Consider the following 230,686-nt stretch of genomic DNA (forward strand, 5'->3'; position numbering starts at 1 on the left):
CCAAACAACAAAAAACAGCTATTAGACCAGTTGCCACAAGAATTTCAACGAAAGGAAGCAGTTGCCATTGGTAAAAAGTTGGGCTTATCCGAAAGGTCAGTTGATGATTTTCTAAACAACTCTGTACCAATGCTTTTAGAAAAGCCCAAGACAGGATTTTATCGAAAAGTGAATTAATGTTGAAAAGTCCTCAATAGTTTTTTGTACGTTTTTCTTTTGTTTGTTGTACATTTGTCAATAATAAACAAATTGATTTCAAACAAACAAAGTAATGAACAAGTTCGGAGATTTAATTAGAAATACAAGGGAGGAAAAAGAAATGCTTCTTCGGCACATTGCAGCTGAATTAGATGTTGATACCGCCCTTGTAAGTAAAATTGAAAGAGGAGAAAAAACCGCAAAACGTGAACACGTTTTGGCACTTGCTCACTTATTCAACATCAATTCAGATGAACTAATAGCCTTATGGTTAGCAGACCAAGTTGCTCATTTGGTAGATAGTGAACCACAAGCAGAACAAGCAATAAGAATAGCATTAAACAACATTATAGGTGAATAGTCTTACTCCATACCACGCTAAATATTTTGCCTATGATTTAACAAGGCAGTTACCAGCCAATGATATTGGCAAACTTACTGCATCATTACAAGATGCACAAGTTGATTTAAATCCACATCAAGTTGAAGCAGCACTTTTTGCTTTTAAATCACCTTTATCTAAAGGAGCTGTATTGGCAGATGAAGTAGGTTTGGGTAAAACAATAGAGGCAGGCATTATTTTGTCCCAGCAATGGGCTGAAAGAAAAAGAAAATTATTAATCATTGCTCCTTCTAACTTGCGAAAGCAATGGAACAGGGAATTAGCAGATAAATTCTATTTGCCTTCTGTCATTATGGAAGCAAAGTCATTTAACAACACGATTAAAGAAGGCAACCTAAATCCTTTCAATCAGGAAGATACAATTATAATTTGTTCGTATCATTTTGCTAAAAACAAAGCACCTTATCTTAAACACATCAAGTGGGATTTAGTAATTATTGACGAAGCACATCGCTTACGCAATGTTTATAAACCCTCAAATAAAATCGGCAACGGCATCAAAGATGCCTTAGACCATAGCCCAAAAAGTGTTGCTTACTGCAACACCTTTGCAAAATTCTATTTTAGAGTTATACGGTTTAGTTAGTCTAATTGACCCCTACATTTTTGGCGATTTAAAAAGTTTTAAAAAGTCAGTTTAGTAGAAATATAGATGAAGAAAACTATACAGATTTAAGAAACCGTTTACAGCCTATTTGCAAACGTACTTTAAGAAGGCAAGTTTTAGAATACATCAAATACACCGAGCGTAAACCTTTGGTACAGGAGTATTTCCCCAATGAGGATGAAACAACGCTTTATAATTGGGTAACGGACTATTTACAAAGACCGAAGTTGTATGCTTTGCCTTTCAGCCAAAGGCAATTAATGACCTTAATCCTTCGTAAACTTTTAGCATCATCTACTTATGCCATTTATGGCACTTTAGATGCCTTAGTCAAGCGTTTGGAAAACATCATTACAAACCACAATGCTATTGAAGTAGAAGATGAAATTACCATTGATTTTGAAACCTATGATGAAATTCAAGACGAATGGGAAAACGAAGAGGAAGATGAAAGTGAAGCCGAAGATAATTTTGAGGAAGTAGTTTATACAGAAGAAGAAATTGAAGAAGTTAAAAGTGAATTAGCCGATTTAGAAAAGTTTCGGGCATTAGCTCAACGCATTAGAAAAAACTCAAAAGCAGAACAACTTTTTACAGCCTTAGAGAGAGGTTTTAAAGCGTTGGAATCCTTGGGTGCTAATCAAAAAGCCCTAATTTTCACAGAGTCAAGAAGAACACAGGATTTTATTTGCAACCTACTTGAAGCTAGAGGTTATGCAGACAAGGTGGTAAAATTCAATGGTAGCAATACAGATGCAAAATCTAAGGAAATTTATTCAGCCTATATAAAAAAGCATCAAGGTACTGATATTTTAACCGGCTCATTAACTGCGGATAAAAGAGCTGCTATTGTTGATTATTTCAAAGACGAAGCTACAATAATGGTAGCAACAGAAGCAGCGGCAGAAGGAATCAATTTACAATTTTGTTCTTTGGTCATTAATTTTGACTTACCTTGGAATCCTCAACGTATTGAGCAACGAATTGGTAGATGCCATCGTTACGGTCAAAAATTTGATGTTGTAGTAGTTAATTTTCTAAACAAAGCAAATGCAGCAGACCAACGTGTTTATGAATTATTAGACCAAAAATTCCGTTTGTTTGATGGTGTTTTTGGGGCTTCTGATGAAGTTTTAGGCAGTATTGGCAACGGTGTTGATTTTGAAAAAAGAATTGCATCTATATATCAGCAATGCCGTACTACAGAAGAAATACAAACCGCTTTTGACGAGCTACAAAAAGAACTCAAACCCGATATTTCCGAAAAAGTACAAGAAACGAGAAAAGTACTTATTGAAAATTTTGACGAAGAAGTTAGAGAAAAATTAAAAAGCAATCTTTTTGAAAGTACCGAAAACCTAAATCGGTTTGAAGAACGATTATGGGCTACCACAAAATTCTATCTAAACAGCTCAGCCCAGTTTGATGATTCAACCTATACTTTACATTAAAGAAAAATCCATTCCCTGATGAATCTATCCATCAAGGACCATATATGATTTTAAAACCCAAGCAAGGGCAACGTAAATCGGATATAGATGTTCCCGATGACACTAATATTTATCGTGTAGGTCACAAATTAGCCAAAGCCATTTTGGGTGCTTGCAAACAACTTAATACAACATCAAAGGAATTAACCTTTGATTATACCAACACCCCAACCAAAGTAACTGCACTCGAAAAATACATAGGGCAAACGGGTTGGTTACAAGTAAGTCATTTAGAGATCAATTCTTTTGAGTTTGAAGATTTTTTAATTACTGCTTGCATCACTGATAATGGAGAAACTATTGATAATGATATTGCACAGCGTTTCTTTTCTATTCAAGCTGCCGAAAGGCAAACCATTTATGCACCAGATGACATAAATAAGGCTTTAGAGCAAGTTGTTTTTAGCGAAACTCAAAATGTAATTTCAGAAAATGCTAATCGCAATAAAGACTTTTTTGATACCGAAATGGATAAACTCGACCAATGGGCAGACGATATGAAATTGAGTTTAGACAAGGAAATCAAAGACTTAGATGCTGAAATCAAACTCAGAAAAGCAGAAGCTAAAAAAATGCTTAATCTGGAAGCCAAAGTAAAAGCACAAAGAGCTATTAAGGATTTAGAAAAGAAGCGAAGTGAAAAACGCCAACACCTTTTTGAAGCCCAAGACACCATAGACGACCGAAAGGAAAGCCTATTGGACGAAATTGAAAGACGGTTAAAGCAAGAAATTAATACTACAGAATTATTCACTATTAAATGGAAGATGATTTAATATGGAGACAGAAAACACAATAACAGAGTACAAGAGTTTAAGAAAAATTAATACTGGTGATGCTGGTTTCAAAGACCTTGCTGTTACTTGTGTTTGCCTCGCTAATACGCAAGGTGGTAAATTAATTATAGGTGTAGAAGATAAAGAAAAAGAGCCACCTAATAGCCAAACAATATCCATTGAACAAATGAATAATACCATAACAAGGTTACGTTCCTTGTGCTTTAATGTAGGTTTTGTTTTAAATGATGTAGAAAAGCATTCTAATGGCGGTGAGTACTTTTCAATTACTGTATTACCAACTTCAAAATCTTTAGCAACAACTTCAGATGGTAAAATTTACATCCGTATAGGAGACCAATGTCAAGCTGCAAGAGGGGAAGATATTTTAAGAATAGCAAGTGAAAAAGATGCTTTTCAATGGGAGCTGCAAAACCGTAATTATTATATACATCAAATTCCATCAAATAATATTGATTGGTTTGTTTCTCAGATTAGAGATTCCGATAGGGTAAAACCATTTGTAAAAGAATTAAGCGAGATTGAAATTTTAGAGCATTATAATTTAATTCAAAACAATACGCTTACCAATATTGGTGTCCTTTGGTTAGGTACTCCTCAAATGAGAAGTAGATTGGTTTATCCAATTACGGTGCAATACATTGTTTATGATGAAGTAGAAAAGAAAGTCCGTAAAGAGGATTGGCTCGACTATTCAAAAAATCCTAAAGAATTAATTCTTGACATCGAAAAAACAGCAGTTGAACTAACTTACTTTGATGAGTTTCCACAAGGTTTTTTTAGAAATAAAATCCCTCACTACGATAAGCGTTTAATAAGAGAATTACTGATTAATGCCATAGTACATAAGAGTTTTACAATTGCAGGCGATATTTTTATTAAGGTTTATCCTGATAGGTTAGAAATAACCAATCCAGGGGGCTTGCCTTTAGGCATCACCAAAGACAATATCCTGCATACAACAAGCAGAAGAAATCCGCACCTTATAAGAGTTTTTCACGACTTAAAACTGATGGAAGGTGAAGGCAGTGGCTACGATTTGATTTACGAAATTGCAAGTAGAGATTCAAAGTCCTTTCCAATAATCAATTCAGATTTCAATACCACTAACGTCATTCAATATTCAAAAATAATGGATGATGAAGCCTTACTAATTGTTGATTTTATTGCAAAGAATTACCCATTATCACAAAAAGAGCTAATTGTTTTAGGTATTGTAGCTCGGCATAAAAAGATTTTAACAACCAATCTAACAAAAGAACTCCAATTGTCAGACGAAGAAAGGTTAAGATCATTTGTAGGCAAACTTTTAGACAAGAGTATTTTAATAACGAGAGGAATAAAAAAGGGAACGGAATACTTAATCAACCCAAAATTGATTTCAAGTTCCAAAATCAATATCAAGCCAACCCTAAAGGTTATTGAACCTCATAGACTGGAAGCACTTATTGAAGATGATTTAAATCGTTACCCCAATAGTCAAGTAGCAGATATTCAGAAACGTTTAGAAGATGTTCCCCTTCAAGACATTAGAAAAAAGGTTTATACAATGGTCAAAAAGGGCATTTTAGAGCATACGCCTGATAAAACCTACCGAAAATATTGGCTGGCTAAAAAAAATAGAAACGAAATAGAAAACGAAAATAGAAAATCATAAACCCCTGTAAAACAGCCTAAAAACCTGTTTTGTATAGCGTTTAGAAATTTTAAGACATAAATAGAAATTGATACCAATGAGCAATAAAAAACAACTTCAAAAACTCGAACTCACTTGGATAGGCAAAGGCGAAGAACCTAAGCTTGAACCTCGTATCTTGATAGAAAACCCAGAGTACAGCTATGGAGACCCCAATAGCCCCAATATGCTCATACACGGTGACAACCTACTTGCCCTAAAAGCCCTCGAACAAGACTATGCAGGCAAAGTAAAGTGCATTTACATTGACCCGCCTTATAATACGGGACAAGCATTTGAGCATTATGATGATGGGGTGGAACATTCGCTATGGCTGAGTTTGATGAACTCAAGATTAAAAATATTACAAAAACTTTTAGCTAATGATGGGGTAATTTTTGTCCAGTTGGATGATAATGAAATATCCTATTGTAGAGTTATGATGGATGAAATATTTGGTAGACAAAATTTCATAAATCAAGTAGCTGTTAAAATGAAAAACACAGCTGGAGCAAGTGGTGGCGGAGAGGATAAAAAATTAAAAAAGAATATTGAATTTATTCTGATTTATGCAAAATCTTATGAATCGTCAAATGGTTTTAAAAAATTCAATGATGTATATGAAGAAGAAAATCTATTTGATTTGATAGATGATATGGAAGCAGCTGGTAAAAGTTGGAAGTATACAAGCGTTATTATCAGTCCTGGTTCTTTTGTAGAGCAAAGAATCGTATATGATGGCTCAGGTGATGAAATAATTGTCAAAAAATATAAAGGTTTACAACGTACCACAATCAATCAACTACAAAAATCTACTGGTTTGTCTCGTGAAGAGCTTTATGCAGAACATTTTGAAAACATCTTCTCTGATACAAATGCTCAAACAAGTATCAGGACACGCATAATGGATGAGTTCATTGCACTTGAAAATGATGAAGTCCTTATTTCTTCCTACATACCTAAATCAGGTAAGGATAAAGGTCAAAGAGTTGAGCATATGTATATCAGCCCTACTATTAGACGTGTCATTTGGTTGAAGGATTCTTGTGAAAAAAGAGGTAAATTTTTATTTAAACGTGAGAAGTTAGGCACTTATTGGAGTGGTTTCCCTTTAAATAATCTTACAAAAGAGGGTAATGTCCAGTTTCCTAATGGGAAAAAGCCTGAAAGTTTAATTGAAAGGATATTAGAACTTTCAACAAGCAAAGACGACTTGGTTTTAGATTCATTTCTTGGTTCTGGAACTACTGCCGCCACTGCAATTAAATTAGGCAGAAATTTCATTGGAGTTGAATTAGGTAATCACTCAATCACCCATTGTGTTCCTCGCCTAAACAGAGTTATAGAGGGAACAGACCAAGGCGGTATCAGCAAAGCCGTAAACTGGCAAGGCGGAGGTGGTTTCAAATTCTATACCCTTGCACCCAGTTTATTAAAGCAAGATAAGTTTGGCAATTGGGTCATTAGCCAAGAGTACAATGCCGATATGTTGGCAGCAGCAATGGCAAAGCAAGAGGGTTTTAAATACCAACCTCACGAAAGTACCTATTGGAAACAAGGGCAAAGCAGTGAGCAAGATTTTATTTTTACTACTACCCAATTCCTTACCGTAGAAGCCTTAGACAGCATTAAAGATGAAATGCAACCAGGCGAAACATTGCTAATTTGTTGTAAGTCTTTCCAAAAAGAATGCAAAGGCAAGTTTGGCAACATCACCATCAAAAAAATTCCTTTAATGCTTTTAGGCAGATGCGAATATGGTAAAGAGGATTATAGTTTGAATATTATAAATATGCCTGTGGATGATAGCAATGAAGATGCAGAAGATACTATTGAAGAAATCAGTGTACAAGCCATTAGAGATAAAAATAAGTCAGCCGACCAAACCTCATTATTTTAAAATTAGGATATGAATACAATTGCCAATAATATAAAACAACGCTTATCACTTCGTGAACCGCTTCAAGATTCACTTGATATTGTGGCTCAACTTTGCCAAGAATTAGAGCTAAAAAAAGAAGTCGATTTAGCAGCAGAATTAGAAAAGGTAAAAGCTCATTTCCCTACTTGCACCGATTTTGAAAGAGATTTTGTTTCTATTGCTTTTTCAATTGCCACAGGGGTAGGTAAAACCCGTTTAATGGGTGCTATTGTAGCCTATTTATACTTGCAAAAAGGTGTCAAAAACTTTTTCATTTTAGCACCTAACTTAACTATTTATGATAAACTCATAGAAGATTTTGGCAATCCTGCTTATCATAAATATGTGTTCAATGGTATATCAGAATTTGTACACAACAGACCCGTAGTAATTACAGGCGACAACTATGCACAACAAGGTGCATTATTTTCAGATTCCGAAATTCGCATCAATATTTTCAATATTGCCAAGTTCAATTCCGACAACAGAGGCACAAAGCAAGGTGGGGTTTCTTTAGCTCCAAAAATCAAAAGACTATCCGAGTATTTAGGGCAATCCTATTGGGAATACTTATCAGGTTTAGAAGATTTAGTTATTCTAATGGACGAAGCACACCGCTACCACGCAGATGCTTCTAAAAATGCCATCAATGAGCTAAAGCCCATTTTAGGCATAGAAATGACCGCAACTCCATTTGATGAAAAAGGCAAACAATTCAAAAACATAGTTTTTGAATATTCCTTAGCCCAAGCATTATCAGATGGTAAGTATGTAAAGAACCCGGCTATTGCCACTCGTAAGAATTTCCAAAAAGGCTCTTTAAGTGATCGTGAAGTTGAAATCATCAAATTAGAAGATGCCATAAGCATACACCAAGACACAAAGAACGAACTGGAAATTTATTCCATAAACAACGAAGTGAAATTGGTAAAACCTTTCATTTTGGTGGTTTGTAAAGACATAGCCCACGCTAAAGAAATCTACGAACTCATCAATACAGATGGATTTTATGACGGTCAGTACAAAGGCAAAGTCTTACAAATAGATTCATCCACTAAAAAGGAGGAAGATATTGAGCAACAGTTTATTTCTTTAGAAAGTCCAGATAACGAAATAGAAATTGTTATCCACGTAAATATGCTCAAAGAGGGTTGGGATGTGACCAACCTCTATACCATTGTGCCACTTCGTGCCGCCAATGCAGGTATTTTAGTAGAACAAACCATTGGTAGAGGGTTAAGATTACCTTATGAGGGCAAACGAACGGGAGTAGATAAAATTGATAAATTAACGGTAGTAGCTCACGAAAACTTCAATGCTGTTATTGAAGCAGCACAAGACCCTAACTCGGTATTAAACAAAATGAGTTTTGTAGAAATAGCCGAAGAAGATTTATCTACCAAAACCGTAGTGGTTACCTCTCAGCCAGTAATGGAGCAAACTTTTGTAAAGGAGCAGGAGAAAATCAATGTCATTGTCAACCCACAAGACAAGCAAAAGGCACAAAACAACTTAGATGCTAAAAAAGCAATAATCAATGTACTTCCTGATTTTGGAAGTTTACCCGAAGTTAGACGAGTAGAAGATTTAAGCAAAGAGGAGGTAAAACGAAAAGTAATACGGCAAGTAGAGAAAAACCTATCAGAAGGGCAAGGTAATTTATTTGCAGCTCAAATTGTAGCAGAAGCCAAAGAGGTGTATGATACAATGGTAACTGAATACAAAAAGAATATCATTGAAATACCACGTATGGACTTGGTGCAAGGCGAAACCAGAGCAGAGTTCAAACAATTTGATTTAGACATTACAGGATTCAATTTTCAAGCCTTAGAGCAAGAAATTATCCGAATGGGTTTAAAAGACAAGCAAGTAGAAACCCTAAAAGCAAAATCAAGCGGTTCGTATGGCAATCCTATCAAACTCATCATTGCAGAATTGATTGATTACCCAGAAATTGATTATGATGAAAATGCAGAGTTGCTTTATCATTTAGCAACCCAAGCCTACGAAGCTATCAAAGCCAATATAAGCAACGAAGAAGAATTGCCTTCGGCAATCTTCCAATTCAAAGCAGCCATAGCGGAAAAGGTTTACAATCAAATGAAGCAGCACTTTCAGTTGCATTCAGCAGATTATGTTGCCCCAAGAGTGTTTCCTTTTATTCGCATAGAGCAATGGAGTTTTTCATCATTGGTAAACGCAGGCTACAAAGACTATCGAGATATAGTAAGTCCTACTAATATGATTCCTAAATACGTGTTTAGAGGTTTTGAAAAAGCCTGTCATTTTGAATACAAGTTTGATAGTAAAGCCGAACAAGATTTAGCCTTTGTATTAGAAAATGATGCATCAGTAATCAAGTGGTTAAGACCAGCTCCCAACCAATTTAGAGTTTATTGGGATAACAATTCAAAAAGATATGAACCTGACTTTATTGTAGAAACAGAAAACACCATTTATATGCTTGAAGTCAAGCGTTCCGACCAAACCGAAGAAGAAACCGTATTGGCCAAAAAAGTAGCCGCAGAACGCTTCTGTAAATACGCTTCTGAATACACAGCAGAAAATCAAGGTAAAAAGTGGGTGTATTTAATATTACCGCATAACGAAGTAAGCAGAACAGTATCTATGAATTATTTAGCAACAAAGTTTAAAGGGTAGAATATGATAGATTTTAAAGGCTCAAAATGGTACAAATGTGACCTGCATTTACACACAACAGCAAGTGAATGTTTTGCTGATAGAGAAGTTACACCCGAACAATGGGTTGATAGAGCTATTGAACAAGGTTTGCATTGTGTAGCAGTTACAGACCATAATACACCTTTAGGTATAAAAGAAATTCAAGCAGCTGCAAAAGATAAACCGCTTACCATATTCCCTGGAGTAGAAATTACTTGCGATTCAACAAAAATTCATTTATTAATTTTATTTGACCCATCTAAAGGAGAAGAAGAAGTCAAAAGTTTTTTAAGCAAATGTGATATAGAACACTCTGTATATGGCGATCAATTGGCTTCAACAAATAAATCAGTTGTGGAGGTTGCTAATATTGTAAGAGATAAATGTAATGCTTTAGTTATTCCTGCCCATATAGATGAGTTTTCTGGAATATTTAATTTAAGTCATCAAAATTTAATTGATTTTTATGAGCGTCCTGATATTACAGCAGTTCAAGTCGTTCATAAGGCTTTTTATGAAAATGATATACCTGTCGATTTTCATAGTCAATTAGTACAATATTATGGCAATACAAAAAGTACCATTGATGAAGTAGCTTGGAAAAAACCAGTTGATTTAGCTAAAGCAAAAAATATCTCTATCCTAACATTTTCAGACAACCCACATAAGGTAGGCGATTCTAAACACGGTCTTTGGGGCATTGGCTCTCGTTTCACTTGGATAAAAATGGATGAAACACCTTCATTAGAAGGTTTAAGACAAGCATTTCTACTTCCCGAGCATAGAGTAATAAATGATTTTGATATTAAAGAAAATGACCCCAATAAACAACCTGATATTTGGTTTAAAAGCCTCAAAGTAACTGGTACTAATTTAACTACAAAACAAGATTTAGAAATTGACTTTAACCCCCAACTGAATGCAATTATTGGTGGTAGAGGTAGCGGAAAGTCAAGTATTTTAAGGTTCATTAGAGGTGTTTTCAATAGAGCAGTTAATCTTGCAGATTTTGAAGACCTTTTAAGAGAACAAAACTTATTTTATAAAAAAGCAGATACATCTCACAAAAAGGAAACAATAGGTATTTTCAACCCAGACACATCAATTGTTGAAATAGAAATAGTCCGTAAAGAGGTACTATATAAAATCGTAGCAAGTAAAATAAATTCCGCTTCAAGTCAATTAATAGCAGTCTTTAAATGGCTTGAAGGTTCTTGGGTTTTAGTAAAAGATGATGATAAGGACCTTTTAGAAATATTTGAATTTGAGCAGTACTCACAAAAACAAATTTATGAGATAGCAAAAAACCCAAATGCTTTACGTGAAAGGATTGATAACGCTATTCCTGTGTTACAAGATGTATTGGAGCGAAAGAGTAAAATTGCTAATGAATTTTTAGAAGCAAGAACGAGCCTACGAACAAAACAAGGAGCAATTGGCGGTAAAACTAAAATTAAAACTGACTTAGAGGATATTAACAATACTCTCAAAGCCATAGATAAATCAGGCATAACCACCACCATTAAAAGCACCGATTTATTTGTTGAAGACCGCAAACCAATTAAATCATTCACTGAAACAATTGACGACCTAAAATTAGCCTTGGAGCAGGTTAAGGAAAGTTTTACAATTCCACCTTTTGATACTGAAAATATTCAAGATTCACACAGAGAAGAAATAGAAAGTTTAATAAAAATTGCTACTCAATCAATAGTTCAGCAGGAAAAGGAATTAGATAAAATAATTTTAGAGGTTGCCAAAGTAAAATCAACATTCGATTTAGCCATTCAAAATTCTGACTGGCAGAAAGCACTTAGCTTACTTCTTACCGAAATAGAAGACAAGAAAAAAGAACTATCTGCATCTGAAATAGAGGCACTATCTAAATATCAACAGTTAAAAGGTGTTGTACTTGATAAACAACAAGAATTAAAGGCGATAGAGGCTATTGAAAAAGAAATTACTGAAATCAATATCCAATGTAGTAAGCTTCTAAAGGACTATGTTTATGTTAGTAAAGAAGTTACAGACATTCGTTCTACCTTCATTTCAGACCATATTACGGACGCTAATATAAAAATTGAAATAAAAGGTTTTAGAAATCAAGATGATTTTGAAAGTCAGATAAGATCCATAATGAGTAATGATTCTTCATTTGGTGACGATATTGAAAAATTAAAAACCTTATGTTTTACTGGCATAGTTGAGAATAAAATAAAAGATTGTAAAAAGGCTATTTTAGATGCTCACTACAGCGATATATCATCAGAACATTTTGGCGGTCACTTCAAAAATGCACTACGGAAATTAAGCCCAAGTCAGATAGATAGTATTGAGCTATTTATGCCCGAAGATGAGATTATCGTAAAATACAAACCTGAAGGTTCGTCAGGTTTCAAGCCATTATCAACTGCATCAGCAGGTCAAAAAACAGCAGCTATTTTAACCTTTCTTCTTTCGTTTGGCGACATTCCGTTATTGCTCGACCAACCCGAAGATGACCTTGATAACAGGTTAGTTTATGACTTAGTTGTAAAGGGCTTAAAGAAAGCAAAAGAGAAACGGCAAATTATAGTAGTTACTCATAATGCTAATATTCCAGTAAATGGTGATGCTGAATACATTCTATCAATGGATTCAACAACTACTGACATTAAAGTCCTTCATTCGGGAACAGTAGAAAACAGTGCCATTAAAAAAGAAATTTGTGATGTAATGGAAGGAAGCGAAAAAGCATTTCAACTAAGGTCAGAACGCTACAAAACAATATTTACATAACAACTATCAAAATGATTATATATAACAACACAGGAAATAAATTAGTACAGGTTAAAGAAAAGCCCTTTAAACTTGAACGTGAAATACAATCAATTTTTGAAAGTAACCTTCAGAACATTATGGGTTTGTTGTTTGTCAAATCTGAATTTACAATTAAAAATAAGCGTATTGATACCCTTGCTTATGATAAGGAAACAAATGCTTTTATTATTATTGAATACAAGAGAGATAAAAATTACAGTGTAGTTGACCAAGGTTTAACCTACTTAAATTTAATGCTCCAGAATAAGGCAGAGTTTATCTTGACATACAACGAAACATTAAGAGATGTTTTACATAGTAAAGATGTTGATTGGTCTCAGTCAAGAGTTGCTTTTGTTTCTCCAAGTTTTACCGATAACCAAATATCTGCAAGCGATTTCAAAGACTTTGGTATTGAATTATGGGAGATTAAGCAATTTGAAAATAATACTATTAGTATCAATACAATTAAGAAAAGTAGTGGTGCTCCAAGTATCAAACCATTGTTGGAAAATAGCGATAGTCTAAAAGAAGTAAAAGAGAACATCAAAGTTTACACAGAAGAAGACCATTTCAGCAATGGTTCAGATTACATTATAGAGTTATACGAGAAGTTTAAATCTTCAATACTCAACCTTACAGATGGCATAGAAATATTACCACAGAAGTATTATATAGCTTTTAAGAAAGGTTCAAACATTTCAGATATTGAAATTCAAAAGAAGTCATTGAAAATATTCATTAATGCCAAAATAGGAAGTCTTGATGACCCAAAAGGATTAGTAAAAGATGTTTCAAATATTGGGCATAGAGGAAATGGTGATTATCAAATCCAAATAGAAAACGACAATGATTTAGAATACATAATGAGTTTAATAAAACAAGTTTTGTAATAATATGGCAAGCAAAAGCAGACATACACCATTACAAAGAATAGAACGAAACCTTCGGTTTTCGTTCAGCTGTATGCTGTCTTTAATGTTTTCACCCAATCACACAGAACCATTCAGTTGGTTGGTTATAATTGGCAGTATGGCTTTTTTAGCTTTTTCAATGTTTATGTTATCACTATCAAGTTAATTTTGCAATAAAAAAAATCAATTATGGGAATATACTCGGAATACTTAAATAAGAATTTATCATTTGACGAGCTTAGTCGTGAAAGAAAAAAACAATTGAAAATTATATCCTCATTAAGAGGCGATAGAGATATTTTAGTTTATGCAAGTGATTTGCAAAATCGTCAAAATGCACCTATTTCGATTGATTTCTCAGATATTCAACCATTCAAAGACCAGATTGCTAACTTAAAGGGTACTGCAATTGATATAATTATAGAAACTCCAGGTGGTGTTGGTGAAGTTGTGGAGGATTTGGTTAAGTTGATGAGAGCAAAATATAATGATGTTGGCATTATAATTCCCGGAACGGCTAAGAGTGCAGGTACTATTTTTGCAATGGCAGGTGATGAAATTCTAATGTCACCAAGCTCATCTTTGGGACCAATTGATGCACAAATTATGAATAACAATAAGCGTTTTTCAGCTGATGCCTTTCTTGAAGGCTTAGAGAAAATTAAAAAAGAGGTAATTACATCTGGCAGACTAAATCCTGCATATATTCCAATTTTGCAGAACATATCACCAGGCGAAATCCAAAATTGTGAAAATGCCCAGAATTTTTCAAAAACATTAGTTAGAGAATGGTTGTTTAAATACAAATTCGCTAAATGGGTTAAACACAGTTCAACAGGCTTGCCAGTTACCCCTGATGAAAAAAAGGCACAAGCATCAGCTATTGCTAATCAGCTTTGCAAACATTCTGATTGGTTAACTCACGGTAGGTCAGTTAAAATTCTTGATTTAGAGCAGATGGGCTTAAAAATCAATAATTATGAACTTCATAAAGAACTAAATGATGCGATTACAAGGTATTATACTCTTTTACAAATAAGTTTAGAAAGTACTAATATTTATAAAATCTTTGAAACTGTTGATACTCAAATAATGAGGTTTGCATCACCACCTGTAGATGCAGTAAAAGATAATAAGCCAACAAATATAATTGTGAATTATCAATGTCCAAGATGCCATACGCCTTATGAAATACAAGCGAGACTTAAATCTGATATTCCAGTAGATAAAACCAAGATACTTTACCCACAAAATGATATATTTGTATGTCCTAAATGCAAAGTTTCAAATAATATTAGTCAAGCACGCTTGCAAATAGAAGCTCAAACAGGTCTAAAAATCATTACGATATGACAAAAGATAGTAACATAGTAGAATCAGATAAAAGTGTATACGACTTTAAGGTTGTTTTTGATAAACTAAATGAAGTTATTGCTACGCAATCATCAGAATTAAAAGAAGATCTTAGGATTTCAAATGAAACAGTTTCCACTATTGCATACTTTAGAGATTTTCAAAATAGTCAGTTAGAAAATCCTATTAGTTTTTACACAAAATCCTAAGTTATTAGGCGTATTTAAGTCCCACCCAGCCAACGCACAAAACACGGCTTATGCACTGCCAACGCACAATGCCAACGCTTCAGTGCATACTATGGTACTGCCGCCATTTTTAAACTGTCATACTTTTTGTGTGGGCTGTTCCCAACGCTATACAGCACATTGCTTTTTTGTTTAAAGCATATATTTTTTAGCGGTATAAACTAAAAAAGCAAAGAGCTGTTGCCAACCCTCCACAGCCCAAACAAAAAGCCGCTACACTCCAACCTCCACCACCGTTCCGCTTATGCCAGTATTAAAAATGTCGGAAGCTACATTAACATAATGTGGCATTATAGTACAGCCTTTTCCCCTGCTTGTGCAAGCACCCAAACGCACAGTCTGTCCTATAATAACATTATGTTAAGTATCCAGCACCATAGACGCTACCAAAAAAATATTCCCCAACGCAAAACCCAACGCAAATATTTTTTGGTATCGTAGCCGTGTTTTAACCAACCGCACCCAACCTAAGTACCACAATTCCCCACCACCCTTTCAGCGGTCAGAAAAAAAATAAACTATGATATTTAGTGTCGGCTTTTAGTAGGTACTATTCCGTTTCTCTACATAGCACCCACTACAGCCTAATATGCCAGCAAGAGTAGTGCCTTCTCTCCATTCCACGATACCCAACGCACTATTCCATTACGCAATCCGTATGCTTTCCCCAACCCAATAAACTTTGCAGAAATGTAAAGATTGCAAAGTTTGCAACCCTGCAAAAGCATACAGTATTGCTACATTCCATACCCAAGCAATCGTTCCATTCCGTTCAGTTACTACACTTGCCACGCCAAGCCAACGCACAAATAAGGTATAGTTTATTTTTTTCTGGAAGTGTTTACCCCATTGGAATTGAAAATAAGGTGCATCAATTAAGATTAGAATTATAAGAGATGTTTTAACAAAAAAGAATAAAAAAGGCAGCAAAAGTAGGTGGTTACAATTGGCCCATCAAGGTCAAGCCCTACGGGTTTTGAAAAAAAAATCTCCACCCTATCGGGTAGTATTTTTTTCTCAAAAACCTTGCTTGTCCAATCTCCACCACCTGATGAGATGGCTTTCTTTTTTTTTCGTTTTTTTCTTTGTCAAAAAATTTTTTGTCAGAGGGGATTTCGGGAGCAAACAAAATCATCTCAAAATGGCAAAATTCTCACTTAAAACGTACAGCCCAAAAGCTCAAATAAATGAGCCACATTTTTACATCCTATGCAAAGGAAACAACAGCGGAAAACCACTTTCCGAGCCTTGCCCGAATTGCTTTGTTTTAACCGCCAAAACCGAAGAAGATAAGCAGTTTTTTTACTCGCTTTGTTTCGGATTATGGAAGGCAAAATCATTTGAATATTTTTTAAAAGGTTCTGTTATTCCATTCATTACCATTGGCGATTGTAAACAAGCTATAAATACTGGATTAGAGCAAGCCAGCACAGATTTAAAAGGTTTCAAAAAGTCAGTAAAGGCATTAGAAATTTTAGAGCAGCAGGAGAAAAAATACAAAGAAACCTTGCTACTTATCAATGATGCAAAAAGAGCTATTTTTTACCGATACATCAAAAAAAGGTAAAATCCCTTTCCTATGGTTGACTTATGGTTTAGGCACACTTATTTAAACCATATTTAACCATTATAGGAAAAAAAGTGCAAACTAAAAAAGCCCACTCGATTTGAGCAGGCTTTCCCGATTTTCCGAAATCGTCTAATTCACTGATGAAGAATTAGAATATCTTAGCTACTTTCATTGCATTTCCTTGCGAAAATAAATAGTAGTTTGAGTTTACTTCCTGATAAAATTCTACCGCCAACACATTCACAACTGATACATCCGCAGTAATAGTAGGAGAACCCGGCAAAGTACTTACAACACTAATTAAACCAGTTGAAGCATTTACAGGAAGATAACCTGAATCTTGTACATCTGTTAATCCGTTTGTAACACCGTCTTTTGGCTCATAAACTCCTGTAGTACTGTTATATTCAAAGTCAGACAAAACAGAAATAGCATTGATGATTTTGAAATGAGTAGCTCCAGCAGGAACATACATTCTATCCAAAGGATTAAAAGAAGGTATATCCAAAGTTGAACTATCTCTTGCAGCTGTTGGAGTAATAGTATAAGGAGCATTAAAAGCACCATTTAGAGAATTGAATTTGTTAAACTCAAACCCTTCTAAGTACTGAGGTGCAACAGTTACCAAAATTGCTCTTTGCCCTCTTGCCTCCGAACCATCTTCCAAATTGATTCTTTTCATTATTGCGGTTATCCTTCCTGTAACTTGGCTATCGCCATTATTACGAATTAAACCTGCAATACTTGTTCTTAGGGATTTACCTGCAATTGCACTTCCTCCAAATTCGTTCATATTCTCACGAGTACGAACAAAGGCTGGATCAGATGCAATCTGTTCTGAAGATGGACCGCCTTTTAGACCTGCAAAGTAACCATCATTCCCTTTAATTTTGAAGTGACGAACTTCACCTAACGTCCCAACATATTTAATATGTCCTTTCTGTCTTGCCATAATGATACGCTTTTTTTATGTTAAAAATTTAGTGTAAATTTACGCCATAAATAGCTGTTAATCAATTACTTAAATAGTGCAATATGAAGCAATTAGATGTAAAGTGTCAGACCACAATCAAAACCAACTACGAAATAGTAAAAGTTGTAGATGGTGACGGTATAATCGCAAAGAATATAATCTCAAATAAAGAGGAAGAAATTCGTTTTTATGGAATTGATGCACCAGAGTTGACACCTTGCAAAAAACTAAAGCAGGACGAAAGAGAAACCCATTTATCAGGGCGTTTTTTGATAGAGCTTGCACACCAGTCTTATGAATTTTTAAGAACTAAGGCAAAAATTGGAAATCGGATTACATTAATTCAAGAAGTAGGCAACGAGCAAGACCCATACGGCAGAACTTTGGCTTATGTGGTATTGCCTAAAGGCAACACCTTAAACGAAATAATGGTCAAGAACGGCTTTGCAAAGGCTTATGATAAACTTTATTGTTCCGAACTACCAAAGTATCAAGAACTCAATTTGAAGGCTAAAACAAAGAAAAAAGGCTTATATTTGCTGGTAGATAGGTTCTAATAAAACAAAGGCATTTTCTCTTATTTGCCACCAATTTTACAGTTTTTGTTGCCTATTTGTTGCCCAATCTGCATAACTAATTGATAATCAATACAGGTTACTTTTTGCATCGGAAAGTAACCACGCAAAAACAACCTTTTAACAACTACACAATAAACAACTATAATGTATTGTAAATAAGCATTTTAGATTGTATTAAATTTCATATTTATTACTGGTTATTATACCTTTGTTTTGGTTTAATTTGTACCTTTGTTGTACCTTGAACCATATTGAGGTACAAATTTTACATTTTTGTACCTTAAAAAGCGAAATAAATTGACAAAACAATACAAAAAAGTACACTTTAGTACAAAATGGACAAATAACAAAGTGAAATGAGTAGTTCAACATTTAGAATTAAGAAAGTTTGCCAGCATTGTGGAACTGTTTTTGAAGCGCAAAAAGTATCAACTAAATTTTGTAAACATCAATGCAGTCAACGCAACTATAAACTAAGAGCAAAACTTGCTAAAAAAGGTGAAGCAGAATTACAACTTACAAACAGTTTGGCTTTTCAACCTAAAGTAAACGCAACCAGTTTAGAACTAATAAAGCATAAAGAATTTCTAAGTGTTACTGAATTATCTAAACTATTAAATTGTTCACGTCAAACTATCTACAATATCATCAATACTGGAAATATAAAAGCAGTTAATTTACTTAGCAAAAAGACATTGATTAGACGTGTAGATATTGACCAATTATTTGAAAACCCTAAAACCAAAATGAATGAATCAAACACAACTATTGAAATGGTTAATATTATAGAAATTGAAAAGGAGTTTAATATTTCTTACAATGGTTTATCGGCAATTATAAAACGAAACAACATTGAAACTGAAAAGCGTGGTGTTTATGTATTTGTAAATAGAACTGAAATGAAAAGAGTATTGAGTTAAAAACTAATTTCACAAGAAATGACTATAAAAGTAAAACTAAGACAAAAACCAATATCAGGAAATAGACAAAGTCTATATTTAGATTTCTATCCAGCGATTCCAAATTCTAAAACTGGTGAACTAACAAGACGTGAATTTTTAGGATTGTATTTATTTGACAAAGCTAAAACACCATTTGACAAAGAACACAACAAAACAAACCAGCAAATAGCTGAACAAATTAGACAACAAAGAGATAACTCATTAAACAAACCTGAAATATATACTGGTTTTGAAAAAGAGCAACTAAGAATTAAAGAATTTGGTGAAACCTCTTTTGTTGCATACTTTGAAAGTTTAGCCAACAAAAGAAAAGCATCGAATTTTGATAATTGGATTTCTGCATTAAAATACTTCAAAGAATTTTCAAAAGGTGATGTGAAATTTGAAAACATAAACGAAAAGTTTTGTTCAGATTTCAAAGATTTTCTATTAACAACCAAAAAAGAAAAAAGTACAATAACTAAACTTTCACAAAATTCAGCAGTTTCATATTTTAATAAATTAAAGGCAACTCTAAAACAAGCGTACAAAGACGGATATCTGAAAACTGATTTAAACTCACGAATTGCATCTACAAAACAAGCTGAAACACAACGAAATTTTCTAACTGTGGAGGAACTAAATAAACTTGTAAAAACAGATTGCACAATACCATTATTTAAAACAGCTTCATTGTTTTCTGCACTAACTGGTTTGCGGTTTTCAGATATTGAAAAACTACTTTGGAGTGAAATTGAGTTTATAAAAGGTCAAGGTTACTTTATTCATTTCAAACAAAAGAAAACACAAGGTTTTGAAGTAATGCCAATTTCTGAACAAGCATATAGTTTATTAGGTGAACCAAAAGAACCAAACAATAAAGTATTTGAGGGTTTAACATATTCAGCATTAAACAACAAATATTTATACCAATGGATTGCAAAAGCTGGAATAACAAAAGATATAACGTTTCATTGTTTTAGACATACATTTGCTACATTACAACTTAGTAACGGAACGGATATTTATACTGTTTCAAAAATGTTAGGACACCGAGAACTAAAGACAACTCAAATTTATGCTAAGGTTATGGACAAATCTAAACGTGAAGCGTCTGAAAAAATTATACTGGATTTATAATTATGAAAATTTTATTGTAAAATGATAACTACTATACATGAAACACTTTTTATTGAGAATATAGAAACTATAAACTTTTGTGATAAACCAGTAATTTATCAATTATCAGTAAGGAATTTAAGAGAACCTTTTGAAACACAACCAACAAAAGGAATTAAACACGATTATAATAATTGTAAAAAATGCAAGAAACAACACGCAAATATTTTAAGACAAGCAACAGAACAATTTAATATTTTTCCTAATTGCTGTGAACATCATAAAAACCTACTAAATAAGGATTAGTTTAATAAATCCAAAATGGAAAATTTGGCTTTGATAACAACTAATAAATTTATTTTCACCACACAACATATTTACAACAATATAGAAAGTGAAAATTGGTATAAAGAAATCACAGATTACATTGAATATACAATTTGTAGTTTTGGTACGTTTCCTGATGCTAATTGTGGAAATCCATTTTATTTAAGCAGTTATTTTGACTACATAAAAAGGTATACAAACAATCTAAAATGTACTGGTGAAGAGTTAAAAAGGAAACGTATAATTTTAAGTTATTTAGATTCATATTTTACAAAAGATGAGGACAAAGATTTTGATTTTAAACTGATTGTATTCTACTATGAACAATGGTATAAAACATTTCCTTTTGACTTAATATACTTTCAGCATTTAAAGGAAAGTTATAAATCTATTCCATTATTTACAAACAAAACTGAAACCAATAAATACCTAAACCGAACTAAAGTTAATATACACACAAAAGATAGTCTTTTAGAATTATTGATTAACAGAACCAAAAAATTACTTACTGAAATAAATGGTGCAACACTTTATAAAAAAGGTTTACTGAATGATACAAATAAAGTACAAATTGATTTGCTAATTGAAAGTAGAATTTTAGAATGCGATACCATTTTGAATGATGATACTGCAAATGAAAAACATAGATATTTAAACATTTTGAAAAAATGGCTTGCTGGTGAAATTGAGTTTATAAATGAATTGGTAAAAGTATTGCCACCTCCACAAAAAACAATTGCCAACAAAGCCGAAACCGAAAGTAATAACTACTCAAATAAACAAATTGCAATTGCATATAGTATAATTGGTGAGCAAATAACCACAGAAAATGCAAGTGCTATTTTATTAAAACATTCAAAAAATAGAAGTATTGATAAATTACTTCAAAAAAGAATTACCAAACCAAGTACTCTTACTGTTTTATCAGGCAATAAAACTACTGACACAATGAGTTTAAACGATTTAAAAAGTGCAAAACGATTACTAAGTGGTATGAAAAATACAAAAGCAGTAAAGGACACTGAACACATAATAACTTCATTCCAAACAAATTACAATAACAAGTATTAAAATACATACCACTTGCATACCACTTGCACTCGGTTTATTATTCTACACTAAATAATCTTTGCTACATAAATACAGTAGCAAAATGAACAATCCATTTGAAACAATAGATGCAAGGTTAAGCAACATAGAATCTATTTCACTTGACCTGAAACACTCAAACCAAGTAAGTCAAACAACAACAGAAATAGACCAATGGTTTGACCTAAACCAATTATGTGAATACTTACCTGATAAACCAGCAAAGGCAACCGCATACGGCTGGGTACATACTGGTATGATTCCACACCACAAAGGACAAAAAAAGCTAAGATTTCTAAAATCTGAAATTGACCAATGGCTAAAAACTGGTAAGCGTAAAACTTATGCAGAAACTTCAATTATTGCAGAAACCTATTTGCAATCAAAAAAACGAAAGTAAGTATTCACACCTAAACAGCAATTCTTATGAGCAAAGTGGTACATACATTAGCACAAATCGGTACAACTAAACCAGCCAAAAACGCCAAAACACCTATTGCCATTGTAAAAGGCAACGGTACGGACGTTTCAAATAACGATGTAAATTTTGCACGTTACCAGCGCAAAATTAAAACACAAAAAGTAGTTCTAAGTCTTATTGATGTTGCAACAAAAAAAGGACAACTGGAAAGTGTAAAAGAATATTGGAATACTTACTATTGCCTTAACAAAATTTACATCGACGGAAATAGAATTTATGGTTACTACTGCAAAAACAGAATTTGTACTGTGTGTAGTGGAAACCGCAAAGCCGAAATGATAAACAAATATTTGCCTATTCTTAACCAATGGAAAGAACCCTACTTTGTAACACTAACTATAACCAGCGCACCACTAAAACGATTAAGTGCATTAATGAAAGCAATGAATAGAGGATTGAATTTGATAGTAAACAAATACAAACAACGAAATAAACGAAATACTGGCAAAAAACTAATAGGTATTAAAGCCTTAGAATGTAATTTCAACCCAAAATATAAAACATACAATCCACATTTTCACTTAGTAGTACCTGACAAAGAAACAGCCGACATTTTGATAAATGAATGGCTTTACTATTGCAACCGAAAAGGAAAATACAGAGCAAGTCTAAAAGTACAACTTGCAATAAAAGTAAAAGATAATGAAGATGTTTTAGTGGAGGTTATAAAATACGGTAGTAAGATTTTTACTGAAAAAAAAGGCGACGACAAAATTAAGATTCCAGCAAAGATTTACGTTTCTGCTTTACATAATATTCTAACTGCAATGAAAGGAATACGATTGTTTGAGCGTTTCGGTTTTAACACACCCAAAAAAGAAAAAACAACTACTACCAAAATACTAACTGATTTTGATACATTGGTTTATGATTCTAAAGTAATGGACTGGATAGATATTGAAAGTGAATTAAGATTAAGTGATTATGCTTTGCCGACTGAATTACAACAACTCTTAAATAATATTGATACGGTAAGCGAATAAAAAAAAGGAACGATATTACTCATTCCTTTCCAGCACAAACTACCGTCGTAGTTTATTCTTTGAATAGTAGCTACTCCAATTAGTATTACCCTATTCCGTACTTGCGTTTAAGTAGTGCCGATTAATCGGTCTATGTCGCACACAATACAAAAGTACAAAATTTCTAAAAATAAAATGAGGATGCAGTCGTGGTGCATCCTCTGTGTCCCGTTTAATACACCGTGTTGCAAAGCAGTATCAGGTATTTCTACTTTCGTATCGGCTCCGTAGTGCAAAGATACAAAATTTTAAAAATAAAAATACCAGTCATGCGAACAAAGGTCATAGCTTATAAAGCTATCCAAAGTCTCTAACTGGCAAGTACAAAGTTATAGAAAATTCTTATTACTTATTACTTTCTACTTATTACTTTCTTTCGTATTTTAGCCAAATGTCATTATTTCAGAAATCCGTTCTCAATCAATATTTAAAGCAACTCGATAAAACGAAAGTGGAAAATGCTTACCAAAAGTTTAAAGCACATTTTCACAATGCTACTATTCAGCAACATATTAGAGATAGCAAAGAAGAACAATATCAAGGCGAATTTTTGATAGATTTATTTGTAAATGTTTTAGGTTATACAAAAAATCCACAACCAAATTTTAATTTACAAACCGAACAAAAAAACGAAACTAACAGCAAAAAAGCAGACGGTGCAATTTTGAAAGATAGCAATGCAATTGCAGTTATCGAACTAAAAGGCACAAACACTACTGATTTAGCAACCGTTGCACCACAAGCATTTGGTTATAAAAACAATCAAAAAGAATGTAAATACGTTATCATTTCCAACTTTGAAAAGTTGCGTTTCTACATTGATAATGCAATAGATTTTGAAGAGTTTAATTTGTTTACACTTACTGAAAATGAATTTACGTTATTGTATTTGTGTTTGCATATTGATAATATTTTTTCGGATTTACCAGCCATTATAAAACAAAAATCAACGGTAAAAGAACAAGATATTACAAAACAATTATACAAAGATTATTCAGATTTTAAACGCAAATTGTTTACCGATATTGTACAACTTAATCCACAATACGACAAACTTATTTTATTCAAAAAATCTCAAAAATTATTAGATAGAATTTTGTTTATTTTGTTTGCAGAAGATAGAGGTTTGTTACAAGCAAACACCATTCAAACAATTTTAGATGAATTTGAAAACCTTAAAAAACTCGATGCTTACCAGCCATTATACGAACGTTTTAAAAAACATTTTACTTACTTAAACAACGGTTTAAAAAATGAGAAATACGAAGTGTTTGGTTACAATGGTGGTTTGTTTGCCAACGATGAAATTTTAGATACCATAAAAATTTCCGATAATCTTTTACAAAACTATGTTCCTATACTTTCTAAATATGATTATGAAACAGATGTTGATGTAAATATACTCGGTCACATCTTTGAACATTCGTTAAATGATATTGAAGAAATACAAGCTGAATTAGACGGAACAGCAATTGACAAAACTAAAACCAAACGCAAAAAAGACGGTGTTTTTTACACACCAAAATACATTACAAAATATATTGTAGAAAATACTGTTGGTGCGTTGTGTACCGAAAAGCGAAATGAATACGGAATTATTGCCGACAACTATACACCTGACAAACGCAAAGCAAAAAAGAAAGAACTATTACAAACTTTAGATACCTACCAAAACTGGTTACTGCAAATTACAATAGTTGACCCAGCGTGTGGTAGTGGTGCATTTTTAAACCAAGCATTAGATTTTTTGATACAGGAACACAAAGGTATTGACGAACTAAGAGCGCAACTGTTAGGACATAGTTTTGTATTACCTGACCACGAAATAGAAATATTAGAAAACAATATTTTTGGTGTGGATTTGAATGATGAAAGTGTAGAGATTGCACGGTTGAGTTTGTGGTTGCGTACTGCACGGAAAGGACGAAAACTAAACAGCTTAAACAACAATATAAAATGCGGTAACAGTTTAATAGATGATGCAACAATAGCAGGAGAAAAAGCATTTGACTGGCAAAAGGAATTTCCAAAAATATTTGAGCGTGGAGGCTTTGATGTAGTGATTGGAAATCCACCATATGTACAATTACAATCAATAAAAGAAATATCTGAAAGTTTACAAGGCTTAGGATATAATACTTTTGAAAAAACTGGTGATTTATATTGTATGTTTTATGAAAAAGGAAATATCATTTTAAAAGAAAATGGAATTTTAGGTTTTATTACTTCTAATAAATGGATGCGTTCAAATTATGGAAAATCACTAAGAAAATACATAACAGAATACACACAACCTATTTTAATAATTGATTTAGGTGCTGGGATTTTTGATAGTGCAACAGTTGATTCTAATATTCTAATTTTTAGTAAAAATGATTACAAGAGTTCATTTAATGCAATTGATATTACAAATGAAAATTATTTTTTGGATTTTTCAATTTATGAAAATCAAAAAATAGAAATTAATCCTAAAAAAGATGAAATATGGACAATCTATAATTTATCAGAAAGAAATATTAAACAACAAATAGAAAAATTAGGTACACCTTTAAAAGATTGGAATTTAAAGATATATTTAGGTATAAAAACTGGATACAATGAAGCATTTGTTATTGACAAACAAACTAAAGAACAATTAATAAAAGAAGATGCAAATAGCATCAAAATTATAAAACCAATACTTAGAGGCAAAGATATTAAAGCATACATTACTGATTATTCTGATTTATGGTTAATTAATTTTCACAATGGTTATAAGGTTGGTAATGAATATAAAGAAAGAATAAAAATTGAAGATTATCCAGCTATTAAAAAACACTTAGATAAATATTGGAATAATCTTGAAAACAGATATGACAAAGGTGAAACACCATATAATTTGAGAAATTGTGCATATGTTAATGAGTTTGCTAAAAAGAAAATAGTATATCCTGATATTTCACAGAAACTTAGTTTTGTTATTTTAGAGGAAGATTACATTGTTGCAAATACAGCTTATTTTCTAACAACTGATAGTTGTTATTTGCTTTCAGTTTTAAATTCAAAATTGATAAATTATTATTATAAATCAATTTCTGCTCAATTAGGTAGTACTGGTATTAGAAGTTTTACCATTTATATTGAACAATTACCAATTCCAAATATCTCACTTTCCGACCAACAACCATTTATAGAAAAAGCAGAAACGATGTTGCAAAAAAACAAAGAACTGCAAACCATAAAAAGCAATGTTGTAAAGTTGTTGCAAAGTCAATATTCAACAATCAACATCAACACCAAACTCAATAATTGGAACGAATTGAGTTTTAAAGATTTTTGTAAAGAACTGGAAAAGCAAAAAATAAAACTAACTCTTTCAGAAAAAGCAGAACTGCTACAATACTTTGAAACCGAACAAACCAAAGCCAACAACATACAACAAACCATCAACCAAACCGACAAAGAAATAGATACAATGGTGTATAAATTGTATGAGTTAACAGATGAAGAAATCAAAATTGTAGAAAATAATTAGCAAGATTATGGAAATAGAAACAATTTTTGATTTTAATCCAACTGATGCTGAACTAAAAAGGTTTGGATTAACTCATTCTGATAAAGAAATATTATTGGAATTTCCTGATACTTGTAATTATCAATTAGGTGTTTTATTTTCGATTAGAAAAACGAAAAGAAAGCCAATGAATATTTTTTGAGAATAAAAAATAAATCAATGTTAAATACACTAATGCAAGATTTTTAATACAATACAAAACTATGGAAAAAGAAATATTAACATGCGTATGTTCAAGTGTACAACATCAAATTGTGATACGCTACGAAACAGACGAAAACCAAGTGTATGCAAATATTTATTTAGCAGATTTACCAATAGGTAAAAGAATCCTAAACGCAGTAAAATACATTTTTGGCTACAAAAGCAAGTATGGTGATTTTGAAGAGTTTATTTTCGACAAACGAGATATTCCAGCTTTAGAGAATGTAGTAACACATTTGAAAAAAGTAGACTAATCATTAGATTATGCAACTAAAAAGGCAAAAATCTTGTTAATATATTAATTAGCAGAAACACAGTTATCCAAAAAAATAGTAAATTTGAATATGTCAACTACTAAAAAAATACGAGGCACTACCATACTTAAACAAATGTTGAACGACAAAAAAGCGTTCAAAGAAGCCGTACAAGGCTCAAAAAACATTAGTGAAGTAGTAATTAAGTTGGACAAGTTAAATCAAAAACGTGCCAAACGTACAGCCGTATAAGGTATTTCCTTTAGATGAAAATACAAGCATCTTTGTAACTGATAGCGAACTCACTTATTACATAGAGTTTTTTAGCTATTCGTATATGTTTCCAGCAAATGCCAAATTAGGCAATATTTATACATTCAATTTTTATCCGTCAAAAGAACAAGCGAAAGAACGAATAAAAACAGATAGCAGAATAAAAGCTACTATTCTCGATATGTTAGCTAAATTCTTTAAGGAAAATAATACAGCATTAGTAACCATTTGTGATAGTACAGATACCAAAGAAATGTACAGACATAAGTTATTTGATAAATGGTTTGTAGAACTGGAAACTGTATTTGTAGAAAAATACGATTGTAAGACCATTATAGAAGATACAACTTTGTACAATTCACTTTTGATTCATGCAAAGCACCCAAACAAACAAAAGGCAATTGATTATTTCTACAAAATAAATGATAATGAGTTTTTGCCTTTAGATGAGTAGTTTTAAACAAAACTGTACAAATAGTACAATTTTATAGATAAAATACGGATACAATATAGATATTTAAGAGCCTCCACTAATTAGCCATTTCTTACAAATTTTGTTGTTTTTGTACCTTAAATACGTAAGTACTTAATTATCAATACAGATTACTTTTTGTATCGGAAAGTAAATTATACCTTATAAGGTATATTTAAATAAAATTTCAATAATTTATACCCTAAAAGGTATAAATTCAATTATTATAATTATATTTGTACCCTTATGGGTATAAAAATGAATGATTCATTAGCTGAATTTGTAAAAGAGAAGCGTAAGCAACTAAAACTCACACAACCTGAATTAGCCGAAAAAGCTGGTGTGGGTTTGCGTTTTTTGCGTGAGTTAGAGAATGGTAAAGAATCAGTAAGATTGGATAAAGTAAATCAAGTTTTAGCATTGTTTGGTGCTTCTGTTGGTGTGATAAAAAACAGTGAAATATGAGAAAAGGAAATGTTTATTACAAAAATAGATTAGCAGGACTTATTGCTGAAAATGAAGATGGCTATACATTTCAGTATAACGAAGAATTTTTAAATTCAACTTCTGTAAAATCTATTAGTTTAACATTGCCAATTCAAAAACAACCTTATCAAAGTAAAATATTATTTCCATTTTTTGATGGTTTAATTCCTGAAGGATGGTTATTGAATATTGCAGTTGCTAACTGGAAAATAAATGCAAGAGATAGGTTTGGTTTATTGCTAACCTTGTGTAATGATTGTATTGGTTGTATTTCAATTAAAACCATTGAAGAATGAAAATAAACAAGTGCCTTTATTGCTATCAACAATTAAATGAAACTGAACAAGACTTTCATTCAGCTTGTGCTAAAAAAATGTTTGGTACAAAACAGGCACCTATAATTGATTTTAATTTAAAACAATTAGAAGAATTAGCCAAGCAAATTGTTATTAAAAGTGTTGCTGTAACTGGTGTTCAACCAAAATTGTCATTAGAGTTAGAAAAGCATAAAAACGAATTATCAAGGCTTACCATTGTAGGTTTGCACGGAAATTTTATTTTAAAGCCACCATCAACCGAATATAAAGAACTGCCACAGAATGAAGATGTAACCATGCACTTGGCCAATTTAGTAAAAATAAAAACGGCTCAACATTGTTTAATTCGATTGAATTCAGGCGAACTGGCATATATTACCAAACGCTTTGATAGATACAAAAAGATAAAATTGCATTAGAAGATTTTTGTCAATTAACTGAAAATTTAACCGAACATAAATACAGAAGTTCAATAGAAAAGGTAGCAAAAGCATCTCAGAAATTCACAACAAATAAGGGTTTAGAAGCATTGCGTTTATTTGAGTTAGTTTTATTTTGTTACTTAACAGGCAACGCAGATATGCACTTGAAAAATTTTGCATTATTAGAAAATGATTTAGGCGAATTTGAATTATCTCCTGCTTATGATTTATTAAGTACAGCTTTAGTAATTGCAGATGATAAAGAAGAAACCGCACTAACCATTAATGGAAAGAAAAGCAGATTAAAGAAAAAAGACTTTGATGCTTTAGCAATAAGTATGAACATCAACACAAAAGTTTTAGATAGCATTTATACCAAATTTGAAAAAGCATTACCTAAATGGATAGACTTCATCAAACAAAGTTTTTTATCTAAAACAATGCAAAAAAACTATATCGAATTGCTACAAACTAAACATCAAAATTTATTTCGATAATGCCTTTCCTTGCTCTTAAAAGTGTATGTTTTCACACATTTCAGGCATAAATCTGTCATTTTACCTGCTCAATATATTGATTTTACTACTTTTGTTACTTTCTGTATCGGAAAGTGAAGTATGAAAACAAAAGAAAACAAAAACATATCAAATGAAAGAAAAGCAATCAGTTATGATTTTTTAAAATGATTTATTTTTCTTTTAGTTTCTTTTATTTTTACATTTTTATTGCTTTTTTACATTTTATATTTACATTTGTGTAAATAATGTAAAAAAAATGAAAATAACATTACGCAAACGAAAATCCACAAAAACAGATAGAATAACACTATACTTAGAAATCTATAAAGGCTATATCAAAGATGAAAATGGTAAAATAAAACATCTTAGAGATTATGAGTATTTAGATTATTATTTGTACGCTAATCCAAAATCTCCAGCCCAAAAACAACACAACAAGGAAAATGAAAAATCGGCGGAGGCTGTTAAAGCACAAATGATTTTAGAAATTCAAAATGGAACTTATGGCTTTAATAACCTCCACAAACTAAATACAAATTTTATAGAATACTTTAAGAAGCTAACCCAAGATAGATATAGTAGTTTGGGAAATTATGGCAACTGGGACAGTACGCTAAAGCATCTCCTTAACTATTCAAGTGCTACAATTACCTTTAAAGACATTACACCAGAGTTTTGTGAGGGCTTTAAAGACTACCTACTAACTAAAGTTAAAATTAGAGAAGATAAATTATTGTCTAAAAATGCGGCTTCATCATATTTTAATAAATTTAAAGCATCTTTAAACCAAGCACTTGACGACAAAATAATCAATGACAACCCAGCAAAAAGAATTAAAAGCATTAAGCCAGAGGAAACAACGAGAGAATATCTAACAAAAGAAGAGTTACAAGCTCTAATGAATACAGATTGCAGATACGATGTACTAAAGAGAGCGTTTTTATTTAGTTGCTTTAGTGGGCTTCGTTGGTCTGATATTAACACATTAACTTGGAATAAATTACAAGATTATGAAGATGGAACGAGAATACATTTTACACAACAAAAGACCAAAGGCGTAGAATACTTAGATATTCCGAAAGAGGCATTAAAATATTTAGGAGAACGACAATACAATGAAAATAGAGTGTTTGTTGGGCTTAAATATAGCGACTATATGAATACTGCAATTTCAAGATGGATGTTAAAGGCTGGAATTACCAAACAAATTACATTTCATTGTGCAAGGCATACATACGCAACACTTTTGCTTACCAATAACGTAGATATTTATACGGTCTCAAAAATGCTGGGTCATAGAGAATTAAAGACTACACAGATTTATGCTAAAGTAATTGACCAGAAAAAAAGAGATGCAGTAAACGTATTTGATGGAATGTTTAAATAAATAAGGTTATGAGTAATATAAAAGAACTTGCAAGTATAACTTATGATAACATATTTCATAACAACTCACATTATTTTAATACCAACATAGAAAATATAAAAGAATACATTTTGAGTAATCAAAAAATGCTAACAAATCAATTAGATAAATTTTTGTTTATTTCGGAACTAAAGGAGAAGTTAGGAGCTGATAAGGTAGAACTCATAATTGAACAAGAAAAAAAATATGGGCAGATATTAGTTGCTAATTATAAAGAAATTTGTGAATTATACTTTTGGCTTGTTGATATAGTAGAAAAGCATTATGAACAAGATAAGACAGAGGATATAAATACTTTTATCTGGAGTATTGATAACAATAAAATAAATAATTTATACAATGCAATGGTAGATAGTTTTATTGATGCTAAAACAAATATTAGATGCTTTATTGAGTTATTTTCTGGTAAGCAATTAACAGAGCCTAACTCAAAAATCATTTGGCTAAAATATTCAAAAAACAAACATCTAAGTAAAAAATCCATTTCAGACTTTATTGATGTATTGATAGACAAAAAAATAATTGCACTTCCTAAAGGCTTTAAACAAGCACATCTATTAAAAATATTAGATGCTTACTTTTGTTCAAATACCAATAAAGAAATTAAGTTTGAAACATCAAATCTTGTTAGTAGAAATAATCATTCTGAATTTAGGTTTGATTTAGAAGACATCGTAACAACATTATTAAGATAACTTACCAAACTGAATATGTAAGGTATTGTAAGTTATAAGTTATTTTAATCCTTTCCTTTACTTCCCATATTTGCACTTAGATAATAAATATTTGCAGATTATGGAAAACAAAACATTAGAACAAAGATTAGAGAAGATTGAAATATTATTACAATCTCAAAAAACATTATTACTATCTCAAAAGGTAGTTTTCAATTTAGACGAGTTAGTACAATATACTAATTTGTCTCATAGTTTCATTTATAAGCTAACAAGCAAAGGAGGTATTCCATTTTACAGACCAAATGGGAAACAACTCTATTTTAATAAAATAGAAATAGATATTTGGTTACAACGCAATCCAGCCAAAACAAATGAACAAATAAGGAACGAAGTAATAACACAAATTACTTTAGGAAATAATAAGCGAAAATAAGTAACCAAATGTTAGATTGTATTAGTATGGTTGCAAACACAGAACCAATGTATCCTTACAATTCAACAAAATCTTTTATCTGGAGAGGATTGTGGTTTAATCCAGCGTTTATTAGAGGTGCGGAAAATATAAAAGGTTTTGAAAGTGAATTTAAAGGATTAAGAATATTTCTTGAATACACTAAAATTAAAATATCAAACTCCTTACACAAATTCTATAAAGGCGATAATTATTCTGATTTTACATTTTCTGAAATGGCAAAAGCTATTGATGAAGTGTGTAATAAGTTTGAAATTCCAGCGAATGAATGGGTTATTAAAAAATTAGAATTTGGATTTAATATTATTACACAGAAACCAGCAAAGGAATACTTGTTGTGCTTTCATTCATTTAAAGAAAAAGAGTTTGACAAGATGAAGAAAGGAGGTAAGAAATATGGTATGAAGTGTTCACTAACTGAATATTTTATAAAATTTTATGATAAATCATTAGAATATAAATTACACGAAAGAATAATCATTGATGAAAATATTTTAAGGGTTGAGATTGGTTACAATAACAAAAGAAAATTACCAGAAAAAATACAAACATTAGCAGACTTGAAAGTTACAAGTAATATAGATACACTATACAATGAACTGATAAATATTGTAAGGATTATTTATTACCAAGAAGAGAAAAACTTTACAAATACAGCATTTGATGAAAGAGTATTATTTTTTGCATCTGAACATAAAAACTTCTTAGAAGTAGAAAAAAAAGAAAATAAAAACCAACTAAAAACAACAAAGAAAAAGATAAAACAAATAAGAGAAAAGGTTTTGAAAAAAGATTTTGTTGAGTTTCTACAAAAGTCATTGAAAGACAAGTATATACAATTGTTTTGCTCATAAACGAAAGTGTTTTATCAAACTTGTAATATACCTTGAAAGAAGAAAAATTAATTATGCCAAAAAGTAGCAAACATATAGTGGAGGCGAGAGTGAAAGAAGTAGCAAAGTTGCTTATTGCTGGTAAGAGTAGTGATGAGATAGTACATTATAGTTCGGATAGCTGGAATATAGGAGAACGACAAGCAGAGAAATACCTCCACAAAGCCAGAGCCTTAATAACTCAATCAATAAAAAAAGAAATTAACTACGATTATGCCAAAGCTATAATAAGATATGAGGAGCTATACAAGCTCTCTTTTGAACGAAAAGATTATAAAACAGCTATGAGTGTCATTAAAGAAATAACAGCATTACAGGGCTTAAATAAGCTACAAATAGAACACGCTGGAGAAATTAATTTTATTTGCTCAATACCAGACTAATGATAATAGATTTTTCAAAATACTATACACCAAAGCCTAAACAGTTAGAAGCTCACAAATGTAGAGCTAAGTATATTTTATTTGGTGGCTCGATGGGTGGAGGTAAAAGCTGGTGGCTTTGTGCAGAGGCTATAAAACAAGCAATGAAGTACAAAGGCAATAGATTAGTGATTGTAAGAAAGGAATTATCGGTTTTGAAAAGAACTATATTAGTTACATTTTTTTCTATTTGTCCTAAAGAAATTATTGCATCGTTTAATCAAACTTCATTAGAGGTTACTTTTATCAATGGCTCAAAATTAGTATTCTTAGATGCAAATATTAGCAAAGACCCATTACTACAAAAACTCAAAGGATTAGAGATAGGCTGGTTTGGTATTGATGAAGCTAACGAGGTAGCAAAAGATGCTTATAATATCCTTAAAACTCGTTTGAGATGGATATTACCCAACAAGCAAAAGCCAAGCTATGAGGGTCGTCTTACATCAAATCCAGAGACTTGTTGGTTAATTGATGTATTCATTAATTCTAAAAATCCAAATGAAGTTTATATCAAAAGTATTACAACCGACAATTACGATGAAAATAGCGAATATGTAAAAAATTTAAAAGATGCCTTTAAAGATACACCTAACCTTTTGCGAAAATATTTATTTGCAGACTGGAGTATTTTAGATGCCATTAACCAACTAATGCCAAGTGAGAAGCTACACAATTCAAAAAATAAATTAAGTGGAGGCTATGGAACTTCTTTAGGTGTAGATGTAGCTCGATTTGGAGACGATAATTCTGTTTTTATAGTATTGATAGATGGAAACATTGAATTGATAGAAACCTATCCATATACGCCTTTAAATGAAGTCGTAGATAAAACAATAGAACTCATTAATCGGTATAACATTTCTCCAGATTATGTAGGTGTAGATAGTGTTGGGTTAGGTGCTGGTGTAGTAGATAGCCTCCACGCTTTAGGTTACGATGTAATAGAACTTAATGGAGGCTCTAAGCCTATTGATGAAGATAATACAGATACATTCTTACCTTTCAATTTACGCTCACAAATGTACTATAATTTGAGAAATGAAATTATAGCTGGAAATATTGGAGGCATAGAAAATGATAGCTTAATTCAAGAATTAACAGCCATTAAATACGAAATTAGTTCGGATAGAAAATTGAGAATAAACTCAAAAGAAGCTATTAAGAAAATATTAGGCAAAAGCCCAGACCTTGCAGATGCTTTATGTTATGCCAACTGGGTAAAAACATTCAGAGGTGTTTATAATCCTATGTTACCGATTTTTGGAGGCTATTAAAATTTACACCTATACTGGGTAAAATTTTGTTTTTACACGTATATCATGTAAAAATAAAATACGCACATTTTTTACATCTATATCGTGTAAAAAAGGCGTATTAAAAAAATTACATCTATACAATGTAAAAAATAATTTTTACAGCTATGTAATTTAAAAAACAGAAAAGACAAAACATATATTTGCTATCTTTACATCAAACAAAAATTAAATATGGAATAAAAATAGTGTGAATAACATATAGATATTGCGTAAGCAGTTCATTTCTCAACTCAAATACTGGTAATATTTTTCTCTGGAATGATGACTGCAAGATGCTCCCGTCGGGGTGTGTTTTGCTTCATTTTTCAGAGTGGTTATACCAGTAACCAGAGTTGGGAGTGTTGTATTACACACCCTTTTTTTATGCCTAAAAGTATCTATTCACTAACATCAAAATTAAAAATCATGAACAAAACAAGTCTATTTAAAACAATCTATCGTTACTCATTAGCAATCGTTATTTTAATAGCGATTATAGCTTTAGCAAAAAAAAGTATTCTAACCTCTTTATTTTTCATTCCAGTTTTGATTTTAACTTTACCTTTTTTAGACAAGATGGTAGATGAAAAAATACCATTTCTATCTAAATCAGTTGCACGAATTGGAGTTGCATTATTATTTTCAGTAATTGCTTTTTCATTTATTAAGGATATAGATACGACAAAATCAAATAATAATACGCAAGGCAATAACACACAGCAATATGCAACTTATGAAAAGCTATTAAGTTATTATCAATCTCAAACATCTCCAGCATTACTAAGAGAAAGAGACTCTTTTTTAATCTTAATGAAATCTAACCCAGCATACATAAAACTTGCAACTGAAAAGAGTACCGATATACAATTTATTCCTATACTAATGTCAATAGGAGAAATATGTACATCAATTAATAGCGGAACTGGAAATGTAGAAATACCAGAACGCATAGTAACATTATGCCAAAAGATAGTAGGAGGCGAAGAGCTAATGAGATATTTTATAGGTTTAGAATTTAGAGGAGGTGTGCCAGTTGAATTTGCAGAAATAACAGAAAGGTTTATTAATGCACATCATATCTCTGGAGTAAAGGATAATTTAATAGGAGATGCAAATGGAAATTCATATAGAGTACCTTTTGACTATAATTTGGCTCTCACAAATGCAATCTTCAATCCAGATAGCAAAACAGCATTAGATGAGTTAGGCAAGTCTTATAAGAGTGGTGTTTTTGAATGGAAAAAATCAAAAGAAAACAATGGAAAATTTCGTTATCCTCAATTTGTTTTTAAAGATAACTGGGTAGCTTATTTAAAACAAAACTATCCAGAAAGTAAGTTTATACCTAACTATGATTTTGCTATGTCTGCAAGTGAATTATACAGTATCTATAATGCAAATGAAGTTTCAGCAGATGAAAAACTAAAAAGCAAAAGAATTGCAGTTAGTGGCATTGTGGAGGAGATAGGAAAAGATATTTTAGATGAGCCTTATGTAGTTTTATCTGGTCAAGGCTTCTTATCTGATATTCAATGTTATGTAAGTAAAGAAGTTGCTTCAAATCTCAACAAAGGCAATGAAATAACATTAATCGGTATTTGCGATGGTAGAGCTTTAGGCACAAATGTAATTCTAAAGGATTGTGAGTTGGAATAAAATAAATTATGAAGTTTAAGCTATATTTATAAGAATACAATTTGTATTTTTGTTCTATGCAGGTAGATAATTATAGTATGGGTTTGGATTTAATCGGTAGATTAAATAATACTATACTGCATACCAGTAAATCTCTCTATCCTTTATTTGAATGTATTATTAATTCAATACATTCAATAGAAGATTTAAAGAAAGGAAAAGAGAAAGGTTATGTTGAAATAATTATTGAGAGAGATGAAACTCAACATATAGTAAGTAAAGATTTTTATGAAGATTCAAGACCTATTAAATCATTTACAATTATTGATAATGGAATAGGATTTAATGAAAGTAACTTTCAATCATTTAGAACTGGAGATAGTAGATTAAAGCTACAAAAAGGCTCTAAAGGTATTGGTAGATTTGTTTGGTTAAAAGCATTTAAGTCTGTAAAGATAAATAGTGTATTTTCGGAGGGAGGTAAAATATATGAACGAGATTTTGATTTTAAGTTTAGTGATGCTGGTATAGAAAATCATACTATTGCTCCAATAAATGATAAGTCCACAAAGACAATCATTAATTTAATAAATTTCATTCCAAAGTATCAAAAACATTGTCCAAAACATATAAACGATATTGCATTAAAGGTTATTGACCATTGTTTAGTCTATTTTTTATATGATAATTGCCCTACAATTATCATTAAAGACCCTATTAACAATACACAGATTGTAGTAAATGATTTATTTACTGAAAACAAAAGAGACCATATAAAAGAAATTGAATTTGAATTTAAAGAAGAAACCTTTAAGTTGAATATTTTAGAATTATATGGCAATACTGGAAAATCTAATAAACTTCATTTTTGCTCAAATATGAGAGAAGTAAAGAATTACAATTTATCTTCTCTTATTCCAGATTTAAGTAAATCACTAAAAGATGAAAATGGTATTGACTTCTTTATTAGAGCTTATGTTACTGGCACATATTTAGATAAAATTGTTAATCCAGAAAGAACTACACTAAGTTTTCCAGAGGTGGAGGAAAGAGACCCTTATAGGCTTCAAACCATTACAGAGGAGGATTTAAAAGAAAAAGTTGTAGAAGAGATACAAATAGCTCTAAGTGAATATTTATTAGAAATCTGGGAGGATAAGATGGAGTTTGTAACAGATTTTATTCAAAATGAAGCACCACAATTTAGAAGCCTATTAAAATATAAATCTAATAGAATTGAAAATCTAAAACCGACTACAAATAAAAGAACGCTGGATTTAGAATTATATAAAATAATGCAGGATTTAGAGTATGAGGTTAAGGAACAATATTTTGAATTAGATGAAGAGTTGGATAGTGAAGATGATAGAGATGAATACCAAAAAAGATATGATGAATACATTGAAAAAGTAATTGATGTTGGTAGTGCAAAATTGTCTCAATACATTATTCACAGAAAAACAATATTGGATATTCTTACTAAGCAATTAGAGTTAAATGAAGATGGAAAATATAGTTTAGAGAATAGCATACATCAAATAATATTTCCTTTAAAATCTACCTCTGACGATATAAGCTATGATAAACAAAACCTATGGATAATTGATGAAAAGCTATCATATCATAAATATTTAGCATCTGATTTGCCATTTAATCAGATGAATAAAGATATTATATACAATGATAGTACAGACCGACCAGATGTAGTTATCTTTAACAGTCCAATAGCACTCGTTAATAACGACCCACCATATCAATCAATAGTTATTCTGGAATTTAAAAGACCTATGCGAAAAGCATTTAGTGAAGAGAAAAATCCTATTGAGCAAATTTATGGCTATATTAGAAAGATACACGAAAGAAAAGGAACTGATAATAAAGGTCGTATTATACAAGGCGTTACGTCCTCCACGCCCTCCTATTGTTATTTAGTTTGCGATATAACACCCAAAATAGCAGAGATAGCGGAAAATTCAGACTTTACAGCTACTCCAGATAATTTAGGCTATTTTGGCTTTAATAAGAAGCTAAACGCATATATAGAGATAATTAGCTATCACAAAATGGTTAATGATGCTAAACAGAGAAATAGAATATTATTTGAAAAATTAAATTTACCTAATACTTAAAGACTTTATCTATATGGGAGCGATGGAATTTGAATACTTACTAAGAAGAGTTTACCAAGTAGGTAGATATGGTACTAAAGGTGCAGATGCTGATATTTATAGAAGTATGGAGCGTTCTAAACATCTTTGTCGTGTAGAAATTGATAATATTAAAAATAAGCAACCCAGACTTAGAAATCAATCCATAGAGGATTTAGAATATGAATATAGAGTTGAATGTAGAAAGATATGGAGCTATGTAGTGGAGGCAATTAGAAAAGGCATTGACAAATATTCCAACATTTTATCAGACGAAGAAATAAAGAAGTTAGAGGATTGCATTAAAGAGAAAAGTGAAATTACCAGCGAGTTAATTGACGAGAAGATTAAGATAGCACAGGATATTTTTGTAGCACATGAAATATATCCTAAATAGCTCATTTTTTCCTTTGATATTCCTTTAGTTTCTCAATATTTACTGCGTTTTTACATTAATTTATATAGCGTATAGTAACAAGTAATTGATATAGTATTACTTAGCTCATGTACTGTACTTTTTGTATCGGAAAGTAATTTTTTTAAGCAACTAAATATTTCAAAAAAAATAAAAAAATATTTGGCAGATTGATTTTTTAATTTAACTTTGTATTTCAAAGTACTTTTTATGGAAGAAAAAACAAAATACCTTCAACAAATTAATGACATCAAAAACATGATGGACAATAATACCAAATTTCTAAGCTTAAGTGGTTTGGCTGGTGTTTGGGCAGGTAGTACTGCAATAATTGGTGCGATGGTTGCATCAAAAATATTGCATGATAATTTTATGCTCATCAGAAGTTGGGAACAATTCGAAAATGGTAGAACACTTATTTCTCAATTGGCATTAACATTAATTGGAATAGGTATCATTATCTTTATTGTTGCATTAGCTGGTGGTTTCTATTTTTCTTACAGAAAGGCAAAAAGAAAACAATTAAAAATTTGGAATAACATCAGCAGAAAAATGTGTACAGATTTTATACTTATTGGTGCAGTTGGTGGCTTCTTTTGTTTATTTCTAATTAAGCATCATGTAATATTTATGATAGCACCAACATGTTTAATTTTTTATGGTATTGGATTATATATTATTTCAAGATATACTGTCAGAGATATTAAAATATTATCTATTTGCATGATAATTCTTGGATTGTTGAATGCATATTATATTTATTCTGGAATACTTTTTTGGTTTATTGGATTTGGTATATTGCATATAGTTTATGGCATTACCATGTACCTAAAATATGATAGAAAATAAAAGACAATGAAGAACCCAATAGAACATCTCAATAAAACATTCGATAATCAGATAAGATTAGGCATCATGTCTTTCTTGATGGTTAATGATGAATTGAGTTTTGTTGAATTGAAAGAACAACTTGATGTTTCTGATGGTAACCTTGCAACGCATTTAAAAAAATTAGACGAAAGTAATTATATCAAAACAAAAAAAGATTTGAGAAAAATAAACCACTTACAACTTATGCCGTATCAACAGAAGGTAGAAAAGCATTTACAGAACACATCAAGGCATTAGAATATATGATAAAACAATTGAAATAAAAAAATTTGCACAATTACTTTGTATTTCAAAGTACTTTTAAAATAAATACAATTAAAAGATTTTTGGAAATAAAAAAATAAAAAAATGAACACAAGTGACCAACAAAACATCAGCAAAGATTGGAAAATGTACAGCATAGGTGTTGTACTTACCATCGTATCAGCCATTATTTTTGCATTATGGCAACACAACTTAGAGTTTGATTTAGGCATACAAACATTTATCCATTTCGGAATTTTTTTACTCTTAGTATTTAGTAATTCATTTATAAAAATATTTAGAATAAAAACATGGACAAGTTCTTTAGCTACTTATCCAATTATTGTAAGTGGCATTATTAGTTGCTTTGCACTAAACAGAAGCATGCAACTGTTTTATATTTCTACAACTTGGTGGTCAGTATTTATTGTTGTTAATATGGCAATATTATTATTTAAGCCATTGTTAGAATTTGGAGGAACATTTGTAAAAACAATACTCTACAGTTCTTTATTCTGTTCGGCAATTATATTTTTGTATTATAGTATTATACTAATACCAAATTACATCGTTGGATTAATTGGAATTATTGTACTTGGCATCGGATTTCATGCATTTATACCATTAATATCATTTATATATATTGCAAGAAATTTATACAAAGCTGCAGTTGAAAACAAAATCTACAGTAGAATATATATAATTACATCCATCACAATATTTAGTATTGTAATAATTTATGCTATTCGATGGAATACTCAAATCAATAAGATAAATAATCAAACTCAGTTTTTAGAATTACAAAAAGAGAAAGCAATTCCAAAATGGATGTACATTGCGCAGCGACTGCCAGACAACAATATGTCTAAAAAAATATTATTAACTAATATTTTATATCCAAGTCTTGACGAGATGTTCAATTTTGATATTGATGGATTTATTGATAACAACAACTACAACATAGATAAAGTACATGATCCATTGGTATTAATTAGTGCTGCATTTTCTAATGAAATAAATTTAGATGAAAAAGATATCATTAAAATATTAGAATCAAACTATGATGCATCACATCTAACAGAACAAAGATTGTGGCGTGGCGATGATTTGTCTACCTATAGCATGACAACAAATGTTAGAATTTATCCAAAACAAAGATTATCATATACAGAAAAGATATTGAATATAGAAAACAAAAATCCATATCCATCAAATCAACAAGAAGCTATTTATACATTTTATTTACCAGAAGGTGCTGCTGTAAGTTCGCTCTCACTTTGGATAAATGGCATTGAAGAAAAGGCATATTTAAGTAGTAGACAAAAAGCAAGCAATGCATACAATACAATTGTTGGTATAGAAAAAAGAGATCCATCTGTGGTGCATTGGCAAGAAGGCAACAAAGTAAGTGTGCGAGTATTTCCATGTACGCCAACTGAGAAAAGAAAGTTTAAAATTGGCATCACTGCACCATTAACACATAACAATAAAAAGCTATCTTATAAAAATATAATTTGTGAAGGACCAAATTTTGAGGATACAAAAGAAATTGTACAAATCAATTTTACAGACACCATAGAGAAATTAGACAAGCCATATTTTTTAGATAAAAGAGGCAGCAACCATCTAATTGGTCAACATCAATTAGATGGTTGGGCAATAACTTTTGATGCTCTAAAAGTAAACGAAGGAACTTTTCATTTCAAAGACAAAAGCTATATCATTAGTGAAGACAAAATCAACAACAAAGAATTTATTGCAAAAAATATTTATGTAGATGTAAATAAATCATGGTCAAAAAATGAATGGAAAAGTATTCTAGATGCATTTCAAGACAAGAACATCATGGTATATAATAATCAATGGATAAAAGTAGATGTACACAACCAAGCAGAAATATTCAAATCCTTACATCAATTTAATTTCACCTTACTACCATTCTATACTATCAAAGATAATGCGCATAGTATTGTTATAACAAAAGCATACAACAATGGACCAAGTTTAGATGAATTAAAAAACAGTGGCTATTTCAATAATACAAATGAATATTTCTGTGCAAATAAAATAAAAGTAATAAACATTGGAGATGAGTGTGCTACAATTTATAAAACACTAAAAGAATACAGTGCAATAGAATTGTATCAAACAAATTTAGATGCTGCAATTACTCTACTACAAAAAAATGAATTTCCAGATAGACTAAATTCTGATACACAAATACATCTAGACAATGAAACAAAAATAACAAGTGTACCAAAATTAGCTATTACAAAAAATGCACCAGACCATGTATTTAGATTATTTGCATACAACCAAGCTATGCATCAAATGAGTATAGAAACATTACAAAACGATAGCATTGCACCACTAGCTTATGAATTAGTAAGTGATGCAAATGTTGTGAGTCCAATAAGTAGTTTAATTGTTTTAGAAACACAAAATGATTACGATAGATTTGATATTAAAAAAGATAAAGACGCACTAGACAACGCAGACATTCACAATGATGGTGCAGTGCCAGAACCACACGAATGGATGCTTATCATTTTGCTATTAGTTAGTGTATTATATATCAATCTAAAATCATCAAAATATGCTTACCTATTCAGTAAATAGAACAATAAGTTACAGCATCAATCAATATGCAATAATATGTGCTTGTATATGTATCTATTGCATATTATCATTTGTTTTTATCAATGATTATTTAAGATTGTCTATACTGCAAATTGGTGCAATGATAGCATATGTTGTACTTGCACCAATACAAACAACAAAGAAAGCAAATAATTATGTACTAGTATTTAGCTTAGTTGCTATCTTATTGTATTGGCATACACAAATTACAACATTACTCTATCTATCATCATTAATATTAAGCATAGAGTTTCTAAGTATATTCTTTGGAAGACTAAGCATCAATGCATACATAATGGCATTGTTGTGTTCGCCTATTTTTACTATGGTTTCGAGCATAATTGGTTTCCCACTAAGATTAAAATTGACTTATTGGGCATCAGAAATATTAAACCTATGTATACAAAATTGTAGCGCAGAAGGCAACCAATTAGTCATCAATCAAGAACCATTCATTATAGATGAAGCATGCGCAGGTTTGCACATGCTTTTAGCAGGATTTGTGTTTGCTGTTTTGTTGGTAGAACATTTTAAGAAGAAACAGCAGCAGGCACTTTCTATGCTAACCTTATTTTCATTTTATGTATTTGTATTAATAAGCATTATAACAAGCAATATCATAAGAATTTGTATGTTGGTACTGTTTAAAATATTTCCTGAAAATAGTATGCATTATGGTATTGGCATTATTGGATTTGTTGTCTATACTATGATTCCAACCTATTTTGTTTTGAAATATTTATTTAAAAAATTTGGAAAAGACATTAATACAAAAGAAACAACAACATCAAACATACAACAAAAAATAAGCTATGCTTTGTTTATCTCAATTATTATTATTGGCACTTATACTATGATTTTTGAACAAAATAAAATGCAACCAGTTGCAGATTTACCAATACAATATTTAAGTCATTACGAAAAAGAAAAATTAGACTACGACATTGTAAAATATAAAAACAACGATAAGTTGGTATATGTAAAACCTATGCCCTATTTTTTTAGTAGCGAACACAATCCATTGTATTGTTGGAAAGGAAGTGGATATAAAATTAAACAGTTTAAAAAATATGTAGTTGGCAACAATACGATTTTCATTGGCAATATTGTAAAAAACAATAGTACAATTCACACAGCATGGTTTTATTCTAATGGCAAAACTTGTACCACAGAACAACTAGAATGGCGTTGGAAAAGTTTTATACACCAAGAGCCATTTTATTTAATAAGTGTATCAAGTAGTAGCAAAGCAACCATAATAAATTTAGCTAATAAACTTATAAAAGAAAATACAAAATGAAAAAAATAATTCAAACACTCAAGCAAAACAACAGACTAAAAATTGTTACAATGCTAATATTTGCAAGTACATTAAGTGTTGCCTTAGTATGCTATAGAATACAACAAACAAAAAATTTAGTATTTATATTTTTAATTTGGAATTTAATTTTGGCAACTATACCATATGTAATTGGGTTATATTTGTATGCAAAGAGAAATCAACAAGGTTCAATATTGCAATGGAGTATTCTATTTTTTATCTGGTTGATATTTTTGCCCAATGCACCATACATACTTACAGATTTGATACATTTGAAAGTAAGAGGCAACTTTCCATTAATACTAGATTTAATCATGTTATTATTTTATGCATGGGTTGGCTTAATGATGTGTCTATATTCCATCAAAGACATACAACAAATTATACTAATAAAATATGGCAAAAAATGGAGTACAGTATTTACATACATTATACCATTTGTATGTGCATTTGGTGTATATGTTGGCAGATTTTTAAGATATGATTCTTGGCAACTTATTTCAAATTTCGATACAGTTATGGTAGATATTTTAAAACACATCGTATTTCCACAAGAACATATAAATGCCATAGCATTCACATTATTACTTGGCACATTTATTCTATTTGCCTTTAAAAGCATAGACCTAAAACGATTAGATTAATATAATGATGTAATAATAGAATAGTCAATAATAAATTTCAGAAAAACGAAGCATATGGTGGCTTTATTAGGTAATAAGAATTAAGAGAATATTAAATTATATAATTAATTATTCATATTGCGTATTTTAAGTATAAAGATGTAATATAGGCAAAAAAAATTATTGTAGGATATTTAAAATGCGCAAGTATGTATTTGTTATACAATATTGATAATAAGAAGATTATAAAGAAAAAATATTTTTGACAAAAAAATATACGCAATTCAATTTATTGCGTATATTTGTGTGATGTGCAAAAGTCTTCGCTACGCTTCGCCTTTTGCACATCGTGCGGCGGATTACATCCGTTGATGCGTTTAGGCTCGCTACGCTCGACCTTCAACACATCAACGGATTTGCAAAATTACTTCACTTGCAAACTTCGTTTGCAGTTCGTAACTTCGCAAATCCGCCGCACGTTAGCGGTTATGCTATGACAACACAGCAGACCGACAACGGGGAAGCCGAAAACCGATTAGAGTAGGCGTAAAAAAACAAAAAAAGCAAATTTATGGCAGCTAAAACAGCACTTTACATTTTAGGAGGATTATTGCTAATCCCAGGACTTTATCAATTTTATAACATATCGCAACTTGAATCTTTGAATACAGGATTTATGGGAGCTATTGTTGATTCAGTTATAGAACAAAAAAAACAGTTTGGATATATGCTAACTATTGGAGGAAGTATTTTAATAGCCATAGGTTATTTTATTAAACCCAAAAACACAGAAGAAAAATGAAAAAGAATTTAGTTTTAGGATTGTCTATTTTTTTAGTATTAGTTTCTGCCTGTAACAACATTTCAAATCATAAGCACGATGGTTCATACGCTATGAACATAAATGTTTTTGGTGTAAGTGTAAATTCAAAACCCGACTTAATTATAAATGGAAATAAAGCAAAATTTAATGGAGAAATCCACGACTGCTCACAATTTTCAGACAGAATAGAAATTGGTGACAATAAAATAACATTTTCTGTTGTTGACGGAGACTTGATAGTAAATGTTCCTACAATGGGAAAAGTCAGATACATTAAACTTTCAGGACAAACCAATTTTAATGAAGAATGATTAACAATCTAATCAGCACTTATACACAGGACAGACTTCTTAAAGATGCTAAGAGCATTGTTATTCCAAAAAAAGAACAATATTTGACTGCATACAAAGAATTTATTAATTACTTTGAGAATCTTGACAAACTTTCTGAACATCACATAATAATTGGAATTTCCTTTACTTACAGTTGGATGCCAACAATTTTAGATTTTCGTTCCAATAAAATTATTGAAGCCACGCAGATTCTCAATTATGCAAAACAAGGCAACAGACCAAGTTTGACAGAACTAGACATTCTTAAAAGTTGTTTTAATAATTCACTTGTTGGAAGTTCTAAACTCTTACACTTCATAAACCCAAATAAATTTGCAATTTGGGACAGTAGAGTTTACAGATACCTTTTTAATCAAACACCACATTCATACCGTGTTGAAAACAACAACACTTATTTAAACTACCTTTATTTCTGCGACCATCTAATTAACAGTTCAGAGATAAACACATTAAAAAAAATAGTTGAAGAAAAAGTGGGCTATACAATGACTAAAATGAGAGCAATTGAACTAATCTTTTTTTACAATGGGACAAAAAGCACAAACCGCTAACACGGGTTTGGCAAAAGTGGCGGTTCAGTGCTCCGCAGACACATTTGTGGTTAATCAAAGTTTGGTTCTTCGCATCAGCATTTGTGGTAAAAATCGCCACCTTCGCCAAGCCCGAAACCGTTATGCCTCACCCTATGACAACCGTGCTATAAATGAACAAACAGATAAAAATGAAAATAGACAACCAACGCTTCGCAAAATTAAAAGAGGTGCAAGCCAACGCACAAAGCCAACGCTTTTGCACCACATTTAATTTTGCCCCAACGCACCCAAGCCCACCCACCACCCTAAAAACATAGATTATGAATTATTTTTTTAACATTATAACACATTTAATTATCATCACAAGCATTTGCTTAATGGTGTATCATACTTTTTTGTATGTTAGTAAAAAATTAAAAGAAGCTGACGACATAACTGAAGGCTTTTTGTTAGTAGGAACAATTATTTTATCTTCATTTACTTACATAGCTTCCAAAATGTTAGGACTTTCAATTCCGAGTTTACTTTTTGAAGGTTTAGAACAAGCAGATGCTTTATCATTCAAAATTTTATTTGGTAGCATAATATCATCATCTGTTGGTTTTCTTCTATCTTGGTACATTACAAATAAATTATCTGAAGACAAAGACATTGCTATAAGAATTTTGTTGTTCATAATCACTTTAATGATTTTGCTTTTTGGAGATGTTTATATAGGTAGCTGGGGGTTAGGAAGCCAAGATTGTTTTAATAAAGCATTATTACCAAATGTTTTATTTGTAATTGGAGTTTTAAGTTATGCCGTTTTTAACCATAAAAAGAAATAATAAAAATGAATAATTTATTTTGGAAAGGATATTACCTATTTAAAAACCCAAATAAAATTTACCAAAAAGGTAGAGATGACGCATTGAATAATTTACCACGTTATCAATATAAAATAGCTATAATATTCTCTGAATTAAAAAAAACACAAGAAATTTATAATGCAGGATATGATGACGGTTTGAAAGAAAAACTAATTAAAAAAATATAGGAAATCAATATACAACTAATTTTTAACAATTTAAATTTAAACAGAATGAGTAATCAAGGATTAAAGTACAATGTAGATATTGTTTTCTGCATTGATTGTACAGGAAGTATGGGTGGCATACTTGATACAGTAAAAGCAAATGCTTTAAAATTTTATCCAGACCTTCAAAAAGCACTTGAAGAGAAAGATAAGAATGTAGAAAATTTAAGAATTAAAGTAATTGCATACAGAGATTTTTACTGCGATGGAGATAATGCGGTAAAGCAATTAGATTTTGTTGATATGAAATCAAATGGGGAAACATTTAACTCTTTTATTAGTCATTTAGAACCTGATGGCGGTGGAGATGAACCTGAAAATGGACTCGAAGCCCTTGCATTAGCCATAAATTCAGATTGGACAAAAGACGGAGATAGACAAAGACATATTATTGTAGTTTATTCTGATGCTTCTACACATCCATTAGAAAAAAATGCTGGTTCAAAACCTTCAAATTATCCAAATGATATGCCTAGGGATTTTAATGAATTAACTGATTGGTGGGAGGGTCAATCGCATATGCCTAATAACTCTGCAAAAAGATTGATTTTGTTTGCTCCTGATAGTAATTCTTGGACAGACATAGCTACACATTGGAATACTACAATTCACCATCCATCTAAAGCAGGTAATGGTTTGTCAGATTTAGATTATGGAACAATTTTAAGTGCAATAGTTAATAGCATATAATCAAATACTAAAAGCGAATGGTAGATAATTCAATCTACCATTCTTAAACAATAAAAGATGGATTTAATTATTGATATACCTAAAAAAGAAAATTTTGGAGAAGATGCTCCTCCAATTAATTTGGAAGTATCTTTAAAAAATAGAGTAATTTCTGTATTTGATGGTCTTGGTGGTTCGGGCAGTACAATTTATGAAGAAAATGGCGAAAAAAAGACAGGTGCTTATATTAGTTCTAGAGTTGTAGCTACAGTAGTTCTTGATTATTTTGATAATTTAAAAAATCAAAACACGACTTATGAAGTCAATGCCGAATTTATTGAAAATTTAAAAACTCAAATAATAACTGCACTTGAAGAAAAACTGAAACTACAAAAATAGGAAGTTTCAAAACTGAAAAGCAGTTTAATTAGAACATTCCCAACAACATTAGCTTTAATACATTGTGATTTTGAGGACAATAAAACAAAATTAGATGTGATATGGGCTGGTGATTCAAGAGCTTATGTTTTAAAACCCGATAAAGGACTTATTCAACTCTCAAAAGATGATTTAAAATTAGATAATGATCCATTTGAAAATCTAAAAAACGACTCACCTCTATCAAATATGATTTGTCTCGAAAATGATTTTAAACTAAACCATAAAACTTATTTTTTTGAAAATCTATTATTAGCAATTGTTGCAACCGATGGTTGTTTTGGGTATTATTCTACTCCAATGCATTTTGAATATTATTTATTGAAGACTATAATGGATTCTAACAATGAATTAGAATTTAAAGATAAATTAGAACAAGAATTTTCAAAAGTTTCAGGTGATGATTTTAGTTTGTCACTAACTAGTATTTTTGATAAAAATTTTAATGAAATTAAAGAAGTTTTCAGAAATAGATTTGAAGAAGTCTATCAATACTTTATGAAAGATATTTTAGATTTAGAAAGTAAAATTAAAAATTTAAATAGAACGATACTAGAAAATGAGAATAAAAAAAATCTTTTAGAACAACAAAAAAATGTAAAAAATCTGGAGTTATGGACAGAATATAAATTAACGAACTTTAACCTATAATTATGCACAAAGGAGATTTAATAGGAGGATATGAAATATTAAAAGATTTTCTTGTAGCAGGAGGAATGAGTAAAATATCATTTGCCAAAAAAGGTGGAACTGAATATTTTATAAAAGAATTTTTGTCACCAAGATTTCCCGTGCCTGGAAGTCCAGGAAGTCCTGCTACAATAGAAAAAAGAAGAAAAAATTGTACTGATTTTGAAAACCATCATAATAAATTAAATAAGGAAATTGCTAAAAAAGTTGCTTTTGGTGGTAACCTTGTTTATGCTGTAGATTTTTTTAGAGCTCATACTTCCTATTATAAAATAACAGAAAAAATAGATATAACTTCTTTTTCAACCGCTGATATTTCAAAACTTTCAATTGATAAAATCTTAATAATTATGAAAACCGTAACTCATAGTTTAAAGATTTTACACGATTTAAAAATTGTTCACGGTGATTTAAAACCTGATAATATTTTGATAAAAAAAACAACTGCAGGTGGTTATACAACAAAACTTATAGATTTTGACAATAGTTACTTTTCAAGTGAACCACCAAAGAATACTGAAGAAGTTGTTGGAACACCTGAATACTATTCACCAGAATTGGCATTTTATATAGAAGACGGTGAAACAGAAGAAGATAGAAAAAAATTAACTGTACAATCCGATATTTTTGCATTGGGTGTAATTTTTTGTGAATATTTAACTGGTAACAAACCAATTTTTAATAAAAAGTACAATTACACTTGGGAAGCTGTAAATAATAAAGAAATATTAAATTTTAAAGGTGGTCTTAAAACAAAAAAATTAGATTCACTTATTAATGATATGCTTTCAATTGATTTTGACAAACGCCCTAATATTTCTCAAGTATTTGATATACTTAAATCATCTGACTTATTGTTAGAAGAAGTTATCTCAAAACCAATAATTGAAGAAGAAGAAAAACCCGTGTCAGGTTTACGAATAAGTAAAAATCTAAAAGCAACAGATATTGATAAAAAAAGCGATGACATAAAACCATCTAAAGGATTGATAATTAAAGGGCTAAATACAGATAAGTAAAATATGAGTGAATCAAAATGGCAATGTAATTATGATGATCACATTAATAAGTTTTCAGAGCAAACTTGTGAAATATGTGGTAATCATCGCCCTGTTATTGTAGAATTTACTTATCATATTTTAGAAGAATTTGGCACCATAAAAGTACGTTGGTCAATTGAAAATTTCAAAAAAGGGAATTTAAAATTTGGAAGAAAAAATATTGATATTACAGATAGTAAAAGTGAAATTATTCTAAAAGACATAAGACATCGTAAAAAGATAGTTCTATATATTGAAAATGATACTTGTGAAATAACTGAGGATAAAATTATACTTTTAAAAGAGCCTGAAATTGTAAATTTTAATTCAAACATTTTAAAGGTTCTGGAAAACTCTTTTATTGATTTGACTTGGGATACAAAAAATGCTACTAATGTAACAATTAGTACCTTGGGTTCAGTTTCTTTATCTGGTTTTATAAAATCAACAAAACCTAAATCATCTTTTAAAATAATTGCAGAAAACGAAGTTGGTAAGACCGAACAAGATCTGAAAATTGAAGTCCTTCCACTTCCAAAAATAAAAGAATTTAGAGCAAAACACCAAAAAATTGAATTTGGAAAAGAAACTGAAATTGTTTGGGATTTTGAAAATGTAGAAAAAGTAGAGTTGCACTATGCAGGAAATTTAGAGGTTTTATCAAATAAAGGGAACAAAGTAATTTCTCCATCAGAAGATACAAATTATAAAATTATTTTTACTGCATTAGATCGTGTAACAAAAGAAGAGAAAACGCTGAAAGTTCAAGTATTTAAGCGAATTGAAATTGAAACTTTTACTACAGATTATGAATATATTGTTGAATCTCTGCCAATCGAGTTAAATTGGAAAATTAACAATGCTTCTAGTATAAAACTTTGCTCAAATATTGACAAGGAAATTGATGTAACAACTAAAAATAAAATATCTCTAAAGCCGAAGAGAAATCAATATTTTTATTTAAAAGCAAGTAATGACTTATTTACCATAGAAAGTGAAAAAATAAATATAGAGGTACAAAATCTTCCTACGCTTCCAAGATTTGAAAATATTATTCCAACAGGTAAAGAATTAATACCTGTTTTTACTTTGGATTTTTCGGAAAATGTAAACAATATTCTTACAGAAAGTCAAATTAGTTTTCAAAAAGCAATTAAAAATAATAAAAGATTTAATTTATTTGAAACCTTAAAAACTATATTGAGTAAATGATGAATATTCTACAAAAAAATATGTGTAAAGTTGCAGGCTTTGATAATTTTATCGTTAACCATTGTTCTACGCAATATAATTCCCTTTCTTCAATTGGCATTTTCTTTATATTTCAATACTTAGTAATTTTTATTTCGTCTTTTGTGTTTTTTAATGACTTTGTATATTCTAACGTTTTTACATCTATATTATCAAGTATTGTAATTTTATTTTTCTTCATAAGAATCGTGAGAATTTTCACAAAACAACTTCAAAAGGTATTCAAATTTAGTGTTTTGATTGTCATTTTATTTATTAATGTTTTGATTTTATTAATAATAACAACAATTTTAAATTTAAAAATTTTGAAACAGAAATTTTTTATGACTTGATAATAAAAGGAGACGATTATGGTAATTATAAAATAATAAAACACCTATTTTCATTATACTATCAAGTTAAAACATCTGAAAACGCAATGGTTATAATTCTATTTTGGATAGCAAAATTTTTGTTATTACAATTTATCTTTATTAAACCTTATTTTCAAATTTATTCAACAAGAAAAACAATATATAATACAATAAGAAAAATTATGAGCAAAACTTCTAAATCAAAATCAAAAAGTTTTGAGAAAAAGTATTCAAAAATTCAATACTTTTTTTGGTTATTATCTGGAGCTGAAATTAGTATATTAAAAGATTGTCCAACAGATTACAATAGACAAGCTGGTATAGGTTTTACTATATTTATGACCACTTTATTAGCTTTTTTTTCAGGAAGTTATGCAGGTTATTACTTTGGCGAAAGTTATGTTACATCAGTAGTTTTTGGGATTATTTGGGCTTCATTGATATTTAGTATTGATAGAAGTATGGTTGTAACTTTAAAAAAAGACCCAACTAAAAAAGAACAAAATTTTTGGATTCCTTTTTTATCAAGAGCAGTTTTAGCTATACTTATTGCATTTATCATTTCAATACCTTTAGAATTACTCATATTTAGAGATAGTATTGATATTCACAAAAATAAATTTAAGCAAGACAAAACTTTGAATATTATTTATGGACAAAGTACTATTGAAGATATTGACGGTAAAAAAGAAATATCGAGTAATTTAGAAGGAAATATTAATGAATTAAACAATTTATTATCCAAAGGTGAGCCTCAAAATGATGTAGAATATGATAACCTTAAAAGAGAATTTAAGAATTCAGAAAGTCAATATATTTCATACAAAAACAAATACAATAATCTAAACTCTCAAGCCATAAACGAATATAATAATGGAAATATGGAGAGATATTACCAAATTTCTAATCAGAGAAGTATTGCTAAAAATAATATGGCAAATTATGGTAATAAAAATTATTTCCCTAAAAAAAGAGAGTTAGAAGTTTATATAAAAAACTGGGTAGAAGAAAGAAAAAAAGAACTTGTTGATTTAGGAGAAGAAAAGAAAAAGATAAATGACAAAATTAAAAAAGGAACTGACAAAGTAGAAAGTGCAGGTTCTAAAATAGATTCAATTCTTTCAAAACACGATAATAGTTTTGTGTTTAATTTTATGGTATTAGAAGATTTAGCAAAAACACATCGTAAAGTATTAAAACCTGTTGTAAAGAAAAATATTGATTCATTATCAAATAAAAATACAACAGATAGTTTATCAGTAACTGTAGCATCAAATAATCAACCATCAGAAATTCAACCATCAAAATTAGAATGGGTTAGCGAATATGATTCTGAAGGTGCAACTATTTTATTTTTACTTTGGCTCATTAGAATTTTATTTTTTACCATTGAAATTCTTCCAACTATTGCAAAAATTGCTACTCCAATTGGTGCTTACGACAGAGCAATATACAGAAAAGAGAAGGATTTAGAAATGGAACTTGACGAAAAAACATCAGAGTATTTATTACATCAACAAAAATTAAGGGAAATTGAATTTGAAGCAGAGCAAAAACAACTTAAAGACAGAGTGAAAATAGAAAATGAACTTCATAAAGAACTTATTACAGAGATTGCTTCTGTTCAAAATGAAGTAGCAAGAAAAAAAATAGATGACTTTAAAAATAAACATTTGTAATATGGCATTTAGATGGCGTAAATCTTTTAATTTAGGACCAATTAGAACCACATTATCTAAAAAAGGAGTTGGGTCAAGTTTTGGTTTTTTAGGTTTTCGTTTTGGTGTTAGTCCAGACGGTAGAAAGTATTGGAGTTTTGGCATTCCGAATACAGGTTTATATTACATTAAATATTATTGAGTATGAATAAAGCAATAAAAATAGTTCTAGCAGTTTTATTTTTTCTGTGTTTAGCCAATATGCATTATGGTTTTTACCAGTTTGTAAGGTTTGCAGGTCTAGTTGGTTTTGCAATTTTAGCATATCAAGCACACGAACAAGGCAGACAGACAGAAATAATAATTTACGGTGGACTTGCCTTGCTATTTCAACCATTTTTTAAAATTGCACTTGGCAGAGAGATTTGGAACATCGTTGACGTAGTAGTAGGAATAGGACTTACAATATCAATATTTATGAAATCAAAGGAAAGCCCACGCTAAAAGCAAGCACATTTGCAATTCGCACAAGCCAACGCACAGACCAAAAATTGCAAAAGAGCTTGCTTTACCAACGCAGACAAAACCTACAAGAAATGACAACAAATCAGACGACAGAAAAAGAAGGGCGAAGGCATAACATCGGTTTTGCAAAATGGCGGGTTTCGTGCTTCTATGACAGTTTAGTGCAAGGTTCAAATTCAGTTTTTCAAATGAACATTTGTGCTGAAAATCCGCCACTTCGCAAAGCCGCGGGACGTTATCGGTCAGTGTAAAAAAGCCGACCCGCAAATGGCACATTTGGTTTTTGTCGACACACGAGCCAACGCTCAAAAAACCAAAAGAGCCATTTTTTGCCAACGCACGGACAGACGACAAGACAGAAAAAGTAACTTAGACGACTGAAAATATTAAAAATAAAAAGTGACTGAATTAACAGAAAATATAAAACCAGACAACCAAGTAAAATCCAAAAAAGCGGGTTACTGACCACGGGGAAGTGTTTACTAACCAACGTGAAGTAAACGCTATGCTCGATTTGGTGAAACACGAAACAGAACGCATTGACTCCCGATTTTTAGAACCTGCTTGCGGAAACGGCAACTTTTTAGCAGAAGTTTTGAGACGAAAATTAGCAGTTGTTGACAGCCGATACAGCAAAAGTCAAGTGGAGTGGGAACGCTATTCTGTGATTGCTGTATCGAGCATTTACGGAGTGGACATTTTGGAAGACAACGCCCAAGAATGCCGAGACCGTTTGCTTGGAATTTATACCGATTGGTATTCTAAAGTATTCAAGCAAGTAAAAAATGAGTGTATTCGTTCTGTTCGATTTTTATTGAGCAGAAACATACTTTGGGGCGATGCATTGGACTTTACCAATCCCGAAACCAAACAACCCATTGTGTTTTCTGAATGGAGTGCCGTAAACGGCTCTATGCTGAAACGCAGAGATTATATGTTCAAATTTCTAGTTGAGAAAACTCACCAGTTTTCAATGTTCAATGACGAAGGCAACGCAGCAGCCATTGACGAACCTGTAAAGGATTTTCCGCTTATTCATTTTTTAAAACTTGGCGAAGATGATTCAAACGAATTATAACCCAGATGTACTCTCTTGCCTTGCTAATTTGAGCAATGATGAAGTATTCACACCACCCGGTTTGGTAAACGACATTTTGGACTTGCTCCCAGCCGAATTGTGGAGCAACCCCAACGCCAAGTTTTTAGACCCTGTTTCTAAAAGTGGTGTGTTTTTGCGTGAAATGACTAAGCGACTAATGCACGGTTTGGAAAACCAAATACCCGACAAACAGGAACGCATTAACCACATTTTTAGCCAACAGTTGTATGGCATTGCCATTACCGATTTAACTGCTTTGCTTTCTCGCAGAAGCGTGTATTGCTCCAAAACAGCCAATGGCAAATACTCCATTTGCGAAACCTTTGATGATGAACAAGGAAACATTCGCTACAAAAGAATGAAACATACTTGGCAAAACGGAAAATGTACCTATTGCGGTGCAAGCCAAGAAGTGTACGACCGAGAAGATGCTTTGGAAACATACGCTTACAATTTTATTCACACAGACAAACCTGAAAAAATATTCAATATGAAGTTTGACGTTATCGTTGGAAATCCACCTTATCAATTGAGTGATGGTGGTGATAGTAATGAAGAAGCAAGAACAAGGGGGGGGGCAATTCCTCTTTACCATAGATTTGTACAACAAGCAAAAAAGTTAAATCCCAAGTATTTAACAATGATTATTCCCTCCCGTTGGTTCGCAGGGGGCAGGGGGCTTGATGAATTTAGAGATGAAATGTTAAAAGACAGTAGAATATCCAAAATTGTTGATTATCCTGTTTCTTCGGAATGTTTTCCAGGGGTAGAAATTAAAGGTGGGGTATGTTACTTTCTATGGGAAAAAGATTACAAGGGTCAGTGTGAAGTTAAAACAAAACGTGGTGAAAATGTTTCAATATTAACCAGACCATTATTAGAAAAAAACAGTGACATTTTCGTAAGATACAACGAAGCAATTTCAGTCCTTAGAAAAGTTAAGTCTCTAAATGAAAAAACATTTAGTGAGTTAGTAAGCACACAAAAACCATTTGGATTTAGAACATTTTTTAAGGGCAAAAACAATTCTTTCAAAGGGTCAGTTAAAATATATGGCAATAAGAATGTAGGTTATATTTCATCAGATGAAGTAGTCCAAAATAAAGATTGGGTAAAAGAACATAAAATTTATATTACAATGGCTTACGGTGCTGGCGAAGATTTTCCCCACCAAATAATAAACAAGCCATTTTATGGTGAGCCGAATAGTTGTTGCACAGAAACATATCTTGTTATTGGTCCCTTCTCGACTGAAAAAAGGACATTGAATGTTCTTTCTTACATTCAAACTAAGTTTTTTAGGTTCTTAGTTTTATTGAGAAAAACACTCAACACACGCCAAAGGTGTATACCAGTTTGTTCCTACTCAAAATTTTGATGAACCTTGGACAGACGAAAAACTCTACAAAAAATATGGCTTAACAGAAGATGAAATTGCTTTCATAGAAAGTATGATTCGCCCAATGGATTTATCACAAAATGGTGGAGAAGATGAGTAAAAAAGAATTTTTTCCACCCCGACCATCCACCAATCCAACCATTTATGCTTATGAGTTGGTCGGTGTGGCTACGCACAAGGATTTACTCAAAATCGGCTATACCGACCGTGATGCACAAACACGTATCAAAGAACAGTTAGGCACGGCAGCCATTCCATACAAAATTGTATTTGAAGAATCGGCAATGAAGCGTGACGGTAGTTCTTTTACCGACCACGAAGTACACCGATTGTTGAGAGAATGGAAAGTAGTAAACGAAAGCGGAGAATGGTTTAAATGCAGCTTAAACGACTTGCGTAGAGCCATTCACCAAATCAAAACAGGCGAAAAAACAGAAGAGAATCGTGTCCTTACTTTCGGTATGAGACCCGAACAGGAAGAAGCCGTAAATAAGTCAATCGCCTATTTCAAGAGTTTCAAGAAAGAAAACAAAGACAGAACACCCCATTTCCTTTGGAATGCCAAAATGCGTTTCGGAAAAACGTTTGCCAGTTACCAATTGGCAAAAAAAATGGGCTGGAAAAAAGTGTTGGTACTTACTTTTAAACCAGCCGTTGAAGATGCTTGGAAAGAAGATTTACTTTCTCACGTTGACTTTAAAGGTTGGCAATTTATTTCCAAACACGCTGATGAACTATCAAGCCAAGATATTGACACCAAAAAACCGTTGGTCTGCTTTGGTTCGTTTCAGGATTTTTTAGGCAAGAACACCAACACAGGCGGTATCAAAACAAAAAACGAATGGGTACACGCCACCGTGTGGGATTGTATCATTTTTGACGAATATCATTTTGGGGCTTGGCGAGAAAACGCCAAAGATTTATTCGGTAAAGATTTAGAAGCCGAAAAAGAAATTGAAGAATACAAAAAGATTGAAAAAGAAGGGATTGCCGAAGAAGACAAAGCGGAACACTTAGAGAAGATAATTCCAATCAGCACCAATCATTATTTGTATTTGTCAGGCACTCCGTTTCGTGCTATTAGTTCGGGCGAATTTATCGAAGAACAAATTTTTAATTGGACGTATTCTGACGAGCAAAGGGAAAAAGAAAATTGGGACAATTCAAAAGGGGCAAATCCTTATGCAGCCTTACCAAGAATGGTAATGCTCACGTATCAATTGCCTGATTCCATTCGCCAAATTGCTATGCAAGGTGAGTTTGACGGCTTTGATTTAAACATATTCTTTAAAGCCGAGGGCGAAGGACGAAAAGCACATTTCAAATACGAAGATGAAGTACAAAAATGGTTGGATTTAATTCGGGGTTCGTTTAGCGAAACCACCGTTGACCATTTGAAGATGGGAGCAAAAAAACCGCCTTTGCCGTTTTCACACGCTCCATTACTCAAAGTGCTGAATCACACGTTTTGGTTTTTGCCAACCGTTGCAGCGTGCAACGCAATGGCATTGTTACTTGAAAGACGACAAAATATATTTTACCACGATTACGAAGTGGTAGTTGCAGCAGGAACACAAGCAGGAATTGGAATAGAAGCATTGCCACCAGTATTAGATGCAATGACCGACAATCCATTGGAATCAAAAACTATTACGCTTTCGTGCGGTAAACTCACCACAGGTGTATCGGTAAAACCGTGGACAGGCATTTTTATGTTACGTAATTCTTCCAGTCCTGAAACCTATTTTCAAGCGGCATTTCGTGTACAAACGCCTTGGGTTATTAAAAACCCCGACTGCAAATCACCCAACAAAGAAGAAATATTAAAAGAAGAATGTTACGTTTTTGACTTTGCACCCGACCGTGCATTAAGACAAATTGCCGATTATAGTTGCCGACTTAATGTGAACGAATCAAACCCCGAAACAAAAGTTGCAGAGTTTATCAACTTCCTGCCTGTATTGGCTTATGACGGCAGTTCAATGAAGCAAGTAGATGCAGCGGGAATTTTAGATATGGCAATGAGCGGTACAACCGCAACGCTTTTGGCAAGACGTTGGGAAAGTGCCTTGCTTGTAAACGTGGACAACAACACACTTGCCCGGCTTATGGCAAATGAAGAAGCAATGAAAGCTTTAATGAGCATTGAAGGCTTCAGGAATTTGAATCAGGACATTTAAACCATTATCAATAAATCGGAAGCAGTAAAAAAAGCAAAGAAAGAAGCCAACGACCGAGAACTAACCAAGAAAGAGAAAAAGAACTTTCAGACGAAGAAAAGGAATACAAGAGCCTAAGAAAGCAAATCCAAGAAAAGCTAATCAAGTTCGCTACTCGTGTACCTGTGTTTATGTATCTGACTGATTACCGAGAAAGAAGTCTAAAAGACGTAATCACGCAGTTAGAGCCAGGGCTTTTCAAAAAAGTAACAGGACTTTCGGTAAAAGACTTTGAATTATTGGTAAGTCTTGGCGTGTTCAACTCTGCCTTGATGAATGATGCCGTTTACAAATTCAAACGCTACGAAGATGCAAGTTTGGAATATATCGGAATCAACAGACACGAAGGCGAAGATGTTGGTCTATTTGACACAGTATTAAGCCGACAAGATTATGAAGAGAGTTTTGTAAATGAAGATTAAATTATGAGAAGTCTATTTGAAAAAGAAGAAAAAGAAATTGCCTTAAATCAACTCAAACTTGATTTGATTTCTCGTTTCTATCCTTTTCAAAAGATGACATTTTACAGTACAAGTCAATTCTAAACTTTGACCGATACCACTTAATGAACAACGATTCGGTTAAATGGGACATTGAACTGCTCGACAAAGTAGATGCAAAAATTGATTGGTCAGCACTTTGGAAAATAAAGACCATAAAATTTGACATTGCCTTTTCAAAAGATACGAATCCAAAATCGAATTTAGTTCCATCCATCTGTCCAAAAACATTGAATGGTCTAATGATTTACTTTCAGAATACGGTGATAAGTTTGATTGGAGCAAATGGCTTATAACAAAAGAACCACTTTCAACCATTGAAAATTTAAGAAGATATAAGGATATACTTGATTGGAGTTCGGTATCACAAAGAATAAATATTGACTTCACGGAAGAAACACTTCAAGAGTTTTCAGAAAAATGGGATTGGAAAAAGTTGTCAGCTAATAAAAATCTCCCGCTTTCAGTTGAATTTATTCAAAAGTATATGGAGAAGCTAGATTTTGACGCATTATCACAAAATCCAAAGAGTATAGAACTTATTTATAAATATCCTGCATCAAAGAAATGGAATTGGGATAAAGTAATTTTGAATCCTGCCATCAGCTATAACAAAGATTCTTTTGATTTTGTATTTAGCCATTACAAAAAACAGTATGAAACTAAAGAGTTTACAAATCCAATTTTGAAGAAAATGGCTTTGCCATCATTTCTATTTCGAGTATTTACTCGACAACAAAACGACATCAGTTATTTTTTGCAAGATGATTTCATAAAATATTTGCCTTGGGAAAATCTATGCAAATTTTGTAATACTAAATTGACGCTAGATTTTATCGAAAAATATAAAGAAAAATTGAATTTTAAAGAATCAGAGTTTATCAGGAATCATCGAGATATTATTTCAAAAGAGTTCATAGAAAGCAATATTGATTTATTTAATCCTACACACTACTCATTTTATTATCTCCCTCTGACAACTGATTTGTTGAATAATCTGAATGACAAAATAAATTGGAATAACCTTTCAAGTTGTGAAAAGCTAAATTGGACTTGGGATTATATTGACGCACATTATGACAAGTTCAACTTTTTTAGACTTTCAGAAAACAAAGGGATATATGACAAGCTAGTAATGGATAAAACAAGTAAGAACGGAGTATTTGAATTTCTTAACGATGAAATGACCAAGCAAAGAAAATGAATAACAAGCCACCCTATTTGCAAGCACATTGCCAAAGCCCCACAAGCCAACCCGCAAGGCAAAGCTTTGTCAAAGAGCTTGCAAAGCCAACGCTCAACCGACTGACAGACAAGACGAAAGAAGAACACCGAACCGATAACAGGCGTTTGGCACAATGGCGGGTTACGTGGTTAATTGAACATTCTACCTCGCATCAACTTTTGTGGTGTATTGACAATTCTGTGCTCCGAAATCCGCCACTGCGCCAAGCGCCAAAACGTTATGTGCAACCATAAAAAACGACAACAGTAAATGAATAGCAATCCAAAATATAAAATTGGCGAGACGATTTATCTAAGATTAGGTGCGAACTTGGAAGACGCTCGTTCTAAATACTTGGGACTTTTTCCAAAGTTTCTAAAACATAGACTTTATGCTGGATATACAGACCAAATAGTACTTAGAATGAAGCCAATGAAAATAGTTGGCTGTTCATACTTCCTTGACTTAGAAGAATATTATTATGAGTTACAAGTAGAAGTTGATGGAGAGACCTTTACAATAAGAAAACTTGAATCTTTTTTATGTCCTTTAATTGAATCAAGTGTCGTACCTATAACTGAACCAGATTACCCAATTAGTTATTGTGAAGAAAAAATATTAAAAGGAGACCATTTAGAAAGAATAAAATTTGCGAAGTTATTATACAACCCTCTTTATGAACCAAGTACCACTGAAATAGCAGTAAATTATTACATTGCCTTATCTAAGTTTGAAAAATTACTGAAGTATGGTCCTGCGAGCATAATGCCTCTTTGGGAGTATTTGGTTATCTGTTCAGACACAGAAAAAATACCTTACATATTCTATAGATTCAAACATCTTAGTGGACAGACTGAAATCCCTCTACTGCATTTACTCACGATTCCTGAATATGAGCATAGACAATATGTTTATGATATTTTAAGTGATATTGGTACAGAAAATTGTATTGAATATTTTGAAGCAATGAAACAACAAGACAATAAATATCAAGACAGAATTAGCGAAGGACTTGAAAAACTGAAAAGACGACACAATGTATAGAATGGCAGCACATAACAGGCGTTTGGCTCAATGGCGGGTTACGTGGTTAATTGAACTTTCTACCTCGCATCAACTTTTGTGCTGTATTGACAGTTTTGTACTCCGAAATCCGCCACTGCGCCAAGCGCCAAAACGTTATGGGCAAGTTTATGACACACCACTACGGGACAGGGCGACCACCACCGACAATACAAATTGACAGTTCTTAACTGTTATAAAAAATTATGCAATTAATTGTGGAGACTAGCGACCACAATAAAAACGGGGCGACACCGAAAAGCCAAACGAGTAGGAATTTTAAAATGAAAAAAATGAAAAAAGTATTCTTTATCGTAGCAATTTTAAGTGGTTTTACAGCTTTAACCGCTTTCACAACAAGTAATTTGAAAAGCTCAACAAAAACTGAAATTTCTAGCAATAGTGACTTTTGTGATGGCTGGGAAGACGGATATTGTGAAGGTTGGAAAGATGTAAAAGGTTCAATGGCACTTTGTCCACTTACTCCTTTATGTCCTTTGCCAGAACTAGGACAAGACACATACAGAGGTGGTTATAATCGTGGTTTTAAAGCAGGTTCAAGGGCTGCACAAAAATAATTTAACAAATGAGTTAAGTGTGGTGGCATCGCCACTGCACTTAACTTTAACAAATTATGACAGTCAAAAAATACAGAATGGGAACATTAAGAAATATTAAAATTGAATTGATAACTTTACAAAAATAAAACTATAAAATCATGGGAATTAAACCTGGACCAAAAAAAATTGCTGAATCTACTGGTAAACCAGACAAGAGACAGAGAGATAATAAAGAAACTCCTAAAAACATACCTACCTTAAAGCCTCATAAGCATAAAAAAGGTGATTAAAGAATAGGTTTCACAATGTGAAGACAGCACAAAGGAAAGGACAAATCTAAATAAATAGACAAGAAAAAAACGAAAGACGAATAAAACCAGCCCATAACAGCACATTTGCAATAGGCGGGTTTTCGTGCATCTATAACAATGAAGTGCTAAATTCAAGCTATGTGCATCTAATGAAATTTAGTGCTGAAAATCCCCGCCTTCGCAAAGCGGCAAAACGATGTGCAAAAGTCTTCGCTACGCTTCGCCTTTTGCACATCGTGCGGCGGATTACAGAGACACCCTACAATTCAAAATGAACCAAGAACTTTGGAATAAAATATTAGCCTTTGATTTTGACAATCCACCAAGCGAGTATGGATTTTCAACAAGACTTGCCAACGAAAACTTTTGGACAAAGGAGTTTACAGACCAAGCGATTTTGGAATACAAAAAGTTTATGTATTTGGCTGCAACTTCTGACTTTATGGTTTCGCCATCTGAAATTATTGACAATGTTTGGCATCAACACCTAATTTTCACCCAATCTTACCAAGACTTTTGCAACATTATTGGTAAACAAATACAACATATTCCTTCAACTCATAACAGAGAAGAATTTGAAAAATTTAAGCAAGCAAAAGAACGAACTATAAAATTCTATGAAAGAGATTTTGGCAAACAACCTAAAAATATTTGGACTTGCAACGATATGTTTGAAAGCCTAAATCTTGAAAAAGCAAAATTTAAATTAAGAACATTCATAATCATTGGAATACTCGCCTTTATTAGCCTAACTGTTCCTGCGTATTTTCTTTTGAAACCAATTTATGTTCAAATTGACAATCCATATTTTATTTTTGCTTTTATTGCATTGACGGTTGCAACTTTATTGACACTTGAATTTTACAACAAAACAAAACTAAAAAATATCGTTTTACGTTTTGACGAAACATCTTTTACTTACAATCTTCAACCTTTTGAACTCGTTTATTTAAAGACACAAAAACTTGGCAATGTTATTAATGGAACAGTAAATGAATTGGTGGACAATGGAACAATTAAAGTTAACGAAGACAATACTATCGAACTTGCGAAAAGTAATGCGACAATTAATAATTTTCAACTTCAAGTAACTTCTGTATTGACAGAATTAGGAACAACTTACTATCCTAATCTTTTGAGAAAGTTAGCGACAAAGCCAATATTTTGGAACATTCCAAACAGTATGGACGCATTTAGAAAATATTTCAACAAGTCCAAGAAATTTGGTATCCTATTCTATACAAACTTTGCAATATTGACTTTACTTGTTTTGCTTTCATTTACAAGAATTGTGACAGGAATTTTAAGAGATAAGCCAGTTTCTCAAATTGTAATTGCGACAATTGTTTTAGTAATTATTACAGTAGTTTTTTTACAACGACTGACAAAGCAAATTTCAACAACAATAATTCCTGACTTATACAAAAACGACATTTTACCTACAAGACAAATTGAAAATAATTGGCAGTGGACTTATTTTTTATTAGGTACAGCAGTTTTGACAACTTAATTTGTACCATTAGTAAACTATATTGACAAAAATAATAACAACGGAAGCTGTGGAACTTCTTGTGGCAGTAGCTGTGGAAGCAGTTGTGGCAGTTCTTGTAGTAGTTGCGGTGGTTGTGGTGGTGATTAAAACTGAAAACAAAATGACGACAAAAAAATACTACGCACAACAGTGGTGGCAGTTGCACAACGTGGTATTTTTTGTGGTCGTTTTACATAACTTAAAGGCGACATTTGGACAGACACGCAAACTTTGGACGAAATCAAAAATTGGTGCCTTGAAAAGTTGCTTAAATTCAAACAAGTTTTTGACGACAAACTAAAACGAGAAACAGGAAACAAAGAGTATTGAAAAAAATATCTTCCGCCAAAATTTGTTTTTTCAAGAAAAAAGTAATTACTTTGTAATTACAAAATAGATTTTTATGGAAGTTCAAGTAATCAATATCGGAAACTCAAAAGGCATCAGGTTGTCAAAATCAATTTTAGAGCAGTATAACATTAGCGATACACTTGAATTGATTTTGGAAAAAGGTAGAATTATCCTGAAACCAAAATCAGTACCACGAAAAGGTTGGGAAAAGTCGTTCAAGCTTATGCACGCAAACGGAGACGACAAATTGCTAATTGACGACATTTTTGAAGACGAAACTTTCGAAGAATGGAAATAAAGCAATACGAATTGGTTTTGGTAAATCTTGACCCAACCATAGGAAGCGAAATGAAAAAAACTCGTCCTTGTGTTGTTATTTCGCCAAACGAGATGAACAAATATCTTCAAACGATAGTCGTTGCACCGCTTACAAGCAGTTCAAAGCCATATCCGACAAGAGTTGAAATTAAACAAACCAAAACAAAAGGTTGGGTAGTTTTAGACCAAATCAGAACGGTGGACAGAACAAGAGTTATCAAAAAGTTAGGCAACCTTACGACAACAGAAATTGAAGCTGTAAAAACCGTGATAACGGAAACTTATGTTGAATAAAAAAACGCCACATAACAACGGTGGCAGTTGCACAACGTGGTATTTTTGGTGGGCGTTTTACATAACTTATATATAATATATTATTAGTATTAATATATTGTTGCTTTCTTTCTTTTTGTTATCTGGTATCTGGTGGCGCTTATTATAAAAACATAGGCTTCAAACGGTGTAAAAGTCTTCGCTACATTCGACCTTCAAGTTAAATTTTAACTATAAAATTAAATAATTTATTTCCCAATCGGGAAATTATTATCTTTGTCAAAAATTATGAATGAAGCCTAAATTTGATATTGAATTATTACCCGATGCAATTGAGTTTTTAGAAAACCTTGACGATAAAACAAGAGAAAAAATATATTACAATATTAGAAAAGCTCAATTCTTAAATGACAATGAACTCTTTAAAAAATTAAATGATTTCATTTGGGAATTTCGTACTTTATACAATAGCAAAGCGTATAGACTTTTTTCATTTTGGGATAAAGTTGAGGGTAAAGAAACTCTGGTTATTGCAACACATGGAATTCTAAAAAAGACGCAGAAAACTCCGCCAAAAAGAAATCAAAAAGGCTGAAGATGTGAGAAAACAATATTTAGAAAATAAATTGAAAAATAAATAATTATGGTAAAAGATAAATTTAAAACCGTTTCGCTTGATACAATGATTGACAAACATATTGGAAAGCGAGGAACAGAAAAGCGTGAAGCCTTTGAAAATGAATTAAGAATTGATTTATTAGGACAGGCAATAAAAGAAGCAAGAAAAGAACGTAACCTAACACAAGAAGAATTGGGCGAACTTGTAGGTGTTCAAAAAGCTCAAATTTCAAAAATTGAAAACAGTGTTAAAAATGCACGATTCGAAACTATTATGAAAGTTTTTGAAGCTTTGGGAGCGAAAGTGAATTTTAACGTGGAACTGAATAACAGAAAACTTGCGTACTAAAAAAGTATGCCGAACGCACAACATCGGTGGCAGTTGCACAACGTTGTATTTTTTGTGGTAGTCTTACATAATTTATATATCATATATTATTGGTATTAATATATAGCTATTTTCTTTACTTTTGTTCTCTGGTATCTGGTGGCATTTCTAATAAAAAATACACTTGCAAACTTCGTTTGCAGTTCGTAACTTAGCAAATCCGCCGCACGTTAGCAGTGACTTTAAAAAGCACAGCAGAAAATAATAGCAGACAATGACAGATAATTATCTTCAACCCTTAAACGTAAACTTAACAGGTGAGATTAGACATCATTATGAAGAAAAAAGTGTTTTGCGTGCACACGAGTTAGTAATTAGACCTTTGTTGGACAAATCAGACGAAGTATTTGTCTATAACGGACGAAAAGACGAATTCTTCTTATATGGCAAAATGAATTATTCAATAAAACTCGCAGAAATCAACATACTCATAAAAGATAAGGGAAAATATAAATTTGACAAGACGAAGGAATGTATTTTAGGAAATGAATACTTATGGAATGCGACAACTTGGAAACGTGGCTCAATAGTATTTATATTAGAAAATGAAAAAATTGACTTTTCAAAACTGTTTAAGAATACGTATAGACCTAGAATATCAACAACACCAAATTCAGGAAACAACTCTTCTGCAACTAAAAAATGTAGAGAAGAAGCAGAGAACGGAAAAATTGCAATTTGCCTTCCTGCATCCAACGGACTTGAATGGATGTCAATTTACGCAAAGGGAAAGCTATTTCAGGACATTGTAGAACAAGCAGAAATAAATTGTAATGAACAAGATTATTATAAACTAAAATAATAATACCAGCCGCTAACATCAGTGGCAGTTGCACAACGTGGGTTTGCCATTATTTTCTTTTGATGATTTGTGTCTAATAAAACAAAAAAAGCAACATTAGTTATTATTTATTTCATTATTAATTTTACATATAGTTCCATAAAAAAGCTACATATATTTTTTATATTTGACAATCAAATTCTTAAATTATTTTATATGCAAACAAATTCTCAAGATGTATTGAGTACGCCCAATAACAATACAATTTTTATGGTATGGAATTTTAAAAATGGTGTAGATTGTATTGATACTTTTAAATCTATTTGTGCTTTAGTAATTAATTTGAATAATACAGCGAATACTCGTTTTCCTGACAAAGCAACTAGTGTTGTTTTGGGTATTGGTTTTGATGCATGGAAAAAATTAGATTTGTCCAAACCATTGCCAAAAGAGTTTGTAAAATTTGAGGCAATTGAAGGCACGAAACATACTGCGGTTTCTACACCTGGTGATTTGCATTTCCATATTAGGTCTGAGATAAAAAGTTATTGTATAGATATTGCTCAAAATATTGCTGATGCATTAAATAATGTTGCAGATTGTATAGAAGAAATACATGGTTTTAAATATTGGGATGGCAGAAGTATCTTAGGTTTTGTTGATGGCACCGAAAATCCGAGAGGCGAAGACAGAACATTCTTTGGCATAATTGGCGATGAAGATAAGACATACAAAGGTGGTAGCTATTTGTTTGTTCAGAAATACAAACATGATATGAATGCTTGGAAAGCTCTTCCAGTACAAGCGCAAGAGAATGTAATAGGTAGAACAAAGGCAGATGATATTGAAATGGATGATGATACTAAGCCAAGCAACTCGCATGCTGCATTAGCGAATGTGGGCGATGATTTAAAAATTGTACGTAATAACTTGCCTTTCGGAAGTATTGCAAACAACAACATGGGTACTTATTTTATTGCCTATGCAAGTAAATTTAGTACAATAAAACTAATGTTGGAAAATATGTATCTTGGAAATCCAAAAGGAAACTACGATAGAATCTTAGATTTTAGTACAGCCGAAACTGGCACGTTATTTTTTGTACCAACAATAAATATGCTAAAACAATTTTCTGAATAGTAAAATATTATTTATCTAATTTGTCCACTGCCTTTTACTATCCATTTTTCTGTAATTAATTTTTCCAAAGCAAATGGACCACGTGCAATGATAGTTTTTGTGTAGAAATACCTATCTCCGCTCCTAGTCCAAATACGCCACCATCTGTAAATCTTGTTGATGCATTTGAATACACTGCTGCGGCATCTACATCATTTAAAAACAATGTTATTTTTTCTGCATCTTCACTTACAATGGCTTCTGAGTGTTTGGAAGAATATTTTCTAATATGTGAAATTGCTTCATCAATATTTTCTACACATTTTATAGAACATTTCTGACTTAAATATTCCATTCCAAAGTTTTCTGCTGTTGCTGTTTGTAGATATGGATAATTATTTTCTTTCAAAATATTATAAGCCATTTCATCTGCAAATACTTCAACATTAAATTCTAAAAATCCTTGAATGATTTTTGGCAAAAATGCATTGGCAATTTTTTTATCAACCAACACAGTATCTAATGCATTACAAACTGATGGTCTGTGCGTTTTAGCATTCACTACAATTTTTGCTGCATTGTCTAAATTTGCTGTGCTTTCTACATATGTGTGGCAAACACCAGCACCCGTTTCTATAGTAGGAACTTTTGCATTGGCACGCACAAAATCTATTAATTGTTGTGAGCCACGTGGAATTATAATATCTACATATTGTACTGCTTCCAATAGTTCTTTTACAAATTTTCTATCTACAGGCAAAAGTTGAACTATGTCTTTGTCTAAATTATTTTTTTCTAATGCTTGATGTATAATCTGTACTAATACTTCATTTGTGTATTCTGCATCGCTTCCGCCTCTTAAAATTACTGCATTTCCAGAACGTACGCACAATGCAGCTACATCTATAGTTACATTTGGTCTAGCTTCATATATAACACCTACTACACCTAATGGCACTGTTATTTTCTGAATAGTAAGTCCATTTGCAATTGTAGTATTGTATAAAATTTTTCCTGACGGATCATCTAATTTTGCAACATCAGCAAGACTTGAAGCTAAATCATTAATTCGAGCATCATTTAACAACAATCTATCTTTTTTAGGATCATTGTCATCCATTTTATCAAGATCTTTTTTGTTTTCTGCAATGATATTTTTTGTATTATCAGTTAATAGCTGAGCTAATGTAGCTAAGAAACTCACTTTCTCTTCATTAGTTATTTTTTTTGCACTTATGCTAGCTGATTGACTTTGTTGTAATATTGGCAATATAGTTTCCATTTACTTACTTATTATTTTATGTGTTTATAAATTTAAGTATTATTTGACAATAAAAATTTAAAATACTTATTTAACTTTACTTTACTAATCTATTATGAAACGAATATTTTACTATATATTTATAATAATATTTATTATAATAAGTCTAGCATTATTAAAGTATCTAACAATTGGGAAATCAATAAAAAAATATAATATTGATGAATATTTTGCAAGTAATAACAACAAGCATGATAGTGTACAAATTACATTTTTAGGTACATCTTGTTTTATATTTGAATATCAAAATAAAAAACTAATCACTGATCCGTTTTTTAGTAATCCTGAGTTTTTAAAAGGCTGTTTTGCAAATACTACTTATCCATCATTAGCTATGTATTTAGACAAATCAGTTTATAATAATCCTGATATGATTGTAATATCGCATGGACATTATGACCATTGTTTAGATATAGAAAATTTTCTATCATCAGATAAACAGACAACAATAGTTGCTGAAAAGCATATTACAAATGAGATAGCATCGGTACAAAAAAAGTTTAATGTAAGTTTTGATACTGACATGAGCGAAATTTTTAGATATAGTGCTGATAGTACATTTAGAGTATTGCCAATAGAAAGTACACATAGTCCACATTTTGCAAAAGTTACTCTGTTTAAAGGAGAATATAATAAACCTTTAGAACAATTTCCAGATAGATTGTATAAATGGAAACTACATACTTGTCACTCTTATTTAATTGATATTTTAGATAATAATAAAATAGTTTGTAGAGCATTATTTGTATGTGGTAGTTTAAATAACAATAGTATTGCTACAATAAAAAATTTATGTGCCAATCATCCAGCTGATTTACTTTTAGGTATTTATTGGAAAGATAAAATTTGTAGTAAAACTTTAGCCAATGCATATCATGCTTCAAAGCCTGAGCATGTAATTTTACATCATTGGAATAATTTTTTTAAAGCAACAAATAAAGGCGTAGAAGTGTTGCGCACAGCATCTATAGAAAAATCAATTAAAAATCAACATGAATTGGGAATACCATCTACGATAATGCTGCCTATGAGTAGTATTATTTTTTAGGCTTTTCGATATTGCTTTCTTTAACAATATACTGTGGTCTATTTTTTACATTATCTAAAATACGTGCAATGTATTCACCAATAATTCCAATACAAATTAGCTGAATGCCACCTAAAAACAAAACACTCAACATGATGGACGACCAACCTTGTATCGTATTTTGATTTGCATATTTTTGGTACAATGTATATATTATTATTACAAAAGCAAACAAAGAAACTGCAAATCCTAAGTAAGTCGCCAAACGTAATGGTGTGTTGGAAAATGAAACAATGCCATCGTATGCAAATTGAAACATCTTTGCATATGAATAATTGGTAGAACCACTATGCCTTCCCATTCTTTCGTATGGAACACCTGTTTGTTTGAATCCTGCCCAAGCAATTTGTCCTCTCAAAAATTTATTATGTTCAGGCATACTACATATTACATCTCTTATTTGTTGTGTAATAATTCTATAATCGCCTGTATCAACTGGAATGTACACATCAGACATCTGATTGATGAATCTATAGAATGATTTTGCTGTAAATAATTTCAACCAAGTTTCATCTTTTCTATATGTTCGTTGTGCGTACACTACGTCGTAGCCTTCCTTTATTTTATGATATAAATTTTTGATTAATGCTGGTGGATCTTGTAAATCTGCATCTATAATGACAATATAATTTCCTGTAGCATATTCTAAACCAGCGAAAACAGAAAGTTGGTGTCCAAAATTCTTACTAAAATCTAGATATTTTATATATGAATGTTGTGTTGCTAATTCTTTTATAATATTAATTGATTGGTCTGTGCTGCCATCATTAACAAATACTATTTCAAATTCTACCTCAATATTTCTTAATACATCACATAATTCTTGATGCAAAGGAATAATATTGCCTTCTTCGTTGTGTACTGGAACTACAACAGAAATCTCCATTTTGCAAAATTACAAAAAAATACACAATCTACATTAATAGTAATTTAATATACAGCATGAAACATTATTAGTTAATCTATGTTAAAGTAGGAATGAAAAAAATTCAATACACATTATTATTATTTTTTATTTTCAATATAGCACAAGCACAGAATGGAATTATACAAGGAAGAGTTTATGATGAAATCAATAATGAACCAATAATTGGGGCAAATATTGTAATACAAAATTCTGAATATGGTGCAGTTTCTGATATTAATGGAGATTATGTAATTGAAAATATAAACCATGGTTTTTACAATATTGCAGTAAGCTATATTGGATATAAAACAGAAATAAAAGTAGAAATTGAAGTCAGCAATGCCAAACCTGTAACTGTAAATTTTGCATTGGTAGAAGATAAAACATTAATAGATTCTGTTGTAATCATTGCAAATCCTTTTGAGCGAAAATCAGAAACACCACTTTCTCTCTCAAGCATTGGAATCAATGAAATACAACGCAACCCAGGTGGGAATAGAGATATTTCTAGAACAATTAAAAATTTGCCTGGAGTTGCTTCTGGATTTGGGTTTAGAAATGATTTATTGGTACGTGGTGGTGCGCCCAATGAAAATAGATTTTATTTAGATGATATTGAAATACCAACCATTAACCATTTTCAAACTCAAGGTGCAAGTGGTGGAAGCAATGGATTGCTTAATGTAGATTTTATTAACAATGCAGACTTTTATACTGGAGCATTTCCAGCAAACAGAGGCAATGCAATGAGTTCTGTATTACAACTTACACAAAAAGAAGGTAGAAAAGATAGAGTTGGATTTACATTTACTTTAGGTGCTAGCGAAGCCGGCATTACACTTGAAGGTCCATTGAGCAATAAGAAAAAAACAACCTTTTTATTAAACAGTAGATATTCTTACTTACAAGGTTTATTTAAAGTATTTGGTTTGCCATTTTTACCCACATATTCTGATGTACAATTTAAGGTGAATCATAAATTTAATAATAAAAATGATTTGACAATTTTGGGTGTAGGTGCATTTGATAAATTGAGATTAAATTTAAAAGAAAACGAAACACAAGAACAAAGATATTTACTAAGAGTAATTCCTTTACAAAATCAATGGAACTACACTATTGGTTTACGTTATAGATATTTTTTAGAAAACAGCTATATGGTTTTTGTTGCAAGCAGAAGTATGTTTAGCAACAACATTTATAAATTTAAAAATAACAATGATATTGATGGTAAAATATATGACCTAAACTCAACTGAAGCAGAAAATAAATTTAGATTTGAGCATACTATCAGAAAAAAAGGATACAAAATAAATTACGGAATCAATTATGAGTTAGCAAAGTATACAACTACAACAGAAAATACTTTTGCCATACAAGATTCTATTTTTAATAGTAAATATAGCTCAAAACTATTTTTGAATAAATATGGATTTTTTGTACAAGTAAGTAAAAGTTTTGTAGATGAAAAACTTTCATTATCTCTTGGCGTCCGTGCTGATGGTAATGCTTACAATAAAAATATGGCTAATTTATTCAATCAATTTTCTCCAAGATTTTCTGCATCATATGCATTCAATAGTATATTTAGCATAGCCTACAATGTAGGTTTATACTACCAACTACCAAGCTACACAACATTAGGTTACAGAGACAATAATAATGTATTAGTCAATCAACCAAATTTAAAATACATCAGAAATTTACAAAATGTATTAGGAGTTGCAGCCACCTTAAAATCAAATACAAAAATATCATTGGAAGGATTTTATAAATTATATTCTAATTATCCGATGCTAACAAACAAAGGAATTTCTTTGGCAAACTTAGGTGGTGATTTTGGTTGGGTAGGCGACGAACCAGCTACATCAACATCAAAAGGAAAAACGTATGGTCTTGAGTTTGCTGTGCAACAAAAATTATGGAAAGGTGTATTCGGAATTTTATCTTATACATGGTATAGAAGCTTTTTCACAAACAATGCCAATCAATATATTTCAAGTAGCTGGGACAGCAGACATGTGCTTAGTTTAACAGCAGGTTACAAATTTAAACGAAACTGGGAAATTGGAATTCGATGGTCAATACAAGGTGGCTTGCCATACACACCATACGACACAACTAATATTGCACTAAAAACAGTTTGGGATGCAACAAATGGCAATCCATTATTAGATTATAATAGATTAAATACCGAACGTACCAAAGCTATACATGGAATGAATTTGAGAGTTGATAAAAAATGGTTCTTTAAGAAATGGAATCTAAATTTATATTTAGATATACAAAATTTATATGCAAGCAAGCAACCTAGTCCACCAAATTTAGATGTAGTTAGAGATGCGAATGACAATCCTATTTCTGATCCAAATGATGCTAACAAATATCAAATAATATACTTAAATAATAACAGTGGCAACATCATTCCATCAATTGGAATAGTTGTTGAATTTTAGTAATTGTATAATTGAGTCAGTTCTTTGTTCACGTGCAGGAACTAATGTGTGATAATATGTATCTAAAAATGCATTATCTGGATAACAGAACATTTTTGGTGTGCCTAAAATTTTTATATTCCTAAGTTGTATTTCTTGATATAATTGTTCTCTAATTTCTTTATTATTAAAATAAGAACTAACTTGATATGATGGCGGCAATACCATAAATCTAATGTTTTTGTCAATACACTTTTTATTAAAATAATCTAAATATTCTAAGGATGACATATCAATTGTATATGGAATTTTGGGTACAGGAATTACTTTATTACCTTCAATACCTTCGTGTGACACCAAATCTCCGTATTGATTAAATCCACTTCTAGTATATATACTATTTGTTTTTCTTTTTTTATTAGAAAAGAAGCCTAAGTATTTATCATGCAAATAGCGTGGCAAATATTTTATTATTGCCCATCTTTGTTTGTTATTAATTATCTTCCAACCATTCGGATAGATTTCCAATAATGTATATAACAACTCTAGCTGACCATTGGCAGATGATAAATTAAATTCCCAAAAATTTTCATACTCAGGCGATAAAATAATAATATCATTTTCTTTTGCAAATGAGAATGTATTTTCTAAATCGAATTTCATACCAAATCCTGCATGAATTGCTAAATTATAAGCTGCAATTTTCAAACTATCAGAAATTCTTTTTGTGTTGATACTAAATATTGCATTTGAGCCACCTACAAACCAAATAACAGAAGTATCTTCATTATGCTTTGAAATGCTGTCAGCTATTATTTTTTTATCTTCTAATGCAAACAAAATATTCTGTCTGTCATTTATAGGCAATTTTATTCCAATTATAATGATTGCAAAAAACAACAACAAATACAATAATATTTTAAATATAAATTTTTTCATTAGAATTGAAAATATATAAATTGTCGATTATCAAATATTCCGAATGCAATAATTAAAAATGTCATGATAAAATAAATACTCCACCTTACTACAGTATTTTTTTGTTTTATCCAATTACTCCAAGAAATCTTATTTATATTTTTATCTACATAGAATAATATACAAAGCGACAATCCTAAAACAAAGAAATCAATAGGTGAAAATTTATTTAATTTCAAATAGATGATTCCTTTAAAAATATATTGAATTGGTTGTTGTATTCCATCAAACAAATGCATAATAATATATTTTGCATCTTGAATAGATGATGCTCTAAAGAAAATCCATGTAAATGTTACCAACAAGAATGTAGTAAAAACTGCAAATGCAGATTTTATTTTTGTTGACTTTTTTTGTTTATTCTTAAAAAAGACATTAGACAATATCAAATAAATGCCATGGATGCAACCCCAAGCTATAAAAGTCCAATTTGCACCATGCCAAAATCCACTAATCAAAAATACAAGCATAAGGTTTCTATACCATTTGAATGTTGTTGTTCTATTGCCACCTAGTGGAATGTATAGGTAATCTCTAAACCACGTTGATAATGAAATATGCCATCTGCTCCAAAACTCTGCAATAGATTTACTGAAATATGGTGCATTAAAATTCTTCATCAAATTGATGCCCATAGTACGTGCTGTACCAATAGCAATATCTGTATAACCAGAAAAATCGCAATAAATTTGAATTGAGAATGCCAGTGTTGCAATAATTAAAGGCAATCCTGTAAAGTATTCTGGTTTTAAAAATGCTGGGTCAGCTATCAATGCCATTCTATCTGCAATAATAGTTTTCTTAAACATGCCCCAAAGAATTAATCTTAATCCACTTACTATTCTATCATAATTAAATTGGTGCTTTTGATGCAATTGGTATAAAATATTTTGTGGTCTCTCTATTGGTCCAGCTACTAATTGTGGATAGAACATTACATATAATGCATAATATCCAAAATGTCTTTCTGCCTTTTGCTTTTTTCTATACACTTCTATTGTGTAGCTCATTGCCTGAAAAGTATGAAATGACAAGCCTATTGGCAATAGAATTGTGAGTATTGAGAAATGCTTTCCTGTAGGTAATAATTGATTGATGTTTTCTATAAAAAAATTATAATACTTAAAATATGCAAGCACACCAATATTTGCACATAAACTCAATATCAGATAATATTTCCGCTTTTTACCTTCACTTTGTTCTATCAAAATTCCAGCAAAATAATCTATCACAATCGTGAACAATAAGATTAGAACATAGATTGGAATGAATGCCATATAAAATACACAACTTGCCAACAACACTAGTAACCATCTAAATTTGTGTGGTGTAATGTAGTATGCAATAGATACTATTGGAAAAAAAAGCAAAAACTCGATGGAGTTAAACAGCATTCATATATATTTCTGACAAATGTAACGAACTTCGATTAATTTTTTAAACTATATTCGTGTTATGTTTCTACAAATTGAAAATGTAACAAAGTCATTTGAAAATAAGCTAGCACTTAACAATATATCATTCCAAATTGAACAAGGAAAGATTTATGGATTGCTTGGGCCAAATGGTGCCGGAAAAACAACTTTAATTAGAATAATTACACAGATTTTTTTTCCTGACAGTGGCCGAATAACTATACATAACGAAACACTTGCTCCATCACATTTGAACAGTATTGGGTACATGCCTGAAGAACGTGGGCTATATAAAAAAATGAAAGTTGGCGAACATCTTGAGTATTTTGCAAAACTTAGAAAACTAAACAAACAAACATATAAGCAGCAAATAGATTATTATATTCAAAAGTTTGATATCAGCACATGGCTTAATAAAGAAATATCTGATTTATCAAAAGGTATGCAACAGAAAGTGCAATTTATTGCTACGCTAATTCATCAACCAAAATTATTAATTCTTGATGAGCCATTTTCAGGATTAGATCCAATTAATTCAGAAATTATAAAACAAGAAATTTTAGAACTTAATCAACAAGGAACAACGATTATTTTTTCTACACATAGAATGGAAAATGTAGAAGAAATCTGCAATGATATTATTCTCATCAATCAAGGCAATATTATTTTGGAAGGCAATGTAAGTGACATTAAACAAAAATTTAAAAAAAATGTCTATAAAATTAGAATAAACAAAACAATTGAGTTATTGCATAAATTGGAAAACATACATATTGAAAACACAAAAGACAAAGACATATATATAAAGTTGACAGATAATCAAAACATTACTCATGTTATCAAACAACTTTTGCAACATGAAATTGAAATAGAAGAAATTCATGAAATATTACCAAGTATTCATGAAATATTTATCAATCAAGTCAATAAAAATAAAATAAATGCTGAATAAGACATTACTACATATCATTTATAGAGAATTTATAACAAGAGCAAGAAAAAAATCTTTCATATTACTTACTATTTTATTGCCATTGTTGGTTGGAGTTTTGCTTGTTGCATCAATTATTATTGCATTGCATGCAACAGAAGAAATTACAATTGCTGTAAAAGATGAAACAAGATTTTTTGAAGATAAATTTCGTGGACTTGATAATGGAAATCTTACTTTTCATTATATCAGAGATAATAATAATATAGACTATTGGAAAGAAAATTATGCAAAAAAATATGATGCCATACTATATATTCCAATTATTGATTTAGATGCACCAAAAGGCATTACTTACTTTTCTAATAAACAACTTGGGTTACAAACAGAGCAAATTATTTCTAATGCAATTACTGAAGAAATTAGAAATCGTGTATTGATAAGAGAGCAATACGATATTGATTTAATTGACAAACTTAATCATGAAATTAGCATAGAAAAAGTCATCAAAGATAAAGCACAATATGGACGCACATCATTAGCAGGCAGTATTGGATATGTGTTAGGTTTTATGATTTATATGTTTTTATTTATTTATGGTGCAATGGTGATGAAAGGTGTAAGCGAAGAAAAACAAAATAGAATTGTAGAAGTAATGATTACAATTGTAAAACCATTTGACTTGATGCTCGGAAAAATTTTAGGAATAGGAATTTTAGGATTATTTCAATTTTTAATTTGGGGCATTTTGATATTTGGAATACAAACTATTATCGGAATATTTTTTGCCAAAGATATGCAAGCATTACAGCAATTGCAAGCTACACAAACAATGAATACAGATAATATTGGTGCACAAATTTTATCAGACATTAGTTTATCACTAAAAGATTTAGATATTGCACGCATATTATTTAGTTTTTTATTTTATTTTATTTTTGGTTATATATTTTATGCAGCACAATTTGCGAATTGGTTCTGCTGTAACTGACGATACAGACACACAATCTTTTACATTTCCAATTACAATACCAATTATTATATCATTAATAATAATGTCTATTGCCATTGAACAACCATTCTCTACTGTAGCAAAATGGGGCTCAATGATACCATTCTCTGCACCAATAATTATGACTGCAAGAATACCATTCAACGTAAGTTGGCTTGAACAAATAGCATCAATGCTGATAATGATTATTTCTTCAATACTTATGATTGCACTAAGTGCACGTGTTTATAGAATTGGAATTTTAATTCAAGGAAAAAAAGTTCAGTTAAAAGAAATCGGAAAGTGGATATTTGCTAAATACTAAAATCTAAAAAAATCTGATTCTGGCAGCAATTTAGGAATTACACTTTCTAATATTTCTAATTTATTTTTTATAATATTAATTTCATTACTACTCAATTTTTTTTGTTGTAGTTGATAGTTCATGTTATTTTTTAAGTAGGAAATTACTCTTGATGCACCATTTATGTTATAATCAGACTCTTCGTATTGGTTAATATCTAATAAAAAAGCACATGCATCTTTAAACAACAAAGTATCTTTGGTTTTTACTAAATAAAGAAACAAATTATCAAAATTTTCTGCTGCAAAATAATGATTATTCAAAGAAATAGCTTTTTTGAAAAACTCTAAATGATTAATAGTTGTATCTTTTAAAACTGTTCCAACTGTTTTTAACATCAATGCATTTCTAGTATCCGTCCATTTTGTAGCTTTCTTGTATGCCAATGGATAATTGTGTAATCTTAAAATCTCTAAAGCTTCAGCAATGCATTGGTAAGATGAATCTATTGCTAGTGTTTTTTCTGCTAACGCTGCTGCTTGATTCAAATCTAATACTGACAAGTAACGTAAAGCATCAGCTCTTATTGTAGATTTTGGCTCTGTTGCCACCAAATTTTTATAGGCAATTATTAATTTATCTTGATTAAAATATTTTGAATTTCTATGTACTATGTCCAATACGCTATTTCTAATATTCCAATCTGTATTTTGTAAATTCTTTATAAAAAATTGTTGTACAGTCTCATATTGCTCAATTTGTTTACCTAGTGCAACTAATGCTCTGTATTTATTTTTAAAATCCTTAGAAAAATTAAATTGTGCAATTTGCTCACTTGTAGACAAATTGGTTCCAATATCAGCCAACAAAATTCCATCTCCATCAATATTTACAAATGATGGTTTTTCTGTAAGTGGAAAATAAAATACAACATCTTTATCTACAATAGTTACTTGTTTTCTAATTACTGAGTCTTTTAGAAAAATATCAATATTAGTTGGAATTTTAAACACAGATGGTGCATCTTGTGCATTTTGTATTTGTTTTACTTTTATTTCTAATGTTTTGTTCGTCTGATTAAAATTATATTGTACATCTAATTTTGGATGACCTTTGCTAAAATACCATTGATTGAAGAACCAATTATAATCTTCGCCAGTTACAGTTTCTACTGCTTTTCTAAAATCACTTACTTCTGCACTACTGTATTGGTTGTTTTTTAAGTACAAATTCAATGATTTGAAGAATGCATCATCACCAATATAATTTCTTAGCATATGTAATATACGTCCACCTTTTTCATATCTAATTCCATCAAAATTATCTTGGTGTTCTTTGTAATAATAATTTACCAAAGGTTCATTCTTAGTATTAAGTTGATGAATATATTTTTCAGTACTTTTTTGTGCGTATGCATCAGCATCATTCTTTCCATATTTATATTCATACCATAGATATTCACTATAGTCTGCAAAACTTTCATTTAATGTAAGATTTGCCCAAGACTCACTTGCTACCAAATCACCAAACCAATGATGAAATAATTCGTGTGATACAATCCAATCAAAATTATCATCGATAGATTGATTTTTGTCTGCTAACAATCTATCATAAAAAATTACTGCAGATGTATTTTCCATGGCACCAGCTGTGTAGTCGTGTGCTACTATTTGTGCATATTTATCCCAAGGAAATTCTATTTTTAATAAATCAGAAAAGAATGTTAGCATTTCTGGTGTATTGCCAAAAACTTGTTGCACATTATCAAAATATTCAGGAAATGTATAATAGTCAACTGATTTTCCATGCCATGATGTACTGTATTTTTTATAATCTCCAACCGCTAAGAAAAATAAATAAGGTGAATGAATTTTTTCTTGTTTCCAATAGTCTGTTCTTTTACTTCCATTGGTTTTGCTATCAATTAGCAAGCCATTAGATAATGTAATATATGCTGTATCTACAGTAACATATAATTCTTGAGAAGAATTTTCATTGGGTGCATCTATTGTAGGAAACCAAAAAGAATTAGCTTCTACTTCGCCTTGTGTCCAAATATGAAATGGTTTGTATTTATTTTTTTGTAATGAATTAATGAAATACATTCCTCTACCATATTGTTGTACTTGTTGTTTCCCGATAGAATATGGTTGTGCAATATATTCTACAAAAACTTCCAATGTATCATCTTTTGTGTATTCTTTATCAAAGTTTATTTTCAAATACATTGAATCGTAAGAATAGGTAGATTTTATTGGTTGATGATTAGCTACAACTTTTACATTATTAATTTTCATGTACTTTGCATCAAGCAACAGTTTATTCTGTTTGTAGAAATATGGTTTTATAGTAAGTGCAACTTTTCCTACAGCAACTCTTTGTTGTAAGATTGGCTCTACCTCAATTTTTGTATGTAGTAAATCAAACAATCTTGTTCTGCTACCTTTATAGTCGTTAAATTGGTTTTCTGGTTTAATAACCAATTCATCCAATTGTATTCTATTTTTTTTATTTTTCTTTTTTGGTGGCTTTGCTATTGAAAAAAGAGGCAATAAAAGTAAAAAGTATATAAGAATTCTTTTCATTTAAAAAATTAATTTGCAAAGATAGGAAATATGTTTAATATATAAATTTAAGCTATGTTAATAAAATTAGGAAAATAAATCATTGTATATCAGCAACTACTATGTACTGATTGTATTTTGACACATATCATCAAAATCTAAATTGAGTTTATGATTTTATACAAACAATCAGAATTTATATTTCTTGTTTGTTATATTGGTTGATGTAGTGGAGAAATAAAATTATTTTCAACTGCTGTTTGGTATAGTTTTCTAACTGCGTTTATTCCATGTTCGCCCAATGATATACTATATTGATTTACGTACAAATCTATATGTTGTTGTATCACATCATCCGACATTTCTTGTGCATGCTCTTTAATAAAATTTTGAGATGAATGTCTATTTGCAAATGCAAATTCTATACTTTTTTTAATACAGGAATTAATATCTTCTTGCAATTTTTGGTCTATGTTTCTTTTTACTACAATGCCACCTAATGGAATTGGTGCTTGATATGTTTGTTCCCAATATTCACCTAAGTCAATTATCTTTTTAAATCCTTTTGCTGCGTACGTAAATCTGCTTTCATGAATGATAACACCAGCATCAATTTTGTCATCTTGTAATTGTTGTTCTATATCAGAAAACAACATAAATTTTTTATTGCATGCATTTGGAAATCTTAGAGAAAAAAGAAAATTTGCTGTGGTTAATTTTCCAGGAATACCAATATTTAGTTGCTCAACATCTTTAATGTTAAAGTCATTTTTACTAATAAGTATTGGCCCACAATTATTGCCCAATGCACTTCCAGAATCTAATAATTTATAAGCTTCTGAAACTTTAGAATAGGCAAAATAACTTAGTTTTGTAATATCGTATTTGGCTTGTAATGCAGCTTGATTTAGTTCTTCTACATCTGCAAAATGCACTTCAAAATCAATACCAAGTGTATCTATTTTTTGATGCAACATAGCATCAAAGATAAAAGTATCGTTTGGGCAAGGTGAAATTGCAAGTGTTACTTTTGGCATGATATAATTAATAAACTATTTTGCTTAAGCTTGTAATTACTGAAGCAAGTCTTATTGCATCCCAAATTCTTTGTTCTGTTCCACCACTGTGCAACACTGATTGTTCGTGGCTTTTTACGCACATTTCGCATCCATTAATTGCAGAAACTGCCAAACTAATTAATTCGAATAATTCTTTACCCAACACAGGATTCATCATAATATTCATTCTCAATCTTGCTGGTGCATTTGTATAAAATTCTTTGCCTACAAAATGTCTATATCTATAAAAAACATTATTAGCAGACAATAATGAAGCACATGCTTGGGCTTCTGCAATTTCTGCATCATTTGCATCATTCGCTTTTGCTTTTTGTATAAATGCATCAATCAATATTGTGTTGTTGTTGTTAGTAGCACATGCTAATGCTATCAACAAGGCATCTTTTGCTGAAATAGATTCTACTGCTAAAACAGACTTTACATTCATTTTCAAATCTCTCAGATATTTGCTATCTGCTGTTGAAAGTTGTTCAAGCGTATTGTTTTGATATGATGTATCTATGCCTAATTCTTGTAAAATTTCTATTGCTGTATCGTTCATAAATAGTTAGTATTAAAAAAAATAGTGATAAGCAACTATTCATTGCCTACCACTATACATTTAAAAAATTATGATAATGTTTCTTGACCTTTTTCCCAGTTACATGGACAAAGTTCATCTGTTTGTAATGCATCTAAAATTCTTACAACTTCTTTTACATTTCTACCAACTGATAAATCATTAACAGATACCCAACGAATAATACCTTGTGGATCTACAATATATGTTGCTCTATAACATACTTCTTCGCCTTCAGTTAAAATGCCTAATTCTCTTGAAAGTGATTTTGATGTATCTGCCAACATTGGATGATTAATTTTGTTTAATCCTTCGTGTGCATTTCTCCATCCTAAGTGTACGAATTCGCCGTCTGTTGAAGCACCAATTAATACTGCATCTCTGTCTTTGAAATCTCCGTTTGCATTGTCAAACTCAATAATTTCTGTTGGACAAACAAATGTAAAATCTTTTGGCCAAAAATAAATTACTAACCATTTGCCATCTTTTGTGTGTACACTGTTGTCTAATGTTGCAAACTCTTTGCCTTTTTCTAAACTTACTACTGAAGTTTTGCTGAATTGTGGGAACTTTTGTCCTACATTTAATAATGCCATAATTACGTTTTTTTTGTTTTTAATTAATGAATAAATATATTTTTATTATCCTAACCAAGCCTTAAACATCCATAAAGTTTTTTCTTGGTATACAATAAATTGCGTTAATAAATCTTCTGTTGATTGATCACCATCTGCATGTTTCATCGTTGCTTTTTCAAATTTAATAAGAATAGTTAGATTTTCAGTTATCATACGCACAGCATCTACATCTTTAGTTATATTTTTAGCTTCTTTAACTAAAGATTGCTTCAAATAGTCTGAGTATGTATGCAATGGCTGATGACCTAATGTAAGAATACGTTCTGCAACTTCGTCAATTTTTAATTGTGCGTCTGTATATAATTCTTCAAATTTTACATGTAAGTCAAAGAAGTTTTGACCTTTTATATTCCAATGTATGCCTCTTAAATTTTGGTAAAACACTTGATATGTTGCTAACAGTTGATTAAGTTCTTGGATTAATTTACTATCATCAGCTGATTTTTTTTTATCTTTCTTAGCCATAAAATATTTTTTTATACTGCAAATTTACAACTATTCTTATAATAATAAAAATTGATTATATTTATAATTCAATAGATATTATTTATGATAAGCTTAACTCAATTAGAATATATTGTTGCAATAGACAACTATAAACATTTTGGAAAAGCTGCTGATGCTTGCCATGTAACACAGCCAACATTAAGCATGCAAATTAAAAAATTAGAAGAAGATATAGGCACTCAAATCTTTGATAGACAAAGGCAACCCATTATTACAACACCAGCTGGCGAAGCACTCATTACACAAGCAAGAGCCATATTGAGAGCAACAAAACAGTTCGAAGAACTTGCTGCACATTATGCACAACATATAGTAGGCAACTTTAGAATTGGAATTATTCCAACAGTGGCGCCTTATCTTCTACCCTATTTTATTGGAAGTTTTCAAAAAAAATATGATAATGTAAAATTGAAAATTATCGAGATGAAAACTGAAGACATTATTAAAAATCTTCAGCTTGATGAAATAGATGCTGGTATATTAGCAACACCATTACATGAACCAGAAATTATTGAAGAGCCATTATTTTTCGAAGAAATCATGGTGTATGCTAAGAAAAATCATCCATTGATACAAAAGCAAATATTACAATACAACGATATTATGAGAGAAGATATTTGGATGCTAACACAAGGAAATTGCTTTAGAGACCAAGTTGTAAATATATGTTCTATCTATGATAATTTTGAAGAAAAGACAACATACGAAAGCACAAGCATAGAAACCCTAAAAAAAATGGTAGATATAGAAGGTGGCTTCACGCTTATTCCAGAATTAGCAGTTTTAGAACTTTCTACAAAGAAATTAGAAAATATTGCAACGTTTAAACAACCAAAACCTTTGAGAGAAATTAGTTTGGTGTATATTAGAAATATTGGGAAAAGAAAGATACTAGACGCTATAAAATCAGAGATTATTAATAATATTCCTGATACATTACTGCAAAAAAATAAAGGCAAAATCGTAGAATGGAAATAAGTAATTTTAACGAATTTTAAAACAAAAAAATTGTAATATTACAACAGATTTTAAAATTGTATGGCAGCTACAGTAACTCAACAATCTACAAACAGAGGTTTTATAATATCTGGAATAGTTCATTTATTGCTATTTTTAATATTATTTTTTATAGCACTCGAAAATCCACCTAAACAAGATGCCATAGATGCTATAGTACTAGATTTTGGAGACAGTCCAGAAGGTAGTGGTGGAAATAGTGATAGCTATGGTGGTGGTTCTCCTGAACAAAGCACTTCTGAGCCTGACATGAGCAATTATACGCCACCTAAAACAACTGCAACAACTACTGCATCAAGTACGCCAAAATCAACAGCTAGCAATACGGTAACTAGCTATGATCCAGAAGCAGTTGCATTGGAAAAACAGAAAAAGCTAGAAGCGTACCAACAAGCACAAGTTCTAAAAGCACAGAAGAAACTTGAAGAACAAAAGCAAAAAGAAGCAGCTGAATTGCTAAAAAAACAGCAAGAAGAACAAGCATACAAAGATGCAGTTGCAAGTACATTTAAAAAAGGTAAAAATAGTGGTACTGGTGGTAGTGGTAGTGGAAGTGGCTCTGGAACTGGCAATGGCACAGGAAGTGGCTCTGGAAGTGGTGGGCAAGGCAATAATGGTGGTTCTGGTAGTGGCGATGGCTTTGGTGGTGGTGGAAGTGGTGGCTCTGGTGGTGGAGCAGGCACAGATTATTCTTTAAGTGGAAGAAGTCTATTAAGTAAGAAAGTACCTTTCAATAACTCACAAAAAGCTGGAAAAATTGTGATACAAATAAAAGTAGGACAAGATGGAAATGTAATATTTGCACAAGGACCATACAAAGGTTCTACTAGTACTGATGCCTACTTGGTAAAAATATCAGAAGAAGCTGCATATAAATTTAAGTTTTCATCTAACAGTGATGCTGCTGAAGAGCAATTTGGAACAATTACTTTTAACTATACTTTTAATTAGATATATTTTTATTGTATTTAATTACACACATCTACAACAATGGAATATCAATGTATAGTTTTACATTGCCATCTATGCCCCTAGATTTATCTTTAATGGCTTCAAGAATTTGTTTATCATTGCAGATAATTAAAAATAAATAATCATCTTTTAGCAAGCTATCTTTTGTTTTGTAATATGGATCGCCATCATATGAATTTAGAACGGTGACTTTACACTTATGATTTTTGGCATAATAATGTGCAATGCCACGTAGCAATGTATCCGCAGCATTTGCTTCTCCTACTATCATTATTGGATATAAAATATTTTTAGTCAAATTCATCTTGGCTAGCATTTTGAATAATCCTTGTGGATTTTCTAATTCTAATGAAAAATAATCGCCCCAATTGATAGCCAAACATGCTGCAGCTATATTGCCATTTTTATCTGGCATCATAAATACTTTTGAAGATTTAGAATAACTAAAAATCTTATTTAATGTAATAAAGAAATCTTCTTCAGTGTGCATGTGATAGAAAGCATAATTACTTTTTTGTTGTTTTAGCATTTGATAAAATGATTTTAGTTTCTCTTTATCATTTGTAATATCAACGATTTTAGTAAATGCATCTTTGCTTCCAAATACTTTATTGATTAATGTATTGTTGTAGAATGGCCATTTTTCATAATGTTTATCGTACAATTTTGTATTCAGTTCTAATGCTTCATTTATAGCTTGATTTTCTTTTCCCATTGCACCATATGTAAATGCAATATTTTCTTCTACGCCTACAATACTATGCATAATGCTAAACATGAGCGTAAATATTTTTTTACGTCTATATATTTTTTGATTATTTTCTACACGCTCACTTATGCGTAGCATATTGTAATAATATCCATCGTAGCGTATGTTGTTGTGCTCTACATCAATTTGATTGACATGTATATAGCCTACAATATTGTATTCTAATTCGCCTTTTTCATTTTTTGTATTTTTGGGATGAAATACAATTACAACCAAAGCATCTTTATTGATAGATAATGCAGAATCTGGAAAATTATGAAAGTTGGCTTGAAATGTGAAGTTGCCTTTCCCTTTCTCGTTAATGTGTTTTTCAGAAACAGAAATAACATCGCGACATTGATGAAAAAAGTATGTTGAGTCTGATGCTAAATTTAATTGTTTTAGGATATCTCCAATTCTGACAAGGTTGCTAATTTCTGTAACTATTATCTCTAGATTTTCTTCAAAAGTATCATAAGATTCTATTGCTATGGTTTTTATTTTATAAGAATCATTATCTACTAATTCTACTCTTTTGTAATTTCTTTTTTGCATTTGATTAACTAATATATTACAAAATTAACAAAAGTATGAGTTGCAAATAGTTAGCAAAACACAAACTTAATTAGCATTGAATAAAATACCTATATTCAATTAGTTTTTTGCAGTTAGATAATTAATTTTAAGCATTGAAATTAACAACAAACTAATCTCAAATTATCATTATATTGATGTCATACTTGACTATATACTCAATTTTTTTGATGGATAGTAGACATCGATGCCGTAGCCTAATCTAATTTGTGCTTTATCTATCCAATATGCCCAATCTCCATTTTTTCTAAGTTTATTATATGTATTAAATCCATTTCTGGCAATATCTACTCTTTGACTTGCAATAACTAAATCATCAACAATGTATGGTATTTTAATAGTATGTCCTTGTTTTGGTTCAATGTATTTGTTTGCTCCAATAAATATTTCTCCAAAAAATGCACCATCATGTTTTGTCATATCCAATATTAATTCATTTATGACAGAAAAACTTTTTAATAATGGTTTGTCCCAAATTGGTTGTAAAATATAAATTTGCTCATGTGCGCCAAACTCTATTGCTGCTTGAGTTTGTAAATCTTGGTATTTTTCTTTTTGTCCGCAAGCCAATGCTTGTTCTGCTTGCTTTTGATATTTGAATGCTTGAATTGCTTCTTGCGTCAGCCAATTTTCTCCATCTAAATCTGTGTGTACATATTTATTGAGTAGCACCAAAGCACCAATATCTACTACAACATTTACTTGTCCTTCAATCAGTAATTCAGTTGATTGAATTAAAATGTCTTTCATGTTTTGTCTTGGATTTCCAATATAAATATTGATATTACTTTCATGAAGTGTATTAGCCACATCAAATGCTAGTACAACACCTGCTCTAACTTCATTTGCAGCGAAAATTCCTAAATTAGTCCATAACATTTCTGCATTGTTGCGTTGCAATGCATCATAAGTCATTAATACAAAACTATTTTTTGATAATGTTCGATAAGCATTTGAATTATTGTATTGTATATCTGATAATTGACTTACATGATTAATTCTATTTCTTAAGTTATATTTTAATTTTTCATATTTTTCTTCTAAAGTCATGCTATCACTTACGTCTTTGTAATAAGCTTCAACATCATTAGCTAATGTTCTTAATTGTGCGTAGAATACTCTATCTGCTTGTGGTATATTGTTATTATTTGATTGATAGTTGGCAAACTCTGCAATGAGTTTTTGTTGTTGTTCGGCAGTAAGATTTGCTTGTAAATTCGAATTTGGGTTGCATTTATCCTCATCTTTTGTACATGATACAATCATTACAAAAAAACACACAATATATATAATATTTTTTATCATATAAATTTTGCCACTAATGTTTTATCTACTTGCTCTGGAAGTTCTTCTGGCGTGTATGCATCATTTTCAAAAACAAATTTTGTTATCAAATGATTTGATACTTCTTCCAAATGTAAATAATTAGTATTGATATTATCTGGTGCATCTTTCCAAACTTCTACAATTGGTTTTTTATTTTTTCCAACGAATGTATCCACCACAGAATTTGGGAAATATTTTTTGTTTAATATTTTTCTAGTGTCTGATAGTATGTACACTGGAACTTTGAAATGATTGGCAATAATGCATAAATTGTACGCGCCAGATTTTGCAATAAATGTTTCGTGCATCACAATTTCTGCGCTCATTATTACTACATCTGTTTGTTGTATATATTTTGATATTTCGGAATCATCAATTACTGAAACTGGAATGCCTAGCTCAGCAATTTCTGTTGCTTGTTGTTTTCCTATTTTATCGTGTACTGTAACTATTTGAGTAACGTTGCAAGTTTTTAAATTCACTACAAGATTTTCTATCAATGCAGTAATAGTAACATCAGAGCCATGAATTAAAATATTCTTTCCATTAAAATCATATTGTTGGATGGCAGTTTCAGCTGTTTTTCTATCTACATTTTTCCATCTTTCATGAAAAACTTCCAACAATTCTTTGATGATGATAGGTTGATTTTCTGGTGAAATTTGTAATAAAAAGTGATTGATAAAATGATTTACTGAAGTAATATTTGGTTTCTCTGTAATAATTGTTTTTAAACCTTGAAGCATTTCTCGCACTGATGCAGAAACTTTATTATCAGATATTAATGAGATTAGTTTCCCAGTTGTTTTTATGGCTTGTTGTGCGTTATTGACGCTTTCAACTAGTTTATTTTCTTTAAATATATTTAAAATATCCATAATTTAATATCTAATTAAATAATACAAATTTTGTAGCTACTTTTTCTTTCTTTTCTTTTCCTTTGCACAATACTAAATATACGCCACTAGCTGCTCTTTGTCCATTGTGTAAATTGCCATCCCATGTAGCTTGTCCACCTATTGCTTGTGTTTGATATACTAAATTGCCTGCAACATCAGTAATTTTAACTTCGCAATTGTTTGGTATATTTTTTATGGCAATAGTTCCTACATAATCTGAATACACTGGATTTGGATATACAAATGCATCTTCAGATGATGAATTGGCAACTGTTGCTTCACTTCTATATACGTTAATGCCTTTATCTGTTCCAATATACACATCACCATTGTTTGGATGAATTGCAATAGAGCGAACTACATTGCCTAAGATTGGACTGTTGTCTGTATTGAAATAATGTATTTGAGTTTCGCCATCTGCGCTTACTAAATATATGCCATTTTGTGTGCCTATCCATTTTCTATTTGCGGCATCAATTTGAATGCAATTGATTACTTGATTTTCTAATAAATTATCACAAAAATTGGTATTATCATTTCTACTTATGCAAATTTGTTCTGCTGGACAATTTAAATCAATGGCTGAACCTGCGCAACGTATTACAGAAATTCCATTGGATGTACCTAACCAAATTTCGCCTTCTTTGTCTGTTATTAAACATATAACATTATTAGAAGAAAGATTACCATTATTTTCTCCAGTAGCATAATTTACATAGGTATCATCTGATGCATCATCTAATGTATTATTATGATTTAATACAACCAAACCACCATTGTTTGATTCTTTTGCAATCCATACTTGTCCATAATCATCTATGGCAACATCTTTGAGTAATGCACCATTTAGATAAGCATTTTGAAAGTAAGCATATGTTCCATCGCTTTTTCTATATATTAATGGAAATGTACTGAATGCGTCTGTAATCCAAACATTGTTTTGTGCATCTATAGTGCTACCTGTAATACGCAATTTTGTGTTTGAAAATGGTCTTGTATGTAATGGTACTGTTGCTTGATTATTATCTGCATTCCATTCTATAATTCCTCCACCTGGAGCATTGCCACCAAAAATTACTTTATTTTCTGAGTTAATGGCTTGTGCAATTGTAATATCATAAACAGTATCAAACAATTGCATATTGTATTGATTATAGTTTGTCCAGAATTCATCTTTTAAAATATAAATTCCATTTTTGTTGTATGTTGGATTGGCAGAATTGCCAGCATTTGATGATGCTACGAATAAGGTGTTGCCAGCAAATGCCATATCTTTATTGGTAATAGAACCTGGACCGTTTGGTAAAATTCTATATGGATTTGGTGTTTGTTTTACTAAGCCTGAGTACAAATCTGCAAACCATGTTTGTTGATTTTTATCTTCTAAAACACTCAATGGATATCCAATGTTATTTTGTGTATCATAAAAAATGAATGTATTTGTTTGCCACTTTCCTACTCGTTTGTCTACAAAATTTCCACTTATAATTTTATGTTGTACAATTTGCAAATGGTTATTATCAACAGATAAATCTAATGTTGTCCAATCGTTTTCTGAGAATGCTAATTGCCAGCTACTACCATCATAATTATAAATATTACTTGATATACTTGCCCAAATTTTATTTTCAAACTTTGTTATTGCTGTAATATTTCCATTTGTATTAATATCTGAAATTCTTTGCCATGTATTAAAATTCAATATTTGTGCTTGGTTGAGTTGATTTTTGTATACACCATTTTGAGTTGCTGCGTATATGTCATTATTATCTATAAAAATATCATTGCATCGATATGTGTTAATACCATCTGTGAAATTAAAAGTTTCTTTAACTACATAATTGATTAAATCTATAACTACGACACCAAATCCTGTAGCTAAATATGCGAAATTGTCTTTGGTAACAATGCTGTATACTTTTTGTCTGCAACAATATTTGCATTTTTTAGGTATGGTATATTAATAATCTTACCATTTTTAATTAAATCAATATTTGAGTTTTTGTAGGTAATAATTAAAACCGAATTTTCTTTATTATATGCAATTTTAGCTGGTTCTACTTCTGATAGTCCATCTGTTTTTGTGTATTTTTCTATTAGTTGATTATCTATATTTACGCTAAAAATGCCATATTCAGTTGCACAATAGATATAATCATTACTTTGAGTTATGTCTACAGCATTTGCCATTGGCAAATGTGCCGTCCATGTGCCAATAGGAACATTTTGTGCAGATAAACCAAACAGAAAAAAAACAATAATTTGTAATAAAAAAAATCTTATCATCAAAGTTTGTGTTGTCTAAAAGTACAAAATATTTTTATATGTTTGATGATAGAAAAGTTAATTAATGAGAGCTATAATCCAAAGAGTAAATTTTGCATCTGTTTCAATCAACAATGAATTAAAATCTTCGATAAATTGTGGATTATTAATATTATTAGGAATAGAAAATAATGATACTGAAAGTGATGTGGCTTGGCTTTGTAAAAAAATTGTACAAATGCGAATTTTTAGTGATAGTGAAGGAAAGATGAATTTATCAGTTCAAGATATTGGTGGAGAAATGTTGTTGGTATCGCAATTTACTTTGTATGCATCTACAAAAAAAGGAAATAGACCAAGCTTTATTCAAGCTGCAAAACCAGAAATTGCAATTCCATTGTACAAACAATGTATTGATATGTTAGAAAACTTATTGCCTAACAAAATTCTAACTGGAGAATTTGGTGCTGATATGAAAATTAAATTAGAAAATGATGGTCCAGTAACTATCATTATTGATTCAAAAAATTTAGAATAAGCAACTTGAAATTACATCAAAATATAGTACAATTAATTCATCAAACATTAGACAAAATATTTAATGAACATGAATTATCTGATAAGATTGTGCCAAAAATTTTACAACAAAAAATATTAGGTTCAAGAGATAGAAAACTGATTGCATCTACTATTTATGATATTGTAAGATGGAAAAGAAAATATGAATTTATATACCATCAACTCAATATAAATGTAGATAAAAACGACGCACTTATTGCCATAAGTTTAATTGCAAGAAATATAGTAATTGACAATTTGAGTATACTTTCAATAGATAATGCTATTGTAGAAAATATAGAAAAAAACATCAGCACTAAAATACTAGACGAATCAATAAATAATTCATACGATGAAAATTTATATAATTATATTTTAGAATCATTAGGAAGTGAATGGCATGAAGTTGCTCAAACGTTGAATACAGTTGCACCTGTGTATTTATATATTAATCCTAAAAAAATTACTGTTCCAAATTTTACTAAAGAATTGGATAAATTGAATATTGAATATGAAATTCCAAATTATCCTTCATTTATTCAAAAAGAAAATTGGAATTGTATAAAAATAAATAGTCAGCAAAATTTAAAAAACACAAATTTCTTCAAAGAATATTTTTTCAGCTTTCAAGATTTTGGTTCGCAATGTATTGGAATATTATTTTATCAATACATTGATAAAAAAGAAAAAACAAAAATATTAGATTATTGTGCTGGACATGGTGGCAAAACTTTTCAGATTACAAATATGTTGAAGAGTTCAAATACTCAATTATTTGCTACAGATTTTAATCCAAAAAGGCTACACAAACTAAAGCAAAACATAAAAAATAAATCTATAACTATTTTAGATTTTAATGATGTATCTGCTCAACAATATAATATGATATTGATAGATGCGCCTTGTAGTGGTACTGGAACTTTTAGAAGGCAACCAGATTTGAAATATAATTTAAGTATTGCATCAATAGAAGATAAAATAAAAATACAGCACCAAGTTTTAGTTGATGCTGCATCATATTTATTACCTAATGGCATTATTGTTTATGCTACTTGTAGTATTTTGCCTCAAGAAAATCAGCTACAAATAAAAGTTTTTTTAGACGCACATAAAACATTCAATCTTGTAGAAGAGCATATTTTATTACCATCAACATACAATACTGATGGATTTTATATGTGTGTACTAAAAAAAATAGTGTGACCAAAAATTAGTCACACTATCAATTATTAAAAAATAATATTATTCTTCTTTTGCTGTTTTTTTCTTTTTCTTCTTGATATCGAATATTAATTTTTCACTCTGATTTTCATCAATATTTACAATGATCGTATCACCAGCTTGTACATTTTGGTTCAAGATTTCTTCTGCCAAAGGATCTTCAATATATTTTTGAATTGCTCTGTGTAATGGTCTTGCACCAAATTGTGGATCGTAGCCTTTTTCTGAAATAAAATCTTTTGCTTTTTCAGATAATTCGATATTAAATCCAAGTTTCTCTAATCTGTCGTACACATTTTTTAGTACGATATCTATGATTACATGTAAGTTTTCTTTAGATAAAGAATTAAACACAACAACATCATCTATTCTATTTAAAAACTCTGGAGAGAAAGTTTTTTGCAATGCTTTTTGAATTACACCACGAGAAATATTATCAATATTATCTTGTATTGTTTGAGTAGCAAAACCTACACCCACGCCAAAATCTTTTAGCTGACGCACACCAATATTTGATGTCATAATGATGATAGAATTTTTGAAATCTACTTTTCTACCTAAGCCATCTGTTAATTGACCATCATCTAAAACTTGTAATAAAATATTGTATACATCAGGATGTGCTTTTTCTATTTCGTCTAATAGAATTACTGAATATGGTTTGCGTCTTACTTTTTCTGTAAGTTGCCCACCTTCTTCGTATCCTACGTATCCTGGAGGCGCTCCAATTAATCTTGATACAGAGAATTTTTCCATGTATTCACTCATATCAATTCTGATTAATGAATCTTCCGTATCAAACATATATCTTGCTAAAGCACGTGCTAATTCTGTTTTTCCTACGCCAGTTGGTCCTAAGAAAATGAATGAACCAATAGGTTTTTTTGGATCTTTTAAACCTACTCTATTTCTTTGAATTGCTTTGGTAATTTTTGCAACAGCATCATCTTGTCCTACAACTTGTTTTTTCAAATCTTCGGCCATTAATGTTAGGCGTTTGCTTTCACTTTCTGCTACACGACTAACTGGAATGCCTGTCATCATTGCAACTACTTCAGCAATATCTTCTTCAGCAATTGGATATCTTTTTGTTTTTGCATCTTCTTCCCATTCAACTTTTGCTTGCAACAGTTGCTCTTGTAGTTTCTTTTCAGTATCTCTAAGTTTTGCTGCTTCTTCGTATCGTTGGTTTTTTACTACTTGATTTTTTTCTTCCTTTACTTTTTCAATTTCAGCTTCTAAATCAGTAATATTTTGTGGTACGTGAATATTTTTTAGATGCACACGTGCACCAACTTCATCCAAAATATCAATTGCTTTGTCTGGTAAAAATCTATCTGTAATATATCTTGTACTTAATTGAACGCATGCTCTAATTGCTGCATCATTATACATTACATTGTGATATTCTTCGTATTTAGATTTTAAATTTGTAAGTATTGTTACAGTTTCTTCTGGGCTTGGTGGATCTACAATTACTTTTTGGAATCTTCTATCTAATGCACCATCTTTTTCTATATGTTGTCTATATTCATCTAATGTTGATGCACCAATACATTGTAATTCACCTCTTGCTAATGCTGGTTTGAAAATATTTGATGCATCTAATGAGCCTGTAGCACCACCAGCACCTACCATTGTATGTATTTCATCAATGAATAAGATAACATCTCTATTTTTTTCTAATTCAGTCATGATGGCTTTCATCCTTTCTTCAAATTGTCCTCTGTATTTTGTGCCAGCAACCAATGCCGCCAAATCTAGCGAAACAACTCTTTTGCCAAATAATACTCTTGATACTTTTCTTTGTATTATTCTTAATGCTAAGCCTTCAACAATTGCTGTTTTTCCAACGCCAGGTTCACCAATTAATATTGGATTATTTTTCTTTCTTCTTGATAATATTTGTGATACTCTTTCTATTTCACTTTCTCTTCCAACAATTGGGTCTAGCTTTCCATCTTCGGCTAATCTTGTAATATCTCTACCAAAATTGTCTAAAACTGGTGTATTCGATTTTGTTCCAGCCTTTTTGGCAGTTGTGCCACCTTGTCCTGTGCTACCTCCAAAGTTTTTTCCTCTATCATCATCATCAGCATCATCAAAAGGTTCATTAGGCAATTCAAAATTTACCTCATCTATTCCTTTTTCGTTTTGTAAAAACTCTAATTCCGCTCTGTAAACTTCATATGTTACATCCCATTTATTTAGCAACTGGGTAACTAAATTATCTTTGTTTTTTAGTATTGCTAATAATAAATGTTCCGTAGCTACAGTATCTTGCTGCATAGATTTTGCTTCTAATAATGTAATTTTCAGAACTTTCTCTGCTTGCTTAGTCAGTGCCAAGCTTGATGTGTTTGTTGGTATTGCTGTTACTTTATCTTTTATAGCATCTTCAATTTTTCTTTTTAGTAATGAAATATCGCTCTGTAAAGATTGTAATACTTTTAATGCCATACCATCTCCTTCTCTGATTAGACCAAGTAATAAGTGCTCTATACCTATTTGGTCATGTCTAAGTCTAAGTGCTTCTTCTCTACTGAAAGAAATCACTTCTCTTAATTTGGGTGAAAATTTAGCTTCCATAATATTTACTTGTTCAAATTTATTGCCAATTTTATTAACTGACATTATGTAATTATAATCAATAATATTATCTATACAAAAGATTTTTAAAAAAATATTTGTTAACTCTTAGTCTTCAAATATTGGATTGGATTTACTCATTTTTGCTTGGAATGCTGCCATCAAATCATTAGAGAAAAAATGTGCTGCATTCCAGTTTGCCATAAACTCTAAACTATCTGTAACTGTATGGTCTCTTGAATAAACTAAATTTCGTTTTGAGCCACGAACAGAAATTGGAGATTTGCTTGCAATTAGTTGTGCAATTTCAGTCACACCTTCCAACATCTCTGTTTTGTTGGCATATACTTTATTCACTAATCCTGCTTGTAATGCTTCAGTAGCTGTAAGGTTTCTGCCTGTGTATGCTAATTCTCTTGCAAGTCCATCAGGAATAATTTTTGGTAATCTTTGTAGTGTGCCAATATCTGCAACCATACCTAAATCTATTTCTTTTATACAAAAATAGGCATTACTTGTGCAATATCGCATATCAGTTGCTGCAATCATATCCAAACCAGCACCAATACATCCTCCATGTACTGCAGACAATACTGGCTTAGATATTTTCTCGAATGTGCTTACAATTTCTTGAAAGTCAAATAATATTTTTTTGAATTGTTCTCTTTTTCTTCCTTCGCACTTTGCATTTGCTCTCTGATTGATAGAAAAAAGCATATTTACATCAATTCCTCCACAAAATATCTTATCGCCATTTCCACTAAAAATTATCACTCTTACTTCTGGTGTGTCATCACAATAATTCAATGCTGATTGTAGTTCTTGCCATGCTTCTTCGTTTAAAGAATTAGCTTTATCTGCTCTATTAATTCTAAGATGAGCAATCTTATTTTCAATGTTTAATTCAAAATATTTGTATTCATTCATATTAAATTATATATTTTATGTGAATGTAAGTAAATTATTGGAAAATGTACTAACTTGCACCTATGAATATTGGAATTGTTTGTTATCCTACATATGGTGGAAGTGGCGTAGTTGCAACAGAATTAGGCAAAGCATTAGCAAACAATGGTCATCAAGTACATTTTATTGCATACAGAGAACCAGCAAGACTTTTGGATACTTTTAATGCAAATATATTTTATCACGAAGTTAGTTTAGCTGATTATCCATTATTTGATTATGCACCATATGAAACTGCATTAGCTAGTAAATTAGTAGATGTTGCTATCAATGCAAAATTAGACTTATTTCATGTGCATTATGCAATTCCACATGCATCTGCTGCGTATATGGCAAAGCAAATTCTATTGACAAAAAAAATATTAGTTCCAGTAATTACAACATTACATGGTACAGATATTACTTTAGTTGGAAAAGACCCAACATATGAGCCAGTAGTTACTTATTCAATTAATAATTCTTGTGGCGTAACTGCTGTTTCTGAAAGCCTGAAACAAGATACTTTAGCACATTTTAAAATTGAAAAAGATATTGTAGTAATTCCAAACTTTATTGATTTCTCAAGATTTAAAAAAACAAATAAAGAGCATTTTAAAAAAGCAATTGCACCAAATGGTGAAAAAATTATAGTACATACCTCAAACTTTAGAAAAGTAAAAAGAATTGAAGATGTAGTGTATGTATTTCAAAAAATTCAAGAAAAAGTACCTTCAAAATTATTAATGATTGGTGATGGTCCTGAAAGACAACATGCGGAAGTTCTTACTAAAATGCTACAAATCAATGACAATGTTCGTTTTCTTGGGAAACAGGATGCAATTGAAGAGCTGCTTGCTATTGCTGATATATTTTTGATGCCATCAGAAAGTGAAAGTTTTGGATTAGCTGCACTTGAAGCGATGGCATGTGAAGTGCCTGTAATTTCTTCAAACGCAGGTGGTATTCCTGAAGTAAATATTAACAATCAAACTGGATTTACACTTGACATTGGTGATATTAATGGGATGGCAGAAAGAAGTTTAGAACTATTAGAAGATAATGAAAAGCTACAAATCTTTAGGAAAAATGCTTATGAACAAGCAAAGCAATTTGACATCCAATTAATTGTTCCATTGTACGAATCATATTATCAAAAAATATTAGAAAAGGTAAAAGTAGATTACTCTTGCCATTTATAATTAATAATCATTTCAAACATAAATCTAACTATCTAATTTATTTAACTTTATTTTTATAAAAAAAACAACATGAAAGAAGTATTTATAGTATCTATGGCAAGAACACCAATTGGAAGTTTAGGTGGTGTTTTGTCATCTATCAATGTAATTGAATTAGGAAAAATTGCTGTACAAGCTGCCATTCAAAGAGCAAATATTGATGGCAATATGGTAGATGAAGTAATCTTGGGTAATGTATTGCAAGCAAATGTAGGACAAGCTCCAGCTCAACAAGCATCTATTGCTGCTGGCATAAATACAAAAACACCATGTACAACCATTAATAAAGTATGTGCATCTGGAATGAAAGCAATTATGCTTGGTGCACAATCTATACAACTTGAAGACAATGATGTTGTGGTTGTTGGTGGTATGGAAAGTATGAGTAATGCTCCACATTATTTGCCAAGTGGAAGAAATGGAATAAGATATGGTAATGGTGAAATTTTAGATGCCATTGTACGTGATGGTTTGCAAGATCCATACAAAAAATATATGATGGGTAATGCTGGTGAAGTTTGTGCCAAACATTATCATTTCACTAGAGAAGACCAAGATAATTATGCAATAGCATCTTATGAAAGAGCAATTGAAGCCTATAAAAATAATGCATTTAAAGATGAGATAGTTCCTGTAGAAATAGCATCAAAAAAAGGAAATATTGTAATTGCTGAAGACGAAGAATATAAAAAATTTGACAAAGAAAAAGTGGGTGCACTTAGACCAGCATTTGAAAAAGAAGGCACAATTACAGCAATCAATGCATCTAAAATAAATGATGGCGCAAGTGCAATGGTATTAATGAGTGGAGAGAAAGTTAAAGAATTAGGATTAAAACCATTGGCAAAAATAATATCATTTGCTGATGCATCTCAAGAACCAGAATGGTTTACAACAACACCGTCAAAAGCAATTCCCAAAGCGCTACACAAAGCAAATATTTCTATTGATGATGTAGATTTCTTTGAAATCAATGAGGCGTTTTCTGTAGTGGCACTAGCTAATATGAAAGAATTAAACATTAGTCATGACAAAATAAATGTGTATGGTGGTGCTGTTGCGTTAGGACATCCAATTGGCAACTCTGGTTGTAGAATTGTATGTACACTAATATCTATTTTACAACAAAAAGATGGAAAACTTGGTGTGGCTGCAATATGTAATGGTGGTGGTGGTGCAAGTGCCATTCTGATTGAAAAATGTTAGTGTTGTTATTTATAATCAATCTAATTTTTATTACTTAAGAAAAATACCTAATATTCGTTATCTAACTTTTATAAAAATTGATTATTTTTAGGCACAAATTAATTCAAATTAGTATATGAAAAATCAATTAAAAACAATGTTGGTAGTGTTATCAGTGATAATGCTAACCTTGCCTTCTAAGGCAGAAATGGGCATCAGCTATGCAAACCTGATGAAGGACACTAAAAAATCTAAAAGTAAATCTAGTGGTGATGCTGCATCTGAAAAAGGTGATTTCGTAATCCAAGCAGACTTTAACTTAGGTACAATCTATTCTGGTTATGGTTATGGCTGGGGTGGATATAGTAGATTTACACCTGGTTTTACAATGAATTTTGACTACAATGTACATCAATATGCTGGTGTTGGTGCTTATGTAGGTATGAATTTCAATAAGAACTTCTTTATGATTGGTGTTGGTGCTAGAGGTGTTTTCCACTGGTGGCAATTGTTAGATGATAAAGTAAGTGCTGACTTAAAAGCAGACAAAATTGATTTCTATTTACCATTGCATTTAGGTGTTAAAATGATAAGCTGGAGACATGATTTAATTGATGATAAAATGAGAGTTAGATTTAATGGTGGTTCTGGCTTAGGTTTCAGATACTATTTTACACCAAAAATTGGTATGAATTTAGAATGGGGATGGCAAGAATTAAGCTGGGCAAAAATTGGTGTGCAGTTTAAATTATAATAATCAATACACTAACTTAAACTATAACGCAACTCAAAAGAGTTGCGTTTTTTGTTTCTCTATATTTTGTATTGATACATTATTCTAGACAACTAGGACAAAATCCAAATGAAATTTATGTTCTAATTTTATAATGTAGCAGTTTGTTAATGAATTGTGACAAGACATATGATTAATTTCCAACCTACAGTATTTATGCTATAAAGTATTTGGCTATTTCCAGCTAGCCTAAGTATATAAAAAGATAATTATAATCTTTTATATCTATTTTATTCTTAAATAAGTGCCTAGTTTTATGATATTATCTTGAATATTATTCCACTCAATTAAGTTTGCAATTGTAATGCCATATCTATTGCTAATATTGTACAATGTATCGCCTTTTACTACTAAATGCTTGCCTTCTTTCGGCACGTCAAGTGCATCAGGAATTTTACTATAATCTATGTCTTTATCTTGATTACTTATCTTTTCAATACTTATTATTTTTTCATTTCCTAAAGAATCTATTTCTGATTTTACAACAGTTGTTTCTTGAATAATATATGATGAACCTGCTGTCTCAGTTTTTGGAAAAGGTTTTACTGGATTTGGTTCAACTAATTTTTTGGCATCTTCCCATTCTAAAATAGTATTGCTATCTACAGAAGTTTTATGCTTTTCTGATAACTTAGGATAAATAGTATCTTTTATTGTAGTTGTGTTTTTCTTTTCTTTTAAGTTATCATCATAAGTTTTTATTTTCTGTTCCACTTTTTGTTCTACATTTTTTTCGTTGTCAAATCTTAATTCTGGTTTGTTTTTAATTTTACCTTTCAACACAATTTCAGAGCCAACTTTTGGTTCTTCGCCATTTTCCAATTGGTTCATCTTTAATAAGCTACTCAATTGCACACCATATTTTTGAGATATAGACCACATATTGTCATTTGCTTTTACTTTGTGTGTTGATGTTTTAGATTTAGTTTTTTTATTTTCTACATATAAGTATTGATTGTCCAAAACAATATTTTCGTCTTTGATATCATTGTATTTCATCAAATCTTGTACACCTATTTTCAATGACTGTGCAACTTGCTGTAAGCTTTCATTGTTGTACATTTTTACTGCTTTTAGCTTATTGTGTTCATATACTTTTTTTGTTTTTGGTTTAGTAGATGTTGTTTTTTCTACTTCTTTCTTCTCATCTACTGATTTTTTGTTGTCCTGTTTTTTATTCTTTCCCTCATTACCAACATTTGGCTGATTTGGCAAATTCAATTCTACATATTCTGTAACTTTTTCCTTAGGTGGTTCTACTTTTATTGGCGTTGATAGAAATTGATCTGTCTTTTGTTTTTTTACATCAACTGGTTGATATGAAACATGCGTACCATCATCAAATTTATATAGCTCATACAACTCAATATATTTTATTAAATTTTCTGGATACTTCGGATTTGTGGCATAACCAGCAGCTTTCAATTCGTATGCCCAAGCTTTATAATCTTTAATATCTAATGTAAATAAATTGGCATATCGTTTTCTATTCATCAAAAATTCTGAATGGTCAATATATGATTGCTCTGCATTGTCGTACACTCTAAAACATTCATTGGGTGCATCGTCAGTGTATTTAAAAGTTTTGCCTGTCCATGTTTCATGGCATTTTATGCCAAAATGATTGTTGGTGTTTGTTGCTAAATAACTTTTTCCAAAGCCAGATTCGTACAAGCCTTGTGCTAATGTAATACTTGCAGGAATTTTTGCTCTTTTCATTTCGGCAACTGCTATATCTTTATACTTTTCTATATATGCAATAGCATCTGGATGTTGCTTATCTTGTGCATTTGTATTCATCAAGAAAATAAAAAAAGAAAGTATTATGAATATATTTTTCATAAATTATATTTTAAAGTTATTATATTAAATATTATTAGTTTTTCTTATAAAATTTATTCCATCTCTAATAGATAAAATTACATTTTCTACACGTTTGTCATTTGCCACTTTCTCATTAAATTGATGCAATGCCAATGTATCTTTGTCTTTATTATCTTGCGTAATTTTTCCACTCCACAAAACATTATCAGCTAAAATGATGCCATTTGTATTTAGCTTATCGATGACTAAGTCGTAATATTTGGAATAATTTTGTTTATCCGCATCAATAAATACAATATCAAACTTATAATCTAGTTTTTGTATTTCATCAATGGCATTACCAACTATCATGGTAATCTTATCTTGCAAGTTTGCTTTTTCAAAATATTGATTGCAATTATCTGCCAATTCTTCATTGCAATCTATCGTAAATAACTGTCCATCCTGTTGCAATCCTGATGCTAAACAAATGGTAGCATAGCCTGTGTATGTGCCAATTTCTAATACATATTTAGGTTTTACTAATGATGATATCATTTGCAAAAAAATGCCTTGCACTTGCCCAGAAAGCATCTGTGGCAGTAATACATTTGCATTTGTAAATCTATTTAATTCTGATAATACATCCTGTTCTTTTGAAGAATACATTTGGATATATTGTTCTATATCTTTAGGTACTATATTCATTATTCCTTTTCTATAAGTAGCTGATTTTTATCTACTGCTTGTTTCTGATTTACAACAATATTTTTCACTTTTCCAGTGCCTGTTGCTTTAATAATATTTTCCATTTTCATTGCTTCGAGTACCAATAGGTTATCACCTTTTTGTACTTCTTGACCAACTTCTACAAATACATTCAATACCAAACCTGGCATTGGCGCAAGCACGTTGTCCATCTTATCACTACCATGCGTGCTCATGCCCATTTGCTCCAACAATATATCCAATTCATCTTCCAAGTTTATCGTGTACTCGTTTCCATTTACATTAATATTAAATACTTTGTTTGCAAAATCTGCGTTTATCACTTCAATATTATATGATTTGGAGTCATCTATAGCATGATATTTTTGTTGATATATATGTACAATATCTATTTCGGTAGGTTTTCCATCAATTGATATTGTATTATTTTCAATTGCTACTTGATGTACTTTCTCATCATTATACAACACATTATACTTCATTATATTTTATTTATAAATATTAAATATTATTTTACTTATATTATTTGCTACAAAATAATAAAACTGCCTTATATTTAAAAATATATTCTTTGAATACATGTTAATAAACTTTTTTAATGTAACAATATAGCAATTCGTATTGTCATCAGTCGACTAATATAATGTAGCAATTTACTAATTCAATAATGTATTATCGTTGATGATCAGTCGACAAAAATAATGTAGCAATGTTCCAATTCAATAATGTATTGTCATCAGTTGACATTATAACCGAACGTTTTATAGCATAAAAGCTGTAGAGGTTGCTGTGCTATGTGCAGACATGTGTTAACATCTGTCTAATGCAAGGGAATACATTACACTTAAACTCAACCTAAGCAAAAAAATAGGCACTACACCACATCCATAATAATTTAACATGACTTGACATTTTCATAAAAAAATATTATCTTGTGTATAACAAAAACAAAAATTATGAAAAATTTAACCTTATTAATGTGCGGAGTTTTAGTATTCTTTTTATTCTCTTGTAATAAAGACAATAATGAAGAAGATAAAGCCAAAGCTGCAACAGAATTGTATTATTGTGCATGGAAAGACTCTTTAGTTGGAAAAATTGAGCTTAACAATGGCAATTTAAATAGTATTGTAGCAAAAGGCATTGCTGACAATATTTCAGGTAGAGGTCCAAATGGGATTACTACTGATGGAACTAATCTTTATGTTGCACTAGAAGTTAATGATGGTGCAATTCTTAAAATTTCTACTACAGGAACTGTTACAGTATTATATTCAGGAGTTGATGCAACAATAAAACCAACTGCAATAGTGTATAATAAAAAAAATAATATGTTATATTGGATTTCTGAAGATGCTTCTAAAATATATTATGCTAATACCAATGGAACAGGTACTCCGACTTCATTATTTGGCAATGAGTCTATTGAAGCTGATGGATATGGTTTAGATATAGATTTAAAAACAAATAAAATATATTTTACAGATTGGGATAATATTTGGGTAGGTAATTTAGATGGTACTGGTACGCCTACAAAATTATATAATACTATATATGATACCATAGAAAGTCCATCAAGTATTCTTGTTGATAATACAAATAATAGACTATATTATACAGATGAAAATACAAATGTAGTAGCTTATGCAAACTTAGATGGAACTGGAAACTTTCATATTTTATTTGATTATGATAACGATGATGTTGATAGAGCAGATGGCTTAGCAATTGATTTTGTTACCAATAAGATTTATTGGTCAGAGACTTTTTCAGGTAGAATAAGAGTTGGCAATTTAGATGGAACTGGTACACCTACAACTTTATTAATTCAAGATGAGGTTTATAAAATAATACTTAAATAAAAAAACAAATCACAATCAGTTAGGTATATGCTACATGTATCTAACTGATTTCTACTTTGTAGATTCAAATTTAACTCAGTAAAAAAAATAGGTACTATAACACATCTATCTTTATTAATAAATAAAACCCTTTGTGCTGTTTAAATATCTAATATATTCGCCTTTGATTGGCTTGTAGCCAACAAACAACTAACTAAATTGTATTGCACGTCATTCATCGCCATCTTTTAAAAATAAAATCTTTCTTTTTTTAAATATACATTTATATTATCTTAAAAGCAAATATTGTTGCTCCTAAGTTGGGCGTGGATTATTATTATTTTTGTACTTAAGCAAACACACTTATCAAAAAATCACCACCACATTATTGAATTAGCACATTGCTAAATTATTCAATTATCCATCAATCAAATTCAAACCTTTTAGTTTCAAGATGATATTTGCTACAGTTAGTACATCTTTTTCGCAGTAGGTTTTTATACGCTCCAATCCGTTTTCGTACCAATATGTTTTCCCAACATCTTTGCCAGAAATATCGTCTTTTGGCGATGGAATACCTAAACAGTGTGCTAATAATTTTAATGAAATATAATTTTTATAATCTCCAAATTTCCACAAATCCATAGAATCTAAAGAGCCATTTTCCCATGGTTTTTTGTTTTGTAGACTAAGTAGTAAATCAGGAATTTTTTGATTGTTCATAAGGCATCTTCGACAAATGTATGGTATGTCAAATTCTTTTATATTGTGCCCACACAAATTTATTCCAGGGTTTTGTTTTGACGCTTTGTTTAGAAATGCAGTAAAATTTGCTAATATTTCTTGTTCATCATCACCATAAAAAGATTTGGCAGTAAATTGATTGAACAATCCATCGTTGGATACTGTGCCAATAGAAATGCAAACTATCTTTCCAAATTCTGCTAAAATGCCAGCATTATTAAAATAAAATTCTGCAGGTGTTTCTTGTTCAGTTCTGTTTTTTCCTCTTTTTTCTTCCCATAGCAATTGCTCGTAACTACTAAGTAATTCTAGGTTCTTTTCTCTAGGTACGGTTTCTATATCTATGAAAATCAAATTGTTGATATTAGGAATTTGAAGCATATGTTAAATTTATTAAGTTTTTATAACATTGAAAATATGATAGATATACAATATTAATCATAATTTTGCTAACTTTAAAAAAGTTTGTTATGGAAGAACAGAAAAAAGAGAATAAAAGTTACCATTTACTTTATATTGGTTTAATTGCATTGTTGTTAGGTGGTTTGGTATTTACAAGCTTAAAACTTAAAAAACAAAAGGAAACAATAATCGTTACTGAAAATCAAAGAGACGAAGTTTCTGCTTTGAAGGCTGAGTTGGAGTTAAACTATAAATCTGCTTTAAGTGATATAGAAACTTATAAAGTTGAAAATTCAGGATTGGATAGCATTTTAAATCTAAAAGAGATTGAATTGAATGCGAAAAGAGCAAAAATAGATGCACTTTTATCACAAGCAGGAACAAACAAAAATGCATTGGCTCAGGCTCAACAGTTAATTAAAGAATTGGAGAATGAGAAAATTGCATTTAAAAATTCAATCGACTCATTAATAAGTGTGAATGGCGAATTGTATACTAAAAATGAAAATCTTAATTCTGAACTAAACCTAACGAAAGAAGAGAAAGATAAAATTGCAAGACAAAAGCAATTATTAGAAGAAGAAAAATCTAAGATGCTAGAGAAGATTGACAAAGCATCTATACTAAGTGTAGCTAATATTAATTGTACACCAATAAGAGTAAATAAAAAAGGTAAAGAAGAAGAAGTAACTAAAGCAAAAGATGCTCAAAAATTAAGAGTTTGCTTTGACATATTACAAAATAAAATTGCGCCAAAAGGCCCAACTGAATTAGTTGTTAGAATAATTGGAACTGATGGTTCTACCATTCAAATTCAGGCATTAGGTAGTGGCACATTTACTGAGGCTACAACAGGAAATGATATTCCTTTTACTTATTCTATTTCGCCAACTTATGATAATGAAACGAAACAAGTTTGTTCTTATTGGAAACAAAACTATTCGTTCACAGCAGGAAAATATTCTGTAGAAGTTTATCAAAAAGGTTTGTTGATTGGACAAAGTAGCTTTAGTTTAAAATAGTTGCTATTGCAATCTATTTAGGCCAGCTTTTGCTTCAGCATTTATACTGTTTTCGTATTCGTCTTTTGGTTTCTGTATAGCTTTATTGTAATACTGAATAGCAAGACTATTTTTCTTGTTATTTTCAGAGTATCTACCTAATTGTAAACATGCATTCGCACCAAAATAATAATCAGTATTTAAGCATTGGTTGATGGTGAGAATATATAAATCATTTGCTTCTTTTACCATTTTTAGTTTGTCGCAAATTCTTGCTTTTCTATAATAGTATTCTGCTAAATTTCTGCCTTTTAAATTTTTTACAGTTACTAAGTTTATCTTATCTAATGCTTGCTGAAGGTAATTACCATCAAACAAAATTCTTGCTTGCAATAGTGTTTTGTCTGGCAATATATTTCTTTCTGCTTCTTTCTGTGCAGATTTGTCTTCATCAGTTATTGCTTCTTTCTGATTTTTGCAAAGTTGTATATACTTAAAATATAAATCTGGTTTATTTTGAATAACATAATACCATGCTATTTTTCTGTAGCATTCTTTGATGTATGAATTTCCTTTAAAATTATTAATATATTTCTGAAAATATTGAATAGAATTATTATCTAGCTTTTGCAAATATGCATTGCCTAACATATAATCTAAAAAATAAATTGGATACACATCATTTTGGTATTGGTATGATTGTATAATTTTTATGACATCATCATTTTTGCCTAAATGTTGCGCTACATTTGCTTTTACAAAAACATATAAAATATTATCACTAGTTTCTAAATAATAATTAGATATAGTACTCCAAGCTTTTTGTTGGTCTTTATTCAAATGCAATTGTAGAAAAGTATACAATATCACAGCTTCATCTCTAAACTCAAAATTTTTATCTTGAATTACAGTTTGCAATTCTTCTAAACCTTGATTGATTGAACCTTTGAGTCCTAATATTTTTGCACCTACTTTGTAATTGTCTGGCACTGCACCAAAAACAGTATGCAAGAAGCCCAAGCTTTTCATATTTGCTTTGAAGTTTGGATATTTTTTTTGATTTTCATTCAGCAAATTATATGCTTTTTTAATTTCGAAAATGGCACCTAAGTATTCTTTGAATTTTAGTTTGCACAATGCCCATTGCAAATGTATTTCTGCCTGTGTGTACAAATAGTAAGGTGTATTCTTATTTGCAGTTTTTAGTTTTTCAATTCTCTTAGTTACATTTTTTTCAACTATGGCATATTGAGTTTTATCTTCAGAAATATATAATTTAAAAAAATCTATATAATTTTCTACAAAATATGGAAAGAAATTTTTAGCATCATCTTTCTTTATTTTTTCGAGTGTGATGCTCGCTGCATTAAACTTAAATTTAAAAATATCTTGATATGCACTTTGGCATGTTGCATTAAAACTCAAATCTTGCGAAAAGGCAATATTGTAGACTAATAAGTATAGTACAAAAATATATTTCAATACCTTTTTATTCAAAATCAGAATAGTCAAATTCTTGTTCTTCTAAAAATTTAGTTGTAAAATTTCCATTCACAAAATCAACATTCTCCATCAATTTTAGATGAAATGGAATAGTTGTTTTTATGCCTTCAATTTTCATTTCATTCAAAGCTCTTTTCATTTTTTGAATGGCTTCTTGTCTTGTTTTTGCTTTTACAATTAGTTTTGCAATCATCGAATCATAAAAAGGAGGAATAGAATAATTTGGATAAATATGTGTGTCAATACGTACGCCAATGCCACCACTTGGTATATAGTTTGTTATTTTTCCCGCTGATGGTTTAAAATTATCTAGCGGATCTTCTGCATTTATTCTACATTCAATAGCATGATGTGTTGGTAAATATGCTTTCTGTTCTAGTTTCTTACCATTTGCAATTTCTATTTGCAATTGAATTAAATCTACATCTACTACTTCTTCTGTAACTGGATGTTCTACTTGTATACGTGTATTCATTTCCATAAAATAGAAATTCTTGTATTTATCTACCAAAAATTCTATAGTACCAACACCTTCGTATTGTATAGCTTTTACTGCATTCGTTGCAGCTTTTCCTAGTTTTTCTCTCAGAGCATCATCTACAAATGGTGATGGACTTTCTTCTACCAGCTTTTGATGTCTTCTTTGTATAGAACAATCTCTTTCGCTAAAATGTGCCGCATTGCCGTATTGGTCGCCAGCCACTTGTACTTCAATATGCCTTGGTTCTTCAATATATTTTTCTAGGTACATGCCAGCATTTCCAAAAGATGCTCCAGCTTCTGTTTGCGCACGAGACAAATTTTCTTCAAACTCTGATGCTTCCCAAACAATGCGCATGCCTTTGCCACCACCACCAGCAGTTGCTTTTAATATGATTGGATAGCCTATTTCTTCTGCCAATTTCTTGCCTGCATCAATGTCTGTTATCAATCCATCCGAGCCAGGAATAACAGGTACTTTTGCTTTTATCATGGTAGATTTTGCAGTAATTTTGTCGCCCATGGCTGCAATTTGCGATGGTTTTGGCCCAATAAATTTTATATTATGTTCTTCGCATCTTCTTGCAAAATTTTCATTTTCTGCCAAAAATCCATAACCTGGATGTATGGCATCAGCTTTTGATAGAATTGCAGTTTGCAGAACGGAATCTATATTTAAGTAAGATAATTTACTTTGAGGTGCACCGATACAATAAGCTTCATCAGCTGACTTTATACGCAAACTATCTTTATCTGCTGTAGAATATACTGCTACAGTTTTTATATTTAGCTCTTTACATGCTCTAATTACTCTAAGTGCAATTTCTCCTCTATTTGCAATTAATATCTTTTGTATGCTCATCTTGCTAATCAATTATTTTTTATTACTACTACTAACAAATATAATGCATTTTTAAATAACGCCTACAATCATACCATTTGCAGAATTTTTGAAATATATTATTTTTAAAAAATCATTGTTTTTTATTATAAAAAAGAAAAATAGAATTTATATTTTGCATTAAGAATGGATAGTTTAGATAGTCTGATTTTAGATAACGACGAATTGCCACATCGAAGACGAAATGAATTTTTAATCGTTTTGTTACTTTCATTTATTACATATATATGTACTGTCGATTCTATGCTCATGATGCCATTGATGAATATTGTGATGGATACTTATCAGATTGGTGCAAAAACATCTACAATCATTATTTCTATATATTCTTTTACAGCATTTATAGCTGGTATTTTGTCTTCTGGCTTTATGGATTTGTATGATAGAAAAAAATTATTACTCATAACTTTTATTGGTTTTACAATTGGCACTGGACTTTGTTCTTATGGAACAACATTCTATTTAATGATAATTTACAGAGGTTTTACAGGAATTTTTGGAGGCATTATTGGTGGTGTTGCTATGTCTATTATTAGTGATTTAATTCCATTTCAACGAAGAGCAACAGCAATCAGTATTATTTCACTTTCATTTGCAATGGCAGCAATCACAGGCATTCCATTTGGAATATATTTGAGCCAGAATTTCAATCTATTTCTTCCTTTTAAAATTTTGACGATAATTTCTATACTTACTATTTTTGCTATCATCGTTTGGATTCCACCAGTCAAAAAACATCTTCAAGAAAAAAGGAAGAAAAAGTTTAGTCTAAAACATATTACTCAAGTATTCCTAGACAACAATCAACTATTATCATTAATACTTGCTTTCTTATTGGTGTTTAGTCATCAGGTGGTGATAGTTTTTGTGGTGCCATATTTTGAAAACAATATTGGATTTAGCCAAAAATGGATACCAGTTATGTACTTAATTGGTGGAATTGTTACTGTAATTACATCACCAATAATTGGAAAAATGTCTGATAAGATAGGCAATAAGACAACATTTATTATTTTACTATTCTTATCTTTTATACCAATCATTCTTACCACACATATACAAAAAGCAACAATTCCAATAGTTATTATGATTTGTGCCACTTTTTTTATTTTTGCTGCAGGCAGAATGATTCCAGCATATACCATTATGTCTGGTGCAATGACTAAAGAAATGAGAGGCGCATTTATGAGTACAAGGTCAGCATTTTTGGAATTAGGTACCTTTGTGGCAACAACAATAAGTGGTTTTATTGTTACAATAGATAAAACAACAGGCATAGTATCAAACTATAAGACAGTAGGTTATATTTCAGTAATGGCAGGATTAATATGTTTATTGATTGTATTGAGAATAAGAATAGTATGCAAAGATTAATTTTTTGTTGATTTTTATGACTAAAGGCTATATTGTATTATAATTTTTTATAAATTTGTCAAAAATTACCTTATGGCAAAGTTGACAAAAGTATTTGGAGCGATTATGTGTTTTTTAGGCACTGTTTGTTTATTGGTTACTTTATTTATTTATCTAAATTCTTCTGCATATCTAAATTACAATGTAGATAAGCAACCATCAATTGCAAAATTAGGTATATTTCCATTTTTCTTTTTAGGTGCGGCTCTACTTACTTTTGGTATTTTATTTGCAAAAGACAAAGTATTAGACCAACATCATTAATAAATTCTTTTTCTAGAATTAATTATAAAATCAAATACCTTTTTTCTTTATTAGAAATACTAATGCTATCTTTATTTCATGGCAGGAAATTCTTTTGGCGAAATATTTAGAATTACAACTTTCGGAGAAAGTCATGGTGTGGCATTAGGTGTTGTTATCGATGGCTGCCCAGCAGGAATTGAGATAGATACATCTTTTTTACAACAAGAATTAGACAGAAGAAAGCCAGGACAATCTAGTATTGTAACACAAAGAAAAGAAGCTGATGAATTTGAGATACTATCTGGTGTTTTTGAAGGTAAAACAGAAGGTACACCTATTGGTATCATCATTAGCAATCAAGATCAAAAATCACACGATTATTCTCATATAAAAGATGCATTTCGTCCTTCACATGCAGATTTTACTTACCAAGAAAAATACGGATTTAGAGATTACAGAGGTGGCGGACGCTCATCAGCGCGCGAGACAGCAGCAAGAGTAGTTGCAGCTGCAGTGGCAAAATTAATCCTTAAAAAATTTGGAATAGAGATACAAGCTTATGTATCTAAAGTTGGACATTTGCAACTCAATAAAAATTATACTCAACTAGATTTATCACTTACAGAAACGAATGATGTGCGTTGTCCTGATGTAGATATGGCTAATCAAATGATTGATTATATCAAACAAATTAGAAAAGAGGGCGACACAATTGGTGGCATTGTAAGTTGTGTGGCAAAAGGTGTTCCTGTTGGTTTAGGCGAGCCAGTTTTGATAAATTACACGCAGATTTAGGGAAAGCTATGCTTTCTATCAATGCACGCAAAGGTTTTGAGTATGGCAGTGGCTTTTCTGGATTAGATTTAAAAGGCAGTGAGCATAATGATATTTTCTATAATGATAATGGCACGATAAAAACAAAAACCAATTATTCTGGTGGTATTCAAGGTGGCATTAGCAATGGCATGGATATATATTTTAATGTTGCGTTTAAACCAGTTGCTACAATAATGCAAGCACAAGATTCTATAGATATTGATGGCAATGCAACTACAGTTGTAGGCAAAGGAAGACATGATCCATGTGTGTTGCCAAGAGCTGTTCCAATTGTAGAAGCCATGGCTGCATTAGTTCTAGTAGATCATTTACTAAGAAACAATATTTACAAATAAATTTTGGATACATTAACAACAAATGGCGTTACAGTTTCTGTAGAAACTAATTATTTGGAGCAACAATCAAATCCAAGTAGAAAAAGCTTTTTGTTTGCCTATACAATAAAAATAAATAATGGCAATAATTTCCCAATTCAAGTTTTGTTTAGACATTGGATAATTAAAGATGCACTCATGCAATTGCGCAAAGTTGATGGCGAAGGTGTTGTTGGTGTGCAACCAATCATATTACCAAATGAGTTTTTTGAATACACATCATATTGTGATTTCGAAACAGAAATTGGGCAAATGAAAGGACATTATTTGGTTAGAAACTTACTCAATCAATCAGAGTTTTTTATTGATATTCCAATGTTTGCTATGTACGCAAATGGTGTACTCAATTAGTTGCTAAGCAATTGCATTACCTTATCAATTTTTGGTGTTAGTATTATTTCAGTTCTTCTATTTTGAGCTTTTCCTTCAGGTGTTACATTTGTTGCTTTAGGCGAAAATTCGCCTTTTCCACTTGCCATCAATTGTAATCTACTAACAAAATATTTTTCTGTAAGAATATGTAAAACACTGCTTGCACGCATTAAACTCAAATCCCAATTATCTTTCAAAAAACCATTATTGCTTTTGTATGGTACATTGTCTGTGTGTCCTTCTACATTCACCATAATATCTGGGTTCTTTTTGATAACTTCAGCCAACTTTCCGAGCGCTTCAATACCTTTTGCTTCTACAATTGTACTTCCAGATTTAAACAAAAGTTTATCAGACATAGATACATATACTTTTCCTTCTTTAGAATATACTTCAAGTTCGCCAGCATCAAATTGTGTTAATGCATTTTTAATTGTATTTTTTAAATTTTCTGATTGGAGTTTCTGCTCATTTAAACTTTTCTCTAATTCATTTATTCTATCACTTTTTAGTTGAATTTCATTTTGTAAACTAGCCAAAGATTTTTCTTTTTGATCTAATACTTGTTTTTGTTTTTCTAAATCTATTTGCATTTGTAGCAATTCTGCATTTGTTTTTTGGTTTTCATTCTGCGCATTTTTTAATTTTTGTTGATGTTCTGCATCTAGCTTTTCCTTTTCTGCTTGTGCCTTCCAAATCATTTTTCATATTTTCAATCAATTCTGATAAATTAATTGAATCAGTTTTTAACTTATCTATTGCTTGCGAAAGCATCAATTTATTTGCTTCTGCATCAGATTGTACTTGTGTTAGGTTTTTATCTATATTATTTTTATCAACTTGAGTTTGCATATATTTATCCAGCAAACTATCATATTCTTTTTTTGAGACGCATGAGCTAATAAATAATATACATAAAAATAGTATAAAATTGGTTTTCATATAAAATATATTTTAACCAAAAGTAATTGAAACTATTTGAAATACTTTATGAATAATATAAACAAATGTTAGAATAGTTTTTTGTTAATACTAAGTAAGTACAAAGGAATTGTTGATTTTATTATATTTGCATCATGAAAAATTTATCATTAATACTCAATGCCATTTTATTCTTATTAGTTGGCGTTTTATTTTATCTACACTTTAATTCAAAAAGTAAAAATAGTTCTCCAGTTGTTGTAAAAACACAAGATGGAAAAACGCAAACTGTAAGTGGTACTGTGATTGCATATTTTGATATAGATTCTTTTCAAAATAATTATTCTTTATACAAACAAAAGAAAATTGAAATTGAAAATAAACAACGTGCTATTGAAAACGAAGTTGCAAAAGATGAGCAACGTATACAAAATATGATTGCTGGATACCAAAAGCAAGCAGAAACAATGACTGAAGAAGAATATTATACTGCACAGCAAAAATTGGCTGTAGAGCAACAGAAAGCACAGCAAAAAGCAGAAAATTCAACACAATTATTATTAAAAATGACAGATAAATTCAATAAAGATTTAATGGAGTCAATAATTGAATATCTAAAAGAGTATAACAAAGACAACAAATACACTTATATTTTACCATATACCAAAGAGTCTCCAAACTTATTGTATGTTGATGAAAGATTTGACATTACAAAAGAAATAATTGATGGTATGAACGAAAAGGCAAAATCAAAAAAATAAAATAGATATATTGTTTATTGTTTGAATTTGTAGTAAAATATAATTATTTTAGGTTATAGCTATGCTACAAATTTTATGATAAGTCAAGAACCAGAAATATTAGCAAAAGAAAAACAAGCAATCCTAAAAGATTACAGACAACTGTTGCGTGCAGCGCAAGCTAAAATGAATAAAGGCGATGATAAAAGAATACGCCATGCATTTGAAGTAGCTGTAGATGCACATAAAAATCAACGCAGAAAAAGTGGTGAGCCATACATACATCATCCAATTGCTGTAGCAAAAATTGTTGCAGAAGAAATTGGCTTAGGCACAACCTCTGTTATCTGTGCATTGTTGCATGATACAGTAGAAGACACAGAACTTACTTTAGAACAAATAAAAAAAGATTTTGGACCAACAGTTTCCAAAATAATCGATGGTCTTACTAAAATTAGTAAAATATCAGACCAAACAGAATCTATACAAGCAGAAAACTATAGAAAAATCTTATTGACATTATCAGATGATATTCGTGTAATCTTAATCAAAATTGCAGATAGACTACACAATATGCGTACGCTGAATGATATGTCTAAAAAAAATCAGCTTAAAATTTCTTCAGAAACATTATACCTATATGCACCATTAGCACACAGATTTGGTTTATATTCTATCAAAGGTGAATTGGAAGATTTAGCCATGAAGTATATAGAACCAGAAAGATATAAAGAGATTGCAAAACTATTGGATGAAACCAAACGCGAGCGCACAAAATATATAAATGACTTTGTAAAACCATTGCAAGAAGAATTAGATAAATCTGGCTTGAAAGCAAACGTTTTTGGTAGACCAAAATCTATATCATCTATTGCACACAAAATGAAAAAGAAAGGTGTGAATTTTGATGATGTGTACGATAAATTTGCGATTCGTGTAATATTAGATTCTGAACCAGAGAAAGAAAAAGCAGATTGCTGGCAAGCATATTCTATTGTTACAGACAAATACAAGCCACAACCTAATAGGTTAAGAGATTGGTTGTCGCATCCAAAAGCAAATGGCTATGAATCTTTGCATACAACAGTAATGGGTCCATCAGGAAGATTTGTTGAAGTACAAATTAGAAGCAAACGAATGGATGAAATTGCAGAGAAAGGCTTGGCTGCTCATTACAAATACAAAGAAAATAGATTAAAACCTAGCAACACAGCAGAAGAAGCTATAGAAAGTTGGTTGGCACAAGTAAGAGAGTATCTAAAAAATCCAGATACCAATCCTGTAGAATTTATTAACGATTTTAAACTAGAATTATATAATAAAGAAATATATATATTTACTCCAAAAGGAGAAATGAAAATTCTTCCTGTTGATGCAACTGCATTAGACTTTGCCTATGCAATACATACAAATATTGGCGACCAAACTATTGGTGCAAAAGTAAATAACAAATTGGTACCTATTGGGCATGTGCTAAAAAACGGCGATCAAATTGAAATCATTACATCAAAAAAACAAAAACCAAATGAAGATTGGCTAAATATTGTTACAACTTCGAGAGCAAAATCTAAAATTAAAAATTCTTTAAAAGAAGAGAAAAGAAAAGTAGCAGACCATGGAAAAGAAATTTTAGAGAGAAAATTATCTCAACTTAAGGCAAACAACAATAATGAAAATATCAATACAATAATGATATTTTATAAAGAACCGAGTACTTTAGATTTAATGTATCGCATAGGAAATAATGAGATACAATTAAATGAATTAAAACAACTAAAGAATGTTGGTGGCACACTAGAATTACCAAAAATAGAGAAAGACAAAAAAGTCGAAGAAAAAGAATTTGTACAAGAGCCGAGTTTTTCTAAAAACTCAGAGTTAGTAATCTTTGGCGAATCATCTAGTCAATTTCCATATGAAATGGCAAAATGTTGCAATCCAATTCCAGGTGATGATATTATGGGTTTTATCTCTATTAATGGTGTTATTAAAATTCACAGAACAGGTTGCAACAACATCGTCAATTTGGCATCAAGGTATGGCTATAGAATCATCAAAACAAGTTGGACAGCAAAATCATCACCAGAATTTTTAACAACAATAAAACTAAATGGTTTAGATGATATTGGTGTAATGAACAAAATTACATATATTATTTCTCAAGAAATGAAACTAAATATGCAATCTATTGCATTAGAATCAAAAGGTGGAATGTTTGAAGGAATAATAAAAATATTTGTAAAAAATAATGAACAGCTAAATACATTACTAGACAAATTGAACCACACAAAAGGAATTCATCAAGTAATTAGAGAAGAGTTCTAAATATATTAATCTATATCTTTTTTCTTAAAAGAAATTATAGGCAACTCTAAGTCATTTGCTAATTCTTCTGTTTTACTATTTAAAAAGAATTTTTCAAACCAATCTCTTTCTTGTGTAAACATAGCTAGCAAAGCATGTTGTTGTGTAGAAACATACTGTTTCAAATGTTCTGTTAATGGTTCATCAATTGTAACATTTTTCTGTGTGAGTGTAACAGATACTTGTTCTATATTTTTTGCTTGTTCATCAAACTCTTGTTGTATTATACTTGCATCATCATTATAATATAATAAATGCAACACATCAATCGATGCACCTATTGATTGTGCCACAGGAACAATCTGATTGATTTCTGCTTTAAAATCTTTAAAATCTGATGCATATATTATTTTATCAATTGTAGAATATGAAAAATTAATAGGTATTGCCAATACTGGCACTTCAGATTGTGCAACAACATTACTAGTATTGTCGCCCAAAAACTTCCTTTAATCCACTTGCACCATGCGTTCCCATTATGATGATAGATACAGCATTATCTTTTGCATAATTTACAGTTGTTGCTACAACATCACCTTCTATAATTTCTATATTTGTTGGTACTGTACAATATTGTTGAACAATAGATTCTAGTACTTTCTTTCTATCAGGCTTTATGGCATCAATATCTTCTTCAATTGGCCATCCAGATTCATAATTGCTAATGTCACCAGTATAAATATTTAGCAATACAATTTCAGCATTTTGTTTAGTAGCAAAGCTATTCGCATATTTTAATGCATTGATTGAATTTTCGGATAAATCTGTTGGAACAAGAATTTTACTCATCTTTTTTGTTTTTATGTAAGTTAATAATTTTCTGGGTATTTATCAAAGAATAAAAATCAATATAAAATATGATATTAGTAATTAATATTTTCTCTAAATTTTCTTTCCAAATTGCTCAATGCATTCTGAACTAGTTTTGTATTAATTTGTTGAATAAAAAATCCAGAATATGGTATCAATGCCTCAAACTCTATCACATAATCCAATCTTGATGATGTGTCATCTAAAGCAATAAAATTCATTTTCCCAATATGATTTTTTAGCGGACTTGGAGTCGTTATTTTATATTCTATATATTTATTTTCAATGTATTTTGTAATTGTTTCTTGAAAAACAAGTGGAAAACTAACAATGATTCTTGCTGAGCCAACATCATTGCAATTGGTTGGATTTGGCGAATCTACTATTCGTTTTATTAATGCAGGATAAATTTCACTCAACCTATTATGATCACTAAAGAATGAAAAGACAGATTGTACAGGAACATTAAAATCTTGTAGGAAATGAATGCGATGCACTTTATTATTCAAAGCAATATTTTTCATACCTTGGATGTTATTCAAATGTACTAAATTTTTACGCATTTTTATAATTACATTTTTTACATTTGTAAAAAAACAACAATGAGTAAAGATTTTGCAACAGCCGATTTGTATGATGCTAATGAAGGTAAAGTTCAAGTAGCATTGCCATTATTTAAATCTTATGGCAATAAAAATAAATTTTACGGACAAATAGTTACGCTTAAATGCCATGAAGACAATACCTTAGTTGGCGATACCTTGCGAAAAGAAAATGGCAAAGGAAAAGTTTTAGTTATTGATGGTGGTGGTTCTTTGCGTTGTGCATTAGTTGGCGATTTGATAGCTGCTGCTGCAGTAAAAAACGAGTGGGAAGGCATTGTAGTATTTGGTTGCATAAGAGATGCTGCACCAATCAATGAGATGGAAATTGGCATTAGAGCATTAGCTACAAATCCTACAAAAACAGTAAAACGCAACACAGGAATTTTGCATGAAACTATAAATTTTGCAAACACTACTTTTGTAGAAAACGAATATATCTATGTAGATGAAGATGGAATTTTAGTAAGCAATACTAACTTATTGGATTAGGAAATCCAAAATAGATTCCAAAGAAATGACACATGCTTCCAGCATAAACAAATACGTGCCATACTGCATGGTGGTAATTAAATTTTTTCCAAGCATAGAAAATAACACCAAATAAATAACAAGCACCACCAAGGAATATCAACCAAATAACATGTGTAGGCATAAAATCAAAAATATATTTTGATAAAAACAAGCCCATGCATCCTAAAAATATATACAATGCGGTAGATAGTCCATCATACTTACCTGTTAAAAATATTTTTTTTACAGTACCAACTGCTACTAAACTCCATAAAATATATAGAAACGGATAGCTTACATCTTTTGGAATAAACATTAACATGAATGCAGAATAACTTCCAGCTATTAAAAAGTAGATACTAATATGGTCTGCAACTCTAAGTACTTTTTTAGTTTTTTCGTGCATAATCGCGTGATATACAGTAGATGAAGTGTACACTGCTACTAACCCAACTGCAAATAAAATTAAACCAAGAAGTTTCATATCTAAGTTATACTTAGATGCTTTGATGAATAAGAAAGGAATTAACGATAAAAATGTAAGCAAACCAATCCCATGTGTAATTGTATTTGCTATTTCTTTCTTAATTTCTAATCTCATACAATAAATATAGCATAAAAATATGAATAATATAGATTTACACGTATTATTAACAGAACTTTCATGCACAATTCATATTCTAATTTAACAATGTAGCAATTTGGCAATTAGTTAATGAATTAAGAAAAGAAATATAAATAGTTGTCTAAGTACAACAATATTTGCGTTTAATATAATATAAATGTATATTTGAAAAAAAGAAAATTTTATTTTTAAAAGATGGCGATGAATGAATTGCAATACAAGAATCAATATTTTAAGCAAACAGGTCATAAGACCTGTCGAAGGCGAAAGGATAGTAGTTTGTTGGTAAAAAACAACAAAGGCAGAGATTGGTATGAGTTAAATAAAAGTAGATGGAATTTTATTACAAATGAATAAGTATAAAATATGGATAAAAGGCAAGGAAATATGGCGACAGGTGATAACACCTGTCCTTTAGATTTGCGAAAGAGATAAATACTATTACTCTATTTTATTTGCCTGATATATAAATATTTACACCTATATAACCATTTTTGGGTAATGCTTTTTAAGTAAAAAACACATAACAAATGAAATTTTTATTAAAATATCATAATTTTTTGATAATTTCTTTTGATTATAAACAATTTAGTAATACATTTGTTATCCTTTAGAGGTCTAACCTTTTAAATGTAAAATATTTGATGGTTGATATAACTACAAAATTAAAAAAATCGCGGTGCAAAAAATGTACAGTGCAAAACAAGCAATCACTTACAAATAATAAAAAAACAAATAATAAATAACAATATTTAAATAAAAGATTATGACAACAACAATAGAATATATAGAACCTAAACAAGGAAAAGCATATGTTACAGCTAATGAAATAGCATATGAAAGAATTATAAAAACACTTCCCAACTATATTGCTGAAAAATATAGTGTAACATACAACGAAAAAACAGATGAGATAATTATAAAAGGAAAAGCTGACAATGCAGATAATGAGGCTGCTAAAATAAAAACTGATAATGAAAGCAACAAGGTCGAAGATTAAATAATTGTAAACATAGAAGAAAAAGTAAAAATAAATCTAAAACATAAGTGTTTACCAAAAATATATTATTATTTTTGAGTAAACATAAATCATGAATCATATATATAATTCTAACTCTTCTATTGAAAACAATATTCTATATTCAGAAAAGGATTTTACAAGAGAACTCAGTGAGAAGAACAACGTATTTTATGGTGATGAGTTTCCAGATGAATTGTACAGAACACCTTTTTACAGAGATTATGCTAGGCTAATTCATTCTCCATGTTTTAGACGATTAAATTCAAAAACTCAATTATTTCCAGATACCGAATCTGATTTCTTTAGAAATAGATTAACACACTCTATTGAAGTAGCTCAAATAGGAAAATCTATTACTAATAAAGTTAATTATGAAATTGAAAAAATCCTAAAAGAAAGAAAAATTAATAAGACAGCAAAGATTGATACTGATTTAGTAGAATTTGCATGTATGGCACACGACTTAGGTCATCCTCCGTTTGGCCATCAAGGTGAGAAAGCACTAAATGATAAAATGCATGATAGTGGAGGATTTGAGGGTAATGCCCAAACTTTAAGAATTTTATCTAAACTTGAGAAAAAAGTAATTCTTAAAGAAGAAAACAATGACCTACATGATGAAAACTATTTGTATACAATGCGTAATAGGACAAATGAAGACTTACGAAGAGGACTAAATCTAACATATAGAAGTCTTGCATCAATATTAAAATATGATTTCGCAATACCTATAGAAAATGAAGAACCAAAATCACCTATATTATATAAAGGCTATTATGATTCTGAAAAAGATCTAGTAAATCGAATTAAAGCCAATGTTTTAGAGGGAAAATATATAGATGAACACCAATTTAAGACAATAGAATGCCAGATAATGGATGTTGCAGATGATATTGCATATTCAGTATTTGACCTAGAGGATTCTTTGAAAGGTGGTTTAATATCAATTTTAGATTTGGCATACTCTGATGTAGATTCTCCAGTAGTTAAAAATTTATCTGCAAAAATTAGCGAATCCAATAACAACAAAGGTGATGAAATAATTATAAATGCTCTAAAAAATAATACAAACCTTAGGGAAGTGTTTATCAAACATTTTTATCTAGAAATATATAATAAATATATAAATATATATACGAATAATTATACAAATCAACCTGATGATGCACTAAAACGAGAAAATACAGATAAATATAGAAGATTTGTTATTGATACTGCAATACAACAATTGTTTGACTTTATAAAAATTATTCCAACAATGACGTTGTTCCCTGAATTACTCAAAGAAGAGGAAGATCCATCAACAATAAACTCAATTGAAAACCGTTTGTATGCACGAGAAGGATGGAGAAGACATAAAGATATATACAACAACAGCAACATTCGAACATACAATACCTCAAAGTTGGTTGGAACTTTTGTCCGTTCAGTAAGCATTAACATTCCTGCAAACTGTGAAAATGTACCAAGTAAATGGAAAATTATTTTTAAAGAACCTGAAAATATTACAATCAATGTAGAACTTACTATAGAAATATTAAAGCATTTTACATATGTGTATCAAATTACAAGTCCTCGTTTACAAATTATTGAAACAAGAGGTAAGGATATTGTAAAAGATATATTTGAAGCTATTGTGAAGAGTGATGGCAACTTTCTACCTGAAGATTTTAGAATTCAATATAGAACTGTAGAAAAAAACTATAAAAGAATGATAGATGACAATGATGATAAAATTCATACTTTGACAGGTGAGATAAAAACACACAAAACTAACAATAACACAAAGAGTGAAAAAGAGTGTGTTGCAAAAAAAAATGAATTAACCCAAACCAATAAATTAATTCTAGGCTTAATAGATAGAGAGAAGAAGAGAATTATATGTGATTTTATAGCACGTATGACAGATAAATTTGCATTAGATTTCTATGCTCGATTAAAATCAGATTCTCCAAAATCAATATATAAGAACATGTAACTGTTGCCTATATTAGAGTGTTACTCTATAAAAAACTTATTCTATTCCTTTTGCAGTTATTTGTATGGGACATAGACAAAAAGTGTATGCCTACTAACAACACAGTCGCACTTAGCAGGTGTTATAGCGTAGCGTCACCTGCCAAAAAAACAAACAAATGCAAGCCAACTTCTACAAGATTTATGTTATAAAATGTATGTATTTTGTGCTTAAGCAAACACACTTATCAAAAATCATTATTACATTATTGAATTAGTAAATTGCTGCATTATATCAGTCTACTGTCAACCGATGATATTACATTATTGAATTAGTACATTATTACATTAAGAAACTATCTACTGTAGTTTGGTGCTTCGTTTGTTATTGCCACATCGTGTGGATGTGATTCTGTTACACCAGCAGCAGTAATTTTTACAAATTGTGCAGTTTCTTGTAATGTTCTAATATCTCTTGCGCCACAGTAGCCCATACCAGCTTTTAGTCCACCAATATATTGATATACAACTTCGCTTAGTGTGCCTTTGTAAGGTATTCTACCTACAATACCTTCTGGTACTAATTTTTTAATATCTTCTTCTACATCTTGGAAATATCTATCTTTTGAGCCTTCGTTCATTGCTTCTAAGCTACCCATTCCTCTGTATACTTTAAATTTTCTACCTTCTAAAATTACAGTGTTACCAGGACTTTCTTCCGTGCCTGCAAAAAGAGAACCAGCCATTATTGTGCTTGCACCAGCAGCTATTGCTTTTACCATATCGCCTGTGTATCTGATGCCACCATCAGCAATAATAGGAATATTTGTATTCTTTAGTGCAATACTTGCTTCATAGATAGCACTTAGTTGTGGTACACCTACGCCAGCTACAATTCTTGTAGTACAAATAGAACCTGGACCAATACCAACTTTTACTGCGTCTGCGCCAGCATCGGCAAGTGCTTTTGCTGCATTTGCAGTTGCTATGTTGCCTGCTACTACATCTAAATTTTTATATGTTTGTTTTACATTTTTCACAGCATCTATCACGCCTTGCGAGTGTCCATGTGCTGTATCTATAGAAATAAAATCTACACCTACATTTACTAAAGCATCAATTCTATTCATCATATCTGATGTAACGCCAACTGCTGCTGCTACTCTCAATCTTCCGCCATCATCTTTGCACGAGTTCGGATAATTTCTAACTTTAATAATATCTTTATAAGTTATTAATCCAACCAATTTATTATTTGATGCAACGATAGGTAATTTTTCAATTCTATATTCGTGCAATATATCTTCAGCTTGTTTTAGTGTTGTTTTTTCTGGTGCAGTAATGAGTTTCTCTTTAGTCATCAAATCTTTGATGAGCATATTTTTATCTTTGCAAAACCTTAAATCTCTATTGGTAATAATGCCTACCAAAATTCCATTATCATCAGTAATTGGAATGCCACCAATTTTATTTTCGGACATTATAGAAAATGCTTCTGCTACTTTATTTTCTGGTTTTAGTGTAATTGGATCTGAAATCAATCCACTTTCTGAGCGTTTTACTTTTCTTACTTGGTTGGCTTGTTGCTCAATACTCATGTTTTTGTGTAAGACGCCAATGCCACCTTCTCTTGCTAATGCAATAGCTAAATTTGCTTCTGTAACCGTATCCATGGCTGCGGAAAGAATAGGTATATTGATACTTATATTCTTTGTTACAAATGATGTAAGATTGGTTTCTCTTGGTAGTACTTGTGAGTATGCAGGAATTAATAATACATCATCGAATGTAAGACCATCGCCAGCAAATTTTTGAGAATTGGATAAGTGAGATATGTTTTCCATGTGCAAAGTTAAGAACAAAATATATTTTTAGCATCATTACTTTGTTATTTTTTATAAAATAAAAAAGCTATCCAGTTTTGGATAGCTTATATAAGTTTTTAGAGTGTTGTTAATGTTTATTTAGTAAAAGTCAATTTGCCTAATACATAATTTCCTTTTTTTTGGAATGGTAGAAATATGTTGTTGTCGTCAATCTGTTGCACAGCTCTTGTCATCAATATATTATCATCAACTTCTTCCTTTTCAAACAATCTTTCTCTTACCCAAGATGTGCCATTATGATATACCATCAAAGCTGCAAGATTTTTTAGAGTAGTTGTTGCTTTTAGTTTTTCATCTTCTTCTTTATCAGTATTATTTTTAACCCGTTGTGCGGTTTAAATACTTAATATAAAAGTGATGTTGTGCATCATGTTTTAGCATGATTTTTGTATATAATTATTTGAATACCAATTATTTACAATGCACAACATCAAATCAAATTTCGACAAAATTTTTTAATCTTTCCAAACTTTATCTGAAAGATTTTATTGTAGATTCCTCTTTTAACTTCCAATTATATAGAAATAAGCCTAAAATGAATGATTGTGAAATCATCGCATTATCACTTTGTGCTGAAGCATTGAGTATTGATTCTGAAAACTTATTTTGGAAGAAATTAAAGGTAGAATATTCATTAGATTTTCCACATTTAATTGACCGTTCTAATTATAATAAACGAAGGCGAAGATTACAGAATTATATTCATCTCTTGAATGAAAAAATGGCACAACCTTTTAATGAATTTGAAGATGTTTTTATTGTAGATTCTATACCTATTCCAATTGTACAATTAGCAAGAGAAAAGCATTCTAAAATATGCAAACATGATTTTGAAACAGCTCCAGATAAAGGTTATTCTGCTGTAAGTAAATCGTATTATTATGGATATAAACTTCACTTGTCTACAACCCTTAATGGAACATTTATGTCAATGGATATTACCAAAGCCAGCGTACATGATGTACATTTTTTAAATAATCTAAAGCATAGTGGAATGAATAATGCTATACTACTTGGTGACAAAGGCTATCTATCTACTCAATACCAATTAGACTTGTTTGAGTCCTGTAATATTCAACTTAAAACTCCTTTGCGTAACAATCAAAAAGACTATCAGAAATATCCATTCATACTTAGAAAATGTAGAAAGAGAATTGAAACATTATTCTCACAACTTTGTGACCAGTTTATGATTAAAAGAAACTATGCTAAATCATTCATTGGATTGATTACAAGAATCAAATCTAAAACCTGTGCATTAACTGCCTTACAACTTTTAAATAAAATGAATAATAAACCAATCAATCATCTTAAATTCGCACTATGTTAAACCGCACAACAGGTTATTTTTATTATCATTAAATATAAAATAAGGTTGATTGTTATGTATAATCAATTTATATCCTAAAAAAAATGGCGAAGTTGCCTTTTGATATTTTGGTATAGCATATATTTGTTTCAATTGTAAGTCTTTATTTAATTCAAAATACAATATATCAAAATATAGGTATGTTGTAGTCGTAGTACCATTTGTAGATGTTCTTGTAATCACATTAAAATATTCAGCAGAAATATGTACGGCATTATCTGTTTCAACTATATAATCAATGACAAAGTTTTCTGATATTTCATCTCCTTTGTATTTGAATTTGGAATTATATTTCAAAATATCTTCATTTGTAATTTTATTGATTTTATATTCTGCTTCATTTAAATCAGCACCTAATTTTTTGTGTAAAGAAACCAACTAAATTTCCAGATACTTTCTCAGATAAAAATCCAGCACAATAAACATTTCCTGTATTGGCAACAACCAATCCTGGTCTTTTGCAGAAATACTCTTTAGTATTAATAGCATATTTTTTTGAAGAAGTACCATTGTTTGTGATAGCATATATGTATAATTTATAATTTACTTCGCCACCTACTTTTTCTTTTTTCCCTTTAATAAATTGTTTTACCATTAAAAATATATCTCCATTGTCATTAATTTTATAATCTTCAATAGAAATTCTATCACATTCTTCAGGTGCATTGATAGAAATATTTTTCTTAAATAATAAACTTCCATTTTCATCAATCACACCAACTTTCATGCTATTTTGCTTATAGACAGCATAAAATCTATTGTCAAAACCTAAAAGATATTCAGTTTCCTTTTCTTTATCTTTGTAGATTACAATATTTAATATTTTTTTACTGTTTGGAGATTGCACTGTTTTAAAAATAGTTTCTGGTGCATTTAAAAATACTTGAGCTGCAACAACATTATTCATCAAAGTAGATTTGGTAACAGTACCGTTGTCACTTACTTCACGGTAATATGTTTCAACTTCTTTTTTTGTATTATTGTATAATGCATCTATGTATGCTAATTTTCCATTATTGTTGTAACTTTCCATAAATACAGCACTTTTATCTTGTGGAATAAGGTCTACTGTTTTTTTGAAAGTTGAGCCATTGAAAAAATTGAATTTTGTATCTTCAACTTTTGGTGCTTTATAACCCATAAACCCAGAATTTTTGCTTGATACCATACATACGCTATTGGTTCCATAGGCAATAATATTATCAGCATATGATTTGTTTTGTAATTCTATTTCATTACTTGTTTCAACCTTGTATGGTTTTTGAGCAAATGCAACAAAAATAAAACAGATGTTAAATATTAGTATTAATTTCTTCATTATAGTATTTTTAGCAAATATAGTAATTCTATTTAAAAAAACAATAGACATATTATATATATAATGTGTAATCTTATAATTAAAATTAAGCTATCCAAAATTGGATAGCTTATATGTTATTTTAAATGGTGCTAATGTTTATTTAGTAAAAGTCAATTTGCCTAATATATAATTTCCTTTTCTTTGGAATGGTAGAAATATGTTGTTAGCATCAATCTGTTGCACAGCTCTTGTCATCAATATATTATCATCAACTTCTTCTTTTTCAAATAATCTTTCTCTTACCCAAGTTGTACCATTATGGTATACCATCATTGGTGCAAAGTCATATGAATGTGCTACTTTTTTTAATTTTTCATCAATGTCTTTGTCTGCATTCATTTTATTGTCATTGAAAATAAAATATGGTTTATCATTATGCATAAACATCTTATAACCTAAAAATTGAGTTGATGATGCTCTTTGATATTTTGGAATGGCATATATTTGTTTTAATTGTAAATCTTTATTTAATTCAAAATATAAAATATCTTTATAAAAATATGTTGTTGTTGTTGCTCCATACATGTTATGGTTAATATTCATAATATAATATTCGGCTGAAATATGTACCGCATTTGTTGTTTCATAAATATAATTGATAATAAAATTACCAGATATTTCATCGTCTTTATATTTAAATTTGGAATTGTATTTCAAAATATCTTCATTTGTAATTTTATTAAATTTGTAATCTACTTCATTTAAGTCAGCACCTAATTTTTGAGTAAAAAATCCAACAAAACCTTCTGTGAATACATTCTTAGCTAATACTCCAGTCAAATTCTCTTGTATTTTTTTTCCAGACAAAAAACCTACGCAATAAACATTGCCTGTGTTTGAAACAACTAAATTTGGCTTTTTACAAAAATATTCTTTTGTATCTATTGCATATACTTTTGTTGATTTTCCTTTATTTGTTATCGCACAAATACTTAACTTATAGTTTGCATCACCAGCTACTTTTTCTTTTTTTCCTTTAATGTATTGTTTCAATATCAAAAAAACATCACCACGGTCATTGATTTCATAATCTTCTATTGAGATTTTGTTGCAACCTTCTGGTGCTTTAAATACAATATCATTCTCAAAAAGTATTTCTCCATTTTCATCAATTACACCAACACTCATTTTATTTTTAACTTCTGTTGCAAAAATTGGAAGAAGTTGTTTGTCATTATTAACATCACCCCAAATATATTCTGGACCAATATCACCTTTTTTATATATTGCTATACTTAATATTTTCTTATAGTTTGGTGATTGAATTGTTTTGAAAAAATAATTAGGACCACTTAAGTATATAAATTCACCAGGAATATGATTCATTAATGTAGATTTAATAACTTTTCCATTGTTACTTAATTCATTATAGTAAGTTGCTATTGCTTCGTATTCGCCATTGTAGATAGCATCTATATACACTAATTTACCATTATTGTTATAAGATTCCATTAATACATCACTTTTGTCATTAGATGTTAGGTCTAATGTTTTTATGTATGTGGCATCTTCACCAAAGAAACTTAGTTTTGTATCTACAACACTTGGAGTTTTGAAATTACCAGAGCCTGTATTTTTTGATGTTACCAAACAAACACCTTTGTTATTAGGTATGATATTATCTGCAAATGACTTGTTTTGTAATTCTATTTCCTTGCTTGTTGTAACTTGATATGGTTTCTGTGCAAATGCAACAAAAATAAAACAGATGTTAAATATTAGTATTAATTTATTCATTATAGTATTTTTAGCAAATATACATTGTTATTTTTTAAAATAAAAAAAGCTACCCAATTTTGGATAGCTTATATGAATTTTTAGAGCGTGGTTAATTATTTTACACGTTCCATGTAATCGCCTGTTTCTGTTTTTACTTTTATTTTATCTCCTACATTCACAAATAATGGAATCATTACTTTTGCTCCTGTGCTTACTGTACTTGGTCTTAATGTATTTGTAGCTGTATCACCTTTGATGCCTGGTTCAGCATAAGTAACTTCTACTGTAACAGTATCTGGAAGTGTGCAAGTTAATGGCATTTCGTCTTCAGCTCTAACAGCAATTTTTACAGTCATTCCTTCAGTAAGAAATTGAGCTGCGTTGATGATTTTTTTATCAACTGTGATTTGCTCATAAGTCTCATTATTCATGAATGTTGCAAAATCACCTTCATCATATAAATATTGATATTCTCTATGTTCTACACGTACTTCATCTAATTTTGAGCCAGATGGAAATGTATTTTCTAATACTCTACCATTGGTTACACTTCTTAGTTTTGTACGTACAAAAGCTGCTCCTTTTCCTGGTTTTACATGCAAAAATTCTATTATCTGATAAATGTCAGAGTTAAAATTAATACACATTCCATTTCTAATATCTGAAGTACTTGCCATGCTTTGAATATTTAGCTTATGCTTTTATATAACCTTCGATTAACTTTTTACCATTGTAGTACAAGTCATTTTCGTGTACATAAGCAGTATGGCTTAAGTGACTTTCTCCAGTTGCTTTACAAGTAGCCACATTTAAAGCAGTTGCTTTGTAATGCGTTCTTCTTTTATCTCTTCTTGTTTTCGAAATTTTGCGTTTAGGATGTGCCATTTTTTATTTTTTTATAATATTATTAATTTAGTTCGTCTTTTATATCTTTTAGTTTTGCCCATCTTGGGTCTTCTATTTTTTCTTCTTCAATATTTTGATTGGTATATTCATTCAATGCTTTCAATACATCTTGGTCACAATATTCAGTTTTTCCTGGATTATTACATACTTTATAGATTGGCAAATCAAGATGTATGATATCGTACACTATTTTGCTTAGATCAATTTCTGGCTCGTCTCTACTGATAAATACAATTTCTGTATCTTGTTCATCATCAACTGTTTCGCCAGAAAACTTCACATAAATAGTATTATCAGATTGTATTCTTAATGGGAATACAGCATTGCATTTATCACAATCTGTAATCACATTGCCATCTATTTCAAGATAAATCAGATAAGGCTCTATTCTTTTATCAAATACTAGTTTTACGTGAATATCAGCATGTTGAATGATAGAATTTTCAAAATTTTTAAAGAACTTATCATCAAGTCTAAAATTATATTGATGAATATCTTTTTTTAGTCCAACGTGCTGTATTCTAATTTCTAAGTCTGTATTTTCACTATTATACTGCATCATAAGAACTCAAAAAGGAACGCAAAGATAGGAATTTTTTTTATTAAATCCTATTAAATTACAATAAAATAGCTTACAATTTAATAATTTGGAAATATTGTATTTGACTGTAAATATTTGCTAATCAAAAATTTCTATACAAAGTAATGCTTTTTTTATTAATCCTAAATTTTAGACTAATTTGTTTCTTATATTTTTGTGATTTGTGTATATTCGCATCGAAATTTTTAGTTCAAACTTTTTAAAAATACAATAAAAATGAAAGTAACAGTAGTAGGAGCAGGCGCAGTAGGTGCAACATGTGCTGATAATATTGCTCGTAAAGAATTGTGCCACGAATTAGTTTTGTTAGACATCAAAGAAGGTTTAGCAGAAGGAAAGGCTATGGATATGATGCAAACAGCTTCTTTATTGGGATTTGATACAACCATAACAGGATCTACAAATGACTATGCAAAAACTGCAGGAAGTGATGTTGTTGTTATTACATCTGGTATTCCAAGAAAACCAGGTATGACTCGTGAAGAATTAATTGGAACAAATGCTGGTATCGTAAAAGGTGTAGCAGAAAATATATTAAAACATTCTCCAAATGCAATTTTTGTTATTATATCTAATCCAATGGATACTATGACATACCTTACATTGAAAGCAACTGGCGTAGATAAACATAGAATAATTGGAATGGGTGGTGCATTAGATAGTAGCCGTTTTAAATATTATTTATCAAAAACAATAGGTTGCTCTCAAAATGATCTGAATGCAAGCGTTATTGGTGGACATGGTGATACTACAATGATACCTCTAACTAGATTAGCAAACTTGAATGGTGTGCCAGTTTCTACATTATTAGACAGTGCAACGCTAGAAAAGGTAGCTGCAGATACAATGGTTGGTGGTGCTACACTTACAGGATTAATTGGTACTTCAGCATGGTATGCACCAGGTGCAGCAGGTTGCGCAGTAGTAGAAGCAATAGTACGTGATGAGAAAAAAGTAATTACAAGTTGCGTTGCTTTAGAAGGCGAATATGGACAAAGTGATATTTGTTTAGGTGTGCCTGTTGTAATTGGAAAAAATGGTTGGGAAAAAATCTTAGACTATCAATTAACAGAAACAGAACAAGCTGCATTCAACAAAAGTGCAGATGCTGTAAGAAACATGAACGATGTTTTAAAAACAGTAATCTAATATATCTAAATAAAGAAATTTGCTAGGCTGCTCATTGTGCAGCCTTTTTTTATTCATATTATTTGAAAATTCATATATTTCAATCCAGTTTACAAAACAAAAACATATTCTATTATAATAATGCAGTATATAACAATAAACGAAAGAATTGCTGAGAACATCATCATCAAAACACATTATTGAGTTAGTCCTCTGCCTTTGTTGGCTTGTAGCCAACAAACCACTTTCTAAATAGTATTGCAATTCATTCATCGCCATCTTTCTTTTTTCAAATATACATTTATATTATCTTAAACGCAAATATTTTTGTTCTTAAGCAACAGCTCATAAGTCTTGTCACAATTCATTATCAAATTAACGTACATTTGCTTTTTGCATTTGTAGAAATATTGCATGGACTTTTTTCTAAAGTAAAGACTAATAAAAGAATCAATCAAAGGCGAAATTTTTTAGTTTCATCATTTGCTTTACGACATACTTATTAGATGCTGGCATTACTCTTGCTAATATGTCGTGCAATTCTCCATCACTAATAAAAATTCTATCTTTCTTTTGTTTGATGCCTTTTAAGATAATTTTTGCGGCAGCAGCAGCAGAGGTTCCTGCTTGCAAATCGTCATGGAATCGTTGGGAGCGTTTGCTTTTATAGTCAGCATTCATTGTAATATTTGTAGCTACTCTTCCTGGATGCACCGTATGTATACTAATGTTTTTAATACCTCTAACTTCGTTTTCAATTCGCAATGAATCTGTAAATCCTCTTACTGCAAATTTTGTAGTGCAATATGGTACCAAATATGGTAACGCTAATATGCCTTGTGAGCTTGAAAGATTGACTAAAGCAGCTTCTGGTCTTTCTAATAATGTTGGATAAAATAATTGAGTTGTATATATAACGCCCCAATAATTGATATTTGTAATTTTCTCAAAATCTTCCAATGATACTTTATCAAATGAGACATCACCAAGTGCTATGCCTGCGTTGTTGATTAGTATATCTATGTGTCCGAATTTTTTTAATACGTTGTCAGCAAATTTTTTAATTGCTTTCTTATCTGCCATATCTACTTTTTCATAGTATTGCTCTATGTTATAGTTGCTTATAGCATTTTTTGTGTTATCTAAGCTTGCTATATCGCAAGTGGCAATAGATGCGCCTTCTTTTGCAAATACTTTAACTAACTCATGTCCTATTCCTGTGCTACCACCAGTAATTACAACTACTTTTCCTTTTATTGTTTTCATAAATTAAATTTATTTGTATTTAAAAATATTATATCAATATATGATCATTAGGTTTAAAATCTTTTGTCATTTTTAGGAATGTAAAACTAAAGCCAGGAAACATTGCTATTACCTTTCCACTTTTGCTTTGGTACCAACTTTTGCAACCACCAGAATGCCAAACAGTTTTTTTCATTTCTTCATGAATCATATTTGTGTATTTTTCTTCTGCCTCTTCTTTCACTTCAATAACTTGTTTGTTTGATTTCATAACAGTCTGGATACTTTTCATGATATAATGCATTTGTGCCTCAATAATAAATATTGCTGAAGTATGTCCAATGCCTGTATTTGGTCCAGTAACGACAAATAAATTTGGGAAATTTGGTAATGCTGTACCTAAATACGCTCTTGGAAAATCGTGCCAAAAATCTGCGATTGTTGTTCCATCTTTACCATACACTGGATATGAAATTGCATTGTCTGTCGCATCGTAACCAGTTGCATAAACAATTAAATCTAGCTCTATTTTTGTACCATCTTGTGTAATGATTCCATCTTCTACAATTTCTTTTATGCCATTTTCTTTGCCAAATAAATCTACATTACTTCTAGTAAATGCTGGATACAACGTGCTTGATAGAATTATTCTTTTGCAACCTATTGTATAATCTGGTGTTACTTTTTTTTGTAGTTCTTTATCTTTTATGGAAGATTTTATATATCGTCTGGCTGCATCTTCAGCTACGCGTTTCAACATAAAATCTGAGTATTTGAAACCAATAACTCTAGTTTCTAGTTGCCAATAAATTAAATTTCTAACAATGTTGTATATATTATTGTTGCCTAAAAAGAATCTTTCTGTAGGATTAAAATTTTTATCTGGTCTTGGCAAAACCCAATGTGGTGTTCTTTGAAAAACGGCTAAGTGTTCTACCTTTGGTGCAATAGCAGGAATAATTTGTGCTGCACTTGCACCACTCCCAATTATTGCTACTCTTTTTCCAGTATAATCATAATCGTTATCCCAATTATTACTGTGGAATGATTTGCCTTTAAATTTATCTTTGCCCTTAAAATTTGGTATAACAGGTGTACTTAATGGTCCAGATGCATTGATGATAAATTGTGCTGAATAATTGCCATTATTTGTAAATATTTTCCAGTTTTTTGTTTTATCATTCCATTCAAGTTTCGTTACATTAGTGTCTGTTTTTGTTATTTCTTTTAAGTTATATTTATCTATAATATGCTTTGTGTATGCTTCTAACTCATCTCTTTCTGCAAACATTTGCGACCAGTTGTAAGGCTCAAAAGAGAAAGAATATAAAGGCGATTGAACATCTACAGCAGCGCCAGGATAATTATTTTGAACCCAAGTGCCACCCATAAAAGGTCTTCTTTCTAAAATACAAAAATCTTCTACTCCAATTTTTTTTAAATTTATTGCTGCGCATTGTCCGCCAAATCCGCTACCGATAATTATAATTTTATATGCATTTTTCATCTGAAATTTTTTATAAAGCTACCTTGTATTTAGAAGAATTTCCTTATCTCAAGCATAGTTTTTTAATAATTATCCTATGTTAAATTGAGAAATATATTGTTGTCAGTTGACTAATAATGTAACAGTGTACTAATTCAATAATGTAACAATGATTTTTTGATAAGTGTGTTTGCTTGAGTCACGATAACCGAACTCTTTATAACATAAATGTTGTAGTAGTTGATGGATAAGAATTGACTAGCATCAATGTTAAATTACTTTAATATCTTCAGAATATGATTGTTTTTCCCAGATAAAATATTTAAAAAATAGATACCATTACTTAGTTGTATAGTGCTTATTTCTACTTTTGATGTATTTGAGTTCGTCTCTATTATTTTCTGTCCAAAATTATTCAACAATATTATTTTATCTAAGTCCTGATTGTCTTTGTTTTCGATGATTAGTTTTTCTTGAAATGGATTTGGATAAACAACTATCTTATTATGCTCACCACTATACACATTATTCTGTGTAGATGTTATTTGCTGTATGACTGGGAAATATTCTAAACTGCATATGTTGTCTGAAAATGTCTTATTATTTATCGCACCAATTTTATCATTACATGGTAATTGAAGACTGTCATTCCAATTCTTTGTTTGTAGGTGTAAATCTGGAATATTAAGGCATCTATTTCTTACAATTCCACATAATGTTGTATCATTTCCTTCAAAAGTGTTTAGCCAATAATAACTCAGAGCAGTTGTATCATCACTTGAAAGATATGCATTATTACAATAACCTATACTGTCATTAATTGCAGAAGTCTTTTTATATATTTTATTATTATGTGAGAAATAGACTGAATTAAATAAAAATCTATAGAAATCATTTGCCCAATAAATTCTTGGAAATGGACTACTCATGGAACTACTATTGGGAAACGGATTATGACCAACACCATTTGCTTGTACAAAATAGTACGAAAACCTATCATTATTATCTATTAAATTTATTTTCTCTGCAATAGCTGCACTGCCGTAAAATGTGGGCGCATTGCCTAAATAACTACATAATTGTGTGCCTATATAAAATGGAGAAGCTGCATCATGTGTACCATGAAACATAAATATTGGTGTATTTTCTGTAATATCAATATAGCTTGTGTCTAAGATTGTGCCACCAAAGCCAAAAACCATTTTAATATTATTTTTATACCTTTTCAAATCATAATAATTATTGTTTGTAAAAAAATCAGTTGGAAAATGCTGTTCTATTTCTTCTTTGTCATAATAGTTTAAGCAAAATGTATTTGCTGCACCAAGACTGTGACCACCAATTACAATCTTAGTCGTGTCAATATTATACATTGTAGCATTATTGGTAAAGTATGTAATTGCATTTATTATGTCTAATGCATTTGAATATAATACTCTATGCATATACGACGTATGATAAGCTGCATTACAATTTTTTATAGAATCAAATATTATTCTTTCATTGATATAATTTGATTGTAGAATATTATTCAAATTATGAAAAACTGCTTGTCCATCCAATCTGTAATCTATTATTGCTGCAACAAAGCCACGTTTTGCAAATTCAGTAGCAATAGATTTTACTGTTGCGCTCATTATTGTTCGTGTAGTGCCAGCACCATGACAAATTATTGCTAATGGAAATTTATTATTTTCCAATACTACAGAATCTACAATTGGCATGTAGATATCAGCTTGGGTTTTACAAACTATAGGCTGAAAATCATTTTGTTCTTGTATAAAACTGCCATCTTGAATATTAATTATTGGAGAAGTACTGTTATATACTTTTGTACTAATGGAAATTGAATCTATATCACATATAAAATCAAAATCAGACGATTTTGAATAAATACCAGTCAGTAGAAAAGTTATTAATAATATTTTATTTTTTATGTGTAACATAAATTGTTGTTTGTGTGGTTATTTGTTTAACTATTCACTTTTAACCAATTTCAAGTACTACATGTTGTGGTAAATTAATCAATTTCTACGATATTTTATATAACTAATTTAATATTTGTTTTTTACCATATCAGATTTGGTATGCCAAAACTTATAGCAGCAATATACATGCAAAATATTCAAACAAACATGTTGAATAATAAGCAAAAAAACGCCTATATTTGTGTACATCCTTTTTGGATTTACAATAAAAAAAATAGCGTATGAGCGATATACTTTTAGACGTAAAAAACTTAGTTACGGAATTTAATACAGAGAATGGCACAGTAAAAGCTGTAAACGACGTCTCTTTTCAGATTAAGAAAAAGCAAGTAGTAGGTATTGTTGGTGAGTCTGGCTCTGGAAAGTCAGTAACATCACTCTCTGTTATGCGCTTGATTCCAAATCCTCCTGGAAAAATTACAAGTGGCGAAATTCTTTATCAAGATAGAAATGAGCAAATCGTAGATTTAACAAAAATATCTGAAGAACAAATGAGGCAATACAGAGGTAATGATATTGCTATGATTTTCCAAGAACCTATGACTTCTCTCAATCCTGTTTTTACTTGTGGTAACCAAGTAATGGAAGCTATTATATTGCACCAAAAATGTGATAAAAAAACGGCAGAACAAAAAACACTTGCATTATTTGAGCAAGTAAAACTACCTAATCCAAAACGTATTTTAGATGCTTATCCGCACGAACTTTCTGGTGGACAAAAACAACGTGTGATGATTGCAATGGCAATGAGTTGTCAGCCAAAAATACTAATTGCAGATGAGCCAACAACAGCATTAGATGTAACAGTTCAAAAAACTATCTTAGAATTAATTAAAGATTTGAGTGAAGAAACAGGCATGTCTACCATTTTCATTACACATGATTTGGGTGTTATTGCTGAAATTGCAGACCATGTAATTGTAATGTATAAAGGAAAAATTGTAGAGCAAGGTTCTGTATTAGATATATTTTCAAATCCACAACATCCATACACAAAAGGTTTGCTGGCTTGTCGTCCGCCATTGGGTAAAAGGTTAAGCAAACTTCCAGTAATTGCAGACTTTATGGATGATAACAATGGCATCATCACAGAAAAGCATGCAGACATGAATGCTTTGATAAATGCTTTTGTGGTAAGTGAGCAACAAACTAAAGCTAGATTTGAAGAATTACAAACGCGTAAAAAAATATTAGAATTACACAACATACAGACATGGTTTCCAAGCAAGACAAGTTTTTTTGGCAAACCCTTAGAATATGTAAAAGCTGTAGATAATGTAAGTTTTGATGTGTATGAAGGCGAAACTCGAGGTTTGGTTGGCGAAAGTGGATGTGGCAAAACAACATTAGGCAGAACAATCTTGCGTTTGGTAGAGCCAACTGGTGGCAAAGCAATTTTTGATGGTAAAGATACTTTTAGTTTAGAAGCACAAGAATTGAAAACTCTTAGGCAACATATGCAAATCATTTTTCAAGATCCTTATTCGTCACTTAATCCGAGAATGACAATTGGTAATGCCATAATGGAACCTATGCAAGTGCATAATAAATACAGTAACGACAAAGAGCGAAAAGATAAAGTGATAGAATTACTGGAAAAGGTAAACATGAAAGCAGAACATTTTTTACGTTATCCGCATGAGTTTTCTGGTGGGCAACGTCAAAGAATTTGTATAGCAAGAGCATTGGCATTGCAACCAAAATTTATTATTTGTGATGAATCTGTTTCTGCATTAGATGTTTCGGTACAAGCTCAAGTATTAAACTTATTGATACAACTTAGAGAAGAGTTTAAGTTTACCTATATATTTATTTCACATGATTTGAGTGTGGTAAAATTTATGAGTGATAGAATGGTTGTGATGAATAAAGGTAGAATTGAAGAAATGGGTTTAGCTGATGAGATTTATAACAATCCACAACAAGAATATACTAAGAAATTAATATCTGCAATACCTAAAGGTAATTTAGAAGATATTAAATCAAGATTTGTAAAATAAGTAGCTATTGTAAGCTATATTATTTGCTTTCAAATATTGCGATTGGCACAATAACTTCTTCCAATGAAATGCCACCATGCTGAAATGTATTTTTGAAGAAATTTACAAAGTGATTGTAATTATTTGGATAGCAAAAATAGTAATCTTCTTTTGCAAAAATATAACTAGAACTAAGATTTGATTTAGGCAAAAATGCTTCATCAGGATTTCTGACTTCAAATACTTCTTTTGGATTGTAATTTAGATTTCGTCCTGTTTTATACCTAAGATTTGTTGTAGTATTTTTGTCGCCTACTACTTTTGCTGGAGATTTTACACGTGTTGTTCCGTGGTCTGATGTGATAATGATACGTGCTTTTTTCCCTTTTAATTTATCTAATGCATTTAGCAATGGTGAATGTTCAAACCACGATAGAATTAATGAACGATATGCTGCTTCATCATTAGCAATTTCTTTTAGCACTTCCATTTCTGTACGTACATGTGATAGCATATCTACGAAATTATACACGATTACATTAAATGTATTGTGCATCAGATTCAAGATATTATCTTCTAATTCTTTCCCATCTTTATGGTTTGTAATTTTAGTATATGTGCATTTTATATTTATTCCATTGCGTTTAAATTGTTCTTGCATAAAAAACTCTTCATGTAAGTTTTTACCTTCATTTTCATCATCAAAAAACCATTTGTCTGCATATTTTTTATTTATTTCTGATGGCATTAAGCCAGCAAATATTGCATTTCTGCTGTATTGTGTTGTTGTAGGTAGTATGCTATAGAAACTATCTTCCTCAACTTTTTTAAATTTATCTTTTAATAATGTTTCTATAATTCTATAATGGTCGTATCTCAAATTATCTATTAGAATAAAAAAAGTAGGTGCATCGTTGTCTATATTTGGAATAACTTTTTTCTTGAATAATGTATGTGATTGTGTTGGTGCAAAACCATCTGGCTTTGCCAACCATTTTGTATAATTTTTTTGTATATATTTAAAAAATTCTTTATTTGCTTCGGTTTTTTGCATTTCAAAAATTTCTCGCATTTCTGGATTAGATGCTTTATCTAATTCAATATCCCAATATATAAGTTTTTTATATAATTCTGTCCAAGCGTCAAAATCTAAATCATCGTTAATTTCCAACATTATCTGCTGAAACTGTTGTCTATAATTAACAGTCTTCTTTTCAGAAATAAGTCTTTTGTTATCAATAATTTTTTTAATAGAAAGTAGAATTTGGTTTGGGTGAACTGGTTTTATCAAATAATCTGCAATTTGCGAGCCAATAGCATCATCCATTATATTTTCTTCTTCATTCTTAGTTATCATTACTATTGGTGTATCAGGATAGCTAGATTTTATTTTACTGAGTGTTTCCAATCCAGTAATGCCTGGCATATGTTCATCTAAGAAAATAATATCAAAAAGTTCTTCATTACATTTATCAATAGCATCGTAGCCATTACTTACTGGAACTACTTTGTAGCCTTTTTGTTCTAAAAACATTATCTGAGGTTTCAATAAATCTATCTCGTCATCTGCCCAAAGTATTTTTGTTTCATTCATAGCGTAAAATCTTTTAATATGTGTACTATATAAAAGTAATTAAGTTTATGTCGGCAATATATTAAATAATGTGAATTTGATTAATTATTTTTGTTGACATAATTGAATGAATAAGCGAAAAATTTTCAATGATCCTGTATATGGTTTTATTCCAATTCCATTCGATATTGTTTATGATATCATAGAACATCCTATTTTCCAAAGATTACGAAGAATACAGCAATTAGGTTTGAGTAGTTTGGTGTATCCTGGTGCTACGCACAGCAGATTTCATCATTCTATTGGTGCCATGCATTTGATGACACGTGCTTTGGATGTACTGAAGAAAAAGAATATTGATATTAGTATAGATGAAGAACAAGCAACTGTACTGGCAATATTATTGCATGATATTGGTCATGGGCCATATTCACATGCATTAGAATTTACTTTGGTAGATGGTGTGCATCATGAGGAAATTTCATTATTGTTGATGCATGAATTAGAGAAAGAATTTGGAAACATAATAACACTGGCAATCCAAATTTTTGAAGGCAAATACAAGAAAAAATTCTTACATCAGCTTGTGAGTGGACAATTGGATATGGATAGAATGGATTATTTGAATAGAGATTCTTTTTATACTGGCGTGAGTGAAGGTGTGATTGGCTACGATAGAATTATCAATATGTTGGATGTGGTAGATGATAATATTGTTGTTGAAGAAAAAGGAATCTATTCTATTGAAAAATTCTTAGTGGCACGTAGATTGATGTATTGGCAAGTTTATTTACATAAGACTGTGTTGTGTGGAGAAATTATACTTAAAAATATATTAAAATACATTAAAAAAAATAACATATCATTGCCATTTGATTCATCTATAAACCATTTTTTAAGTACTGATTTTAATTCAAAAAAATCATTCAACTTGGTTGCCTTTGTTTTGTAATATAGATGATGCTGATATTATATTTATGCTTAAATACTTTGTGCAACATTCTGCTGATAATGTTTTAAAAATGATGTGCGAAGCTTTGATATATAGAAAATTGTTTCATGTAGAATTTAATACTCAAGAGTATATACAACAGAAAATTGAGCAACTGAAAGAAATTTATTCTGATGATGAATTTCAGTATTTGGTTAGCACAGGAAGTACCTCAAATAATATGTATAGTACTGCAAAAGACAATATCTATATTAAGTTTAAAGACAATAAACTTGTAGATATTGCTAGCATAACAGAACAATGGAATATTGATGCTTTGGCAAACCCTATGGTTAAACACTATATTATTTATCCTAAATAAATATATTATTTACCTTTCCCTTTTATGATTGTGCTTATTGTGAATAATAGTATTTTAAAATCCAATAGTAAACTCCAATTTTCTATATAGATTATATCATACCTTAGTCTTTGAATCATTTGTTGTACAGTATTGGCATAACCAAATTTTACCATACCTAATGACGTAATTCCTGGTTGTACGGTTTGTATTAATTTATACTTAAACGATTGTTCTTGTATTTGTTTGATGAAAAATTCGCGTTCTGGTCTTGGGCCAACCAAACTCATATTTCCTATGATGACATTGAATAATTGTGGCAATTCATCTAATCTATATTTTCTTAAGAAACGACCAAATTTTGTAATTCTTTCATCATTATTTTGTGTAAGCAATGGTGTTCCATTTTCAGCATTTTCATGCATAGTTCTAAATTTATATATTGTAAATGCTTTTCCATTTAACCCAATTCTTTCTTGCTGGTACAATACATTTCCTTTAGATGTTTTTTTTATCCAAATACCAATGAATACTAATAATGGAGCAGTAATTACAAATGCAAAAAGACTTACTATAATATCAAAACTTCTCTTGCATACTTTTTGCGAAAGATTGCGTTGTAATGGAGCAATGTAAATAAAGTTTTCATCAAAAATATCTTGAGTTCTAAATTTTTGTGAAAGTATATCAAAGTCGTTTGCTAATATTTTTACACCAATATTTCTACTCAAACTTTCAATAATTATGCTTTCTGTTTTTTCTGTTTCTGTGTTGTTGGCAATTATAATATCTTCAAATTGATTGCTTCTAATTTTATCAATTGCACCATCTAAACTTGTAGTATCAATAATATTATGTTGTAAAATATTTCTGTCTTTATTGATTAATGATAACGTATCTTTTTGTTCTATTTCTGTGCCTATCAATAACGTTGATATATTTACATTATTTGAAATAATATTACGCTTGGCTATATTTAGTACTATTTGTCTAAATACAATTAGAATAAAAACATGTATTAAAAAATACACAAAAAACAATATATAATAATCTTTATAATCTGATATTTTATCATTTAACATTAAAATGAAGAAAATAAAAAACGTACCAACAAAGCTTTGTACAACACTTTTAACCCATTCTATTAGTCTTGATTTTTTATAAATATCATTATAGCTATTAGAAAAAAAATATACTATGAACCAAAATAATGGAACAAATATAAAACCCAAATAAAAATTTAAATCTTCTGTAAGTTGACTGTGACTAAAGTCTAATTTTTCTATATAGACTTTTCTAAAACTGAAGAATAATATCCATGTAATTATTGCTGCAAGTAAGTCTGCAATAAAATATAGGTGAATATCTTTTCTTCTAAGCATGTGCTATTTATCATCTCTTTTTCAAGCCTAGATTTTCCATATTAATGATTCTTCTTCAAATATTCGACTGCTTCTTCCGAATATTTACAAAATTCTACATCTAATAAATCTTTTATCTGCATTCTTTTATCAAAAAGTATAATAGCTAATCTTTTAAAATAGAAATCATCAAATTCTGCAATAATATTATTAGAACTTGGAATTGATTGTATTTTTGTATTTACAAATAGCCAATCTCTAATAATCTTAATTAGTTTTTTAGGGTCATTATTGTGTGCTTTTTCATCTGCACCACCTGTATCTGAAAGATATTTTTTTAGAGAATATCTTTCTTTCTCTAATACGATTGCAATTTTTTGTTTATGATTACCTGAGCCAAATTTTTTTGCTCCCCAAAATAATCCATATTCAAATGGCATGTTAAATCTTGGCAAATTATGTTTGTCTATCTCTGTTCTTGACAAGTCGTGTACTCCAAATTTACAATCTCTAATAATTTTCAGTATTTTATCAATTCTATTTTCTGATGCGTCATCTGCCTCAGAAGCTAATCTTGGTACAAACCCACATCTATAAATTGTGAAAATTATTGCATGTTTTAATACATCATATTCATCATCAAAAGGAATATTTATGAAAACATTTTCAGTATAATTTGCCATTATACATTTTATTTAGATGTTTTATGTTCTTTTCCTTCAAAATTCCTTTTCTTTATTCCAGTAGCAAGAACAGCTCTATTAATATCAGATTCATTTAATGCAATCGAATAAGATTTCCTTATATCCTTTCTAATTTCAGCTTTTGTAAATCTTGATTTTTGGTTAGAATCTTTTTTTACACTTCTTTTAGTTCCAATTACAGTACTCATAACAAACAAATATAATAAAATTTGGTTATAAAATTAATTTTATCATCTCTTTTTCAAGCCTAGATTTTCCATTTTTTCTTCTAGTTCTTTTTTGTTAATACCAATAAATTCTGCTGTTTTACTTGTATTCCATTGGTTTTTATCTAGATGATATTCTATAAAACTACGCTCATTGTAATCTTGCAATTGTTGCAAATTTGCAAAATTATCAAAATCAATTCCTTTATTATTTGCTTTTGAGTTTGGACCAGAAAAATCAATAATATCTTGTTTTGTAATTGTTTTATTACTCATAATAATTAAACGTTCCACAACATTTCTCAACTCACGAATATTGCCAGTCCAGTTTCTTGCTTGCAATGCTTCAACAGCATCTTTATCTATTTTTTTGTAGGCACACCATATTCACTACAAATCTCTTGCAAAAATGATTGCACAATACTGGAATATCATCTTTTCGCTCATTGAGTGATGGTACATGTATAAGTATAACACTCAATCTATGATATAAGTCTAATCTGAATCTATTTTCTTCTGCTTCTTTTAATAAATCTTTGTTGGTTGCTGCAATTATTCTTACATCAACATTAAAATCTTTGTCGCCACCAACTCTTGTAATTTTATTTTCTTGCAAGGCTCGCAATACTTTTGCTTGTGCAGACAAACTCATGTCTCCAATTTCATCTAAAAAAAGTGTGCCACCATTAGCTTGCTCAAATTTTCCAATTCTTTGTTTAATCGCAGAAGTGAACGCACCTTTTTCATGACCAAACAATTCACTTTCTATTAATTCTGATGGTATTGCTGCACAATTCACTTCTATCAAAGGTGCATTTGCTCTATTGCTTTGTTCATGTATCCAACGAGCTACTAATTCTTTTCCTGAGCCATTGTCGCCAGTTATTAAAACACGAGCATCAGTTGGTGCTACTTTTGCAATGGTATCTTTTATTTTTTGAATCGGATTGCTGTCGCCAACAATTTCCTTTGTTTTAGTAATTTTTTTCTTTAATATTTTTGTTTCGGTTACTAATGTAGATTTGTCCATTGCATTTCGTACAGTTATTAGTAAACGATTTAAGTCTGGTGGTTTTGGAATAAAATCAAAAGCACCTTTTTTTACGGCTTCTACAGCAGTTTCAATATTACCATGTCCAGAGAGCACAACTACAGGAATATCAATACCTTTTTCTTGCATGGCAGAAAGTACTTCAATACCATCTTTTTTTGGCATTTTTACATCTAATACAATTACATCCTAACTATTTTTTTCTATTTTCTGCAATCCAATTTCTCCATCTTCAGCTTCATCAATCTCATATTTTTCATATTCTAATATATCACGCAATGTTCTTCTGATAGCTTTTTCGTCATCTACAATTAGTATTTTTGGCATATTAAATTCGTTTTTTATCTTTTGTAAAGCTAATAAAAATTTATATAAAAGATGAAATCGTAACTTTAGTAAAATTCTATATTTAAAAATTCAAATTATGAAATCAATTCAACTAGGTGTTGTTCAAGAAACATTGTTGCTTCCATTAGCAGCCAGAGCTTATGATGCAAATACCAAACATCCTATTCTTAATGATAAAAAAGCATTAGAACTTTTCCATCAAATATCAGACAATAAAACGTATTTTAAAAAATATTTGAGTAAAGTTGGTATTGTAGCAATGTGTGAAAGAGCTTTGATGATGGATAGTATAATTAGAAATTTTATTCAAAAAAATCCTAAAGGAAAAATATTGAACATTGGTGTTGGTTTAGAAACTGCATATTATCGTTTGCATCAGCCAAATATTGCATGGTATGATTTGGATTTGCCAGATAGCATACTATTGCGTGAGCAACTTTTGCCTAATGAAAGTAAAAATGTACATTATATTTCTAAATCTATGTTTGATGAAAGTTGGTTAAATGATATTGGCGACATCAGCAATGGCTTATTGATTACAGTGCCTGGCGTTTTTCCATATTTTGATGAAACGCAGGTAAAGCATTTCTTTAATACATTTGCGCCAAAACTAAAAAATGCAGAAATTATATTTGATGTAACATCAAACATGGGCAGATTTTTTGTTGGACAAAGAATAAAACAGGCTGGAATGAAATCTGCAACTTTGGATTGGGGAATCACTAATCCAAAAGAAATAGAAAAATGGAATAGGCATATAGAACTTGTTGCTTCACATTATTTTTTACAACATCCATCTTTTAAACAATCAAAAAATATAATAGAAAGATGGATAAGTTGGAATAATAAGTTTTTTAAAATTGGTCAGTTATTCCATTTTAAGTTTATATAAGATTACTTACTCAACAATAATTAAGAAATAATCTTTTTTACCTTTTTTCACAATCATATATTTATTATTCAACAATGTTGTGTTGTCTAATACAAATTGTTCATTCGATTGTTTTTCTAAATTTATAGCAATAGCATTTCCATTTACCATTTTTCTTGCCTCAGATTTTGAAGGCAGAATACTTGTTTCAACAGCTAAACAATCAAGAATATTAATTCCTCCATTAATTTTATCTTTAGAAATTGTAAAAGTTGTTACGCCATCAAAAATATCTTCAATTTGTGCATCACTTAGTTGTGCCAAATCTTCTTTGGTAGATTTCCCAAATAATATTTCAGAAGATTTTAATGCTTGTTCATATTCTTGAGTACCATGTACTCTAACTGTTATATCTTCTGCTAATGTTTTTTGTAAAATTCTAAGATGAGGCGCTTCATCATGTTGTACAATTAAACTATCAATTTCTTCTTTAGTTTTGAGTGTAAATACTTTAATCCAATTTTTTACATCTTCATCCGTTGCATTCAACCAAAATTGATAAAATTTATATGGTGATGTTTTTTTAGCATCTAAGAATATATTTCCTTTTTCAGATTTCCCGAACTTAGTTCCATCAGCTTTTTTTATAAGTTGTGTTGTAATTGCATAGGCACTTCCAGCATCTTTCTTTCTGATTAGTTCAGTTCCAGTTACAATATTTCCCCATTGGTCACTTCCACCCATTTGCAATTTTATTCCATGGTTTTTCCATAGATAATAAAAATCATAACCTTGAATTAATTGATAAGAGAATTCTGTAAAAGACATGCCATTTTCCAATCTATTTTTAACAGAATCTTTAGACATCATATAATTTACAGTAATATGTTTTCCTATATCACGAATAAATTCTAAGAAATTAAAGTTCTTAAACCAATCATAATTATTAACTATTTCAGCAGAATTTTCACCACAGTCAAAATTTAAGAAACGCTCTAATTGTGCCTTTTGGCAAGCTAAATTATGTTGTAGAATATCTTCATTCAACAAATTCCTTTCTTCACTTTTTCCTGATGGATCGCCTACAAGCCCAGTAGCGCCACCAACCAAAGCAATAGGTTTGTGTCCACATCTTTGAAAATGCAATAGTGTCATTATTTGCACCATATTTCCAATTCCTAAAGAATCTGCCGTTGGATCAAATCCAATATATCCTTTAACCATTTCCGTTTTGAGTAAATTATCAGTTTCTGGCATTATGTCGTGCAGCATGCCTCTCCAACGTAATTCTTCAATAAAATCCATAAAACAATTTTTGCTGAAATTGCAACTATTTCTCTGATTTTTATATCTTACTCTCAAAGTATTTTGGTAAATTTACAATTATTTAAACAAAGTAGTCTAATGATAGTACGCGGTATCTATGTCATATTTCTATTAATGTTGCATACATTAATATTTGCTCAAGCACCAAAATATAGTAATGATTTTATGTATATAGGCGTTGGTGCACATAATTTTGGAATGGGAAATGCTGTGGTAGCATCAACCAATGATGTGACTGCTGGATATTGGAATCCTGCTGGTTTAACTAAAATTCCGAACAAAGTACAAATGAGTTTTATGCACAATGAATATTTTGCAAGTATAGCAAAATATGATTATTTCGGGTTTGCAGTTCCATTAGATAGTAATAAACATGCATTTGGTGCAAGTTTTATACGCTTCGGTGTAGATGATATTCCAAATACTTTAGATTTAATAGAAGCTGATGGAACAATCAACTATGATAATATAAAATCTTTTTCTGTGGGCGATTATGGCATTTCGCTACATTATGCAAATTCTATGATAAAAAATTTATCACTTGGAGCCACAACAAAGATTATTTATAGAAAAGCAGGTGGCTTTGCAAAATCTTGGGGATTTGGAATTGATATTGGCGCAATCTATACGCTCAAAGATTGGCGTTTTGGTTTTACAGTAAAAGATATTACAACAACATTTAATGCTTGGTCTTTTTTCATTTACAGACAAAGAAAAACAAATATTACAGCAGGAAGATAATGTTATACCCAAAAACTCATTAGAAATTACACTACCACGTATTCAGCTTGGCGTTGCATATGTAAAGTCATTTAAAAAAGTTGACTTAACAGCAGAAATAGATTGGGAAATAACAACAGATGGTAGAAGAAATACATTGATTGCAAGCAATAAATTAAGTTTTGACCCAAGAGTTGGTATAGATGCAGGATTTTTCAAAATTTTTCATCTTAGGGCAGGAATTGGAAACTTCCAAAAGATAAAACAAGATGGACAGTCAAAAGCAAAAATGACAGTTCAGCCAAATTTAGGAATTGGACTTAGATTTAAGACTATAGCCATCGATTATGCCTACACTGATGTAGGAAAAGCATCAAACAACCAGTACTCACATGTGGTTTCTGCAAGAGTTGGTTTTAATCAAAGAAAAAATAAGTCTTCCAACGAAATCATAACTACTCCAGAAATAATAAACGAAGAAATAAAATAACCATGAAAAAAATATACGTTCTATTTTTATTTTTTTCCTTAATATTAACTACTAAGGCACAGCCATATGGAAATGAATGGATAGATTATAGCAAGACTTATTATAAATTCAAAATATTAAATAAAGGAATCTATAGAATTTCGCAAACAGATTTATCAAATGCAGGTATTCCATCAAATAGTTTGATTGGTAGCTATTTTAAGCTGTTTAGAAATGGACAAGAAGTACCATTGTTTGTTACAACAAACGGACAATTTGCAATGGGCGATTATATTGAATTTTTAGGTGTTGGAAATGATGGACAAATGGATGTAGCATTGTACAAAAATGCTGTACATCAACCACATGATAGGAAAAATATAATAGCAGATTCTTTTACTTATTTTCTTACAATAGAACCATTTCAAGTAAACCTTAGGTATACAAATCAAAATAATGTAATACCATCAACAAATACAAAAGAAGATTTTGCCTATAGAACATTAACAAAATTCTCAACAGGAGCTTCTGGTGGTGTCCCTGCTTTTCCTGTTGCTACACAATTTAATGATATTATAAATTCTGATTTTGGTGATGGTGAAGGATTTGCAAATGGTGGACTTACTGGTGGATATACTCAAGCTACTGTAGATTTATATAGTGTTGATCCAAACCTAACAGCGAATGTTACTTTGCATTATTTTACAAATACATATGCTAGCCATAATTCAAGAATTAACATAGGTACAAGCTATACACAAAATGAAATATTTAATGGCTTAGGTATGCGTAAGATTAATGCTACTGTTCCAATATCTACCTTATCAAATAATTCTACTGCAATTTCAATTACAGCAACACTTAGTGCAGAAGGTACATACTATCCAATTTTATCAGAAATAGAATATCCAGTAGTTTTTAATGCAAGAAATGCATCTGTATACGAATTTGGAATGAAGAAAAATAATGATGCTTATGTTGAAATTCCAAACTTTAATACTCAAAGTACCAATCCAATTGTTTATGATTTGACAAATTTACATAGATATGTTGTCAATAACGAAACGACGCTAAAAATTCAATTTGTTGCTACAAGTTTAAACAAAGACAAAATATATGTAACTGCTCAAAATACTGCAAGTATATTACAAGTAGGTAGCATAAGTACTGTGAATTTTACAAACTATGCTAACACCAATAACCAAGGTAATTATGTAATCATTGCAAATCAAAGATCAATTAATAGTACCGATGGAATTGATTATGTAGAACAATATAGAGCATATAGAAACTCCATAGCAGGTGGAAATTATAAAGCTATTGTTTATATGAAAGATCAATTAGATGATCAATTTGCATTTGGTGCAAAACACCATCCATTGGCAATTAGAAATTTTATTAACTATGCATTAGATAATTTTACTACAAAACCAGAACAACTATTTATTATTGGTAGAGGCTTGCCATACGCAAATTTAAGAAATAACAATGCAGATTACATACAAACATATGGTTCGCCACCATCAGATAACTTACTAGTTGCTCGTTCAGCTAATCAAAATACACCACAAATTGGTGTAGGTAGATTAGATGTGACAAATGGAAACCAAATACGAAACTATCTAAATAAAGTAATTGATTATGAATCAAGTCTATACGATACATTGCCTGCTTCTCAAACGCCAGAAAATAAATTATGGAGAAAGAATGTGTTGCATCTAGGTGGAGGATATAGTGATTTTGAACAGCAAACATTTAAAAATTATCTTGAAAGTTATAAATACACAATTGAAAATCCAAAGTTTGGTGCTACAGTAAAAAGTTTGTATAAAAATAGTTCACATCCTATACAAATTGCAGAATCAGTTTTCATAGACTCATTAGTAAATAAAGGAACCTCATTGATTACATTCTTTGGACACTCTGCAACATCTACATTAGATTTTAATCTAGAACCTGAACGTTTTACAAATAAAGGTCGTTATCATTTATTACTAACTAATGGCTGTTTCGTTGGTAATCTATTCTCAAACACATACGGATATTCAGATAGATTTGTACTTACTCCAGACAAGGCTGCAATTGGATTTCTAGGACCAATTACATTAGCAGTTGCACCAATATTAAATAACTATTCTACAAATTTCTACAATCAACTATCATATGACCATTACAATGAACCTATTGGAAATGTATTAAAAGCAACTGCCACAAAAGTAATTGGTGCACCTAACACACCATTAGATCCAAGTATTGGACAACAAATGATTTTTCATGGTGACCCAGCAATTAAATTAAACACATATTCTAAACCAGACTATTACATAGATGCATCTAGCATTTTATTTTTTCCAAATAATCCAAGTTCATCAGATGATTCTTTCGCAGTAAATATTATTATTCAGAATTTAGGGTCATCATTTGAAAATTGCACATACAATGTTCGTATTGATAGAAATTTACCCAATGGTACAATTGAATCATATACTAGAACTTTTAACTGTGCTACATTAATTGATACAGTTACGATGTATGTAAAAAATAATAGACAAACAAGTGCTGGTATTAATACATTTACAATTAAAGTTGATGCCAACGACCAGATTGCTGAATACTCAGAACTAAACAATACCGTAACTGTTACAAAATTAATTTCTGCGGATGATATTATTCCAATTTTTCCATATGAATTTTGTATCGTAAATGATCCAAACTTTAAAATGAAATTTTCTACTGCTGATAATTTTGCGCCAAGCAGACAATACATCTTTCAAATAGATACTACAGCATATTTTAATAGTCCACTTTTAGTTACAGAGAAAGTAAATGCAGCTGGTGCAGTTATTGAATGGGATCCAAATGTAACTTTGTTACAAGATAAAGTTTATTATTGGAGAGGTACTTTAGATACTATTTACAACAATCCTTCAAATTGGAGACAAAGTTCATTTTTGTATAATACATCATTATCTACTGGATGGAATCAATCGCATTACTTTCAATATTTGAGAGATAAGATGAATACATTAGAACTTCCAGAAATTAATAGAATATTCAAATATCCAAATACACTTAGAAACATTAAAATAAAAAATGGTGCGTCTGGTTCTATCTCAGACCAAGCTATTGAATCATTTTTTGATGGTTTCTTAGTCGGTAGAAACTCTTGCGATAGAAGAAGTATGATATTTTTTGTATTCGATGTGAATACTGGAAAAAATCTACAAACATACCAAATTGGAAGTACAGGAAGAGGACCATATGGCGATAGAGTGTGCGTTGGCAATGGCTATTCTGTTTCAGTAATTGAGTTTCCTACCAATGCATCAACAGCTTCTGCTGCATTTACATATAGACAAAAATGTATTGAATTCTTAAATGATATACCAAACAATGCATTTGTAATGGGTTATAGTTTCTTCAATGCTGGTTATTCTCAATGGGATAACGACCTAAGCAATGGTGGAGCTTCTTTGCTTGATGCGTTCGTAAATTTAGGAGTTTCAGAAATTAGAAATCAACAAGATGGTGTGCCTTTTGTATTTTTCTTGCAAAAAGGAAATCCATTCTTCACTCCAGTACAAATTAAACGTACAGCACAACAAGGCATCATCGATACCATGTTCACATTTTCTGGTAGCTGGATAAATGGAAACATGCAATCTACAATAATTGGTCCAGCAAAAAGTTGGACGGATTTGCAATACAATTGGTCTGCACTAGAAGACCCAACTTTTGATGAAAGTACAGTAAATGTAATAGGCATAGATACCTCTGGAAATAGAACTATGCTATTTGCTGATATCAATAATCCTGTTACAAGTTTGGCTTCAATAGATGCAAAACAATATCCTTTCTTACAATTAGAGTGGAGTACTTCAGACAATGGAAATGCTACTGCACCACAATTAAACTATTGGAGAATTGCACATGCAAAAGCACCAGAAGGTGTGATAAATCCAAGCATTAATTTTACACAATCTATAGACACAGTTTTGTCAGGAGAAACAGTAAATGCAACTGTGGCTTTCCAAAATGTAACGCCAATGAATATGGACAGTGTATTGGTAAAATTCACAATAGTAAATGCAAATAATAATTCTATTAGTTTTTATAAACGCTTTGCAGCACTTCCAGCATTACAACATATCATCATTACTTTTGAGCATAATTTTGAAGGCTCATTCTTCTCAGGATTAAATAAAGTAATCATAGAAGCCAATCCAGATAACGACCAATTAGAGCAATTCCATTTTAATAATTATGCGGAGTTCTTTGTTTATGTAAATAGAGATAATATCAACCCAATATTAGATGTAACATTTGATGGAAGACATATTACTGATGGTGAATATATTTCGGCGCAACCAGAAATACTATTCAAATTAAAAGATGAAAATAAGAATCTTGCATTAGATGATACAAGTGCATTTTTGATATATATATACTATCCAAATGCACCAAATACACCAGTATTGGTATCTAATTCAAATCCAGATGTAATATTTATTCCTGCTGATGCAAACAATCTAAACAAAACAAACGAAGCGAGAATTGTATTTAAACCAACCTTGGCTGATGGTACTTATGAAATAAGAGTACAAGGTATAGACAGAAGCAACAACGATGCAGGAAAATACGATTATAGAATAAAATTCAAGGTAGATTCTAAACCAAGTATTACAAATTTGCTGAATTACCCAAATCCGTTTTCTACCTCAACACAATTTATATTTACACTTACAGGCAACCAAGTGCCAGATAATTTTATGATACAAATATTTAGTGCAAGTGGAAAAGTGGTAAAAGAAATAACACAAGATGAATTGGGAAGCCTACATATAGGCACAAACATGACGACTTACAAATGGAATGGAACAGATAACTATGGCGATAGACTAGCAAATGGTGTATATTTCTTTAGAGTAGTGGTAAAAGATGCAACAGGTAAAAACTTAGACATAAAACCATCTGGAGCAGATAAATATTTTAAGAATGGCTATGGTAAAATGTATATCGTTCGTTAATGAGTTTTCAATATATATACAAGGGATTTGAATTAAATCCATATCGTTTCGGGTTTAATGGACAGGAGCATGAAACATCAATAAAACAAGGTACTTTTTCAGCAGAATATTGGATGTATTATTCTCAAACAGGAAGACGATGGAACCCTGACCCAATAACTTATCCATGGCAAAGTACATATTCTACAAATAATAACAATCCAATCTTATACACAGACCCAACAGGAGAAAGTGGAGAGTTAAGTGTAGATAATAAGTCTAAAACAATGACTGTAAAAGCCAATGTATATATTTACGGAAACAAAGCAAGTAAAGGATTAGCCAATCAATTACAAGATAATGTAAATAAGCAATACAATGAGATGAACCATAAAGTAAATCTTAATGTAAATGGCAAAAAAGTTGAAGAGTATAATTTAAAATTTGAAATTTCTGTAATCCACAAACCAAATATTACAGAACAAGAGATTACATCAAATACAGATATAAAAAATAATTATTTTGCAGTAGTAGATAATGTAGGTTCATTTGCAAGTGATGGAACTAATACCTCATTTACAGATGGAAAGTTTGGTGGGTCAAATACTGGCGTTTTATTATATAGTCAAATAAGTGACCCAAATTCTACCACATTTGCTCACGAATTAGGACATAGCTTTAGTTTATGGAATGGAGAAGTAGGTAAAGACAGAGATGATAAAGGGCATCCATGGAATATGGATTTAAGTGGGAAACAACCAAATATTATGGCAGTATCAACCAATGGAAGTTCATTCGAAATAAAACTGTAGTAGATAAGCAATACCAAGATAATAGAGGATATTTGGATAATAATAAACGAAAAGTAACAGATGTAGATATTAAAAATATGTTTATGTATCCAATTCCTATAAAAAATGGGAAGGCTAATATCGGTAGAATATTTAACAACCCACACATAAAACCACTTAAAAAATAAATTAGTTATGAAGAATGTACTATTTTTCATCCAACTAATATTTGTTTTAATTATTGGAGGATGTAATACTAACAAAAATAAAGCCGAAAGACAAATTGTTGTAGATGATCTATTAGGGTTTTGGAAAATGGAAGATTTAAACAAAGACCTATGTGTTTTGTGGTTTTCTCCAGATACCTTATTATATTTTGAAGACAAGAACAATAGAGGTCCTCGCTTTTATAAAATTGATAGCTTAAATAATATAAACATATTAGATTATAATAAGAAAGATAGCATTTGTTATATCAATAGCATAAAATATTTAGATGATAGTATCTTAGTCTTAGAAAATGTATTTAGTATAAAAGAACTAAGAACTTATAAAAAATTTGATAGAGTTGGAAAAGAATTATGGCATAATAAAGCTAATAATAGAAAATAATAACCCCGCCCTTGTCAGTTATTATAGCTTTAGCATCACCTGCCAAAAATAACCTAGCAACCTCTATAGCTTTTATGCTCTTCTCGCCGTTGTTGGTGTTCTTCACCACAGCAACCTCTACAGCTTTTATGTTATAAAGCGTTCGGTTATCGCAGCTCAAGCAAACACACTTATCAAAAAATCATTATTACATTATTTAATTAGTACTTTGCTACATTATATCAGTCCACTGCCAACCGATGACAATACATTATTGAATTAGTAGATTGTTACATTATTTTAGTCCAAGGCTCAGTGATGGCAAAAACTAATTTGGTGAATAGACTTTCTCTGCTTGTTTCATAATTGCATCGTAGTCCATAGACATTTTTTTGTTTGATGATTTACAAATAGTTCCATTTGGTCGTCATAATGTTTATTGCCTTTTACATTACTTTGTCCGTAAGGTTGCACGGTTTCTATATAAGTTCCATTGGGTGTGTATTGTATCAGCATAATATACGATTCGCCAGAAATGCCTTTGAAAAAACCTTTTTTGTGTGGTGCAATATCCATGGCAGCATTCACATCTGGCATTCCAGAAAGTGGTAGTTCCTTCTCTCCTCTTACTAATTTTTGTAACTCACCAAGTGGAATTTCTATTTTGCCAAAATGTTTTAGCAAATGCTGCTGTGCTTTTTCTATACATGCTACTATTGTTTCCTCTTTTACTTTTGCATTTACAGCCGGAAACATTCCATTTTCTATCAACTTTTCTACTACATAGTGTACTGATAATACTGCTATTGTAGCTTGTTTGTTATTTTTATCAGCTTCTCTATTCCATTTTTTTAATACTGCAATAGATTCTTTTATGTTTGGATATTTGTTTGCATCTACATGCATAATAAATTCTATATTACTCATGGCATAGTTGTATGCTGGATTCATAAATGATTTATCATATTTTATTTTTTTAAATTCTTCGTAAGATAATTTTCCAGAATTTGAAAACAAATAATTCGTTCTGATGCCTCTGTTGTTTTTAAAAGCAAAATAATAATCTTTTAATTGGTGCTTGTTTCTATCAATTCCTTCGCTTTTGTCTGTACATAAAAATGGTGTATTGTTGTTATTGTGCAACCAACCACAAGCTGGATTATGAATTTGAAACAGTGAGTCGAAACTATAATAATCATTAGCCTTCCAAAGCGTAGAAGATGTATCGCCTGGCAATACATGCCACCAATCGTAGTTCTTATTTCTACGTGGAAACTGTGCATTATCTACATAATAAATATTATCATCTTTATCAGCATAAATAATATTTAATCCTGCTAATGAATGCGTTTGAATTGCCTTTTTAAATTCTTCAAAATTTTGTGCTTTATTCATTTTATACCATTGCTCAGCAGAACGAATATCAAATGCAGAAGGAAATCTGAGTGCATAATAATTGCCATCTTTTTCCATAGTTGGGCCAAAAACACTTTGATAATATTTTTTCTTTACAGGAATTTTTATAAACCAAAATATTTTCACTTTCATCTTGCAATATTTTTCTTCCAATGTCAGCCACTTGCCATCAAAGTAATATTTATTTTTTTCTGTTGGATGCATACGCAATTTATATACATCATCTAAATCTGCCATGCTTACAGTATGTGCCCAACCTAAATTTGGTGTAGTACCATGAAAGATTGTTAAACCACCAGGAAATGTGCCGCCCAAAATATTCCAACCTTCGTTTGAGTGTAAATGCGCTTCGTACCATGAATATGGTCCTTACAATGGTTGGTGCGAGTTGATACCCAGATACACATTACCATCACTTGTTTTTTTGCTGTTTAATGCAAATGCATTTGAGCCTTTTTGTTGATGAAAAATTTCAAACTTATGCATATTGCCATCTGCAATTTTCATAATTGCTGCTGGTACGTTAGTCATTAGTGCCATGCCTAATGTGTAACCTACCAACATATCTTTTTCTGTAACAGGAAAGACATCTTTTATCCAAACTTTATCAGGATTTTCTTCTGCAAATTTGTTGCATGCTTTTACATACGCACTTAAAACATTTTTAAATTTTGGCGAAAAACTTGAATCGTATAGTTTATCTACTGAATTTCTTGCACCTACAAAATTGCATAGAAAATCCATGATAGCACCATCTTTGCCTTTTACTTCAGCCAATCTTCCTCTTGCTGTCAATATATTTTCTTGTACAGAAATAAAATCATCTTCGCAGGTAGCCCAAGCTAAGCCATAAGCAACTTCTTCGTCTGTGTTGGCATAAATATGTGGCACACCATAAGCGTCTCTAATTATTTTGATGTTTTTATTATTGATATTGATAGAAAAGCATTGTAAGCAAATAGCAATACAAAATATTGATAATAAGCACTTATACATTTATAGTAGTTTTGCTACAAATATAAATACTCCTACCTATTTTTTGGTATTTTTATATCATTATTTTTTGGTATGTAATAAAAAATATCTTCTTAATGTATTAAATTTTCAAATTCAGATGCTTTTTAGCATTTTTGCATTAAGATTAAATATTTTATCCAATGAAATTATATTCTACTAAACATATTTCGCCTGATGTAGATTTGAAATAAGCAGTATTAAAAGGCTTACCAAAAGACAATGGTTTGTATATGCCATATGAAATTCCTGCATTGCCACAATCATTCTGGAATAACTTGAATGATTATACTTATAATGAAATGGCATTTGAAATTGCTAAAAACTTAATTGGCGATAGCATTCCACAAGAAGATATCAAAAATATCATTGCGCAAGCATATAATTTTGATGCACCATTGCATCAGTGTGGAAATAGTTATTTTTTAGAATTATTTCAAGGACCAACATTGGCATTTAAAGATTTTGGTGCAAGATTTATGGGCAGATTGATGGGTTATTTCTTAAAAGATAATAATCAAGAAGTAAATATTTTGGTGGCAACATCTGGTGATACTGGCTCTGCTGTGGCACATGGTTTTTTGAATGTTGATGGCATTAAAGTAACTATCTTATATCCAAAAGGAAAAGTTAGTGACATACAAGAAAAGCAATTTACAACATTGGGTGCCAATATTACTGCCATTGAAGTTGATGGTACATTTGATGATTGTCAGGCATTTGTAAAACAAGCATTTTTGGATAAAGAATTGAATGAAAAACTTACGCTTTCTTCTGCAAATTCTATCAATATTGCACGTTTAATTCCTCAAAGTTTTTATTATATCTATGCTTACAAATTATTAGAAAATAAAAATAAAGATTTATACTTTACAATACCTTCTGGAAATTTTGGAAACCTAACAGCTGGATTGTTTGCAAAAAAAATGGGCTTGCCTATTACTAAATTAATTGCAGCAACCAACAACAATGATATTTTTACAAAGTATATTCAAACTGGAAATTTTGAACCACGCACGTCTGTACAAACAATTTCTAATGCAATGGATGTTGGTAATCCGAGTAATTTTTTCAGAGTTTTAGATTATTTTAATCAAGATTATAATGCCATAAAATCAATGATTTCGGCTTATAGCTATAATGATGCTGAAACAGAAAGGGCAATGGCAGAAGTATATCAAAAATACAATTATATTATTTGTCCGCATACTGCAGTTGGTTATTTGGCTATGCAGCAATTTATTAGTGAAAACAATACTGGCGATAGCAACAACATTATTTTGTCTACAGCACATCCTGTAAAATTTGGAGAAATTGTTGAGCCAATAATTGGTGTAACACCAGAAATTCCTGATAGATTGAAGAAAGCACTAGGTACTGAAAAGTTATCAATTTCGATGGAAAATAAGTTTGAAGATTTTAAGTCGTGGTTGATGAATAAGTAATTGCATAACTTTTTGTCTTGATACAAAAAGTTACAAAAAAATCAAGGCTTACGAAAAATGACGCTAAAAATAAAACTCTTCACTAAAAGTTTTAAAACTTGTTTGCTTTGCAAACTTCGAACAAGCAAACTTTTTTACGCTTGATTTTTATTTTCTTAACGCTATTTTTCTAATGCCAAAATTATTATTCTAATAAAATAATTTTATATTAAAATTTGTTTAAAGCATTTTTTCATTACTTTTTCTGCTTTTTCTATATTCTTTTGTTTTAATGTGTATATTGTTTTTGTAGCTTGTATTTCAGATTTTATTAAGCCAGCATTTTTCAATACACTCAAATGTGCCGAAACTGTAGACTGTGCTATGTTTAGTTCTTTTACAAAATCTTGTACTATTAGTTGTTTGTTTCTTGCTAACAGCATTAGTATTTCTATTCTTGTTGCATTGCTTAATGCTTTAAAAATAGTTGTAGATTTTAAAATTTCCTCGTCCATAAAAATGATTTACATTATAAATGTACGATTAAGATAGAAAAATATTTTATAATAACTTGAAACAGATATACTTTATAGTTTTATTATTTTGAAGATGCATTTTTTCGTAATAAGTTTGAATACCATACAACTCCTCATTTTTATTCATTGCATACACATCTGGGTAGTCTTTAAAAATAATTGATGGAAAATCTGCCAATACTTCTTTGGTATACTCATACAAAATATCGCTATCAGTTTTTAAATTTATTATTCCATCTTTTTTTAATATTTTTTTGTATAATGGAAGAAATTTTGTTGAAGTAAGTCGTCTTTTTTGGTCTGCTTTTTTTGGAAATGGGTCTGCAAATGTAATCCAAATTTCATCTACTTCATTTGGTTCAAAATACTCATCAATTTTATCAATTTGCTCTCGTATAAATGCAATATTGTTGAGTCCTAGTTTTTCAGTAATTGTTACTGCACTCCAAATTCTATTTCCCTTTATATCTACACCAATAAAGTTTTTTTCTGGAAATTGCTGAGCCATGCCAATACTATAATCGCCTTTGCCACACGCCAATTCTACAACAATTGGATTATTATTTTTAAAAAAATCTGTGTGCCATTTTCCTTTGTAAATAGGATTTCGTTCTACTACATTTTGCTTATTGGCCAAATCTGCGAACTTAAAAAGTTTATTCTTTCCCATTTATTTTTTTGACAAAAGTATTAATTAAAATAAACATTACATGTGATATTTATTTTAATGACTTTTACAAATTTGTAATACACTAATAATGCTAAAAAGTAAGTTTCAATATAATTAATTTACATACCTTTGCACCGTGAAATCTGAACAAACAGAAATGGGTTTCTTTGACCACATCGAAGAGTTGCGATCGCATATTATGCGTAGTGTGATTGCCATTTTTATTATGATGATTGTTGCATTTCTAAATAAGAAATTTATTTTTGATTACTTGATATTTGGTCCAACACGTGCAGATTTTCCTACCAATATTTTTTTCTGTGAATTGGGCGAAAGAATTTCGTTTTTGAAAGGTTTATGCATGAGTAGTTTAGAATACAAATTCATCAATACAGATTTGGCTGGTCAGTTTATGTTGCACATAAAAACTTCTGCGATAGTTGGATTTATTGCTGCCTTTCCATATGTGTTTTGGGAATTTTGGCGTTTTATAAAACCTGCATTGTACGAACAAGAGATAAACAATACAAGAGGAATTGTTTTTGCAACATCTATATTATTTGTTATTGGCTGTTTGTTTGGTTATTATATTATCGCACCATTCTCAATCAACTTTTTATTTAGTTATGATGCTATATCTCAAGCTGAAAATTTAATTTCTATTGATAATTACATTTCTAATGTTACTGCAATGGTTTTGCCAACTGGCATCATGTTTGAGTTGCCTATGTTGGTTTATTTTCTTACAAGAATTGGTATCATTACACCAGATACCATGCAAAACTCAAGAAAGATTGCATATATAGTTATTTTGTTTGTTTTGGCAGTAATTACACCACAAGGTGATATGTTTAGTTTGATACTTGTATCATTACCTATCATTTTATTATACGAATTGAGTATTCTTGTATCTAAAAGAATACACAAAAATGTTGTGAAAGAATTGGCTTAGTTGTTTTGATTTATATTTTCTAAGTAGCCTTTTGTTATTAGATATTGTGCAATGATGTAAGTAAACATGATACATACTCTATCTAAATAAAAATGTTGTTTGAATGCTGATACTGCAATACAAGAATCTGAAAACATAAACAACAAAGCACCAATAAATACATATGTAAATGATTTGCTTGATACTAATTGATATCTATTTAATGCAGTGATTGACATTGTAACAATGACGATACTATATGCATAGATTGGTAATTTCATTGCTTGAATACTATTGCCTAAATACATCCAAAGTGATAATACAAATACAACAAATGGTATAATTAGATTTGGTTTTTGCACTACATTTCCTGCTTTATTTTGCTTGATAGTATCTTTTATAAATGCTATAATATATTGTACATGTGCAAGCAAGAAAAAAACTAATCCAAGAATAAAAAAGAGCTTTGACTTTTCTGCTGGCTGTTGATGTCTTATCATTAAAAAAATATCGCCAAACCAAGAAAAAAATAATCCTAATAATAGAAATATAATTTTACTTTTTTGCTTCTGTTGCGTGAATGCATAAATCATCAGCAATGGCATTAGAAGTATTTTACTATAAAAGATTACTTGATAATTTTCTGTAAATTCTCCTATAATTTCTATAGTTGCGGCAATGAAGTATAGTATTAAGACAATCATCTTTTTTATAAATTACTTTTTATTGTTTGATTACACAACTTAAATAATACTCTTGCGCCAACATTTGCATTCCATTCAAAATCGTTTTCGTTTGGTGCAACTTCGTTCAAATCAAATCCTATAATTTTTCTTCCACTATCTACAACTTTTCTAATTAAATAAATTGCTTCATCAAATGTAAATCCACCAACTACTGGCGTTCCTGTGTTGATGCAATAGTTTCTATCCAAACCATCTATATCAAAACTTATATATACATTTTTAGGCAATTCATTTATTATTCCATCAACAATTTTGCTCCAAGTATGTCCTTCAAACTTTTTATCTTTTATGTCCCAATCAAAAAATGTTTTAATTTTTTCATGAGTTTCTGTTGTGCTAAATTCTTCAGGTGACAAATCTCTGATGCCAACTTGTACTAGCTTGCTAATTTGTGGAATTTGAATGGCATTGTACATTATTGATGCATGAGAATATGTGAAGCCTTCATATGCATTGCGCAAATCTGCATGTGCATCAATTTGTAGTATACCAAAATCTTCGTAATGATTGGCTAATGCTTGCATGTAACCAAGTGGTGTGCTATGGTCGCCGCCAAGCAATGCTAATAATTTTCCATCTTTGAGAATTTTATCTGTTTCTTCAAATACCCATTGTCTCAGTTCATTGCATGCTGCATTAATTTCATTTAAGCTATTGAGCATAGTTGTGTTATCTTTGATATCAATGCCATTTTCTAATAGTTTGATATACTCATTTGCTTTTGGTCTTAGTTGCTTGCTTTTTTGCATCCAGTGTTCTGAAATTTTTAGCATATAAGCACCATATTGGTACGCGTTTTCTAAAAATGGATCAAAGAAATCTAACTGAGAACTTGCGTCTAAGATTGCTTGTGGTGCTGCTGCTGTGCCTGCACTGTATGAAACTGTAACTTCCCATGGAATTGGCAGAATGATAATACTTGCATCATTGTATTGGTGTGGATAGGAAAAAATATTTCCGTTTTTTACGCCTACATCATTTGGATTAAAGTCTAACATTTATATTCTTTGATACAAATGTAGCAATTATAGGACAAACATGATATTTAAAAATATTAATTCTGATGGCTGAATACTTTGTAGAATTTATTCAACATAATAGTCTTTCATATTTTTATCTAAAAAATCAAAATCTAAACTTATAAATGCATACATACATTTTACAGCAAATTCTAAGTTTTGATTTTGCATAGTAATATTTTCGTTTACAATTACTTCCTTTTCACCTAGCAAACCAAATAGTACTTTTTTCATTTTCTTAGATTCTCTATCTAAAGATATTTCAAATTTTAATCCATTTTCTTTTAAATCATTTCCAAATGTAAATTCTGGACCAATGTCAAATATATATTCAATTTGGGCTTCTGGATAATAGTAGATTGTGAAATAATAATAATCATGAATTATATCATCGTGTTTTGCATACACATCATGATTAAGTTGTGCCCAATCTATATTTTTAAATATTTCTATTACTTCATTATTAGAAATACTATCATATGTTCTTTCATCTTCTTCAAAAGGATGTTGAAATTCTACATCAAACAACATAACAAATACTATTTATCATTATTTTCTACAACTGTTGTTGTTTCGGTAGTTGTTGTTGTGTCTACATCAGGAACAATTACATTATCTTCATCAAATGGTCTTTTGCCAAAAATTAATTCTAAGTCATCTTTAAATATCACTTCTTTTTCTAAAAGTATTTTTGCTAATGCATCTAATTTTTCTCTATTGGCACTAAGAATTTCTTTTGCTCTTGTATATTGACTTTCTATGATTTCAGAAATTTCTTTATCAATCAGCTCTGCTGTTTTTTCAGAATAAGGTTTTTGAAAAGAATATTCTGATTGTCCTGATGAATCGTAGTAAGATATATTTCCGATTTTATCACTTAAGCCAAATATTTTCACAACTGCTTGTGCTTGTTTTGTTACTTTTTCTAAATCGCTTAATGCGCCAGTAGATATATTACTAAACACAACTTCTTCTGCTGCTCTTCCGCCCATAGTTGCGCACATCTCATCTAATATTTGTTCTTTTGTTGTAATACTTCTTTCTTCAGGCAAATACCAAGCTGCGCCCAAAGATTGCCCACGTGGTACTATAGTTACTTTAATTAATGGTGCTGCATGCTCAGTAAGCCAACTCACAGTTGCGTGCCCTGCTTCATGATAAGCAATTCGTGATTTCTCTGCAGGTTTTATTACTTTATTTTTCTTTTCCAATCCACCAACTACTCTATCAATTGCATCTAAGAAATCTTGTTTTTCTACTGCTTTTTTATCTTTTCTTGCAGCTACCAATGCAGCTTCATTACAAATATTTGCAATGTCTGCGCCTGAGAAACCTGGTGTTTGTTTTGCTAAAAATTCAACTTGTACATCATTACTTAGTACTAATGGTTTTAAATGTACTTTGAAAATTTGTTCTCTTTCTTTTACTTCTGGCAAATCAACATAGATTTGTCTATCAAATCTTCCTGGACGTAATAATGCAGTATCTAATACATCTGGTCTGTTTGTTGCCGCCATTAGGATAATACTTTTATCGCCAGAAAATCCATCCATTTCAACTAATAATTGATTTAATGTACTTTCTCTTTCATCATTGCTTTGAAATGTATTTTTGCCTCTTGCACGTCCAACTGCATCAATTTCATCTATAAAAATTATACATGGTGCTTTCTCTCTTGCTTGTCTAAATAAGTCTCTTACCCTTGATGCACCTACACCCACAAACATCTCTACGAAATCTGAACCTGAAAGTGAGAAGAATGGTACTTTTGCTTCGCCAGCTACAGCTTTTGCTAGTAATGTTTTTCCAGTTCCCGGAGGACCAACTAATAAAACTCCTTTAGGTATTTTTGCACCTAATGTTGTATATTTTTGTGGATTCTTTAAAAAGTCTACAACTTCATGTACTTCTTCTTTTGCGCCATCTAATCCAGCTACATCATCAAATGTTATAGTTACTTTTGTGTCTTTATCTACAAGGTTTGCTTTAGACTTGCCTATATTAAACATTTGTCCGCCCATTCCGCCTCCCATTCCACCTGTTGCTTTGCGCATCAAAAACATCCAAACTGCAATTAATAATATAATAGGAAAAAACCAGCCGATGATATCTAATAATCCTTTTCTCATTTCTGATTTTAAAGGCACTAATTTCTTTGTTTCTACATTAGCTTGGGCTACATCGAATTTATCTTTGAAAGATTCTACGGTTACGATAGGCACGATAAAGTGTGGTCCTCTGTTTTCTGAGCCAATTTTTGTATTTCTAAATTCTTTATAGATTTCTTTATTTTTTAATGAATCTTTATTGATGTAGACTTCTGCAATTTTGTCATTAACAATAATTACTTCTGCCACATCATGTGTAGGTAAAAGGTTTCTAAAGAACTGTTCTTCAGAAATTTCATTTTGCTTTACATTCAATCCATAAAGTTGAAATGCTAATAAACCTGCTAGTATAACACCAAATATCCAATAACCACTAATTCCGTTATTTTTCTTCTTTTTCTTATCGTCTTCTGGTAATAAGTCCATAATTCTATTATTTATATTTTTTTATAGTAGCATCATGCCACAATTCTTCTAATTGATAAAACTCTCTTCGTTCTCTTTGAAATACATGTACAACAATCTCTCCAAAATCTAGTAAACACCATTCACCAAGTGAACGGCCTTCTACGTGTAATGCTTTTACGCCATATCTTTTCTTCATTTCTTCTTCCACATGGTCTGTTACTGCTCTTGTTTGTGTGGTACTTTCGCAATGGCAGATGATAAAAAAATCAGTAATGGCATCTGTAATATTTCGCAAATCTAAACTTACGATATCATTTCCTTTTCTATCTTGAATTAAGTCAACTACAAGTTCTACTAAGTCTTGCTCTGTTGCTTTTTGTTGTTTTTTTGCTTTAATTGTTGTTTTCAAAAATTATATTTGTTATTTTACATAAAACTACGAAGTTTTGAACATAATAGTTAACGAAACGCATTATATTGGCAAGAATTTAATAATTTTTAAATCTCTCACGTCTACTAACGATTACGCTAAAGAACTTATATCAAAAAGTACGCCTAAAAATGGTTCGGTAATTTTGACAGAAGAGCAGACAGCTGGACGTGGTCAGGCAGGAAATGAATGGCACGCAGAACCAAATCAAAACATTACTTGTAGTATTATTTTAGACACATCAACTTTGGAAGTTAATCAGCAATTTATATTAAATATGCTGGTAGCTATTGCTGTAAGGCAAACTATACATGAGTTTATTGCTGACAAAGACAGTTCTTTCTGCATTAAATGGCCAAATGATATTATGGTAAATAGTAAGAAAATAGCTGGCATTTTGATTGAAAACTCTATACAAGGTAATTATCTACAATACAGTATTCTTGGAATTGGAATTAATGTCAATCAACAAGCATTTTCAAAAGAAATACAAGCTACAAGTATTAGTCTAGAAAATAATTTAGAAATGGATATGATTGAGATTTTCAAAAAATTGCTACTCAATATTGAAAATGTGTACGCAAATATCTACAACAAAGACTATATACAACAAGAATACCTAAAGCATCTATTTTGGAAAGATGAGCTAAAAACATTTCATTATAACAACGAGATAATTTCTGCAAAAATAGTTGGTATTAATGATTTTGGACAATTATTACTACAATACAACAATGATATAATTCCTATAAATAATAAAGAAATTAAGTATATTATATAAATAAATTATTACGCATAATTAAGTTAAATATTAGATAGTTTTAAATTACCTTTGCAAAAAAAAACAAACATGGCAAAAGAATCTGAAATAAAATTTAAGATAGAACTAGACCAACAGCATTTACCTGAAAGTATTACATGGTTTGCAACAGATAATCCGAATAGTGGTGGCGAAGCATGCAAAACTATGTTAATTTCTATGTGGGATGGAAATGAGAAAAATACATTAAATATAAACCTTTGGACAAAAGACATGCAAGTAGATGAAATGCACACGCATTTTTTTCAAACTATGCTAAATTTAGGCGAAACTTATTTCAAAGCAACTGCAAATCCTTACATTCAAAATGAGATTAAACAATTTTGTATGGACTTAGCAGACAAAACAAGAGCTTGGGAAGAATCTGGAAGAAAAAATGTATGATTTATTAATCATTGGACAAGGCTTGGCTGGTACAATGCTAGCACATTTTGCGCTAGAACGTGGGCTTTCTATTTGCATAATTGATTCTTTTAATCCGAATTCTGCCTCAAATGTGGCAAGTGGTGTTGCTAATCCAATTACTGGAAGAAAGATGGTTAAAACATGGATGGCAGATACTTTATTTCCATATGCAAAATCAACCTATCGTGCTATTGAGCAAAAATTTGACATTCAATTTTTAGAAGAAACTCCAATTAAAAAAATATTTTCTTCTGATGATGATGTGCATGCATGGCACAAACATAGCAACAACATAGAATACAAAAATTATATTGGCACTATAGCAAATTTTGACAATAACTGTATAAACGCAAAATTTGGTGCAGGAGAAATTCAACAAACATTTTGGTTGAACACAAAAGTACTTATTGAACATTACAGAAAACTATTTTTAGACAAAGGCATTTTATTTAGTGATGCCTTTGATTATAGCTTATTAAACATTGGAGAAAAAATTCAATACAAAGATATTGTTGCTTCAAAAATTGTATTTTGTGAAGGTTATAAAGTTATTGAAAATCCATTTTTTAATTTTATTCCAATTAAAACTGCAAAAGGTGAACAGCTAAAAATTCATATAGAAAAATTGCACACCAAATACATTGTAAATAAAAATATATTTATAATTCCAACAAACAATAATAACTACCATGTTGGTTCTACTTATATTTGGAATGATCTTGATGAGCAAGTAACTGAGCTTGGAAGAAAAGAAATAATAGATAAGTTGGAAAGATTGATTTCATGCAACTATGAAATATTAGAAGAAAAAGCTGGAATTAGACCAACAATAAAAGATAGAAGACCTGCACTTGGAAAACATAAAATACATAAAAATCTATTTGTTTTTAATGGATTAGGCACTAAAGGCATAACACTATCTCCGTATTTTTCAAACCACCTACTATCGCACATATTTGATGGCGAAGAATTATTAGCTGAAGTAGATGTAAAAAGATTTTATAAATAAAAATAGGTTATCTTTTCGATAACCTATTTTTACACTATTTAAAAATTCTAACTATTAGAATGGGCATTTAGCACATGGGTCAATTTTCATATCAAATCTTTCCAATGATCTGATATCATATTCTCCACCTACTATTTTAAACTCAGTTCTTCTATTTCTTTGATGCTCATATTCTGTACAAATTACATTGTCTGTACATTGGTTTCTTGGACTAGATTCGCCATATCCTTTTGCTTTCAATCTATCCTTACTAATTCCTCTTTTCAATAACCAATCAACAACAGATTGTGCTCTTTTTTGAGATAATACATTATTGTACTCTGTTGTTGCTCTAGCATCTGTATGTGAGCCAATTTCTACTATTGTTTTAGGGTTTTCTTTTAAGAAATCTAAAAGTTTATTTAAATCACTTTCTGATTCTTGTCTAATATACCATTTATCAAAATCATAGTAGATATCTTTTAATTCTATAACAACTTCATTATTGTTATCACCATAGATATCATTCCAATCAGAACCTCTATCTAATTCAACAATAATTTTCTTAGAATTAGGATCTGTACATTTTACTTTTTGGTCACAATCTTCTTTAGTAGATGCTGTAGAACTTCCTGTTTGATAACCTTTTGCAATACCAATGGCAACATAATCACAACCACATTTCACTGTAAAACAAGCTTGTCCATTACCATTTGCAGTAGCTTCCATTTTAGTTTCATCGCATTTATCTGTTAATGTAATTGCTGCTTCTTTGATTGGTTTCTGAGAAACTTTATCAATAATTTGTACTTGGATATCAGCAGGAGAATTTTTCTTTAATGGAATTTTTACATATACTGTTTCACCATCTTTAATATTTTTGGTAGATGCACATACACTATTATTATCTTGGTAACCATCTGCTGATGCTTGGAAACAATAGTCATTTTCTTTCTCTACATCAAATGTAAAGTTACCATCACATTTAGTAGTTCTTGTGCCTCTCATGCTTGTTTTTAATAGCATATTAACCTTAGATGTACATATTGGTTGGTTTGTAATTGCATCAACAACAATACCTTCTAAGAAAATTCCATTTGATTGAAATCCATAGATATCATCTAGTCCTTTTCCGCCTGGTCTATCACTTGTAAAATAACCAAATTCTTTAGTATCAGCATATACAAAACCAAAATCATCATATGTACTGTTGATTGGAGCACCTATATTTTCTGGTGTTGTAAATGAATTATTTGATAAACTTTTTACTTTAAAAATATCTAATCCACCTAATCCTGGTAGACCATTTGAAGAGAAAGTCAAGTTTCCATCATCATCAACATTTGGAAACATTTCATTTCCTGTTGTATTTAATTGTGTTAGATTTATTGGATTAGACCAAGAATCTCCTGATTTAGTAGTTACATATAAATCTGTTCCACCTTTTCCGCCTGGCATATCACTTACAAAATACATTGTATTGCCATCTGCAGTTAATGCTGGATGTCCAACGCTATATGCGTCATTATTGAATGGAAAATTTTTATCGTTTATCCATTTACCATCTACTACTTCTGCTTCATATATTTTTAGATTTACTACTCTATCATCATCTTTTCCAACTTTTCCATCCAAGAAATTATTTCTTGTAAAATATACTGTTTTACCATCTTGAGTAAATGTTGGAGCAGCCTCATGGAATTTTGTACTTGCATCTTTTTTTATCTGAGATGGTACTTTTTTGAAATCTAATTTCTCTCCTTTTGAACTATACATATCAAAATATGTTGTTCCAGTCCAAGAGTGCACTTTACCTATTGCTTTTTCTTTATCTCTTGAAGAAGCATAGATTATTTGTTTGTCTTTGTATACTGGTGCAAAATCATATCCTTTAGAATTAAATGCTAGATTAGAAATATTATATTTACTTGCATTTCTATTTAGATAATTGATATCACCAAGCGCTTGTAATTGATTTTTTGCGATATCACTACTTGGATTTTTAGTTAAATAATCTTTGTAAGCTTGTTTTGCTTCATCAGTTTTTCCTAATGTTTGCAACATCTGTGCTTCTAATAATTTATAGTCATCAGGAATACCACCAATTGTATTTGCTTTTGTGTACCATTCTGCTGCTTTCTCATAATTTCCCGTCCATCTATATGCATCAGCAAGATGTGCCATAAGATTTGGGTCGTCTTTTGTTTTTTTCTTTTTTAATAACTTGTTATATAATGGAATGGCATCATGATAAGCTAACTTACCATATAATTTCTCTGCATTTTTTGCACCACCCATCCAAGTTTCACCAATGATGCCACCTTCTTCATGCTGTGCAAAAGCTATATTAGAATAAACAGCAAGTACGAAAAGGAATAGGATATATTTATTGATTCTCATAATATATTTGAATATTGTTTATTAATTAGAAATATCTAGGTGTTTTAATTTTGTCTCCTTTTTTGTAGAATTCATAACCTAGAATAACTTCGTGAGTTCCTTTGTTATAGTTATTAAGTTTTGTCAAAGAATAGTCGTATGCATAACCAATCATTAGTGATTTTGTTGGCCATACTTCTAAATTTGCATCAACGCTATCGTAGTTATCTAAGCCTGTTTTTTTCTTGTGGAAAGCAGTTCTATAAGTACCACCTATATTTATTCTATCAATGATTAAGAAACTTAAATTAAAATCTGTTGTGAATGGAACTTTTACATCTTTGTCAATAACTGTTTTTCCAAGTACTTGTGGTCTAATTTTGAATCCTTTTGTTACTGGAATTACACCACCAGCCATTACCATAAGATGTGGTGAATGGTGTGCTGCATTAGTATTGTAAGCTAATAAACTAGATTGATCTTTAGATAGCATCGAAGATTTAATTACATTAGGAGAACTGATACCTACATAGAATTTTGGATGGACCATATAGATACCTGCTCCAATTTCTGGCACTATTCTTTTTACATTTTGATAGTATGCTTCATCTGTTCCGTCAATTCTTTGTAGTTCTGTAAGATCACTTTTGTAGAACATCATTCCGGCATTAAGACCAATGTTTAATCTTATCTTATCTGTAATAGGAATTCTGTATGCATAAGTGATGTTTATTGATGTTTGATTTGTAACACCTAATCTATCGTTTGTTACATACAATCCCATTGCATTGTTCTCCTTTTTGAATGGGCTATGAATAGAAAATGCAATAGTTTGAGGTGCTCCATCAATTTTTCTTACCCATTGATTTCTGTATAACAAACGAGTACTTAATACGCCTCTTGAACCTGTGTATCCTGCATTGAAAGGCAACTTATTGTACATAAACTGTGTGTACTGTGGCTCTTGTTGTGCTTTAGATATTAATACAGAACTAATTAGTGTAAGTATTAATAATAAAGATTTCAGTTTATTGATGATCATAATATTAATATGTTATTTATTATATAATTTATTATTTACTTCTATGAATTACTACAAATCCTGCTCTATCAATTGCATTTCCTGCGTTATTCGTATATTTAAGAACATAGTAGTAAGTTCCATCTGGTAATAATTCGTTTTGATATGTTCCATCCCAGCTATTATCATACTTAGCATTTTTGTACACTTCTATTCCCCATCTATTGTAAATACAAAGTTGTACTTCTCTTCCTTGTGCACATGGTATGTAGTATGTATCATTCTTGCCATTTCCATCTGGTGAGAATGTATTTGGTATTGTGCAATCTTCAACTTCAATAAATACCCAAGCAGTATCTGCTCCATCTACATCACAGATTGCATATTGTAAGCTATCTACTCCTGAGAAGCCAGCATTTGGTGTATATATTATATTGCCTTGACTGATTGATGTTGTACCATTTACAGGATTTGTGATGATGCCATTATTGCCTCCACATAATGAAATTGGATCGCCATCAGTTGTTAAATCGTTTGTCTGAATTGGAATTTCAATTGGATTGCCAAATGAGATTGTATCATCATTAATTGCAACTGGTGGATTTCCTAATACATTAATTATTACAATTGTTGTTGAACATGTTCTTCCACTACATGCTCTTACACATATTGTATCACTTCCTTTTGTTTCTTTTGCAACGTATTTTAAGCAACCATCATCGAATAATGCAGTTCCTAAGTTTGTATTATTTTCATCACAGAATGAGTATGTTAGGTTTTCACCTGTTGGCACAGATATTTCATCACACTCAGTTATAGAATCTCTTATAATAACTTCTTTATATATTGTGTCTATATCTTCTTCTATCACATTTACAATGATAGTAGTTGTGATGCATTTATTGTTATCATTACAAGCATTTACACAAATAGTATCTGCTTCTCCTACTGTTGTAGCATTATAAGTTAAACAACTATCAGTCAATGACCAATTTCCATATGTTCCTGTAGTGTTTGCATCACACAATTGTATTGAACTAACACTTGGTGGTGTTTGCACACATATTATAGAATCATAATTATTTACAATTGTAGCATAAATTGTATCTAATTCGTCGCAATATAGACATACTTGTACGCTATCTCTGCATAATGTTTCTTTGTCTTCAACAACTATCCAAGAACAACCATCTTTTAGGATAAATTCTATACCACCTGGTATTTCTACTGAATTTTGGAATGCAATATGTTTAAAGTTATCTTCTGTTCTTGTAATAAATATATCTCCATAAATATTGCTTTCAACGCCACCGATTAATGAAGAATCATTTGGTGAAGACCAAGTTCCATTAGGATCAATTGAGTTAAAAATATCCAGTAAAGTTGAGAGAGTTGTGTAAGTGTATGGTCCGTAAAGGACATCATTTATTCTTACACTATCTAGAATGTGCTCTTGATTATTTAAATATCCTGCTGTGTATGCAGTAATGAAACTATATGATGTAACAGTGTCATATCCACATCTCTCAGGCATAACTAGTTCGTTATTTACATAGTAATTATATGCATCATAACTTGCACTAAATGGTAAGCAATAAGCAATAGAATCATTATTGCCACATTCTACTTTTACAGTAGTATCTATATCAATAATGCCATCACAGATATAACATGTTTTGATTGTAACATCCATTGAGTCAGAAGTTTGACATCCTTTACTGTCTGTAACTGTAACATATACTTTAGATTTTCCATTTTCTTTGTATATATAAGTAGGATTTGGTGATGTTGAATCTGTTAATGTTGCATTTGTATCAGCAATTCCCCATACATAAGATAATGGTGTGTTTGCACTTTGAACTTCTATTGATAATTGATTTACTGAATCTTTGCATAAGGTAAGTACTAAATCTTTTTTATTAATTACTGGTGCATCGCAAGCTGAAATACAACTTGCTGCATCACCTCTTGTGTTTGTATTAGCATTTACATCAAATTGTGCTATGTCTGTAACACTTGATACTCCACATACTGTTGCTGGATTGCCATCTAAACATCCTCTCGTGTCTATTCTCCATACTTTTCCTGTACCTACCTCTAATGCTATCATCTGTCCTACACTGTCTAATGCTAATCCTCCTAAGTTTCCTAATACTGGTACATTAGCATCTGCCTCATAACATCTACTAACATTATCTGTTCCTATTACTCCTAAAATCCTATCTGCGCCTGCATATAATAATAACTCTCCTGTTCTTGGACTCCATACCATATCTTGTGGTCCTGCATCTGCTCCACTCATTATTGCGTTTACAAATGCATCTTTGAATACGGTACAACTTGCATCTAATGTTACCTCTGACCATGATACTGTTGTATCTGGTGCTTGTACTCTTCCTATGTATAATTTAAATGAATCTGCAACTTGTGTTAATGCATTATATTGTATCTCTCCTGCTGCTATTATATAATTACCACTATTGTCTGCTGTGCCTAGCAACCCAATTACTCCATGTAAATTATATCCTAAACTTACTGGACTTATTAGTGTACCTAAGTTTACTGCTTTTGCATTTGAACCTACTTGCACTAATGTTGAAGTTGATATATAATCACCACTCAATAATAAAGCCGCCAATACTTCTTCTCTACTTGGTACTCTTTGATATTGTGCATAGCCCATTCCTGTATTACTCAAGATTCCAAAGCCATTTAAAGACAACATTGGTAAGCCACTCAGTGTATCTTCTATTTCTACTAATCCGCCGAACTCTCCTGTTTGTGAATTTATTAAACTTAAATAGCTAGGCTTGTCTGGAACACTCGGTCCTTCGTTCACTATTCCTGCCATTACTGGACATCCAAATGGTTGTAATGGACAATTATAAGTCAATGTTAGTTCTGTGGTACTATCACATCCTATTATGTTTTTAGATGTATTGTAGTATACTCCATCTCTAGTTAATACTTCTCTACCAAATAGAATTTCATCTCCAATACACATACTTGTACTAATTTTTACTGTATCAGTATTAGGCTTGATAACTTGTATAAGAACTGAATCTGAGTTTTGGCAACCTCTGTTATCTGCAACTGTAACATATAACATATAATTTCCTTCAGTAGTATTATTATATATAGGTGTTCTTGAAGTGCTATCTTGAAGTGTGCCGCTTGTAGTATGTCCCCATACATAAGTATATGGTGGGTTACTTTGATTTACACTTAATTCTACTAATAAATCTGCACCTGCACATATTGAAAGTGTATCTGCTAATGTTAATATTGGAGTTGCACAATCAAAAATACAACTTGCTGCATCACCTCTTGTGTTTGTATTAGCATTTACATCAAATTGTGCTATGTCTGTAACACTTGATACTCCACATACTGTTGCTGGATTGCCATCTAAACATCCTCTCGTGTCTATTCTCCATACTTTTCCTGTACCTACCTCTAATGCTATCATCTGTCCTACACTGTCTAATGCTAATCCTCCTAAGTTTCCTAATACTGGTACATTAGCATCTGCCTCATAACATCTACTAACATTATCTGTTCCTATTACTCCTAAGATTCTATCTGCGCCTGCATATAATAATAACTCTCCTGTTCTTGGACTCCATACCATATCTTGTGGTCCTGCATCTGCTCCACTCATTATTGCATTTACAAATGCATCTTTGAATACGGTACAACTTGCATCTAATGTTACCTCTGACCATGATACTGTTGTATCTGGTGCTTGTACTCTTCCTATGTATAATTTAAATGAATCTGCAACTTGTGTTAATGCATTATATTGTATCTCTCCTGCTGCTATTATATAATTACCACTATTGTCTGCTGTTCCTAACAATCCAATTACTCCATGTAGATTATATCCTAAACTTACTGGACTTATTAGTGTACCCAAGTTTACTGCTTTTGCATTTGAACCTACTTGCACTAATGTCGAAGTTGATATATAATCACCACTCAATAATAAAGTGCCAATACTTCTTCTCTACTTGGTACTCTTTGATATTGTGCATAGCCCATTCCTGTATTACTCAAGATTCCAAAGCCATTTAAAGACAACATTGGTAAGCCACTCAGTGTATCTTCTATTTCTACTAATCCGCCGAACTCTCCTGTTTGTGAATTTATTAAACTTAAATAGCTAGGCTTGTCTGGAACACTCGGTCCTTCGTTCACTATTCCTGCCATTACTGGACATTCAAATGGTTGTAATGTCTGCTGTGCATTTGCTCTAAAAAATGAGCTGAATACGAACAAAGCTGAAAAAATGATTAAATAAATTTTTGACATAATTGTAATTTGTGGTATTTATTTATATATTATTTTATAATAATTTTATTATGATTTTTTACAAAGTTAAGAATAAATATTAATTTTTAATAATTTTAACTTAATTTTTAATAATTTTATAATTATTACTATTTATTTTAATATTATATACTCCATTGTTTAGCAATGAGATATCTATTGTTAGATTTTTATCATCTGAATTTATTATCTCAAGATTATTGTATTCTCGTCCCAATGCATCAAATATTTTTATGTCACTATTCTTTATTATTTGGTTGGATTGAATATTTATATAATCGTTAGTTGGGTTGGGGAAAATATTTATATATTCTGTGTTGTTATTTTGAATTTTAACAATATCTGAGTAGTAGTAAGATTCGTCCGTGTCTATTATTTTCAATCTGTAATAATTTATCCCATGAGTAGATTCATTATCTATGTATGCGTAATTATTTTCTTGTGTAGTGGAATTATTTCCTTTAATTGATGATAATTTTATCCAATTGGAAATATCTTTACTTTTTTCTAATTCAAATCTATCAAAATTAATTTCAGCTGCTGTTCGCCAGCTTAAATAATTCATATTATTGTTATTATATCCTGAAAAATCAATCAACTCTATTGGTAATACTGCATAGTAACCACGTGTTGGATGAACATATATAGTAGAAAACTTATTTGTGTTAAATTTTAGCTGATGTATCCCAGTACCAAATGCACTAAATGTAGGGTTTATCAACTCTTCTACTGTAGATTTGGGTGGTGTAAAAGTTCCATTCTGACCTCCAAAGTATTTTGTAATCATTAAATCATCATAGTTAATAAACTCATATGGTGTGCCTAAACAAGCATTTCTCAAATCTACTAGCTCATTATCTGAAAAATATAATGTAACCTCGACATTGGTATTATTGTTCTTAGGTGTAATTGTCCATTGTCTTCTAAGATATGGTTGTATATCTCCAAGATCGTCTAGAACATTCAATTGAGAAGGATTGATTCTAATGCATATTTCTGTCTCGTCTAAATATGTTGTTGGAACGTTTAAGTCTTTTATTTCTGCAATTAAGTCTCCAACATTATCGAAAAATAATCTTGTACTTCCATCTTGAACAACGCAAAACTGACAATTATCTATTGTAGAAATATTGACTGTTGGTGTAATTGAAGTAATATCTACTGCTATATTTCCAATATCTATATTTAAACATGCACCTGAAGAAATCTTTAAATTATAATTTGACAATCCAACTCCTGAAGAAATAAATGAAGTATCTATAGAATTTAATGGTAAACGAGTACCATCTAATCTATTCCATTGAGCTGTTGCACTACTTGGTATTAAATTATCAATTCTAACTTTTGCTGAAACATCACAGGAATATATCTTATCAATTATTGGAGTACCTGATGGCAATTGTTGTATATGCCAGATATGTAGTGTATCCCATTCTAATGCATTACAACCAAATGAAGCACCTACTTCTCTTTTTCCTCTAATCATTATGCTGTCTAAAGCACCTACTAGGCTTATATTTATATTTGAATTATAACCGTTCCAAGTTGTACCATTATCAATGGATACTTCAAATGAATCTCTAGCAGAAGTACCACCTCCTAAGCCTGAATTAAAATCTGATGAAACAATTGGCTCGTTTGAGCAGATAGAATCTCTGTTGGGTATTTTGGACAATAGTGTTGGATTTATTGGTGTAGTTGATATTGGTGTCCATTCTGCCAATGTAGTAAAGGATGGATTATTACATGGTGTTGGTCCTCCAATTCTTCTACCTTGTACTATTATTTTTATTGATGCGCTAGTAGTATTTATTATATCACCTGAAGTGTAAGTATACCAATTTGCACCATTATTTATTGAATACCTAAATTCATCAGATGTACCACCACTTCCAGCATTGAAAGTTGCAGAAACATTGTATGGTGTACATACAGTTGAATTATTTATTGGTGTAGCTGTATTTAATGTAGGTGGAGAAACTGAAGAAATATTCCAACTTGCAATTTCGCTCCAACTTGATGCTGTACATCCTGATAGAGATCCACCTGTTCTTCTTGTCCTTACTTTTATTGTTGATGTTGCAGCAGAAGTATTAATACCATAAGGTGGTGTATAGGTATACCAATTTGTACCATTTATAGTGTATTCATATTCATCAGTTGCATCTGTATATCCACCAGTGCCTGAATTTACTTGTGCATATACAAAAGTACCTTTGCAAATTGTAGAACCATTTGTTGGTGTTGCACTATACAGTGTACCTGCAATTGGTTGTGGGTATACTATTATTTGTTGTATATTAGAATATACTGGAAACCTTCTATAGCTTGCTGTAGCTTTAAAATCTACACAAAAAAGACCAACTCTTCTTATGTAATAAGTAATTGGTGCTGTACTTGTATTTATAAGTACAGTTGTAGATAAGTCTTTTGAAGTTGCACTAGTAATATTAATCCAATTAGTTCCATCGGTAGAATATTGCCATTGATAATCAGAAAATGCTCTTGCAGCCTCAAATGCTTCTATAGAATCATTTATAATAGCAGAAGAACCCGAACAAATATTTAAAGTATTTGGAATCTTAATTAATCCTGCATGGCTGTCATTTAATGTGGTAGAATCCCAACACCAACGATACTGCCATTGCATATAGTAGTATGATTGAAATCCTGTTAAGTCTAATGCGCATGCAGTGCCTTCATATGCTGCATCATAGTTATCTGACCAATTTGTGCCTTTATGTGGCATTGTATTGTTGCCTAAACTTCCAATATCAATTGTTGTATATCTACCAGATGTTGGTACTTGATAATTACCATAACAAGAGCCATTCGAACAAGTTGTTTGACATGATCCATCATTATAATTCCAATTTACTTTATCAGAATTTAGAAACGAAACAAAATTGTCAGATTCAAATCCCTTCATTTGAATTTCTAAAATATCATTATTTGGATATGAACTCGTATCTACATATCCTGGGTCGCCTGGATAAGATGCATTGTTTGAATAATTAGTTATCCATGCACCACAAGTACTTGAAGCAGGAGCAGTGGTACCTACAACTTCACATCTTTGTTCGCAACTCCATTTTCCACTTCCTGTTGTACATGTATTGCAAGTTCCAGATGGGCACGTATTTGTTATATTGTATGATGCATTATTACCATTTGCTAATCCTGTTGATGATTTAAATTGAGCATGAACTCTAATCTCTAATCCATTTTCGGCACAAGCACCACCTGTATTTTGTATGGTACTTGTTGCTATATCAAATGCACGCATCATACCACGTTGCATTTTATAGTTTATTTTTATTTTTGGATTTTGTGCTTGCAATTGTATTGAATGCAAACTGCTATAAAACAGCAAAATAGATATAACAAGATATTTGTAAAATATATTCATAAGCAACTATGGTATTGTTAGTTAAGTAAAATTAACTAACTTATTAAAAGGTAAGTTGAATTTACCTAACTAGAAGTTGCATTTATAATTTCCTTATATTTTATTTAATATTAGATTAACAAAAATGTTAATTTATCACTTCAATATAGCTCTACTAATTACTAATTTTTGAATTTCTGATGTGCCTTCGCCTATTGTGCAAAGTTTTGAATCTCTATAGTGTTTCTCAACTGGGAAGTCTTTGATATATCCATAGCCACCAAATATTTGCACTGCTTCTGTAGCAACTCTAACTGCTACTTCTGATGCATAATATTTTGCATATGCTGATTCTTTATTGATATTTTCACCACGCATATACATATCTGCAGCTTGGTAAGTTAATAATGTAGCTGCTTCAATTTGTGTGTGCATTTCTGCTAACTTGAATGCTATTGCTTGAAATGTAGATATTGATTTACCAAATTGTTCTCTTTCTTTTGAATATTGTAATGCTGCTTCGTAAGCTCCAGTAGCAATTCCTAAGCTTAATGCTGCAATAGATATTCTTCCACCATCCAGTATTTTTAATGATTGTACGAAGCCATCGCCTACTTTTCCTAATACATTTTCTTTTGGCACTCTACAATCTTCAAATATCATTTCAGCAGTTTCTGAGCATCGCATGCCTAATTTATTTTCTTTTTTTCCTCCACTAAATCCTGGTGTTCCTCTTTCTACAACAAAGGCTGTCATTCCATGACTATCTAATAATTCTCCTGTACGAGCAATTACTACAGTAATATTGCTTGAAATACCGTGCGTAATAAAATTTTTAGTACCATTGATTACCCAATCGTCACCATCCTGATGTGCAACACATTTCATTCTTCCAGCATCTGATCCAGTATTAGGTTCTGTTAATCCCCAAGAACCAATCCATTCTCCTGAAGCTAATTTGGGTATATATTTATTTCTTTGTTCTTCGTTTCCAAATTTATATATATGATTTGTACATAATGAATTGTGTGCAGCAACCGACAACGTTAGAGAACCATCTACTTTTCCTAATTCAGTTAATGCTGTAATGTATTCAAAATATCCGAATCCTGAACCTCCGTATTGTTCTGGAATCACAATACCCATCAAACCTAATTCTCCTAATTTTCTTAATGTCTCAACAGGAAAATGTTGCGTTTCATCCCATTCTAATACATAAGGTTTTATATTCTTTTCTGCAAAATCTCTAATCGTTTGAGTAATTAATACCTGATTTTCGGTCTGATTAAAATCCATTGAAATAAATTTTTGACGAATGTAAGTATTTTTCTAGATATAAGCAATTATCATTTTAGAATATCAAACAATAAATATAGATTTGTAATTATAAAATAGTACATATGCAACATGATGAGCAAGTAAATTATTTATTTTTTAATTATTTTGGAGAGAAAGCAGTATATATAGAACAATTAGCTGCTGCTGGCTCTGATAGAATTTATTTTAGAGTAAAATCATTGCATTATTCTGCTATTGCTTGTTATGGAAGTGACAGTAAAGAGAATCTTACATTTATTCATCATGCACAACATTTTAAACAACAACAATTATCAGTACCACAAGTATATTGCCACACAGATGATTTTCTTTATTACCTACAAGAAGATTTAGGAAATACAAGTCTATATGATATTATCAGAAAAGTAGGTGTTACTGAAAATGTAGAACAACTTTATAAAAAAGCAATAGATGGCTTAATTGATTTGCAAATTAAAGGTGCAATCGATTTTAATTTTGATTCATGTTACCCAATTAAATCTTTTGATAAAAGTTCTATGTTTTGGGATATGAATGCCTTTAAATATTACTTTGTAAGAATGGCAAAAATTCAGTTTAATGAAGTAGAACTCAATAAAGATTTTCATGCACTTTGTGATGAATTATTAAAGGAAAAGAATCTATATTTTATGTATCGTGATTGTCAAGCACGTAACATTATGATACATGAAGATAAACCATATTTTATAGATTTCCAAGGTGGAAGAAAAGGCGCACCACAATACGATTTAGCATCATTATTATGGCAAGCTGGTGCAAAAATTCCTATGGAAAAAAGAATTGAATGGTTGGATTACTATATACAAAAACTATCTAATTACATTAACATAAATAAACAAGAATTTAAAGAAAGGTATTATGGCTTTGTATTGATAAGAATGTTGCAAGTATTAGGTGCCTACGGATTTAGAGGATTGATTGAAAAGAAGCCACATTTCATTGAGAGTATTATTCCAGCGCTTGAAAATATAAAATGGTTTTTAGATAATAGATTGTTTCCAATTGAATTAAAGGAACTAGAAAAAACATTATATATATTAATAGAGTCAGACTTATTTACTAATGAATTAAAGAAATATCCTAAGAATTCTCCATTAAGTATTGAGATAAATAGTTTTTCGTTTAAAAGAGCCATTCCTGAAGACAAATCTGGAAATGGTGGTGGATTTGTATTTGATTGCAGAGGAATATTAAATCCAGGCAGGTATGAACCATATAAAAACCAACATGGAAAAGACAAGGAAGTGATAGATTTCTTAGAACAAAAGACTAAAGTAAAAGACTTTTTAGAAAATGTCTGGAGAATTATAGATATAAATATTGAAGACTATATTGCTAGAAATTTTGAACATTTACAAATTAATTTTGGATGTACAGGTGGACAACATCGAAGTGTATATTGTGCTGAACAAACAAAAAAATATATAGAAAGTAGATATCCAGTTAAAGTAACGATAAGACATATTGAACGTGAAATGAATGGTCAATACATTTAATAGCTATTCGCAATAAAAAATTAATATTCATTTCTAAAAAATAACCTATCTTTGTAATGGGCAAGTCTTATACGACCAGCTCCTGGCAAACCCTCCAGGGTCGGAAGGCAGCAAAGGTAGTCGGTTGTAGCGGTGCGATGTAAGTAACTTGCCTTTTTTATTTTTCAAAAAAACAATTATCATGTCAAATATTCTTTTTATACTTCAAGCAGCTCAAGGAGGTTCACAAACATTTACACTTATTATGTTTGGATTGATGTTTGTCGTATTTTATTTTTTCCTAATCAGACCACAATCTAAAAAAGCAAAAGAACAAGACAACTTTATTGCAAACTTAAAAGTAGGCGATAAAATTGTAACTATTGCAGGTATACATGGCAAAATTGTTGCCATAAACGAAGCAGACAATACTTTCTCAGTACAAGTTGATAGCACTACTAAAATGAAAATAGAAAGAAGTGCAGTATCTCTTGAAATGAGTAAAAAAGCACAAGAAAACAGTGCAGCTTAATTCAAAATAATATGCTAAAAGTTGGCATCACTGGTGGAATAGCTAGTGGCAAAACAACAGTTTGTTACTTATTTGAAAAATTATTTCAAACACCAATCTATTTTGCAGACACAAGAGCAAAAGAAATTATTGAAAAAAATGATGTAGTCAAAAATAATATTATTGAACTCTTTGGAGAGCAAGCCTATATCAACAACCAATACAATAGAAAATTTATTGCATCAAAAGTATTTGAAGATAAGTCTTTACTACAACAACTCAATCAGATTGTACATCCAGCTGTATTTGAAGATGCGCAACAATTTTTCTTTAACCATCAAAAAGATGAATATATATTGTATGAATCTGCCATAATGTTTGAGAGTAAAAGTAATTTACTAATGGACAAGATAATACTTGTTAATGCATCCAAAGAACTTAGAATTGAAAGAGCAATAAAAAGAGACACATTAAATAGGAAAGAAATTGAACAACGCATCAATAGTCAGATTACTTTTGAAGCTATTCAAGAAAAATGTGACTATATTATACAAAATGATGGTAACATAAATTTAGAATCTCAGATTATTACAATTCATCAAGAAATATTAAATTCAACAAAGAAAAAATAAAAGTTTATGTCAGAAGAAATTATAGATGTATTAATTATAGGTGCTAGACCAGCAGGATACACAGCCGCCATTTATGCAGCAAGAGCAAACTTAAAACCTGTTTTATATACTGGACTTGAGCCAGGTGGACAATTAATGATTACAACAGATGTAGAAAATTATCCTGGATATCCAAATGCAATAACAGGACCAATGATGATGGCAGATTTTCAGAAGCAAGCTGAGAGAATGGGAACAGACATTAGATTTGGTGTTGCAACAAAGGTTGATTTTTCTGGCGATATTCATCAAGTATGGATTGATGATGAGAAAATAATTAAAGCTAAAACTGTAATTATTGCAACTGGTGCAAAAGCAAAATGGCTAGGCATTCCATCTGAAACAAGACTAAATGGTGCTGGTGTTTCTGCTTGCGCAGTTTGCGATGGTTTCTTTTATAAAGATAAAGAAGTAGCTATTGTTGGCGCTGGTGATACAGCTTGCGAAGAAGCCTTGTATCTATCTAAACTTTGTCCAACTGTACACATGATAGTAAGACGTGATGAAATGCGTGCATCGAAAATTATGCAAGACAGAGTAAAAAATGCACCAAATATCAAAATATATTGGAATAGTGAAACGGATGAAATACTTGGAGAAAAAAAGGTAGAAGCTGTACGATTAAAAAATATCAAAACACAAGAACTAACTGAAATAAAAGTTGAAGGATTTTTTGTAGCAATTGGACACCAACCTAATTCAGCTATTTTTAAAGAATATCTAGAAACTGATGAAGCTGGCTATCTTATTACTATTGAAGGTAGTACAAAAACTAAAGTTGCTGGCGTATTTGCCGCAGGCGATGTTCAAGACAAAATATATAGACAAGCTGTAACATCTGCTGGCTCTGGTTGTATGGCAGCATTGGATGCAGAAAGATATTTAGCAGAACATGGTTGTTAAATGACTATTGACAAATACAAATTAGAATTGTAACTTAAAAGAAAAAAATATGGGAATTTTATTATGGATTATCTTCGGATTGATAGCAGGTGTTTTAGCTAAAGTAATAATGCCAGGCAAAGACCCAGGTGGTTGGTTTATTTCAATTCTTTTAGGTATTGCTGGTGCATTTGTTGGTGGTTTTGTAGGCACAAGACTTGGCATAGGCTCTGTTGATGGATTTAATCTACAAAGTTTCGCTATTGCAGTTGTAGGTGCATTAGGTATCTTAGGTGTATATAGATTAGTCAAAAAATCATAGTACAAAATTTTCAAGTAATTTTATAATTCTACTTGCTGTACAGTTGTAGCTGAGTATTTTATTTTTCTTATAATGATATTTTATAATCATGATCATTAAATCTATTTGCATATATATAACTACTATCTAAGTAATCAATAGCAGAGCATAATAATAAATTTATTTTTTTATCTTTATAATAATTATGACTAAATATTTTACTTACATGCTTTTGCTTTCATTTTTCATATTATCATGTAAAAAGAAAAATGAAATAGATTTTAATAACACACATTGGAATACAAAATTTAGATTTGATGGTTTTACTTTTTTTGCAGAAAAAGAATTACAACTTAATGCTGATAAAACTTGCTTAGATATTGGTATGGTAGATACGACATATGGCACATGGTCATCAGATACTAAGAAAATTTACATTACACTACAAGACAACACCACTATCGAAGCTAGAATAATTACACAAGATAGCTTGAGTGGTTTTAGAACCAACAATAGTGTAACTGGACAATGGTTAGCAACTAAACAATAACTATTGGCAAAATTAAAAACAATATATGTTTGTCAAGAATGTGGCACCACATCACCAAAATGGATGGGAAAGTGCAACAATTGCAATGCGTGGAATACTTATGTAGAAGAAATTGTAGAGTCTACACCAAAAAATGTTGTACATAAAAAAAACAACACAGCACCACAATTGATTGAAACCATACAAGCAGAAGCAAGACCACGTATACAATTAGCAGACCAAGAATTAAATAGAGTTTTAGGTGGAGGAATTGTTCAAGGTTCTTTGGTATTAATTGGTGGCGAACCTGGAATTGGCAAATCAACGCTTTTGTTGCAAGATGTATTGCAAACTAAAAACTTAAAAACACTTTATGTTTCTGGTGAAGAAAGCGAAAGTCAAATAAAAATGCGTGCTGAGCGTATAGCAAGCATCAACAAAGATATTTATATCTATACTGAAACTGATGCTGAATCTATAATACAACAAATGCAACAAATACAACCAGACATTGTAGTTATAGATTCTATACAAACGATACAAACTGCGTTGTTAGATTCTGCACCAGGAAGTGTTGCACAAATTAGAGAATCTACATACTTATTACAACAATATGCAAAAAAACACCATGTTCCAATTTTTATTGTTGGACATATTACTAAAGATGGTGTAATTGCTGGTCCTAAATTATTGGAGCATATTGTAGATTGTGTTTTACAATTTGAAGGCGATAGAAATTATAATTATAGAATAATTAGAACTATAAAAAATAGATTTGGTTCTACAGCAGAATTGGGCATTTATGAAATGCAAAGTTCAGGTTTGCGTGCCGTTAGCAATCCATCTGAGTTGTTGATTACGGAAAGAGAAGATGAAGTAAGTGGCGTGGCTATTGCAATAACTATGGAAGGCAATCGTGCAATGCTTATAGAAGTACAAGCATTAGTATCTTCTGCTGTGTATGGCACACCACAGCGTAGTAGCACTGGCTATGACCTGCGTAGGTTGAATATGATATTGGCTGTTTTAGATAAAAGATGTGGTTTTAGATTTGGCAGTAAAGATGTTTTTTTGAACATTGCAGGTGGTTTGAAAATAGATGATCCAAGTGCTGATTTGGCAGTAGTTGCTGCCTTACTTTCATCGTATGATGATATTGCTTTGAGTAATGAAATTTGTTTCAGTGGAGAAGTTGGTCTGAGTGGAGAAATTCGTGCTGTAAATAAAATTGATATTAGAATTGCTGAAGCTGCAAAATTAGGATATAAAAATATTTATATATCAAAATACAATCATAAAATTGAACCAAACACATCAAAAATTAGACTATCAAAAACGGTGTTAGATTTTTATAAAAGTCTATTTTAATAAATAAGTAGATTACTACTAAAAAAATTATTACTTTAGTTATATGTTCTTAACCACAATAGAATACCTAACTGACGTATATCGTTTATTCTACCCAAAATTGTGTGGTGCGTGCAACACAGCATTGTACAAAGGCGAACAACATATTTGTTTTGTATGTAGCAATAATTTGCCATTCACTGATTTTGAAAAACTAAAATCAAATCCTGTTGAGAAAGTATTTCAAGGTAGAATAGATGTAGCATTTGCAACATCATTATTATATTTTTCTCGTAGTACAAAAACTCAAAATATTCTACACCAGATAAAATATAACAATAGAAAACAACTTGCTATCTATCTTGGAAATTTACTTGGAGAAAGAATAAAATCAACACACGAACAATTAAACTTTGATGTTATTATTCCTGTTCCATTGCATCCAAAAAACTACAAATAAGAGGCTACAATCAAAGTAGTTACATTGCCAAAGGCATAGCCGAAGCCTTAAATATTCCTGTTGCCGAACACATTATTAAAAGAAAAATAAATACAGCAACACAAACTAAAAAAACAAGAGTAGAACGTTGGCAAAACATTAATAATGCATTTGAATTGAATAAAAAAATAAAACTAAATTACAATCATATATTATTAGTTGATGATGTACTAACAACTGGAGCAACCATCGAAGCCTGTGCTAATAGTTTAAATTCTAAACAAAACTTAAAAATCAGTGTTGCAACCTTAGCTATGGCAATTTAATCTTATATTTGTTACATGTTGAAGTCAATTAAATTTTATATCGTTTTTATATTTATTGCAGGCGTATTTTTTGTCTCATGCAAGAAAGATAAATTCAACACAGTTGATTTGGTTCAGTTTTCAAATGATACACTAAAATTTGACACTATATTTACAACATTAGGTTCTACCACAAAGCTACTTACAATTGTAAATCCACACAAAGAGAAAATAATAATAGATGAACTAAGTATTGCATCTTCATCATTATTTAGAATAAATGTAGATGGCGATACAGGAAGAATTTTTAATACTATTGAGATTCCTGCAAAAGATAGTATTTATGTTTTTGTCGAATTAACTATAAATCCGAATAGTGAAACATTACCTTATATTGTTTTAGATTCCATACTATTAAAATTAAATAATAAACAACAAAAAGTAATGCTACAAGCATATGGACAAAATGCACATTTCTACGATAATGAAATCATTGGTACCAACACAATTTGGAATAATGATTTACCATATGTAATTTTAAATACACTGTTGATTGATGCTGGTGCATCACTTACTATAAATGCTGGAACTACAGTTTATTTTGGTGGCAATGCATCTATGATTGTAAAAGGAAACTTAACTATAAATGGCAACAACGATACTTCTGAAGCTGTACTTTTTAGAGGCTACAGATTAGATAAAGATATTAATGGTACGTTATATGATAAATATCCTGGACAATGGTTAGGTCTCTTTTTTTTAAGAGGAAGTACAGGAAATATTAATAATTTTAATTTAAGAAATTCATACTACGGATTGAATGTTGGCAACATAGAAACTACTGATGATGATGCACAAAATTTAGCCTCATTACAAAATGCAACGTTGAGCAATGGTGCAAATATTATACTTAAGAACAGTAAAATTTACAATAATTCATTTTATGGAATATTTGGATTTCTGAGTACCATTATTGGAGAAAATATTTTGTGTTATGGCGCTGGTACAAATGCAGTTGGCTTATATTATGGTGGACACTATCAATTTACAAATTCGACATTCTTTGCTGGCAATAATCCATATATTTCGCATTCTAAAACACCAGTATTTTATTTCAATAATTTCTTTTCTTACAGCAGCACAGCACCATCATTATTCGCAGATTCATCATTAGCTATCATTAATAATAGTATTATATATGGCACATTGGACGAAGAAGTATTCACAGATGAAGACACAGACAATCCAAATAAGCTTTATTATCAATTTCTAAATTCTTGTATCAAAACTAAGGCGACAAATATTAATGCCAATACTAATTATACCAATTGTATTAGCAATGATCCAAAGTTTGAAAATATTGGTAAATTTAATTTCCAATTACAAAATGGTTCGCCTTGCATAGATGCAGGGAACAATAGTATTGTATATCCATTAGTAGATATAAAAGGCAATACAAGAGTAGGTAATGTAGATATTGGTGTGTACGAAAAACAATAATGGCTTTGCAAAAAATTAAAAACGCAATACAACAATTAATATATTCATTTCCTGTGCAATTACTAATACTGCACATAAAGAAATATGCAATATTTAATTTGGTATGGATAGTATTGTTTCTTACTGTTACACAACAATTCGGAAAAAAATTTGGTGTCCATTTATTATTGCTTGACCCAACCTACTTAAATGATGTAAATGTATATAGTTTCTATTTTATTGGCTTAGCAATGGGTGGATTCATTATGGCTTGGAATATTAGTGTCTATATTCTAAATTCATATAGATTTGAATTTTTAGCTTGCATTTCAAAACCATTTGTAAGATTTTCATTTAATAATTTTATTATTCCTGCATCTTTTACTATTCTATACATTATTTGTATTTATAAATACCAACGCATACAAAACCTTGAAGATACTTCTAGAGTAATATCATTCATTATTGCATTGTTATTAGGCAACATAAGTATTGTATTAGTGTACACTATATATTTCATATATTTTACTGAAGATGTAAAATCATTTTTGAGTAGAATTACTGAAAAAACAAAAGAACAATTACTTAAAAAAAATATTAATATAGATTTTATCTATGATGCCAAAGACTTTGCCGAAGATAGAAAATGGTTAGTACTAAACTATTGGCACTATCCTTGGAAATTTAATAAAGTAAGAAGCATACCAATTTATGACAAAGGTTTAATTAATGAGGTATATTATTTGCACCATAGGAATGCATTTGTTATCATTTTTGTAAGTATAAATATATTAATTTCTTTAGGCTACTTATTAGAAAATCCATTCTTTAGAATTCCAGCAGGAAGCACACTATTTTTAATATTTACAATATTTATTGTATTCTTTACAATATTTACATTTTGGTTTAGAGGATGGCGAACAATTGCACTAATAACATTTATTGCAGTTTTAAATATATTTACAAAATATAATATCATAGATGGTAGTCATCAATTCTATGGTTTAGATTATAGTAAGAAAATAGAGTACAATGACCAAAAAGTACAAACACAAACTACAAGAGCAGGAATACTAAACGATATAAAACAAACTGAAGCTATTCTAAACAATTGGAAGAATAAAAATAAAACCATACAGAAACCAAAATTAATTATTGTTAATGTTGGTGGCGGTGGTTCAAAGGCTGCCTATTGGACTTTTAAGGTTGCGCAAGAATTGGACAAGATAACTAATAATACATTTTTCAACAGAACTGCATTGATATCTGGAGCTTCTGGTGGAATGCTAGGCATAGCATATTATCGTGAATTATTTCTACAAAGTCAAAGTAATAAAGAAATACATTTGGCTGATAAAAAATACTTAGACAATATTGGAAAAGATTTATTGAATGGCGTAACTACCTCGATAGCAATGAACGACATTTTTCTTCCTTTTAGAAAAATAGAATATGAAAATCACAAATACAAAAAAGATAGAGCTTACATGTTTGATAAAGAATTTAATGAGAATACAGAAAACGTTCTAAATAAAAAACTATCAGCATATAAACAACCAGAAAGAAATGCACAGATACCTATGATGATAATTGGCTCTACCATTATCAACGACCAAAAGATGATGTACCTATCGCCACAACCTATCAAATATCTACTAAAACCATACATCGCTTCCAACCAAACTATCAATGAATATATTGGAATTGATGCTATTGAGTTTAATACATTATTTAAAAATTCTGGAGCAGCAAACATAAATGTTGTAAGTGCCTTGCGTATGAATGCAACATTTCCATATATCTTTCCTGCTGTAAGTTTGCCAACAAAACCAGAAATTAAAGCTATGGACGCTGGTTTTCGTGACAACTTTGGCTATTTAGTAACTACCAGATTTATGTCATCATTACAAAAGTGGATAGAAGAAAATACATCAGGTGTAATTGTTGTTACCATAAAAGTAGATGACAAATCTAAAGATTATTCTGCTTTTGAAACTAAAACATATATTGGCGAATTGTTGGCACCTATAGGTGGAATTTATTCGAATATGCTATTCCTACAGTATTACAATGCTGACCAAAATTTTGCAACACTATATAATGACTACAAAACAAATATCAACTTTATAGATTTTACATACAAACCATCTAAAAAAGATGCAGCTGCTTCACTTAGTTTACACTTAACGAATAAAGAAAAAATGGATATTCAACAATCTTTTTATAGTGAATACAATCAAAAAATGAAACAACGATTTTTAAACCTATTATATTAAAATTTATTTAATTGTAAGGTTATATTTATATACTTATATTTGTGAAAATTTTTAATCATGAAGAAGATATTTTTATCAATACTTATTATTTCAAGCCTTAGTACATTTGCTGTAGAAAAAGGCGATTTCCATGTTAATGTAACAACGAACTTAGGACATCATCAATACATTGGTGGCGTAGGAACAAAATCTGGCGGACTTGGGTTTGTGCCAGGTGTTACTGTAAACATGGATTTTGCAGTAAGTCCATATTTTAGTTTAGGTGGTTGGTTTACTTTCGCTGGCAAAAATATGGTGGTGATTTGTATAAATACAAATATTTTGGAATTGGCACAAGAGGTGTTTTTCACTTATATCAATTAATTTCAGAAAAAGGTAATGCAAAATTAGATGCTGATAAATTTGATGTATACATTCCTTTAGCAATTGGTGGTGGTTTCAAATTAAAAGACAAAAACTATGCTGGAGATAAATTTAGAGGTGGTGCTATTGTTGGTGCTGGTGTAGGCATTACGTACTATTTTGTAGAACATATTGGTGCAAACTTAGAAGCTGGTTAAAACGAAGCATCTTACGGAAAAATTGGTTTAGCATTCAAATTCTAATCTAGAATCTAATCTTTATATAATAAAAACCATCTCAAATTGAGATGGTTTTTTCGTTTTTAATATGCACAATGATATTAATTATCACCATCAATTATTGATTTTACCATCATAAAAAACTTCTTTCCTTCTTCTGCTTGTGCTTTAGGAATTTTCACTTCTATTGGTGCATTGTATGGCACATTATTCAGGTATTTTGTATTTCCGTCAATACCAATTTTAATATCTGCATCCATATCAAAAGTTCCAGCACTTTCAAAAGAGATGTATTTCAAACTTTTAAGTGGAAAATACTTATACTCTTTTTTACTTCCAGTAAAGCCTTGTACATCAATATAGAAAATACCTTTGCTTGTAATAATTAATTCATCTCTGAAAAACTTAAACGCAGCCACGATAGATTCATTTTCTGATAAGAAAGGTTTTACCAAATCTGATTGGCTGTTAATGTCTGCATGTCCTGCTAATTTGCTAAATAGTCCCATTTTAATATATTTTTTTCAAATATAGCAAACAAAACTTGCTTCATATATTATTTTAATATAAATAATATATACTATACAACTTCTAATTCAGCAATGGGTTCATCTTTTTCAACTTTCAAGTTATTAATGATGAATTCTTGCCTGCTTGGCGTATTTTTTCCCATGTAATATTCTAGCAATTGCTCAATACTTTGATTTTGTTTGAGTACCACAGGCTCTAATTTTATATTATCATTGATAAATTCTTCAAACTCTGATGGTGAAATTTCGCCTAAGCCTTTGAATCTTGTGATTTCTGGCTTGCCTTTTAGTTTTTGTATCGCTTGTTGTTTTTCTTGTTCAGAATAACAGTAAATTGTTTCCTGTTTGTTACGTACTCTAAACAATGGTGTTTCAAGAATGTACAAATGTCCTTTTTTTACCAAATCTGGAAAAAACTGCAAGAAGAATGTCATTAATAACAACCTAATGTGCATGCCATCTACGTCTGCATCAGTTGCAATAATAACATGGTTGTATCTCAAATTATCTATATCTTCTTCTATGTTTAATGCATGTTGCAACAAGTTAAATTCTTCGTTTTGATACACTATTTTTTTTGTTAAACCATAACAATTCAAAGGCTTTCCACGCAAGCTAAACACAGCTTGTAATTCTGGATTTCTTGCTTTTGTAATAGAACCAGATGCAGAATCACCTTCAGTAATAAACAACATAGAATCTCTATATTTTTCATTTTTTTCATCCGTGTAATGTACTCTACAATCTCTTAGTTTTTTGTTGTGCAAGTTGGCAGATTTTGCTCTTTCATTAGCCAATTTTCTAATGCCACTCAAATCTTTTCTTTCTCTTTCAGATTGCTGAATTCTTTTCAACAAAGCATCTGCAACAGCTTGATTTTGATGTAAGAAATTATCTAATTTTGATTTTACAAAATCATTGACAAAAGATTTTAACGTTGGGCCATCAGGTAGCCACATATTTTGCGAACCTAATTTCGTTTTAGTTTGAGATTCAAATACTGGCTCTTGAACTTTTACTGCAATGGCACCTACAATTGCTTGTCTAATATCTGATGCTTCAAATTGTTTTTTATAAAACTCACGTAATGTTTTTACAATGGCTTCTTTAAATGCTTGTAAATGCGTACCACCTTGTGTAGTGTATTGTCCATTCACAAACGAATAATATTCTTCGCCATATTGGTTACCATGTGTTAATGCAATTTCTATGTCTTCATCTTTCAAATGAATAATTGGGTATCTTAGCTCTGACTCATTCGTTTTCTTTGCCAACAAATCTTTTAAACCTTCTTTCGATACAAATTTTTTATTATTAAAAGTAATGGTTAGTCCAGCATTTAGGTACGCATAATTCCATAATTGTTCATCAACAAACTCTTCTACATAATTAAAATTCTTAAAAATAGTATCATCTGCTACAAATGTAAATGTTGTACCATTTCTATCATTTGTTTTTTCTATTTTAGAATCTTTAGTCAGATTACCTACATTAAATTCTGCTGCTTTTTTTTCACCATCACGCACAGATTCTACTTTAAAATATGTAGATAAAGCATTTACTGCTTTAGTACCGACACCATTCAAACCAACAGATTTTTGAAATGCACGCGAATCATATTTTCCACCTGTATTTATCTTCGAAACACAATCAATTACAGCACCTAATGGAATACCACGACCAAAGTCTCGTACAGTTACAGTTCTATCTTTTATGATAACTTCTATTTGTTTGCCAAAGCCCATTACGTGTTCATCAATAGCATTATCTATAATTTCTTTCAATAAAACATACACACCATCATCTGGTGAAGCACCATCGCCTAATTTTCCAATATACATTCCTGGTCTTAAGCGTATATGTTCTTTCCAATCTAAGGTTCTAATATTGTCTTCGGTGTATTGTACTTCTGCCATGTTCGTTTTCTTTTATGCAAATGTATTTTTTAGAATTAGAAAACAAAGATACAATTATCCACAAACATCATAATAATGTATAGACATTGGAAAATAATTAAAAAATGATATCTTTGGTATATGGATATTCAATTAATTAAGAAATTGATTCAACTCGTAAATGATAATAATGTTGGCGAATTGAAAATCAAGGAAGGTGATTTTAAAATTGAAATTACCCACAAAGATTTTGTGAAACAACAAAACATAACAGCAACAACATCTGTTCCAAGTAGTACAGTTGTGGCAACACCAACTATGGTTGAAAGTAACAATACTACACCAAAGGCAAACGAAAGTGTTGTAGCTGATAATGTAAAAACAATTAAATCACCCATGATAGGCACATTTTATCGTTCCTCAGATCCAGATAAAGAGCCATTTGTAAAAGTTGGCGATAAAATAAAAGTTGGCGATGTACTTTGCATCATCGAATCGATGAAACTATTTAACGAAATAAAAAGTGATGTAAGTGGAAAAATAGTGAAAGTAATGGCAGACAATGCACAAGCTGTTGAGTACGACCAAGCTATATTCTTAATTGAATAAGAAGCCTATACATGAACAAAAAAACTTTAGTTTTAGGCGCAAGTCCAAAATCTGATAGATATAGTTTTAAAGCAGTAATGTTATTGCAAAAAAATGGACATGATGTTGTTCCGTTAGGCTTTGAGCATGGCACTATTGGCAATGCAGAAATTATTACCAATTGGGAAAATTATAATGATATTGATACAATAACACTCTACTTAAACCCTAATAGACAAAAGCAATATTACAATTATATTGTAGAGCAAAAACCCAAAAGAGTAATCTTTAATCCAGGTACTGAAAACGATGAATTAGAACAACTTCTAATAAAAAATAACATTACATACTTAGAAGCATGCACATTGGTGCTACTCACAACTGGACAATATTAATCTTCCAATTCTTGTCTTTCAGTAAGCATTAATAACATTTGCCATCTTTGGTTTGTAACCATTGATGGATAATGTACTATCTTTATATACAAAATAAAAAAATGAATATTATTATTGATAAATTAAATATAATACAATTTGCAAACTGTTTGTTGGCTACAAGCCAACAACGGCAAATACTCTCGCCCGTGTTGGTGTTATCGCTTATGCGTAGCAAATAGCATATGCAAGCGTCGCCTATCACAATAGTTTTTATGTTCTACTTTTCAACTAGTATTAGTACAATGTCATTAAGTAATGGAAATAAACCATTAAAAATATAAAAATGAATATAACAACAGACACATACTTTATATTATTCCATCAATTCTAAAAGTATTACATTTTCGATATGATAGGTATGTGGAAACATATCTACAGCTTGTGCTTGTACATTTTTGTATGCCGTATTTAATAATTGAATGTCTCTTGCTTGTGTAGCTGGATTGCAACTAACATACACAATTTTCTTTGGCAAGGCTACCAACAATGTTTCTATAACTTTTTCGTGCAAGCCAGCTCTTGGTGGATCTAATATTACAACATCTGCCTTTGGATGTTGTTCTAAAAAATGCTCGTCTAATATTTTTTCTACTGTGCCAACATAAAAAGTTGCATTGTCAATTTTGTTTAAACTTGCGTTTTCTGTAGCATCTACTATAGCATCTTCAATTTGCTCAATACCAATTACCTGTTTGCACTGATTGGCTAAATACAATGCAATGCTTCCTGTGCCACAATACAAATCATACACAATATCTGTGTGCTTCAATTGTGCAAATTGTACCACAACATCATACAAATTTTCTGCTTGATAACTATTGGTTTGAAAAAATGATTTTGTACTTATCTTATATTGTATGTTCTTCAGTTGCTCAATAATAAATGGTCTTCCATTAAAGTTAATCACTTCTTGATCAAATATGGTATCGTTATTTTTTGTATTGATAATATAATTTAATGAAGTAATGAACGGAAAATTATTTAAGATATGCTGCATCATTTGCTGTATATTTTCTTGCTGATGTGCTGCAAAACATACAGTAACCATCCATTCATTTGTTTTTGTATTTCTAATGATTAAGTTTCTCAAAAAACCTTCATTCGTTTTCAGATTACAAAATGAAAAATCATTTTGTAAGGCAAATTGAAAAATACTGTTTCTGATTTCATCAGCAGTTTTGTGTTGCAAAAAGCAAGCATCAATATGCAATACTGAGGCAAAACTTCCAGCAACATGAAATCCAAGTGCTCTCCTATCAAAACTTTCTTCACTTTGAATTTGCTCATCTGTTAGCCAAGCTCTATCCGAAAAAGTATATTCCATTTTATTTCTGTAATAGAATGTTGGATTTGCACCTAAAATGGGTAATGTATTTTCTATTTCTGCTCTACCTATTTTCTTTAATACTTCAACTACAATTTGTTGTTTAAAAGCTAATTGTTTTTCGTAGGCAACGTTTTGCCAATAACAACCACCACATGTACCAAAATGTGTACACACTGATTCTATTCTGTCATCAGACTTTTTTACATATTTATTAATTTGTGCAATGGCATAATCTTTCTTTTTCTTCTTAATTTTTGTATCAACAACATCTCCAGGAATGGCTTTTTCTACAAAATAAATCAAACCATCATGCTTGGCAATGCCTCTTCCTTCGGCAGCTATTTTTTCGATAGTTAATTCTACATTTGGATATTTCTTCTTCATTAGTTGTTAAAAATAATTAATAGTAGGCATTTGATTTGAAAAACTTTGCCTAATCAGCAAAAAAAAACTATATTTCGTATAATTTAGAACAAAGATTATGCATAAAATTTTACTACTAAACACTTTATTACTTCTAAGCACTGTAATTTACGCACAAGATGAAGTTCTTTTTACGATTGACGACACAGAAGTGAAACGCAGTGAGTTTGAAAATATATATAAGAAAAATAACTATAATGGTAAAGAAGATTTTAGCAGAACTTCCATTGAAAATTATTTAGACTTATACATCAATTTTAGACTAAAAGTAAAAGAAGCAAACAGTTTAGGCTATGCACAAAATGATAAATTTAGAGATGAATTTGCTGTGTATGAGCAACAATTGTTGAACAGTTATGTAGACAAAGAAGTGTTGGATAAAATCATTGAACAAGAATATAATCGTTCTAAAAAAGATGTAGAACTGAGTCATATTTTCTTTGCTGTTACTAATGATTCAACAAAATTGACAGCAGAAAAAAAAGCAAAAGACATCTATCAAAAAATAAAAAGCAATCAACTTAGTTTTGATGAAGCAGCAAAAATATCTGATGATGCGAACACCAAATTTGTAAAAGGAAATTTAGGCTGGTACAATGCATATCAAATTGCATTACCTGAAATTGAAGATATTGCCTATCAACTTGAGCCAGGACAAATTGCAGAGCCAATACTTACAAAATATGGTTGGCATATAATAAAACTAAATAATACTAGAACAGCAAGACCAACATTGAAAGTTGCTATCATCAAAAAGTTCTTACCACTTAATGGCACAAAAGACGACCACCAAGCACTACAAGATACCATGAAAATGATTGCTAAAATGTATCAAGATGGTGTGCCTTTTGAGCAATTAGTAACAAAATATAGCGAAGATGAAAATACAAAAACTTTTGGAGGAAAACTAGATTGGTTTGGCATCAATACATTTGCACCTGAATTTGAAGAGGCAGCTTATAGTATAAAAAATATTGGCGATATTTCTGAGCCTGTGCTAACAAAATCTGCATGGTACATCATAAAAAAAGTAGATGAAACAAAACCACAAACTTTTGAAGAAAGCAAATCAGTATTAAAAACAAAATTGCAAAATTCTGCCTTGTATGAAATGGCATTAACAGATTTCGTAAATGATAAAAAAGCAACTTATGGTTATGTTGCAAACAATAAAAATATTGCATTGTTCAAAAAATACATGGCAAGATTTATTGGAGATTATTCTTTTAAATACAAAGACACATTTCCAAACTTAGTATTATATAAAATTGGTAATGTAGATTACGATCAAAATAAAATTGGCAGTGGAATAGAGAAAATATACTACACATTAAATACAAAACAAGGCACAAATAGACTAGATGCACTTTTTGATGAAGTATTAAAAAATAATATTGTAAGTAGATATAAAGAAGATATACAGCAGAACAATATTGAATATAAGAATTTAATTCAAGAATATAGAGATGGCATTATGATATTTGATATATCTGAACAAAAAATTTGGAATAAAGCATTGGAAGATAGCATTGGTGTAAGAAATCATTATGAGCAAAATAAAGAAAAATATATAAAGCCATCAACCATAAAAGAAAGAACTGTGCAGTTAAACAATTCTAAAAATGCCAAAAAAATATATAAAACATTGTTGGAAGATCCAAATATAAATTCAAATGTTTTGCAAGACAAACTTTCTGTGATGAAAGAAACAAGTCCAGTTATTACTAAAGAAATATCTAATTCTAAAAACGCAGTTTCTGTACAAAAACCTAAAAAAACAGACAATACATACACAATTAAACAATATTATCAATACTCGCCAGAAAAAACCAAAGATTTTGAAGAATGTAGAGGTTATGTTATTGCAGACTATCAAGAAAAATTAGAAAAGGAATGGATTGATAATCTAAAAGTTAAATATCCAGTCAAAATCAATCAAGATATCTTAAATAAGCTAATTAAAAAATAAAAAATTACATTAAAATACACTAAAATGCTATTTTTGCACCATGATAAATAAAATAATCTGTTGGACTCTGTGTGGCTTTCTTTCATTACAATTGGCTGTTGCTCAAAATGGAATCGTTTTAGATAAAATTGATGCCATTGTTGCAGACAAAATTATTCTAAAATCTGATATAGAAAATCAGATGGAGATTATGAACTTACGTGGCGAAGAAGAGGCAGAAAATAAATGTGATTTAATGTATCAAATGATATTTAATAAAATACTGACGATACAAGCAGAAAGAGATAGCTTGCCTGTTGGCGATGCGGAAGTAGAAGATGAATTGGATAGAAAGATAAACTATTTCGTATCAATGGCTGGTTCTGTGCAAGCATTTGAAGAACATTACAAAAAAAATATTGAGCAAATAAAAGATGATTTCAGAGATGATATCAGAGAACAATTGTATGCCAACCAAATGCGTCAGAAAATTGTTGGCGAAATAAAAGTAACACCATCTGAAGTAAAATCATTCTTTGAAAATTTAGATACAGAAGATGTACCATACTTTAATGCAGAAGTAGAATTATTACAAATAGTAGTAAAACCAAAAGTAAGTGAAGAACAAAGACAAATTGCATTAAATAAAATAAAAGCTATAAAAAGTGAATTAGATGCAGGCGAAAGCTTTGAACTAAAAGCAAGTTTATACTCAGAAGATTTAGGTTCTGCACAAGAAGGTGGAGATTTAGGTTGGGCTACACGTGGCTCTTTTGTAAAAGAATTTGAAGCAGTAGCATTCAAACTTAAACCAAATGAAATTTCTGATGTAGTAGAAACAACATTTGGATTTCATATAATACAATTAGTTGAAAGAAGAGGCGATCAAATTAATTTAAAACACATACTAATTAGACCAAAATCAACATCAGTTGGCGCCGAATTGGCATATGCTAAGATTGATAGTATTAGAAAATCAATAATGGATAATAAAATATCATTTGAAGAATGTGTAAAATTATATTCTGAAGATGAACAATCTAAAAATGTAGGTGGCGCAATTTTAGACTACGAAACTGGAAATACAATTGTAGAAGTAAAAAATCTAGACCCAGAAATTTATAAAGCAGTAGAAAATCTAGAAGTTGGAAAAATTACAGAACCAAATATGTTCCAAACACAAGATGGAACACCAGCTTACAGAATTTTAAAATTGATATCTAAAAGCGAGCCGCATGTTGCAAACTTACAACTAGATTACGACAGAATACAAACAGCTGCCATCAACAACAAAGAAGAATCTGTCATGCAAAAATGGTTAGACAAAAATATGTCTAAAACATATATGATGATAGATGGCAACTACAAATCATGTGAATTGCTCAAAGATTGGGCTAAATAATATTGACATTTCATTAACTTGTACACTATGCAAAAATTTAACTCTGATGTCGAAGGCATTGAACAATTATCAAAAGATTTCGTAGCCTTAAAAAACGAAATACACAGTGTAATTATAGGACAAGAAGATGTAATTAGATTTGTACTCTTATCCATTTTTTGTGATAGTCATAGTTTATTAGTTGGTGTACCTGGATTAGCAAAAACACTCTTAGTAAAAACAGTTTCTGATGTATTAGACTTAGATTTTAAGCGAATACAATTTACACCAGATTTAATGCCATCAGATATTATTGGTGCAGAAGTAATGAATGAGAACAGACAGTTTCATTTCAACAAAGGACCATTGTTTGCAAATATTGTTTTGGCAGACGAAATCAACAGAACACCACCAAAAACACAATCTGCATTGCTCGAAGCCATGCAAGAAAGACAAGTTACTGCTGCTGGACAAATACATCAATTAGAGTTGCCTTTCTTTGTATTGGCAACACAAAATCCAATAGAACAAGAAGGCACATATCCACTTCCAGAAGCTCAATTAGATAGATTTATGTTTAATATTGTATTGAACTATCCTAGCTACCAAGATGAGGTAAATGTGGTAAAAGCGACAACAAACGACCAAAAAATTCAACCTAAAAAAATACTTAGTAAGCAAGATATAATTGCCTACCAACATCTGATACGCAGAATGCCAATTGCAGATAATGTTTTAGAATATGCTGTAAAGTTGGCTACATCAACAAGGCCAAACACACCACAAGCACCAGCAATTGTAAATGATTTTGTAGCTTGGGGCGCAGGACCAAGAGCATCACAAGCATTAGTTTTAGCAGCCAAAGCACATGCAGCCATACAAGGAAAATTTTCACCAGATATAGATGATGTTCAAGCTGTGTCGTTGCCAATTTTAAGACATAGAGTTATTCGAAACTTTAAAGCAGAAGCTGAAAATGTTTCAATAGAACATATAATCAATAAATTACTATAACACTTTGCTACAACATAAAACACTAATTTTTGATTTAGGTGATGTTATCATAGACCTAAAACCAGAACTAAATTGGTGGCAAGAAGACTTATTGACTAATTTTAATAACCAAGCATTAGTACAAAAATTTGAACAGAAATTTTTTCATGATTTTGAGAAAGGCATCATAAGTGTAGATACTTTTCTTGAAGAAATGAATCAAATAAAGACAAATCCAAATATTACAGTTGAAAGTGCATGGTGCGGCATCTTAAAAGAAATTCCAAAACATAGGATTGATTTGCTTTTTTCACTTGCAAAAGATAATAAAATCTATCTACTAAGCAATACAAATGATATTCATCTTGATTATATTATTGATATGATTCAAAAAACATATGATGAAAATATCTTTGATAATATTTTTAATCACCAATTCTATTCTCAAAAAATTGGTATGCGAAAACCAAATCAAGACATCTATGAATATGTGCAACAGCAAGTAAATACTACATCAGAGCAAATTTATTTCTTTGATGATAAAAATGAGAACTTAAATATTCCAAAACAATTGGGTTGGAACACATTTTTAGTCAATCAAGATATAGCAACAATAATAACAGAAGCAAACTAGTCTGATATTAATATTATACATTAATTTTGTACTTTTGCAATAGATAACTACACGTGATTCAACTCCTAAAATCTAATAACTTCAGCACTATTATCTTATTTATAGTTGTGTTTTTCTGTGTAAAACTGCCTTTCCTATTTTTCTACGAACCTAACACACTTCCTTACACTTTTATATTTGATGGACTACCATCATTCCAGTTCAACTCAAATATTCTAAATTTTGTAGCTGCACAACTTTCTATACTTGCACAATGTTTTTTAATTAATTATTACTTCCAAAAAAGCGATTTATATTCTGTGCAATATATTGTTCCAGCATATATTTTTATGCTGATTTCATCTATTATTCCAAACTATAATTTTTTTAACTATTTTCACATAATTACGTTTATAATATTATTTATTTTCAATCTATATATTTCAATTTATCAGGAAACAAGTGCAAAAGCTGAGGCATTCAATATTGGTGTTTTATTTGGAATTGCAACCTTTATTTTCCCAAATATAATTGTTGCATTACCATTTATTCTTATTATGTTCTACATTCCAAAGGCATTTAATCTCAAAGAAATGTTGCTTATTCTTGTTGGTGTTGCAATGGTTTGGTTCTATATTTTTTCTATAGCCTATTTTCTAAACATAAACATACACAATCCGTTTGACTTTTATTTCTATCAGAAAGAATATATACATCGCAATAATATTATTGAGCTTATTCCAACAATTTTAAGTATACTATATCTCTTATTCAGTTTTGTAAGCCTAAGAGGAATTGCTCAAGCAACAAGCGTAAAAAGAAAAAAGAGCGTTAATTTAATTGTATTTTTATTGATTGGAATGTCAGTTGCTGTACTGCTAAGTTCCAAATATCTAATTGATGTACTATCCATCCTATTTATTCCACTTTCAATATATATTAGCCTATTAATGCTTAGGATTAAAAAGACAAGATTAAGTGAAGCATTAAATTTAATCTTTCTTTTAACTATTTTTATAGTTCATGTAAAAAGAATGATAGATTAATTCATTAAGTTAGCAGATATATTTATGAAATTCGGTATAGTAATTTTCCCAGGCTCAAATTGCGACCAAGATATGGTGCATGTATGTAGTAAAATTCTACATTCTGAAGTAGTAACCTTATGGCACAAAGACAAAGATTTACAAGGACTTACAAGTAATGATTGTATCATTATACCAGGTGGATTTTCTTATGGCGATTATCTGCGTTGTGGTGCAATAGCAAGACTATCTCCTATTATGGAAAAAGTAATAGAGCATGCAAATAATGGTGGTTACGTTTGGGGAATTTGCAATGGTTTTCAAATTTTGTGTGAAGCTCATTTGTTGCCTGGTGCATTGTTAATGAACAACAACCAAAGATTTATTTGTCAAAACCAATACATAAAGCCAACAACATTAGATAGTGCTATCACTAGAAATTTACAGTTGGATGAAGCATACAATATTCCAATAGCACATGGCGAAGGTAGATATTATGCATCTCAAAAAACTATTGATGAGTTGTATGCAAACAATCAGGTGCTTTTCAAATATTGTGATGCACAAGGCAATATCAATGAAGTAAGCAATCCAAATGGCTCAATACAAAATATTGCAGGCATTTGCAATAAAAATAGGAATGTTTTTGGCATGATGCCTCATCCTGAAAGAGCTGCTGAGAACATACTAGGAAATGCTGATGGACTAAAATTATTTGAATCATTATTACAAGTACAAGCTGTGTAATATCAAAACAAAAATATCATGAAAAGATTATTGATAAATATTCTTTTACTACTTACTATCGCAACTAGTGTTCTAGCACAACCAAGTTTTGAATCTCATCTTAAGTTTAAAACAGAAAAAGAAGATCTTGGCAACAATGAATATAATTTAAAAATTATTTGTACACTTGATAAGGATTGGCATGTCTATTCTCAATTTACTTCAGAAGGTGGTCCATTGCCTACTCGATTTGTATTTGAGCCAAATAAAGACGTGAAACTGATTGGCAAAGTTGAAGAAGTTGGCAAATTAGAGAAAAAAATGGATGAGCTTTTTGGTGTAGAAGTATCTTCATTTGCAAAGACTGTAACATTTGTACAAAAAGTTAAAGTAGGAAATAAAAATGCTGTTTTAAAAGGCGAATTTGATGGTCAAGTTTGTAAAGATGAAGAAGGTTGTATGCCATTTGGACCAGAAGCTTTTACATTCTCATTTAGTGATAATAATGCGCCAGCTAGTGTAGATACAGCACAACAAGTACCAACAATAGAAAACAGCACACCAAGTATTACATCAAAATCAGATAAATTTGATTGGCAGTTTTCCGAAAATGGTTGTAGCAATAAAACAGAGCAAAAAGATAAAAGTATATTTTTAATATTCCTATTTGGATTTTTGGGTGGCTTAGTTGCATTACTTACACCATGTGTCTTTCCTATGATACCACTTACTGTAAGCTTTTTTACCAAAGGTGGAAAAGACACCAAACATGGTATCCAAAAAGCACTTATCTATGGTGTATCAATCATTATAATTTATCTATTATTAGGTTTAATTATTACTTCTGTTTTTGGTTCTGATGCACTTAATGCAATGAGCACAAATATATGGTTTAATTTATTATTTTTTATAGTATTCATTATTTTTGCATTCTCATTTTTTGGATTTTATGAAATTACATTACCATCATCATGGGCAAACAAATCTGATAGTTTAGCAAGTAAAGGCGGAAATCTTGGAATTTTCTTTATGGCATTTACATTGGCACTAGTTTCATTTTCTTGCACTGGACCAATCATTGGAACTTTGTTGGTAGAAGCAGCAACAGGTGGTGGCCCAACTATATTAGGTAGAATTCCACTAAAACCAACTATTGGAATGTTTGGTTTTTCTTTGGCATTAGCATTGCCATTTACATTATTTGCATTATTTCCACAATGGTTACATTCATTGCCAAAATCTGGTGGCTGGATGAAAACAGTAAAAGTCACCTTAGGATTTATAGAATTAGCATTAGCCTTCAAGTTCTTATCCATTGTAGATATGACACAAAATTGGGGAATTTTACGCATAGAACCATTTTTAATTATCTGGATAATTCTATTTACACTATTAGCATTATACTTATTAGGAATTATTCGTGCTAAAGAAGATAAGCATGAAACAATTAGTATACCTAGAAAAGCATTTGGCGTTATTTCAGTTGCTTTTGTTGTTTATCTTATCTATGGTTTATTTACTTACCAACCATTAAAATTACTAAGTGGCTTGGCACCACCAGTTGGCTATAATTTTAAATCTGAAAATAAAGAAACCCTTACCCATTTTAAAGATTATGAAGAAGGTTTAGCTTATGCAAAAGAACATAATTTACCAATTTTATTAGACTTCACAGGATATGGATGTGTAAATTGTAGAAAAATAGAAGAACATGTTTGGACTAATATTGATATAAAAAATTTATTATCTAAGTATGTAATTATTTCTTTGTATGTTGATGATAGAAAAGAATTGCCAGAAAATGAATGGTACACCTCGACTGCAACAGGAACTGAGAAAAAAATAAAAACTGTTGGCCAAAAATGGAGTGATTTTCAAGCAAAACATTTCCAAACAAATTCTCAACCTTACTATGTTTTAATTAATCCGCAAGAAAAAGTATTAAACCAACCAGTAGATTATTCATTTTCGTCCGATGTAGATAACTATCGTAAGTTCTTAGAATGTGGCATTAATATACACCAACAAATTCAGTAATATCTATTTAATATCTTTATTTTTTTAGTGTAATATTAAATTTCAAACTATACACGTTTTGTTAAGTAAATAATTTCATGTATTATTGGTTACAAAATGCGTTATCTAAAATTTGCACTCACATTTTTCTTATCAACATCTATATTATTTTCATTTTCAGATAATATAGATAATAACGACACTTTAAAATGTAGAAAGTTAAATACATTAATTGAAGAAGAGCAGGATCACACTATTTGGATACAATACAATCATCAACTAAAAGATATTGTATTAAAAAATATTAAACGCAAAAATTTAGACGAAAAGTCTAAATATGAGTTTTATAAATATTATAGTACAGTATACAATAATTATGGCGCATATAATGTTTATATAGATAATTATGATAGTGCTATCATAAATTATAGGATAGCTTCAAATATTGCATCTGAAAAAAAATTATATACAGAGAATGCACTTGCTTTACAAAACTTAGGTACAGCATTCGATTTTCTTGGCAGTCTTGATAGTGCATTATTTTATTTTAAATTGGCACTTAAAGAAGCAAAAAAGTCTAAAAATATTTCTTCAATAGCATATGTAAAAACAGATTTGGGTTATGCTTATAATAACTTAGGTGATAATGAAAATGCTATAAAAAATAATTTAGAGGCGCTCAATATATTTGAAAAATTAAAAGATGATATTGGAATTGAAAGAACTTGTTTTGCCATAGGTAGAATTTATGATTTGCAAAAAGACTATAATTCTGCAAATAATTACTATCAAAAATGTCTATCTATAAACAAAAAGATAGATGACAAAATACGTGTTGTACTTGTATTAAATAGCATTGCACATAATAAAATAAATCTAAAAAAATACACTGAGGTAAGTCCACTTTTGAATGAAGCCATTTCCATTGCAAAACCAAATCAATACATAAGTCAGATTGCTACATCATATAAATTTTATGCAGATTATTTTTATGTCACTGAGAATTTAGATTCAGCATACTATTATTACAATTTAGCTTTAGACGTTTTTCAACAAATCAAAGCCAATAACTTTTATGCTATGGTACTTCTGCAATTGGCGCAAATTGATTTGAAGAAAATGAAACTAGACGCTGCCTTAGCAAAAGCTAAGGAAGCATATCAAATAAGTGTGGATAGTAAAAATCCATCTATTACAAAAAATACTTATAAAGTACTAAGTAATATATATGCTCAGCAAAAAGATTATAAAAATGCTTATTTATTCAACAATAAGTATTCAACATTAGCAGATAGTATATTCTATGATGAAAATAGAAGCAATATGTTGAAAGCTGATTTTAAATACAAGAATCAGAAAAACATGAATACCATAACACTATTAGGGCAACAGCAAAAAATTGCACTACTAAAAAATAAACAACAACGTTTTTATCTTATTGGCTTAGCACTATTATTACTAATTGCCATGATTGTTTCATACTTTATTATATATAGAATAAATACTAAAAAGAAAAATGAATTATTAAAAATAGAATTAGATGCATCTGAGAAAAAAACAAAGATAGAGCAACAAAAAAATGAAGCTGTGCTTACTGCATTAAAATCTCAGATGAATCCACATTTTATTTTTAATGCTTTAAATTCAATCCAAGAATTATATACATCAGGTAGTTTGAAATATGCAAACGAACAAATGGGTAATTTTGCTTATCTAACAAGGAAGATTTTAGAAACATCAGAAAAACAAAAAATATATTTGTCTGAAGAAGTTGAGATACTAAAAATGTACCTTGAATTAGAAAGTATGAGATTCGGAAATGATTTTAGCTCCAACATAAGTTTTGATGAGGACATAGATGAAGATTATATTCAGATACCACCTATGCTTGTTCAACCTTATGTTGAAAACAGTATTAAGCATGGATTATTTCATAAAATAGGTAATAAGAATATCAATATCCATTTCTTTATGGAAGAAAATGATGAAATATTAGCTTGTACAATTGATGATAATGGAATTGGTAGAAATGCATCAGCTGAAATTAATAAGAATAGACACAAAACACATCAATCTTTTGCAACAAATGCAACTGAAAAGAGATTACAGCTACTTAACTTTGGCAAATCAGAAAATGTTGTTGTCATATTTGAAGATAAGTATGACGAAAACAATCAATCATTAGGCACGAAGGTTACTATAAAAATTCCTATATAAAAAAAAGCAGTACCAAAAATGGTACTGCTCAAAAATAGTTTGTAATGGATTTATTATTTTTTAATTGGAACTTCTGTTGCTCCACCAGGTGAAACTGGCGTAACTGGATCAACTGGTGATACTTCCCCACAATAGTTAAGTACAATGTTTTTAGATACTGTTGATGATTTATCACCTTTAGATGCTACTAATGTTACTGTAAATGTTAAATAACATTCACTACCTGATAATCTTGTTTCTTTTGTATTAAAAGATTCTTTCGTTGGATTTTTTTCTGTACTTGTAGTACCATCTCCAAAATCCCAAAGATATGTATCTGCATTGGTAGAAAGATTATTGAAAGTTACAGATTCATTATATCTGATAGTATCTGCTGTAGAGAAAGTAAAATTTGCTACTGGGCTAAGCTCTTCATCTTTAGAACAAGATGCCAATAAAAATGCAGTTAATACTGCGATGATGCTGAATAATTTGATTGTTGATTTCATTTTAATTTGTTTTTAAAGTGATTAATAATTTGATAGTACAAAGATATCTCCATCTTCTTCGCATAGTTTGACACAATTCATAAATGGTAGGTTTGAGTTCATAAACTGTAATGTTTATTTTGTAAAGTGAATAGAGAATTACTACTTATAAAGAATTATCAAATAATATTTTTTTAGTTTTCTACAAAAATAAAGCTTGGTACGCCTGAAATTGAATTAGATTGTCTATATCTGTCTTCGTTGAATATATTAGTTGCATCTGTTGTAAGAGGCAAGAATACTGGTACTAAATATGTGAAATTACCATCTGTAATAGGAAATTCTAAATCATCTATTAATGCATATAAAAAGAATTTTTTGGTGGCATTATTGCTTGTTGTTGCATTATTTACAGTAACATAGTATACTTTATTTGCAACTATTGTAACATCATCAATATCAGTATAAGCAAAATTAGATGTATCAGAAACCGTAACAGTTGCAGTTTTTAATACAGACTGCGAACTAGAATCTAGCAAAGCAACATTGTAAGTACCAGGTTCTAATTTCGCTCCTAAATGTGTTATTTTACCAGCTTTAGAAGATTTAAAAACAATTGCCATTGTTCTATTACCATCATAAAGACCATAAGAGGAAAATTCCATTTTTGTATTGATAAGAGTTTCTATTGGTTTTACTCCAGATTTTAAGTTTTCTTCTTTTTTACATGAAGTAAATAATGTAGCTGTAAATAATGCTACCATTGCGAAAATTTTGATTGATTTTTTCATACTGTTTTTTTTTAATTGTTTAAATAATTTATTTTGATAATGCAAAGTTGCAGCAAGATGAGAACTATTTTTTTTTACAATTCATGAATGGTAGATTTGAGTTCATGAATGGCATTTCTTATACTCTTGTTTCTTATTTGAGTATATCTTTTTATTCAAAAATTTAGTTGATTAATTAATGATGTGACTTTATGAATAAAAATAAGCTATATATATTTAATATATAATAATACACAAGAAGAATTTATTATAATAAAAAAAAGCGATGCATTTCAGCATCGCTTTTCTACAATTGTAACCGTATTTTAAAAATATTTATTGTATTATGTTAATCCCACCATCCTACAATAGTTTTAGTTTTTGTAGATGATTTTCCATTTTTGGTGGCTGTTAGTGTTATTGTGAAATCTGTAAATTCACTACTACCAGTATAAATAAAATTCTTTTTAGGATTTCTTTCTGTACTGGTAGTATTATCACTAAAAGTCCAAAGATAAGTATCAGCATTTGTCGATAAATTATTAAAAAATACTGTATCATTACCCATATAAAAAGTATCTTGTAATGTAGAATAATAGAATGTTTGGTCAAAATCTGCCACTGGTTTTGGAGAATTGTCATCTTTATTGCAAGATGCCATTAAAAATGCAGTTAATACTGCGATGATGCTGAATAATTTGATTGTTGATTTCATTTTGATTTGTTTTTTAAAGTGATTAATAATTTGATAGTACAAAGATATCTCTGTGTTCTTCGCATAGTTTGACACAATTCATAAATGGTAGATTTGAGTTCATAAACTGTAATGTTTATTTTGTAAAGTGAATAGAGAATTACTACTTATAAAGAATTATCAAATAATATTTTTTTAGTTTTCTACAAAAATAAAGCTTGGCACACCTGAAATTGAATTAGATTGTCTATATATGTCTTCGTTGAATATATTAGTTGCATCTGTTGTAAGAGGCAAGAATACTGGTTCTAAATATGTAAAATTGCCGTCTGTAATAGGAAATACTGGGGCACTTATTAATGCATATGTAAAGAATTTTTTATTCGCATTATTGCTTGTTGTTGCATTATTTATTGTAACATAATACACTTTATTCGCAACTATCGTAACATCATCAATATCAGTATAAGCAAAATTAGATGTATCAGAAACCGTAGCAGTTGCAGTTTTTAATACAGACTGCGAACTAGAATCTAGCAAAGCAACATTGTATGTCCCAGGTTCTAATTTCGCTCCTAAATGTGTTATTTTACCAGCTATGGAAGATTTAAAAACAATTGCCATTGTTCTATTAACATCATCAATGCCATAAGAGGAAAATTCCATTTTTGTATTGATAAGAGTTTCTATTGGTTTTACTCCAGATTTTAAGTTTTCTTCTTTTTTGCATGAAGTAAATAATGTAGCTGTAAATAATGCTACCATTGCGAAAATTTTGATTGATTTTTTCATACTGTTTTTTTTAATTGTTTAAATAATTTATTTTGATAATGCAAAGTTGCAGCAATATGAAAACTATTTTTTTTTACAATTCATAAATGGTAGATTTGAGTTCATGAATGGCATTTCTTATACTCTTGTTTCTTATTTGAGTATATCTTTTTATTCAAAAGTTTAGTTGATTGAGTAATGATATGATTTTATAAATTAAATATATTATAATAAAAAGCGATGCATTAATGCATCGCCACAAAAAACAATTGTTCTGAAAAAAAACAAATCACTTGTAATAGTTTTATAATTTTTTCTTGTATTACAGCAATTAATTATAATTGTTTTATTTTTTTGGTATTAAAGCTTACTTAGCAATTGTACTTTCCCATCCATCTCTGGTGATGCTTCTAATAGTAGTGCGCCTTTTTTACCTTTTTCGTACACAAATAATTTGTCGCCTTCTTCCATTTTTATAGTAACTACAGTATTTTTTGATAATTTATAAGTGCCACCACTTCCAGCATTTATTACAGTTATCTCGTTGTCACTATCATTTTTAATTTTAATGTTTATTTTGCTATCACTATAAATAATAGTTTTAGTAGTTGTGCTTGCAAGGCTTACATTGTTAGCCATTAACCCAAAGCAGCATAGTGCTATAAAGAATACTTTTTTCATGTGTTTTAATTTTTTTAAAGTGATTAATAATTTGATAGTATAAAGATATCTTGATGTACTTCACATATTATGACACAATTCATGAATGGTAGATTTGAGTTCATGAATGGTATTTATATTAAATAAAAACAATATATTAGTGCGAAAATTTGGGTATTAAATGTATAGTGCAATAATTATAGATGATGAAGAAAAAGCAAGAAGCTTACTAAAAAGATTGTTAGAGGAAAATTGTCCGCAAATAGAAATAGTAGCACAAGCAGAAGATGTGCCAAGTGCAGTAAAACTTATTAACCAACACCAACCACATATTGTTTTTTCAGATATTGATATGCCAAAATACAATGGGTTTCAGTTGTTGGAATTTGTAGATAAAACAAATTTTGAGTTAATATATTGCACAGGACATGATGAATATGCGCTAAAAGCATTTGAAGTATCTGCAATTGGATATTTATTAAAACCAATTCAAATTTCTAGTTTGATAGAAGTTGTAGATAAAGCAATAAGAATGATAGATTCAAACTCAATTCATTCGCAAGAAAGATTTGAATTACTAAAAGAAAATCTACACAAAAGTACATTTAGTAAAATTGCACTTCCAGTATTAGATGGTTTTACATTCATCAATGTTAATGATATTGTTGCTTTAGAAGCAGAAGGCTCGTATACTAATTTATATTTGAGTGATAAAAGTAAAATAGTAATCAGTAAAAAGATAAAATATTTTGAACAAATTTTAGAAAATCATAAAACATTTTTTAGAGTTCATCGTTCTCATATCATTAATACATCATACATTTTGCAATATATAAAAACCGATGGCGGCTCAATTGTACTTCAACACAACAGAACAGTACCTATTGCCAGAGAACGAAAAGATGAATTTCTGAATTTAATAAATAACTTATAAATATAAATTAGTTGCGGAGACGGCGAGATTCGAACTCGCGGTACCCTTTTGGAGTACACACACTTTCCAGGCGTGCTCCTTCAACCACTCGGACACGTCTCCTATTTATTTTATGTATTTCTAATTAAAATTATCTGCCTGATAATATTGCACGAGAAATAACAATTTTTTGTACTTCTGTGGTACCTTCATAGATCTGAGTAATCTTAGCATCACGCATTAATCTTTCAACATGGTATTCTTTTACATAGCCATAGCCACCATGTATTTGCACTGCTTCTACTGCTGTTTTCATTGCCACTTCAGATGCAAAATATTTTGCCATTGCAGATGCAGTTGCATAATCTTGTCCTGTATCTTTAAGCCATGCAGCTTTGTATACCAACAATCTTGCAGCCTCGATTTCTGTAGCCATATCTGCCAACTTAAAAGCTACTGCTTGATGGTTTATGATTTCTGTACCAAATGCTTTTCTTACCTTTGCATATTCTAATGCTAATTCGTAGGCACCTGCTGCAATACCTAATGCTTGTGCTGCAATACCAATTCTTCCGCCTTCTAATGTTTTCATGGCGAATTTGAATCCAAATCCATCTTCACCTATTCTATTTTCTTTTGGAACTTTTACATCATTAAACAATAATGTATGTGTATCTGATGCTCTAATGCCTAATTTATCTTCTTTTGCTCCAATTACAAATCCTGGCATTCCTTTTTCTACAATTAGAACGTTTATACCTTTATGTCCTTTGGCAACATCCGTTTGTGCTATTACTAAATAAGTAGATGCTTTTCCACCATTAGTTATCCAGTTTTTTGTACCATTTAGTAAATAATAGTCGCCTTTATCTTCAGCTATTGTTCTTTGTGATGTAGCATCACTTCCTGCTTCTGGCTCAGATAATGCAAATGCACCTAATACTTCTCCTTTTGCTAAAGGCACTAAGTATTTTTGTTTTTGTGCTTCTGTACCATATTTTTCTAATCCCCAACAAACTAATGAATTATTTACAGACATGGCTACTGATGCAGAAGCATCTAATTTAGAAATTTCTTCCATTGCCAATACATATGATATGGTATCCATTCCGCCGCCACCATATTGTTCGCTTACCATCATGCCTAAGAAGCCCATTTCGCCCATTTGCTTTAGTTCTTCTGTAGGATGTCTCATTTCTCTATCACGCTCAATTACTTCTTTTTTTAACACATCTTGTGTAAATTTTCTTGCTGCTTCTTTGATAGCTATTTGCTCTTCTGTTAATTGAAAATTCATTGAATTTGTTATTTATGCGAAAATAAGCTTTTTTTATGTATTTTTTAAATCCGATGAGGATAATTTTTCAATGATTTTAGTGGTTGAATAGTCATCTAAAAGTGGAATAATAACTACTTGTTCTGCAATATCTGCGCCCACCACATCTGATGCATTGTAGTCGCTACCTTTTACTATAATATTAGGCTTTATTTTTTGTATTAATTGTAATGGTGTGTCTTCATCAAAGGCAATGATGTAATCTACTACACTAAGTCGCTATTTTTTTTATTCTAGTGTCTAAGGTTTCGATTGGTCTACTTTCTCCTTTTAGTTTTTTTATAGATGCGTCTGTATTGATTGCAACAATTAGAATATCGCCTAAGTGTTTTGCTTGATTGAGCAAGTGTATATGACCTTGATGTAACAAATCGAAACAGCCATTTGCAAATACTATTTTATTTGATTTTGTATCTAATATCTTTAAGAAATCATCTAAATGATAGATATATTTTGGTAATTTATGCACCAATATCAACTTTTTTCTTTTTGTTTGCTAAGTTAATCAATGCTAATGATAACATGCCACCTACTAGTACGCCTAATGTTTGTACTGACCATGACAACATGCCTAATGCTAACGCAATACTTGGATTTACTTTGAATGTAACTAAAACTAATTGAATAACTATTGGGTATACGCCAATACCACCTGGTGTAAGTATAACTGCGAAAGAGCCAAATAACAAGCATACTAATGCTGAGAAAAATGGTAGACTTTTTGTTTCTGGCAATGCCATGTAATTGACATAAAACATTAACAAATAGGCTATCCACATAGCAACAGTAAGCAATACAAATTGTGGCTTTTCTTTTATATCTTTTATAGAAAAAACAGAACTTAATAGTGATTTTATTTTACTTCTGATGAGTATTTGTAGTTTATCCATTCCATTCTTTCTGATATAATACCATGAAAATAGAATCGCTGCTACGATCAATAAAATTGGTATTGCATATTTCACGATAGTGAAAATAATATTATCGCCGAAACCTGCTGTTGCCTCATTGAAACTTGCTCTTAGAATATCGTAATTTTCTTTACCCAAAAATAAGATAACTAATAAGAACACCACACCTAAACATAATACATCTACGATTCTTTCTGTTACCATTGTACCTAATGATTTTTCTACTGGCACATCTTCGTATTTTGCTAAGATGGTACATCGCATAATTTCACCTAATCTTGGTACAAATAGATTGAAGAAATACATTAACATGACTGAATAAAATGTATTAGCATATGATGGATTGTAATTTAATGGCCGCAGCAATAGTATCCAACGTTGTGTTCTAAGAAAATTTGCTAAGAAGCCAATAAATGGTGCTAATAATACCCAAAAATAGTTTGCTCTTTTGAATGCATCTATTGTTTGTGCTTTATCATTTTCTGACATTGAACTCCAAAACCAAATAATAATTCCTACACCTAATCCAAGTGATAGTAATACTTTTATAATAGATTTTAGGTTTTTCAATATTCTATTATTTTATAATCTGATTGTTTTCATTCACAAAAACGGCACTTGGTGTATGTGTTTTGGCTTCTTCTGGTGTCATCAATGCATATGCAATAATGATGAGTTTGTCGCCAACTTGTACTCTACGTGCTGCTGGACCATTTAAACAAACCACACCAGAACCTCTTTCGCCTTTTATAATAAAAGTTTCAAAACGCTCTCCATTGTCTACATTCACAATCTGTACGCGTTCGTTTTCTATCATACCTGATGCGTCTAGCAATGCTTCATCAATAGTGATACTACCTTTGTAGTTTAAGTCTGCTTGTGTAACGATAGCACGATGTATTTTGGCTCTAAAAATATTTAATAACATAGTGTAAAAATTAGTCTAAAGATATAAGTTTCTGTTTAGTATAAAGTTAAAAAATTATTAGCGTTATTATTCAAAAGAAAATACGCTAATTTCTGGTGGAATGCCTAAACGCCCAGGATAGCCAATATAACCCATTCCTCTATTAACATACAAATATTGGTTTTTGTTTTGATATAATCCGCCCCAATGTGGATACACATATTGTGATGGTGACCATTGGAAATTTAATTTAGGTATTTCTACACCAAATTGAAAGCCATGTGTATGTCCTGCAAATGTTGCATCTATATTTTTATATTTTTCATCTTTACTTACTTCATAGTCAAAATGAGATGGATCGTGGCTAAGTAGCAATTGTAAGTCTGCATGCTCTGCGCCTTGGTATGCTTTGTTTAAGTTGCCTATTTTTCCAAATCTTAACGAATGTCCCCAATATTGTATGCCTATGATTGCTAAATTGTGCGCACCATAATTTATAATTTCATGTTCATCCATTAAAATTTTCCAACCAAGCTGTTTTTGAAAATTAATGAGTGATACTAAATTTTCTCTTTCTTCTTGTTTAGAATTCCATTCATGATATGTTCCATAATCATGATTGCCAAGAATTGAATATACTTGTTTCTTTACTTTTATTTTTGATAATACTTCTAAATAAGGTTCTACTTCATCGGCTTTCATATTCACTAAATCACCTGTAAAGAAAACAAAGTCTGCTTCTTCTTGATTGATTTTATTCACCATATTTTCTAAATGCTTAGCATTGGGAAAACTGCCAACATGCAAATCTGATATTTGGACAATTTTTAGTTGTTTGAATATTTGAGGTAGGTTATTTTTTTTAATCTTAATGTAGTTTGTTTTTATATTGTACGCACCTTTGTACACTCCATACAAAAATCCTGCAAAGGTAGTACCGCCTACCAAAAGTGCTGCTTTATAGAAAAATGTAAGTCTGCTCATACCATTTTGGATAGATGGAGTTTCTGCATTATTTTTATATAATAGCCAGCTGAATAGATGTATAATATCTGCCAAGAAAAGGAATGGTACCATAAAAAGTTTGGCAATAAATATTGCTTGTGCTGTACCTAATAGTATATTTTTGCTCCAACCTATCCAGTTTTTATTTCCAAGAAAAAACATTGAAGCTATAGCTATGTATGTAATACTGCTTATTACTATATATCCAAAAATTACTTTCCTTTTATACTCAGATTGGTCTACAATATGTTGCTTAAGATGGTATAATATATATGCATCAACAAAAAATACAATGATGGTAATAATTAAAAATGGACTAAATCTCATAATGAATTTTTATAATAACGCACAAAAATAAATTAAGTTTATCGAAATGGTATTAAATTAGCAATATAATTAAATGCTATGCTAAGAAAAGGCGTATTTATAATATTGGTTTCGTTCATGTTTATTATGTCGTTTTCTTTTTTTGATAGCAAGGAGGAATTTCTACAAACAGAATCTAAACAATATATTATTCGTCAATCAAAAACATTGCAAAATGAATTAAATAATTTATTATTTATTATTAACAAACAAGATTCTATTATTGTAGAAAAACAGCAAATTGTAAATCAATTTAAGTTAACTCGTACACAGTATAAAAAGATTGAATTTATTGCTGATTATATTGCTGAAGAAGTTTTTAAAATTCCAATTATTTTAGATGAAAAACGACAATTTTCGATGGAAGAATTTTCAATTTCTACACTCATAGAAATCGAAGCGCTTTTAGCTGAAGATACAATCAATAAAGATGAATTGAAATTGTTAATTAAAAAATTTCAAAATCAGAACCTGCAATTCTATCAATACTTAATAGATGAGACAATAACAAACACTACTCTTTTTGAAGCCATAAAATATAATTTTATTAGAATTGAAACATTGAATATTACTGACTTTGATTGTGAAACGACTTTAAACTCAACACAAGATATTATTGCAAATCTTCAGTCTATTGATACAATATTTAGTTTAATAAAAGCAAAACAAGATATTGCTATACAACAAAAAATTACGACCATACAAACTAAGATAAATAATGCAATCGCTTATTTATCTATAGTAGATTTTAATACCATAAATAGATTACAATTTACTAAACAACACTTGCATACTATATACAAAGACATCACTAACCTATATAAAATTTTGGATGTAAAATATTTGGAAGACATCTATAAAATAAAAAGAGTAGTACAACTTAAAGCTGATAATATTTACCAGCAAGACTTTATTAATACTACATTCTATAGTGATGATAAGTATAGAAATATAACTACAACAGAGATAGAATTGGGTAAAAAACTATTCTTCGATAAGAATCTTTCCAACAATAGAGAAATGAGCTGTGCAAGCTGTCATCAACCTAATAAATTTTTTACTGATGGTTTAACAACAGCAATAACAAACCAAGCTGGTGATTTTCAAAAAAGAAATACACCAACATTACTTAACAGTGCGTTGCAAAATAATTTTTTCCATGATATGCGTGCCAAAAGTTTTGAGCAACAAGTGGCGCATGTTGTAAACAATGTAGAAGAATTCAACATTAGTTATGACACCATCATCTCAAGACTAAATAGCAATAAAAATTATGTGACTGATTTTAAATCTATTTATAACTATGAGCAAGCAATTAATGCAGCAACTATCAATGCAGCAATTGCAGCATTTCAACACAGCTTAATTTCTTTAAATTCTGAGTTTGACAAATTCATGCGTGGTGAAAAAAAGAAGCTACCAAAAAATATAGAAAATGGATATAACTTATTTATGGGAAAAGCAAAATGTGGTACATGTCATTTTGCACCTACTTTTTATGGTAATGTACCACCATTTTTTGGAGAAATGGAATCTGAAGTACTAAGCATTCCAATAGTTTGGGACACACTCAACTATATTGTAGATACAGATTTGGGTAGGTACAAATTTTTAAAATTTGATTTATTTAGAAACTCATTTAAAACACCAACACTTAGAAATATTGCACATACAGCACCTTATATGCATAATGGAAGTTTTTCTTCATTAGAAGATGTATTAGATTTTTATAATCGTGGTGGTGCTTCAGCATTTGGAAAAATGTTGCCTAACCAAACAATGGCAGATAAAAAATTAAACTTATCGAACAAAGAAATAAATGACATCATCTCGTTTATGCATACTTTAACAGATAGTACGCACATTCACATCAAACAATAGTAATTAATTGATACCATTTAAAATTTCTATCATTTCTGTATTTAAGTTTTCAATAGCATCTTTGAGTTTCCAATTTCCTTTATTTCTTTTCTCTACATAATTGGAAATAGACCTAATTTCTATGCTTGGTTTTTGCATTAAGTGCATTACATAATAGAAAGCCAAACCTTCCATATTTTCAATATCAGCATTATATTTTTGTACTATTTGTGTTATAGTTTTTTCGTTGCCATGTACCTTATTCACTGTTATAGAACTTGCATGTTTTAAATTAATATTCTTGCTAATGATATGCTCAATAGGTTTAACCAAACCATACTCAAATACAGAAGTAGATTTTTCTAAAAAACCCATTTCAAAAAAATCCTCAAACATATCATCATTTTCTACACCAAAATCGCCATAAGTTTCTGATGTTATTTTCAACACTTCACAAAGTTGTATTGTTCTATTAAATGCTCCAGCCACACCAATATCAAAATAAAAATCTCTTTCATATCGATTTGCATACCACATCAAATGTGCAGCAGTTTGCATCATACCCATTCCTGTAACCAAAAAATGAAGACTTTCATCATTATTTGTGTACAAACCAATAAAATTTGCTTCTTTTGCCTGATAAACATCCAAAAGTGGTTGAAGTTCCATTTTAGTAGCTGCTACAATTGTAATTTTCATGTTTTCATTCGTATTAAACAATAAATTTAATAAAAAAAATACAGTGAATTTGAGCTTTAGTATTATTGAATATGTAATTTTGCGCTGTGGTATACCTTACAAGAAGAGAAACGTTTAATGCTGCGCATAAATTATACAATCCAAATTGGAGTGAAGAGAAGAATATTGAAGTGTTTGGAAAATGTTCAAACAAAAATTGGCATGGTCATAATTATGAATTATTAGTTACTGTAAAAGGAACTCCAAATCCAGACACAGGCTTTATCATGAATGTAAAAGAACTCAGTCAGATTATCAGAGAACATGTTTGCGAAAGATTTGACCACAAAAACTTAAATTTAGATATTCAAGATATTATTCCACCACATCTAATGCCATCAACAGAAAATTTGGCAATCATCATATGGAATATTTTACAACCATTAATTAAAGACGCTACACTGCATTGCATTAAACTTACTGAAACAGAAAATATATTTGTAGAATACTACGGCGAACAAAACTAAAACCCATTATGCATTTTATCCTAAAATCTTTCAACGAACTCAATGTTCATCAATTATATGCCATTTTACAATTGCGTGAAGAAGTATTTAATATAGAACAAAATTGTATTTATAAAGACATAGACAACAAAGACAAAAAATCGTGGCATTTGATGGGCTTTGTAGACGAACAATTAATTGCATATGCAAGACTATTGCCAGAAGAAATTTCTTTCCCAAATTGTTGTTCAATAGGTAGAGTAGTTACCTCACCAGCTTATAGAAAAAGTAATTATGGATTTTTGTTGATGCAAGAAGCCATGCTCAAATTAGACATATTATTCCCAAAAACTGATGTAAAAATTAGTGCTCAAAGCTATTTAATTAATTTTTACCAAAAATTTGGCTTTGTTGTAAATAGCGAAGAATATATGGAAGACAATCTGCCACATACAGAGATGATAAAAATTGTGGCAAAACAATAATTTAATTTTCATTTTTAAACTTTTTACTATCTTTGCACTCGGAGAGATGGCAGAGCGGTCGAATGCGGCGGTCTTGAAAACCGTTGACTGTAACAGGTCCGGGGGTTCGAATCCCTCTCTCTCCGCTGCCAAAAAAAAGTCATGAACAGTTTCATGACTTTTTTATTTTATACTAATCTCACAAAAAATTGCAGTTAAGCTTTAAAAAATACATATCTTAGTTACGTATAAATGAAAGTATACGACATAAAATAGACGTTTGTACAACTATTAGCAATAATTTTAACTTTACTCTATGGCAGTCATCAATCCACATATCAACTTTAATGGTAATGCAGAAGAAGCATTTACATTTTATAAGTCAGCTTTTGGTGGTGAGTTTACAAAAATTATTCGCTTCAAAGATTTTGTAAACCCAGAATTTCCAATACCTGAATCAGAAGAAAATAAAATCATGCATATTGCTTTACCAATTGGAGAAAAAAATATGTTAATAGGAAATGATGTTCCAGATTTTCTTGGAAAAGTAAACGAACGTGAGCATAGAAGTAAAATTTCAGTTAGCGCAGAAAGTAAGGAAGAAGCAGATAATTTATTCAGTATGCTTTCGGCAGGTGGAGAAATAGAAGTACCTATGGCTGATAGTCTTGAGGATTCATATTTTGGTATGTTTAGAGACAAATATGGCATTGAATGGATAATAGACTATAATCCAAAAGAGTTGTAACCTAAAATCAAATTTAATCAACAACAAACAACAACTCATAACACAGCAACAATGAAACTCTATATCAAAAATATGGTTTGTAGCCGTTGCAAAATGGTCGTAAAATCTGAATTGGAAAAATTGGGACTTCATCCAATTTCTGTGGACTTGGGCGAAGTAGACATACAAGAAAATAATATTAACCATATCAAAGATGACTTATCGCATCAACTTCGAACTTTAGGTTTTAGCTTAATTGATGACAAAAAAAGCAAAACAATTGAAAAGATAAAGAATCTAATCATTGATTTGGTACAAAACAAAAACAATCAGATTAACATCAATTTGTCTGACTATTTAGCACAGCAATTAACTCAAGATTATAGTACATTAAGCAATTTGTTCTCTGAAGTAGAAGGCATTACCATAGAAAAATATTTCATCAACCAAAAAATCGAAAAAGTAAAAGAACTTTTAATGTATGATGAAATGACCTTAAACGAAATTGCCTTTTTGTTGAATTATAGTAGTGTAGCACATCTAAGTAATCAATTCAAAAAAGTTACAGGTTTTTCGCCAAGTTACTTTAAACAACTCAAAGACAAAAAACGAAAACAAATTGAGGATTTGTAAATTTTGCAACTCTTTCCCAAAACTGTGTAACAGCTGAACATACAACAATCTATAACTTTGTACTATAAAATTAAATAATATGGTACACAAATATCAAATAACAGGAATGACTTGTACAAGTTGCGAAGCAAAAGTAAAGACAGCTTTGCTAATGGTTAAAAACGTAACAGCAGTTGAGGTTTCAAAAGCAGATAATTCAGCAACCATCACAATGGATAAACATATTCACTTATCAGAATTACAAAATGCTTTAGATAGTAAATATCAAATTTCTGCCATTCACCACAATGAAACACTAGAACAAACTAGATCTTGGTTTGAGACCTACAAACCAGTTTTGCTAATTTTTCTATACATTAGTATAGTAACACTACTTATTCAAGCAAGCAATCATCATTTTGATGTTATGCAATGGATGAGACATTTTATGGCGACTTTCTTTTTTAGTGTTTTCATTTTTCAAGATGCTAAACTTAAAAGCATTCGCAGAAAGCTATGTAATGTATGATGTAGTTGCAAGAAAAATTCCAGTGTGGGCATATATTTATACTTTTGTAGAATTAGCATTAGGCATTGCATATCTAATAAACTTCAATCCATTCATTACAAATTTAATTACAGTAGTTGTAATGTCAGCAAGTATTGTAGGTGTATTGCAAACAGTACTAAACAAAAAACAAATTCAGTGTGCATGTTTAGGTGCAGTTTTCAATTTGCCCATGAGTACTGTAACCATTATAGAAGATGGTCTAATGATAGCAATGAGTATCACAATGCTTTTGTTGATGTAAGCTTAGCAACATATTCCTACAAATAATTAATATATTTGAAAAATATTCCTAAAAATAGTTATTAGATATACAGAAAAGGATATATCTTAGCTATATGGTATCCAATAATAGTTTATCTTTGGTTGTACTAAAGAAACAAAAAAGAAGACATATATAAAAAAATAGACAAGCATATGCTTTTTAACTCATTAGACTTTGCATTTTTTTTGCCTATTGTATTTTTACTTTATTGGTTCGCAACAAAAGGAAATTTACGGCTACAAAACATATTACTATTAGTCTCAAGTTATTTTTTTTATGCTTGTTGGGATTGGAGATTTTTATTCCTTTTGATTTTTTCAACTCTGCTTGATTACTCTTCAGGAATAAAAATGTCAGATTCTAAGAATAAAAATTCCAAGAGATTTTGGTTTTGGCTAAGCATATCAATTAATCTTGGGTTTCTTGGTATTTTTAAGTATTATAATTTCTTTGTTGAATCATTTGCTAGTGCATTAGAAAATATTGGATTAAATGTTAATCCATGGACATTAAAAGTTATCTTACCTGTAGGTATTTCTTTTTATACATTTCATGGTTTGTCGTATGTAATTGATATTTATAAGGATAGAATAAAAGCAGAAAGAAATCTTATAGATTATTCTGTCTTTGTGAGTTTTTTCCCTTTATTAGTCGCAGGGCCAATAGAAAGAGCAACCCATCTTTTGCCACAAATTCAAAAGAAAAGAACATTTGACTACAATAAAGCTGTAGATGGAATGAAACAAATTTTATGGGGATTATTCAAAAAAATTGTAATTGCAGATCAATGTGCAGAGTATGCAAACCAAATTTTTAATAATTCTTCAGACTATTCAGGAAGTACTCTTGTTTTAGGTGCTATTTTTTTACTTTCCAAATCTATGGTGATTTTTCTGGATATTCAGATATTGCATTAGGTACTGCACGACTTTTTGGAATAGAATTATTAAGAAATTTTGCATTCCCTTATTTCTCAAGAGATATTGCTGAATTTTGGAGACGATGGCACATATCACTTTCAACGTGGTTTAGAGATTACTTGTATATACCACTCGGAGGAAGTAAAGGAGGTACATGGTTTAAAGTTAGAAATACTTTTATTATTTTTTTAGTAAGTGGATTTTGGCATGGAGCTAATTGGACATTCATTTTTTGGGGCCTATTAAATGCACTTTATATTATGCCCTCTATAATATTTAATACAAATAGAAACAATCTTGAAATAGTAGCTAAAGGGAAATGTTTGCCAAAATTAAAGGATATAACTTCAATTACAATTACTTTCGGATTAACAGTTTTTGCTTGGATATTTTTTAGAGCCGAAAATTTAAATCATGCAATACAATACATTTCACATATGTTTTCAAATACATTACTAACTGTACCATCTGTAATTCCAAAAATATTATTCATATTACTATTGTTTTTTATCATTGTAGAATGGACTGGAAGAGAAGAAGAATATGCATTTGCAAATTTAGGTTCAAATTGGTATAAACCAATAAGATGGTCTATGTATTATGCTATCATGTTATCTATTTATATTTTTCAAAGTACAGGTCAGCAGTTTATATATTTTCAGTTTTAATATTTATGAAAAATTTTATTATAAAAATATTGCTTTTCACATTAATTCCACTAATTATATTATTAGCTTCTAATATATTAATACCTATTAAAACATGGGTTTACAGACCTTGGGAAGCATTAATATTTTCAGAGGTGCCATCCGATTCTCCATTTTATCCAAACTCAACCCTTAATATGAATTCTGTTGGCGACTTATGCCATCACAGTAAAAATTCTATTGTAAAAAAGGAATATTGGAAAACTGATGAATTAGGATATAGAAATAATAAACATATAAATGACCCAGATATATTAATAATTGGAGACTCTTTTGTTGCAGGTTCAGGTTTAAATCAATCAAATACTGTTTGTAATCTAGTTTCTAAATTTGATAAGAATTTAAAAGTATATAACATTGCACCTAGTACAGTTGTTCATTTTGATTATTTGCTTAATACTGGGAAAATCAATAGGCCAAAACTTGTAATATTTTCAATGGTTGAAAGAGATATTCCAGAGAAAATTCAATTTTACACTAGAGCAAATTTTATAAAATCCTCTATTAAGAAAATATTCTATAGTATTAATTCTTATATTGATTCTTTCCTGAAATTTTTACCTTTAAGATGGCTTAAAGCAAGAGTCAATTGTAGTAAAGGAAAAGGAATTGAAGGTGTAAGTAATTCAAATATGTATTTTCTTCAAGGTAGTAATCAGAAACATCAAAAAGATGATTTAACAAATACCGTTAATAACTTAATAGCATATAAAAAATATTTTGATAAACTTGGAATTAAATTCATATTTATGCCAATGCCTGATAAAGAAACAGTATATTATGAATTTGTACCATTTAAGAAGCAACCAGATTATTTATTCAGATTAGATTCAATGCTAATTAATTCTAACATATCAACAATAAATACACTTAATATATATAATAATTACAGAAAGAATAATAATAAATTATTATACCATCTTGACGATACTCATTGGAATTCGAATGCCTCAGAGATCATTGCTTTAGAAATTATAAATAAAGCACGAATACTTGGTTTGATTGAAAATTAAGCCATTAGTTTTCAGTGATATTAAATATATTTATCATTCATATACAAATTACAAGTACTTCTTAATAAGTAATTATTATAAATTACTTATGTTAATATGTTCAAAATATTAATCCATATTTCTAAAATAAACTCAGTTCACATTTCACAAAACCACTTACTTCTAAACCTACTTTCTTTTTTGCCACTTTATTTGTATTTTTGAAATATGATATTTCCTTCTAAATTGATAGAAGATGGTGTAGCTGAATTTTCTAAACTACCTGGCATCGGAAAAAAAACAGCCTTGCGTTTGGTTATGCATCTACTTCAATCGGAACAGCAAACAACCACCAAATTTACTGAAACGCTACAACGTATGCGCCAAGAAATAAAGCACTGCACCATATGCCACAATGTTGCTGATGATGCCGTTTGCAGTATTTGCAACAGTCCGTACAGAGACAAAAGCACAGTATGTATTGTAGAAAATTTTAGAGACATCTTAGCCATTGAGCAAACGCAACAATTTAATGGTGTATACCATGTATTGGAAGGACTTATTTCGCCTTTAGATGGCATTGGTCCAGACCAATTAAATATAGATTCTTTGGAAAATAGAATTAAGTCTGGCAATATTTCAGAATTAATCATGGCATTAAATCCTACTATTGATGGCGATACAACTATCTTTTATCTATCCAAAAAATTTAAAGATTATCCAATTAAAATAACTACTATATCTCGTGGTATTGCTTTTGGTGGCGAATTGGAATATGTTGATGAAATTACCTTGGCTAGAAGTATACAAGCTAGATTGCCTTATGAAAATTATCTAAAAAATTAATCTTTATTGACAAAACTCAGCATCATCATTGTAAACTATAATGTGCAGTATTTTTTAGAATATTGTATCAATAGTATTTATCGTTCAAAAGTAAATTTCGATTATGAAATTATTGTTGTTGATAATGCATCTAAAGATGAGTCTATAGCTATGATGCAAACGAATTTTCCTGAGGTAAACATTATACAAAACAAAGAAAATGTTGGGTTTTCAAAAGCCAATAATCAAGGAATAAATATTGCAAAAGGAACATATTGTTTGTTACTCAATCCTGATACTATATTGCAAGAAGATACATTGCAAAAATGTATAGACACACTTGAGCATGATCCTAAAATTGGTGCTTTAGGTGTAAAAATGCTTGATGGTGCCGGAAATTTCTTGCCAGAATCAAAAAGAGGATTTCCGACATTGGGCGTCGCATTTGCAAAAATATCTGGGTTTGCAAAGTTATTTCCAAAATCTTCATTTTTTGGAAAATACCATCTTGGATATTTAGACAAAGATAAGAACCATGAAGTAGATGTACTAAGTGGCGCATTTATGATGATGCGAAAAGATGTTTTGGTTAATGTAGGAAAATTAGATGAAACTTATTTTATGTATGGCGAAGACATTGATTTGTCTTATCAGATAAAACAAGCTGGATATAAAAATATGTATTTGGCCGACACAAGTATTATTCATTTCAAAGGCGAAAGCACCAAAAAAGGCTCACTAAACTATATTAAATTATTTTATGGCGCCATGCTAATTTTTGCAAAAAAGAATTTACCCAAACAGCAAAGTAAACTATTAGCACCTATCATACATTTAGGCATTTTTGCACAAGCTTTTTGGATGTATCTCAAACAAATTTTTAATAGTATTTTATTGCCATCTATAGATATTGCATCCATATTTTCTATACTGTTTTCATTAAAATATGTGTTTGAACATTTCATCAAACAAGACGAAAGACTAATCTATCCAGCTTCTTTTATTTATTTTAATATACCATTGTACACATTTTTCTTCATTATAAATTTGTATATTTTTAAGGCATATCATAAAAGTTGTACTTGGAAAAATGTCATCATTGGATTGACTGCTGGCTTTGCTATGATATCTATTGTATATTCATTTTTTCCGCTATCATTGCGTTCTTCGAGAGCAATAATTTTATGTTCTTTCTTATTAAACATTCCTATTCTGATATTATACAGAATGCTCATTAACTTTATTACACCACTTGTACCCAATCTATTTTATGCAAGTAGCAAATATCTATTGGTATGCAACGAAGCTGAAATAGACACCATAAAACTAGCTATGACAAACAATAATAAGAAAGCAAAATTTGTAGGTTATATCAATAAAAACAAACAACATACAAGCAATTTTTTAGGCACAACAAAGCAAATCACAGATATAATACAAGCTTACAATATATCAGACATTATTTTTTCTACACACACCAATGAAATGAAAGATATTATAGCTATAATGGCATCTACACAACAGCAAGACATACATTATAGAATGTACAATGATGCGCAAAACATTATTAGTAGTAAGAATAAAAATACCAGAGGCGAAATTCTACACTTGAATATAGACTATAATAAACCCAAAAATATAGTAGATAGAGTCTTAAATTGGCTAGATTAACCAAAGTAGTATATTAATAAATTCTAAAATTATTCACACTAAATAGTAATATTGTATAATTCAATGCATTATTTAATACTAATGCTTATTTTTGTAATTCAATACTATTCTTAAAAAAATGATTAATCTAATTTTATTTGGTCCTCCAGGAAGCGGAAAAGGTACCCAAGCTGTAAAAATTGCAGAACATTTCAATTTACTACACATCTCAACTGGTGATTTATTTCGTAATGAAATAAAAAACGAAACGCCACTTGGACTAGAAGCTAAAAGTATATTGAAAAAGGTGAGCTAGTACCAGATGAGGTAACAATAGGTATGCTCTCCAATAAACTTGATGAGTTTGAAGGCAAAGTGAATGGATTTATCTTTGATGGTTTTCCACGCACACAACCACAAGCAGAAGCACTTGATAAATTATTAGATTTAAAAAATACAAGCATTACTAAGGTATTAGCATTGGATGTGCCAGAAGCAGAAATTGTAGGTAGAATATTGGAAAGAGGCAAAACATCTGGCAGAGCTGATGACTTAAACGAAGAAATCATTAAAAATAGATTTAAAGTGTACTTGAATGAGACAGCTCAAGTTGCAGACCATTATAAAAAAGTAGATAAATTTGCTAGTTTAAATGGTGTAGGTGAAATTGAGGATATCTTTACTGCACTAAAAGATGCAATAGACAGCACACAACAAAACTAATATATGCAACCATCAATAGCAATAGTAATGGGCTCTGATAGCGACTCTCCTACCATGCGAGAAGCAGCTTTGATATTAGATGAACTAGGTATTGCTTATTCTTATACCATTGTTTCGGCACATCGTACACCAGAAAAAATGTACGATTTTGCAAAACAAGCACATCATAATGGTGTGAAAGTTATTATTGCTGGTGCTGGTGGTGCTGCGCATCTTCCTGGTATGATAGCAGCCATTTCGCCACTACCTGTAATTGGTGTACCTATTCAATCAAAAACATTAAATGGAATTGATAGTTTACTGTCGATTGCACAAATGCCAGGTGGTGTGCCTGTAGCAACTGTGGCAATTGGTGGTGCAAAAAATGCTGGTATTTTGGCAGCACAAATATTGGCTACACATGATGCAAACTTATTGGAAAAAATAATAGCGTATAAGCAAAAACTGAATAACGAAGTTGAAGAAAAGTGCAAACAATTTAAACCTTAAACTTTTTCTCAATTATCTTGTTATAATACTACGAAAATGATTACAGTAAGCGAAACAGCAAAGAATAGAATTTTAGATATTTGGCAAACTGACCATCTAACAAACGAACATTTTGTTAGAGTTTCTGTAAGTAGTGGTGGTTGCTCTGGTCTTACCTATAATATGAACTTTGACAATCAAGCACAAAAAGGAGATGAACAATTTGAAGACAAAGGCATTAAATTAGTAGTAGATGCTAAAAGTTTATTGTACTTACTTGGTACAGAATTGGATTTTTCTGAAGGTTTAAATGGCAAAGGATTTTACTTTAATAATCCAAATGCATCACGCACTTGTTCGTGTGGCGAAAGCTTTTCTTTATAAAAGAAAGAAAGCTACCTTTCTCAAGATAGCTTTTATTAATAATATTGTTTACTCTATTCCAATAACTTTTCCTCTAGCGTAATATATACTGGAGTCACTTGTTCTGATAATAAAATGCATATAAAAATCTCTTTTCATTAATGCCGCAGGCAACTCTGTGGTGCTATTTCCATATAAATTAAAAAATGCTCGTTCACCAATTTTCTTTCCAAATTTATCAGACATTAAATATGCAACAGAATGATAGCTTGTATTACATGTTGGGCAAGTATGCCCAATTACAGTATTACTCATAGGGTTTGGGTATATAATTATTTTTTTACCTACTAATTTTGTGTCATTAGTTTTAAATCCAGTAAGTAAATGCTTATAATCTATGCTATCAAATCTTTGGTCTAACACATTTTTGCCAAAATCATCCATATTATCATAGCTTACAATCGTCCAATCGCCTTTATCTTCTCCAATAAGATTACCTAAATAATCTCTTTGTGTAATTTCATCTATATCAAAATGATACTTTTTCAACTTATGTTTTGTACAAGAACATACAAGGAAAATTATTAATAGAATAAATATTAATTGTTTCATGGTTAAAATTTTTATTGAAAATAAATAAATCCTTTTATTGATGATATTTGGTCATTCCATGTTTTATAAAAGACATTCCTTTTCCATTCTGTTAAATTATCAGCATCCTCATTTACATTATATGGAGAGGAAGAAAATAAATTACCTTTAAAAGCTAATGCCAATCCGCCATAATTTGCATTTTCAAAACATATGACTTGGTATCTTGTATATCTATGGGCAATCAATGGTGTAGATATAGATAAATCAGAAATACGTATCGAAGAGAATTGATCATTTTGACTTGTACCAATATTAGGAATTGAAAATCCTGGTGCATTATAATATTGACCTGTTGGACAATAAGTATCAGGTGAACCCGCAGCACAATTAACATAAGTCTGATATGAAGAAATTGGAGATACTGTTCCACCATTATCACTTAAATCACCAAAAAATTCTGTCCTCAACACTTCATTAAAATATGCGTGTTTAAAAAATTGAGCAGCTACTGCATAACTATTTCCTGTACTATTTGTTCTGCTTGAATTACCACTATTAGGATGTTTTATTGGATAAGCGATATGAATATATTTTTGATATTCATCATAATTATCAAATAGATAAATTGAATCTTTAGATAAAATTAATGCGACTGCATTTGGAAGTTCATCGATAATATTTTTTACAATTGTTGCATCTTTTTCAACTAAGTCTACAGTAACATTGCTTTTATCAACAACAGAAGTATACTCATAAATATTATTTTTATATTTTAGTGAAATATGATTTGAATCTGTTGTTATACCATACTTTTTCAAAAATATTTCATTTTCTAATATTTTATTTGATTTTAGGGTTTCTTTTTTACATGCATTTACAAATATCATCGATACGATTAACATTAATATTTTGATTGAATTTTTCATTTTTTGTATTTTATTTTTATTAAATTTTAAAATATACTTAGTAGTTTAATATATTTATTTACAAAAAATTATGGAGGAATTAATAATATTTGCAATACATATAATATGTATGTATGTATGTATGTATGTATTCATACAGTATAAATTATACATGAATATACAAAATTTTTATAAAACTATTGTATAATTCTAATAAAAAATATTTCTTCTAAAACAAACTGCCTGTTTGTGCTGGTGGTACTTTTCCTATGTGTGTGTATGCTTTTGCAGTAGCTTCTCTTCCTCTTGGTGTACGTTTTAGGTAGCCTTCTTGTATTAAAAATGGCTCATATACTTCTTCTATTGTGCCAGCTTCTTCGCCTACTGCTGTAGCAATTGTAGTGATACCAACTGGTCCTCCACCAAATTTTTCAATAATTGCAGCTAAGATATTATTGTCCATTTCGTCTAAGCCATGTTCATCTACATTCAATGCTTTTAATGCATATTGAGCAATTTCTAAATCTATTTTTCCGTTTCCTTTGATTTGTGCAAAATCTCTTACTCTACGCAGCAATGCATTGGCTATACGTGGCGTGCCTCTGCTTCGTTTAGCTATTTCCATTGAGCCTTTTTCATCAATTTCTGTATTCAGAATATTTGATGAGCGTTTTATAATACTTTGTAAAACTTCTTTGGTATAATATTCTAACCTGAATGTGATGCCAAAACGTGAACGCAATGGTGCTGTAAGTAAACCAGAACGTGTTGTAGCACCAATTAAGGTAAAAGGATTTAAGGTAATTTGTATACTTCTTGCACTTGGTCCACTATCAATCATAATATCGATTTTATAATCTTCCATGGCTGAGTATAGATATTCTTCTACAGTAGTATTCAATCTATGTATTTCGTCTATAAACAGTACATCGTTGGTTTGTAGATTGGTAAGCAAACCTGCTAAATCACCTGGTTTTTCTAATACTGGCCCAGATGTTAGTTTCATTTCTACACCTAATTCGTTGGCAATTATATTGGATAAAGTTGTTTTTCCTAAACCTGGTGGTCCGTGCAATAAAACGTGGTCTAATGCTTCGTCTCTTTGTTTAGCTGCTTGAATGAATATTTGTAAATTTTCAATAATTTGTGGCTGACCAGCAAATTGCTCAATAGCTTGTGGACGCAAAACTCTTTCTAAATCTTTTTCGGTTTTAGATAGGAAATCGCCTGATGCATCTAAATTTGGATTCTGCATGTGTTGCAAAGATACTAAAATGTTTTTATAGATATTATGCTCTGGTATGTCTATACTTATCTGTATTTGTTCGTACTACTTAAGCTATATTATCTATTGTAAAATTATTCTTTAGAAATAAAATTGCCCTTGCATGATAAAAACACAAGGGCAAAATCATTATTCCAATTTTAGTTATTTACCTTTATTTCCTTTGTTTGAATTTCCGTTGTTTCCCATTTGTTGTTTGTTGCTATTATTTTGTTTTGTACCAGAATTTTGTTGATTCCCGTTATTGCTTTTATTATTTCCTTTGTATCCTTGATTAGAATTCTGATTACTGTTTTGT

At 30.4% G+C, this 230,686-nt stretch carries 208 protein-coding genes, 2 tRNA genes, 1 other RNA gene and 16 pseudogenes (2 of these 227 only partly in view); 147 read left to right on the top strand and 80 right to left on the bottom strand.

The window, feature by feature from the left end; translation table 11 throughout:
- The 11 genes and pseudogenes from IPK18_03335 to IPK18_03385 form a co-directional block, all read left to right on the top strand.
- Positions 1–177 carry the final stretch of a DUF3987 domain-containing protein gene (locus IPK18_03335; protein QQR98574.1) on the top strand. The gene continues 2,046 nt to the left of window position 1, outside the view, so 177 of the gene's 2,223 nt are visible here — the last part of the coding sequence; its start codon lies beyond the left edge, outside the window; its stop codon occupies positions 175–177.
- Positions 178–271: 94 nt separating this feature from the next.
- On the top strand, positions 272–559 hold the full coding sequence (locus tag IPK18_03340; protein ID QQR98575.1) for a helix-turn-helix transcriptional regulator: 288 nt from the start codon (positions 272–274) through the stop codon (positions 557–559).
- Positions 552–3,474, top strand: a pseudogene (locus tag IPK18_03345) (DEAD/DEAH box helicase family protein). Before IPK18_03340 ends, IPK18_03345 begins: the two are co-directional and overlap by 8 nt.
- A gap of 1 nt (position 3,475) precedes the next feature.
- Entirely contained in the window at positions 3,476–5,152 is a 1,677-nt protein-coding gene (locus IPK18_03350) for a putative DNA binding domain-containing protein (protein ID QQR98576.1), read from the top strand.
- A gap of 76 nt (positions 5,153–5,228) precedes the next feature.
- Positions 5,229–7,070 (top strand): site-specific DNA-methyltransferase, encoded by a 1,842-nt coding sequence (locus IPK18_03355; protein QQR98577.1) that lies wholly within the window; start codon positions 5,229–5,231, stop codon positions 7,068–7,070.
- A gap of 9 nt (positions 7,071–7,079) precedes the next feature.
- Positions 7,080–9,752 (top strand): DEAD/DEAH box helicase family protein, encoded by a 2,673-nt coding sequence (locus IPK18_03360; protein QQR98578.1) that lies wholly within the window; start codon positions 7,080–7,082, stop codon positions 9,750–9,752.
- A 3-nt stretch (positions 9,753–9,755) separates the two neighbouring features.
- Positions 9,756–12,551, top strand: coding sequence for a PHP domain-containing protein (locus IPK18_03365; protein ID QQR98579.1), 2,796 nt, complete (start codon positions 9,756–9,758; stop codon positions 12,549–12,551).
- Positions 12,552–12,562: 11 nt separating this feature from the next.
- Complete coding sequence (locus IPK18_03370) at positions 12,563–13,465, top strand: hypothetical protein (GenBank protein QQR98580.1); 903 nt, start codon at positions 12,563–12,565, stop codon at positions 13,463–13,465.
- Positions 13,466–13,675: 210 nt separating this feature from the next.
- Entirely contained in the window at positions 13,676–14,839 is a 1,164-nt protein-coding gene (locus tag IPK18_03375) for a Clp protease ClpP (GenBank protein ID QQR98581.1), read from the top strand.
- A complete protein-coding gene (locus IPK18_03380; protein QQR98582.1) occupies positions 14,836–15,048 on the top strand; it encodes a hypothetical protein in 213 nt (70 codons plus the stop codon). The genes IPK18_03375 and IPK18_03380 overlap by 4 nt, the downstream gene beginning before the upstream one ends.
- A 1,180-nt stretch (positions 15,049–16,228) precedes the next feature.
- Positions 16,229–16,654 (top strand): hypothetical protein, encoded by a 426-nt coding sequence (locus IPK18_03385; GenBank protein QQR98583.1) that lies wholly within the window; start codon positions 16,229–16,231, stop codon positions 16,652–16,654.
- A gap of 151 nt (positions 16,655–16,805) precedes the next feature.
- Here the strand turns inward: IPK18_03385 and IPK18_03390 are convergent, their stop codons facing one another.
- Positions 16,806–17,609 (bottom strand): hypothetical protein, encoded by an 804-nt coding sequence (locus IPK18_03390; protein ID QQR98584.1) that lies wholly within the window; start codon positions 17,607–17,609, stop codon positions 16,806–16,808.
- 83 nt (positions 17,610–17,692) lie between these two features.
- Between IPK18_03390 and IPK18_03395 the strand changes: the two genes are divergently transcribed.
- From IPK18_03395 to IPK18_03680, 58 genes and pseudogenes are all read left to right on the top strand, one after another.
- Positions 17,693–18,187, top strand: a complete 495-nt coding sequence (locus IPK18_03395) for a thermonuclease family protein (protein QQR98585.1) — start codon at positions 17,693–17,695, stop codon at positions 18,185–18,187.
- A gap of 377 nt (positions 18,188–18,564) precedes the next feature.
- A complete protein-coding gene (locus tag IPK18_03400; protein QQR98586.1) occupies positions 18,565–19,128 on the top strand; it encodes a helix-turn-helix domain-containing protein in 564 nt (187 codons plus the stop codon).
- 18 nt (positions 19,129–19,146) lie between these two features.
- Positions 19,147–20,289, top strand: coding sequence for a site-specific integrase (locus IPK18_03405; protein QQR98587.1), 1,143 nt, complete (start codon positions 19,147–19,149; stop codon positions 20,287–20,289).
- Between the two features lie 21 nt (positions 20,290–20,310).
- On the top strand, positions 20,311–20,574 hold the full coding sequence (locus IPK18_03410; GenBank protein ID QQR98588.1) for a hypothetical protein: 264 nt from the start codon (positions 20,311–20,313) through the stop codon (positions 20,572–20,574).
- A 15-nt stretch (positions 20,575–20,589) separates the two neighbouring features.
- Positions 20,590–21,666: a hypothetical protein gene (locus tag IPK18_03415; protein ID QQR98589.1), complete on the top strand. Its 1,077-nt coding sequence runs from the start codon at positions 20,590–20,592 to the stop codon at positions 21,664–21,666.
- An 82-nt stretch (positions 21,667–21,748) separates the two neighbouring features.
- Complete coding sequence (locus tag IPK18_03420) at positions 21,749–22,084, top strand: helix-turn-helix domain-containing protein (GenBank protein QQR98590.1); 336 nt, start codon at positions 21,749–21,751, stop codon at positions 22,082–22,084.
- A gap of 26 nt (positions 22,085–22,110) precedes the next feature.
- Positions 22,111–23,148, top strand: coding sequence for a protein rep (locus IPK18_03425; GenBank protein QQR98591.1), 1,038 nt, complete (start codon positions 22,111–22,113; stop codon positions 23,146–23,148).
- A 430-nt stretch (positions 23,149–23,578) separates the two neighbouring features.
- The gene (locus IPK18_03430) at positions 23,579–26,701 is read left to right on the top strand and encodes an N-6 DNA methylase (GenBank protein QQR98592.1); all 3,123 of its coding nucleotides are present in this window, start codon (positions 23,579–23,581) and stop codon (positions 26,699–26,701) included.
- Between the two features lie 7 nt (positions 26,702–26,708).
- Positions 26,709–26,882, top strand: coding sequence for a hypothetical protein (locus IPK18_03435; GenBank protein ID QQR98593.1), 174 nt, complete (start codon positions 26,709–26,711; stop codon positions 26,880–26,882).
- A 61-nt stretch (positions 26,883–26,943) separates the two neighbouring features.
- Positions 26,944–27,198 (top strand): hypothetical protein, encoded by a 255-nt coding sequence (locus IPK18_03440; protein ID QQR98594.1) that lies wholly within the window; start codon positions 26,944–26,946, stop codon positions 27,196–27,198.
- A 90-nt stretch (positions 27,199–27,288) separates the two neighbouring features.
- Positions 27,289–27,450 carry a hypothetical protein gene (locus IPK18_03445; protein ID QQR98595.1) on the top strand — a complete coding sequence of 54 codons (162 nt, stop codon included), beginning with the start codon at positions 27,289–27,291 and terminating at the stop codon, positions 27,448–27,450.
- Positions 27,428–27,925, top strand: a complete 498-nt coding sequence (locus IPK18_03450) for a hypothetical protein (protein QQR98596.1) — start codon at positions 27,428–27,430, stop codon at positions 27,923–27,925. The genes IPK18_03445 and IPK18_03450 overlap by 23 nt, the downstream gene beginning before the upstream one ends.
- 276 nt (positions 27,926–28,201) lie before the next feature.
- Positions 28,202–28,408 (top strand): helix-turn-helix transcriptional regulator, encoded by a 207-nt coding sequence (locus IPK18_03455; GenBank protein QQR98597.1) that lies wholly within the window; start codon positions 28,202–28,204, stop codon positions 28,406–28,408.
- A complete protein-coding gene (locus IPK18_03460) occupies positions 28,405–28,725 on the top strand; it encodes a HipA N-terminal domain-containing protein (GenBank protein ID QQR98598.1) in 321 nt (106 codons plus the stop codon). Before IPK18_03455 ends, IPK18_03460 begins: the two co-directional genes overlap by 4 nt.
- Positions 28,722–29,665 (top strand): annotated as a pseudogene (locus IPK18_03465) (HipA domain-containing protein). The gene IPK18_03460 and the pseudogene IPK18_03465 overlap by 4 nt, the downstream one beginning before the upstream one ends.
- Positions 29,666–29,942: 277 nt before the next feature.
- On the top strand, positions 29,943–31,073 hold the full coding sequence (locus IPK18_03470) for a site-specific integrase (GenBank protein ID QQR98599.1): 1,131 nt from the start codon (positions 29,943–29,945) through the stop codon (positions 31,071–31,073).
- An 8-nt stretch (positions 31,074–31,081) separates the two neighbouring features.
- Positions 31,082–31,807, top strand: coding sequence for a hypothetical protein (locus IPK18_03475; GenBank protein QQR98600.1), 726 nt, complete (start codon positions 31,082–31,084; stop codon positions 31,805–31,807).
- A gap of 100 nt (positions 31,808–31,907) precedes the next feature.
- On the top strand, positions 31,908–32,222 hold the full coding sequence (locus tag IPK18_03480) for a helix-turn-helix domain-containing protein (protein ID QQR98601.1): 315 nt from the start codon (positions 31,908–31,910) through the stop codon (positions 32,220–32,222).
- Between the two features lie 8 nt (positions 32,223–32,230).
- Positions 32,231–33,115 carry a hypothetical protein gene (locus IPK18_03485; protein QQR98602.1) on the top strand — a complete coding sequence of 295 codons (885 nt, stop codon included), beginning with the start codon at positions 32,231–32,233 and terminating at the stop codon, positions 33,113–33,115.
- 107 nt (positions 33,116–33,222) lie between these two features.
- The gene (locus IPK18_03490) at positions 33,223–33,537 is read left to right on the top strand and encodes a hypothetical protein (GenBank protein QQR99292.1); all 315 of its coding nucleotides are present in this window, start codon (positions 33,223–33,225) and stop codon (positions 33,535–33,537) included.
- Positions 33,537–34,853: a terminase gene (locus IPK18_03495; protein ID QQR98603.1), complete on the top strand. Its 1,317-nt coding sequence runs from the start codon at positions 33,537–33,539 to the stop codon at positions 34,851–34,853. Before IPK18_03490 ends, IPK18_03495 begins: the two co-directional genes overlap by 1 nt.
- Before the next feature lie 405 nt (positions 34,854–35,258).
- Positions 35,259–36,530: a hypothetical protein gene (locus IPK18_03500; GenBank protein ID QQR98604.1), complete on the top strand. Its 1,272-nt coding sequence runs from the start codon at positions 35,259–35,261 to the stop codon at positions 36,528–36,530.
- Positions 36,531–36,586: 56 nt separating this feature from the next.
- A complete protein-coding gene (locus IPK18_03505; GenBank protein QQR98605.1) occupies positions 36,587–38,638 on the top strand; it encodes an ATP-binding protein in 2,052 nt (683 codons plus the stop codon).
- 13 nt (positions 38,639–38,651) lie between these two features.
- A complete protein-coding gene (locus tag IPK18_03510) occupies positions 38,652–39,053 on the top strand; it encodes a hypothetical protein (GenBank protein QQR98606.1) in 402 nt (133 codons plus the stop codon).
- A 228-nt stretch (positions 39,054–39,281) separates the two neighbouring features.
- Positions 39,282–39,920 (top strand): hypothetical protein, encoded by a 639-nt coding sequence (locus IPK18_03515; protein QQR98607.1) that lies wholly within the window; start codon positions 39,282–39,284, stop codon positions 39,918–39,920.
- A gap of 6 nt (positions 39,921–39,926) precedes the next feature.
- Positions 39,927–40,225 (top strand): annotated as a pseudogene (locus IPK18_03520) (transcriptional regulator).
- 85 nt (positions 40,226–40,310) lie between these two features.
- Positions 40,311–42,824, top strand: a complete 2,514-nt coding sequence (locus tag IPK18_03525) for an XrtN system VIT domain-containing protein (GenBank protein QQR98608.1) — start codon at positions 40,311–40,313, stop codon at positions 42,822–42,824.
- Complete coding sequence (xrtN, locus tag IPK18_03530) at positions 42,802–44,145, top strand: exosortase N (GenBank protein QQR98609.1); 1,344 nt, start codon at positions 42,802–42,804, stop codon at positions 44,143–44,145. Before IPK18_03525 ends, xrtN begins: the two co-directional genes overlap by 23 nt.
- Complete coding sequence (locus IPK18_03535; protein ID QQR98610.1) at positions 44,142–44,810, top strand: DUF1361 domain-containing protein; 669 nt, start codon at positions 44,142–44,144, stop codon at positions 44,808–44,810. Before xrtN ends, IPK18_03535 begins: the two co-directional genes overlap by 4 nt.
- A 550-nt stretch (positions 44,811–45,360) precedes the next feature.
- A complete protein-coding gene (locus IPK18_03540; GenBank protein ID QQR98611.1) occupies positions 45,361–45,591 on the top strand; it encodes a hypothetical protein in 231 nt (76 codons plus the stop codon).
- Positions 45,588–45,923 (top strand): hypothetical protein, encoded by a 336-nt coding sequence (locus tag IPK18_03545; GenBank protein ID QQR98612.1) that lies wholly within the window; start codon positions 45,588–45,590, stop codon positions 45,921–45,923. The genes IPK18_03540 and IPK18_03545 overlap by 4 nt, the downstream gene beginning before the upstream one ends.
- On the top strand, positions 45,920–46,516 hold the full coding sequence (locus IPK18_03550) for a hypothetical protein (GenBank protein ID QQR98613.1): 597 nt from the start codon (positions 45,920–45,922) through the stop codon (positions 46,514–46,516). Before IPK18_03545 ends, IPK18_03550 begins: the two co-directional genes overlap by 4 nt.
- Positions 46,491–46,769 (top strand): hypothetical protein, encoded by a 279-nt coding sequence (locus IPK18_03555; protein ID QQR98614.1) that lies wholly within the window; start codon positions 46,491–46,493, stop codon positions 46,767–46,769. The genes IPK18_03550 and IPK18_03555 overlap by 26 nt, the downstream gene beginning before the upstream one ends.
- A 106-nt stretch (positions 46,770–46,875) precedes the next feature.
- Positions 46,876–47,325, top strand: a complete 450-nt coding sequence (locus IPK18_03560) for a hypothetical protein (GenBank protein ID QQR98615.1) — start codon at positions 46,876–46,878, stop codon at positions 47,323–47,325.
- Between the two features lie 5 nt (positions 47,326–47,330).
- Entirely contained in the window at positions 47,331–47,534 is a 204-nt protein-coding gene (locus IPK18_03565; GenBank protein QQR98616.1) for a hypothetical protein, read from the top strand.
- Positions 47,535–47,579: 45 nt separating this feature from the next.
- Positions 47,580–48,263 (top strand): VWA domain-containing protein, encoded by a 684-nt coding sequence (locus IPK18_03570; GenBank protein ID QQR98617.1) that lies wholly within the window; start codon positions 47,580–47,582, stop codon positions 48,261–48,263.
- 57 nt (positions 48,264–48,320) lie between these two features.
- Positions 48,321–48,641 (top strand): hypothetical protein, encoded by a 321-nt coding sequence (locus IPK18_03575; GenBank protein ID QQR98618.1) that lies wholly within the window; start codon positions 48,321–48,323, stop codon positions 48,639–48,641.
- 96 nt (positions 48,642–48,737) lie between these two features.
- Positions 48,738–49,331: a hypothetical protein gene (locus IPK18_03580; GenBank protein ID QQR98619.1), complete on the top strand. Its 594-nt coding sequence runs from the start codon at positions 48,738–48,740 to the stop codon at positions 49,329–49,331.
- Positions 49,332–49,333: 2 nt separating this feature from the next.
- The gene (locus IPK18_03585) at positions 49,334–50,389 is read left to right on the top strand and encodes a protein kinase (protein QQR98620.1); all 1,056 of its coding nucleotides are present in this window, start codon (positions 49,334–49,336) and stop codon (positions 50,387–50,389) included.
- Positions 50,390–50,392: 3 nt separating this feature from the next.
- Positions 50,393–51,622: a hypothetical protein gene (locus IPK18_03590; GenBank protein ID QQR98621.1), complete on the top strand. Its 1,230-nt coding sequence runs from the start codon at positions 50,393–50,395 to the stop codon at positions 51,620–51,622.
- A 574-nt stretch (positions 51,623–52,196) separates the two neighbouring features.
- A complete protein-coding gene (locus tag IPK18_03595; protein ID QQR98622.1) occupies positions 52,197–53,693 on the top strand; it encodes a DUF4407 domain-containing protein in 1,497 nt (498 codons plus the stop codon).
- Between the two features lies 1 nt (position 53,694).
- Complete coding sequence (locus IPK18_03600) at positions 53,695–53,874, top strand: DUF4236 domain-containing protein (protein ID QQR98623.1); 180 nt, start codon at positions 53,695–53,697, stop codon at positions 53,872–53,874.
- Between the two features lie 2 nt (positions 53,875–53,876).
- Positions 53,877–54,176, top strand: coding sequence for a hypothetical protein (locus tag IPK18_03605; GenBank protein ID QQR98624.1), 300 nt, complete (start codon positions 53,877–53,879; stop codon positions 54,174–54,176).
- A 496-nt stretch (positions 54,177–54,672) separates the two neighbouring features.
- Complete coding sequence (locus IPK18_03610) at positions 54,673–55,275, top strand: SAM-dependent DNA methyltransferase (GenBank protein QQR98625.1); 603 nt, start codon at positions 54,673–54,675, stop codon at positions 55,273–55,275.
- Positions 55,256–56,795, top strand: a pseudogene (locus tag IPK18_03615) (Eco57I restriction-modification methylase domain-containing protein). The gene IPK18_03610 and the pseudogene IPK18_03615 overlap by 20 nt, the downstream one beginning before the upstream one ends.
- Positions 56,776–59,336, top strand: a pseudogene (locus tag IPK18_03620) (GIY-YIG nuclease family protein). Before IPK18_03615 ends, IPK18_03620 begins: the two co-directional pseudogenes overlap by 20 nt.
- Positions 59,337–59,479: 143 nt before the next feature.
- Complete coding sequence (locus tag IPK18_03625; GenBank protein QQR98626.1) at positions 59,480–59,710, top strand: hypothetical protein; 231 nt, start codon at positions 59,480–59,482, stop codon at positions 59,708–59,710.
- Positions 59,711–59,901: 191 nt separating this feature from the next.
- Positions 59,902–60,618 (top strand): hypothetical protein, encoded by a 717-nt coding sequence (locus IPK18_03630; GenBank protein QQR98627.1) that lies wholly within the window; start codon positions 59,902–59,904, stop codon positions 60,616–60,618.
- A gap of 291 nt (positions 60,619–60,909) precedes the next feature.
- Positions 60,910–61,683 carry a hypothetical protein gene (locus tag IPK18_03635; protein QQR98628.1) on the top strand — a complete coding sequence of 258 codons (774 nt, stop codon included), beginning with the start codon at positions 60,910–60,912 and terminating at the stop codon, positions 61,681–61,683.
- A gap of 311 nt (positions 61,684–61,994) precedes the next feature.
- A complete protein-coding gene (locus IPK18_03640) occupies positions 61,995–62,279 on the top strand; it encodes a hypothetical protein (protein QQR98629.1) in 285 nt (94 codons plus the stop codon).
- Between the two features lie 564 nt (positions 62,280–62,843).
- Positions 62,844–64,082, top strand: a complete 1,239-nt coding sequence (locus IPK18_03645; GenBank protein QQR98630.1) for a DUF1399 domain-containing protein — start codon at positions 62,844–62,846, stop codon at positions 64,080–64,082.
- Positions 64,083–64,104: 22 nt separating this feature from the next.
- A complete protein-coding gene (locus tag IPK18_03650) occupies positions 64,105–64,404 on the top strand; it encodes a hypothetical protein (GenBank protein QQR98631.1) in 300 nt (99 codons plus the stop codon).
- A gap of 102 nt (positions 64,405–64,506) precedes the next feature.
- Positions 64,507–64,752, top strand: a complete 246-nt coding sequence (locus IPK18_03655; GenBank protein ID QQR98632.1) for an AbrB/MazE/SpoVT family DNA-binding domain-containing protein — start codon at positions 64,507–64,509, stop codon at positions 64,750–64,752.
- Positions 64,743–65,066, top strand: coding sequence for a type II toxin-antitoxin system PemK/MazF family toxin (locus tag IPK18_03660; protein QQR98633.1), 324 nt, complete (start codon positions 64,743–64,745; stop codon positions 65,064–65,066). Before IPK18_03655 ends, IPK18_03660 begins: the two co-directional genes overlap by 10 nt.
- A gap of 271 nt (positions 65,067–65,337) precedes the next feature.
- Positions 65,338–65,686, top strand: a pseudogene (locus IPK18_03665) (type II toxin-antitoxin system RelE/ParE family toxin).
- Between the two features lie 2 nt (positions 65,687–65,688).
- The gene (locus tag IPK18_03670) at positions 65,689–66,012 is read left to right on the top strand and encodes a helix-turn-helix transcriptional regulator (GenBank protein ID QQR98634.1); all 324 of its coding nucleotides are present in this window, start codon (positions 65,689–65,691) and stop codon (positions 66,010–66,012) included.
- A gap of 253 nt (positions 66,013–66,265) precedes the next feature.
- A complete protein-coding gene (locus IPK18_03675; GenBank protein ID QQR98635.1) occupies positions 66,266–66,853 on the top strand; it encodes a hypothetical protein in 588 nt (195 codons plus the stop codon).
- A 195-nt stretch (positions 66,854–67,048) separates the two neighbouring features.
- Positions 67,049–67,972, top strand: coding sequence for a Dyp-type peroxidase (locus IPK18_03680; GenBank protein QQR98636.1), 924 nt, complete (start codon positions 67,049–67,051; stop codon positions 67,970–67,972).
- Between the two features lie 11 nt (positions 67,973–67,983).
- Here the strand turns inward: IPK18_03680 and IPK18_03685 are convergent.
- A pseudogene (locus tag IPK18_03685) lies at positions 67,984–69,233 on the bottom strand (glutamate-5-semialdehyde dehydrogenase).
- Between the two features lie 94 nt (positions 69,234–69,327).
- Between IPK18_03685 and IPK18_03690 the strand changes: the two are divergent.
- A complete protein-coding gene (locus IPK18_03690; GenBank protein ID QQR98637.1) occupies positions 69,328–70,320 on the top strand; it encodes an MBL fold metallo-hydrolase in 993 nt (330 codons plus the stop codon).
- Here IPK18_03690 and IPK18_03695 read toward each other — a convergent pair.
- Positions 70,310–71,245, bottom strand: coding sequence for a glycosyltransferase family 2 protein (locus IPK18_03695; protein QQR98638.1), 936 nt, complete (start codon positions 71,243–71,245; stop codon positions 70,310–70,312). The genes IPK18_03690 and IPK18_03695 overlap by 11 nt on opposite strands.
- A 92-nt stretch (positions 71,246–71,337) precedes the next feature.
- Between IPK18_03695 and IPK18_03700 the strand changes: the two genes are divergently transcribed.
- Positions 71,338–73,722, top strand: coding sequence for a TonB-dependent receptor (locus IPK18_03700; GenBank protein QQR98639.1), 2,385 nt, complete (start codon positions 71,338–71,340; stop codon positions 73,720–73,722).
- Here IPK18_03700 and IPK18_03705 read toward each other — a convergent pair.
- Positions 73,696–74,640: a hypothetical protein gene (locus IPK18_03705; GenBank protein ID QQR98640.1), complete on the bottom strand. Its 945-nt coding sequence runs from the start codon at positions 74,638–74,640 to the stop codon at positions 73,696–73,698. The two genes, IPK18_03700 and IPK18_03705, sit on opposite strands and share 27 nt — an antisense overlap.
- Positions 74,640–76,073 (bottom strand): MBOAT family protein, encoded by a 1,434-nt coding sequence (locus tag IPK18_03710; protein ID QQR98641.1) that lies wholly within the window; start codon positions 76,071–76,073, stop codon positions 74,640–74,642. The genes IPK18_03705 and IPK18_03710 overlap by 1 nt, the downstream gene beginning before the upstream one ends.
- A gap of 61 nt (positions 76,074–76,134) precedes the next feature.
- Between IPK18_03710 and IPK18_03715 the strand changes: the two genes are divergently transcribed.
- From IPK18_03715 to IPK18_03725, 3 genes are read left to right on the top strand one after another with little or no spacing between them, the layout of a single operon-like run.
- Entirely contained in the window at positions 76,135–77,046 is a 912-nt protein-coding gene (locus IPK18_03715; GenBank protein QQR98642.1) for an ATP-binding cassette domain-containing protein, read from the top strand.
- Positions 77,036–78,016, top strand: coding sequence for an ABC transporter permease (locus IPK18_03720; GenBank protein QQR98643.1), 981 nt, complete (start codon positions 77,036–77,038; stop codon positions 78,014–78,016). Before IPK18_03715 ends, IPK18_03720 begins: the two co-directional genes overlap by 11 nt.
- The gene (locus tag IPK18_03725; protein QQR98644.1) at positions 77,964–78,341 is read left to right on the top strand and encodes an ABC transporter permease; all 378 of its coding nucleotides are present in this window, start codon (positions 77,964–77,966) and stop codon (positions 78,339–78,341) included. Before IPK18_03720 ends, IPK18_03725 begins: the two co-directional genes overlap by 53 nt.
- Here IPK18_03725 and IPK18_03730 read toward each other — a convergent pair.
- The 5 genes from IPK18_03730 to IPK18_03750 all read right to left on the bottom strand — a co-directional run bounded on the left by IPK18_03730 (position 78,338) and on the right by IPK18_03750 (position 83,625).
- On the bottom strand, positions 78,338–80,905 hold the full coding sequence (locus IPK18_03730; protein ID QQR98645.1) for a M1 family metallopeptidase: 2,568 nt from the start codon (positions 80,903–80,905) through the stop codon (positions 78,338–78,340). The genes IPK18_03725 and IPK18_03730 overlap by 4 nt on opposite strands.
- 191 nt (positions 80,906–81,096) lie before the next feature.
- Positions 81,097–81,921, bottom strand: coding sequence for a 1,4-dihydroxy-6-naphthoate synthase (locus IPK18_03735; protein ID QQR98646.1), 825 nt, complete (start codon positions 81,919–81,921; stop codon positions 81,097–81,099).
- A 7-nt stretch (positions 81,922–81,928) separates the two neighbouring features.
- Positions 81,929–82,504, bottom strand: a complete 576-nt coding sequence (locus IPK18_03740; protein QQR98647.1) for a carboxymuconolactone decarboxylase family protein — start codon at positions 82,502–82,504, stop codon at positions 81,929–81,931.
- Between the two features lie 68 nt (positions 82,505–82,572).
- A complete protein-coding gene (locus IPK18_03745) occupies positions 82,573–83,118 on the bottom strand; it encodes a peroxiredoxin (protein QQR98648.1) in 546 nt (181 codons plus the stop codon).
- A 45-nt stretch (positions 83,119–83,163) separates the two neighbouring features.
- A complete protein-coding gene (locus tag IPK18_03750) occupies positions 83,164–83,625 on the bottom strand; it encodes a DNA starvation/stationary phase protection protein (GenBank protein ID QQR98649.1) in 462 nt (153 codons plus the stop codon).
- An 84-nt stretch (positions 83,626–83,709) separates the two neighbouring features.
- Between IPK18_03750 and IPK18_03755 the strand changes: the two genes are divergently transcribed.
- Together IPK18_03755 and IPK18_03760 are read left to right on the top strand one after the other, a co-directional pair.
- Complete coding sequence (locus IPK18_03755; GenBank protein QQR98650.1) at positions 83,710–84,645, top strand: hydrogen peroxide-inducible genes activator; 936 nt, start codon at positions 83,710–83,712, stop codon at positions 84,643–84,645.
- A gap of 60 nt (positions 84,646–84,705) precedes the next feature.
- Positions 84,706–85,635 (top strand): hypothetical protein, encoded by a 930-nt coding sequence (locus IPK18_03760; GenBank protein ID QQR98651.1) that lies wholly within the window; start codon positions 84,706–84,708, stop codon positions 85,633–85,635.
- Between the two features lie 31 nt (positions 85,636–85,666).
- On the opposite strand, the gene IPK18_03765 is transcribed toward IPK18_03760, so the two are convergent.
- From IPK18_03765 to IPK18_03785, 5 genes are all read right to left on the bottom strand, one after another.
- On the bottom strand, positions 85,667–86,959 hold the full coding sequence (locus tag IPK18_03765; GenBank protein ID QQR98652.1) for a hypothetical protein: 1,293 nt from the start codon (positions 86,957–86,959) through the stop codon (positions 85,667–85,669).
- Between the two features lie 189 nt (positions 86,960–87,148).
- On the bottom strand, positions 87,149–88,303 hold the full coding sequence (locus tag IPK18_03770) for a hypothetical protein (protein QQR98653.1): 1,155 nt from the start codon (positions 88,301–88,303) through the stop codon (positions 87,149–87,151).
- Positions 88,300–89,202: a hypothetical protein gene (locus IPK18_03775; GenBank protein ID QQR98654.1), complete on the bottom strand. Its 903-nt coding sequence runs from the start codon at positions 89,200–89,202 to the stop codon at positions 88,300–88,302. The genes IPK18_03770 and IPK18_03775 overlap by 4 nt, the downstream gene beginning before the upstream one ends.
- A gap of 10 nt (positions 89,203–89,212) precedes the next feature.
- On the bottom strand, positions 89,213–90,925 hold the full coding sequence (locus IPK18_03780; GenBank protein ID QQR98655.1) for a T9SS type A sorting domain-containing protein: 1,713 nt from the start codon (positions 90,923–90,925) through the stop codon (positions 89,213–89,215).
- A gap of 176 nt (positions 90,926–91,101) precedes the next feature.
- Positions 91,102–91,509, bottom strand: coding sequence for a hypothetical protein (locus IPK18_03785; GenBank protein QQR98656.1), 408 nt, complete (start codon positions 91,507–91,509; stop codon positions 91,102–91,104).
- Between the two features lie 64 nt (positions 91,510–91,573).
- Here IPK18_03785 and IPK18_03790 point away from each other — a divergent pair, with 64 nt between their 5' ends.
- Both IPK18_03790 and IPK18_03795 read left to right on the top strand, forming a co-directional pair.
- The gene (locus IPK18_03790; GenBank protein QQR98657.1) at positions 91,574–92,026 is read left to right on the top strand and encodes a D-tyrosyl-tRNA(Tyr) deacylase; all 453 of its coding nucleotides are present in this window, start codon (positions 91,574–91,576) and stop codon (positions 92,024–92,026) included.
- A 5-nt stretch (positions 92,027–92,031) separates the two neighbouring features.
- Positions 92,032–93,249 carry an RsmB/NOP family class I SAM-dependent RNA methyltransferase gene (locus IPK18_03795; GenBank protein QQR98658.1) on the top strand — a complete coding sequence of 406 codons (1,218 nt, stop codon included), beginning with the start codon at positions 92,032–92,034 and terminating at the stop codon, positions 93,247–93,249.
- Between the two features lie 39 nt (positions 93,250–93,288).
- Here the strand turns inward: IPK18_03795 and IPK18_03800 are convergent, their stop codons facing one another.
- Positions 93,289–95,856, bottom strand: coding sequence for an ATP-dependent Clp protease ATP-binding subunit (locus tag IPK18_03800; protein QQR99293.1), 2,568 nt, complete (start codon positions 95,854–95,856; stop codon positions 93,289–93,291).
- A 108-nt stretch (positions 95,857–95,964) separates the two neighbouring features.
- On the bottom strand, positions 95,965–96,783 hold the full coding sequence (locus IPK18_03805; protein QQR98659.1) for a crotonase/enoyl-CoA hydratase family protein: 819 nt from the start codon (positions 96,781–96,783) through the stop codon (positions 95,965–95,967).
- Between the two features lie 62 nt (positions 96,784–96,845).
- Between IPK18_03805 and bshA the strand changes: the two genes are divergently transcribed.
- From bshA to IPK18_03820, 3 genes are all read left to right on the top strand, one after another.
- Complete coding sequence (gene bshA, locus IPK18_03810) at positions 96,846–98,000, top strand: N-acetyl-alpha-D-glucosaminyl L-malate synthase BshA (GenBank protein QQR98660.1); 1,155 nt, start codon at positions 96,846–96,848, stop codon at positions 97,998–98,000.
- Positions 98,001–98,069: 69 nt separating this feature from the next.
- The gene (locus IPK18_03815; protein QQR98661.1) at positions 98,070–99,245 is read left to right on the top strand and encodes an acetyl-CoA C-acyltransferase; all 1,176 of its coding nucleotides are present in this window, start codon (positions 98,070–98,072) and stop codon (positions 99,243–99,245) included.
- Positions 99,246–99,360: 115 nt separating this feature from the next.
- The gene (locus tag IPK18_03820) at positions 99,361–99,978 is read left to right on the top strand and encodes a hypothetical protein (GenBank protein ID QQR98662.1); all 618 of its coding nucleotides are present in this window, start codon (positions 99,361–99,363) and stop codon (positions 99,976–99,978) included.
- A gap of 264 nt (positions 99,979–100,242) precedes the next feature.
- Here the strand turns inward: IPK18_03820 and IPK18_03825 are convergent, their stop codons facing one another.
- From IPK18_03825 to IPK18_03835, 3 genes are read right to left on the bottom strand one after another with little or no spacing between them, the layout of a single operon-like run.
- Positions 100,243–101,859 (bottom strand): LysM peptidoglycan-binding domain-containing protein, encoded by a 1,617-nt coding sequence (locus tag IPK18_03825; protein QQR98663.1) that lies wholly within the window; start codon positions 101,857–101,859, stop codon positions 100,243–100,245.
- Positions 101,860–101,883: 24 nt separating this feature from the next.
- A complete protein-coding gene (locus IPK18_03830) occupies positions 101,884–102,528 on the bottom strand; it encodes an O-methyltransferase (GenBank protein ID QQR98664.1) in 645 nt (214 codons plus the stop codon).
- The gene (locus IPK18_03835; GenBank protein ID QQR98665.1) at positions 102,528–103,031 is read right to left on the bottom strand and encodes a biotin/lipoyl-binding protein; all 504 of its coding nucleotides are present in this window, start codon (positions 103,029–103,031) and stop codon (positions 102,528–102,530) included. The genes IPK18_03830 and IPK18_03835 overlap by 1 nt, the downstream gene beginning before the upstream one ends.
- Before the next feature lie 474 nt (positions 103,032–103,505).
- On the opposite strand from IPK18_03835, the gene IPK18_03840 reads away from it, so the two are divergent.
- On the top strand, positions 103,506–104,411 hold the full coding sequence (locus tag IPK18_03840; protein ID QQR98666.1) for a hypothetical protein: 906 nt from the start codon (positions 103,506–103,508) through the stop codon (positions 104,409–104,411).
- Positions 104,412–104,807: 396 nt separating this feature from the next.
- Here the strand turns inward: IPK18_03840 and IPK18_03845 are convergent, their stop codons facing one another.
- A complete protein-coding gene (locus IPK18_03845; GenBank protein QQR98667.1) occupies positions 104,808–105,515 on the bottom strand; it encodes a ribonuclease H-like domain-containing protein in 708 nt (235 codons plus the stop codon).
- Between the two features lie 89 nt (positions 105,516–105,604).
- Here IPK18_03845 and IPK18_03850 point away from each other — a divergent pair, with 89 nt between their 5' ends.
- The gene (locus IPK18_03850) at positions 105,605–106,558 is read left to right on the top strand and encodes a hypothetical protein (GenBank protein ID QQR98668.1); all 954 of its coding nucleotides are present in this window, start codon (positions 105,605–105,607) and stop codon (positions 106,556–106,558) included.
- Between the two features lie 3 nt (positions 106,559–106,561).
- Here the strand turns inward: IPK18_03850 and IPK18_03855 are convergent, their stop codons facing one another.
- Positions 106,562–108,019, bottom strand: a complete 1,458-nt coding sequence (locus IPK18_03855; GenBank protein ID QQR98669.1) for a hypothetical protein — start codon at positions 108,017–108,019, stop codon at positions 106,562–106,564.
- Between the two features lie 7 nt (positions 108,020–108,026).
- Positions 108,027–109,382 carry an acetyl-CoA carboxylase biotin carboxylase subunit gene (accC, locus tag IPK18_03860; protein QQR98670.1) on the bottom strand — a complete coding sequence of 452 codons (1,356 nt, stop codon included), beginning with the start codon at positions 109,380–109,382 and terminating at the stop codon, positions 108,027–108,029.
- 165 nt (positions 109,383–109,547) lie between these two features.
- On the opposite strand from accC, the gene IPK18_03865 reads away from it, so the two are divergent.
- The 4 genes and pseudogenes from IPK18_03865 (at position 109,548) to apaG (ending at position 112,642) form a co-directional block, all read left to right on the top strand.
- Positions 109,548–110,795, top strand: a complete 1,248-nt coding sequence (locus tag IPK18_03865; protein QQR98671.1) for an MFS transporter — start codon at positions 109,548–109,550, stop codon at positions 110,793–110,795.
- Between the two features lie 72 nt (positions 110,796–110,867).
- Positions 110,868–111,098 carry a hypothetical protein gene (locus IPK18_03870; protein ID QQR98672.1) on the top strand — a complete coding sequence of 77 codons (231 nt, stop codon included), beginning with the start codon at positions 110,868–110,870 and terminating at the stop codon, positions 111,096–111,098.
- A gap of 78 nt (positions 111,099–111,176) precedes the next feature.
- Positions 111,177–112,252, top strand: a pseudogene (gene aroC / locus IPK18_03875) (chorismate synthase).
- A gap of 3 nt (positions 112,253–112,255) precedes the next feature.
- The gene (gene apaG / locus IPK18_03880; GenBank protein QQR98673.1) at positions 112,256–112,642 is read left to right on the top strand and encodes a Co2+/Mg2+ efflux protein ApaG; all 387 of its coding nucleotides are present in this window, start codon (positions 112,256–112,258) and stop codon (positions 112,640–112,642) included.
- Here apaG and IPK18_03885 read toward each other — a convergent pair.
- Together IPK18_03885 and IPK18_03890 are read right to left on the bottom strand one after the other, a co-directional pair.
- Complete coding sequence (locus IPK18_03885) at positions 112,639–113,364, bottom strand: OmpA family protein (GenBank protein ID QQR98674.1); 726 nt, start codon at positions 113,362–113,364, stop codon at positions 112,639–112,641. The genes apaG and IPK18_03885 overlap by 4 nt on opposite strands.
- Entirely contained in the window at positions 113,288–113,605 is a 318-nt protein-coding gene (locus IPK18_03890) for a hypothetical protein (GenBank protein QQR98675.1), read from the bottom strand. Before IPK18_03890 ends, IPK18_03885 begins: the two co-directional genes overlap by 77 nt.
- Positions 113,606–113,739: 134 nt before the next feature.
- Here IPK18_03890 and IPK18_03895 point away from each other — a divergent pair, with 134 nt between their 5' ends.
- Both IPK18_03895 and IPK18_03900 read left to right on the top strand, forming a co-directional pair.
- Complete coding sequence (locus tag IPK18_03895) at positions 113,740–114,345, top strand: OmpH family outer membrane protein (GenBank protein ID QQR98676.1); 606 nt, start codon at positions 113,740–113,742, stop codon at positions 114,343–114,345.
- Positions 114,346–114,420: 75 nt separating this feature from the next.
- Positions 114,421–116,649 (top strand): bifunctional (p)ppGpp synthetase/guanosine-3',5'-bis(diphosphate) 3'-pyrophosphohydrolase, encoded by a 2,229-nt coding sequence (locus tag IPK18_03900; GenBank protein ID QQR98677.1) that lies wholly within the window; start codon positions 114,421–114,423, stop codon positions 116,647–116,649.
- A 5-nt stretch (positions 116,650–116,654) separates the two neighbouring features.
- On the opposite strand, the gene IPK18_03905 is transcribed toward IPK18_03900, so the two are convergent.
- The 3 genes from IPK18_03905 to IPK18_03915 all read right to left on the bottom strand — a co-directional run bounded on the left by IPK18_03905 (position 116,655) and on the right by IPK18_03915 (position 118,061).
- Positions 116,655–117,128 (bottom strand): hypothetical protein, encoded by a 474-nt coding sequence (locus tag IPK18_03905; GenBank protein ID QQR98678.1) that lies wholly within the window; start codon positions 117,126–117,128, stop codon positions 116,655–116,657.
- The gene (locus tag IPK18_03910; protein QQR98679.1) at positions 117,112–117,477 is read right to left on the bottom strand and encodes a universal stress protein; all 366 of its coding nucleotides are present in this window, start codon (positions 117,475–117,477) and stop codon (positions 117,112–117,114) included. Before IPK18_03910 ends, IPK18_03905 begins: the two co-directional genes overlap by 17 nt.
- A 74-nt stretch (positions 117,478–117,551) precedes the next feature.
- Positions 117,552–118,061, bottom strand: a complete 510-nt coding sequence (locus IPK18_03915; protein ID QQR98680.1) for an SRPBCC family protein — start codon at positions 118,059–118,061, stop codon at positions 117,552–117,554.
- Between the two features lie 39 nt (positions 118,062–118,100).
- On the opposite strand from IPK18_03915, the gene rraA reads away from it, so the two are divergent.
- The gene (gene rraA / locus IPK18_03920; protein QQR98681.1) at positions 118,101–118,592 is read left to right on the top strand and encodes a ribonuclease E activity regulator RraA; all 492 of its coding nucleotides are present in this window, start codon (positions 118,101–118,103) and stop codon (positions 118,590–118,592) included.
- Here rraA and IPK18_03925 read toward each other — a convergent pair.
- Complete coding sequence (locus IPK18_03925) at positions 118,576–119,214, bottom strand: hemolysin III family protein (protein ID QQR98682.1); 639 nt, start codon at positions 119,212–119,214, stop codon at positions 118,576–118,578. The genes rraA and IPK18_03925 overlap by 17 nt on opposite strands.
- Before the next feature lie 225 nt (positions 119,215–119,439).
- Between IPK18_03925 and IPK18_03930 the strand changes: the two genes are divergently transcribed.
- From IPK18_03930 to dgt, 3 genes are all read left to right on the top strand, one after another.
- Complete coding sequence (locus IPK18_03930) at positions 119,440–119,595, top strand: hypothetical protein (protein QQR98683.1); 156 nt, start codon at positions 119,440–119,442, stop codon at positions 119,593–119,595.
- A 409-nt stretch (positions 119,596–120,004) separates the two neighbouring features.
- Positions 120,005–120,238, top strand: a complete 234-nt coding sequence (locus IPK18_03935) for a hypothetical protein (GenBank protein QQR98684.1) — start codon at positions 120,005–120,007, stop codon at positions 120,236–120,238.
- Positions 120,239–120,329: 91 nt separating this feature from the next.
- Complete coding sequence (dgt, locus tag IPK18_03940; protein QQR98685.1) at positions 120,330–122,237, top strand: dNTP triphosphohydrolase; 1,908 nt, start codon at positions 120,330–120,332, stop codon at positions 122,235–122,237.
- A gap of 334 nt (positions 122,238–122,571) precedes the next feature.
- Here the strand turns inward: dgt and guaB are convergent, their stop codons facing one another.
- Positions 122,572–124,059 carry an IMP dehydrogenase gene (gene guaB, locus IPK18_03945; protein QQR98686.1) on the bottom strand — a complete coding sequence of 496 codons (1,488 nt, stop codon included), beginning with the start codon at positions 124,057–124,059 and terminating at the stop codon, positions 122,572–122,574.
- A 116-nt stretch (positions 124,060–124,175) separates the two neighbouring features.
- On the bottom strand, positions 124,176–124,352 hold the full coding sequence (locus tag IPK18_03950; protein QQR98687.1) for a hypothetical protein: 177 nt from the start codon (positions 124,350–124,352) through the stop codon (positions 124,176–124,178).
- 284 nt (positions 124,353–124,636) lie between these two features.
- Between IPK18_03950 and IPK18_03955 the strand changes: the two genes are divergently transcribed.
- Positions 124,637–125,431, top strand: coding sequence for an IS982 family transposase (locus IPK18_03955; protein ID QQR98688.1), 795 nt, complete (start codon positions 124,637–124,639; stop codon positions 125,429–125,431).
- On the opposite strand, the gene IPK18_03960 is transcribed toward IPK18_03955, so the two are convergent.
- The 6 genes from IPK18_03960 to IPK18_03985 all read right to left on the bottom strand — a co-directional run bounded on the left by IPK18_03960 (position 125,423) and on the right by IPK18_03985 (position 130,017).
- Entirely contained in the window at positions 125,423–125,848 is a 426-nt protein-coding gene (locus IPK18_03960; GenBank protein ID QQR98689.1) for a hypothetical protein, read from the bottom strand. The genes IPK18_03955 and IPK18_03960 overlap by 9 nt on opposite strands.
- A complete protein-coding gene (locus IPK18_03965) occupies positions 125,817–126,788 on the bottom strand; it encodes a hypothetical protein (protein QQR98690.1) in 972 nt (323 codons plus the stop codon). Before IPK18_03965 ends, IPK18_03960 begins: the two co-directional genes overlap by 32 nt.
- Positions 126,789–126,926: 138 nt before the next feature.
- Positions 126,927–128,567: a hypothetical protein gene (locus IPK18_03970; protein QQR98691.1), complete on the bottom strand. Its 1,641-nt coding sequence runs from the start codon at positions 128,565–128,567 to the stop codon at positions 126,927–126,929.
- A gap of 95 nt (positions 128,568–128,662) precedes the next feature.
- Positions 128,663–129,226 carry an elongation factor P gene (efp, locus tag IPK18_03975; protein QQR98692.1) on the bottom strand — a complete coding sequence of 188 codons (564 nt, stop codon included), beginning with the start codon at positions 129,224–129,226 and terminating at the stop codon, positions 128,663–128,665.
- Positions 129,227–129,242: 16 nt separating this feature from the next.
- Positions 129,243–129,434, bottom strand: coding sequence for a 50S ribosomal protein L32 (gene rpmF / locus IPK18_03980; protein QQR98693.1), 192 nt, complete (start codon positions 129,432–129,434; stop codon positions 129,243–129,245).
- A gap of 22 nt (positions 129,435–129,456) precedes the next feature.
- Positions 129,457–130,017: a DUF177 domain-containing protein gene (locus tag IPK18_03985; protein ID QQR98694.1), complete on the bottom strand. Its 561-nt coding sequence runs from the start codon at positions 130,015–130,017 to the stop codon at positions 129,457–129,459.
- A 255-nt stretch (positions 130,018–130,272) separates the two neighbouring features.
- Between IPK18_03985 and IPK18_03990 the strand changes: the two genes are divergently transcribed.
- Entirely contained in the window at positions 130,273–131,205 is a 933-nt protein-coding gene (locus IPK18_03990; GenBank protein ID QQR98695.1) for a malate dehydrogenase, read from the top strand.
- Between the two features lie 429 nt (positions 131,206–131,634).
- Here IPK18_03990 and IPK18_03995 read toward each other — a convergent pair whose 3' ends face one another.
- The 3 genes from IPK18_03995 to IPK18_04005 form a co-directional block, all read right to left on the bottom strand.
- A complete protein-coding gene (locus IPK18_03995) occupies positions 131,635–132,450 on the bottom strand; it encodes an SDR family NAD(P)-dependent oxidoreductase (protein ID QQR98696.1) in 816 nt (271 codons plus the stop codon).
- 28 nt (positions 132,451–132,478) lie between these two features.
- Positions 132,479–133,936: an NAD(P)/FAD-dependent oxidoreductase gene (locus IPK18_04000; protein QQR98697.1), complete on the bottom strand. Its 1,458-nt coding sequence runs from the start codon at positions 133,934–133,936 to the stop codon at positions 132,479–132,481.
- A gap of 254 nt (positions 133,937–134,190) precedes the next feature.
- Positions 134,191–135,861, bottom strand: a complete 1,671-nt coding sequence (locus IPK18_04005; GenBank protein ID QQR98698.1) for a T9SS type A sorting domain-containing protein — start codon at positions 135,859–135,861, stop codon at positions 134,191–134,193.
- Between the two features lie 263 nt (positions 135,862–136,124).
- On the opposite strand from IPK18_04005, the gene IPK18_04010 reads away from it, so the two are divergent.
- Positions 136,125–137,903, top strand: coding sequence for an ABC transporter ATP-binding protein (locus IPK18_04010; protein QQR98699.1), 1,779 nt, complete (start codon positions 136,125–136,127; stop codon positions 137,901–137,903).
- Positions 137,904–137,922: 19 nt separating this feature from the next.
- Here IPK18_04010 and IPK18_04015 read toward each other — a convergent pair whose 3' ends face one another.
- Entirely contained in the window at positions 137,923–139,476 is a 1,554-nt protein-coding gene (locus IPK18_04015; GenBank protein ID QQR98700.1) for a PglZ domain-containing protein, read from the bottom strand.
- Between the two features lie 106 nt (positions 139,477–139,582).
- Between IPK18_04015 and IPK18_04020 the strand changes: the two genes are divergently transcribed.
- Together IPK18_04020 and IPK18_04025 are read left to right on the top strand one after the other, a co-directional pair.
- Positions 139,583–140,407, top strand: coding sequence for an HD domain-containing protein (locus IPK18_04020; protein QQR98701.1), 825 nt, complete (start codon positions 139,583–139,585; stop codon positions 140,405–140,407).
- Positions 140,397–140,768 (top strand): hypothetical protein, encoded by a 372-nt coding sequence (locus IPK18_04025; protein ID QQR98702.1) that lies wholly within the window; start codon positions 140,397–140,399, stop codon positions 140,766–140,768. The genes IPK18_04020 and IPK18_04025 overlap by 11 nt, the downstream gene beginning before the upstream one ends.
- Positions 140,769–140,773: 5 nt before the next feature.
- On the opposite strand, the gene IPK18_04030 is transcribed toward IPK18_04025, so the two are convergent.
- The 4 genes and pseudogenes from IPK18_04030 to IPK18_04045 all read right to left on the bottom strand — a co-directional run bounded on the left by IPK18_04030 (position 140,774) and on the right by IPK18_04045 (position 144,396).
- Entirely contained in the window at positions 140,774–142,129 is a 1,356-nt protein-coding gene (locus IPK18_04030; GenBank protein ID QQR98703.1) for a sugar transferase, read from the bottom strand.
- Between the two features lie 41 nt (positions 142,130–142,170).
- Positions 142,171–142,791: a hypothetical protein gene (locus IPK18_04035; GenBank protein QQR98704.1), complete on the bottom strand. Its 621-nt coding sequence runs from the start codon at positions 142,789–142,791 to the stop codon at positions 142,171–142,173.
- 8 nt (positions 142,792–142,799) lie between these two features.
- A complete protein-coding gene (locus IPK18_04040) occupies positions 142,800–143,000 on the bottom strand; it encodes a hypothetical protein (protein ID QQR98705.1) in 201 nt (66 codons plus the stop codon).
- 42 nt (positions 143,001–143,042) lie between these two features.
- Positions 143,043–144,396, bottom strand: a pseudogene (locus IPK18_04045) (sigma-54-dependent Fis family transcriptional regulator).
- A 97-nt stretch (positions 144,397–144,493) separates the two neighbouring features.
- Between IPK18_04045 and IPK18_04050 the strand changes: the two are divergent.
- Positions 144,494–145,309 carry a class I SAM-dependent methyltransferase gene (locus IPK18_04050; protein QQR98706.1) on the top strand — a complete coding sequence of 272 codons (816 nt, stop codon included), beginning with the start codon at positions 144,494–144,496 and terminating at the stop codon, positions 145,307–145,309.
- Between the two features lie 6 nt (positions 145,310–145,315).
- Here IPK18_04050 and IPK18_04055 read toward each other — a convergent pair whose 3' ends face one another.
- A complete protein-coding gene (locus IPK18_04055; GenBank protein ID QQR98707.1) occupies positions 145,316–146,593 on the bottom strand; it encodes a tyrosine--tRNA ligase in 1,278 nt (425 codons plus the stop codon).
- Positions 146,594–146,692: 99 nt separating this feature from the next.
- Here IPK18_04055 and IPK18_04060 point away from each other — a divergent pair.
- The 4 genes and pseudogenes from IPK18_04060 (at position 146,693) to IPK18_04075 (ending at position 154,212) form a co-directional block, all read left to right on the top strand.
- Positions 146,693–147,824 (top strand): annotated as a pseudogene (locus tag IPK18_04060) (PorV/PorQ family protein).
- A 2-nt stretch (positions 147,825–147,826) separates the two neighbouring features.
- Entirely contained in the window at positions 147,827–152,830 is a 5,004-nt protein-coding gene (locus tag IPK18_04065; GenBank protein QQR98708.1) for a T9SS type A sorting domain-containing protein, read from the top strand.
- A complete protein-coding gene (locus tag IPK18_04070) occupies positions 152,830–153,621 on the top strand; it encodes a hypothetical protein (protein ID QQR98709.1) in 792 nt (263 codons plus the stop codon). Before IPK18_04065 ends, IPK18_04070 begins: the two co-directional genes overlap by 1 nt.
- A gap of 174 nt (positions 153,622–153,795) precedes the next feature.
- Positions 153,796–154,212: a hypothetical protein gene (locus IPK18_04075; protein QQR98710.1), complete on the top strand. Its 417-nt coding sequence runs from the start codon at positions 153,796–153,798 to the stop codon at positions 154,210–154,212.
- Between the two features lie 339 nt (positions 154,213–154,551).
- Here IPK18_04075 and IPK18_04080 read toward each other — a convergent pair.
- Positions 154,552–155,973 (bottom strand): annotated as a pseudogene (locus tag IPK18_04080) (penicillin acylase family protein).
- A 3-nt stretch (positions 155,974–155,976) separates the two neighbouring features.
- A complete protein-coding gene (locus tag IPK18_04085; GenBank protein ID QQR98711.1) occupies positions 155,977–156,603 on the bottom strand; it encodes a penicillin acylase family protein in 627 nt (208 codons plus the stop codon).
- Positions 156,604–156,764: 161 nt separating this feature from the next.
- Between IPK18_04085 and thrC the strand changes: the two are divergent.
- Positions 156,765–158,066: pseudogene (gene thrC / locus IPK18_04090) on the top strand (threonine synthase).
- A gap of 203 nt (positions 158,067–158,269) precedes the next feature.
- On the opposite strand, the gene IPK18_04095 reads toward thrC, so the two are convergent.
- Together IPK18_04095 and trmB are read right to left on the bottom strand one after the other, a co-directional pair.
- Positions 158,270–158,560, bottom strand: coding sequence for a winged helix-turn-helix transcriptional regulator (locus IPK18_04095; protein ID QQR98712.1), 291 nt, complete (start codon positions 158,558–158,560; stop codon positions 158,270–158,272).
- A gap of 46 nt (positions 158,561–158,606) precedes the next feature.
- Positions 158,607–159,251: a tRNA (guanosine(46)-N7)-methyltransferase TrmB gene (gene trmB, locus IPK18_04100; protein ID QQR98713.1), complete on the bottom strand. Its 645-nt coding sequence runs from the start codon at positions 159,249–159,251 to the stop codon at positions 158,607–158,609.
- Between the two features lie 136 nt (positions 159,252–159,387).
- On the opposite strand from trmB, the gene tatC reads away from it, so the two are divergent.
- Positions 159,388–160,203 (top strand): twin-arginine translocase subunit TatC, encoded by an 816-nt coding sequence (gene tatC / locus IPK18_04105; protein ID QQR98714.1) that lies wholly within the window; start codon positions 159,388–159,390, stop codon positions 160,201–160,203.
- Here the strand turns inward: tatC and IPK18_04110 are convergent.
- The 5 genes from IPK18_04110 to rsfS form a co-directional block, all read right to left on the bottom strand.
- The gene (locus IPK18_04110) at positions 160,200–160,886 is read right to left on the bottom strand and encodes a lysoplasmalogenase (protein ID QQR98715.1); all 687 of its coding nucleotides are present in this window, start codon (positions 160,884–160,886) and stop codon (positions 160,200–160,202) included. The genes tatC and IPK18_04110 overlap by 4 nt on opposite strands.
- Positions 160,887–160,891: 5 nt before the next feature.
- Positions 160,892–161,926 (bottom strand): agmatinase family protein, encoded by a 1,035-nt coding sequence (locus IPK18_04115; protein ID QQR98716.1) that lies wholly within the window; start codon positions 161,924–161,926, stop codon positions 160,892–160,894.
- Between the two features lie 87 nt (positions 161,927–162,013).
- Positions 162,014–162,478: a hypothetical protein gene (locus IPK18_04120; protein QQR98717.1), complete on the bottom strand. Its 465-nt coding sequence runs from the start codon at positions 162,476–162,478 to the stop codon at positions 162,014–162,016.
- A gap of 8 nt (positions 162,479–162,486) precedes the next feature.
- A complete protein-coding gene (ftsH, locus tag IPK18_04125; GenBank protein QQR98718.1) occupies positions 162,487–164,481 on the bottom strand; it encodes an ATP-dependent zinc metalloprotease FtsH in 1,995 nt (664 codons plus the stop codon).
- A gap of 7 nt (positions 164,482–164,488) precedes the next feature.
- Positions 164,489–164,872, bottom strand: a complete 384-nt coding sequence (rsfS, locus tag IPK18_04130) for a ribosome silencing factor (GenBank protein ID QQR98719.1) — start codon at positions 164,870–164,872, stop codon at positions 164,489–164,491.
- A 37-nt stretch (positions 164,873–164,909) separates the two neighbouring features.
- On the opposite strand from rsfS, the gene IPK18_04135 reads away from it, so the two are divergent.
- The 3 genes from IPK18_04135 to IPK18_04145 all read left to right on the top strand — a co-directional run bounded on the left by IPK18_04135 (position 164,910) and on the right by IPK18_04145 (position 167,127).
- The gene (locus IPK18_04135; GenBank protein QQR98720.1) at positions 164,910–165,674 is read left to right on the top strand and encodes a biotin--[acetyl-CoA-carboxylase] ligase; all 765 of its coding nucleotides are present in this window, start codon (positions 164,910–164,912) and stop codon (positions 165,672–165,674) included.
- Between the two features lie 69 nt (positions 165,675–165,743).
- Positions 165,744–166,097 carry a gliding motility protein GldC gene (gldC, locus tag IPK18_04140; GenBank protein ID QQR98721.1) on the top strand — a complete coding sequence of 118 codons (354 nt, stop codon included), beginning with the start codon at positions 165,744–165,746 and terminating at the stop codon, positions 166,095–166,097.
- On the top strand, positions 166,090–167,127 hold the full coding sequence (locus IPK18_04145) for an FAD-dependent oxidoreductase (protein QQR98722.1): 1,038 nt from the start codon (positions 166,090–166,092) through the stop codon (positions 167,125–167,127). The genes gldC and IPK18_04145 overlap by 8 nt, the downstream gene beginning before the upstream one ends.
- Positions 167,128–167,181: 54 nt before the next feature.
- Here IPK18_04145 and IPK18_04150 read toward each other — a convergent pair whose 3' ends face one another.
- The 6 genes from IPK18_04150 to IPK18_04175 all read right to left on the bottom strand — a co-directional run bounded on the left by IPK18_04150 (position 167,182) and on the right by IPK18_04175 (position 179,519).
- Positions 167,182–169,506, bottom strand: coding sequence for an OmpA family protein (locus IPK18_04150; GenBank protein QQR98723.1), 2,325 nt, complete (start codon positions 169,504–169,506; stop codon positions 167,182–167,184).
- Between the two features lie 25 nt (positions 169,507–169,531).
- On the bottom strand, positions 169,532–170,527 hold the full coding sequence (locus tag IPK18_04155; protein QQR98724.1) for a type IX secretion system membrane protein PorP/SprF: 996 nt from the start codon (positions 170,525–170,527) through the stop codon (positions 169,532–169,534).
- A 31-nt stretch (positions 170,528–170,558) separates the two neighbouring features.
- Positions 170,559–174,455, bottom strand: coding sequence for a gliding motility-associated C-terminal domain-containing protein (locus IPK18_04160; protein ID QQR98725.1), 3,897 nt, complete (start codon positions 174,453–174,455; stop codon positions 170,559–170,561).
- A 29-nt stretch (positions 174,456–174,484) separates the two neighbouring features.
- The gene (locus IPK18_04165; protein ID QQR98726.1) at positions 174,485–174,817 is read right to left on the bottom strand and encodes a hypothetical protein; all 333 of its coding nucleotides are present in this window, start codon (positions 174,815–174,817) and stop codon (positions 174,485–174,487) included.
- A gap of 100 nt (positions 174,818–174,917) precedes the next feature.
- A complete protein-coding gene (locus IPK18_04170; GenBank protein QQR98727.1) occupies positions 174,918–178,190 on the bottom strand; it encodes a T9SS type A sorting domain-containing protein in 3,273 nt (1,090 codons plus the stop codon).
- A gap of 189 nt (positions 178,191–178,379) precedes the next feature.
- Positions 178,380–179,519: an acyl-CoA dehydrogenase family protein gene (locus IPK18_04175; protein QQR98728.1), complete on the bottom strand. Its 1,140-nt coding sequence runs from the start codon at positions 179,517–179,519 to the stop codon at positions 178,380–178,382.
- 104 nt (positions 179,520–179,623) lie between these two features.
- On the opposite strand from IPK18_04175, the gene IPK18_04180 reads away from it, so the two are divergent.
- From IPK18_04180 to IPK18_04245, 14 genes are all read left to right on the top strand, one after another.
- Positions 179,624–181,057 (top strand): phosphotransferase, encoded by a 1,434-nt coding sequence (locus IPK18_04180; protein QQR98729.1) that lies wholly within the window; start codon positions 179,624–179,626, stop codon positions 181,055–181,057.
- A gap of 58 nt (positions 181,058–181,115) precedes the next feature.
- Positions 181,116–181,214, top strand: an RNA gene (ffs, locus tag IPK18_04185) — signal recognition particle sRNA small type.
- Positions 181,215–181,238: 24 nt separating this feature from the next.
- A complete protein-coding gene (gene yajC / locus IPK18_04190) occupies positions 181,239–181,568 on the top strand; it encodes a preprotein translocase subunit YajC (protein QQR98730.1) in 330 nt (109 codons plus the stop codon).
- 11 nt (positions 181,569–181,579) lie between these two features.
- Complete coding sequence (locus IPK18_04195; GenBank protein ID QQR98731.1) at positions 181,580–182,179, top strand: dephospho-CoA kinase; 600 nt, start codon at positions 181,580–181,582, stop codon at positions 182,177–182,179.
- Positions 182,180–182,185: 6 nt separating this feature from the next.
- Entirely contained in the window at positions 182,186–183,121 is a 936-nt protein-coding gene (trxB, locus tag IPK18_04200) for a thioredoxin-disulfide reductase (protein ID QQR98732.1), read from the top strand.
- A gap of 49 nt (positions 183,122–183,170) precedes the next feature.
- Positions 183,171–183,422 (top strand): GlsB/YeaQ/YmgE family stress response membrane protein, encoded by a 252-nt coding sequence (locus IPK18_04205; protein QQR98733.1) that lies wholly within the window; start codon positions 183,171–183,173, stop codon positions 183,420–183,422.
- A 184-nt stretch (positions 183,423–183,606) separates the two neighbouring features.
- On the top strand, positions 183,607–183,951 hold the full coding sequence (locus IPK18_04210; GenBank protein ID QQR98734.1) for a hypothetical protein: 345 nt from the start codon (positions 183,607–183,609) through the stop codon (positions 183,949–183,951).
- 3 nt (positions 183,952–183,954) lie between these two features.
- Positions 183,955–185,298, top strand: coding sequence for a DNA repair protein RadA (gene radA / locus IPK18_04215; GenBank protein ID QQR98735.1), 1,344 nt, complete (start codon positions 183,955–183,957; stop codon positions 185,296–185,298).
- A gap of 43 nt (positions 185,299–185,341) precedes the next feature.
- Entirely contained in the window at positions 185,342–185,737 is a 396-nt protein-coding gene (locus IPK18_04220) for a hypothetical protein (protein QQR98736.1), read from the top strand.
- The gene (locus IPK18_04225) at positions 185,713–186,042 is read left to right on the top strand and encodes a ComF family protein (protein ID QQR99294.1); all 330 of its coding nucleotides are present in this window, start codon (positions 185,713–185,715) and stop codon (positions 186,040–186,042) included. The genes IPK18_04220 and IPK18_04225 overlap by 25 nt, the downstream gene beginning before the upstream one ends.
- A gap of 15 nt (positions 186,043–186,057) precedes the next feature.
- Positions 186,058–187,521 carry a hypothetical protein gene (locus IPK18_04230; protein QQR98737.1) on the top strand — a complete coding sequence of 488 codons (1,464 nt, stop codon included), beginning with the start codon at positions 186,058–186,060 and terminating at the stop codon, positions 187,519–187,521.
- A gap of 5 nt (positions 187,522–187,526) precedes the next feature.
- Positions 187,527–189,776, top strand: coding sequence for a patatin-like phospholipase family protein (locus IPK18_04235; GenBank protein ID QQR98738.1), 2,250 nt, complete (start codon positions 187,527–187,529; stop codon positions 189,774–189,776).
- Positions 189,777–189,833: 57 nt separating this feature from the next.
- The gene (locus IPK18_04240) at positions 189,834–190,139 is read left to right on the top strand and encodes a hypothetical protein (GenBank protein ID QQR98739.1); all 306 of its coding nucleotides are present in this window, start codon (positions 189,834–189,836) and stop codon (positions 190,137–190,139) included.
- Positions 190,079–190,336 carry a hypothetical protein gene (locus IPK18_04245; GenBank protein QQR98740.1) on the top strand — a complete coding sequence of 86 codons (258 nt, stop codon included), beginning with the start codon at positions 190,079–190,081 and terminating at the stop codon, positions 190,334–190,336. Before IPK18_04240 ends, IPK18_04245 begins: the two co-directional genes overlap by 61 nt.
- A gap of 122 nt (positions 190,337–190,458) precedes the next feature.
- Here the strand turns inward: IPK18_04245 and IPK18_04250 are convergent, their stop codons facing one another.
- Together IPK18_04250 and IPK18_04255 are read right to left on the bottom strand one after the other, a co-directional pair.
- A complete protein-coding gene (locus tag IPK18_04250) occupies positions 190,459–190,866 on the bottom strand; it encodes a PH domain-containing protein (GenBank protein ID QQR98741.1) in 408 nt (135 codons plus the stop codon).
- Between the two features lie 71 nt (positions 190,867–190,937).
- Positions 190,938–192,803 carry a type IIA DNA topoisomerase subunit B gene (locus IPK18_04255; protein ID QQR98742.1) on the bottom strand — a complete coding sequence of 622 codons (1,866 nt, stop codon included), beginning with the start codon at positions 192,801–192,803 and terminating at the stop codon, positions 190,938–190,940.
- 120 nt (positions 192,804–192,923) lie between these two features.
- On the opposite strand from IPK18_04255, the gene accB reads away from it, so the two are divergent.
- Both accB and IPK18_04265 read left to right on the top strand, forming a co-directional pair.
- Positions 192,924–193,391 carry an acetyl-CoA carboxylase biotin carboxyl carrier protein gene (gene accB, locus IPK18_04260; GenBank protein ID QQR98743.1) on the top strand — a complete coding sequence of 156 codons (468 nt, stop codon included), beginning with the start codon at positions 192,924–192,926 and terminating at the stop codon, positions 193,389–193,391.
- An 11-nt stretch (positions 193,392–193,402) separates the two neighbouring features.
- Positions 193,403–193,765 carry a CoA-binding protein gene (locus IPK18_04265; GenBank protein ID QQR98744.1) on the top strand — a complete coding sequence of 121 codons (363 nt, stop codon included), beginning with the start codon at positions 193,403–193,405 and terminating at the stop codon, positions 193,763–193,765.
- A 355-nt stretch (positions 193,766–194,120) separates the two neighbouring features.
- Here IPK18_04265 and rlmD read toward each other — a convergent pair whose 3' ends face one another.
- Entirely contained in the window at positions 194,121–195,518 is a 1,398-nt protein-coding gene (gene rlmD / locus IPK18_04270; protein QQR98745.1) for a 23S rRNA (uracil(1939)-C(5))-methyltransferase RlmD, read from the bottom strand.
- A 97-nt stretch (positions 195,519–195,615) separates the two neighbouring features.
- Between rlmD and IPK18_04275 the strand changes: the two genes are divergently transcribed.
- The 8 genes from IPK18_04275 to IPK18_04310 all read left to right on the top strand — a co-directional run bounded on the left by IPK18_04275 (position 195,616) and on the right by IPK18_04310 (position 206,476).
- A complete protein-coding gene (locus tag IPK18_04275; GenBank protein ID QQR98746.1) occupies positions 195,616–197,526 on the top strand; it encodes a peptidylprolyl isomerase in 1,911 nt (636 codons plus the stop codon).
- A 40-nt stretch (positions 197,527–197,566) separates the two neighbouring features.
- Complete coding sequence (locus tag IPK18_04280) at positions 197,567–198,907, top strand: peptidylprolyl isomerase (protein QQR98747.1); 1,341 nt, start codon at positions 197,567–197,569, stop codon at positions 198,905–198,907.
- A 27-nt stretch (positions 198,908–198,934) separates the two neighbouring features.
- Entirely contained in the window at positions 198,935–199,900 is a 966-nt protein-coding gene (locus IPK18_04285; protein QQR98748.1) for an AAA family ATPase, read from the top strand.
- Between the two features lie 4 nt (positions 199,901–199,904).
- On the top strand, positions 199,905–200,513 hold the full coding sequence (locus IPK18_04290; GenBank protein QQR98749.1) for an HAD-IA family hydrolase: 609 nt from the start codon (positions 199,905–199,907) through the stop codon (positions 200,511–200,513).
- A gap of 53 nt (positions 200,514–200,566) precedes the next feature.
- Positions 200,567–201,538 carry a hypothetical protein gene (locus tag IPK18_04295; GenBank protein ID QQR98750.1) on the top strand — a complete coding sequence of 324 codons (972 nt, stop codon included), beginning with the start codon at positions 200,567–200,569 and terminating at the stop codon, positions 201,536–201,538.
- Between the two features lie 24 nt (positions 201,539–201,562).
- Entirely contained in the window at positions 201,563–202,264 is a 702-nt protein-coding gene (purQ, locus tag IPK18_04300; protein QQR98751.1) for a phosphoribosylformylglycinamidine synthase subunit PurQ, read from the top strand.
- An 18-nt stretch (positions 202,265–202,282) separates the two neighbouring features.
- Positions 202,283–204,280, top strand: a complete 1,998-nt coding sequence (locus IPK18_04305) for a thioredoxin family protein (GenBank protein ID QQR98752.1) — start codon at positions 202,283–202,285, stop codon at positions 204,278–204,280.
- A gap of 96 nt (positions 204,281–204,376) precedes the next feature.
- Entirely contained in the window at positions 204,377–206,476 is a 2,100-nt protein-coding gene (locus IPK18_04310) for a tetratricopeptide repeat protein (GenBank protein QQR98753.1), read from the top strand.
- Between the two features lie 53 nt (positions 206,477–206,529).
- Here IPK18_04310 and IPK18_04315 read toward each other — a convergent pair whose 3' ends face one another.
- From IPK18_04315 to IPK18_04335, 5 genes are all read right to left on the bottom strand, one after another.
- Positions 206,530–206,964: a PKD domain-containing protein gene (locus IPK18_04315; GenBank protein ID QQR98754.1), complete on the bottom strand. Its 435-nt coding sequence runs from the start codon at positions 206,962–206,964 to the stop codon at positions 206,530–206,532.
- A 173-nt stretch (positions 206,965–207,137) separates the two neighbouring features.
- Complete coding sequence (locus IPK18_04320) at positions 207,138–207,734, bottom strand: hypothetical protein (GenBank protein QQR98755.1); 597 nt, start codon at positions 207,732–207,734, stop codon at positions 207,138–207,140.
- Between the two features lie 328 nt (positions 207,735–208,062).
- Positions 208,063–208,428: a PKD domain-containing protein gene (locus IPK18_04325; protein ID QQR98756.1), complete on the bottom strand. Its 366-nt coding sequence runs from the start codon at positions 208,426–208,428 to the stop codon at positions 208,063–208,065.
- Between the two features lie 174 nt (positions 208,429–208,602).
- The gene (locus IPK18_04330; protein QQR98757.1) at positions 208,603–209,199 is read right to left on the bottom strand and encodes a hypothetical protein; all 597 of its coding nucleotides are present in this window, start codon (positions 209,197–209,199) and stop codon (positions 208,603–208,605) included.
- 339 nt (positions 209,200–209,538) lie between these two features.
- Positions 209,539–209,859, bottom strand: coding sequence for a hypothetical protein (locus tag IPK18_04335; GenBank protein QQR98758.1), 321 nt, complete (start codon positions 209,857–209,859; stop codon positions 209,539–209,541).
- A gap of 160 nt (positions 209,860–210,019) precedes the next feature.
- Here IPK18_04335 and IPK18_04340 point away from each other — a divergent pair, with 160 nt between their 5' ends.
- The gene (locus tag IPK18_04340; protein QQR98759.1) at positions 210,020–210,772 is read left to right on the top strand and encodes a response regulator transcription factor; all 753 of its coding nucleotides are present in this window, start codon (positions 210,020–210,022) and stop codon (positions 210,770–210,772) included.
- A gap of 14 nt (positions 210,773–210,786) precedes the next feature.
- On the opposite strand, the gene IPK18_04345 is transcribed toward IPK18_04340, so the two are convergent.
- From IPK18_04345 to IPK18_04370, 6 genes and pseudogenes are all read right to left on the bottom strand, one after another.
- Positions 210,787–210,874 (bottom strand) — tRNA-Ser (locus IPK18_04345).
- Positions 210,875–210,902: 28 nt separating this feature from the next.
- Entirely contained in the window at positions 210,903–212,048 is a 1,146-nt protein-coding gene (locus IPK18_04350; GenBank protein QQR98760.1) for an acyl-CoA dehydrogenase family protein, read from the bottom strand.
- A 33-nt stretch (positions 212,049–212,081) separates the two neighbouring features.
- A pseudogene (locus tag IPK18_04355) lies at positions 212,082–212,556 on the bottom strand (adenylyltransferase/cytidyltransferase family protein).
- Positions 212,549–213,568: a flippase-like domain-containing protein gene (locus IPK18_04360; protein QQR98761.1), complete on the bottom strand. Its 1,020-nt coding sequence runs from the start codon at positions 213,566–213,568 to the stop codon at positions 212,549–212,551. The pseudogene IPK18_04355 and the gene IPK18_04360 overlap by 8 nt, the downstream one beginning before the upstream one ends.
- Positions 213,569–213,575: 7 nt before the next feature.
- Complete coding sequence (locus IPK18_04365; protein ID QQR98762.1) at positions 213,576–213,926, bottom strand: aspartate 1-decarboxylase; 351 nt, start codon at positions 213,924–213,926, stop codon at positions 213,576–213,578.
- 66 nt (positions 213,927–213,992) lie between these two features.
- The gene (locus IPK18_04370) at positions 213,993–215,237 is read right to left on the bottom strand and encodes a metallophosphoesterase (GenBank protein ID QQR98763.1); all 1,245 of its coding nucleotides are present in this window, start codon (positions 215,235–215,237) and stop codon (positions 213,993–213,995) included.
- Positions 215,238–215,363: 126 nt separating this feature from the next.
- Here IPK18_04370 and IPK18_04375 point away from each other — a divergent pair, with 126 nt between their 5' ends.
- Positions 215,364–217,157 (top strand): c-type cytochrome, encoded by a 1,794-nt coding sequence (locus IPK18_04375; GenBank protein ID QQR98764.1) that lies wholly within the window; start codon positions 215,364–215,366, stop codon positions 217,155–217,157.
- 3 nt (positions 217,158–217,160) lie between these two features.
- On the opposite strand, the gene mqnB is transcribed toward IPK18_04375, so the two are convergent.
- Positions 217,161–217,835 (bottom strand): futalosine hydrolase, encoded by a 675-nt coding sequence (gene mqnB / locus IPK18_04380; GenBank protein ID QQR98765.1) that lies wholly within the window; start codon positions 217,833–217,835, stop codon positions 217,161–217,163.
- A gap of 86 nt (positions 217,836–217,921) precedes the next feature.
- On the opposite strand from mqnB, the gene IPK18_04385 reads away from it, so the two are divergent.
- The 13 genes and pseudogenes from IPK18_04385 to IPK18_04445 all read left to right on the top strand — a co-directional run bounded on the left by IPK18_04385 (position 217,922) and on the right by IPK18_04445 (position 227,625).
- Complete coding sequence (locus IPK18_04385) at positions 217,922–218,341, top strand: 6-carboxytetrahydropterin synthase (protein ID QQR98766.1); 420 nt, start codon at positions 217,922–217,924, stop codon at positions 218,339–218,341.
- A gap of 8 nt (positions 218,342–218,349) precedes the next feature.
- Entirely contained in the window at positions 218,350–218,805 is a 456-nt protein-coding gene (locus IPK18_04390) for a GNAT family N-acetyltransferase (GenBank protein QQR98767.1), read from the top strand.
- 40 nt (positions 218,806–218,845) lie between these two features.
- Positions 218,846–218,930: transfer RNA gene (locus IPK18_04395), tRNA-Ser, on the top strand.
- Between the two features lie 170 nt (positions 218,931–219,100).
- Positions 219,101–219,532 carry a VOC family protein gene (locus tag IPK18_04400; protein QQR98768.1) on the top strand — a complete coding sequence of 144 codons (432 nt, stop codon included), beginning with the start codon at positions 219,101–219,103 and terminating at the stop codon, positions 219,530–219,532.
- 51 nt (positions 219,533–219,583) lie between these two features.
- Complete coding sequence (locus IPK18_04405; GenBank protein QQR98769.1) at positions 219,584–220,144, top strand: helix-turn-helix transcriptional regulator; 561 nt, start codon at positions 219,584–219,586, stop codon at positions 220,142–220,144.
- 79 nt (positions 220,145–220,223) lie between these two features.
- Positions 220,224–220,935: pseudogene (locus IPK18_04410) on the top strand (heavy metal translocating P-type ATPase).
- A gap of 173 nt (positions 220,936–221,108) precedes the next feature.
- A pseudogene (locus tag IPK18_04415) lies at positions 221,109–222,544 on the top strand (MBOAT family protein).
- Positions 222,545–222,549: 5 nt separating this feature from the next.
- Positions 222,550–223,596, top strand: a complete 1,047-nt coding sequence (locus IPK18_04420) for a hypothetical protein (GenBank protein ID QQR98770.1) — start codon at positions 222,550–222,552, stop codon at positions 223,594–223,596.
- A gap of 207 nt (positions 223,597–223,803) precedes the next feature.
- Positions 223,804–224,421: a recombination protein RecR gene (gene recR / locus IPK18_04425; GenBank protein ID QQR98771.1), complete on the top strand. Its 618-nt coding sequence runs from the start codon at positions 223,804–223,806 to the stop codon at positions 224,419–224,421.
- Between the two features lie 6 nt (positions 224,422–224,427).
- The gene (locus IPK18_04430) at positions 224,428–226,071 is read left to right on the top strand and encodes a glycosyltransferase (protein ID QQR98772.1); all 1,644 of its coding nucleotides are present in this window, start codon (positions 224,428–224,430) and stop codon (positions 226,069–226,071) included.
- A 118-nt stretch (positions 226,072–226,189) separates the two neighbouring features.
- A pseudogene (locus IPK18_04435) lies at positions 226,190–226,773 on the top strand (adenylate kinase).
- A 3-nt stretch (positions 226,774–226,776) separates the two neighbouring features.
- Positions 226,777–227,262 (top strand): 5-(carboxyamino)imidazole ribonucleotide mutase, encoded by a 486-nt coding sequence (gene purE, locus IPK18_04440; protein QQR98773.1) that lies wholly within the window; start codon positions 226,777–226,779, stop codon positions 227,260–227,262.
- A gap of 36 nt (positions 227,263–227,298) precedes the next feature.
- Positions 227,299–227,625, top strand: a complete 327-nt coding sequence (locus IPK18_04445) for an iron-sulfur cluster assembly accessory protein (GenBank protein ID QQR98774.1) — start codon at positions 227,299–227,301, stop codon at positions 227,623–227,625.
- 48 nt (positions 227,626–227,673) lie between these two features.
- On the opposite strand, the gene IPK18_04450 is transcribed toward IPK18_04445, so the two are convergent.
- The 4 genes from IPK18_04450 to IPK18_04465 form a co-directional block, all read right to left on the bottom strand.
- A complete protein-coding gene (locus tag IPK18_04450) occupies positions 227,674–228,153 on the bottom strand; it encodes a hypothetical protein (GenBank protein ID QQR98775.1) in 480 nt (159 codons plus the stop codon).
- Between the two features lie 74 nt (positions 228,154–228,227).
- Complete coding sequence (locus IPK18_04455) at positions 228,228–229,124, bottom strand: hypothetical protein (protein ID QQR98776.1); 897 nt, start codon at positions 229,122–229,124, stop codon at positions 228,228–228,230.
- A 208-nt stretch (positions 229,125–229,332) separates the two neighbouring features.
- Complete coding sequence (gene ruvB / locus IPK18_04460) at positions 229,333–230,358, bottom strand: Holliday junction branch migration DNA helicase RuvB (protein QQR98777.1); 1,026 nt, start codon at positions 230,356–230,358, stop codon at positions 229,333–229,335.
- A 174-nt stretch (positions 230,359–230,532) separates the two neighbouring features.
- Positions 230,533–230,686, bottom strand: the 3' end of a protein-coding gene (locus IPK18_04465; protein QQR98778.1) for a hypothetical protein. The gene runs 1,019 nt beyond the window's last position; only the last 154 of its 1,173 coding nucleotides appear in the window; the start codon falls outside the window, past its right edge — the gene reads right to left on this strand; its stop codon occupies positions 230,533–230,535.

It is taken from the genome of Sphingobacteriales bacterium (assembly GCA_016699615.1).
GTDB lineage: Bacteria > Bacteroidota > Bacteroidia > Chitinophagales > JADIYW01 > JADJSS01.

Coding starts and splice junctions, on each gene's coding strand:
- IPK18_03340 (QQR98575.1), top strand. CDS start 272: ATGAACAAGTTCGGAGATTTAATTAGAAATACAAGGGAGGAAAAAGAA.
- IPK18_03350 (QQR98576.1), top strand. CDS start 3,476: ATGGAGACAGAAAACACAATAACAGAGTACAAGAGTTTAAGAAAAATT.
- IPK18_03355 (QQR98577.1), top strand. CDS start 5,229: ATGAGCAATAAAAAACAACTTCAAAAACTCGAACTCACTTGGATAGGC.
- IPK18_03360 (QQR98578.1), top strand. CDS start 7,080: ATGAATACAATTGCCAATAATATAAAACAACGCTTATCACTTCGTGAA.
- IPK18_03365 (QQR98579.1), top strand. CDS start 9,756: ATGATAGATTTTAAAGGCTCAAAATGGTACAAATGTGACCTGCATTTA.
- IPK18_03370 (QQR98580.1), top strand. CDS start 12,563: ATGATTATATATAACAACACAGGAAATAAATTAGTACAGGTTAAAGAA.
- IPK18_03375 (QQR98581.1), top strand. CDS start 13,676: ATGGGAATATACTCGGAATACTTAAATAAGAATTTATCATTTGACGAG.
- IPK18_03380 (QQR98582.1), top strand. CDS start 14,836: ATGACAAAAGATAGTAACATAGTAGAATCAGATAAAAGTGTATACGAC.
- IPK18_03385 (QQR98583.1), top strand. CDS start 16,229: ATGGCAAAATTCTCACTTAAAACGTACAGCCCAAAAGCTCAAATAAAT.
- IPK18_03390 (QQR98584.1), bottom strand. CDS start 17,609: ATGGCAAGACAGAAAGGACATATTAAATATGTTGGGACGTTAGGTGAA.
- IPK18_03395 (QQR98585.1), top strand. CDS start 17,693: ATGAAGCAATTAGATGTAAAGTGTCAGACCACAATCAAAACCAACTAC.
- IPK18_03400 (QQR98586.1), top strand. CDS start 18,565: ATGAGTAGTTCAACATTTAGAATTAAGAAAGTTTGCCAGCATTGTGGA.
- IPK18_03405 (QQR98587.1), top strand. CDS start 19,147: ATGACTATAAAAGTAAAACTAAGACAAAAACCAATATCAGGAAATAGA.
- IPK18_03410 (QQR98588.1), top strand. CDS start 20,311: ATGATAACTACTATACATGAAACACTTTTTATTGAGAATATAGAAACT.
- IPK18_03415 (QQR98589.1), top strand. CDS start 20,590: ATGGAAAATTTGGCTTTGATAACAACTAATAAATTTATTTTCACCACA.
- IPK18_03420 (QQR98590.1), top strand. CDS start 21,749: ATGAACAATCCATTTGAAACAATAGATGCAAGGTTAAGCAACATAGAA.
- IPK18_03425 (QQR98591.1), top strand. CDS start 22,111: ATGAGCAAAGTGGTACATACATTAGCACAAATCGGTACAACTAAACCA.
- IPK18_03430 (QQR98592.1), top strand. CDS start 23,579: ATGTCATTATTTCAGAAATCCGTTCTCAATCAATATTTAAAGCAACTC.
- IPK18_03435 (QQR98593.1), top strand. CDS start 26,709: ATGGAAATAGAAACAATTTTTGATTTTAATCCAACTGATGCTGAACTA.
- IPK18_03440 (QQR98594.1), top strand. CDS start 26,944: ATGGAAAAAGAAATATTAACATGCGTATGTTCAAGTGTACAACATCAA.
- IPK18_03445 (QQR98595.1), top strand. CDS start 27,289: ATGTCAACTACTAAAAAAATACGAGGCACTACCATACTTAAACAAATG.
- IPK18_03455 (QQR98597.1), top strand. CDS start 28,202: ATGAATGATTCATTAGCTGAATTTGTAAAAGAGAAGCGTAAGCAACTA.
- IPK18_03460 (QQR98598.1), top strand. CDS start 28,405: ATGAGAAAAGGAAATGTTTATTACAAAAATAGATTAGCAGGACTTATT.
- IPK18_03470 (QQR98599.1), top strand. CDS start 29,943: ATGAAAATAACATTACGCAAACGAAAATCCACAAAAACAGATAGAATA.
- IPK18_03475 (QQR98600.1), top strand. CDS start 31,082: ATGAGTAATATAAAAGAACTTGCAAGTATAACTTATGATAACATATTT.
- IPK18_03480 (QQR98601.1), top strand. CDS start 31,908: ATGGAAAACAAAACATTAGAACAAAGATTAGAGAAGATTGAAATATTA.
- IPK18_03485 (QQR98602.1), top strand. CDS start 32,231: ATGTTAGATTGTATTAGTATGGTTGCAAACACAGAACCAATGTATCCT.
- IPK18_03495 (QQR98603.1), top strand. CDS start 33,537: ATGATAATAGATTTTTCAAAATACTATACACCAAAGCCTAAACAGTTA.
- IPK18_03500 (QQR98604.1), top strand. CDS start 35,259: ATGCCTAAAAGTATCTATTCACTAACATCAAAATTAAAAATCATGAAC.
- IPK18_03505 (QQR98605.1), top strand. CDS start 36,587: ATGCAGGTAGATAATTATAGTATGGGTTTGGATTTAATCGGTAGATTA.
- IPK18_03510 (QQR98606.1), top strand. CDS start 38,652: ATGGGAGCGATGGAATTTGAATACTTACTAAGAAGAGTTTACCAAGTA.
- IPK18_03515 (QQR98607.1), top strand. CDS start 39,282: ATGGAAGAAAAAACAAAATACCTTCAACAAATTAATGACATCAAAAAC.
- IPK18_03525 (QQR98608.1), top strand. CDS start 40,311: ATGAACACAAGTGACCAACAAAACATCAGCAAAGATTGGAAAATGTAC.
- xrtN (QQR98609.1), top strand. CDS start 42,802: ATGCTTACCTATTCAGTAAATAGAACAATAAGTTACAGCATCAATCAA.
- IPK18_03535 (QQR98610.1), top strand. CDS start 44,142: ATGAAAAAAATAATTCAAACACTCAAGCAAAACAACAGACTAAAAATT.
- IPK18_03540 (QQR98611.1), top strand. CDS start 45,361: ATGGCAGCTAAAACAGCACTTTACATTTTAGGAGGATTATTGCTAATC.
- IPK18_03545 (QQR98612.1), top strand. CDS start 45,588: ATGAAAAAGAATTTAGTTTTAGGATTGTCTATTTTTTTAGTATTAGTT.
- IPK18_03550 (QQR98613.1), top strand. CDS start 45,920: ATGATTAACAATCTAATCAGCACTTATACACAGGACAGACTTCTTAAA.
- IPK18_03555 (QQR98614.1), top strand. CDS start 46,491: ATGGGACAAAAAGCACAAACCGCTAACACGGGTTTGGCAAAAGTGGCG.
- IPK18_03560 (QQR98615.1), top strand. CDS start 46,876: ATGGTGTATCATACTTTTTTGTATGTTAGTAAAAAATTAAAAGAAGCT.
- IPK18_03565 (QQR98616.1), top strand. CDS start 47,331: ATGAATAATTTATTTTGGAAAGGATATTACCTATTTAAAAACCCAAAT.
- IPK18_03570 (QQR98617.1), top strand. CDS start 47,580: ATGAGTAATCAAGGATTAAAGTACAATGTAGATATTGTTTTCTGCATT.
- IPK18_03575 (QQR98618.1), top strand. CDS start 48,321: ATGGATTTAATTATTGATATACCTAAAAAAGAAAATTTTGGAGAAGAT.
- IPK18_03585 (QQR98620.1), top strand. CDS start 49,334: ATGCACAAAGGAGATTTAATAGGAGGATATGAAATATTAAAAGATTTT.
- IPK18_03590 (QQR98621.1), top strand. CDS start 50,393: ATGAGTGAATCAAAATGGCAATGTAATTATGATGATCACATTAATAAG.
- IPK18_03595 (QQR98622.1), top strand. CDS start 52,197: ATGAGCAAAACTTCTAAATCAAAATCAAAAAGTTTTGAGAAAAAGTAT.
- IPK18_03600 (QQR98623.1), top strand. CDS start 53,695: ATGGCATTTAGATGGCGTAAATCTTTTAATTTAGGACCAATTAGAACC.
- IPK18_03605 (QQR98624.1), top strand. CDS start 53,877: ATGAATAAAGCAATAAAAATAGTTCTAGCAGTTTTATTTTTTCTGTGT.
- IPK18_03625 (QQR98626.1), top strand. CDS start 59,480: ATGAACAACGATTCGGTTAAATGGGACATTGAACTGCTCGACAAAGTA.
- IPK18_03630 (QQR98627.1), top strand. CDS start 59,902: ATGGAGAAGCTAGATTTTGACGCATTATCACAAAATCCAAAGAGTATA.
- IPK18_03635 (QQR98628.1), top strand. CDS start 60,910: ATGAATAGCAATCCAAAATATAAAATTGGCGAGACGATTTATCTAAGA.
- IPK18_03640 (QQR98629.1), top strand. CDS start 61,995: ATGAAAAAAGTATTCTTTATCGTAGCAATTTTAAGTGGTTTTACAGCT.
- IPK18_03645 (QQR98630.1), top strand. CDS start 62,844: ATGAACCAAGAACTTTGGAATAAAATATTAGCCTTTGATTTTGACAAT.
- IPK18_03655 (QQR98632.1), top strand. CDS start 64,507: ATGGAAGTTCAAGTAATCAATATCGGAAACTCAAAAGGCATCAGGTTG.
- IPK18_03660 (QQR98633.1), top strand. CDS start 64,743: ATGGAAATAAAGCAATACGAATTGGTTTTGGTAAATCTTGACCCAACC.
- IPK18_03670 (QQR98634.1), top strand. CDS start 65,689: ATGGTAAAAGATAAATTTAAAACCGTTTCGCTTGATACAATGATTGAC.
- IPK18_03675 (QQR98635.1), top strand. CDS start 66,266: ATGACAGATAATTATCTTCAACCCTTAAACGTAAACTTAACAGGTGAG.
- IPK18_03680 (QQR98636.1), top strand. CDS start 67,049: ATGCAAACAAATTCTCAAGATGTATTGAGTACGCCCAATAACAATACA.
- IPK18_03690 (QQR98637.1), top strand. CDS start 69,328: ATGAAACGAATATTTTACTATATATTTATAATAATATTTATTATAATA.
- IPK18_03695 (QQR98638.1), bottom strand. CDS start 71,245: ATGGAGATTTCTGTTGTAGTTCCAGTACACAACGAAGAAGGCAATATT.
- IPK18_03700 (QQR98639.1), top strand. CDS start 71,338: ATGAAAAAAATTCAATACACATTATTATTATTTTTTATTTTCAATATA.
- IPK18_03705 (QQR98640.1), bottom strand. CDS start 74,640: ATGAAAAAATTTATATTTAAAATATTATTGTATTTGTTGTTGTTTTTT.
- IPK18_03710 (QQR98641.1), bottom strand. CDS start 76,073: ATGCTGTTTAACTCCATCGAGTTTTTGCTTTTTTTTCCAATAGTATCT.
- IPK18_03715 (QQR98642.1), top strand. CDS start 76,135: ATGTTTCTACAAATTGAAAATGTAACAAAGTCATTTGAAAATAAGCTA.
- IPK18_03720 (QQR98643.1), top strand. CDS start 77,036: ATGCTGAATAAGACATTACTACATATCATTTATAGAGAATTTATAACA.
- IPK18_03730 (QQR98645.1), bottom strand. CDS start 80,905: ATGAAAAGAATTCTTATATACTTTTTACTTTTATTGCCTCTTTTTTCA.
- IPK18_03735 (QQR98646.1), bottom strand. CDS start 81,921: ATGCCAAAAGTAACACTTGCAATTTCACCTTGCCCAAACGATACTTTT.
- IPK18_03740 (QQR98647.1), bottom strand. CDS start 82,504: ATGAACGATACAGCAATAGAAATTTTACAAGAATTAGGCATAGATACA.
- IPK18_03745 (QQR98648.1), bottom strand. CDS start 83,118: ATGGCATTATTAAATGTAGGACAAAAGTTCCCACAATTCAGCAAAACT.
- IPK18_03750 (QQR98649.1), bottom strand. CDS start 83,625: ATGGCTAAGAAAGATAAAAAAAAATCAGCTGATGATAGTAAATTAATC.
- IPK18_03755 (QQR98650.1), top strand. CDS start 83,710: ATGATAAGCTTAACTCAATTAGAATATATTGTTGCAATAGACAACTAT.
- IPK18_03760 (QQR98651.1), top strand. CDS start 84,706: ATGGCAGCTACAGTAACTCAACAATCTACAAACAGAGGTTTTATAATA.
- IPK18_03765 (QQR98652.1), bottom strand. CDS start 86,959: ATGCAAAAAAGAAATTACAAAAGAGTAGAATTAGTAGATAATGATTCT.
- IPK18_03770 (QQR98653.1), bottom strand. CDS start 88,303: ATGATAAAAAATATTATATATATTGTGTGTTTTTTTGTAATGATTGTA.
- IPK18_03775 (QQR98654.1), bottom strand. CDS start 89,202: ATGGATATTTTAAATATATTTAAAGAAAATAAACTAGTTGAAAGCGTC.
- IPK18_03785 (QQR98656.1), bottom strand. CDS start 91,509: ATGATAAGATTTTTTTTATTACAAATTATTGTTTTTTTTCTGTTTGGT.
- IPK18_03790 (QQR98657.1), top strand. CDS start 91,574: ATGAGAGCTATAATCCAAAGAGTAAATTTTGCATCTGTTTCAATCAAC.
- IPK18_03800 (QQR99293.1), bottom strand. CDS start 95,856: ATGGAAGCTAAATTTTCACCCAAATTAAGAGAAGTGATTTCTTTCAGT.
- IPK18_03805 (QQR98659.1), bottom strand. CDS start 96,783: ATGAATGAATACAAATATTTTGAATTAAACATTGAAAATAAGATTGCT.
- bshA (QQR98660.1), top strand. CDS start 96,846: ATGAATATTGGAATTGTTTGTTATCCTACATATGGTGGAAGTGGCGTA.
- IPK18_03815 (QQR98661.1), top strand. CDS start 98,070: ATGAAAGAAGTATTTATAGTATCTATGGCAAGAACACCAATTGGAAGT.
- IPK18_03820 (QQR98662.1), top strand. CDS start 99,361: ATGAAAAATCAATTAAAAACAATGTTGGTAGTGTTATCAGTGATAATG.
- IPK18_03825 (QQR98663.1), bottom strand. CDS start 101,859: ATGAAAAATATATTCATAATACTTTCTTTTTTTATTTTCTTGATGAAT.
- IPK18_03830 (QQR98664.1), bottom strand. CDS start 102,528: ATGAATATAGTACCTAAAGATATAGAACAATATATCCAAATGTATTCT.
- IPK18_03835 (QQR98665.1), bottom strand. CDS start 103,031: ATGAAGTATAATGTGTTGTATAATGATGAGAAAGTACATCAAGTAGCA.
- IPK18_03840 (QQR98666.1), top strand. CDS start 103,506: ATGAAAAATTTAACCTTATTAATGTGCGGAGTTTTAGTATTCTTTTTA.
- IPK18_03845 (QQR98667.1), bottom strand. CDS start 105,515: ATGCTTCAAATTCCTAATATCAACAATTTGATTTTCATAGATATAGAA.
- IPK18_03850 (QQR98668.1), top strand. CDS start 105,605: ATGGAAGAACAGAAAAAAGAGAATAAAAGTTACCATTTACTTTATATT.
- accC (QQR98670.1), bottom strand. CDS start 109,382: ATGAGCATACAAAAGATATTAATTGCAAATAGAGGAGAAATTGCACTT.
- IPK18_03865 (QQR98671.1), top strand. CDS start 109,548: ATGGATAGTTTAGATAGTCTGATTTTAGATAACGACGAATTGCCACAT.
- IPK18_03870 (QQR98672.1), top strand. CDS start 110,868: ATGGCAAAGTTGACAAAAGTATTTGGAGCGATTATGTGTTTTTTAGGC.
- IPK18_03885 (QQR98674.1), bottom strand. CDS start 113,364: ATGATTTGGAAGGCACAAGCAGAAAAGGAAAAGCTAGATGCAGAACAT.
- IPK18_03890 (QQR98675.1), bottom strand. CDS start 113,605: ATGAAAACCAATTTTATACTATTTTTATGTATATTATTTATTAGCTCA.
- IPK18_03895 (QQR98676.1), top strand. CDS start 113,740: ATGAAAAATTTATCATTAATACTCAATGCCATTTTATTCTTATTAGTT.
- IPK18_03900 (QQR98677.1), top strand. CDS start 114,421: ATGATAAGTCAAGAACCAGAAATATTAGCAAAAGAAAAACAAGCAATC.
- IPK18_03910 (QQR98679.1), bottom strand. CDS start 117,477: ATGAGTAAAATTCTTGTTCCAACAGATTTATCCGAAAATTCAATCAAT.
- IPK18_03915 (QQR98680.1), bottom strand. CDS start 118,061: ATGCGTAAAAATTTAGTACATTTGAATAACATCCAAGGTATGAAAAAT.
- rraA (QQR98681.1), top strand. CDS start 118,101: ATGAGTAAAGATTTTGCAACAGCCGATTTGTATGATGCTAATGAAGGT.
- IPK18_03925 (QQR98682.1), bottom strand. CDS start 119,214: ATGAGATTAGAAATTAAGAAAGAAATAGCAAATACAATTACACATGGG.
- IPK18_03930 (QQR98683.1), top strand. CDS start 119,440: ATGAATGAATTGCAATACAAGAATCAATATTTTAAGCAAACAGGTCAT.
- IPK18_03935 (QQR98684.1), top strand. CDS start 120,005: ATGACAACAACAATAGAATATATAGAACCTAAACAAGGAAAAGCATAT.
- dgt (QQR98685.1), top strand. CDS start 120,330: ATGAATCATATATATAATTCTAACTCTTCTATTGAAAACAATATTCTA.
- guaB (QQR98686.1), bottom strand. CDS start 124,059: ATGGAAAACATATCTCACTTATCCAATTCTCAAAAATTTGCTGGCGAT.
- IPK18_03955 (QQR98688.1), top strand. CDS start 124,637: ATGAATGATTGTGAAATCATCGCATTATCACTTTGTGCTGAAGCATTG.
- IPK18_03965 (QQR98690.1), bottom strand. CDS start 126,788: ATGAAGAAATTAATACTAATATTTAACATCTGTTTTATTTTTGTTGCA.
- IPK18_03970 (QQR98691.1), bottom strand. CDS start 128,567: ATGAATAAATTAATACTAATATTTAACATCTGTTTTATTTTTGTTGCA.
- efp (QQR98692.1), bottom strand. CDS start 129,226: ATGGCAAGTACTTCAGATATTAGAAATGGAATGTGTATTAATTTTAAC.
- rpmF (QQR98693.1), bottom strand. CDS start 129,434: ATGGCACATCCTAAACGCAAAATTTCGAAAACAAGAAGAGATAAAAGA.
- IPK18_03985 (QQR98694.1), bottom strand. CDS start 130,017: ATGATGCAGTATAATAGTGAAAATACAGACTTAGAAATTAGAATACAG.
- IPK18_03990 (QQR98695.1), top strand. CDS start 130,273: ATGAAAGTAACAGTAGTAGGAGCAGGCGCAGTAGGTGCAACATGTGCT.
- IPK18_03995 (QQR98696.1), bottom strand. CDS start 132,450: ATGAAAACAATAAAAGGAAAAGTAGTTGTAATTACTGGTGGTAGCACA.
- IPK18_04000 (QQR98697.1), bottom strand. CDS start 133,936: ATGAAAAATGCATATAAAATTATAATTATCGGTAGCGGATTTGGCGGA.
- IPK18_04005 (QQR98698.1), bottom strand. CDS start 135,861: ATGTTACACATAAAAAATAAAATATTATTAATAACTTTTCTACTGACT.
- IPK18_04010 (QQR98699.1), top strand. CDS start 136,125: ATGAGCGATATACTTTTAGACGTAAAAAACTTAGTTACGGAATTTAAT.
- IPK18_04015 (QQR98700.1), bottom strand. CDS start 139,476: ATGAATGAAACAAAAATACTTTGGGCAGATGACGAGATAGATTTATTG.
- IPK18_04020 (QQR98701.1), top strand. CDS start 139,583: ATGAATAAGCGAAAAATTTTCAATGATCCTGTATATGGTTTTATTCCA.
- IPK18_04030 (QQR98703.1), bottom strand. CDS start 142,129: ATGCTTAGAAGAAAAGATATTCACCTATATTTTATTGCAGACTTACTT.
- IPK18_04035 (QQR98704.1), bottom strand. CDS start 142,791: ATGGCAAATTATACTGAAAATGTTTTCATAAATATTCCTTTTGATGAT.
- IPK18_04040 (QQR98705.1), bottom strand. CDS start 143,000: ATGAGTACTGTAATTGGAACTAAAAGAAGTGTAAAAAAAGATTCTAAC.
- IPK18_04050 (QQR98706.1), top strand. CDS start 144,494: ATGAAATCAATTCAACTAGGTGTTGTTCAAGAAACATTGTTGCTTCCA.
- IPK18_04055 (QQR98707.1), bottom strand. CDS start 146,593: ATGGATTTTATTGAAGAATTACGTTGGAGAGGCATGCTGCACGACATA.
- IPK18_04065 (QQR98708.1), top strand. CDS start 147,827: ATGAAAAAAATATACGTTCTATTTTTATTTTTTTCCTTAATATTAACT.
- IPK18_04070 (QQR98709.1), top strand. CDS start 152,830: ATGAGTTTTCAATATATATACAAGGGATTTGAATTAAATCCATATCGT.
- IPK18_04075 (QQR98710.1), top strand. CDS start 153,796: ATGAAGAATGTACTATTTTTCATCCAACTAATATTTGTTTTAATTATT.
- IPK18_04085 (QQR98711.1), bottom strand. CDS start 156,603: ATGTATAAGTGCTTATTATCAATATTTTGTATTGCTATTTGCTTACAA.
- IPK18_04095 (QQR98712.1), bottom strand. CDS start 158,560: ATGGACGAGGAAATTTTAAAATCTACAACTATTTTTAAAGCATTAAGC.
- trmB (QQR98713.1), bottom strand. CDS start 159,251: ATGGGAAAGAATAAACTTTTTAAGTTCGCAGATTTGGCCAATAAGCAA.
- IPK18_04110 (QQR98715.1), bottom strand. CDS start 160,886: ATGATTGTCTTAATACTATACTTCATTGCCGCAACTATAGAAATTATA.
- IPK18_04115 (QQR98716.1), bottom strand. CDS start 161,926: ATGTTAGACTTTAATCCAAATGATGTAGGCGTAAAAAACGGAAATATT.
- IPK18_04120 (QQR98717.1), bottom strand. CDS start 162,478: ATGTTGTTTGATGTAGAATTTCAACATCCTTTTGAAGAAGATGAAAGA.
- ftsH (QQR98718.1), bottom strand. CDS start 164,481: ATGGACTTATTACCAGAAGACGATAAGAAAAAGAAGAAAAATAACGGA.
- gldC (QQR98721.1), top strand. CDS start 165,744: ATGGCAAAAGAATCTGAAATAAAATTTAAGATAGAACTAGACCAACAG.
- IPK18_04145 (QQR98722.1), top strand. CDS start 166,090: ATGTATGATTTATTAATCATTGGACAAGGCTTGGCTGGTACAATGCTA.
- IPK18_04150 (QQR98723.1), bottom strand. CDS start 169,506: ATGAGAATCAATAAATATATCCTATTCCTTTTCGTACTTGCTGTTTAT.
- IPK18_04155 (QQR98724.1), bottom strand. CDS start 170,527: ATGATCATCAATAAACTGAAATCTTTATTATTAATACTTACACTAATT.
- IPK18_04165 (QQR98726.1), bottom strand. CDS start 174,817: ATGTCAAAAATTTATTTAATCATTTTTTCAGCTTTGTTCGTATTCAGC.
- IPK18_04175 (QQR98728.1), bottom strand. CDS start 179,519: ATGGATTTTAATCAGACCGAAAATCAGGTATTAATTACTCAAACGATT.
- IPK18_04180 (QQR98729.1), top strand. CDS start 179,624: ATGCAACATGATGAGCAAGTAAATTATTTATTTTTTAATTATTTTGGA.
- yajC (QQR98730.1), top strand. CDS start 181,239: ATGTCAAATATTCTTTTTATACTTCAAGCAGCTCAAGGAGGTTCACAA.
- IPK18_04195 (QQR98731.1), top strand. CDS start 181,580: ATGCTAAAAGTTGGCATCACTGGTGGAATAGCTAGTGGCAAAACAACA.
- trxB (QQR98732.1), top strand. CDS start 182,186: ATGTCAGAAGAAATTATAGATGTATTAATTATAGGTGCTAGACCAGCA.
- IPK18_04205 (QQR98733.1), top strand. CDS start 183,171: ATGGGAATTTTATTATGGATTATCTTCGGATTGATAGCAGGTGTTTTA.
- IPK18_04210 (QQR98734.1), top strand. CDS start 183,607: ATGACTAAATATTTTACTTACATGCTTTTGCTTTCATTTTTCATATTA.
- IPK18_04220 (QQR98736.1), top strand. CDS start 185,342: ATGTTCTTAACCACAATAGAATACCTAACTGACGTATATCGTTTATTC.
- IPK18_04230 (QQR98737.1), top strand. CDS start 186,058: ATGTTGAAGTCAATTAAATTTTATATCGTTTTTATATTTATTGCAGGC.
- IPK18_04240 (QQR98739.1), top strand. CDS start 189,834: ATGAAGAAGATATTTTTATCAATACTTATTATTTCAAGCCTTAGTACA.
- IPK18_04250 (QQR98741.1), bottom strand. CDS start 190,866: ATGGGACTATTTAGCAAATTAGCAGGACATGCAGACATTAACAGCCAA.
- IPK18_04255 (QQR98742.1), bottom strand. CDS start 192,803: ATGGCAGAAGTACAATACACCGAAGACAATATTAGAACCTTAGATTGG.
- accB (QQR98743.1), top strand. CDS start 192,924: ATGGATATTCAATTAATTAAGAAATTGATTCAACTCGTAAATGATAAT.
- IPK18_04265 (QQR98744.1), top strand. CDS start 193,403: ATGAACAAAAAAACTTTAGTTTTAGGCGCAAGTCCAAAATCTGATAGA.
- rlmD (QQR98745.1), bottom strand. CDS start 195,518: ATGAAGAAGAAATATCCAAATGTAGAATTAACTATCGAAAAAATAGCT.
- IPK18_04275 (QQR98746.1), top strand. CDS start 195,616: ATGCATAAAATTTTACTACTAAACACTTTATTACTTCTAAGCACTGTA.
- IPK18_04280 (QQR98747.1), top strand. CDS start 197,567: ATGATAAATAAAATAATCTGTTGGACTCTGTGTGGCTTTCTTTCATTA.
- IPK18_04285 (QQR98748.1), top strand. CDS start 198,935: ATGCAAAAATTTAACTCTGATGTCGAAGGCATTGAACAATTATCAAAA.
- purQ (QQR98751.1), top strand. CDS start 201,563: ATGAAATTCGGTATAGTAATTTTCCCAGGCTCAAATTGCGACCAAGAT.
- IPK18_04305 (QQR98752.1), top strand. CDS start 202,283: ATGAAAAGATTATTGATAAATATTCTTTTACTACTTACTATCGCAACT.
- IPK18_04310 (QQR98753.1), top strand. CDS start 204,377: ATGCGTTATCTAAAATTTGCACTCACATTTTTCTTATCAACATCTATA.
- IPK18_04315 (QQR98754.1), bottom strand. CDS start 206,964: ATGAAATCAACAATCAAATTATTCAGCATCATCGCAGTATTAACTGCA.
- IPK18_04320 (QQR98755.1), bottom strand. CDS start 207,734: ATGAAAAAATCAATCAAAATTTTCGCAATGGTAGCATTATTTACAGCT.
- IPK18_04325 (QQR98756.1), bottom strand. CDS start 208,428: ATGAAATCAACAATCAAATTATTCAGCATCATCGCAGTATTAACTGCA.
- IPK18_04330 (QQR98757.1), bottom strand. CDS start 209,199: ATGAAAAAATCAATCAAAATTTTCGCAATGGTAGCATTATTTACAGCT.
- IPK18_04335 (QQR98758.1), bottom strand. CDS start 209,859: ATGAAAAAAGTATTCTTTATAGCACTATGCTGCTTTGGGTTAATGGCT.
- IPK18_04340 (QQR98759.1), top strand. CDS start 210,020: ATGTATAGTGCAATAATTATAGATGATGAAGAAAAAGCAAGAAGCTTA.
- IPK18_04350 (QQR98760.1), bottom strand. CDS start 212,048: ATGAATTTTCAATTAACAGAAGAGCAAATAGCTATCAAAGAAGCAGCA.
- IPK18_04365 (QQR98762.1), bottom strand. CDS start 213,926: ATGTTATTAAATATTTTTAGAGCCAAAATACATCGTGCTATCGTTACA.
- IPK18_04370 (QQR98763.1), bottom strand. CDS start 215,237: ATGAGATTTAGTCCATTTTTAATTATTACCATCATTGTATTTTTTGTT.
- IPK18_04375 (QQR98764.1), top strand. CDS start 215,364: ATGTCGTTTTCTTTTTTTGATAGCAAGGAGGAATTTCTACAAACAGAA.
- mqnB (QQR98765.1), bottom strand. CDS start 217,835: ATGAAAATTACAATTGTAGCAGCTACTAAAATGGAACTTCAACCACTT.
- IPK18_04390 (QQR98767.1), top strand. CDS start 218,350: ATGCATTTTATCCTAAAATCTTTCAACGAACTCAATGTTCATCAATTA.
- IPK18_04400 (QQR98768.1), top strand. CDS start 219,101: ATGGCAGTCATCAATCCACATATCAACTTTAATGGTAATGCAGAAGAA.
- IPK18_04405 (QQR98769.1), top strand. CDS start 219,584: ATGAAACTCTATATCAAAAATATGGTTTGTAGCCGTTGCAAAATGGTC.
- IPK18_04420 (QQR98770.1), top strand. CDS start 222,550: ATGAAAAATTTTATTATAAAAATATTGCTTTTCACATTAATTCCACTA.
- recR (QQR98771.1), top strand. CDS start 223,804: ATGATATTTCCTTCTAAATTGATAGAAGATGGTGTAGCTGAATTTTCT.
- purE (QQR98773.1), top strand. CDS start 226,777: ATGCAACCATCAATAGCAATAGTAATGGGCTCTGATAGCGACTCTCCT.
- IPK18_04445 (QQR98774.1), top strand. CDS start 227,299: ATGATTACAGTAAGCGAAACAGCAAAGAATAGAATTTTAGATATTTGG.
- IPK18_04455 (QQR98776.1), bottom strand. CDS start 229,124: ATGAAAAATTCAATCAAAATATTAATGTTAATCGTATCGATGATATTT.
- ruvB (QQR98777.1), bottom strand. CDS start 230,358: ATGCAGAATCCAAATTTAGATGCATCAGGCGATTTCCTATCTAAAACC.